Genomic DNA, 226853 nt, shown 5'->3' with positions numbered 1-226853 from the left:
GCATCCGCATGTGATGGATCCGGCGGGCGAAAGCTATCTGCGCCAGGAAGGGCGCGGGCTGTGTATCGGATTCTACGAACAACCCTGCGAGCCTTGGGCCGTAGATGGCACCCCGTGGGATTTCGGGCATGAGTTGCTGCCGGACAATCTCGACAAGATCGAGGCTTCGGTTGAATTCGCCTATAAACGCTTCCCGGCCCTCGAACGCGCGGGCATCAAATCGGTTATCCACGGGCCGTTCACCTTCGCGCCCGACGGCAATCCGCTGGTTGGCCCGGTGCCCGGCCTGCGCAACTACTGGTCGGCCTGCGGCGTGATGGCAGGCTTCAGCCAAGGCGGCGGCGTGGGCTTGATGCTGGCGCAATGGATGATTGAGGGCGAGACCGAACGCGACACATTCGCCATGGACGTCGCCCGTTTCGGTCAGTGGATCAGCCCCGGCTACACGCGGCCCAAAGTGGTTGAGAATTACCAACGCCGCTTTTCAGTCTCCTATCCGAACGAGGAATTGCCTGCCGCACGCCCACATGCGACGACGCCGATGTATGACATCTTCTCTGATCTGGGCGCGGTTTGGGGCCAGCAATACGGGTTGGAGGTCGCCAACTACTTCGCCCAAGGTGACGAGCCAAAATTCGAGACGCCAAGCTTCCGCCGTTCAAACGCCTTCGCCGCAACTGCGCGAGAGGTGCATGCCGTGCGCCACGCCGCCGGGATCAACGAGGTCCAAAACTTCGGCAAATACCGCGTCACTGGCCCGCAGGCGCGCGATTGGCTGAATGTGATCATGGCCGGGCGGGTTCCGGGCGAAGGCCGGCTGTCGCTGACCCCAATGCTCTCGCCCAAGGGACGGCTGATCGGGGATTTCACCATCTCCTGCCTCGGCCCGGAGGAATTCCAGCTGACCGCCAGCTATGGCAGTCAGGACTTCCACATGCGCTGGTTTGACCAACATGAGGAACGCGGCGTATCGGTCGAAAACATCTCGGATAGGTTGACCGGCTTCCAAATCGCAGGCCCCAGGTCGCGCGACATCCTGCAGGCCTGCACCCGCGCCGACCTGTCAGACATTCGCTTCATGGATGTCCGCGTCATCACCGTGGGCCAAGTGGCCTGCACCGTGCAACGGGTCAGTTATACAGGCGATTTGGGGTTCGAGATATATTGCGACCCCATGCACCAACGCGCGCTCTGGTCGGTGCTGCATGATGCGGGCACACCGCATGGCCTAACCCCTTTCGGCATGCGCGCCATGATGAGCCTACGGCTCGACAAATTCTTCGGCTCATGGCTGTCGGAATTTTCGCCCGACTACACTGCGGCCGAGACAGGAATGGATCGCTTCATCTCGTTCAAGAAGAACGCAGACTTCATCGGCCGCAACGTCGCAGAGGCAGAGCGTGCCTCGCCCCCCGCCCGCACGCTCTGCGCGTTTGAGGTTGATGCCAGAGACGGGGATGTCTCAGCATATGAACCGATTTTCATTGGCGGCAAAGTCGTAGGGTTCTGCACGTCAGGCGGCTATTCGCATTACGCCAAAAAGTCGGTCGCCCTTGGGTTTGTCCCGACGGAACAGGCCAAACCCGGCCTCAAAGTTCAGATCGAAATTCTGGGCGAGCTGTGCAATGCCACGCTAATCACCAAACCGCTCTTCGATGCGGACGGGTCAAGGATGCGCGGCTAGAGCTTCATCTTGGCCCAAATATGCCCGCCGGAGGCGTCGGCCGGCGGGACAATGGTCACTCCATCTCTTCGACGATCACCAGATCCCGCTCTGACGCATCCCGCGCAAAGGACAGCGCTTCCTGATACGCATCCGAGTGGTAGCAATCATGCGCCGCTTGCAGGCTTGGGAAGCGCGCCACCACATTGCGGGCGCGGTCATTGCCCTCAAGTTGTTCGTAGCTGCCGTTGCGCACGATGAACTTGCCGCCAAATTGCGGGATCACCTCCGTCGCAATGGCTGCGTATTTCATGTAGCTGTCCGCATCCGTCACTTTGACATGCGCGATCCACAATGCTGATGGCATAGCCTATCCTCCGATTATCTTCTCTGCCGCCGCAATCGCAGCGTCTGAATTTGACGCGTCCGCGCCGCCGCCCTGCGCCATGTCAGGTCGACCGCCGCCACCCTTGCCGCCTAGTTCCGCAACGGCCGCGCGCACCAGATCGACGGCCGACAATTTCCCGGTTAGATCTTCGGTGACACCCGCCGCCACGGCGGCCTTGCCACCCGCATCCGCGATCAGCAAAACGGCGCCGGACCCAAGCCGGGCCTTGTGTTCATCCACCAACGCGGGCAGGTCCTTGCCGCTGACGCCGTCCAGCTTGGTTGCAAAGAAGGCCACGCCGCTGACATCCTTGTCGGAATGCGCAGCACTGCCGCCGCCCATGGCAAGTTCGCGGCGCAATTGCGCCACTTCGTTTTGTAGCGATTTGCGTTCGTCCTGCAGCGCCTTAACGCGGTCGGCAACTTCTTCAGGCCGGGCTTTCAGTCCCAAGGCAACCGCCGCCAACCGGTGGTCTTGCGCGCGCAGGTAATCCATCGCTGCCTGCCCTGTCAGCGCCTCGATCCGGCGCACGCCGGAGGAAGATGCGCTATCGCCAAGCGTCACAAACGCCCCGATATCACCGGTCTGGCGCACATGGGTGCCGCCGCACAATTCTAGCGAATAGGTCTGCCCGTCAGCCCCCTTGCCAGTGTTGGCCTGCCCCATGGAGACAACCCTGACTTCGTCGCCATATTTCTCGCCGAATAGCGCCTGCGCGCCGATCTCGCGGGCGTCATCCGGGGTCATGATACGTGTCTCAACGGGGGAGTTCTGGCGGATATAGGCGTTCACCTCGCGCTCAACCCCCGCAAGTTCGTCCAGAGAAAGGGCCTTGGAGTGGCTGAAGTCAAACCGCAGCCTGTCCGGCGCATTCAAAGAGCCACGCTGCGCCACATGGTCCCCAAGCGCGCCGCGCAAAGCTTCATGCAGCAAGTGCGTGGCCGAGTGATTTGCCCGGATCGCGGTCCGGTGCGCATGATCGACGCTCATCTCGACGCCCATGCCGACTTCCAGCGCGCCCTCGGTCACATCCGCAAAATGGATGAACACATCAGCCACCTTCCGGGTATCCGTGATCCGCGCCGTCGCGTTACCGGCTTTCAATGTGCCTTGGTCACCAACCTGTCCGCCGCTTTCGGCATAAAACGGCGTCTGGTTCAGCACCACCTGCACGCTGTCGCCTTTTTCCGCCTTGTCAGCGGGCGCACCGTCCTTGACCAACGCGATAACCTGCGCTTCCGCCACTTCGGTGTCGTAGCCCAGGAAATCTGTTGCGCCATGCGCGTCGGCGATGTCGAACCAGACCGAGGCATCCGCTGCCTCGCCCGTCCCCGCCCAAGACGCGCGCGCCTTGGCTTTCTGCTCTTCCATCGCTTCGTCGAATCCGGCCGTGTCCACGCCACGCCCCTTTTCGCGCAACGCGTCCTGGGTCAGGTCCAGCGGGAAACCGAACGTGTCATACAGCTTGAACGCTGCACGGCCCGGCAGATCTTCGCCCTCTGCCAACCCGCCCAATTCGTCGTCCAGCAGCTTCAACCCGCGATCCAGCGTCTCGCGGAACCGCGTCTCCTCCGCCCGCAAGGTTTCCTCAATGAGGGGCTGCGCCTGGCGCAATTCGGGATAGGCCGCACCCATCTGATTGACCAGCTCCGGCACCAAACGGTGCATGACCGGGTCCTTGGCCCCCAGCAAATGCGCATGGCGCATCGCGCGCCGCATGATCCGGCGCAGCACATATCCTCGCCCATCCTTGGACGGCAGCACACCATCAGAGATTAGAAAAGAGGTCGACCGCAGGTGGTCCGCGATCACCCGGTGATGCACGTTTTGGTCGCCATAAGGATCGACGCCGGTCGCGTGGGCCGAGGCTTCGATCAATGCTTTGAACAGGTCGGTGTCGTAATTGTCATGGCTGCCTTGCATCAGGGCAGCGATCCGCTCCAACCCCATGCCGGTGTCAATGCTCTGCATATCCAGCGCGCGCATGGACCCATCTTCGAACTGCTCGTTCTGCATGAAAACGATGTTCCAGATCTCAATGAACCGGTCGCCATCTTCCTCAGGGCTGCCGGGCGGCCCACCCCAAATATGATCACCATGATCATAGAAAATCTCAGTGCATGGCCCACATGGCCCTGTGGGGCCCATCTGCCAAAAGTTGTCAGAGGTCGCGATGCGAATGATCCGCTCTTCCGGCACGCCCAGCTTCTTCCAAATCTCAAACGCCTCGTCATCGGTATGGTAAACGGTCACCCAAAGCCGGTCCTTGTCGATGCCAAAATCCTGCGTGATCAGGTTCCACGCAAACGGGATCGCCTCTTCCTTGAAGTAGTCGCCAAAGCTGAAATTCCCCAGCATCTCAAAGAACGTATGATGCCGGGCGGTGTAGCCCACATTGTCCAGGTCATTGTGCTTGCCGCCTGCCCGCACACATTTCTGCGCCGTGGTCGCGCGCTTGTAGTCGCGGGTCTCCACGCCGGTAAAGAGGTTCTTGAACTGCACCATTCCCGAGTTGGCAAACATCAGCGTCGGGTCGTTGCGCGGCACCAGAGGGCTGGAGGGTTGAACCGAATGGCCCTGCTTCTCAAAGTAGTCGAGGAAAGTTGACCGGATGTCGTTAAGGCTTTGCATGTGTCGTCCGTTCGGGCGGTAAAGGAGGTTTTTGCTGGTGTATCCCCGCGCTGGGGCGCTGTCCACAGTCGAGCCTGTAAAACGCGAAAAGGGCGGCTCCAGCAGCCGCCCTTCCCGAGATATTCTCAACCTGTCTGGATCAGATCGGGGGCTTTCAGGAGTGCCCGTCTCCGACTGAATTACTCAGCTAGCGCATCGCCGTCGTCATCCAGCACATCCGCGTCCGGTTCATTTTGCGGCATCTCAAAGTCCAGCCCGTGCGCGGCACGTATCTTGTCTTCAATCTCCAACGCATATTGCGTGTTTTCCTTCAGGAAGGTCTTGGCGTTCTCACGCCCCTGCCCGATCCGCTCATCGCCATAGCTGAACCACGCGCCGGATTTGTCAACGACGCCGGCCTTTACGCCAAGATCAAGCAATTCGCCCATTTTCGAGATGCCTTCGCCATACATGATGTCAAACTCAACCTGCTTGAATGGCGGGGCGACCTTGTTCTTCACAACCTTGACGCGGGTTGCATTGCCCACCACTTCATCGCGGTCCTTGATCGCGCCAATGCGGCGAATATCAAGACGTACGGAGGAGTAGAATTTCAACGCATTGCCGCCGGTCGTCGTCTCCGGGGAGCCAAACATGACGCCAATCTTCATCCGGATTTGGTTGATGAAGATAACCATGCAGTTGGAGCGCGAAATCGAGCCGGTGAGCTTTCGCATGGCCTGGCTCATCAGGCGGGCATGCACACCGACGGAACTGTCGCCCATATCGCCTTCCAGCTCGGATTTCGGCGTCAACGCCGCAACTGAGTCGACCACAATCATGTTGACCGCGCCGGAGCGTACCAGCGTGTCGACAATCTCCAACGCCTGCTCGCCTGTGTCAGGTTGAGAGATCAACAGCTCATCCAGATCAACGCCAAGCTTCTTGGCATATTGCGGATCAAGCGCGTGCTCGGCATCGACAAAGGCACAGACGCCGCCCTTTTTCTGCTCTTCCGCAACGGTGTGCAGTGTCAGCGTCGTTTTGCCGGAACTCTCCGGCCCATAAATTTCGACGATCCGCCCTTTTGGCAAGCCGCCAATACCCAGCGCAATATCAAGCCCCAGCGAACCAGTCGACGTTGCCTCGATCTCTTGGATAGCGTTGCCGTCGCCCAGCTTCATGATCGAGCCTTTGCCAAACTGGCGTTCGATCTGTGCGAGCGCGGAATCAAGCGCCTTTTGTTTGTTTGTGTCTTCTTTGCTCATGCTCAAAAGTTCTGCTGTTGCCATGTCTTCGACCCTTATTCCATGCCGCCATTCTGGGGGCAATCAGTGCGTTTGTTCGCTTCTTGTTCTCGTTCTTATGAGACCAAAAGTGGAACATATCAAGATATTTCTGCAGCCCACTTTTCGTATGCACGGTTAAAGTTTAGTTGATGTTGAACAAAATTATTCAATTAGGGGCCGCTCGCAGGCCGGACCGACAGGCAACATCATGATGATTTTCTACAACGAGCGGCTGGCTTACCTGGCGGTGCCCAAGACCGGAACCAGCGCTGTCGAACGGGCGTTGCATCGTCGGGCGTCACTGGTGCTGCGCGATCCTCCGGGCATGAAACATACCAATGCGCGCGGCTATGAGAGGCGCTTTCGCAGCATGTTTGAACGGGAGGAAATGCCGCCTATTCAGACAGTTGCGGTCATGCGTCATCCGTTGGATTGGTTGGGCAGCTGGTACCGCTACAGGCAGCGCCCCGCGCTGGACGGGCATATCAACAGCACCAAGGGGATCAGTTTCGATGTCTTTGTCGAGGCCTACCTCGCCGACCAGCAGCCGCCGCATGCTCAGGTGGGCTCGCAGGGGCGCTTTGTGACGGACGAAAGCGAAGAGCTGCTGGTCAACCACCTGTTCCAATACGAAGACCTGGCGCCATTTCTGACGTTCATGCAGAAACGCCTCGGAGCAAGTATCGAGTTGAAGACGGTCAACAAATCGCCGAATCGCGAGCTGACACTGTCATCCGATCTGGAGCGGGCACTTCGTGACCGCCTTGCGCTCGACTATCAGATCCACGAGGCCTTGGGCAGCGGCCCCCTGTCGCTTGGATGAGGGGCCACATCGCGGCGGGTGACCTACGCCGCCAAATCCGCCAGTTGCCCGCGCACCGTGGCTGTCAATTCATTGAGTGAAAACGGCTTGGGCAGGAAGATCGAGTTCGGGATGTCGGACTGGTCCTGATTGAAATTTTCTTCGGCATAGCCTGACACGAAGACGACTTTCATATCCGGGCGATCCTCGCGCGCCTTCTTGACCCAGCTCGGCCCATCAAGGCCGGGCATCACCACGTCCGTGACGACAATATCGACGTTAAGATCAGTATCGCTCAGCACGGTGAGCGCCTCTTCTCCTGAATCGGCCTCCAACACCTGGAAGCCGCGCAATTTCAGCGCTCTGCTCGCGAAGGCACGGACTGGTGCTTCATCTTCAACCAACAACACAACGCCGTCTACAGGTCCGATATCTACCGCGACGGGTGATGGGCGTTTGGCTTCCTCCGCAACCGTCGGGCGGTCGTAGGTGGGGAAGAAGATCGTAAATTCGGTACCTTTTCCTTCCGCACTATCGACGAAAATGAACCCGCCCGATTGCTTGATGATGCCATAGGCGGTTGAGAGCCCCAGGCCGGTCCCTTCACCAACGCCTTTCGTGGTAAAGAACGGCTCGAATATCTTTGTCAGTTTCTCTTTCGGGATGCCGTTGCCATCATCGCGCACCTTGACGACCACATAGTCACCACGAGGAACCACTGCTCTGTCGCGGCTCAGGTCGGTCTGCAGCTTGGCATTGCGCGTCTCGATCGTAATCTCGCCGCCGTTCCCACCCATGGCGTCGCGGGCATTGACCACCAGGTTCATGATCACCTGTTCCATCTGGCGTCTGTCGGCGCGCACAGACATCAGCTGCGGGTCATGTGTCAGGTTGAGGGTAATTTGGGCCCCCACAAGACGGTTAAGGAGATGCGCAAGATCGGACAGCGTGTCTCGCATATCCAACACCTCAAGCTGCAAATTCTGTTTGCGCGAAAAGGCCAGTAGTTGACCCACAAGGGAGGCGGCACGGTTGGCATTCTGGTTGATCTGCTCAAGATCACCATAGTCCATGTCGCCGGGATCATGCCGCAACATCAATAGATCGCAGTGGCCCGAAATTGCCGTCAGCAGGTTGTTGAAATCATGCGCCACGCCTCCGGCGAGCTGGCCAATGGCCTGCATTTTCTGGCTTTGTACAAATTGAGCTTCGAGAGATTTCAGCTCGGTCGCATCGGTGACCATCGCGACAAGCGTCACCTGCCCGTCTTCGATCACGCGGCCGAGGCTGATTTGCAGATATGTTTCTTCTTCTCCGGCCTGGGCGCGTAGAATTTCCGGCTGGTGCAGCGCCCGACCTTCGGCAGCGTCGGCCAACCAATCTGTGATCGGACGGCCCAAACCGCCGACAAGATCCGATAACATTTGCCCGGGCTTTTCTTCCAGTTCCAACAACCCACGTGCCAGCTTGTTGGCGTCCTCCACCCGGCCATCGGCTTTGATCCGCAAAAGCGCCACCGGAAAATCTTCAAGCAAATCCAGGTTGCTGCCCTTCTGGGGCACCGTCTCATTCGGGATCGGCGCAAGGAAATATTCTGACCGTCCGCCGCTGCCCGGCACGATGATCACCTGCACGCCAATGTCGCCGTCTTTTGATTTCAGCAGATGCCGTTCGCCGCTGACTTTCGGCACGTCGACGAACAGTCGGTCGAGCGCCTTGACGCGCTCACCCGCGATGACGCGCATGGCTTCGTTCATATAGAGGATTGTTCCCGTCCCGCTGACGGTCATCATTGGCAAGCTGATCTTGTCAGCACCGCGCCCGACAGCGGAGCGTTCACTGCTTTCCTCAATGGCCCATAAGAACCGGTCGCCGGTCAATTTGTGCACACCGACATGAAATCTGGCGCGCCGGGTTACAATATCTTCCTGCGCGGCGTTTAGCCTGGCGGCCTTGGCCTGCAGCCTAAAGATGATTGCATTGGGGTTGGGGAATTGTTTGCCAATGATTTTTTCGAGAACCGGCCCGCCGCCATCCCCAAAGACGCGGCGCGCGGCGGCGTTGCGTTTCAGCACCTCGCCGGTGGAGGCCGTTACGAAAACACTTCGTTCGTCATGAAAGATCAAATCGCTGAGTTCTGAACGCGCCGGTGCCTGCGCCTTTCGGCCCCTGCGCAAGGTGATAAGAAACGCGATCGCCGCCAGAACCAACCCGACCCCTGCCACGGCGAATGATTGCTGCGCATCAGGGACCAACACGCCGGCGAACAAGACCGCGACGGCGGCCCAGCTGACGATGCTGCCATTGGCGAATATACGTCCTGTCCTGGTCAAATCACTGTCCGGGTCCGCTGCTTGAGCCACGCCGGAGCCTCCCATAAATATTGCTGCAACGCACCGTGCGACAAAACCATTAATCTTGAATTAACATTTAAAATCTTAGCGATATGCGATGTTAGGCGTCGTCGCCGCGACGCGTCAAGTGAGCCACAAATAGCCCGTCGCCCGATGCATCGGGCAAATACTGCGTCTTGGAGGCCAGTTTGTATTGCGAATGTTGCTTCAGAAACAATTGAATTTGATCGTTATTTTCGGATTTGAATACCGAACATGTCACATAAGCCAGGCAGCCGCCGACGGCGACCAATCCTGCCGCCTCGTCCAGAATACTCGCCTGAATTTTCTGCAAATTTGCCAAAGATTCCGGCGTCAACGCCCACTTCCCCTCAGGGGACCGCCGCCATGCGCCGCTGCCCGAACACGGCACATCACAGAGCACCAGATCAAACGGGGCCTGGGTCCTACACGCGGCCTTGTCTAAAATTTGAACGGACAACCCTGCCCGCGCTGCCCGTGGGGCCAAATCGCCCAGCCGCCTGGAGTTCGCGTCATGGGCAAAGAGCGCGGCGGTGTTCAGATCGCCATAGGCCAGGACCTTGCCGCCGCCGCCTGCGCAGTAATCCAGCATCCGCCGCGACGGCGGCAGCCCCGCACAGATCGCTTGGCTGCTGGCGTCTTGCAGTTCAATCAGGCCGTTGGCGAAGGCGGCGCTCATCGAAACCTTGCGAGGGTTTTCGATGACTTCCAAAGCGGTTTCCGAACGCCGGGCAACCACAGCCGTTACACCGTCCTGCGCCAAAGACGTGATGGCGTCGTCGCGCGATGCACGCGACAGATTTACCCTAAGAAACACGGGCGCGCGTTTGGTCAATGCCCGCGCCACCTGCATGCTCTTGTCGCCGAACGACGCGGCCATTTCCTCGGCCAACCACTCTGGCAAGTCGTGCATCATCTCCCAGCTCTGGCGGACTCGCGTGCGATACAGGGCTCCAAGCTCGTCCTCGGTTAGCGGGGATGGGGCGTGACCCTCGCCCGTGAACAAGGCCTGCAAATCTTCGCGATCGCGTCCTTTGGCGGCATGGGCGCAGGTCAGGCCGCGCCCTGTCTCCCCGTGCCCATACGCGGCATAGCTTTTGCGGTTTCGGATGCAATCGAACACGATGTCACGGATCGCCGCGCGGTCTTTGGATCCGGCGAACCGAGACCGCCTGGCCCAGTTTGTCAAAGCCTTTTCAACGGGTTGCCCACCCAAGTAAAGGTCGAGCACTTCGATAGCGGCGGACAGGCGCGCGGGGGGCGTCACTTAGCCAATCCGGTAGTTGGGCGACTCGCGAGTGATTTGCACGTCATGCACATGGCTTTCTTTTAGGCCTGCGCCAGTGATGCGGACGAAATTTGCCCGTTCATGCATGTCCTGGATGGTTGCGGCCCCAGTATAGCCCATAGCAGCCCGTAGGCCCCCGACCAATTGGTGAACCACCGCGCCCGCAGAGCCCTTGTACGGCACCTGCCCCTCGATGCCTTCCGGCACCAGCTTGTCAGAGGCCGCGTCCTTCTGAAAATACCGGTCCGCTGATCCGCGTGCCATGGCGCCAAGTGAGCCCATGCCGCGGTAGCTTTTGAAGCTACGGCCTTGATAAAGAATAACTTCTCCAGGCGACTCGTCGGTCCCCGCGATCATCGAGCCGACCATGGCGCAGGATGCACCCGCCGCGATTGCCTTCGCAAAGTCGCCCGAAAACTTGATGCCGCCATCTGCAATAACCGGCGTGCCGGTGTCGCGCGCGCCTTCTGCGCAGTCCATGATGGCGGTCAGCTGAGGCACGCCCACACCCGCCACCATCCGCGTGGTACAGATGGAGCCCGGGCCAATCCCCACCTTAACCGCATCCGCACCAGCGCCGATCAGCGCTTTGGTGGCCTCGGCAGTGGCCACGTTACCGGCGATCACCTGCACCTCATTCGACAGCTTCTTGGCGCGTTCAACGGCATGTGCCACCCCTTCGGAATGCCCATGCGCGGTGTCAATGACGATCAGGTCAACGCCCGCGTCGACCAACGCCTCAGACCGCTCAAACCCCGCATCCCCAACGGTGGTGGCCGCCGCGACCCGCAACCGGCCCAGCTGGTCCTTGCAGGCCTGCGGGTTAAGCACCGCTTGCTCAATGTCTTTCAATGTCAGAAGCCCGGTCAGCTTGCCGTCTTTGTCCACCACCAACAGCTTTTCAATCCGCCGCGCTTCCATCAACGACTTGGCTTCCGCCAGGTCCGCAGGCTCCTGCAGCATCGCCAGATTGTCCGACGACATCATTGCCTTCACCGGCGTCTTGTCATCCGAGGCAAAGCGCATGTCGCGGTTGGTCACGATCCCGATGACCCGCCCGCCTTCGCCCACCACGGGGAAGCCCGACACTTTGTAGCGGTCCTGCAATTCCTTGGCGTCGGCCAAGGTCTGGTTCTCCGTCAGCGTAATCGGGTTGTAGACGATCCCGCTTTCAAATCGCTTCACACGGCGCACTTGCTGTTGCTGCTCCTCAACGCTCAGGTTGCGGTGGATCACCCCGATGCCGCCCGCCTGCGCCATGGCGATTGCCATCCGCCCTTCGGTCACCGTGTCCATGGCCGACGACAAAAGCGGGATGTTCATTGCGACTGATTTGGTCACAAAAGTGCGCGTATCTGCCGTCGATGGCAGCACGCTGGACGCGCCTGGAACCAGCAAAACATCGTCGAAAGTGAGGGCCTCGCGAATCTGCATGAGTGTCTCCTTGCAGGTGGTCTCGTTTGGCAGTTTGCTATTTCATGAATTCTGCGGATGCGAAAGGGTCGATTTTGTGCTTTAGCGGGTTTGGGCCACTACCAAGGGGAATTAGATGAGCAATCACGGCTACGAAACGGGGCGGTTGAACCTGCCTTTTGTGGGCATCGCAACCTTCGGCAAACGGCCATATATCGAGGACTGGTCGAAGATCGAGGCCGATGTCGCCATCCTCGGCGCGCCTTTTGATGGCGGCACGCAATACCGCCCCGGTGCCCGTTTTGGCCCGCGCGCGGTGCGCGAGGCCTCGACGCTGTTCAGCTTCGGCCATGCCGGGGCGTATGACCATGAGGACGACGCCACCTATCTGCCCGCCTCCGTGCGCATCGTGGATATGGGGGATGCCGATATCATTCATACGGACACGACCGGGTCGCATAATGGCATCGAGGCAGGCGTGCGGGCCGCCCTGGAAGCCGGTGCCCTGCCCGTCACCATTGGCGGCGACCATTCGATCAATATCCCCTGCATCAACGCCTTTGATGACCAAGGCGACATCCATATCCTGCAGATCGACGCGCATCTCGATTTTGTCGATGAGCGCCACGGCGTGCGCAACGGCCACGGCAACCCCATGCGCCGCGCGGCGGAGAAGGATTACGTCACCGGCCTCACCCAGCTGGGCGTCCGCAATGTCAGCTCGACCGCCAAGGAAGGCTACCAGGACGCCCGCAAGATGGGCTCCGACATCCTCTCCGTCCGCCAATGCCGCGACCTTGGACCTGAGGCGTTGTCCAAACGTATTCCGGCAAAATCCCGCGTCTACATCACCATCGATATTGACGCTTTCTGCCCTTCCATCGCGCCGGGCACCGGCACGCCCAGCCATGGCGGCTTCCTCTACTATGACGTGCTGGAGCTGTTGCAGCAGGTCGCAAAGAACCACGACATCGTCGGCATTGATCTGGTCGAGGTCGCCCCGGATTATGACCCCACCGACAGCACCGCCATCCTCGCCGCGCAAGTCCTGCTGAACCTGCTGGGCTTCATCTTCCATGAGCGCAGCGCATGAGCGTGCATGTCCTCGTCGATGCTGACGCCTGCCCGGTCAAAGAGGAAATCTACAAAACCGCCTACCGGCTGAAGACCCCGGTCACGCTGGTGGCGAACGCCTATTTGCGTTTGCCCAATCACCCTTTGCTGACAATGAAGGTTGTCTCAGATGGCTTCGACGCTGCCGACGATTGGATCGCCGAAAACGCGACGCCCCAATCCGTGGTCATCACCGCCGACATCTTGCTCGCAGGCCGCTGCATCGAGGTCGGCGCCACCGTCCTCGCCCCCACGGGCAAGCCGTTCAATTCGTCCAATATCGGCGGCGCAATCGCCACCCGTGCGATCATGGCCGACCTGCGCGCCGGGCTCGAGCAAACCGGCGGCCCCGCGCCGTTTTCAAACAAGGATCGCTCGCAATTCCTGAATGCTCTGGACCGGGAGCTGCAACGCCTGATCCGCGCCGCCTAGTCCTTGCGCTCGCCCTCTTCGGGCTGCAGGTCATAGGGCGCAGCCAATTCCCAAACATGATCCGGGATCATATGCTTCATCCGCCGCGGCTCCTCACGGCGCAGGTGCAAAATGCTCTCGGCGGCCTTCATCTCCACCCGTGCGCGGGCAAATTCCAGCCCACGGGGCCCGAACCGTGGTTGTATCCAGCTGACAATTGGCCGCAGCCAATCCGGCATCCTACGCAAAGGCAATCCGCCTGCGGCCAGCTTCGTATTCTCCACAAACCCCTTCACGGCACCGCCGCGCTTGCCCTTGGACCCCGGCTCCGACAGCGCCACATCGTCGCCCAACAGCCCCAGCAATTCCTCGCCCCGCTCATTGCGCACCAGCAGCCACTGATCCCCCTCGCCGCCCATATATCCCACGGTGATGTCTGCCAGCACGTTGGTGTAATCCACGCAAGTCCGGCAGGTCAGCGGAAAAAAGTCCGGCGGCAGGTCCGAGATCGGCAGTTGCAGAAACGGGATCAGCCGCTCGCTACCATCCTTAAAACGCAGCTCGACCACGTAATCGGCACGGAATTCCAGATAGGTGATCTCGTCCGGCGTCTCCGACAGAAGCTCCAGAAACTGGTGAAACGCCTCCGTCGTGGTGTTGTCTGAACACGGCGTGCCGATCACATAGAGCCGTTCCAGACCCAATTCCGCTTCCAACGCGCGTAATGCATAGACCTGACAGGGGATGCCAATCACCGCGATGCGCTTGTGCCCTGCCGCAACCGCAGGCTCCAAAAGGGCCAGCAGCGGCGCATAGCCCATCCGCATGCCCCGCGCCTCAGCCATGCCATCAGGCGAGGTCACCAGCATTGGCCGAGGCCGCCAACTGTCCTCAGGATCCGGCCCCATGCACAGCACCGCGTCCACCATGCCTTCGCGTAGCAACCGCTCCCCAATTGTGGTGGTGATCCCGGTCCACTGCGCTCCATCGCGCGACACTTTCATGCGCGCGCGGACCATCCGCTTGAACGGCCCGAAATGTAGTTCATCCGGTTTGGACGCGTCCCGCGCGCGCCCATGCACCCGGGTCTCCATAGCAGGATAGTCCGGCGCAATGAACTGGCACGCCCGTCCGCAGCGTTTGGGGTCGTCTGTCCGCGAGATGCCGCAATCGGTGCATAAGTCCCGATGCGGAGCCTCACCCGTCAAAGTCACCCGCGAAAGCCTTGTGCCACCACAAATTTCTCGGAACTGTCCTGACGCGACGCGCCCGGCTTGAAATTCGCCACTTTGGTGAATTTCTGTTTCAGCAACTTCTGCAAATCGCCCTCGGCACCGCCCGCCAAAACCTTGGCCACAAAGGTGCCGCCCTCTTCCAACACGTCGAACGCGAAATACGCCGCCGCCTCGCACAAGGCCATGATGCGCAAGTGATCCGTCTGCTTATGCCCCGAAGACGCAGCCGCCATGTCGCTCATCACCACATCGGCCTTGCCGCCAAGCCAGGCCTTCACCTGATCGTCCGCGCCGTCTTCCATGAAGTCCAACACATGCAATTCGCAGCCCGGGACCGGCTCCACCTCCTGCAGGTCGATGCCCAGAATGTAGCCCACCTTCTTGCCGCTTTTTTCGCCCAGCGCGTTCACGCGCGGCACGGCGACCTGACACCAGCCACCCGGCGCGCAGCCAAGGTCCACGACCCGTGCGCCCGGCACCAGAAAGCGGTATTTGTCGTCGGTTTCCAAAATCTTATACGCCGCGCGCCCGCGCATCCCCTCGGCCTGTGCGCGTTTCACATAAGGGTCGTTCAGTTGCCGCTGCAGCCACAGGGTGGAGGACAACTTACGCCCTCGCGCGGTCTTCACCTTCACCGTCAGGTCGCGCTGCCCGCGCCCCGATGTGTTCTTGCCTTTGGTGCCCTTCGGCCCTGTCGGTGAGCGCGCCATGCCTCAACCCTATCATTGTTCCAAAAATATCCCCGCCGGAGGCTCCTACGCCTCAAGCACCGAAAACGCCAGCCTAGTAGGGGCCCTCTTCAAGCACCCCGTCTGTCGACATCTGCGCGTAAAGCAGACCTTCACGCAGGCCCCGGTCAGCTACAGTCAGCCGGTCCGTGGGCCAAATGCGTAACAATGCCTGCAAGATCGCGGCGCCGGACATGATCAACGCATGACGGTCCCGCCCGATCCGGGGATCGTTGCGCCGGCCCTCCGGCCCCATGTGCAAATAGCCTTGAATAACGTGGTCGATCTGGTCTGACGTCATCCGCAGCCCGTCCACCTTGTTGCGGTCATAGCGCTTCAACCCCAGATGGGACGCGGCCACTGTTGTCACCGTGCCGGAGGTCCCCACGATCTGAAAGCCTTCCTTGACCTGATCAGTGTCCTGATACGGTGTGAACTCCGCCAGGTTCTCTTCAAAGAACCACGACATCAACGCAAATCGCGCGGCATCATCGTCCACGTCGTTGAACTGATCTCGCAACGTCGCCACGCCCAGAGGCACCGAAATCCAATCCACGACCTTCGCGGCTGGAAAGCTCGATTCCTTGGGGTCAAAACCGGTGTGAAGCCGCATGATCGCGCGAGGCCGGTCCACACGCGGCACGCGGGACAAGTCGATCCAGACCAATTCCGTTGATCCACCACCAATGTCGACGACCAACAACTGTTCCGTCTTCACCGACACCAAAGGCGCGCAGGAGATCACGGCCAGCCGTGCCTCTTCCTCCGGCTCGATAATTTCCAAGGGCAGCGCGGTTTCGCGGGTCACGAGATCAATAAACTGGTTGGAGTTGCTGGCCCGTCTACAAGCTTCGGTCGCAACCAGTCGCATGCGCTTCACCGAATGGTGGCGCAGCTTCTTTTGGCAAATCTTCAGCGCTCCTACCGTGCGCGCCATGGAAGACCGCGACAATTGTCCCGTGGCCTCAAGACCAGCGCCCAGTTGCACCGATTTGGAAAAGCTGTCGACCACGTGAAATTGGCTGCCCTTCGGCTGCGCAATCAGCATCCGGCAGGAATTGGTTCCCAGATCCAGCGCCGCATACAGGTCGGCCGGGTCCGGAACATCGGCAGGGCGCGGGTCCTGCACAGGTGGCGGGACGGGTCGCACGTGACTGCCCGCAGGTTTTGGCGGTATTTTCGCCATGCCAATCGGGCCTCGCTATTCATTGGTTATCCCCAGCCTATGGGTCAGCAGGCTTCCGCGCAACCTTTGTGGCGGCGCAATTCATAAACGTCTTGAAATATCCGGTCCCGCCGCGCCCTGTTCACCCGTGCTCGCAAGCGTTATTCAGCTCCCGTCGCGATTGCGACGCATTTTGTCGAAATCAAACCATGGCCACAGCGCGGCCCAGCTAAGGTCGCGAAAAGAGACTCACCTCGAAGGATGCCTGATATGCCCGACGTCACCATCGTTTACTGGCGCGACATCCCCGCGCAGGTCATCGTCGGCAAGGGCCGCCGTGGGTCCAAAGCGCCGCTGCCAGAACGGTTTGAGCAGGCAATTGACCGCTGCGCCATGAAGGTAGGCGCCAAGGATGACGATGCGTACATGGCGTCCTGGCGCAAAGCGGCCCCCTATTCTGTCGATGGTGACCCCGATGAGGTCGCAAAAGCCGAAGCGGCGCGGATCGACGCCGAATACGACACCGACAAGATCAAAGCCTTGATCGCCAATGACGGCAACGATGCCTAATTCCCTGAAGGACAAGCTGATGGCCCTTTTGAACTTCCGCAAAGCCGCGCCCGAAACCACGACCGTCAACCCGCATGTTGAGGCGTTCCTGCAGAATTACTCCATCGAGGTGATGCCGCGCACCGCCGAGAAGGTCGAGGATTTCCGCGCCCTGCTGCCCGAAGGCACCCGAGTCTACATCGCCCATATCGAAGGCACCCCGATCGAGGACATGGTCGCCACAGCCGCGCGACTGGCCAAAGACGGCTACAACGTCATGCCGCATTTCCCCGCGCGCATCATCAAGGACAAGGCCACTTTGGCCGATTGGATCGCCCGCTACCAAGGCGAGGCTGATGTCAAACAAGCGCTGCTGCTGGCAGGCGGCGTGTCTGAGCCGCATGGGGCGTTCGACAGCTCGATGCAGCTTCTCGACACGGGTCTCTTCGACAAGGCAGGCTTTGAACGTCTACACGTCGCAGGCCACCCCGAAGGCAACCGCGACATTGACCCTGACGGGTCTATGAAAAACGTCGATGAGGCGCTTGCCTGGAAACAGGCCTTCAACGAACGGACCGACGCGCAAATGGCCCTCGCCACGCAATTCGCGTTCGAGGCTGGCCCGATCATCGAATGGGCCAACAGCATCAAGGCCAATGGCATCGACCTGCCCGTGCATATCGGCATCGCTGGCCCCGCTAAGCTGCAGACGCTGATCAAATTCGCCATTGCCTGCGGCGTCGGTCCCTCGCTGAAAGTGCTGCAAAAGCGCGCGATGGACGTGACCAAGCTGCTCTTGCCTTACGAGCCGACCGAGGTGCTGACCGAGCTGGCCGCCCACAAGGCCGCAAACCCCGATTTCAACATCGAATCCGTCCATTTCTTCCCTTTGGGCGGCATCAAGACCAACGCCAACTGGGCCATTGAACATGGCGGCAACGCCGCAGTTCCAGCCAATTCTCAATAAGAAAGATCAACAATGACCCGCACGGTACTGGAATCTAAAACTAAAACGACAGTGATCGGCTTTGACGAGCCGTTCTGCGTCATCGGCGAACGCATCAACCCGACAGGCCGCAAGATCCTGAACGAGGAACTTGAGGCAGGCGACTATTCCCGCGTCGAAGCGGATGCCATTGCGCAGACCATGGCGGGCGCGAATGTGCTCGATATCAACTCTGGGGCGGTCTTCTCCAACAAGATGGCTGAGGATCCCCGCTACGCCGACAACAACTTCGTCGAGCCAACCTTGATGAAGGAACTGGTTGAGCGGGTGCAAAAGGTCTCTGACATTCCGCTCTGCATCGACTCCTCCGTGCCCGGCGCTTTGGAAAATGGCCTCGCGGCTGCCGAAGGTCGCCCGCTGTTGAACTCCGTCACCGGCGAAGAAGAGCGCCTCGAAATGGTGCTGCCGCTGGTCAAAAAGTACAACGTGCCGGTCGTGGCCATCTCCAACGACGATACCGGTATTTCCGAGGATCCCGACGTGCGCTTCGCCGTCGCCAAGAAAATCGTGGAACGCGCCGCAGATCACGGCATCCCGGCCCACGACATTGTGGTCGATCCGCTTGTGATGCCCATTGGCGCAATGGGCACCGCTGGCCTGCAGGTCTTCACCCTTGTGCGCCGCCTGCGTGAAGAGCTGGGCGTCAACACCACTTGCGGTGCGTCCAACATCTCGTTCGGCCTGCCCAATCGCCATGGCATCAACAACGCCTTCCTGCCGATGGCCATGGCCGCTGGAATGACGTCGGCAATCATGAACCCGGTCGCCCTGCCCGTCGGCCCAAAGAAGCTTGCAGAAAAGCGCGAGGCCCTGCTGGCCGCTGGCTTCATTATCCCCGACGGCATCGACATGGAGCTTTTTGCGCAGCTGACCGGCCTTGGCTCCACCAAGCCGCAGCCGGGCAAGGAGATGGAGGCCATTCGCGCCGCCAACTTCCTGACCGACAATGACCCAAGCGGGTCCGCCTGGATCAATTTCAATAAGCCTAGAAATGCTGACGGCACCGAAGCCGCTGCCCGTGGCGGCCGCGCTGGTCGTGCAGGCGGCCGCCGTCGCAGGGCTTAGGCCGTAGCGGTCTGGGGTGCGCTCCAGACCGGCCACAGCAGCAGCGCCAAGAACGGGATATTTCCCAACACATTCAATGGCGCTGCCGCCAAGACCGACCCGGTGCTGTCCACTATGAACCAGGTGATTGAGCCCGCTACGATCATCTGACGTACCGCCCCTGGCGCGGTGCGGCACGGCGCGCCCGATGCGGCAAACCAAATGGCCCCAATGCCGGCAATCACACCGCCACCAATGGCCAGCATCAAGCGCGCAACTGGGGACGATCCGTCCTCAGCGCCCGCAATTGGCCAAATCACCAGATCGGCGAATTGCATCGCAGGCAAACTCAGCGGTGGATACGCAGCGAGCGCAAAGCTGATTCCGAAAATAGCGTTGATCACGCCCACGATCTTCAGGCGTTTGCTCATTGTGTCGATATCCATGGTGTTTCTCCTGTTGCGGTTATCCTGCCCGCAAAGAAGCCACCCAAGCGGCCCAAAACAATTACTCACGAGGTAAGTGATTTGCCTCCGCACCTCAGCTAAGTTCCCCACATGACAGATTTTGGAACCCATCTCCGCTCATGGCGCGGCACGCGTCACATGAGCCAATTGCAACTCGCCACCGAGGCCGAAGTTTCTTCGCGCCACATCTCCTTCCTCGAATCCGGGCGCGCGGGCCCGAGCCGCCAGATGATTTTGCATTTGGCCGACATCCTTGAAGTCCCGCCCGCCAAACGCAACGAAATGCTGGAGGCCGCGGGCTTCGCGCCCCAACACCACCGCTCGGAACTGAACGCAGATCATATGCAAACGGTCACCAAGGCCATGCGCATGATGCTCGACAAGCATAGTCCATACCCTGCGATGGTGATGGATCGCCTTTGGCGCATCGTTGATCTGAACGACACCGCGGCCATGCTGTTCGGCGCGGCCGGGCTGGCAAAGGGTGACAGCCTGCTCGATTGGTCCCTCAACACGAAGGTCGCCGCTGAAGTTATTGAAAATTGGGCAGAAGTCGGCCACCATACACTTACGCGCCTGCGCAGCGAAAGCCGCGCGCAAGGGGGTATTGCTGAGCTGGATCGGGCCGCAAACCATTTGGCCAAAGACCCCGCCATCATGGGGTATTCGCCGGAACCCAGCCTCTCACCCGTCATCAGCACCATCTACATTGCGGGCCCGATGCGGCTGCCGATGATATCGACCTATGCGACCTTCGGCGGGGCCGAGGATCTTGCCATCTCGGACCTCAAGATCGAACTGATGTTCCCCGCCACACCAGAAGCCGAACAAATCCTTAACAGCTTGTAAAACACTCAAAGACATGGCCAAATCCAAAGAAAAACGGATTGAGCCCCATGTCATTTTTCAGACGCCTCAAAGACAATCTGGACCGCCCGCGCGAAGAACGCCCCTTCGGCTCAGGCTGGCTGTCGGGCAGCGGCGCGTTGTTGGCGGGCATCACGGGCATGCTTTTGGTCGTCGTCATGCATTACCCGGGCATCTTCCAGACCCCCGACCTGCAGGAATTCGTCACGCTCAGACACCAGCAGTGGGCGCTACAGGTTGTGCTGCTTCTTGGCTACGCCTTCGCGCTGCTCTCCCTCATGCTGTCCAAGGACCGCATTCTTGGTTGGACAGCGCTGGGCCTTGTGATCCTTGCGTCGCTGATCGGCACGCCGGATGACGGGTCAAGCTACACCGCACCGCTCTATTTCGGCCTCGATTTCTTCATCATCAACGCGCTGTTCGTGGGCTTTCTGTTCATCCCGCTGGAACGCTACTTCCCCAATTACGAGGACCAGACCGTCTTCCGCCCCGAATGGCAGGAGGACATGTTCTACTACCTCGTCTCCTCCCTGCTGGTGCAAATCCTGACCTTCATCACGCTGCTGCCCTCGAACCTGATAACGACCTACACAGACCTCAGCGCGATGCAGGAATGGATCTTCAACCTGCCCTTCCTGGTGCAGTTGGGCATCATCATGCTGGCCTCTGATCTGGTGCAATACTGGGTGCACCGCGTCTTCCACATGGTGCCCGCGCTCTGGCGGTTCCACGCCATCCACCATTCGGCCAAGTCGATGGACTGGATGTCCGGCGCACGCATGCATTTCGTCGAAATCGCGATCCTGCGGTCGATGACGGCAATCCCGATGTTCACCCTGGGCTTCGACCCGGCGGCCATCCAAGCCTATGTTCTGATTGTGTATTTCTACAGCTCCTTCATTCATTCCAACATTGGCTGGAACCTGACCAAGGCGGAGCCCTACGTCGTCACCCCCCGCTTCCACCACTGGCACCACGGCGCGGAGAAGGAGGCGATTGACATCAACTACGCGATCCATTTCCCGATCCTCGACCGGCTCTTTGGCACGCACCACATGCCCGAGGGCCGCTGGCCCGAGAAATACGGCACCGCAGGCGAGCAGGTCCCGCGCGGTTTCATGAAGCAGTTCATCTTCCCCTTTACGAAGAAGCAGTTGCCGCCAGAGGATACGGATCAGACGCCTGCCGAGTAACGCTATTCCCAGCGATGCGCGCTTGCGCCGGTGAAGAACACGTTGTCATAGCCGCCGGCGTCATTGGGTATCTCGACACGCCCCCAGACAGACGTGTTGTAGCGCCCCGCAAACCACATCCTGCGCAGCGGGTCGCCCTCCAAGGTGACGGCGAAGGGCCACGGCTGATGCTCCGCGCCCGGGGTTGGTGGCACATATTCCAAGATGCCTCGCACGTCAGGGCCGCCATCGACGGACAGCACCACCTTGGCGCCGCAGACATCCGCCGGAAACCCGTCCCCCTGCCACGCACCGGGCGTATCCACAGTGAACTGCAGCTCTTTGACCGCCCCGGCGTCGCGGTAGTGCCCGATATAGTGGTCATTGGCGAAGCCCAGCCCGTTTTGCTCGCTCACGGGCAACGCGATGCCGCCAGCGCAAAGCGGCTCCGGCTGGAAGACGGGAAAGCGGTCCGCCGCTGCAGGCAAAGCCAACACCATTCCGCCGAGGATCAACGCACATATTCGGAACATGGGGTCTAGATTACCGCAGCGAGGCTCATCATCAACATGCGTTTTTCGGCACCGACAAGTCGCTAAGGGGCATTGCACCGGATGCCCAAACCCCTATTCATTTGACCAACACTCAATGACGATCGGTGCGACATGGCCAACGACCCTCTGGTGATCTTCACCCCCTCCGGCAAACGCGGCAACTTCCCGGTGGGCACTCCGGTGCTGACGGCGGCGCGCCAGCTTGGGGTTGATCTGGATTCGGTCTGCGGCGGGCGCGGGATTTGTTCCAAATGTCAGGTCACGCCGTCCTTCGGCGATTTCCCCAAACACGGCGTCACGGTAACCGAAGATGCGCTGTCCGAATGGAACAGCGTCGAGCAGCGATACGACGACAAACGCGGCCTGCCCAAGGGCCGCCGTCTGGGGTGTCAGGCTACCGTGCAAAGCGACATCGTCATCGACGTGCCCGAGACCAGCCAAGTCCACAAACAGGTGGTCCGCAAACGGGTCGAGGCGCGGGATATCACGCTGAACCCCACCGTCCGGCTTTATTATGTCGAGGTGCAGGAACCCGACATGCACGACCCCTCCGGCGATCTGCAGCGGCTGCAGGCGGCCCTTGAAAAGGAGTGGGATGTCAAAGACGTCCAGGCGGATCTGTCCATTCTGAAGACCCTGCAACCCACCCTGCGCAAGGGCGAATGGAAGGTCACCTGCGCCGTGCATCACGGCCATGCGGGCGCTTGGCCCCATATCGTGGCCATCTGGCCTGGCTACTATGAAGGCACCGTCTACGGCATGGCTGTGGACCTTGGCTCCACCACCATTGCGGGCAATCTGTGCGATCTGCGCACGGGCGAGGTTGTGGCTTCGTCTGGCATGATGAACCCGCAGATCCGGTTTGGCGAAGACCTGATGAGCCGCGTCAGCTATTCAATGATGAACGCAGGCGGCGCCGATGAAATGACGACGGCCGTCCGCGACGGCATGAACGCCCTCTTCACCCAAGTCGCGGCCGAGGCGGAGATCGACAAATCCCTGATCCTCGACGCGGTCTTCGTCTGCAACCCGGTCATGCACCACCTCTACCTCGGCGTGGACCCGTTCGAGCTGGGGCAAGCCCCCTTCGCGCTCGCCACGTCCGACGCGATCTCCCTGCCTGCGTCCGAGCTTGAACTGGACCTCAGCTCTACCGCCCGCGCCTACTTGCTGCCCTGCATCGCGGGTCATGTCGGCGCAGATGCGGCGGCGGTCGCGCTGTCCGAGGCCCCGGACAAATCCGACAACTTGGTTCTCGTGGTCGATGTCGGTACCAACGCCGAAATCCTGCTGGGCAACACTGACAAGGTGCTGGCCTGTTCGTCCCCAACGGGCCCCGCTTTCGAGGGCGCGCAGATTTCCAGCGGCCAGCGTGCGGCCCCCGGTGCCATCGAGCGTGTGGAAATCGACCCCACCACCAAGGAACCCCGCTTCAAGGTCATCGGCTCCGACCTGTGGTCCGACGACCCAAAATTCCAGGACGAAATTGCCTCCACAGGCATCACCGGCATCTGCGGCTCCGGCATTATCGAGATGGTGGCCGAGATGCGCCTCGCCGGCATCGTTGACGGCCCCGGCCTGATCGGATCGCCGGAGCAAACCGGCACCACCCGCTGTTTCCTCGACGGGCGCACCTACAGCTACATGGTCTGGGACGACCCCGAGCGTCCCATCACCGTCACCAACCGCGACATCCGCGAAATCCAGATGGCCAAGGCCGCGCTCTATTCCGGCGCGCGTCTGCTGATGGACAAGTTCGGCACAGATCAGGTGGACCGTGTGATTCTCGCGGGCGCGTTCGGGGCGCATATCTCCCCCAAACACGCGATGGTGCTGGGCATGATCCCCGACTGCCCGTTGGACAAGGTCACCTCCGCCGGCAATGCGGCAGGAACCGGCGCGCGCATCGCCCTTCTGAACAAAGATGCCCGCGCCGAGATCGAGAAAACCGTGCACGCCATCCACAAGATCGAAACCGCGATCGAGCCGCGCTTTCAGGAGCATTTCGTCAACGCCTCCGCCATCCCCAACTCGGCGGAGCCTTTCCCGATCCTGAATTCAGTGGTCACTATCCCTACGCAAACCTTCAACACCGGCGGCGGCGACAAGCCGGAAGGTGGCCGCAGGCGCAGACGGCGCGGCTAACGCCTTGACGCGCGCCGCGCCCCCGCATATCTCAACCCTACTGAGCGGGTATGGTGAAAAGGTATCACGGCAGCTTCCCAAGCTTTAGTTACGGGTTCAATTCCCGTTACCCGCTCCAACGTCTCCACATCATTGCAAAACGCGCCTCAAGCGGTCATGCTGCGTCCCGTTCGCTATATTTAAGAACGGAAATGATTGATGGCACGCAAGATAATCGTCTGCATGGACGGGACCGGCAATGATGTCGGGGACCGTCAAACCAACATCCTCAGGCTGTACCGTTGTCTGGTCACCGACAGCGACACCCAACGCGCGATCTACGTCCCCGGAGTTGGCACCAATGACAGCCAATCCCTGATGGGGCGCAACTGGCAACGCTTCAAGGGTGTGCTCGGGTTGGCGTTCGGGCTGGGTCTCGAAGACAATGTGATGAACGCCTATCGCAAGATTTGCCTGACCCATGAGGATGGCGACGAGATCCTGCTGTTCGGTTTCTCGCGGGGCGCCTATGCAGTGCGTGTGCTGGCGGGGTTCATCAATGATTTCGGGCTGTTGGGCGCGCATGAGCTGCACCTCGCCCCGCAGGTCTTTCGGGCCTACCGACAGATCACCGACGCTGATGATGATGACCCCGACAGCGAGGTGTACCAACGGCTGCGCGAATATGAGGAGGTGCTGGAGGTGCGCCATGTCCCGGTTCGGTTCCTGGGGCTCTATGACACCGTGAGTTCAATGATCCGGTTCCGCAGGTTGTGGCACAATTTCCGCACCACGGGCTATTTTCTGGAATTCGGCACGCATTCCTCGGTCAACCGCAACCCGTCTGTCGAGATGGTGCGCCATGCCCTGGCCATTGACGAACGCCGCTCGATGTTTCGGGCGCAACCCTGGAGCCCCGTCAGATATTACGGAAACCGTTTCAAATCCGGTGACGGCAAACCGCAGGATGTCAAACAAATGTGGTTTCCCGGATACCATTCGGATATCGGGGGCTCCCCACTGGAACATCGCGCGGGGATTGGCAAGATCACGTTGCTCTGGATGCTGGGGGAGTTGGAAAAGGCCGGCGTCGCGTTGGAATTTGTGGGCGAGCGGGTGGATGATTATGTGCATGGCGCGGACCCCGAAAAACGCACGCCCGGGGGGCTGCGCTATTCCGACCCCGACCCGCTGGCACCCATCCACAATTCGATGATCTGGAAGTGGTGGATATTCGAGGTCATCCCCAAATCACTGACCCGGCGCGAATGGAAACCGTGGCGACGCGGGATCATCTGGTACCTGCCCTTTGTCGAGCCGCGCCTGATCCCTGACGATCACCTGATCTCGGACGCGGCAACTGCGCGCAAGGCCGATCCCGACACAGACTACGACCCGGTCAATCTGCGGGGGCGTTGAACCCATAGCCAAAACCCCGTAAGCGGTCGCGCATGGAAAAACTGAGCTACCACACCCCGCTGCTGGGCGATGATCTGCGCGCCCTCGGCATCCCCGAGCCATGGAGCTTCGGGACAGCCGACCGCGTACGGTTTGGCGAGATCGACGCGTTGCAGCACGTCAACCACACCGCCTATCTGCGCTGGTTCGAGACGTTCCGCATCGCCTATTTCCGCGCCTATGGCGTGTCCGACTACGGCCCCGACAGCCCGCGCATCGTGCTGAAATCCATCGCGGCAGAATTTCTCAAGGAAATGGTGGTGGCGCAAGACTACGTGGTCACCGGCCGCACCACGTCGTTTCGCAACACCAGCTGGGTTATGGAATACGGCGTCTGGACCGATCAGGGCCTGCAGGCCACCGGCTCCTCGGTGCTTGTCCAGCTCGAGAAAGACGGCAGCGCCAAGCAGCCGCTCAGCGACGCGGTGAAGCACAGGTTTGCCGAAATGGACCTGGCTGCGAACGCATCGGTTAACTCTGCTTAACGTTTGCCCGTTAGAACCCGCCCTACGGTTGATCAGCCAGAACTCAAATCAGAGACCCCAACCCCGACGTGACATCAAAGCGCGGGGGTCCAAGGGTTTCGTCGACGAACCAACGGACAGACGCGGCAAACCGCCGTGGCAACACAAGGTCTCGACCCAAACCAACGGGTGGGCCCACCTACGTATCCAGACAGAGCAAACCCTACAGCCGGTCGCCCATCACAGCGTATCGGCCACCCATCATGGTTCCAAAACACTCAGATACCGACGGCTCAAGGCCGGGTGACCAAGATCCAATCCTGATGATCCGTCTGCCATCCCATGCCTTCAACCACAGCCATCCGCGCCACCTCGCCATAGCCAAGCCCCGCATAAAACCGTCGCGCGGCGGCGTTGCCGCTGGCCACGATCAAGGACAGCCCCGCTGCGGGTGCGTCACCTTCGACCGCTTGCATCAGCGCCGTGCCCACACCTGTGCGCCGCGCGTCGGGCAAGGTGGCCAGCACGTTGATGTAGCGGGTCCCAGGCGCTTTGGCTTCCAGCGCAATCAACGGCACAAATACGGGTGGTGTCTCGGCATCCGGCATCTCTGGTTCGCTATCCACCTCATAGGTGATGATCATCCCCTGTACCGCGCCGTCCCGTTCGGCGACCAAGGCGTTGCGCCATGAAAACGCGCCTTCGTCCCGTGCAGCCCGGGCCGCACCAACGTCCCAAGGGTCTTCGCCCGGGGCGGCCATGCCGGTCCAAAGCGCCAGGGGCAGCCCCTCGCCCGCCATGTTCACCAGCCGCGCCATTACCGGCGCATCGGCGGGCCTCGCCGGTCTCAATACCAAATCCATCATGACCCTCCTTGCGCCGCCGTCGCGATGTGATGCACGTGGCGGTGGTCAGTGCCGCAGCACCCGCCAAGCATGCTGAGGTTAGGGAGCATCCGCCCCAAAGCGTGGCTGAGAGCACCAAACTCGATCGGGTCACCCGCATCCAGCTGGGTGGCCTCGTCCAACTCAGCATGGCTCAGACGGGACGCATTGGCGCGCACGCCCCTTATGCGGCTGAGCCAATCGGCCCCGCCCCCTTCAAGCCGGCCCCTGAAATGGTCGGGATGCGCGCAGTTGATCATGTAATAAAGCGGCGCGCCGCCGGTGACATTGTCCACCTCGCGAATGGCGTCGGCCAAGGTGGTCCCATTGGGCAGTTTGCCATCCGTCTCGGTCGTGAAGGACACCACAAAGGGGATGTCCGCCGCAATGGCGGCATGGGCGATCCCGATGGCCTCGGAGGTGGTACCCAATGTCAAGGCGCTGACAAGATCGGCACCCGCCTCTGCCAATGCCGCGATCTGTGGCTCATGGATCTTCTCCGCCGCCGCGATGCCGAGCACCCGGTCCCCGTCATAGGCATCACCCGCGGGGCCAATCTGGCCGTTGATCACAATCGGCAAATCTGAGGTTTCGCGCGCGGCACGGATCGTCTTTGCCAAGGCCACGGCATCTTTGTTGGCTGCCATGATCTCCGCAGCGCTCAAGCCGAGCGCGTCACACCAAGCCACGCCCGCGCGCCATGTCGGCGTATCCAGCACAAACCCGCGCCCGGCGTTCTCTGCCACGTCCAAGAATTTGGCGAAGTACTCCACCAAAGCCGCGCGGCCTTCGTCTTGGCGCAGCAAGGGAAAGGCCGCGAAGGCTGGAAGCTCAAAGCCCCGTTCAAAGATCAGCCATGTCTCCAAACCCCCGTCGGTCAGGTAGGGTTGGTCGGTGTTCATCATCTGCGCGATGCGATCGGAAATTGTCATATCATTCACTCCTGAAAGTCATGCGGCTGCTTATCTGGCAGCGGACCGCGCACGGATAGTGTGCTTGTGGTCCATCGGCTGGCTTCAAAAAATAGTCATAACTTACTGACACTTAGCCGACGTGGCCGCGTGTTGTTTCGCGTAGCCTGCGGCCTTACTATACCTTTGGTACAGTGAATCACGGATAACGCCATGACGAACACCCGCACCAGAATCCTCGATATCGCGCAGGACGCCGTTCTGGCCAAAGGGTTCGAGGCCACCTCAATCGAAGAAATCACCGCCGCCGCCGAGATCACCAAAGGCGGGTTCTTCTACCATTTCGCTGACAAGAACGCCCTCGCCCTTGCCTTGGTCGACCGCTACATCGACGACGAGGAAGCGCTGTTTGACGACCTGTTTGGCCGCGCCGCGCAGCTGAGCGATGACCCGCTGCAAACAATGCTCATCGGGCTGAAGTTGATGGCGGAGCTGCTGGAAAACATGCCCGAGGGCCACCCCGGCTGCCTTGTCGCCACCTCCTGCTACCAGGCGCGGCTGTTCGACGGTCAGGTGCAGCAGGCCAACCGGCGCGCCATGCTGTCCTGGCGCGCGCGGTTTCTGACCATGTTCGAGGATATCGCCGCCCAGCACCCCCCAAAGGACAAGGTCGACCTCAGCGATCTGGCCGACATGCTGTCGGGCGTCGTCGAGGGCGGGATCATCCTGTCCAAAGCGGTGGACGACCCAAACGCGACCGCGCGGCAGGTGCTGATGTTCCGCTCTTATGTGAAGATCCTGTTTCAGCCGTAACTCCCGCCTTGCCTCCCCGCGCGGGCCTCGCCAATAAGGGCGCATGAGCAAACAACCTGACATCTTATGTATCGGCGCGGTGCTGTGGGACATCATTGGCCGCGCGACCGCGCATATGCGCGTGGGCTCCGACGTGCCGGGCCGCATCACGCGGCTGCCCGGCGGGGTCGCAATGAACATCGCCATGGCCCTGAAGGCCTATGGCATGTCCCCCGCCATCCTGACCGCCATCGGGCAGGATGATGAGGGCGCGGAGCTGATCCGCGCCTGCACCCGGCTGGGCATTGACGCGGGCCATGTCTACCGCTCCGAGGACCTGCCCACTGATCGCTACATGGCGGTTGAAGGTGGCAACGGCCTGATTGCCGCCGTGGCCGACGCGCATTCGCTGGAAGCTGCGGGCGACAAGATCCTGCGGCCACTTGGCGCCGCGCTGAAAGGCTGGGACGGTTTGGTGGCGCTGGACGGGAACCTGACCGTCGCGCTGCTGGAACAGATCGCCCATGCCCCCGAATTTGAGCAGACCGACCTGCGCGTAGCCCCCGCCTCCCCCGGCAAGGCGGAACGGCTCATCCCCTACCTGTCGCACCCCAAGGCCACGATCTACGTCAACCTTGAAGAGGCCAACCTGCTGCTGCACCGCACCATAGACAACAGCGCCGAGGCCGCGTCGGCCCTGACGGATCACGGCCTGTACCGCGCCGTCGTCACAGACGGACCCAACCCCGCCACCGTAGCCACCAAGGCCGGGGTCATCACCCTGACCCCGCCCGAAGTTCTGGTCACCCGCGTCACCGGCGCGGGCGACACGTTCATGGCCGCCCATATCGCGTCTGAGGCGCAAGGCGCGGACGGGCAAGCCGCGTTGAAACGCGCGCTGGAAGCCGCCGCCACCTATATCTCCGGGGAAAGCTACCAATGAGCCTTGATATGATCCGCTCCGCCGAGGTCGCCGCCGCCCATGCCGCAGGCCGCCCGATTGTAGCGCTTGAAAGCACCATCATCACCCACGGCATGCCGCATCCGCAGAACGTTGAAATGGCGCGCGGCGTGGAACAGATCATCCGCGAAGAAGGCGCGACACCTGCCACCATCGCTGTGTTAGATGGTACGCTTCATATCGGCCTTGAGGACGCGCAGTTGATCGCGCTCGCGCAACGACATGATGCCGCCAAGCTCAGCCGCGCCGATATGGCGATCTGCCTGGCCCAAGGCGGTACTGGTGCCACGACCGTCGCCGCGACCATGATCGCTGCACATCTGGCAGGCATTGACGTCTTCGCGACGGGCGGCATCGGCGGCGTGCATCGCGGAGCGGAGCAGAGCTTTGACATCTCCGCCGACCTGCAGGAGCTGGCCCAAACCCCCGTCACTGTTGTGGCCGCCGGGGCGAAAGCCATCCTCGACATTCCCAAAACGCTGGAGACGCTCGAAACGCTCGGCGTGCCGGTGATCGCTTACGGCCAGGACAGCCTGCCTGCGTTCTGGTCGTCGGCCTCCGACATTGCCGCGCCGCAACGCCTTGATACGCCAGACCAGATCGCCGCGTCGCACCATATACGCGCGGCGTTGGGCGTGCCGGGCGGCCAACTCATCGCCAACCCGGTGCCGCATGAAGATCATATCCCGCAGGACGACATTGAACCAATCATCACGCAGGCCCTGTCAGAGGCAGAGGCGCAAAACATCACCGCCAAGGCGGTAACCCCATTCCTGCTGAAACGCATTTTTGAGCTGACAGAGGGCCGGTCTCTGGCCACCAACATCGCCTTGGTGCGCAACAACGCCCGGCTGGCGGCACAAATCGCCTGCGCATTGGGCAAATCATCGTCGTAACATCCTGAAACACACAGTTGCGCGGAACCCCGCTTGTGCAGCGCGCGGACACTCCTTACGTTAACTTGGTGGATCGCCCCTTTTAAAAGTAGCCTGCCCCATGTCCGAAGACCAAAACCCGCGCATCCGGCGCCCCGGTAGCATTTCCCGGCTGCGTGGCAATTTTCTGGCCGGGCTTATCGTGGTGGCACCCATTGGGCTGACCCTGTGGCTGATCTGGACCGTGGTGGGTTGGATCGACAGCTGGGTCTGGCCGTTCATCCCGAACGCCTATCAGCCCGAGGAATTGCTGAACTGGGCGATGGGCTACCCCGAAGAACGCATCAACGTGAACGTGCGCGGCATCGGCGTGGTGATCTTTCTGCTGTTCACCGTGCTGGTGGGCTGGGTGACCAAAGGCTTTCTGGGCCGGTCACTGCTGCGCTGGGGTGAAGGGTTGGTCAACCGCATGCCGGTTGTCCGCTCGGTCTATTCCGGCGTGAAACAAATCGCCGAAACCGTGTTCTCGCAACGCGACACGTCATTCGACAAGGCCTGCCTTGTGGAATACCCGCGGCGCGGCATCTGGGCGATTGCCTTCGTGTCAACCACGGCCAAAGGCGAAATCGCGTCGGGCATCCCGGTGGAGGAACAGAAGGTTTCAGTCTTTCTGCCAACCACGCCGAACCCTACATCGGGATTTCTGCTGTTCGTGCCAAAATCCGACATCATCGAATTGGACATGAGCGTCGAGGACGCCGCCAAATTGGTGATCTCCGCCGGGCTGGTCTACCCCAACGGCAAGGACCCGTCCGAGCCGCCTAAGCTGGCGGCGGAATAAGGTCCTCGCGCCGCAGCTGGCCCTGGTAATGCACGATCATCCCCGTCACGGGCGCGCTAATCTTCACGTCGAACCGGAACACACCGTTCTGATCAAACTCCGCCGTTTCTGATTTCGGCAGAGCCCACGCGGGCATCGGCAGGCCCATGACCCAGCCGCGCATCACGTTCATCTCCATCCGGCCATCATTCACCGGCAGGTCCATCTCAAATTCAAATGGCCCAAAGCGTTCCCGGACCCGTCCGGGGCCAGCATAGCTCAGCACCGAAAAGAAACGCTGCCCGTCAAAATTCCGGGTCCATTTCTCTGTCTCGCCGATCCGTTCCATTGTCACGGTCAGGGGCGTGTCGTCGCGTTCCGGCGGGAACCGAAACAGCGCAGCAATGAACCGCGCCAAAGCCCCCTTGCCGCGTGTCACTTTGGAGGTTCCGCGCATCACATGCCGGTCCCACAGATCATGGCCCGTGCGGTAGCTTGTCGGCATCGTATCCCACGCTTCACGCCCGATTGCCTTTTCAAAAAGCGGTGTCATGTCGGGGCAGTCGCGGTCGAAACTGCCGCTGATCCCGAACAGAACCTCTTCCGCCTCTGCCAGATCGAAACACCCCAACGCAGGGCCTGCGCCGGGGGTCGCACGACCTTGGGCAAACCGGCGCACCATCAGCAGCGCGGGAACGGCCGGGACAAAAGGTCCCTGCCCCTCGTCCATATGCAGCCGCCAGCCACGGGTCTGCGCAGCACCCTCCGCGGCGCGGCCCGCAACCACCACGCTCATCCCGCCTTGATCCGATCCAAACGGCGACAGCATCCGCGCAGCCTGCAGCATCGGCCATGTCAGCTTGTCCAACCGGGGCAGCAATCCCTTGCGATGCAACCAGCCGAACACCCGTAGCCCGTGATGCATCACCCCCAGCTCCAGCCCGGCCCGAAACAGGACCGAGCGCGCTTGGTACGCCTCAGGGAACAACACCAAATCCGGCGCCCCGATGGGCGAGGCAGATCGGCGAAGCCCTTTCGGCAACGCGCGCCGCACGACGCCGCCCCATGCGGGCGTGTCCACCCAAGCCCCACCACGCCATTGCGCCAGCGGGCGGCCAACTTGGGACAAGATCGCCTCCATCACCGACCAGCCGCGCGGGGCGCGGTTGCCGGGCAGGATTGCGGTGTCCATGAGGGTGATCTCTGACAGGTCGGTCTTCAAGGCCTCCACAGCGGCGCTGGACAGCGCGGGCACCGATGAAACACCGGACAACACCGCCACCCCCTCCGCCTTGGCGGAGGCATCGAGCGCAGAAATTCCGGCGGTGAAACCCGCGTCGTCCGACAGGTCCAGATAATGACATCCCGCCGCGATTGCGGCCACGGCTAACGGATAGCCGTCATAGCCCTGAAACGGGCCAATGGCGTCGACCAGAACGTCGGTTCCTCTTAGCGCCGCGCTCACCGCATCGCGGTCGTTCTTGTCCAACGCCAAAGCCGCGCCGCCAAATTCGTCGCAAAAGGCCCGGGCCTTGGCCGCAGACCGCCCGGCCACCACAACGTCTACCCCATCCTCCAGCAACAGCCGCGCCAGCCGTCCGCCGAACACGCCGTAGCCGCCAAGGACCAAGACTTTCATTGCATCAGCCTCGCCTGTACATCCGGGTCCGGCATGGCACATAGATCAGCGCGGCCCATCACCTTATACCGATTGCGCGCCACCACGCCGTAGGCCAAATCGCGCAGCGGGGCCGGAATGATCCGCAAGATTCCAAGCCCGCGCCAGACACCGCCCAGACGTGCGCCGACTTTCATGGTGGCATCGAGCGAGCTGTAGCCCAACCCGTCCTCCAGATAGAGCCACGACAGCGGGTCGTCCGGCGTCATCCCGAAATGGCGCATCAGTGCGGACCCCAGGACAGATTGCAAAGGAATGATCCGAAACTCGGACGCGTGGTCATTGCGCGCAATCCATCGCGCGCCACGGGCGCAGAGCCCGCATTTGGCGTCCATCACGGTCACCGGGCCAGAATCCGCAAATGCCGGCACCGCCGGGTCGTCGCGCCAAGAGTACGGGGTGTTGAGCACGCGCATAGGACTTCCTTCTCCAAGCGAGATGTAAGCCCTTTACGCCCTTTCCCCCAGAGCCCGATTGTCGCAGCTAGATGGCGCGCCGCACCGCCTTGCTAGTCTGTTTGACGTCTTCGGCCACGCCTTCGACGGTGTTGCAGGCCACAAGAGTACCCAGCGCCAGCAGCGCAATTGCCAGTTTCCACATCTCTGCTCTTCCTTTTGGGTTCAGCCCTCTTTGCGGGGCATCTTTATTGCTCTACCCACCAGACGTCCGGCAGGTAGCCGGGCCAGTCGCCATAGGCGGGGGTGTAGTCAGGCCGTTTCAACTCTTTGGCATGCGCCAAGCGCGAAACCGGCGAGTACCAGAGCGGCACAACGTATCGCCCCGCCATCAGAATGCGGTCCAGCGCCTTGACGGCGGCCAGGTAGTCCTCCCGGCTTTCGACAGTCAGCATCTGCTGCACCATGGCGTCAATCGCAGGCATGTTGATACCGGCAATGTTGCGCGAACCGTTCGTCTTCGCGGCCTCGGTGCCCCAATAGGCCAATTGCTCGTTGCCCGGGCTGAGCGACAGGCCGCGGGTGGTGTAGGTCATGTCGAAGTCAAACCCGTCGATCCGTTCGCGATATTGTGCCCCGTCAATCGTGTCGACCTTGGCGAATACCCCGATGCGTTCCAGCGCCTGGGTGTAGATGTTGAGGATCGACAGAACCTCAGAGCTGCCCGATTGCACAAGGATAGAGAAATTCAGGGGCTTTCCCTCGGCAGAGGTCATGACGCCGTCCTTGATCTCCCATCCGGCCTCGGCCAGCAGGTCCTGCGCCTTGACGATGCCCGCGCGGTTGCGTTCCGACCCGTTGGAGACCGGAAGGCTGTAGCCCTCGATGGTGCCGGGTAGCAGCGTGGCTTTGTGGGCCTCCAGCAGCTCCAGCACTTTGCCTTGGGCGGGGTCATGATCCATGCCCAGCACCGAGTTGGAGAAATACGACGTGATGCGCGGCTGGTTGCCGCCGTTCAGCTTCTCGTTGATGAACTCGAAGTTGAATGCCTGGATCATCGCCTCGCGCACCCGCCAGTCCTTGAAGATGTCCTTGCGGGTGTTCATCGCAAAGCCGGTGATGCCCGAGGGGCGCTTATGCGGGATCTCGGCCTTTTTCACGTCGCCATTGGTCACGCGCGGGAAGCCAAATTGCTGCTCCCACTTGGCGGCGTTGGTTTCGCGGTGCGAGGTCAGCGCGCCTGCTTTGAACGCCTCGAACATGGCGGTGCTGTCGGCGAAGAATTCCATGCGCACCTCGTCAATGACGTTGGTGCCGCGGCGGAACGGGATGTCCTGGCCCCAATAATCCGGGTTGCGCTTCAGCGACACGAACCGCCCCGCCTCAAAGTCGTCGATCATATAGGGGGCGGAGGTGATGGGGATGTCGTCCAGCCCGCTTTCCTCAAAGTCCTTGCCGTCCCATTGGGCCTTTTTCAGGATCGGGCGCATCCCCATGATCAGCGCCAATTCGCGGTCCTCGACGTTGAAAGTGAACTTCACCGACCGCTCGCCGGTCTTCTCGGCGGAAGCGACTTTGGCCCAGCTGCCGCGATAACGGCCATGGCCTTTTGTGCCCAATGTCTCGTAAGACCAGATCACGTCTTCGACTGTGACGGGGCTGCCGTCTGAGAATCGCGCCTCCTCCCGGATCACGAATTCTACAGAATCGCCGGCGTCCGAGACATCAATCGATTCGGCCAATACCCCATAGAGCGTGAACGGCTCGTCCAGCGACCGGCCCATCAGGCTTTCATATGCGAGGAAGCGCAGCTGCCACGGCACCCGGCCCTTTTGGATGTGGGGGTTGAGAGAATCGAAGCTGCCAACCTCACCTGCCGACACTTTGCCGCCAAACGGCGCGTCTGCGTTGACATATGGCAAGGACACAAAGTCTGGTGGTAATGCAGGCTCGCCATACATAGCTATGCCATGTTTCGGCTCTGCATTGGCGATTCCACCTATCAGGACCGTTGACGCAACGGCAACGGCCGCGCAGCCTCGGAAAAACACTGATCTCATTTTGGCAACTCTCCCTCGCGCCCCTATTATTATTGATGCTGACCGTAAAGCGGAGTTTGAGCCTTTTCAAACTTTTAGCTTGGCGCACAGCAAGTCATTGCTTATAAAGGTGTTACTGCTCGATAGGTTTCTTGCCTGTATGAAACCTGCCTCAATAACTTAACACCAGCTTCGGCTGGTGTTTTTTTTTGGCCAAGCGGAGGCGTGCCTTCACCATTCCGTGTGAAAGCTTCGGGTTTATTTCGCAGGTGCAGCATATATGCTGCGCGCAACATGTGATTTGAAAAGGATCCCCTCTTATGTCGATCAAAGGCAAAACCGCTGTCGTCACCGGCTCTAACTCCGGCATCGGGCTGGGCATTGCGCGCGAATTGGCGAAGGCCGGCGCGAATGTTGTTCTGAATTCCTACACAGACGCGGAGGCCGATCACGCCCTCGCGGCCGAAATCGGCAAAGAGACCGGCACGGACGCACGCTACATTCAGGCCGATCTGTCGAAGGGCGATCAGGCGCGCGCGCTCATTGAGCAGGCCGGACAGGTCGACATTCTGGTCAACAACGCGGGCATCCAGCATGTCGCCCCGATTGACGAGTTTCCGGTGGAGAAATGGGACATGATCATTGCGATCATGCTGTCTTCGGTCTTTCACACCACGGCTGCGGCCTTGCCGCTGATGCGCAAGGCCGGTTGGGGACGGGTCATCAACATCTCGTCGGCCCACGGTTTAACCGCGTCGCCCTATAAATCCGCTTATGTCTCGGCCAAGCACGGCGTTGTGGGCATGACCAAAGTGGTGGCACTGGAAACCGCGCGCGAACCGATCACCGCGAATGCAATCTGCCCGGGCTATGTTTTGACGCCGCTCGTGGAATCGCAGATTCCCGACACGGCCAAAAAATACGACATGACCGAGGAGGAAGTGACCCAGAAGGTCATTCTGGAGCGCCAGCCCTCGAAAGAATTTGCGACTACGGAGCAACTTGGCGGCGTTGCCGAGTTTCTGTGTTCTGACGCAGCCGCGCAAATCACCGGCACGACGATTTCAGTGGATGGCGGTTGGACGGCCTTGTGACGCGCAGCGCCTCAACGGGCGGGGGAATGCGGGTTTTGCAAAAACCTGCGGCCCCGCGCCTCCGAACATCTGGGCGTATTCATTCTGTCCGTCGCATTTGAGTATTTTCGCCAAAACGAAGCCCTATTTACGGTGTTTATCGCCCGCGCGCGTTAACCTTAATCGAAAGTGAAGACCTCATGGCCTCGAAGGCGACCAAATCAATCAACCTCGCCTTGCAAGGCGGCGGCGCGCATGGGGCCTATACGTGGGGCGTGCTGGATCGCTTGCTGGAAGAAGAGCGGCTGGAAATCGCAGGCATCTCGGGCACCTCGGCCGGCGCGTTGAACGGCGCGGCCTTGAAATCGGGGCTCGTGGGTGGCGGCCGTCAAGGCGCCAAGGACAAGCTCAGCTGGCTGTGGCATGAGATCGGGGCAGTTGATCACACCGCCCTGCCCGCCTGGATGACCGGTGTCACCCCGCAACTGATCAGCAACGCCATGCAGCTGTCCCCGGCCTTCATGGCGGTCGACATGATGTCGCGTCTCTCCTCGCCCTATCAGTTCGCGGCCCTGTCGCCACATCCGCTGGAAAAGATCGTCAAAGACTTCTCTTACGACCGGGTCTGCGCCGATGAGGGGCCAGAGCTGTTCATCTGTGCCACCAATGTGCGCAGCGGCAAGATCCGGATTTTTGACGGCGAGGCGATCACCACGGACGCGATCCTTGCGTCTGGCTGCTTGCCGACCCTGTTCAAGGCGGTTGAGATTTTCGACCCCAAGACCGACCGGGTCGAGGCCTATTGGGATGGCGGCTACATGGGCAACCCGGCGCTGTTTCCGCTCTTTCCCAATGACACGCAGGACATTGTCATCGTCAACATCAACCCGCTGCACCGCGAGGACATCCCCAAAACGCCGCAGGACATTCAGAACCGGATCAACGAGATCAGCTTCAACGGCTCGCTGTTTCGCGAACTGCGCGCCATTCAATTCGTGCGAGACCTGATCGCCGAGGGCAAAGTGACGCGCGGCACGATGGAAGACGTGCTGGTTCACATGATTTCCGACGATGCGTTGATGACCCAGCTATCAGTGGCCACCAAGATGGTGCCGACGCCTTATGTGCTGGGCGAGTTGAAAGATGCTGGTCGCGCCGCCGCCGACCGGTTCCTGCAGGATCACTGGTCCGATTTGAACAGCACATCCAGCGTTGATCTGCGGTCCATGTTCTCCTGAGCCGGTTGTGAGTCGGCTGCCCCGAAGGCCGAATGCCCGAAAATTTCACACGCCTCACGGTTTGTGAGCCGGTTCTCACGCGGCCGTTACGGTGTCTTCCGCATCAAACCCAATCTGTGCGCATGCGCACCAATCGTGGCGCATTCTCACGCTCGAGTGAATTCCAGTGAGGGCCGCCATGTCCCATATTGGTCCCATCAAACGGCAACACCGCCGAACACATATCGCCCTCACCGGGCAACACACACTGGAGAAAAAACATGAAAACCATCATCGCAACTGCCGCGCTCGCCCTGTCCCTGTCCGCACCAGCTTTCGCTGACGTGTCCGACGCACAGGCCTTCTTCGCACTGACCAACGACTCCGCCGCTGAGCGCATCGTGGGCGAAACATCGACTGGCAACCCGGTTGGCGCGGCCCAGATCCTGGCGCTGGTAAACGACTCACCTGCCGAGAACATCGTGAACTTCGACCGCGCTCGCAACGTTGACGTATCGGCCATCCAGGCGATGTTCGCGCTGACCAACGACTCGCCTGCCGAGAACTAATCCCCAACGACAACCTTCTCCCTCAAGGTTGCTGACAGAGGCCCTTCGTTTCATCGCGAAGGGCCTCAATCGTTTTTGAAAGACAGGCCTGACATAAACCTGTTACGCAGTCCCCCTAAACACCGCGCTGATGGGGAATGCGCAATGAATATTCTCGTTTTATGCACCGGCAACTCGGCCCGCTCTATCCTGTTGGAGGGGCTGTTGGACCATCACGGGTTCCAATCTTTTTCCGCTGGGTCAAAACCTGCGGGCCAGGTGCATCCCTGGGCGCTGCCGACCCTAAAGCGCCACGGCATCTCGCTGGATGAGCCAGCATCAAAATCATGGGACGTGTTCGCGGCGCCTGACGCCCCTATCATGGATTTGGTGATCACAGTCTGCGGCAATGCGGCCAATGAAGTGTGCCCCGTATGGCCGGGGGCTCCGTTGCGGGCGCATTGGGGGGTCGAGGATCCCGCTGCTGCCGCCCCCGCAGCGCAAGAACGGGCCTTTGAAGAGGCGTTTCAGATCCTGCGCCGCCGGGCGGATGCATTTGCAGCCCTCGCGCCAGAGGCGCGAACGCCCGAAGCCCTGGCCCGTATTGGACAATTGGCATGAACACAGCGCGCGCATATGTGGCGGAGGCTCTGGGCACCGCGTTCCTTCTGATCGGCGTCGTGGGCTCCGGCATTATGGGGGAGGCTTTGGCGGGCGGAAATGTGGCTGTTGCGCTGCTGGCCAATGCGATCGCGACGGGCTGCATTCTTTACGCGCTGATCACAGTGCTTGGCCCCGTCTCAGGCGCGCATTTCAACCCGGCGGTCACCCTGGCCTTCTGGCTGCGGGGAGAGATCGGGACGTCGACAGCTTTGGTCTACATTCTGGTGCAGATTTTTGGCGGAGTTATAGGGGTTTGGCTAACACACTTCATGTTCGAGCTGGACCTTTTTCAGCTGTCCACCAAAGCCCGCACCGGCCCCGCGCAATACCTGTCAGAGCTGATCGCCACCTTCGGCTTGCTGTTTGTGATCTTCGGCGGTCTGAAAGCCCGGGCTGAGGCGGTGCCGACGCTGGTGGCGCTTTATATCACCGGGGCCTATTGGTTCACCTCGTCGACCAGCTTTGCCAATCCGGCGGTGACCATCGCGCGGTCCTTCACCGACACGTTCGCGGGCATCAATCCAGCGCATATGCCGATGTTCATCGTGATGCAGGTGGTGGCCGCTATTGCCGGAACGGCTGTGCTGGGCTGGCTGTTTGCCAAGGCAGATGACTAGTTCAGCGACGTGACCCAAAGAACCGTGGCATCCTCGGCGCTGGTTGAGATCAGGTTGTGCCCCATGGACGCGTCGTAATAGGCGCTGTCGCCCCGGCTCATCTCGGCGGGTTCGTAAAATTCGCTGAAGAGCCTGACCGATCCGGTCAGCACATACAGGAATTCCTCGCCATCATGGCGCACCCAGCCGTCAAACTCTTCGAAGCTGCGCGCCCTGACGGCGGCGCGGTAGGGCAGCATCGCCTTTTTCGTCAGGCCCGAGGCCAGCAATTCATGCTCGTAGGTGGTGGTGACCAGCGTCTTGCCCTCGCCCGCCTTGGTCACATCCATGCGGCCTGACACTTGGTCCTTCTTGGGCGGCGTGAACAGCTGCGGCATGTCGATGCCAAGCCCCAAGGCCAGCTTCTTCATCAGCTCGAATGTGGGTGACATCTGGTCATTTTCGATCTTCGACAAGGTGGAGCGTGCCAGCCCCGCCTCTTTCGCGGCGCGTTCCAGGGTCCAGTCGCGCTCCTTGCGCAGCTCGCGCACCCGGCGGCCGAGGTTCAAAGGCTCGACACGGGTTTCCGACCCATCCCCATGCGCCACTGTGAGCGATTGTAGCTTCTCTAAAGACATGGGTGTTGCATAGCGCGGCTAAGGCCCGGCTTGCAATGGCGCGGCCTGCGACGTAGCGACAGGGCATGAGTTCCGTATTCGACCAAGGCCCGCCAGAGCCCTGCCCCGACCCGTTCAACATGGCGGCATATGTGCTGGCCCATGCGGACCGGTTGGCGGCTAAGCTCGCGCTTTTGGTGGCAAGCCCTGACGGCGGCGTAACCACCCTCAGCTTTGCGGCACTGAAGGCCCGGGTGACGGAGGTTGCCGGCGGTTTGGCGGCCCAAGGCCTGGCGCAAGGCGACCGGGTGTTGTTCCGGCTGGGCAACACGCCGGATTTTCCAATCGCCTATTTGGCCTGCATCTGGGGCGGGTTTGTGCCGGTCCCCGCCTCCGCCGCGTTGAGCGTGCCGGAGATCACGGAGGTCGCGCGGCAGACCGGCCCAGCACTGATCTTGCATGATGGGCAGGCCTCGTTGCCCAATGGCGCGTTGGATGCCTTGGATCGGCTGCCCAGCGCCGCCCCAATCGCGCCGGTGATAGGCGACCCGAACCGGCTGGCCTATATCGTGTTCACCTCTGGCACCTCAGGCACCCCGCGGGGCGTGTGCCATGCGCATCGTGCCATCTGGGCGCGGCGGATGATGCATCAGGGCTGGTACGGGCTGACGGAGGCAGACCGCGTCATGCATGCCGGAGCCTTCAACTGGACCTTCACCCTTGGCACAGGCCTGATGGACCCGTGGAGCGTCGGCGCGACGGCGTTGATTGCAGGCGACGGCATGACGCCGGACCAGCTTCCGACCTGTATCAAGGCACATGACATCAGCATTTTCGCAGCCGCGCCAGGGGTTTACCGCAAGATGTTGCAATCTGAACTGCCGCCGATGCCGCGCTTGCGCCACGGGCTGTCAGCGGGCGAACATCTGGCCGAGGCCATCCGCCAGGACTGGACCGCGCGCACCGGGACCGGGCTGCATCAGGCGATGGGCATGTCTGAATGTTCAACCTTCATCTCGTCCTCGCCCGCGCATCCCGCGCCGCCCGACACATCAGGCAGGCCGCAGGCGGGGCGGCGCGTCGCAGTGATCGAGCACGGCGCGCCCGTGGCGCCAAACACGCCGGGCGAGCTGGCGGTTGCCACCTCCGACCCCGGCCTGATGATCGGCTATCTGGGCGACGCACCCGTGCAAGGCGCGTGGTTTGCCACCGGCGACATGGCGCAGATGACTGAGGACGGCACCGTCACCTATCTGGGGCGCGGGGATGACATGATGAATGCCGGCGGCTACCGCGTCTCCCCATTGGAGGTGGAGGCCTGTTTCAACGCCCTGAGCGGCGTGACTGCCTGCGCCGCCGTGCAGGTTGAGGTCAAAGCCCATGCCTTCGTGATCGCGCTTTATGTTGCGGGCGCAGCAGACGAACAGGCCATGCGCGCCCATGCGGAGCAAAACCTCACCCCCTACAAGCGGCCGCGTCTTTACATCCGGCGCGAGGCGCTTCCATATGGACCAAACGGCAAATTGAACAGGCGCGCATTACGCGCCGCATACGAGGCCCCCTGACATGAGCGCGACGATCCAACTCGACATCATCTCCGACCCTATTTGCCCGTGGTGCTATATCGGCAAGGCGGGGCTGGACCGAGCGCTGGAAAAGAACGCGGATCACCCGTTTCGCATCGAATGGCACCCGTTCCAGCTGAACCCTGACATGCCCGCGGGCGGCATGGACCGGCGCGAATATCTGGAAACCAAGTTCGGCGGCAAGGACAACGCCGTGACGGTCTATGGCCGCATCGCCGAGGCGGCTGAGGCGGCAGGTCTCGAGATCAATTTCGAAGCGATCAAGACCACGCCCAACACCATCGACGCCCACCGGCTGATCCACTGGGCCGGGCTGGAGGGGCGTCAAACCGCAATCGTGTCCAAACTGTTCAAGGCCTATTTCGTGGAAGGCCGCGACATTGGCGACCACGCCGTGTTGGCGGAGATTGCCGTCTCCGCCGAGATGAACCGCGACATGGTTGAACGCCTGCTGGCCTCAGACAGCGACCGGCAGGACATTGCGGAACGCGACGCCCATGCGCGCAATCACGGGGTCACCGGCGTGCCCACATTCGTGGTGGCCAACCTGCACGTCCTGCCTGGCGCACAACCTGCTGATTTGTGGGAGCGGGTGCTGGACGAGCTGCGCAATCAGCCTGCCCCTGACGCGTAACGCCTTGTGATCACTGCGCATCTGCCTTCCGGCTACATCCTGGCCCACGCGCCGCGCCCTGCCGCGCCGCTGATCTTCTGGGCCTGCATCCTTGGCGCGGTGTTTCCCGATATCGACCTGCTGTTCTTCTATCTCGTCGATGACCGGGCGTTTCATCATCACCGCTACTGGGTGCATGCGCCGGGGTTCTGGCTGATGGCTCTGGCGGTCATCACCCCCCTTGCCCTGCGCCTGCCTTACCCGCTGAAACCAGCCGTGTTCTGGTTCATGGGCGCGTGGTTCATGCATCTTTGCCTCGACAGCATCGTCGGGTCGATCATGTGGCTTTGGCCGGTCTCTGACCAGTTCTTCCAGTTTGCGACCGTGCAGCCCACCCATTCCCATTTTGTGCTGTCCTTCATGGCGCATTGGAGCTTCGCGTTGGAAATCGCCATTTGGCTGGCCGCGGCCATCATGTATCTAAAGAGGCGCCGCGCATGACGGATGACAAGCGCCTGCCATTGCCCGAGTTCATCGCGTTGGTCGCGATGAATTTTGCGATGGTGGCCTTCTCGGTCGACGGCATGTTGCCCGCCCTGCCCGAGATCGCGGCGGAAATCAGCCCCGAGGACCGCAACCGCGCACAGCTGGTGCTGACCTCCTTCGTGCTGGGCATGGGGGTTGGCACGCTGTTTGCCGGCCCGCTCTCCGACACTTTTGGGCGCAAGCCCGTTATTCTTGCGGGCGCCGGTCTGTTCGTGTTGGGCGCGGGCCTGGCGGCCAATGCGCAGACCATGGATCAGATGATTGCCGCGCGCATCTTGCAGGGGCTGGGCGTCTCCGGCCCGCGCATTGTCACGCTGGCCATTGTGCGTGACCTCTATGAGGGGCGCCGCATGGCGCAGATCATGTCCTACGCCATGCTGATCTTCACGCTGGTTCCCGCAGCCGCCCCCTATATGGGCGCGTTGATCATCGACGCATATGGCTGGCGCGCGGTGTTTGTGGCCTTCATCCTGTTCTGCTTGATCGTCACGGGGTGGATGGGCCTGCGCCAACCCGAGACATTGCCCCATGAGCGCCGCCGAGACTTCCGGCCCGCCTCCCTTTGGGCCGCCACGAAGGAGTGTTTCTCGAACAGGGCCTTCACCCTGTCAACGGCGGCGCAGGTGATGACCTATGGCATCTTGTTTGGCGACCTCAGCTCAGTGCAGCAGATCTTTGACGAAATTTACGGCCGGGGCGAGACCTTCCCCGAATGGTTCGCCTTGGTGGCGTTGCTGGGTGGCGTGGCCAGCATCATCAACGCCCGCGTGGTCATGGCCATCGGCATGCGCCGCATGATCGAGATCGGCATGGGCGGTCAAGCCATCCTGTCGGCAATTGTGTTGATCCTCGCCACGACCAACGGCGTGCCGTTCGCCGTGTTCCTGATTTGGAACGTGTCGATTTTCTTCATGGCCGGGTTGGTCATCGGCAATCTCAACGCCTTGGCGATGGAACCGGTGGGCCATATCGCCGGACTGGCCTCTTCCGTCATCGGGGCGGTTGCGACGGTGCTGGGCGTGGCCCTGGCCATCCCGTTGGGGTTGATGTTCGACGGCACGTTGGTGCCGCTTGCGGGCGGCATCATGGTGCTGTCGCTCGCAGGCTTCGGCCTGATCCGCAAGGGCCTGCGCTAAGGCGCACACAACCTGTGCATGGCCGCAATACCTTGTGCGCGATAGGGTCCCGCGCACCTCATTCAACCAGGAGACACCCCATGCTGATGCCACGCGAACAAACCCCCAACCTGACCTTGCCTCAGTTGGGCGGTGGTCAATTTGATCTGGCCAGTGACGATGGCGACCTGGGCACGGTTGTCTGTTTCTATCGTGGCCTGCACTGCCCGCTTTGTGCGACCTACCTTAAGGAGTTGGACAAGCTGACCCCCAAATTTGGCGAAAAAGGCGTGAAGACAATCGCTGTCTCGTCGGATGGCGAGGAACGCACCCAAGCCATGGCCGACAAGATCGAGGCCAGCAACCTGCGCTTCGCCTATGACCTGCCGCTGCAGGAAGCACGCGATTGGGGGCTCTACATCTCCACCTCGCGCGGCAAGACGTCCATCGGCATCGAAGAGCCCGCGCTGTTTTCGGAACCCGGCCTGTTCATGGTCAATAAAGACCGCTCGCTTTATTACATGTCGGTGCAGACCATGCCTTTCGTGCGTCCGCATTTCAGCGAGCTTCTAGGCGCCTTGGACTTCGCGATATCCAACAATTACCCCGCGCGCGGCGAGTATCAGGGCGCGGTCTGACCTTTTCCATTTGGTGGCAAATACTCTGAGGTTTTGCCCGCGTGGCTCAGGAGCAAAGCTCCTGAAAGAACGCAAAATATCGCGGGCGCGTCAGCGCTCCTTTTTGGCGGGCTTGAATGTGCCCGCCTTCTCGGCCAGGTCGCGGGCAATCGCAAACGCGCCTTTGATCTTGTCGGCATCCTTCTTCCAGTCGCGCCGGACAACAATCTTGTTGTCCTTCATCTTCGCCAAGTTGCGCTCGTCCTGCAGATATTCGACCAGCCCTTCGGGCTTGGCGAATTTGTTTTCATGGAACTCAATCGTGGCCCCGCACTCGCCCGCGTTCAGCTTGGCGATGCCTGCGCGTTTACACATCGCTTTGATGCGCACCACCAGCAGCAGCGTGTTGACCTCTTTGGGCAGCTTGCCGAAGCGGTCGATCAGCTCTGCGGCAAAGCCTTCCAGTTCGACCTTCGTCGTCAGGCCGGATAGGCGACGATAGAGCCCCAACCGCACATCGAGATCAGACACATAATCATCCGGGATCAGAACCGGCACGCCGAGGTTGATCGTGGGCGCCCATTGATCGTCGGTTTCGGTCAGCCCGTCCATCTGGCCAGACCGGATCTTGGCAATCGCCTCCTCCAGCATGGATTGGTACAACTCATAGCCCACTTCCCGAACAGAGCCTGACTGTTCCTCACCCAGAACATTGCCTGCGCCCCTGATATCAAGGTCTTGGCTGGCGATGTTGAAGCCCGCACCAAGGCTGTCGAGCGATCCGAGAACCCGCAACCGCTTCTCAGCGGTCTTGGTCAGTTTCTGGCGCGGCCTGGTGGTCAGGTAGGCATAAGCACGCGTCTTGGAACGACCCACACGGCCCCTGATCTGATAGAGTTGCGACAGCCCGAACATGTCGGCGCGGTGAATGACCATCGTGTTGGCGGTCGGGATGTCGATGCCGGATTCCACAATCGTGGTGGCCAGCAGCACGTCATACTTGCCATCATAAAACGCGTTCATCCGCTGATCGAGATCACCCGGCGCCATCTGGCCATGCGCCACCATGTAAGTGACTTCGGGCACATGTTCCTTCAGGAAATCTTCGATATCGGGCAGGTCCGAGACGCGCGGCACCACGTAGAAACTTTGCCCGCCTCGGTAGTGCTCACGCAGCAGCGCCTCGCGGATGGTGACAGCGTCAAATTCCGAGACATAGGTGCGGATCGCCAAGCGGTCGACTGGCGGCGTGCCAATGATCGACAGCTCGCGCACGCCCGATAGGCTCAGTTGAAGTGTGCGCGGGATGGGGGTCGCAGAGAGCGTTAGCACATGGATGTCGGAGCGCATCTGTTTCAGCTTCTCTTTGTGCTGCACGCCAAAATGCTGTTCCTCATCGATGATCAACAACCCGAGGTTCTTGAACTTCACCTGCTGCGACAAAAGCGCGTGGGTGCCGATGGCGATATCCACCTCGCCGCGCGCGATGCCCTCGCGGGTCTGATTGGCCTCTTTCGTGCCAACAAAACGCGACAACTGCCTGACATTCAACGGAAAACCCCGGAAGCGGTCCTTGAAGCTTTGCGTATGCTGGCGGCTAAGAAGTGTGGTTGGCGCAACCACGGCAACTTGCAAACCGGCGGCGGCGGCCACAAATGCCGCGCGCATCGCAACCTCAGTCTTACCAAAGCCCACATCGCCGCAGACAAGCCGGTCCATCGGGCGGCCTTTGGCGAGATCGTCCAGCACGGCCTCGATGGTTGTCAGCTGATCTTCGGTCTCCTCATAGGGAAAACGCGCGTTGAAACCTTCCCACATGTCGGCGGCAGGCTCCAAAATCGGGGCGCGTCGCAACTCGCGTTCGGCGGCCACGCGGATCAGCCGGTCGGCCATATCGCGGATGCGCTGCTTCAGCCGCGCTTTCTTGGCCTGCCACGCGCCGCCACCCAGCTTGTCGAGCAGGCCTTCCTCATGGCCATAGCGGGACAGCAATTCGATGTTTTCAACCGGCAGGTACAGCCGGTCGCCGCCTTGGTATTCCAGCAGGATACATTCATGCGGCGCGCCTGCGGCGGTGACGGTTTCCAGCCCCGTGTAGCGCCCGATGCCGTGGTCCACATGGACCACCAGATCGCCGGGGCTGAGGCTCTGGGTTTCCGTCAGGAAATTCTCCGCCCGCTTCTTCTTGCGCGCGCCGCGGATCAGCCGGTCGCCCAGAACGTCCTGTTCCGAGATCACCGCCAGATCAGGCGTCACAAAGCCCTGTTCCAGCCCCCAGATGGCCAAATGCACGCCGCCATCCGTGATGTCGCGCGCGTCAGAGATCAGCTTGGTGTCGTGGATCTCCTGATCCGCCAGCAGCCCCTGCAGCCGTTCCCGCGCGCCATCCGAGAAGCTGGCGATGACCACCTGTTTCGCGGCCCGAATCTTCTGAACATGATCCGCCAAAGCACCGAAAAGGTTGAGGTTTTCGGACTGTCGCTCCGGCGCAAAGTTCCGCCCGTCCCGCCCGCCTGCGTCGATGACGCCGGGGCCGGTCGCCTGCTGCAGGATCGCGTATTGCAGCACGCGGCGGTCTGCGACGGCCTTGTCCCACGCCGCGTCATCCAGATACAGCAACGCTGGCGGCACCGGCTTATAGACCGTGTCCATCCGCGCCTTGGATTTCATCGCCTCTACGCGGTTGTCATATTGATCCGCAATGGTTTCCCAGCGTGCCAGACGCGCGGGCGTCAGCTGATCATCAAGGCAGATCGTGGCGTCCGGCAGGTAGTCAAACAAGACCTCCAGCCCGTCATGGAAGAAGGGCAGCCAATGTTCGATGCCCGCGTGCTTGCGCCCCGCGCTGACCGCTTCATAAAGCGGATCATCCGTGCCCGCCGCGCCGAATTCGATGCGGTAATTCTGGCGGAACCGTGTGATGGCGGCCTCATCCAAAATCACCTCGGACACGGGCGCCAGTTCGATCACATCCAGCTTCTCAGTGGTGCGCTGGGTGGCCGGATCAAAACGCCGCGCGCCGTCCAGCACATCGCCAAAGAGATCGAGACGCACCGGCCCCGCCTCGCCCGGCGGGAAGATGTCGATGATGCCGCCGCGAATAGCGTAATCGCCAGGCTCCATCACCGTGGGGCTTTGCGTGAACCCCATGCGGACCAGAAAGCCGCGCAATGCCTCTTCATCAACCTGTTGCCCGACCGTGGCCACAAAGCTGGACTGCGCCAGCGTTTCGCGCTTGGGCAGGTATTGCGTGGCGGCGGACAAGGTGGTCAGCAGGATGAACGGCCCCGGCACGCCTTGCGCCAAAGCCGCCAGCGTCGCCATGCGGGTCGCAGAGACATCAGAATTGGGCGAGGTGCGGTCGTAAGGCAGGCAATCCCACGCGGGAAAGCTGAGCACGGGCACATCGGGGGCAAAAAAGCCCAGCGCGGTCTGCATCGCCGCCATTCGGCGGTCGTCGCGGGCCACATGGATGACGCTGCCCGCCTTTTGCAGCTCGGCCGCCACCAGTTTGGCGTCAAACCCCTCGGGCGCGCCTGATACGGTGATCTTATCTTGGGAGCTGCTCATTGCGCTGGACATATCGGGCCACGCCGTGAGGTCAAGGTCTACAGCACGCCCGTGGTGATATTGACATACATGCCCCACATGGAGCTGACCAAGATCGACATCATCCCGATCAGCTGCACCACGATGCGGTGCCGTCGCAGGATGCGGCGCAGGTCGTCGCCGGTCTGCCCGAAAGTCTTGCGGGCGTTGTGGATCGAGATGCCAAAGACCAAAAGCATCGGCACGATGATCAGCGACAGGGCCTGGCAAAATTCCACATCATAGACAAAGCCGGTCAGCACCAACCCTGTCACCAGGAAGGATGCGAATATGGTCAGCCATGTGCCCGCCTCATCCGAGATATAGGTCAGCCGGTTGGCGTTGATACGCACGAGGTCTTGCAGGTCCTGCTCCGCCTGCCCGCCATGTTTGGCGGCGCGGCCGACCATGTCAAACGGCACGCCCAACACGTAATGCGACGCGGTGGACCAGAACACGGCGAGCATGATCCAGAACCACAGGTTCGAGAACGACCGCAGGTCGATCAATTCAAATGCGGTGACGTAGAAATCCAAGTCTGCTCGGGCCTTTTCGTGGTCTTCGATCGTATTTTCGCCGCACCCTATAGGGCAAGGTGATCCAGCGCCAGAGGTGACGTGGCGCTTGAGGCACCCACTAAAACATGGCACGAACGCCCTAAGATACCAGAACTTGGACGAATTTATGACGCAGCACATCGCCACGCGGTTCCGCCGGACGAAACGCACACCCGCCCTCAGAGCGCTGGTGCAAGAGCGGGTTCTGGCCCCGTCCGACCTGATCTGGCCGATGTTTGTCACCGATGGTGACGCCACCCGCACGCCCATCCCCTCCATGCCGGGGGTCGAGCGGTTGAGCGTTGATTTGATCGTCGAGCAAGCCCGCGCGGCGCGCGATCTGGGCATCCCCGCGATTTGCCTGTTCCCCTACACCGACCCGGCCCTGAAGACCCAAGGCTGCGAGGAGGCCTGGAGCCCCGACAACCTGTCCAACCGCGCGACCCGCGCGATCAAGGACGCGGTGCCGGAAGTGGCGGTGATGACCGATGTCGCTCTGGACCCCTACAACATCAACGGCCATGACGGCATTGTGCGCGACGGCGTCATCGTCAATGACGAAAGCGTAGAGGCGTTGGTCAAGATGGCCTTGGCGCAGGCGGAGGCCGGGGCCGACATTCTGGGCCCGTCTGATATGATGGACGGGCGGATCGGTGCGATGCGCACGGCCCTTGAAGATGAAGGGTACCAAGACACCACCATTCTGAGCTATGCGGCCAAATACGCCTCGGCCTTCTACGGGCCGTTTCGGGATGCCGTGGGCGCGTCTGGCGCATTGACCGGCGACAAGAAGACCTACCAGATGAACCCTGCCAATGCCGACGAGGCGTTGCGGCTGGTGGCGCGAGACCTAGATGAGGGCGCGGATATGGTGATGGTCAAGCCGGGCCAGCCCTATTTGGACATTTGCCGCGCCGTGAAAGACGCGTTCGGCGCGCCCACCTTCGCCTATCAGGTGTCCGGCGAATACGCGATGATCATGGCTGCGGGCCAGCAAGGCTGGGTCGATGAAGACGCGGTGATGATGGAAAGCATGATGGCGTTCAAACGCGCCGGATGCGACGGCGTGCTGACCTATTTTGCGCCGCGGGTCGCAGCGCTGTTGAACGGCTGAGCCGGTCGGCGGTCGCTCGCCTATCTTTTGGCAAACCGCTGCGCAAAGCCCGTGACATATCGCGGGGTTTCGCCTATTATTGCCGCCAATGCACCGCGCTAGACGGGCACCCTACGAGCAAAACACTACAGGCGGATATCATGACCTTACTCAGCAGACGCAATTTCCTTGTCTCCGGCGTGGCGACCACCGGCCTTGCGGCCTGCGGCAACGGCGTCAACAGCAATGGCGGCAACAAGATCGACGCCCGAGTCGACCAGGCCTTCAACTTCCTATACGCCAATGTACCCGGCAGCCGCGACCTGGCCGACAAGGCCGTTGGCGTCCTGATGATGCCGGTCATCTCGAAGGTCGGTCTGTTCGGCCCCGGCGGGTCCTACGGCCGCGGCGCGTTGCGGATCAACGACGTGTCCGTGGATTATTACTCGTCAACCTCGGCGACCTTTGGCTTCCAGCTTGGGGCGCAGCAATATTCGACCGCGCTGTTTTTCATGACCGAAGCCGCGCTCAGCGATTTCCGCCGCTCGCCGGGCTGGACCCTTGGCGCGGACGCGGAATATGCGGTGTCCAACGAGGGCGGCAATCTGGGCGTGGACACCACCACGGCGCTGTCCCCTGTGATCGCGGTGGTCTTTGGCCAGGCGGGGTTGATTGCAGGTGCCACGATTGAGGGTAGCAAGTACAACCGGATCATTCCATAGGACGGCCCGGTACCGACTTTGTTGGTGAGAGATATCTCGCCAACAGAAAAACGTCCGCGACGAGGCTATGTCGCGGTTTCTTCGAGCGTCCGCCACAAGACTGGGGAAACGACAAAAGCGCCTTGCATCGCCGCACATGATCGCCCGCGCTCCAACAAGTTTTCTCATATCTGTAGCGGGTAAACTGCTACTTTTTCAGCCGCCAGCTTTCGATTTGGGAAACGAGAAACTCAACCTGTGCAGACGCGGCACTCACAGTTCCATTCATGCGCACATAGACCTCGACGCCCATCGCGAATGTCAGCAACATCTTTGCAGCGGATGACAAATCAAAGTCGTGAGCTAGCTCTCCTTCCTCTTGGGCCCAACCAAGCGCCAGCTCAAACATACGCTGCATATTGCTGTAGTGCCTGGCGGTGAGTTCACTGACATCGTCGATACCCAAATTCGCGTTTTCGATAACCGTGTTAACCATGAGGCACCCCCCATCACGCGGATCTTCGGCCTCTCCATGTGCGAGTTGCCGGAAGAATGAGATCAACGCGGTAAGCCCGCCTGACTGCAGGGGCTTTAGTGCTGTCTCATCGGAGATTTCCAGATACTTTTGCAATGCTTCGAGAAAAAGACCTTGTTTACCGCCAAAATCCGTCTGTAAGGCAAACCTGTTAATTGAGGTTTCGCTCTCTATCTCGCGAACGCCAAGTGCCCCGTATCCCTTTTTCCAGAATGCGAGCATGGCTGCTTCAACGGCTTTTTCTCGGTCATAATTCTTAGCACGGGCCAAGGTCGTCTCCTTTCGAAAAGGGTAACTCAATACTAGACAGGTGTCTAGCTAGAGGATATCTAGACACCTGTCTTGATAAGGAGAAATCGAATATGACAACAATTTCAAAAACCATCACCATCAACGCCCCTATCTCTAAAGTCTGGGAAAAAGTCTCAGACACGGGTCGGATCTCAGATTTGATCGGGTTCCTGGCGTCCAGCATACAAGAAGGTGATTCTCGCGTTTGCATGCTGGAGGGTGGCGGCGAGCTGACCGAAAAAATAGTGAGCGTGGATCACGAGTTGAAACGTGTGGTTTACGCTATCACCAGCTCACCATTGAACATGGATTTTCATGTGGCGACCATGCAGTTGGAGGAAGATCATGACAATACCCGGTTGAATTGGATCGTGGACCTACTTCCTGCAGATGCGCGCGACCATATGGAACCAATGCTGGACAGCGCATGCGCTGACATGACTAAGGCATTGGCGGCTTAACTTGCACTCCTACGGCACCAGAACAGTGCCGTAGGATTCCATCCGTCAAAGGGCAGACCTTAGAGCAGGCACAATGAAAGTTCACGTTGTCCCCGGCGCAGACATTTCAAAGAGGGCTGTGTGCCTGCCCTCAACCATCCAGCTTCCGCAGCCGCTCGATCAACGATGAGGTATCCCACCGGCCGCCGCCCTGCTTCTGAACGTCCTTGTAAAACTGATCCACCAGTGCGGTGACAGGCAGTGACGCGCCGTTTTCATCCGCCGTATCCAGGCAAATCCCCAGATCCTTGCGCATCCAGTCGACGGCGAAGCCGTGGTTGAACTCCCCGTCCACCATGGTCTCGTAGCGATTTGACATCTGCCATGATCCGGCGGCGCCTTGGCTGATGACCTCGACCACGGCCTTGCCGTCCAAACCCGCCTTCTCGGCGAAATGCAGCCCCTCGGACAGGCCCTGCACCAGACCCGCGATGCAGATCTGGTTGACCATCTTGGTCAATTGCCCTGCCCCGCTTTCGCCCAGCCGTTTGCAGGCCTTGGCATAGGCGTCAATGATCGGCTCAGCGCGGGCGTATGCGCCCTCATCGCCGCCACACATCACGCCCAACTGGCCGTTCTCGGCCCCTGCCTGCCCGCCGGAGACCGGCGCGTCGACGAAGCTGACCTGCTTGGCGTCAGAAGCCGCGTACAGCTCGCGCGTGACCTCTGCCGACACCGTGGTGTGATCGACGAAGACCGTGCCCGCAGCCATGCCAGCCAAGGCGCCATCATCGCCCAAACAGACCGAGCGCAGGTCGTCGTCATTGCCCACGCAGGCCATCACGAATTCCGCGCCTTCCGCCGCCTCGCGCGGGGTGCGCGCAAACGCGCCGCCATGCTCGCTGGCCCAGGCTTCCGCCTTGGCTGTGGTGCGGTTGTAGACGGTGACCTCGTGGCCCGCTTTGACCAAATGGCCGGCCATCGGATAGCCCATGACCCCTAGCCCCAGAAAACTTACCTTCGCCATGCCATACGCCTCGCTGATTGATTGAATGTCGCGGCTAAGGGATGGTACACCCCACACCGAGGGTCAAGGGCAGGAATACCAATGGCAGCTTTGTTTCGATGGTCTATGCGACTGTTTTTGGGCTTGGCGTTGCTAGTCCTGCTTGCCGTGCTGGCGGTGTATTATCTCGCGTCGCGGTCACTGCCTGATTATGGCGCGTCCTTTGAGGTGCCCGGCATCTCCGCCCCGGTCGAGATTGTGCGCAACAATTCCGGCGTCCCGCATATCTTTGGCCAGACGGACGAGGACGTGTTTTACGGCCTTGGCTTCGCCCATGCCCAGGACCGTTTGTGGCAGATGACGATGCTGCGCCGCACCGCGCAGGGCCGCCTGTCAGAGCTATTTGGCACCCGCACGGTCAAGACGGATGAACTGCTGCGCCGCCTCGACATTTACGGCCACGCGCAACGCTCTGTCGCCGCGCAGGACGCCGAGACGACGGCGATGCTGAACGCCTATGCCGCCGGCGTGAATTCGTGGCTGCGCACGGTGAACGAGCAGGCCTTGGGCCGCGGCGCGCCGGAATTTTTCCTGTTCACACCCGACATCGCGCCTTGGCAACCTGCTGACAGCATCGCCATCGTCAAGATCATGGCGCTGCAATTGTCCGGCCATCTCAGCGAAGAGGTGATCCGCGCGCGCGCGTCCCTGGCCCTGCCTCCTGAACGCGTCGCCGACCTGCTGCCCGACGACCCGTCGCAGGGCATCGCGGAGCTGGATTTTGCAGCCCTTTTCCCCGACGCCGATCTGCCGCGCTTTGCGGCGAACACGTCCGGGGCCCGCGATCCGTTGAACCCGGTCAAGAACCGCGCGCTCGCGGGGGCCTCCAACGGATTTGCGGCCGCGCCTGACCGCTCCGCTGCGGGGGGCACATTGCTGGCCAACGATCCGCATCTGGGCCTCAGCGCGCCGTCAATCTGGTACCTGGCGCGGCTTGAGTTGCAGACCGGCGGGGTTATTGGCGGCACCATCCCCGGCATGCCTGTGGTGCTGACCGGCCGATCCAACCGCACAGGCTGGGGCCTGACCACGGCCTATGTGGACGATCAAGACGTGTTCATTGAACAGCTCAACCCAGACAACCCGCGCGAATACCAAACGCCCGACGGGTTCAAGCCGTTCCGCACCCGCCAATCCATCATTCAGGTGGCCGACGACACCCCCGTCACCATCGACATGCAATGGAGCGACAACGGCCCCATCTTGCCTGGTCAGCACTTCAACCTCGGAACCGTCACCCCTGCCGGGCATGTCACCGCTTTGGGCTGGACGGTGCTGACGGATCGCAACACCTCCCTCCAGGCCGCGCTGAAGATCATGAAGGCGGGCTCCATTCCGGAGATGATCGACGCCACCAAGGACTACGTGGCGCCCGCGCAAAACCTGACCATGGCGGACCTGAACGACGTGGCGCTGAAGACCATCGGTCACATTCCCCGCCGCAACCCTGCGCATCAGTCACGCGGCCGCATCCCCTCGCCCGGCTGGCTGGCGCAGAACCGCTGGCAAGGCGTGATGCCCGATGCATCGAACCCGCTTTTTGTACGCCCCACGGGCGGCATTGTCGGCAACACCAACAACAAGACGGTGCAACGCCCCTTCCCGGACCATGTCAGCTACACCTATGGCGACACGCAGCGGGTGCAACGCTGGCGGCGGCTGATGCTGAACCGGCAGGTGCACACCCGCGAAAGCTTTATCGAGGCGCAGCTGGACACGGTTTCCTTCACCGCGCGGTCGCTGCTGCCGCTGATTGCGGGCGATCTGTGGTTCACAGGCGAGGCCGCTCCTGACGGCACGCCCGAGCGCCGCCGCCAGCAAGCGCTGGAGCTGATGGCCAGCTGGAACGGCGAGATGTCGGAGCATCTGCCTGAACCGCTGATCTACGCCACCTGGATGCGCACATTGCAGCAACGCCTGATCCGCGACGAGATCGGGCCGCTGTCATCCGAGTTCAGCCATGTCGAGCCGCTGTTCATCGAACGCGTCTTCCGCGACGCAGGCGGCGCGTCCATCTGGTGCGACGTCATCCAGTCGGCGGCCGCCGAGACCTGCACCGACACATCCCGCCAGGCGCTGGACGAAGCCCTGATCTGGTTGTCAGAGAAATACGGACCCAATGTCGAAAGCTGGCGCTGGGGCGACGCGCATGAGGCGACTCATGACCATCAGGTGTTGGGCACGATCCCCGGCCTCAGCCTGTTCGTCAACATTCGCCAATCGACCTCCGGCGGCGACAATACATTGCTCAGGGGCCGCACGTCCGGCACCGGCCCCGATCCGTTCCAGAACGTGCATGCCGCTGGCTATCGCGGGGTTTATGACTTCGCTGATCCCGACAGCTCGGTCTTTGTGATGGCCACGGGGCAGTCTGGCCACCCGATTTCACGCCATTACGACGATCTGGGCGTGTTGTGGCGGCGCGGCGAATATATCCCTATGTCGCTGGACCCCGATCTGGCTCGCGCGGGTGCCGTCGGCATCAACACGTTGACGCCCGCCCCATGACCATCCATCTGATCCGCCACGGGCAATCAGAATTCAACGCGGCCTTCACCGGCGCGGGCGATCCGATGATCTTTGACGCGCCATTGACCGAGCTGGGCCAATCGCAGGCACGCGCCACCCGCGCGCGGGCGGCGGCGTTGGGCATCGAAGACATCCTTTGCTCGCCGCTCACCCGCGCCATCCAAACCGCGCGGCTGATCTTCCCGCAGCGCCAGATTTCCGTCGAGCCGGAAACCCGCGAGCATCTGGGCCATAGCTGCGATATCGGGATCAGCCCGTCGCGCCTGTCGCGAAGCTTCCCGGACATGACATTCGATCACCTGCCACAGATTTGGTGGCATCAGGGCCCCGAGAACGAATATGGCGTACCGGTCGAGCCGCAAGACATCTTTGCCGCCCGCATGGCCCGCCTTGCCCGGGCGCTTCACGCCCGGCAAACGCGCCCGCTTGCGGTTGTCTGCCATGGCCATGTGATCCGGGAGCTGACAGGCATTGACCCCAACAATTGTGACATCGTCGAGCTTACGGCCTAACTCCATCATTGTTTCAGAAATACCTCGGGGTCTGGGGCAGAGCCCCAGCATCGCGACGCGTGGCACACGCGGCGCAAAACCTCAGCTGAACCAGCGTATCACCGCCACACCGGCCACAGCAGATGTTGTGGTCATGGCAATGCCCCATGACAGGTCCACCGCAACGATTTCCCAGCTCCAGCCCTTCGTGACCGCCAGAGAGGTGAACTCGTAGGTCCCGAACCCAATGCCTGCGATGATCGCCGCGTTGCCGGCAACCCACCACAGGCTTTTGTCTCCCGCCAAGGCGGGTGCGGAGACGAACCAAACCAGCCCCGCGACGTAGAACGCGTAAAATACCAAAGCAGGCCCGATGCGTGGGCTGTCCAAAAGCAGGTCAGGCACATGTTTCTCGAAGATGGGCTTCACCACCACGCCGAGGCCCAGAATATCAATGCCTAGAAAGAGGATGAAGGTGACGAGGTAGAGGAACAGGTAAGTCATGGGCGCGCTTTCAGAGTTTGTCGAACCGCGCCTTCTGCTTGGCGCTCCACGTGACAGATAGGGCGAAACCGTCCTCTGTCGCGTCTTCTTGGTCGACAACCTCCTGGTCAAAGAGCCATGCCCGCTTCTTGCCCTCGCTGAAGGGCAGCAACATGTCCTCCGTCGTCGTGGCCTCAGTCACCTCGCGGGAGATTGCCTCCAGCAAAGGTCCCATCCCCGCGCCGGTCACCGCAGATGTGAGGAAAATGCTGTCATCGCGGGCCGCGATGTTGGACAGGCTCTCGTGGTCATTGCCGTCAAGCTTGTCGAGCTTGTTCCAGACCTCCAGCGTCTTGATCTCCTGATCGACGCCCAAATCCGCTAGAATGGCGCGCACATCGGTGGCCTGATTGTCCGTCTCTGCGTGCGAAATGTCGCGCACATGCAGGATCAGATCAGCGCTGAGCACTTCTTCCAACGTTGCGCGGAAGGCCGCGACCAGTTGCGTCGGCAGGTCAGAGATGAAGCCCACCGTGTCGGACATGATGATCTCGACCCCGTCGGGCAGCTCGACCGAGCGCATGGTCGGGTCCAGCGTGGCAAAGAGCATGTCTTTGACCATCACATCCGCCCCGGTCAGGCGGTTGAACAGCGTGGATTTGCCCGCGTTGGTGTAGCCCACAAGGGCAACAATCGGGAACGGCACCTTGGCGCGTGCCGCGCGGTGCAGCTCGCGGGTTTTTACGGTTTTGTCGAGCTGGTTCTTGATCTTGTTAATGCGCTCGTCAATCGCGCGCCTGTCCGCCTCGATCTGCGTCTCACCCGGCCCGCCGACAAAGCCAAGACCGCCGCGCTGACGCTCCAAGTGGGTCCAGGCGCGGACCAGCCGCGTGCGCTGATAGGACAAGGCGGCCAGTTCCACCTGCAACACGCCTTCACGCGTCGCCGCGCGGTCTGAGAAGATTTCCAAGATCAGCCCCGTGCGGTCGAGGATCTTCACCTTCCACTCTTTCTCAAGATTGCGCTGCTGGACGGGGGTCACGGGCCCGTCGATCAAAACCAGCTCGACCTCATTGTCATGGAAGCGGTGTTTCAGTTCTTCGATTTTGCCGGAGCCAAACAAGGTCCCTGCCCGCGTTTTGGGCAACGGCACCACCTCATCGCCCACGACGTCCAAGCCCGGCAATGCCACAGCCAAAGCCACGGCCTCGGCCAAGGCCTCAGGCGCGTCGCGCCGCGAATGATCCGGCGAGCTGCGGTCTTTGATGTCAGGATGCAGAACCCACGCGCGGGTGGTGCTGCGCTCTTCGGTTTCGAGAATTACTCTTCGCCCTCATACAGGCTGATCGGCGCGGAAGGCATGATCGTCGAGATGGCGCCCTTGAACACCAGCTGAGACTGCCCATCCCGGCGCAGCAGCACGCAGAAATTGTCAAACCATGTGATCACGCCTTGCAGCTTCACGCCGTTGATCAGGAAGATCGTGACGGGAATCTTTTCCTTGCGCACATGGTTGAGGAATACGTCTTGCAGGTTTTGCTTGTCAGCGGCCATATCAGCATGCCTTTTTAACGGTTCTTATTTGATGGTCGCGCGCCACTTGAGGTGGCACATCTGTCCCAGGTCTTGCCAAATTATGTCGCGAGACGCCGGAAACTTCCAGCCCCCTTTTTTACCTATGCGTCAAGACGCCTAAATGCGTGACTTATGAGCGCCAGAAGTCAGGGTTGAACATCGCCACTATCGCCAGTGTTTCCAGCCGCCCCAGCACCATGGCCGCCATCAGGATGGATTTGGCCGTGGCCCCAAGATCCGTATATGCCACCTCCTCAAGCGCCACATCTGCCAGCGGGCCGGTGGTGGTAATTGCCGAAATGGCGAAGGCCGTTGCGGCCTCGAAATCAAGCCCCGTGGCGGTCAGTCCCAGGATGACCACGGCAATGGTCAGGGCAAACAGCATGAAGAAAATCCAGGCGATGAAGGCCCCTTCGCGGCGCACCTCCCGTCCCAGCTTGCCGGCACGGCCGATCGAATTGGGGTGAACCAGCCGCCCCATCTCCCGTGTGCCGTGCTTGTACAGCGCATAGACCCGCAGCAGCTTGACCCCGCCCGCCGTCGTTGCCACCCCGCCCCCGGTGATCGCCAACCCGGCCAGCACCAACCCAGGCGTGGGCAGGCCCGACCATGCGCGTGCGGCTTCCCAATCATGAGACGCGAACCCGGTTGTGGTCAGAAAGGACAAGACTGTGAACAGCGCGCCCCAAAAGGCGCGGATGGCCGCCATGACATCGCCTTGCTCCTCGGCGTCAAACGCGCCGGCCCAGTGGCGCAGAAACAGCACCATTGGCAGCAGGCTGACGATCAGCAAGGTCATGCGGACCTCGCGGTCATGGCCCAGCCGCCGCCAGAACCCCTGCTGCGCCTCATTGGTGAAGACCTGCCGCGACACCGCCATGAACAGGAAGATGAAAATCAGCAACTCGGCATAGATGCCCACCTGCCACGGGTTCAGCCCGCCTGAGGGTGTGATGCCACTTGTCGCCAGCGTGGACATCGCCAGACATAGCCCCAGAAACGGGCCGGTGCCCGCCACCACCAGTGCAACCCAAAGCACCAAGGTCGCGCCCGCGTAGATCGGAAACAGCTGCAACGTGTAACGCAAGATACGTTCCGACGGATCAGCGCGCCTGATGACGCTGTCGGCGTTGGAGGATTTGTTGGTCGGGCGCACCACCTCGAACCCGCCCAATGCCAGGGGAGCCAGCACCGCGACGGCGGCCAGAAGGATCAAGAAGCCCCCCATCCACCCCACCAAGGCGCGCCAAAGATGGATCGGCGACACCACTTGCGACGGCGGGTCAAAGAGCGACGCGCCAGTGGTGGTGATCGAAGACACCATTTCGAAATAGGCGTCAAAGAACGAAACGGTGCCGATGGCCTCCCGCATCGGGACGGCCAGCATCAGCGGCAGCACCGCGAAGGCCGCGATCAGCGTCATAAGCTGGTTGCGGGCCACGTTGGTGGCCGGGCGGTCATAGGTCGCCAGCCCGATAAGAGCGGTAAGCACCCCGAACAAAACGGCACCATAGAAGAATGGCTGCGCTGTGCGGTGCAGATCCAGCGCAAGCGCGTGGACTGCCGGCACCAACATGGCAGCCGAGCCGATGGCCATCAGCACCACAAACAGCGGCAGCTTGAAGAGAACGCCCATGCGCTAGAAGAACGTGATGGAGACCTGCAACAGCCGCTCCACCTCTGGCACGTCACTGGCCATTGCGAAGATCACGATCACATCGCCCTCTTCCACGCGTGTTGCGCCGATAGGGCGCTGCACGGTCTGACCCTTCTGGATCGCCCCCACCAGCACGCCCTCGGGGAAGCCGATGTCGCGGATGGTCTGGCCCGCGATGGGCGAGGTGGAGAGCACCTGAGCCTCGATGACCTCGGCCTCAGCGTCGCCAATGGAATAGATCTGGCGCACGCGGCCATGGCGCACGTGGCGCAGAATTGACGACACGGTTGTGGCGCGCGGGTTGATATAGGCGTCAATGCCCAGCGGCGCCATCAGCGGGATCAACGTGGGATCATTGATCAGGCAGATCGCCATCGGGCAGCCTTCCGATTTGGCCCGCACGGCGGCCAACATGTTGGTCTTGTCGTCATCTGTGACGGCCAAAACCGCGTCCGCGCGGGAAATGTTGGCCTCCTGCAGCAGGTCGCCATTCAGCCCGTCGCCATGCAGCACGATCGTGCGTTCCAGCGCGTCGGCAGCCAATTCCGCGCAGCGGCGGTTCTTTTCGATGACTTTCGCGCGGACCCGCTCGGTGCGGGATTCCAGGGCTTTGGCCACGGCCAGCCCCACATTGCCGCCACCGACCACAACAACGCGTTCTTGTTTCTTGTGGGTCTTGCCGAAGATTTCCAGTGACCGCGTCATGTCTTCGCGATGCGTGGCCAGATAAATCTGGTCTTCCGCGAAGAGCTGGTCGCCCGCATCCGGCGCAAAAAGCGTGCGTTTTCGGCGCACCCCCACAACAGTGGCGCGTAAGGTGGAGAACAGGTCGGTCAGCTGGCGCAGTGGCGTGTTCAGAACCGGGCAATCTTCGTCCAACTGAATGCCCAAAAGCTGCATTTCGCCGCCCATGAAGCTTTCCGTGTCAAAGGCCGCGGGGCTGGCGAGGCGTTGCAGCGCGGCTTCGGCCACTTCGCGTTCGGGCGAGATCACCACGTCAATCGGCAGGTGATCGCGGCGATAGAGATCGGAATAGATCGCGTTGAGGTAAGACTGCGCCCTGAGCCGCGCGATTTTGCGCGGCACGGCAAAGACCGAATGTGCCACCTGACAGGTGACCATGTTGACCTCGTCCGAGAAGGTTGCCGCGATGATCATATCCGCATCCCGCGCGCCGGCCGCGTCCAGAATGTCGGGATAGCTGGCATTGCCGGTGATGCCCTGCACATCCAGCGTCTCGGTCGCGCGGGCCACCAGATCGGGATTGTTGTCCACCACGGTGACCGCGTTGTTTTCGCCCGACAGGTGGCGCGCTATTTGCCAGCCAACCTGACCCGCGCCGCAGATGATGACCTTCATTGGGTTAATCCCTCAAATTCAGGTGGTTTGCATGGCAGATCGGTCATGGAGGGTCAATGATTTGTGAGGGGTGGCAGTATTGGTGGGGTTTGTGTGTTTTGCCGGCTGTGGAGCCTTCGGCGAGGATATTTTTGAACATGGAAAGAGATGGACGCGCCCCGTTTTCCAGGCGGGGCGCGTTAACCTTAATGTTGGGTTAGCCGTCTGTGCCGGTCGCGTCCATTTCGGCGTCTTGCACTTCTGCGACGCGGGCACCGGCCTTGTTTGAGGTAACGACGCCCAGCGATTTCAACTTGCGGTGCAGCGCGCTGCGTTCCATGCCGACAAAGGCCGCGGTGCGGGAGATGTTGCCGCCGAACCTGTTGATCTGAGTCATCAAATACTCCCGCTCAAACAGCTCGCGCGCCTCGCGCAATGGGAGCGTGGCCAATGTGCCGCCGATTTTGAGACCGTCGCCCTGCCCTTCGCCGCCTTCCGAGCTGGGCAGCTCCTTGGCCTGAATATCGCCCGAACCGGGTCCGAGGATGAGCACACGTTCCATGATGTTCTTGAGTTGCCGGATATTGCCCGGCCATGGCATGGTTTGCAGCAGCGCGGCGGCGTCCTGGCTGATCTTGCGCAAAGGCAGGCCCTGCACCTTGTTGAACGCGTCGACAAAGAACTCCGCCAAGGTGGGGATGTCTTCGCGGCGGTCCTCCAAGCTGGGGACCTGGATCGGGACCACGTTGAGGCGGTGATACAGCTCTTCGCGGAATTGGCCGGACTTTATCTCGCCTTCGAGGTCCTTGTTGGTGCTGGAGATCACACGCAAGTCCACCCGCACCTTGTCGTTGCCACCGACGCGTTGGAAGCTTTGTTCCACCAGCACCCGCAATATCTTGGACTGGGTGCCGAGCGGCATATCGGCCACTTCGTCAAAGAAGATCACGCCGCCATGGGCCTGTTCCAACAACCCCGGTTCGACCCCGCGTTCCTTGCTTTCGCGGCCAAAAAGCACCTCTTCCATGCGGTCGGGTTCGACCGTGGCGCAATTGACCGTCACAAACGGCGCATGGGCGCGGTTTGAATTGGCGTGAATGTAGCGCGCGGCCACATCCTTGCCTGCCCCTGCAGGCCCGGTCAACATCACCCGCCCGTTCGAGTTGGTGACCTTGTCTAATTGCCCCTGCAAGGCGCGGAACGCGGCGCTGTCGCCGATCATTTCGGCATTCGCGACCTCACCGCGTTTGAGCTGGTTGTTCTCGTGGCGCAGGCGCGAGGTTTCCATGGCCCGCGTGATCACCACCATCAGCTGGTCAATGTTGAAAGGCTTTTCGATGAAGTCATAGGCGCCCTGTTTGATTGCCGCGACCGCAATCTCGATATTGCCGTGGCCGGAAATGATCACCACGGGAATGTCGGGCGTGTCGCGTTTGACGTGTTTGAGGATGTCGATCCCGTCCATCGCTGAATCCTTCAGCCAGATGTCGAGGATCATCAGGCCCGGCGGCTCTGCGTTCAGCTCCGCCATGCATTCATCAGAGGTGCCTGCGAGCCGGGTGGTGAAGCCCTCATCCTTCAAGATATCCGAGATCAATTCCCGGATGTCGCGTTCATCATCTACAATCAGAATATCGCTCATTTTATGCTCCTCTGCTTATCACTTATTCCGCTGCCGCGGCGGGCGGCTTGGCCATGGTTTTGGGTCTGGTGGTCATGGACAGGCGCGGCAGGATGATTACGGCCTGCGCGCCGACATGTCCGGTGTCGTCAAACGGGTCTGCGTCTTTCAACGACAGGCTGCCGCCATGTTCTTCGATGATCTTGCGCACGATGGGCAGGCCAAGGCCGGTGCCCTTTTCGCGGGTTGTCACGTAGGGTTCAAACAGCCGCGCGCGGTCTTGCGGCAGGCCGATGCCATTGTCTGAAATGGTGATTTGCACATTGGCATTGGACGCTCTGACCGCGACCTTGATCTGCGGTTTGTGGTCGTCCGGCGCGCCCGCTTCGACATAGCTTTCAATGGCCTCGCCCGCGTTTTTGATCAGGTTGGTCAGCGCCTGGCCAATCATGGTCTGGTCAATCTCGGTGAGTATCTCATCTTCGCCGGCGTCAAGCGTGATCTCTACATCCGGCTGGCCCGACTGCTGCAGCACGACGCTGTCCCGCACCAGGCTCATCAGGTCGGTTTCGCGCAGCTCGGGTTCCGGCATGCGTGCGAATTTGGAGAACTCGTCAACGATGCGGCGCAGGTCACCTGTCTGGCGGATGATGACATCCGTATATTGGTTGAGGTTGTCCAACTCATCGCCAGCAAGCGGTGCAAACTTGCGTTTCAGCCGTTCTGCCGACAGCTGGATCGGCGTTAGCGGGTTCTTGATCTCATGCGCGATGCGGCGGGCCACGTCGCCCCACGCGGCCATTTTCTGGGCCGAGACCAGATCGGTCACATCGTCAAACGCGACCACATAGCCCTCCACCGTGCCGTCTTCGCCCATGCGGGTGGCCACGCGGACCAGAAGGCTTTCAAGCTGGCCGCCGCGGGTAACTTTGATCTCTTCTTGGGCGGTCTCCGCATGATGTTCTTTCAACCGGTCCATGAGACCGACGAATTCGGGTACAACGTCGCTTAGCATTTCGCCGTTACGGTTTTCTTCACCCAGATCCAGCAATCGGCGCGCGGCGCGGTTGATGATGGTCACCTGCCCCGCCGCGTCGACCCCGATCACGCCCGCGGTGACGGAGGACAACACCGAGTCAAAGAGCCTGCGGCGGCGTTCAATCTGCGCGGTGTTTTCCAGCAAGGCGGTCCGCTGGCCCTTCAACTGCCGCGTCATCTGGTTGAACAGCGTCCCCAGAAGCGCAATCTCGTCATTGCTATCTGCCGGGATGACCTGCACGTCCAAATTACCCTCGCCGACCTTTTCCGCCGCCTCAGCTAAGCGCCCCACCGGGCGGGCAAGGCGTTCCGCGAACCACAGGCCCAGCCATATCGCCGCAAGGATCAGGATGACCGCAAAGCCGAGATACAAAAGTCCGAAATCCAGCAGCAGCCGCCCGCGATCCTGTTCCAATTGCTGGTACAGGCGGACGTTTTCACGCGTGTCATCCAACAGGGCCAGAATCTCGCCGTCGACGCTGCGTGACACGTACAGATAGCGGTCTATCAGCCGCTCGACCGGCACCAGCGCGCGGAATTCGCTGTTGGGCCAGTCTTCGATGATCACCAGCTCGCCCGCACGCGCGCGGGCCATGGCGTCTTCATCGGGAATTTCGAAATCAAACAGATAGCTGCGCGCGCCGCGGGCCTTCAACTGGCCGGTGCCGTCAATGATGAACGCTTCCTTCAGGCCGCGTTGTACCTGGGACTGGGCCTGCGTCAGCACTTCGGGAAGGCTGCTATCATCAACGATAACAGCGGCTTGCCGCGCGACATTAAGGTACCCCGCCAGCCGTTCGGTATCGGCCGCAAGGTTGTCACGCTGCTCGTCTTCATAAGCTTGCGCGGCGGCGAGTGAGCTGCCCACCACGTTGCTCACCCGGTCAGAGAACCAGCCTTCCAACCCGAAATTCACCGTGATTACCGCAAAGATGGCCACGATGATCGTAGGGATCAGGGCAACCAATGCGAACACCCCCGTCAGGCGCAAGTGAAGCTGGGACCCGCTTGATTTTACGCGCCTTTTGGCGATCAACCGCCCGATTGTCATGCAAACCAGCGCGGCAATTGCGATAGCGTAGATCAAGTCGGCCAGCAGGATCAGCCGAATTCCGCCGGATGAGGGGTCCAGCTCATAGGGACCGAGGCCCAAATAGGTGACAAGCACCAGAATTGGACCAAGAACCACCAACCCGAAGGTCGTGAGATTCTTCAGTCTGCGCCGCTTACGAAGCTGATTCAGCCTGTCCCAAGAGGTCCGGCTCGCACCAGATTTCATCTGCTTTTTACCACCTTGCCACTCTTCTTTGATGTGATCCCTGAACAACACTGCTGTTCATTCGCCACGGTGACTGTGGCGTTTTTACATCAATTTACGGCGCCGAGTCACGCGAATATCGAGGTCGGTGACCTTTTTTCTCAAGGTATTGCGGTTGATGCCAAGTAGATCGGCACATTTAGCCTGATTTCCTGCCGTGGCATCCAAAGCGATTTCCAGCAACGGCAGCTCCACCTCTCGCAGAATGCGGGCGTATAGCCCGGGTGGCGGCAACACCCCGCCATGCAGATCAAAGTACCGCCGCAGATGCTTGGCCACCGACGCCGATAGCTTTTCCGTGTCCCCGCCGCCGATCAGCGGCTCGATTTCGGGCTGGTTGCCCAAGACCAGTTCCACATCCGATCGCCCGATTTCTTCCTCGGTCGAGGTGACAATCAGACGGCGCACGGTGTTTTCCAGCTGGCGTACATTGCCCGGCCAGCTATAGGCGCGGATCATCTCCAACGCCGCTTTGCCCAAGGCTCTGTGCGGCGCGCCGTCCCGCTCTGCCTTTGTCAGGAAATGTTCGGCCAAAAGGGGAATATCATCGACCCGTTCGCGCAGTGAGGGGATCGAGAGGGTGACCCCGGTCAGGCGGTAGAACAGGTCCTGCCGCAGATCGCCCGATTCCAGCTTTTCCATCAGACCCTGCTGGCTGGTCGCCATGACGCGTGGCGCGTCATCTGTCAGACTGTCGAGCATCCGCACCACCCGCGCCTGCGCGTCCGCGTCAAGATCGCCGACCTCGTCAAACAGGATGGAGCCACCCTTGGCGCGGCTGAGGATCGTCGCTGGACCTTCAATATCGACGAGATCATTCGGCGTGGCGGTCACGAATGGCAAAGTCCGCCGGTCGCTGAAATCGTGGATGGCGCGTGCGATCAGGCTTTTGCCGGTGCCGCTTTCGCCCGCGATCATCACCGGCAGCTCGGTGTTCACGACCTGAGCGACCAGTTTGTAGAGCGCCTGCATTGCAGGGGTGCGCCCGATCAGCGGAAGCTCTTCCCCCGTGTCGGCCCCCTGTTCGGTGGCCACAGGGCGGATTGTCGTGCGTTTGCGTTCCAGCGCCCGGTTGGCCCGTTTCATCAGGTCAGGCAGGTCGAAGGGTTTGGGCAGATAATCGTAGGCATCCGCCTCATTGGCCGCGATCGCGGTTGTAATCGTGTTTTGCGCCGAGATCACGATGACGGGCAGCTGTGGCCGTAGTTCCAATATGTCGGGCAGCGCCTCGATGCCGTTTCCGTCCGGCATCATGACGTCCGAGATCACAAGGTCCCCCTTGCCCTCGCCCACCCAGCGCATCAACGTGGTCAGTGACGACGTCGCGTGCACTTTGCACCCCGCGCGTGTCAGCGCCTGGGTTAGAACCGTGCGGATTGTGCGGTCGTCATCCGCGACCAGAACTGTGCCGTCCATTTAGTCCTCCTTTGATGCAACAGGCAGCGAGATGCGGAAAACCGTGCGCCCTGGCACACTGGAAACCGCGATCCACCCGTCATTTTCCGATACAATCTTTGAAACAAGGGCCAAACCCAGGCCGGTGCCGTTCTCCCGCCCTGAGACAAACGGCTCGAATATGTCGCTGGCCAAATGATCCGGCAGGCCCGGCCCGTCATCTATGATTTCAACATTCAGCGGCACGGCGACACGCTGCCCGTCGGGGCGCTGCACCCGCACGGACTGCTCATAGAAGCTGCGCATGGTGATGGTGCCGCCGGCCGGGTTGGCCTCGCTGGCGTTTTTCAGAAGGTTGAGGAAGACCTGCACCAGCTGATCGGTATCGGCAAATGTTGGCGGCAGCGAGGGGTCGAAATCCTCGGCAATCTTCATATGGGCGGCAAAGCCCACTGCCGCCGATTTGCGGGCACGGTCGAGAATGTCGTGCAGGTTGACCGCCTTGCGTGCCGGAGGGCGCAGGTTGCCGAATTGCTCGACCTGCTCCAGCAGCTTCACGATGCGACGGGTCTCCGCCACGATCAGGTCGGTCAGCTCCTGATCCTGTGGCTCCAACCCCATCGACAAAAGCTGCGCCGCGCCGGTGATGCCTGCCAGCGGGTTCTTGATTTCGTGGGCCAGCATCTCAGCCATGCCGATGGCCGATTTTGCGGCCGATTTCGACTGCAGTGCCTGCCCCATCTTGTCGGACAGCTCGCGGGGTTTCATCAAGATCAGAATGAATCCCGGTCGGTCGACCAGCGTTGAGAACTGGATGTTGCACTGCACCGGCGGCCGCTCGCCGGACCCGACATCCACATTGTTGACAAATAGCGGCGCGTCATCGCGGCGGATGCGGGTGACCGCGTCGTCCAGCGGCGCGTTGACATGCAGCTTGTCCCAAACCGGCGCCGCAAGCATCGAGCGGGCAGAGAGGTTCAAAAACGTCTCCATCGCGGTATTGACCTGCGTGATCATGTTGTCGCCGTCAATCACCAGCGCCGGCAATGGAAGCGAGGTCCACAACGTGTCAAAGAATACCTCGCTCATGCCGCCCGTGCCTCTTGTCCGGCCATGGCTTCGGGCAGTAACACGATGACGCGCGCCGGGTCCTTGGCGGTCAGAACCTCGCGGCGCAGGGCAGATGGTGTATTGGCGACGTCCATGTACCAGCCAAGATGTTTGCGCGACACACGCCCCCCCAGCGCCTGACCGTAGAAGGTCAACATCGCCTCGTAATGTGTGACAACCAGTTCGCTGAGCGCCTGCCCCTTTGGTGCCTCCGCTGCCGGTGTGCCGGCCAACTCCGCAGCCACCTGCGCCAGCACCCAAGGCCGGCCCTGCGCGCCCCGCCCGATCATCACCCCATCCGCGCCCGACAGGCGCAACGCGTCGTGCGCAGAGGCGGTGTTGGTGATGTCACCATTGGCAATCACCGGGATGGTCACCGCGTCCTTGACGGCCGCAATGGCCGCCCAATCCGCGTGGCCCTTGTAAAACTGGCAGCGGGTGCGGCCGTGAATCGTGATCATTTGAATGCCCGCCGCCTCGGCGCGGCGCGCAAGCTCTGGCGCGTTCAGCAGGGCGTCATCCCAGCCCAGCCGGGTTTTCAACGTCACTGGCAGCTCGGTCGCCGCAACCACTGCCTCGATCAGCCCCAGCGCGTGGTCCAGGTCCTTCAACAGCGCCGAGCCGCTGTAACCGTTGACCACCTTCTTGGCCGGGCATCCCATGTTGATGTCGATGATCTTCGCCCCGTTCGCCGCCACCATGCGCGCGGCTTCGGCCATCCAATGGGCCTCCCGACCCGCCAGCTGTACGGCGGTGTTGGCGCTGTCAAAGCCCAGCTCTGCCTTTTCGCGCACCCCCGGCTTGGCCTGCACCATCTCCTGGCTGGCGACCATTTCCGACACGACGAGCCCGGCTCCGAAGCGTGAGACCAGCTGGCGAAACGGCAGATCGGTGATCCCCGCGAGCGGAGCCAGAAAGACCGGCAGGTCTATGTCGGTATCTGCCAATGAAATGGTCAGGTGCTTAATCCTTGTGCAGTTGCGCCCTTTTGCCTCTGAATCAGTTACCCCGCAACAGCGCGACGGCGCATTTTGCCCAGAAAACCGCCCCAAACCAGCAACTGCCCAAAAATTAGGCGCTGAATTCGGCCCATTGCCCCTTTCGCGCCGAGACCCTAGACAATCCATATGTCCAACGCTCCGCACTCCGTAACCGCCGTCATCGTCGCCGCAGGGCGCGGCGTGCGCGCCGGCGGCGACCTGCCCAAGCAATGGCAGCATGTGGCAGGCAAGCCAGTGATCGCCTGGACGTTGGAGCGTTTTTTGAGCCACCCGCAGGTCACCGGGATCGTTCTGGTCACGCATCCCGACGATGCCGCGCGGGTCAGCGCCTTGAACCTGCCCGGCACCGTCATCACCACTGACGGAGGCGAGACCCGCGCCGCCTCGGTCCAAAACGGGCTGCGCGCGGCGCAAGACGGCATTGTGCTGATCCATGACGTGGCGCGGCCCTGCGTCTCGGACCAGATCATCACAGACGTGATTGCCGCGACGCAAGACACTGGCGCCGCGGCCCCGGCGCTGCAAGTCACCGATGCGCTGTGGCAAGGCGACACACATGTCACCGGCACCCAAGACCGCGCAGGCCTCTTGCGCGCGCAAACCCCTCAGGGCTTCGTTTTGGCAAAAATACTCAAAGCCCATCAGCAGTTTCAAGGCGTCGCCGCCGATGATGTGGAGGTGGCCTGCGCCGCCGGGCTCGACGTCAAAATCGTTTCCGGCGACGAAAGCAACCTCAAGATCACAACCCCAAACGATTTTGCCCGCGCGGCGAAGCGACTGGAGACCAGCATAATGGATGTAAGAACCGGCAATGGCTTCGACGTGCACCGTTTTGGAGAGGGCGCACATGTCATGTTGTGCGGTGTGTCCATCCCGCATGATCGCGGCCTGCAAGGCCATTCGGACGCGGATGTGGGCCTGCACACGATAACGGACGCGATTTACGGCGCTCTTGCCGAGGGCGACATCGGCCAGCACTTCCCGCCGTCGGACCCGCAATGGAAAGGCGCGGAAAGCCATATCTTCTTGACCCACGCGGTCGAGCTGGCAGCCACCAGGGGCTTCGCAATCACCCATGTCGATTGCACCCTGATCTGCGAGTTCCCCAAGATCGGGCCGCATACATCAACGATGCGCGCCAAGCTGCAGGAATTGCTCAATATTGACGTAGATCGTATCTCGGTCAAAGCCACCACATCCGAACGGCTGGGCTTCACCGGTCGCGGCGAAGGCATTGCCTGCATGGCCACGGCCACATTGGTGAAATCATGATCGCCAAGCTCATTGTCTCCGTGGGCTATGTCGGCTTCCTCAAGCCCGCCTCCGGCACATGGGGCTCGCTCGCCGCGGTCCCGCTGGCGTGGCTGGTTTGGCTCATCGGTGGCTGGCCTCTTTTGGCCATTGGCTGCGTGGCGGCCTTCCTCATAGGCTGGTGGGCGACCGGCAGGTACATTGCCGAAAGCGACAATCACGACCCGTCCGAGGTGGTCATTGACGAGCTGGCCGGCCAATGGATCGCGCTTCTGCCCGTAGCCATCGGGGCCACCCATGCGGGCCTTTCCTTCTGGGCGCTCTGGCCCGGCATCATCACCGCGTTCCTGGCATTCCGCCTGTTCGACATCTGGAAACCCGGCCCCGTTGGCTGGGCCGACCGCAAAGGCGACGCGCTGGGCGTGATGCTCGATGATGTCATAGCCGGGATATTTGCCGCGCTCGTGGTGATGGCTGGGGCCTACCTCTTCCATGGCTGATGCGGCGGCCCTCCTCACCCTTGCGCGTTCAGCCGGCATACAAATTGCCACGGCGGAAAGCTGCACCGGCGGGCTTATTGCAGGTGCGCTGACCGAGGTGGCGGGCTCCTCCGACGTGGTTGACCGCGGCTTTGTCACCTATTCCAACGCCGCCAAGATCCAGATGCTGGGGGTAAGCCCCGACACGCTGGCCGCCCATGGGGCGGTGTCCGAGGAGATTGCCAAAGAGATGGCGGACGGCGCCCTTGCCAATTCCGACGCGCAATTGGCGGTCTCAGTTACCGGCATTGCGGGGCCCGGCGGGTCCGAGCATAAGCCGGAGGGGCGCGTTTGCTTTGGTCTTGCCCATCAAGGCCGCGCAACCCAATCCGAAACGGTCGAGTTCGGCCCGCTTGGCCGCGCGGAGGTGCGTCAGGCCACAATACGCCATGCGCTCAATCTGATGGCAACATCGCTGCAAAGCGCTCAATAATTAGGCAGCGCGTGTTTTGCTGAATTTATCAGCACCCCGTGACGCCCCCGCCTCTTTTCTTTGCATCCCGCACATCGTCTTTGCCCGCAACAAACACATACACAAAGACTATCGGAGGGGATTACCATGGTTGGTGCAGATACCGCATGGATTATAGTAGCAACGGCGCTGGTGCTGTTCATGACATTGCCGGGGCTGGCGCTGTTTTACGGCGGCTTGGTGCGCGCGCGAAACGTGCTGTCGGTTTTCATGCACTGCTACGCCATTGCCTGTTTGATGAGCGTTTTGTGGCTGGTGGTTGGCTATTCCATCGCGTTTGGCGGCGGCACGTCGGGATACTGGGGCGGGCTGGACAAGATGTTCCTTGCGGGCATTGACGCGGACACGCTGTCGGGCACCCTGCCCGAGGTGCTGTTCTTTGCCTTCCAGATGACCTTCGCCATCATCACCCCCGCGCTGATCGTCGGCGCCTATGTGGAGCGTGTGGGCTTTGGCTTCGTGCTGGTCTTCTCCTCGCTGTGGATGCTTTTGTGCTACGCGCCGGTGGTCCACTGGATCTGGGGCGGCGGCATGATGGCGGATGGCGGCATCTTCGGTGAAACTGGCGTGCGTGACTTCGCGGGCGGCATTGTGGTGCACGAAACCGCCGGTCTGGCGGCCCTCGTGCTGGCCTTCTTCCTTGGTGGGCGCAAAGACAAATCGAAACCGCCGCACAATCCCGGCATGGTGATGATCGGTGCTGCGATGCTTTGGGTCGGCTGGTTCGGCTTCAACGGCGGATCGCAGCTGGCCGCAGACGGAGGTGCCGCCATGGCGCTGACGGTGACCCACATCTCCGCAGCGACCGCGTCGTTGACATGGGCGCTGTGGGAAAAGATCAAATTCGGCAAGGCCTCCCTTGTTGGCCTGGTTACCGGCACCATCGCGGGTCTGGCGTCGATCACCCCGGCATCGGGCTTTGTTGGCCCGGTTGAGGCGCTGGTGATCGGTGCTGTGGCGGGCGTTCTGTGCCAAGAGGCGGTGAACGTGGTGCGCAACATGCTAAAGATCGACGACACGCTGGACGTCTTCGCAGTCCACGGCATCGGCGGCATTTTCGGCACGATCATGATTGCGGTCTTCGGGGCCGGCGCCTGGGCGGCGCAGCTTGGCGGCCTGGCCGTGGTAGGGATTTACACCATTGTTGTGACCGTGGTCCTCGTTAAGCTTGTGGGTCTGGTGACACCGCTGCGCGTGGATGCCGAGGCTGAAACCAACGGTCTGGATCTGTCGCAACATGGCGAACGCGCCTACGACATAACCTCATAGAGGTTCAAGAAACTCTCCCTGAGAACTGGGCGTCCGTGAGAGCGGGCGCCCTTTTTGATGTGACGGCTACTGAGAGACGTTGGTGATGCAGCACCCGCTGAGCAGCTGCGGGGCTTGGCCGCGTAGGATCACATCAACCGACCACCCGTAGTCGCGGTCCGACATCCCGTCTGAGCAGATCTCCCGCCGCAAGACACCGTCCATGTCGCCTGTGCCGAACGCATAGCCGCCGTCGCCATTGTTCTGTGACGACGTGGACCACGCCAGCGGATAGGATTGCCGGTCCCCACCCGCGATTTCAAACCCGACGGAGCTGTTGGCGTTGATGTTGAGCGACCAGAAGGGTTCGTTGCCGATGCAGCTGAGGTCCGCAGGCAGCCCGCTGGCCAGCCGCTTGCGTTGAATGTCGCTGACGAAGCGGCGCGACACCCAGCCGTTGCCCTCTTTCCAAAGAAGACGCGCCCAACCGCCGTCCGGGCTGATCTCGACCAGCTCGACCTTTTCGGACGGCTTGAGTTCACCAATGATCGCGTCGCTGCCGCTTGGACCGGCGCGCACGTTCAGCGTGTCATTGGCGGCCACGCCGGTGACTTGCGCCAGAACCGGAACCGATTCCGCGAGGCTGGCAAATGGCGCGGCGATCAGAACCGCCGCGCTGAGGGTTAAGGTGCGGGCGCGCTTAGCCCATCCGCAACCAATTGCTGTGTACCCAACCTGTGTCATCCGGCTCTCCGCTTTTGAGTTCAGAGACCAACCACCAGGCCCCTTCGGCCTCGACCTTAATGACCTCAGCGCCGTTGGCCAGCTTCTTGATGGCGTCATGGGCAACGCTGGGACCACGGCGCATATTCAGGCCGGACTTGGCATCGACCCGGTATGTCAGCTCGAAATCGCCTCCCTCGTCATCGCGGCCAAAGACCAACGACCGGAAACGGTCCATATCCCAAGCCGGGCCGGGATCTTGTTTCCGCCCGGGCGAGATATCGTCATGCCCCAGAATGTGCTGCGGACCCAGTCCATAGGCTTCTGCAATGGCCCGCACCATTTCGACACAGGCGTCAATTTGAGCTTCGTCGTAGATCTCCCATCCGCGCCTTACGCCGTCATTGCGGTGCCGTGCCTCGATCACGCGGCTGTCGTTGACCCGGGTGCCGGTCCATGACCGCCAATTCCCCGCGCCGCCCTTCAGCCAGCCCCAGTTGGCGATCTCGATGCCCACCGAGTGGCTGTTGAGGCCGCTGATGCCGTGCCAACGGCTTTTGCCTGCGTGCCAACATTTTTCGTTGAAACGTGCCATCTGAGTGATCGCCCCGTCATGGCCAAGCACAATGTGGGCCGAGGCTTTATGCGCCGGATTGTTGAACACATTGACCGCGCCCTTGGCAGAGCCGCCCGCGGTGTAATGGATGATGACATATTTGGGCGCATTGCCCTTCAGCGTGCCGCTTTTGTTTGGTGTTTCGTCGAACGGGACGCCCTTGCCGGTGGAATATAACAAGCGATGATTGGTGACTTTCATGGTAACCCCTAAAAAATGTTTTGTCGAAAATACCCCAAAATGGGGGTGGCTTAAAAAGTTAACATTGCGCCAATATCGCCATTCGATCAAGTCCCACGGGTTTTGAGACATGTCCCTGCGCCCCTGTTCCACCTGCGCATTGGACCTATTTGAGGGTGAACCTTCATTGTATTGAGTGGGTTAGCAGATCGCCCGAATATTTCTTTTGAAACCTCTTGACCCGGGCCATCCAATGCCCATTTATGTAAATGTGAATAACATTAACTTATCGTTACCCCTCAACAAGGAGCACTCGATGTCCACCATCACCCAATCCCCCGTCAGAACCGGCCCGAGCTGGTTCGCCAAAGCCGAAATGTGGCTCGACGAGCGCGGCAAAGGCGCCTGGATCGCCGCCATGGTTCTGGGGTTCATCTTCTTCTGGCCGGTTGGCCTCGCCCTTCTTGCCTACATGATCTGGAGCAAACGTATGTTCAACAAATCCTGCACCACCCGCCGCAAAGCCCATAGCCCCTCCTACGGGTTCAAATCCTCCGGCAACACCGCGTTCGACAGCTACAAGGCGGACATGCTGAAACGTCTTGAGGATGAGCAGCACGCCTTTGAAAGCTTCCTTGAGCGCCTGCGTGACGCCAAAGACAAGCAAGAGTTTGACAGCTTCATGGAAGAGCGCGCCGAAGTGGCGACGCAAGAACCAGAAGAAAAGAGCGCCTAAGCGCTTTCCCGGGCGGGCGCGCCCTTCCCCCCTTTGCGCGCCCGCCCTCGACCCCCTTCACATCCGAGGCCCGAACCCCCATGTCAGCGACTATGACAGACACCCATCTTCCCGACCCCGTGACCCAGGCCGCCTTCTATGCGGGCATCCCGACCAAGCGCCTGCTGGCGTGGATCGTGGACGTCATCTTGATCGGGCTGCTGACAGCCGTGGTGGCGACATTGCCGCTGTTCATTGGCTGGTTCTTTTTCCCGCTGCTCTTTTTGGTGCTCAGCTTTGCCTACCGTGTGGTGACCATCTCCGCCAATTCCGCGACCTGGGGCATGCGGCTGTTCAACGTAGAGCTGCGTAACCGCGAGGGCCAGACGCTAGACGGGTCAGAGGCGCTGCTGCATACGGCGGCCTACATGATCGCTTCGGCCTTCTTCATCCCGCAGGTGATTTCGATCACGCTGATGCTGATCAACCCCCGTGCCCAAGGTCTGCATGACCTGCTCTGCGGCACTGCGGCCATCAACAAACCGTCGCGTTATTAGGTGCAGGTTGCAGCCGGAAGTTAACCGGCTGTTAACCCTTGTCAAAAAGGATTTGTCCGGCGGGACCTGCATTGTTAGGCTCTGCACAAACCGAGGACAAACCGACTTACATGCGCCATACGCTCCCCATTGCCCCGCAGTTCTATGTAACTGCGCCACAAGCTTGTCCGTATCTTGACGGGCGGCGGGAACGTAAGCTGTTCACCGCGCTTCAAGGCGAACACGCCACCACCTTGAACAACACGCTGTCCAAGCAAGGCTTCCGCCGCTCGCAAAACGTATTGTACCGCCCGTCCTGCGCCGAATGCTCGGCCTGTTTGTCGGCGCGCATCCGGGTGGACGATTTTGAACCGTCCAAATCGCAGCGCCGCATCCTCAAACGCAACCGCGTGTTGCAACGCGAGGCGACCAGCCCTTGGGCCACCGAAGAGCAATACGACCTGTTCCGCCGCTACCTTGAATCGCGCCACGCCGATGGCGGCATGGCAGACATGGATATCTTCGAGTTTGCCGCCATGATCGAGGAAACGCCGGTCAAAAGCCGCGTGATCGAATATTGGGACCGTACCGGCGACGACGAAGAGCTGATCGCCACCTGCCTGACAGATGTGTTGGATGACGGGTTGTCGATGGTCTACTCCTTCTACAACCCAGACCTCGCACGTCAGTCTTTGGGCACATACATCATCCTCGACCATGTGCGCATCGCCCAGGAAGCCGGATTGCCTTACGTCTATCTGGGCTATTGGGTGCCGGGATCACCCAAGATGGGTTACAAGGCCGGGTTCTCTGCCCTCGAGGTGTTCCGCGCCGGTGATTGGCACGGCATCAAGGATGGCGACGACTACGCGGCGGAAACGCACCCGCTGGCGGTTGACCCGATTGCCGAACAGGTCGCGCGCATCACCCTTCCCGACACCCGCGCCCCGTAAGCCGGTAAGGGTGGCACTCAGCCTGCACGCATTCACGCTGGTGGTGCCGGATTACGACGCCGCGATTGCGTTCTATGTGGGCAAGGTGGGCTTTACCCTCATTCAAGACACCAAGCTGTCCGAGGCCAAGCGCTGGGTGCTAATCGCCGCATCGGCCGATGCTGCGTGTCACATCCTGCTCGCCCGCGCTGACGGCGCCGAACAACAGGCCGCCATTGGCAAACAAACTGGCGGTCGTGTGGGCTTCTTCCTGCACAGCGATGATTTTGATGCCGACTACGCGCGGATGATGGCCGCAGGCGTCACCTTCGAGGAGACCCCGCGCAGCGAGCCATATGGCAAAGTCGCGGTCTGGCGCGACCCTTGGGGCAACCGCTGGGATCTGTTGCAGCTCACCTAACCAATGAAAACGGGCGGCCCGCGCATACCGCGAACCGCCCGTCATGCCTTCATAGCCCGGGGATTAGCGGCCGATCAGGTTCGGCACAATGGTGACCACCGCCGGGAACATCCACAGCAAGACCAGACCCACCACCTGAATGCCCACGAACGGGATGATGCCGCGGTAGATATGGCCTGTGGTAACCTCTTTCGGCGCAACCCCTCGAAGGTAGAACAGCGCGAAGCCGAAGGGCGGCGTCAGGAACGAGGTCTGCAGGTTCACCGCGATCATGATCGTCACCCATTTCGGATCCATCGTGCCGCCGTAGATCACGGGGCCCACGATGGGGATCACGATGTAGATGATCTCCAGGAAGTCCAAGACGAAGCCCAGCACGAACAGCACCAGCATCACGATGATAAACACCCGGAATTCGCTGTCGAAGCTGCGCAGGAATTGCTGAATGTAATGCTCACCGCCAAAGGAGATGACCACAAGGTTCAGCAGCTGGGAGCCGATCAGGATGGTGAACACCATGCTGGTCACCTTCGCCGTCTCGCGCACGACCGGTGACAAGACGCCGTTGGAGAACAACACCCAGCAGCCAAAGAAGATGCCGAACATGGCGAACAGATACGCAGACTTGGCCACGAGGAAGGCCACCATGTTTTCGAAGCTGACACTGTCGATATTGACGCGCAGATCAAAGTTCACGCCCACAAGGATCATGATGATCACCGCGAAAGTGGCCATCAGGATGATGCGGCCCGACTGGTTATTGTCCTGCAGCTTGCGGTAGGCGGCGAGCATGATCGCGCCCCCTGCCCCCAAGGCCGCCGCCGGCGTCGGGTTGGTGATGCCGCCAAGGATGGAGCCAAGCACCGCCACGATCAGCACCAATGGCGGGAAGACCACGCGCAACAGCTCGTTTCGTCCCAGCGCCGCGGACGCGTATCTGACCCCGTAGCCGATCATGACCAGCGGAATGATCATCAACAGGAAGGTGTTGCCTGGTGACGTGACCGGGCTGACCAGCAACGTATCAATAAGCAGTCCCAACACGATACCGCCAAAGCCCACCAGAATTGGGACGGGGTTTGACGACGGCGACACCCCGCGCGCGGTGGTGAAGACCAGCGCCATCAGCAGGAAGCCAACCGCAAGGCCGGTGCCAATCGGCGCGGCGTTATCGATCTTGGCCAGAACAGCCGCTTTCAGCTCTTCCTCGGTCAGCTTGACTGATTGTTGCACCCCGCCCGCGTCGTCGATGACTTTTTGCTCGGCCAATGCGGCCTCCCATGCCTCGATGCCGTGCAGGTCGATCATCGCCTCTTGGCAGCTGTCCGATACGTTGGTGCGCAGTGACGCAGATTGGCCCGCGTCAGAGAAGCTGTCGACACCCACATTTTGGCTGCCGATGACGCCCACATTGAGCAACAAGAACAGACCCGCGATCAGCCCGATGGGGGCAAACAGGAACCATGTCAGCGCCTCGGATTTGGCGATCGGCTCGCCATTTGCGGACCCCATTTCGACGGCTGGCGCTTTGGATGGATTTACCAGCGCGTAGCCGAAGGCATAGAGGCCGTACAGCACCGCCAGAAGGATACCCGGCAACAACGCCGCCTGGAACAAGGTACCCACCGAAACAACGGCAGGCTCGCCCAGATAGGTCAGCGCGTCCGAGCAGCCGACCTCTTGCGCGCGCGCCTCTTGTGCGGCGGAATACAGGTCGCCTGCCAGCGTGCCCAGAAGCACGATCACGATCGAGGGCGGAATAATCTGCCCCAACGTGCCGGACGCGGCGATCACGCCGGTGGCCAGCTCGGGCGAGTAATTGTTGCGCAACATGGTGGGCAGCGACAGCAGCCCCATGGTCACCACGGTCGCGCCCACAATGCCAGTGGAAGCCGCGAGAAACGCACCCACCACAACCACGGAGACGGCGAGACCGCCAGGCAAAGGCCCAAACACGCGTGCCATAGTGGTCAGCAGATCATTGGCGATTTTCGACCGTTCAAGCGTGATGCCCATCAACACGAACATCAGCACGGCCAGCAGCGTCTCGATTGAGGCGCCCGCCAGAACCCGTTCGTTCATGCGGTTCACAATGAAGGAGACGTTGCGGTCCAGCGCAGATTCCCAGCCGGATTTGAAGACCGGCTCGGCGATCCTCGGCAAATCGGGGTATCGGAACACTGATATGGTCTCGGCCTTCAGCCCTTCCGCAATCAGCGCCGCATATTCGGGCGCGTTGGTGTCAATCGCCTGGTGTATCAGCAAACCGCCGCTGTCCAGAGCCGCAATGATTCCAAAGGAAATCACCGCAGAACCGCCAATGGCAAAGGCCACAGGGAAGCCGGACAGGATCCCCGCGAACAGGCACAGGAACACGATGATCAGGCCAATTTCGACGCCGTCTAATCCTAAAAACATGCTCAGCGCCCCTTAGTGAATTTCTGCGACTAGCTCGGCGTCGTCGTCGCCCAGCACGTCTTTGTCGAGATATTTGCCCTCGGCCTCCGGCCCGCCCTTCCACTCCAGATAGGAGCGGTAGAAGAACGCGATCGCCTGCAAAAACACCATGGCGGTGAAGGCGCAGAGCAGGATCTTGAACAGGAAATAGGCGTTGAACCCGTTGGGTGAGAAACCAATGGTTTCCACGTTCCAACGCACCGCGCGGGCTTTGGTGATCAGCCGATCCAGGCTGTCAGACGCGGACGGTTTTGGCGTGATCAGGTGGCGCCACAAGAAGTACCAGCCATACATCCAGGTCAGCACGGCGGCGGGCATCATGAACAGGATCGCCCCGAACATGTCGATCACCTTCTTGGTGCGGTATTTGACCGCCGAATAGACCAGATCAACGCGCACATGGCCGCCTTGCACGAAGGTGTAGGTGCAGCACAGGCAAACCACCAAGGCGTTGTAGAATTTCAGCTCCTCCGCCCACCAGCTGATGTCTTTGGAGAAGCTCATGCCGAAACCCATAGAGATTTCGGCGCGCGCAAAGATGCGCTGGATGAAGATAATGACGATCTGTTGCAGCACCATGATCAGACCGGCCCAGGCGAAGACGCGGCCAACCGAATTGGCGAAGCCCTCCAGCAGCTGCACGCAGCCCCACATGAAGCGATTGTTCAACAAACCCACAATGGTAAGCACGATAAACGCGGCGAAAATGGCGAAGAAAAATTCGACCGACCCGCCGTAATAGACAAACCGCATCAAGGCCTGTTTCTGCTCAACCTCGGGGATCGACTGGTTGATATAGGGCACCCATGACAGCCAAAGATCCGGATGGGTGACGGCATAAAAGACGTTGTAGAAAGCCTTGAAAATATTGGTGAAAAACCAGACGATGAAGTCCAGCATAGGTCTCTCCCCCCGTGGTGGGCGGCGCATTGGCGGCCTGCCCGAATTCGTGAGCCGCATTGTCCCCGATGCAGCTGAATGTCGGGGCCGTCCTAACGCGGCAGGACGGCCCCGACTTTGATCTAAATCAGGCCTTAGCCCAGAACGCGGTCGCGTTGGGCGCGGTATGCGCCTTCTGCACGGTCGATCCAGCCCGAAGAAGCTTTCAGCGACGCCTGATAGTCGTCGTGGATCTTCTTGTAGAGCTCGTCGCCCAGGTTTTCGGCATGCACTTCCGCAGAAGCCTTGCCGAACGCGTCCCAAACGGTGTCTGGGAATTCCAGAACCTTCACGCCGCCCGACTGCAAACGCTGCAGAGCTGCGCCGTTGTTGTTCAGGAATTGTGCGAGGTTCCACTGGTGGGTGTTGCCCGAAGCTACTTCGATGATCTTCTGCTGCGCAGGCGTCAGTTCGTCAAAGACGTCGCGGTTGGTTGCCAGAGACAGACCAGCGCCCGGCTCGTGGAAGCCAGCGGTGTAGTAGGTCTTGGTGATTTCCTGGAAACCGGCTTTCTCGTCAGCCCATGGGCCGATCCACTCGGTGCCGTCGATGGCGCCGGAGGCGAGAGCTTGGTACACTTCAGCGCCCGGAAGGTTCTGAACCGATGCGCCCAGTTTGCCCAAGGCTTTGCCGCCCAGGCCAGGCATACGGAATTTCAGGCCGTTGAAGTCCTCAGGACCGTTGATTTCCTTGCGGAACCAGCCACCGGCTTGAGCGCCTGTGTTACCGGCCAGGAAGGATTTCAGGCCGAAGATTTCGCCCAGCTCGTCATGCATCGCGGCACCATTGCCGTGGTGATACCAGTTCAGCAGCTCTTGCGCCGTCATGCCGAATGGCACGGAGGTGAAGAACGCGTAACCTGGGTGCTGACCCACGAAGTAGTAGTCAGCGGCGTGATACATGTCGGCCTGACCGGCGGTCACGGCGTCAAACACCTCAAACGCACCAACCAACTCACCTGCGGCTTTCACTTCAACCGTCAGTGTGCCGTCGGACATGGCGTTGATGTCGTTGGCCACTTTTTCAGCAGCGTCAAAAACGCCAGCAAGGCCGCGGCCCCATGTGGTGACCATAGTCAGTGTACGGTGGCCCGCTGCGTAAGCAGGTGCGGCCAGCGTGGATGCAGCAGCAGCGGCGGTGCCGCCCAGTGCAGAAGTTCTCAGAAAAGAACGACGATCCATAGGTGTCTCCTCCCAAAGTTTTCATCCCCTCGGCGCAAAACACACGCGACAGGACGGATCGTTACGGTGAGGCGACCTTAACCACGCCGCGCGGCGGATGCTATACCCACTGGCGGGTAGGAAACGGACGAATTTTGCGGTTAGCGCCCGAAAATTGGGCGAATACGTACCCAACTGTCGCGATTGACCCGGTCCGGCCCCTGCCCCATGGTCGATTCGCTATGATCAATCGGGGCCAGTTGTGGCGCGACCGTTTCGCGTTGAGCTACGGCCAGAAGGTCTTCCTTCTGGCGACCGTACCGCTTGTGCTGGCCGTCGCTGCCATCTCGCTGGTGGTGGCCAACCAGTCGCGCCAATTGGCCGAAACCGAGATACGCGAGCTGGAAACCCAGCTGATCGAGGCCAAAAAGGCCGAGCTGAAAAACTACCTCAGTCTGGCGCGCACCGCTATTGGGCCTATCTATGGCAACGCCTTGCCCGACGATGAGGATGCCAAGCTGGAGGTCACCCAAATCCTGTCGGCGATGATCTACGGTCAGGATGGTTATTTCTTTGTGTATGACTACGGCGGCAACAACCTCGTCAGCCCGCGGCAGACCTTTCTCATCGGCGAGAATTGGTCTGGCTTGACCGACCGCAACGGCGTGCCGGTGACCGACAAGATCATCGAAACGGCCCGCGCCGGCGGCTATCATACGTTCGACTGGACCAAGCCCTCCACCGGAGAAACCGCGCGGTTCGTGACCTACCAAATCGGCCTGCAGGATTGGCAATGGGCGCTGGGCACCGGCATCTTCATCGACGACGTGCTGGCCACGGTCGCTGCCGCCCGCGCCAATACCGAGGCGCGCATCCGCCAGACCTTCCTGCAAATTGCGCTGATCACCATCGCGGCGTTGCTGGCGGTGTTTATCACCGGCATCCTTTTGAACCTGCGCGAACGCAAGCTGGCCGACAGCAAGTTGAAGGCGCTAACCGAACGCATCTTTGACACGCAAGAAGAGGAGCGTGGCAGGGTCGCCCGGGAACTCCATGATTCTATTAGCCAAATCCTGATCGGTATTCGCTATACGTTGGAACTGGCCCGCAAGCGGGTCAGCACCAAAGACGCGCGCGCTGAGGGCGATATCGACAAGGGAATCGACGGGCTGACCAACGCTATTCACGAAGTACGCCGCATCTCTGCTGACCTGCGCCCGGGTGTGTTGGATGACTTGGGTCTTGGCCCCGCCCTGAAGTCGCTGATGGAAGACTTCAAGGCCCGCACCGGCACCGACACGCATTTTGAAACGGTGGTGTTCCGCAACCGGTTGGACAAGGACGCCAAAATTGCGCTCTACCGCATTGCGCAGGAAGCGTTGACCAATGTCGAACGCCATGCGGAGGCCAGCGAGGTGTCGCTCGAGGTGTTCGGCCACCGGCGCGGCGCAACATTGCGCATCCAGGACAATGGCACCGGCATTGCGGGCGACCGGCGCGCCGGCGGTCTGGGGCTGCGCAACATGCAGGAACGCATTGACCAGCTTGGCGGCACGCTGCGCGTGCTCAGCACGGATCAAGGCACCACGATCGAGGCCTCCGTGCCGCTCAGCCACATGCTGCCGCCCCAGACCAAAGCAACATCCAAATCTGCCCCAACGACTGACAGGAAAACCGCATGACCCCGATCCGAGTGCTCATCGTGGACGACCACCCCATGGTCGCTGACGGCATTCGCGCCATCTTGGAAAGCTATGACGAGATCGAGGTCATCGGCACGTTGTCCAACGGGCAGGAGGTCGTCGATCAAGTCGGCACGTTGAACCCCGATGTGATCTTGATGGATCTCAACATGCCGCAGCTTGGCGGGCTGTCCGCGACCGAGATCCTGTTGGAGCGCGATCCCGACACCCGCATCCTGATCCTGTCGATGCATGACGCGCCGGAATACGTTTCGACCGCGATGCGCCATGGCGCACGTGGCTACATTCTGAAGGACGTGCCAACGGAGGAAATCCACACGGCAATCCTGACAGTCATGAAAGGCGAGACCTATCTATGCACCGGCGCCACCGGCGCGCTGACACCTGATGCTGGCCAAGACATCCTGACGGCGCGCGAGCAGACGATCTTGCTGCAACTGGCGCAAGGCAAGTCCAACAAGGAAGTCGCGGGAGAGCTGAACATATCCGTCCACACCGTTGAAACGCATCGAAAAAATATCAAACGCAAGTTGGGCATCAATTCGACCGCCGGGCTGACTCGCTATGCGATGGAGCACGGCGTGCTGCAAGGCACAGGTGCAGAGTTCTAGCACCGCGTTTGGTCAATCGGCCCCGCGTTGCTAGACTTGCGCAAAAGTGGAGGATCGTATGAAACCCTGGATCATTATTTTGGTAGGCGTGTTGGCGCTGCTCTGGAACGCCGGCGGCGCGTTTGATTACGTCATGACGCAGACCAAGAACGAGGCTTATCTGGCGCAATTCACCGCCGAGGAACGGGCCTATTTCGACAGCTTCCCCGCTTGGGTTCAAGGCTGTTGGGCCACTGCCGTCTGGTCTGCAGTCCTGGGCTCGCTCTTGCTCATCTTCCGCTCAGGACTTTCCGTTGCGGTTTACACCGTCTCGATCATCGCCATGCTCGTCACCTTCACGCATAACTTCTTTCTGGCGGAAACCAAGATGCACGAAATGGTTGGACAGGAAGCCATCTACTTCACCGCCCTGATCGTTGTAGTCGCGGTTGCACTCTGGCTTTATGCCCGTTGGCTCAAGACCAAGGGCGCGATCAGCTAGACGACAGTTTCCACTTGGTTTTGTCCATCGGCACATAGGCCTCGACCGCGGCTGTGGCGATCACATGGGTCTGGTCGTTATCCGGATCATGCACGTTTAGTCCGCCATGGACGCCGGTGACTTCCGCCCTGCCCCGCGGCAGCTCCGCTGTCAGCGCTGCGATGTCCAGCTTGTCCGGCTCCTGCACCGCGATTGTGACCTGCACCCGCATTTCCTCGTGGCTGATGCCAAGCGATTTGAACATCACAATGGACGAATGATGCAGCGCGTCCTGAATGGCCCGCTTGGCGGCCTTGGTGTAATCCATGCCGTATAGGTCGTTGCCCATGCCCATCTCTAGGATCAGTCTTTCCTCGCTCATGACGCCGCCTCCATATCGAAGCTGACGCAAATCGCGGCATTGGCGATCACGGTGACACCCGACCCGTCAGGCTTGGCCACATCCAGGCCACCTTTGACGACGTTGATGTTGGGCTGGCCATAGGGGAAGACGTCCATAAGCTTTGATGTGTCCACACGGTCTGGTTCTTGAACGCCGACCTCCACATCTATCAGCATCGCCTCCCTGGGGAACCCGAATGCCGGGGCCACGCTGACCGAGTTGTGCCACAGCGCATCCTTGATGGCCCGCAGCGCGGCCTCAGTGTAATCCGTGCGGCGCAGGGACGAGCCCATGCCGAACTCGTTCAATATCCGTGTCTTGGCCATGCGGCGCCCTCCTGTTTGTCAGGTGGATATGCCTTGGCCAAACATTAGTAAATACGGCCCCTCGTCACGGACATGAAATTCGCGCTGCCCGTAGAATCGGTCAAATGGCGGGTTCACCCGGTCCTTCGGCAACTTGTCCAATGCCGGTTTCATCTCAGCATAGAGCCCATCGACATCGTCCACATCAATGTAGACCATTTGCTTGTCCTTGTGGTCCAGCCAATCGACATCATCTCCCGCTTTCAGGATGCGCAACGCCACATTGTCGCGGCGAAGGAACGCGTAGTCAGGTTCTTCCGACGTGAATCCGACAGTAAATCCAAGCGTGTTTTCGAAGAAGGACAACTCCGCCTCGAAATCTGCGCAAAGTAGAAACGGGGTTATCTGGGTCATTTCAGCCATTTTGGCCCTCCATTTTTCGTGTTCTTCTGCATTCAGCCGAAGTCACGCAACAAAAATACAACAAAAACCACCCTCACGACAGATTATTCAGCGTTTTGACTGTTGACGCCCCCTAAGGGGCTGTTAGTGTCTCGGCACTCTCGAAGGAGGCCAACATGGCATCGGTACTAGTCATTGTCGGATATCAGCGCATGGGTCGGTAATCCGGCAACCATAACGGTAACCATGCGCCCCCGCCAAGAACGGGGGCTTTTTTGTGGGTGAAGAGAAAAAGACGTAAACGGAGAACAGCAGCATGACACGTCAAATGACCGGAGCGGAAATGGTCGTCCAAGCCTTGATTGATCAGGGTGTGGACACGATCTTTGGCTATCCCGGAGGTGCTGCGCTACCGATTTACGACGAGCTGTTCCAGCAAGAGCAGATCAAGCACATCCTTGTGCGCCACGAACAGGGCGCGGCCCACGCGGCGGAAGGCTATGCACGCTCCACCGGCAAGCCCGGCGTTGTGCTTGTGACGTCCGGCCCCGGTGCCACCAACACGGTGACCGGCCTGACCGATGCGTTGCTGGATTCGGTGCCTATTATCGTGCTGTCCGCGCAAGTGCCTACCTTCATGATCGGCACCGACGCATTCCAAGAGGCCGACACCATCGGCATCACGCGCCCCTGCACCAAACATAACTACCTGGTCAAAGACACTGACATGCTGGCCAATGTCGTGCATGAGGCGTTTCATGTTGCCACCTCCGGCCGCCCCGGCCCGGTGCTGATCGACATCCCCAAGGACGTGCAATTCGCCAAGGGCAAGTATACCGAGAAGAACAAGGCCTCTACCGGGCATTACGCGCCCAAAGTCAAAGGCGATATTGATGCGATCACTGAACTGGCCGCGCTGATGGAGACCGCCAAACGCCCGATCATCTATTCCGGCGGCGGTGTGATCAATTCCGGTGACAGTGCGACCGCCTTGCTGCGCGATCTGGCCAAGGAAACCAACTTCCCGATCACCTCCACGCTGATGGGTCTTGGCGCATATCCTGCGTCTGGTGAACAGTGGATGGGCATGCTGGGCATGCACGGGTTGTACGAGGCCAACATGGCGATGCATGGCTGCGACCTGATGATCAATATCGGCGCGCGGTTTGACGACCGGATCACCGGCCGGATCGACGCGTTCAGCCCGAAATCCAAAAAGGCGCATATCGACATCGACCCGTCCTCGATCAACAAGGTGATCCATGTGGACATCCCGATCATTGGCGACGTGGCCCATGTGCTGGAAGACCTGATGCGGGTCTGGAAATCGCGCGGCCGCAAGACCAACGCCGAAGGCTTGAAAAAATGGTGGGCGCAGATTGAACAATGGCGCGCAATCCGTTGCCTTGATTACAAAAACTCTGAAAAGGTGATCAAACCGCAATACGCATTGCAGCGCCTTGAGGCGCTGACCAAAGACCGCAAGGACCGCTACATCACCACCGAGGTGGGCCAGCACCAGATGTGGGCCGCGCAGTATCTGGGGTTTGAGCAGCCGAACCACTGGATGACTTCCGGCGGACTTGGCACCATGGGCTACGGCCTGCCCGCATCGCTTGGTGTGCAGGTGGCGCACCCGGACGCGCTGGTGATCAACGTCGCGGGCGAAGCGTCCTGGCTGATGAACATGCAGGAAATGGGCACCGCGCGGCAGTACAACCTGCCGGTGAAGCAGTTCATCCTGAACAACGAACGGCTCGGCATGGTGCGTCAATGGCAGGACCTGCTGCATGGCAATCGCTACTCCCACAGCTGGTCGGAGGCCCTGCCCGACTTCATGCTCTTGGCGCAAGCCTTTGGTGCCAAAGGCATAACTGTCACCGACCCGTCGGATTTGGATGACGCGATCATGGAGATGCTGAACTTTGATGGCCCGGTCATTTTCGACTGTCTGGTTGAAAAGCACGAGAACTGCTTCCCGATGATCCCGTCAGGCGCGCCGCATAACGAAATGCTGCTGGGCGACGCGGGCGTCGAAGACGCCATCGGGTCCTCCGGTGCGGTTCTGGTGTAACTTTGAGTGTTAGCTTCTACATTCTGGCCACGACAAGAATGGTGATTATTCATTACCTCATCTATCTTGTTTTGGTCCGTTTAATGAAGCTGCCTGTCGTCAGCAGAGTTATTGCGATCGCTGTCGCGCTATTGGCTGCGGCGATCCTTGACGGAGCCACGCCACAAGGCTGGGAACCCATAGAGTTGTATGGTGGACACCCGTTCTACTTCTACGTAATTGCTAACGCGCCGGTAGCCGCAGCTGTCCTCATTATCTCGATTGTGTTCTTTGGTGATCGGCCCATGAAGGAGGAGCGTTAGCAAATGTTGAACACAAGATGGTGGCGCTTCTAATGTCGCAAAACATCTACTTCTTCGGCCAAACCGGCCTTCCAGATCCCGCGATCTGGGAGGTGGCGCTGGGCGACCTAAAAGTCGACTACACCGTTGATGTGGAAGAACGCGAGGACGCCTCGCCCGTCTATGGCGAGGTGTTTCTGGATGGCGAAGACCTGATCCAGTTCGAACTCTACACCGCCATGCAGACCGCCAAAGGGTTTGACGGCGAATCCGGTGCATCCGTTTTTGCGCAAGAGATCGAACTGGCCAAGACGCAAAAAGCCGGCGGCTCCCCCGAACTCATTGCCGAGCTGAACAAGACAACCGAAATTCTGGTTCTGGCAATCGCCGCCGAGGACCAGTCCGACGAACAACTCGCCCGCAACCTGGAGCCATTTCTCGATTGGCTCCATGCGACGTCCAAAGGCCTACATTATGTCGACGGGACCGGGTTTTACGATGCAACCGCGCGGCTTTGATCCCCGCAAAGACCAATTGAAAGAGGGTTAATCCATGTCCCCGCTCAACATCAAAAAGGGCACGTCCCGCAAATCCGCCTATGATTTGAAGGACCCCAACGCCGATGTCATCGAAACCCACACTTTGGCCGTCATCGTCACCAACGAGGCGGGGGTTCTAGCCCGCGTCATCGGGCTTTTCTCGGGGCGCGGCTACAACATCGACAGCCTGACCGTGGCCGAGATTGACCACGAGGGGCACCGCTCCCGCATCACTGTGGTGACGACCGGCACGCCTGAGGTGATCCAGCAGATCAAAGCGCAGCTTGGCCGCATGGTGCCGGTGCATGACGTGCATGACCTGACCGAGGAAGGCGCCAGCGTGGAACGCGAATTGGCGCTGTTCAAAGTCGCGGGCTCCGGCGAAAAACGCATCGAGGCGATACGTCTGGCCGAAATCTTCCGCGCCAACGTGGTCGACAGCACGCTTGAAAGCTTCGTGTTCGAAATGACCGGCACGTCCGAGAAGATCGACGCCTTCGCCGACCTGATGCACCCTTTGGGTCTGGTCGAGGTCGCCCGCACCGGCGTCGCGGCCCTGTCACGCGGCCACGAGTAAGCAGCGACATCAGAAACAGCGGCGGCCAGAGCGGGTTGATCCCGGCTCTGGCCTCGAAGGGCTTGCCAAAAAATTCCCCGAACCCATCCAGTCTGGAAGGGGCGGATACGCCCGGGAAGGACGGACAGGCCCAACAGTGCTGCCCGACAGCGCGCTTGGGTAGCGGTGCCGACAGGCGCGCCGGTGCTTTACCCGAGGCAGATCATCGAAAGCAGAACGGCGCGCCCTTTGGCTGATATGTCCCGTGAGGAGGTGTCAGCCATTTGGGAGGAGAGACGCCCCGCGTTAAGCCTCGGGGATAAGGCCGCCTTCTTGGGCTGCGGTCATCTCTGCCTCGTCCACAACGCCGTCGCCATTGGTGTCAATCGCGCCGAAGCCCTCTTCGGTCAGCGTGGGGTACACGGCCAGCATCTCGGTGAAGGACGCAACGCCGTCGCCGTCCGTATCAACATCGACCAGGGCCGCAAACGCAGCACCGGACAGGGCAAAAACAGCAGTCGTCGTGATCAGAACCTTTTTCATTTTAGGTCTCCTAGAGTGGTTAGTTAGGGTCACGAGGCCACCTGCTTGGTGACTTCGAGAGTCAACATGTGCACCCGCCCGCCCGCTGTCAGGGGGTGTTTGCGCTTGGGCCCAAAAACCGCAAACCGCCGCCATTTTTGCGATTTGGGTGCAGCGCAGAGCCGCCCAAAAACCGTTCGGAAATGGCCCAGCCCCCTAATCGGCAGAGTTCTACGCATGAAATACGGGCCAATAGGCGGAAATCCTGCACTTCGCCTCTGCGCCGATCTGACCCGGAATGAGTCGCAGTGAGAAAACCTTTGTCGCGGTGCGACAACCCGTCCCTGCTCGAATCGTGCCACGCTGGGTCACGTTCTGCCCAACTCGGAGCCGCGCCCATGACAACCGACCTGTCCACCGTTCAACGCCCCGTGGCCGAAGCCAACGGCCTGCCAAACGCCCATTACATTGACGAGAAAGTCTTTACTGAGGAACGCGATGCGGTGCTCTACGCGACATGGGCGGGCCTCGCGGTCGGAGCCGATGTGCCAGAGCATGGCGATGCCAAACCTATCGAGTTCCTCGGGCTGCCGCTGCTTTTGATCCGCGACAAGGACGGCGCGGTCCGCGTGTTCCAAAACACCTGCCGGCATCGCGGCATGATCCTGGTCTCCGAGCCGCGCAAGATCGAAGGCGCGATCCGTTGCCCCTATCATTCCTGGTGCTACTCCACCAAAGGCAAACTGGTCGCCACGCCGCACGTTGGCGGCCCGGGCCAAAACGCCCATCCCGACATGGACCGCGACACGCTCGGCCTGATAGAGATCCGCTCCCATATCTGGCGCGACGTGGTCTTCATCAATGTAGATGGCCAGGCCGCCGCCTTTGAGGACATGCATGCCGACCTGATCGCCCGCTGGTCGGAGTTTGACCAGCCGATGTATCATGGCGGCGCGGATAGCCAATTCCAACTATCTGTCACGACCAACTACAAGCTGGCCGTGGAAAACTACTGCGAAAGCTACCACCTGCCTTGGGTGCATCCCGGGCTGAACAGTTACTCTCGTCTTGAAGACCACTATCATATCGAAGAGCCGGGCAAATACTCGGGCCAGGGCACGTTGGTTTACCGCCAGTTCGAAGGCGAGAACGGCCAACGGTTCCCCGACTTCGCGGACCTCAGTGACAAATGGGATCAGGGCGCGGAATACATCACCGTCTATCCCAATGTTTTGTTGGGAGCACAACGCGACCATGCCTTCGCGATTGTGCTGGAGCCAAAGGCCGTGAACGAAACGACCGAGCATATCCACCTTTATTACGCCGCCCCTGAAGTGGATGACGCGATGCGCGCAAAGAACACAGCACAATGGAAAGAGGTGTTCGAGGAAGACATCTTCGTTGTCGAAGGGATGCAAAAGGGCCGCTATGGCCCCGGCTTTGACGGTGGCCGCTTTTCTCCGGCGATGGACGGGCCCACCCACTGCTTCCACGCATGGGTAGCAGCCCGCATTTCCGACCACCGACAAAAGCAGGCCCATGCCGCCGAGTGAGCTGGACGCCCGACTACTGGCGGCCCATGCCGAAGACGACCGCCCTGCCCTGATCAACCTCTATATCGAGGCGGCTGATACCGCCGCAACGGAGGAAGCAACCGGTTTCTACCTCACCCACGCCTACGTCTTCGCGCTCGAAGCCGGCGACGCCCGTGCAGCAGATATCAAGGCGCGCCTCGTAGAGATGAAGCGGGACACTTGACCAGCGCGCCAAACGAAAAAGGGGCACCCGAAGGTGCCCCGTAAGTTTCGCTGATCTCCGTTGCGTTTCGCAGAAACGCGACGTCCAAGAACAGAGTGAAAATCGCAGATTTTGGCGGAGTTCGCCTCTCAACCCATGCACCATAAGAAAAAGGGGCACCCAAAGGTGCCCCGTAAGTTTCGCTGATCAGGCTCATCGTTAGTACCGCCCGGTATCTTAATTGCCTGCGGCCTGATCCTCGTCCAAGGGCGGGCTCACCCGCCCCTGTATCTCGTTGCAAGAATTTTCGATCGAAAATTCTTATCCTAAAACTCTTCGAAGGAAGAGTTTTACCTCTTAGCTACACCCAGACGTGCCGCCGCAGGTGTTGCATTTCATACAGGTGCCGTTGCGCACGAGCGTGTAGTTGCCGCACTCGCCGCAAGCTTCGCCCTCGTAGCCTTGCATCTTCGCCTTGTCGCGCGCCGACATCGACACCGAGCCGGACGTCACCGCGGACGCACTGGTTTGTAGCGGCGCTTGCGTGCTGACTTCTGGCACCAAGGTCTGCAATGCCGCCACCGGATCCGCCGACGTGTCCAACGCCGTCGCGCCCATGCCGCCTTGCAATACACGCAGTTCAGAAGGAACCCGCTTGCGCAGGTAGCCGGTGGAGCTAATCTGCTTCAGCACTTCCAGCGATTTCGACGCCGCGTTCTCGCCCAATTCAGCGATGTTCACTTTGCCCTCGTCTTCGCCGCGACCAAGATCGTCGAATGTCTCGCCGGTGGGTTTGACATGTGCCAGGTCGGTGCGGTCCAGATAGGACACCGCCAGCTCGCGGAAGATGTAGTCCAGCACGGAGGTCGCGTTCTTGATCGAGTCGTTGCCTTGCACCATGCCCGCAGGCTCAAACTTGGTGAAGGTGAAGGCGTCCACGAACTCCTCCAGCGGCACGCCGTATTGCAGACCGACTGAGACCGCGATTGCGAAGTTGTTCATCATCGCGCGGAAGCCTGCGCCTTCCTTGTGCATGTCGATGAAGATCTCACCCAATTGGCCGTCCTCATATTCGCCCGTGCGCAGGTAAACCTTGTGCCCACCCACATTGGCCTTCTGGGTGTAGCCCTTCCGGCGATGCGGCATGCGGGTGCGGGCCTGCGCCTTCTCGACCTCTTTGATAATGATCTTCTCAACGATTTTCTCAGCCAGCACCTCGGCTTTCGCCATGGGCGAGCCGCTTTCCAGCACCTCAGCCGCCTCGTCATCATCCTCAACCAAGGCTGCTGCCAGAGGCTGCGACAGCTTCGATCCGTCACGGTACAAGGCGTTCGCCTTCACACCAAGGGACCAGCTCAGCTCATAAGCCTTCTGGCAATCCTCGATGGTCGCGTCATTCGGCATGTTGATCGTCTTGGAGATCGCGCCGGAGATGAAGCTCTGCGCTGCGGCCATCATGTAGATGTGGCTGTCCACGCTCAGGTAGCGTTTGCCGATCTTGCCGCATGGGTTGGCGCAATCGAAGACAGAATAGTGCTTTTCTTCCAGATGCGGCGCGCCTTCCAGCGTCATGGTCCCGCAAACATGGTCATTGGCAAATGTGATCTGCTCTTTCGAGAAGCCCAGATGCGTCAGCATGTCGAAGCCCGGGTCGTTCAGCTTCTCAGCCGGGATGCCCAGCGTGCCGGTGCAGAACTCCTCGCCCAGGGTCCATTGGTTGAAGACAAAGCGAATGTCGAAAGCTGACGGCAATGCCGCTTCGATCTTCGCCAACTCGGCCTCGCCAAACCCGTGCCCAATGAGGGATGTGTGATTGATCCCCGGCGCGTTGCCCAGCGTCGCATGGCCGACAGCGTAGGAGACGATTTCTTCCACCTGGGAGGATGTGTAGCCCAAAGTCTCCAGCGCCGCCGGGACGGAACGGTTGATGATCTTGAAGTAACCGCCCCCTGCCAGCTTCTTGAACTTCACCAAAGCGAAGTCCGGCTCAATCCCGGTGGTGTCGCAGTCCATGACCAGCCCGATTGTGCCGGTCGGTGCAATCACCGAGACTTGTGCGTTGCGGTAGCCGTGCTTTTCGCCCAGCTCGAGTGCTTCATCCCAAGCCGCCATAGACAGCTTGACGAGGTCTTGGTCGGGGCAGGATGCGTGATCCAGCGCCAATGGGTTGGTGGCCAGCTTTTCATAGCCGTCATCATTGCCATGCGCGGCGTTGCGGTGGTTGCGGATGACGCGCAGCATGTGGTCGGCGTTTTTGGCGTAGCCCGGAAACGGCCCCAACTCTTTGGCGATCTCGGCGGAGGTCGCGTAAGACACACCCGTCATCAGCGCGGTCAGCGAGCCACACATCGCGCGGCCTTCGGCACTATCGTAGCCGTAGCCCATGTTCATCAGCAGCCCGCCGATATTGGCGTAGCCCAGACCCAGCGTGCGGAAGTCATAAGACCGCTGCGCAATCGCTGGCGATGGGAATTGCGCCATCATCACGGAGATTTCCAGCGTCACGGTCCAAAGACGTGTGGCGTGCATGTACATCTCGGCGTCGAACTTGCCGTCTGTGTAGAAGGTCAGCAGGTTCATCGAGGCCAGGTTACAGGCCGTGTCGTCCAGGAACATGTATTCGGAACATGGGTTCGACCCACGGATCGCGCCATCTTCGGGGCATGTGTGCCAGTCATTCACGGTGTCATGGTACTGAATACCCGGATCGGCACAGGCCCAGGCCGCGTGGCCCACTTTTTCCCACAGGTCGCGGGCTTTGATGGTTTTCGTGGTCTCGCCATTGGTGCGGGAGATCAGCTCCCAGTCGCCGTCGTTTTCAACAGCCTTAAGGAAGGCGTCCGTGACCCGGATCGAGTTGTTGGAGTTCTGGCCGGACACCGAGTTGTAGGCCTCCGAGTCCCAATCCGTGTCATAGGTTGGGAACTCAATCGAGGTGTAGCCCTGCTTTGCGTAATCCAGCACGCGCTTGACGTAAGTCTCTGGGATCGCTACCTTTTTGGCTTCGCGGATCGCGCCTTTCAGCGTCTCGTTGGCCTTCGGGTCAACCGCGTCTTCGATCTTGCCGTCCCAAGCTTTGATCGCCTTGAAGATTTCGTTCAGCTTCTGCTCGTGCATCTTGGAGCCTGCGACGATGGACGCCACTTTCTGCTCTTCCAGCACCTTCCAGTCGATGAACTCTTCAATATCGGGGTGATCGGCATCCACGATCACCATTTTGGCTGCCCGACGGGTTGTCCCGCCTGATTTAATCGCGCCGGCTGCCCGGTCACCGATTTTCAGGAACCCCATGAGGCCGGACGACTTGCCGCCACCTGACAAAGGCTCGTTTGCTGCGCGAAGCGAGGAGAAGTTGGTCCCTGTCCCAGAGCCATACTTGAACAGCCGTGCTTCGCGCACCCACAGATCCATGATACCGCCATCATTCACCAGATCATCGCTGACCGACTGAATGAAGCAGGCGTGGGGCTGCGGGTGCTCGTAGGAGGATTTCGACTTGGTCAATTTCCCCGTCTCATGATCGACATAGTGGTGGCCTTGGGCCGGACCGTCGATGCCATAGGCCCAGTGTAGGCCAGTGTTGAACCATTGTGGAGAGTTCGGAGCGGCCATTTGTTTGGCCAGCATCACGCGCATTTCGTCGTAATAGGCCTGCGCGTCGGCCTCAGTGGTGAAGTAGCCACCTTTCCAGCCCCAGTAGCACCAGGCGCCCGCCAAACGGTCAAACACCTGTTTGGCTGAGGTTTCGCCGCTAAAGCGCTGATCTTCGGGTACTTTCTTCAACGCAGCTTCGTCCGCGACGGAGCGTTGCAGGAAGGCAGGCACGCCCTTTTCTTTGACCTTCTTCAACCGCGCAGGCACGCCGGCTTTGCGGAAGTATTTCTGCGCGATCACGTCCGAGGCCACTTGGCTCCAAGTCGCGGGCACTTCCACATCGTCGAGCTTGAACACAATGGTCCCGTCCGGGTTGCGGATTTCCGATGCGGTCATCGTGAATTCCAACGCCTCATATGCGTCTTTGCCTGCCTGCGTCAGCTTACGGTCAATTTTCATCGGTCTTTGGTTCCCTACCTGCGTGGCTTCCGCCCGTGTCTTCAAATCAATGGCCTGCCTCAACGCGGGCCGCGCAATCGTTAGGGGTGAGGATACCTACGGCCTGCACGAGTGATGCAGGCATGGCGCCTGTTGCGGCGCTCACATGTTTAGGTTTTTTCGTCCCGTCCCTGTCGCCACCAAAAAAAACACAACATGTGGTGGCCGCCTTATCAGCCCGCACAACCTGAAGGATATGCCCCCACACCGTCAACGGAATTTTTACCATGCTATGCCGGATTTTTTTGTTGACCTTTCGACAAGTCAGAACGGCCAGACACTACCCACAGATCAGTAACCGTTTGTTAACCACGCCCCCTGTGGAAAAAAACAAATAAAACAGGCCCACTTACCCGACTGACCTTCAAAACCGGTTGAACGATCCACAGATTCGTTCACAGGTTTTTCGGCTCTATGGTGGGACGAAAAGAAACTCATACCAGATATAGACGGTGTTACATTTCCGTTACCATATTGCCGCCAAGCGAAAGCCGCAGCCCGGTTTCAAACTACACGGTTTAGAATTCTGACACCCGAAATGACTAGATATGGTGTCCGAGCTAGAATCACGGTGGCCCGCCGCGCTCAGAGATCCTTGCGCATCATGACGGTGTTTCCGGCCCGACCGTCCTCGACCCAGCCCATGGAGCTGTAGAACCGGACATTGCCTGGCATCGCCACATGGGTCGCCAATCGCAGCTGCGCCAGACCACGCGACGCCGCCTCGGATGCCGCCCGCGCCATCAGCGCCCGCCCAAGCCCCCGGCCACCCGCATCAGGGTGCACCGCCAGAATTGCAACTTTCAGGTAGTCCTCGCCCAGCATCAGAACCAGACCGGCAACGACCCGTCCGGCCTGCTCGGCCACAAACACGATGTGGTCTTCGATATCACCCGCCACGCCACCTGATACGTCCGGCAAATCTTTGATGGTGTCGGCGTAAACGGCATAGGCCGCGTCAATGCAGCGAACCAAGGCGTCCGCGTCGCTCAGGTCAGCACGTCGCAGTATCCGATCCGGCATCGCGATGGTCCTAGGGGAGAGCTTTACAAATGGTCGGGGCGAGAAGATTCGAACTTCCGACCCCCTGTACCCAAAACAGGTGCGCTACCAGGCTGCGCCACGCCCCGTCCATCTGTGAGGGGGTACCTACCCCCAACGGCTGGCTTTGAAAAGCCTAAATTCGCAGGTGAAGACCTACTTTTCGTCGCAAGCCCAGCCGGCCACATCTTGCGGCATCTGCGGGTGGCGCAATTGGGTGCCGACGGCGATCCCCATTCGTCTCGCCAAGCCGCCATTGATCTCCAGCACGGCCAGCAACGGCGCGTCGCCGCCTGAAAGCGGCGTCTCGTCCAAAGGCACCGCGTTTTCGTGCAATGTCACCACGGTTCCGGTCTCATCGAGAAACAGCAGGTCCAGCGGGATCAGGGTGTTGCGCATCCAGAATGACAAAGGCTGCGCACGTTCATAGATGAAAAGCATGCCCGACAATGTCGGCATGGATTCGCGAAACATCAGACCGCGGGCCCGTTCCGCCTCGTCATCTGCAATCTCGACGCTGAACCGCGCCTTGCCCCAATCGCCGCGCAGATCCACCTGCCCGGGCGCGCACATAGAAAGAGCGCCTGCGGTTGCAGACGCCCAAACCAATGTTCCTAGGAGAATCGATTTAGCTGTTGTTGAGCGCATAGTCCCAAGAGTGTACCTCGGCCGCCATCTGACCGCGATCCCCTTCGACAATGCGCAGGCACACGCCTTCGCCGGCTTCCAGATCGGCCAGCCCACATTTGCGCAGCACTTCGATATGCAGGAAAATGTCGTTGTTCTCGCCAAACGCGTTCGCGAAGCCGAACCCTTTTGCCTTGTCGAACCATTTCACCCGCGCGGGCGTCAATGCGACGTCGCTCAGATTCTCCGCGTCGATGGAGAAGCCCGTGGCCGCCTCCCCGCCTTCCGGCGGCGTCACCGAAACGACCTCGACCGCCTGCAGGCCGCGCTCCGTGCGCTGTACCCGCAATTCAACTTGCGATGCGTCAGCGACCGAGCCCTGACCGAAATTGCGCAACACATTTGCATGCAACAAAATATCGGGCCCACCTGCGTCGGCCACAACAAATCCAAATCCTTTGGCGGCATCAAACCACTTTACGTGGCCCGCCACGAGCGACGTTTCGCCCGAAAGTTCAAGTGTCTCTGTCATCCAAGTTGTGTCGAAGCTCTCGACACCCCCAAGCCTGCCCATGAGCTAACCCCGTTTATTCGTTATAAGTCTTTAGGGTCTCATGGTTTCAATAATTAAGATAGGTACGTGTTTCCTGTCCTGCGGGTGACCAACGCGTAACGGGCGCGGCCGGAAAAAGTCTCACGGGTTAAGTCGTTCGATGGACCAGTTTTGGCCCGGTTCGTCACGGGTCCAACGGAACCGGTCATGCAACCGGAAGGCCCCGTCGGCCCAGAATTCTATCTCCACCGGGGTGATGCGGAACCCGCCCCAAAACGGTGGTCTGCTGGGGTTCGTCCCCATTTGCGCGGTGATCTTGGCCACTTTCGCCATAAGGCTGCTGCGCGATTTCAAAGGGCGGGACTGGTCTGACGCCCAGGCGCCCAACCGGCTCTTGAGGGAGCGCGAGTTGTAATACGCGTCGGCCTGCGGCCCGTCTTCGCGGGTGATGGTGCCGCGCACCCGAATTTGTCGTCTCAGAGATTTCCAGTGCATGACAAACGCCGCTTTACCTGTGGCGTCCAACTCGCCAGCCTTTACGCCCTCATAGTTGGTGTAGAACACAAATGCGTCGTCCTCGACATCCTTTAGCAACACCATGCGGACATTCGGCAAACCTCCGCCGTCCACCGTGGCAAGCGCGATCGCGTTCGGGTCATTGGGCTCGGACGCCTCTGCCTCCGCCATCCACGACCGGATGATGGTGAAAGGGTCGTCCCCCGCAAAGATGCCGTCTCGGTCGCTCATTTCAAGAATGCCTGTTTTTTGGTCATACTTCGGTAACGCCATGGCGGATGACATTTCAATACTGACCTTGCGTCCGCCATAGCCCGCTTGAAGCTACATGTGCTTTCGCCTACACCCAATGCAATATCTAAATAGGACGGGATACGGGTATGTCGAACGGTTTGATGGCGGGCAAGCGCGGCCTGATTATGGGGGTGGCGAACGACAAATCCATCGCGTGGGGCATCGCCAAGGCCTGCGCGGATGCGGGCGCTGAGATTGCCTTCTCCTATCAGGGCGACGCCCTGCTGAAACGGGTGCGCCCGCTGGCCGACAGCATCGGCGCAAAACATGTGCTGCCCTGCGATGTCGGTGACGGCGCGTCCATCGACGCGTTGTTCGACACGCTCAAGCAAGATTGGGGCAGTTTGGATTTCGTGGTGCATGCGATCGGCTTCTCTGACAAGAACGAATTGCGCGGGCGGTATGTAGACACCTCACCCGACAACTTCCGCATGTCAATGGATATATCTGTGTACTCATTCACAGCTGTTGCGCAGCGCGCCGAAAAGCTGATGACAAATGGCGGCTCGATGCTGACGCTGACCTATTACGGCGCCGAGAAGGTCATGCCGCATTATAATGTGATGGGCGTGGCCAAGGCGGCGCTTGAGGCGTCGGTCAAATATCTGGCCGAGGATCTCGGCAAGGACGGCATCCGCGTGAACGCTATTTCGGCCGGTACCATCAAGACGCTGGCGGCCTCAGGCATCGGCGATTTCCGCTACATTATGAAGTGGAACGAATATAACAGCCCGCTGCGCCGCACCGTCACCCAAGAGGAGGTCGGCAATTCCGCACTCTATCTGCTGTCCGATCTGGGCTCCGCTGTGACAGGCGAATGCCTGCATGTGGACGCGGGCTACCATGTCGTGGGCATGAAGGCCGTTGACGCCCCCGATATCGAGAAGTCATGACCGCAACCGCGCTTCTCACGCTGATTGGCTTGCAAACGCTGCTTGCCATCAGCCCGGGGCCCGCGGCGGTCCTGACGATCAAAACTGCTGCGGCGGAAGGTGCGCGCGCGGGAATTTTTCTGTCCCTTGGGCTGGCAATCGGCGTGGTGATCTGGGCGGCGGCAGCGCTTGCCGGCCTGTCCCTTCTGTTCGAATTCGCGCCCTATCTGCAAACCTCGCTAAAATTGCTTGGCGCGGGCTTTCTGATTTGGGTCGGGTTCTCGCTCTGGCGGGGGGCGGATCGCCCGCTCGAAAACGTGGCCGCCGCCAAAAGGCAGCATCCGTTTAGGCTTATCCGGCTTGGTATCTGGACCGACCTCGCCAATCCAAAGGCTCTCGCCTATTTCGCAGCCGTTTTCACGACCATTATGCCGACCGAAGCAAGTATGGGCTGGACCCTTGCCATCCTCGCCATCATATTTGCGATAGAGATGGTATGGTACACCCTTCTCTCGCTGGTCTTTTCACGCAGTGGCCCCCGACGCGCCTATATCCGCGCGAAGGGGTGGCTTGACCGCCTTTTTGGCGCACTTCTTGCACTTCTGGGTGCTCGTATAGCCCTACCGTAAGTTTCAGATGAGGACTCCATGACCGACCGCCTGCCCCACGAAAAAGGGTTCCACATCAGCTGGGACCAGATTCACCGCGACAGCCGCGCGCTTGCGTGGCGGCTCGACGGGCATGGCCCGGATGAGGGCGCGTGGAAGGCCGTGGTTGCCATTACCCGCGGCGGCATGGCCCCAGCGATGATCGCCGCGCGGGAGCTGGACATCCGCACAGTCGATACGATCTCGATCAAATCTTATGACCATCAGGCCCAATCCGAGGCCAAGGTGCTGAAAAAGCCCGATGACGAGATGATGGGCGACGGCACCGGCATCCTGATCATCGACGATCTGGTTGACAGCGGAAAAACCCTGGAGGTGGTCCGCGCCCTCTACCCGAAGGCGCATTTCGCAACGGTCTATGCCAAGCCCAAAGGCCGCCCGCAGGTGGACACGTTCATCACCGAAGTCAGCCAGGACACCTGGATTTTCTTTCCGTGGGACATGGCGATGCAATACGTCAAACCCTACCGCGGCACGGATTGATCCGCCGCTCTTTTGAGTATTTTTGGAACGGTGATGATATGACCCTTCTCAACCCAAACATGGCCGCGACCTTCCCGCCCCCGGTGATGGAAGCGCGGCGCTGGTTGGACGGCGTGTCTTTCTCCGACAACCAGCCGCTGATCAATGTCAGCCAAGCCGCCCCCGTTGACCCGCCGCCTGCCTCAATGCGGGAGGCCATGGCGCAATTCATCCTCGAAGATGACGCCTCGCACCTATACGGGCCTGTTCTGGGCCTGCCTGATTTGCGTGCCAAGGTGGCCTCCGTTTGGACCGAAGCCTATGGCGGCGCAGTGGCATCCGAAAACGTGGCGATCACGTCAGGCTGCAACCAGGCCTTTGCCGCGACCATCGCGACGCTGGCAGGCGAAGGCGACGAGGTCATTTTGCCGACCCCTTGGTATTTCAACCACAAGATGTGGCTTGATATGGGGGGCATCACATCCGTTGCCCTGAAAACCGGGGAAGGCCTGATCCCGTCGGCTGACGAGGCCGCCAAGCTGATCACATCAAAGACGCGCGCTATTGCGTTGGTATCGCCCAACAATCCCGGCGGTGTTGAATACCCCGCCGAGACCCTGACCGCCTTCCGTGACCTCTGCCGCGCCCACAAGATCGCGCTGATTGTAGACGAGACCTACCGCGATTTCGACGGCCGCACCGGCGCGCCGCATAGGCTGTTTCAGGACGCAAGCTGGGACGACACGCTGATCCAGCTCTACTCCTTCTCGAAGGCATACCGGCTGACGGGTCACCGCGTCGGCGCGATGATCGCCAGCCCCAAACGGCTGTTTGAGGCAGAAAAGTTCCTCGACACCGTGGCCATCTGCCCCAACCAGCTGGGACAGCGCGCGGCACTTTGGGGGATGGAAAACCTTGGCCCGTGGTTGGCCGAGCAGCGCCTCGAAATTCTGGATCGGTCCCAAGCCATCACCGACGGCTTCCCCGCGCTTGCCGACAAAGGATGGGCCATTGAAGGGTGCGGTGCCTATTTCGCGTGGATGCGGCATCCGTTTGGGATGCCCTCCGACCAATTGGCGCAGAAGATGGTGCAAGACCTTGGCGTGCTGTGCCTGCCCGGCACCATGTTTGTCCCCGAAGGTGACGACAGCGGCAAACAGGCGCTGCGCATCGCATTCGCCAACATTGATCGCGCGGGCATCGGCCAGCTTTACAAACGCCTGACGCAGTTGTCACCCGCATAGGCGCAACACGCGCTTGCCCCCTTCCCCGCAACGGTTTACCAACGCCCAAACCCCTGCAGAAGGCACGACCGACATGGCCAAAAAATCCGACACCCAAGCCCCCGCTTCTTCCATGCGGCGCGGCAAAACCGGCCGCGTCTTTGTGTGGATCATTCTGGTGCTGCTGATCGCGGGTCTAGCGGGCTTTGGCGCAGGCGGGCTGGGCGGTTCCATCGCGTCTATCGGCAAGGTCGGCGAGACCGAGATTTCCGTGCAGGATTTCCAGCGCGCCCTGCAGCAAGAACTTTCCTTTGAAACCCGCCGCCGTGGCGCGCCCGTCTCGATCCAGCAGGCCCGCGCCGAGGGGCTTGATCAACGGGTTCTCGAACGCCTCGCAGGGGTTGCGGCGCTGAGCGAAGAAACCAAAATGGCCAAATTGTCAGTCGGCGACGCCGAGGTGGCCAACCAGTTGCGGGCGGTCCCGGCCTTCCAAGGGCCAGACGGCCAGTTCAACCGCGACAGCTACGAATTTGCGTTGCGCCAGAACGGCACCCGCCCGGGCGAGTTTGAAGACGAGCTGCGCCTGACCGCCGCGCGCAACATTTTGCAGCAGTCTGTCACGGGCGGGCTGACGGTTGACGAGACCTATGCCTCGACAATCTACGGCTTCTTGGGGGAGCGTCGCTCCTTCCGTTGGGCCATCGTTGACGCAGCAATGCTGGACGGCGAAACGCCCGCCCCCACCGACGCACAGCTGCAAAGCTTCTACGAGACCAATGGCAGCCAGTTCGAAACGCCCGAGGTGCGCAAGGTCACCTATGCCTGGATCACCCCAGAGATGATTATCGACAAGATCGAGGTGGATGAGGCCCAGCTGCGTGAGCTTTACGACGCCCGTGCAGAGCAATACATCCAGCCCGAACGCCGCTTGGTGGAACGTCTCGGATTTGCAGACGCCGAAGCCGCGGCCGCCGCAAAGACACAGATCGATGCGGGCGAGATCACCTTTGACCAACTCGTCACAGACCGCGGCCTGACGCTACAGGATGTCGACCAGGGCGAGGTGTCACGTGACGACCTGACTGCCGAAGTGGCAGACGCCGTGTTTGCCCTGACCGAGCCTGGCGTTACTGATCCGGTCAACACCTCCCTCGGCCCGGTGCTCTACCGCGTCAACGCGCTGTTGGAGGCCACCACCGTGACCTTCGAAGACGCGCGGTCCGAACTCACCGGAGAATTCACTGCCGACCGCGCGCGCCGCGACATCGGCGACCAGATCACCGAATTTGACGACCTGCTGGTCGGCGGCGCCTCGATCGAAGAGCTTGGCACGGAAACCGACATGCAATCGGGGACGCTGGACTTCACCGCGGACGTCTCTGACGGGATTGCAGGCTATGACGAGTTCCGCAACGAGGTCGCGCAATTGACGACCTCCGACTTCCCCGAAATCCGCGAACTCAGCGACGGCGGGGCCTTTGCCGTCCGGCTGGACGAGATCGTGGCCCCCGCCCTGCCGCCGCTTGCCGATATCCGCGCTGACGTGGTGGCTGCCTGGACCGCCGACCAGACCGCGCAGCGCCTCGCCGCGCTCGGCACTGAGTTGCAGGAAAAGGTGGCTGCCGGCACGCGCATGGCCTCGCTCGATCTCGCCGCCAAGGCCGAAACGGACCTTGGCCGCACCGACTTTATCGAAGAGGCCCCGATTGGCATGTTGGCCACCGTCTTTGACCTCGAAGAAAATGGCGTGGCCTTCGTACAAGGCCCACAAGGCCGCGCGGCGCTGGTGGAGCTAACGAATATCTCGGCCCCGGACACGACCACCGAACGGGCGCAGGCGCTGCTGGCTCAGCTGAATTCAGCCGCGAGCGAGGGCTTGGCCGCTGACGTGTTTGAGCTGTTCGGCCAAGCCGTGCAGTCCCAACATGGGCTCACCCTGGACCAAACAGCCGTCAACGCCGTGCTGACCCAGTTTGGCGGCGGACACGGCGGCATTTAGACACATATGGCACTGCTTCCTTCATATGACGCCTTTGCATCCGGTTATGATGCGGGGGAAAATCAGCTGGTCTACACGCGGCTGGCCGCCGATCTGGACACGCCGGTCTCGCTGATGCTGAAGCTGGCCGATGCGCAGCCCGACAGCTTCATTCTTGAATCGGTCACCGGCGGCGAGGTGCGCGGGCGCTATTCGATCATCGGCATGAAGCCCGACGTGATCTGGCGCTGCCACGGCACCACGTCGGAGCTGAACCGCCAGGCCCGCTATGACCGCGCCGCCTTTGAGCCCTGCGCCGAGGACCCGCTGAGCGCGATCCGCAGCCTGATTGCCGAAAGCCGGATTGACCTGCCCGCTGACCTGCCTGCCGCTTCTGCAGGGCTGTTTGGCTATCTGGGCTATGACATGATCCGGCTGGTCGAACATCTGCCCGACATCAACCCCGACGTGCTGGGCGTGCCCGACGCCGTGCTGACGCGCCCCTCGGTGATTGCGGTGCTGGACGGGGTGAAGGGCGAGGTCATCGTCTGCTCGCCCGCATGGGTCCGCGAAGGTCTGACAGCGCGCGCGGCCTACGCACAGGCCGCCGAACGCGTCATGGACGCGGTGCGTGATTTGGAACGCGCGCCAGCCTCCGCCCGCCACGATCTGGGTGAGACGCTGGACGAGGATAACCCGGTCTCTAACTTTACGCATGACGGTTATCTGGCCGCAGTGGAAACTGCCAAGGAATACATCAAGGCGGGCGACATCTTTCAGGTGGTGCCCTCCCAGCGCTGGACGCAGGATTTCACCCTGCCGCCCTTCTCGCTCTACCGCGCGCTCAGACGCACCAACCCTTCACCGTTTATGTTCTATTTCAACATGGACGGCTTCCAGATCGTGGGTGCCAGCCCCGAAATTCTGGTCCGCGTCTTCGGCAGTGAGGTCACGATCCGCCCCATCGCAGGCACCCGCAAACGCGGCGCGACACAAGAGGAAGACAAGGCGCTGGAAGACGACCTGCTGGCCGACCAGAAAGAGCTGGCCGAGCATCTGATGCTGCTCGATCTGGGGCGCAACGACACCGGCAAGGTCTCCAAGATCGGCACGGTGAAGCCGACCGAGAAGTTCATCATCGAACGCTACAGCCACGTCATGCATATCGTGTCCAACGTGGTGGGAGAACTCAGCGACGACCAGGACGCCCTCTCCGCTCTGCTGTCGGGCCTGCCCGCGGGCACCGTGTCCGGTGCGCCCAAAGTGCGCGCGATGGAAATCATCGACGAGCTGGAGCCCGAAAAGCGCGGCGTCTACGGCGGCGGCTGCGGCTATTTCAGCGCCAATGGCGATATGGACATGTGCATCGCGCTGCGCACGGCGGTGGTCAAAGACCAAAAGCTCTACACCCAGGCCGGCGGCGGCGTGGTCTATGACAGCGACCCACAGGCCGAGTTCGAAGAGACCGTCAACAAAGCCAAAGCGATCCGCGCCGCCGCCAAAGAAGCGGGTCTGTTTGAACGGGGCGGCAACGGCTAAACCCCATAGGTTTCATCTTGGCAAAAATATGCAAAAGCGTTGCGCCAATCACAGGCGCTGCGCCCGCATGGTTAACCATCCGCTCATTCCAACGCGCTAAACCCGCTCTCGGATCCAGCGGGGCCTAACTAACCTCGCAAAGACAGAACGGGAAAGCGGCAGTTCGTTTGGGCTGCCTTGCACCCTCCGGAGACAGGCAAGGCCGGTCTGCTCAAAAAGCAGGCGGGAACCGCGACCCCTCATGTCGATCAGGGTGGCGCCACCTTTCTTTAAGAACAGCACCGAGACATATCCTACCCGCGCAGCCGCTGGCTGACGCGGGCAAAGGTGCAAGAATTTTCGTCGAAAATTCTTGGATGCAAACTCTTAGATAAGAGTTTGCGACAGCCCGTGCGGATTACCGAAAATCAAGCCACGCAACGTGTCGCTGCAGTCAAGTTCGCTCAACTAAGTTCGGTAAAAATCGACGCAGAAAGAGTATCTAGTTCAAGTCCTGCAACATCACCTGGCTGACCGGTACAATACTCAGATCCGCGCCCTTCTCGTCCAGCGCCCATTCCAGCAGCGCCTTGACCGTTTCGGGATAGCTGCGCCCCACCACCACGACCGAGCCATCTTTGCCCGCATTGAACGCTGCACGGCTGAGGTAGCGTTTGATCTTCGGCGCTTCCTCCAGTTCGGCATCCAGCAGCCGGAACACGGTCGCGGCGGCGATGCCTTCGCGCCGCGCGGCCTGTTGCGCTGTGTTTAGCCCACGGTCATAGGTCACCAGCCCGTGGCCCGTGTCGCGGATCGCGCCCAGCACGGGTTGCAATAGGCTGCGGTTGGACTGAATGCGCCCGTCCAGCGGGTCCATCACCGCTATCGCCTCGTTCAGCACGGAAAAATACCCTGACAGGGCCACGGCCACATCCGACGGGCCGGCAGAGGCAGGCAGGTCGCTGGGCATCGCCAGCACCTCGATCCCCGCGGCGCGGTAGGCGGCTGCGGCCTCGGCCGCATCGGCAGAAACCGGGTCAATGGCCACCGAGAATGGCACGCCCAGCTCGATCAACTCGGAACGCGGCATGCCTTCCGCGCCGGTGTCGATCAGGATCACGGCAAACTGGCTGGCCGTGGGCTCCCCCTCATATGTCGCGGCATAGGCCCGCAAGGCCCCCACCTCCTCGGCGTCCAGGGCGGCCTCTTGCACCTCTTCGCCCGTCGCCGGCGCGTTCGCCGCCTCATCCGTTGATGTCGCAGGGGCTTGCGCCGAGTCGGGCGCAGTCACAGAGGGCAGCCGGTTGGTCACGACGCCCGCAACGGGGTTGTCGATCTTTGGCACCGGCAAAATGATTGGCGTATCGGCGGACACTGTCGTGGCCTCTGGTGAGGTTTGCGGCGCGGCCTCGGGCGTTGCTGCGATCCGGGGCGCGGGGGTGGCGTCCGCCTCCGGGCTGCTATCGGCCTGCGGCAGGACCAGCCCCGATGGCGCGGTGTCCTCGTTGCTCGGGCTTCCTGCAAGGTCGGTCACAGCTGGGGTGGCCTCTTCGGCGGAGGGGGCCGCCGGGGCCGTGCCGTCCACATTTGCGACCTGCGGCGCGCTTGGCGCGTCTTGGGTGGTAACTGCGGCCTCAGCCGTGTCTTGTTCCAGCGTCGGCGCCTGCGCGGTGGTCACGGCGGGGTCGCTTTGGGGCGCAGCTGTCTGGGCGGTGCCGCCATCGGCGACAACCGGATTGGCCTGCGGCGCATCAACCTGCGCCTGAGGCGCGGTCGCGTCTTCTTCGGATTGGGTTGGTGTTGTCTCTGCAACCGCCGTTTGTGTGGTGTCGGTCTCAGCTTCGGTGTCCGTCGGCGCGGTGTCGGCCTGTTTGGTTTCAGCCTGTTCGGTGGTGTCGGCCTGTTCAGGGGCCTGCGTTTGCTCCGAGGTCTCATCCGGCGCGGCCTCTGACGTGTCCGCCGGAGCCTCTACCGGCACCCGCATCGCGGCCTTCTCTGCTGGCAGCGGCGCGTAAAGCGACAGGACCGTTACGACGAGCCCGCCAAAAGCCCCGCCCCAAATAACACCAGATAGCATGCCTCTGCCCACGTTACGCTCCTTCGCGTTGCTGGCGCGCGGTGCGCCATCAGTCTCACCTCGGTGCCCGCGCTTCTTTTCGCTGGCCGCATCGGGCGGTTGCCCTTGACCCGGCGCGTGGCTCTGGCCATTTATACCGCGACTGTTAAGGTGCTGAAAGCCTTTTCGAAACAACCGCCTGCTAGCCCGCGCAAACGTGAGACACCCATGCTGCTTCTGATCGATAACTATGACAGCTTCACCTACAATCTGGTCCATTATCTGGGCGAGCTGGGGGCCGAAGTTGTGGTGCGCCGCAACGACGCCTTGAATGTGCAGGAGGCCATGGCGATGAACCCCGCCGGTATCGTGCTCAGCCCCGGCCCCTGTGACCCGTCACAGGCGGGTATCTGTCTGGCGATGGTGGACGCCGCCGCCGAGACGGACATTCCGCTCTTCGGGGTCTGCCTTGGCCACCAGGCCATTGGGGAGGCATTTGGCGGCAAGGTGGTTCGCCATTCCGAGATCGTGCATGGCAAGATGGGTCGCATGAGCCACAAAGGAACAAGCGTTTTCAAGGGGTTGCCGCAGGACTTTGAGGCAACCCGCTACCATTCTCTGGTGGTGGAGCGCGACAGCTTCCCCGACGCGCTGGAGATCACGGCGGAGCTGGACGACGGCACCATCATGGGGCTGCAGCACAAAACCAAGCCCATTCACGGCGTGCAGTTCCACCCGGAAAGCATCGCGTCGGAGCATGGCCACAAGCTGCTGCAAAACTTCCTTGATTGCGTAAAGGTTCCGGCATGAGCGACGCAATGAAGCCCCTGATTTTCGCGGCCTCGGAGGGCCCTTTGAGCCGCGCCCAGGCGGAAGCGGCCTTTGAGGAGCTGTTTGAGGGCACCGCCACCCCGGTTCAGATCGGCGGATTGCTGATGGCGATGCGTGCGCGGGGCGAAAGCGTGGCCGAATATGCGGCTGCTGCGGCGGTGATGCGGTCGAAATGCAATGCGGTGAAGGCCCCGGACGGCGCGATGGATATCGTCGGCACCGGCGGCGACGGGATGGGCACACTCAATATTTCAACGGCAACTGCCTTTGTCACCGCCGGCGCGGGTGTGGTCGTGGCCAAGCATGGCAACAAGAACCTCTCGTCCAAATCCGGCGCGGCGGACGCGCTGGGCGTTATGGGCATCAACGTCATGGTCGGCGCGGACGTGGTGGAACGTGCGATCAGCGAGGTCGGCATCGGCTTCATGATGGCGCCCATGCACCACCCCGCCATCAAACATGTGATGCCCGCGCGCCAGGAACTGGGCTGCAAGACCATCTTCAACATCCTCGGGCCGCTGACCAACCCCGCAGGCGTCAAACGTCAACTGACCGGGGCTTTCGCGCCCGACCTGATCTTCCCGATGGCCGAGACGCTACAATCGCTTGGCAGCGAAAAGGCGTGGCTGGTGCATGGTTCGGACGGCACGGACGAGATTGCGATCTCCGGCACCACGGCTGTGGCCGCGTTGGAAGATGGCAAGATACAGGCTCGCGAGATACATCCCGAAGACGCAGGCCTCGCCCCGCGCAAATTTGCCGAGATCCTGGGCGGCACGCCGGAAGAAAACGGCCAAGCTTTCGCCGCCCTTTTGGAGGGCGAGGAAAGCGCGTATCGCGATGCTGTGTTGCTGAACTCCGCCGCCGCCTTGATGGTCGCAGACAAGGCCAGCGACCTCAAGCAAGGCGTTGAAATGGCACGTGAAAGCATTGACAGCGGGGCCGCAAAGGCCAAGGTCGCGGGCCTCGCCAAAGTCACGTCGGAGGCCGCATGAGCACCCCAACGATCCTAGAGAAAATCAAAGCCTACAAGCTGGAGCATATTGAAGCTTGCAAGGCAGAACGTCCCTATGACGACATCGCAGCAGAGGCGCATGACCGCCCCGAGACGCGGGGGTTCTACACGCGCCTGCAGGAGGCTGCCACCACCGATTATGGCCTCATCGCCGAGATCAAGAAGGCTAGCCCCTCCAAGGGCCTGATCCGCGCAGATTTCGACGTGCCGAGCCTGGCGCGGGCCTACAAGGACGGCGGCGCGACCTGCCTGTCGATCCTGACCGACGCGCCGTCTTTCCAAGGCGATGACAGTTACCTGATGGCCGCGCGCGACGTGGTCGACCTGCCGATCCTGCGCAAGGATTTCATGTATGACCCCTACCAGGTGGCCGAAGCGCGCATGTTGGGGGCCGATTGCATCCTGATCATCATGGCCTCCGTCAGTGACGCGCAGGCGCATGAGCTTGAGGCTGCGGCCAGTGAGTTTGGCCTCGATGTGTTGGTGGAGGTGCACAACCTCGACGAGCTGGAACGCGGCGTGCAGCTGAAAAGCCCGATGCTGGGGATCAACAACCGCGACCTGAACACGTTTGACGTGACCCTTGATACCACCCGCACGCTGGCCAAACAGGTGCCCGCCGACAAGATGATTGTCGCCGAAAGCGGGTTGTTTGAGCCCTCCGATCTGGCCGATTTGGCGCAATATGGCGCGCGGTCTTTTCTGATTGGCGAGAGCCTGATGCGGCAGGAAGATGTGACGGCGGCAACGCGCCACATCCTCAGCGAAAAACCATATTCCAGAGGCATGTAGGTGGCGAAGCTCACACATTTTGACGGCAAGGGCGACGCCCATATGGTGGATGTCTCCGACAAGGCGGTGACGTCCCGCGTTGCTGTAGCGTCGGGGGCTGTGAAGATGCTGCCAGAGACATTGGCGCTGGTCACCGACGGCACAGCCAAGAAGGGCGACGTGTTGGGCGTGGCGCGGCTTGCAGGCATCATGGGTGCCAAGAAATGCGCCGACCTGATCCCGCTTTGCCACCCGCTGCCGATCACCAAGGTCGCGGTTGAATTGACCACTGACGCGGACCTGCCCGGCATACGGATCGAAGCCACCGTGAAAACCACCGGCCAAACCGGCGTTGAGATGGAAGCGTTGACCGCCGTGTCGACCGCCGCGTTGACGGTCTACGACATGCTGAAAGCGGCCGAGAAAACGATGGAGATCACCGACATCAAGGTGACCCTGAAAGACGGCGGCAAATCGGGCCGGTTTGAAGCGTGATCACCGTTAACGAGGCGTTGGACGCGCTGTTTGCGCTGGTCGAGCCGCTGCGCTCAGAAACCGTGCCCTTGACCGAAGCTGCGGGCCGCACTCTTGCTCGGGACGTCGCGGCCACGCGTGCGCAGCCGCCTTTTTCTTCTTCTGCCATGGATGGTTACGCGATTTCGGGCGATGCAGCGGTCGGCGATGTTCTGGCCGTGATCGGGGAAGCCGCAGCGGGTCACGCCTTCGACGGCGCGGTCAAACCGGGCCAAGCCGTGCGTATCTTCACCGGCGCGCCGGTGCCTGAGGGCGGCACGCGGGTTCTAATTCAGGAAAACGTCACCCGCGACGGCGACGTGATCACCGTGACCGAGCCGCATGGCGACGGGACGCATATCCGGCCCAAAGGCGGCGATTTTGATGTTGGCCACACCCTGCCCGCACCGCGACGGCTCGGCCCGTCGGATGTGGCGCTGTTGGCGTCGATGAACTGCGCGGAGGTGCCAGTGGTGCGCCGCCCGAGCATCGCGTTGATTGCCACCGGCGACGAGTTGGTCATGCCCGGCGAAACACCCGGCCCGGACCAGATCATCGCGTCCAACACGTTCGGGCTGAAAGCCATGTTCGAGGCCGCAGGCGCGCAGGTGCGGATGATCCCAATTGCGAAGGACACGGACAGCTCGCTTGGCATGGCGCTGGAACTGGCCAAAGGCGCCGACCTGATCGTCACCATCGGCGGCGCATCGGTGGGCGACCATGACATCGTCGGCAAGGTGGCCGCTGACCGCGGGCTGGAACGCGCTTTCTACAAAATCGCCATGCGCCCGGGGAAACCTTTGATGGCAGGGCGCATCGGGGACTCCGTGTTGATTGGGTTGCCTGGAAATCCCGTGTCGTCAATGGTTTGCGGGGAAATCTTCATCCGGCCCGTTCTGGACAAGATGCTGGGATTCGACGCGCAGCCGCGTCCGCGCCACAGGGCCAAACTGATGAAACCCTTGCCCGCCAACGGCCCGCGCGAGCATTACATGCGCGCCCGTCACGACGCGATTCATCAACAAATTCAAGCCTTTGAGAAGCAAGACAGCTCCTTGTTGATGGTGCTGGCCCATGCAACTGCCCTGATCGTCCGCCCCCCCAATGACCTGGCACGCGCCGCCGGTGACACCGTGGAATATGTCATCCTCTAGGCACGCCCTAGCGGAACATGTTGACACAAAACAGGAACGTGGGTAGAACATCTGCGAACACTGTGACAATTGCAGACCAATTCTGATTACAGGGAGTCCGAGCAGATGCTGACAAAGAAACAGCTGGACCTGTTGAAATTCATCCATGCCCGCGTGCAGAAAGACGGGGTCACCCCCAGCTTTGACGAGATGAAGGACGCGCTTGATTTGCGGTCCAAATCCGGCATTCACCGGCTGATCACCGCGCTGGAAGAACGCGGCTTCATTCAACGCCTTGCGCACCGTGCCCGGGCTATTGAGATTGTGAAACTGCCTGACGCGATTGACGGTGGCGTGGTGCCAAAACCATCCGGCTTCAGCCCGAAGGTGATCGATGGTGACAAGACCGACCCACCCCGCTCCGCCATGCCTGTGTCTGACATCCACGCGATGGAATTGCCGGTAATGGGGCGCATCGCGGCTGGTACGCCGATTGAAGCGATCAGCGAAGTGTCGTCCCATGTGGCCGTCCCCGGCTCGATGCTGGCGGGCAACGGGCATCACTACGCGCTGGAGGTCAAAGGCGATTCGATGATTGATGCCGGCATCAACGACGGCGACGTCGTGGTGATCCGCGAACAGAACACGGCGGAGAATGGCGATATTGTCGTGGCTTTGGTCGAAGATGCTGAGGCGACGCTGAAGAGGTTCCGCCGCCACGGGTCCTCCATTGCGCTGGAGCCCGCGAACGTGAATTACGAGACGCGGGTGCTGCCGGATAACATGGTCAAGGTGCAGGGTCGTCTGGTCGGATTGATCCGGTCGTACTGAGCCCTTTGCGCCGCATGATTTGAAGGCCGCTTGCGTCACGCAGGCGGCCTTTTTCGTTGGTTAGCGCACCCAAAGGCGGGCGCCCCGAACGTCGTTGCTTGTCACGATACCAAGGCCGGTTTCAGTGTCGCTGATGGCCAACGATCCTGACTGGCGAAGCGTGGATCGTGTGATGGCTGCGCAGTCGGGCTGCTCTGCAATGTTTGGCAAGATAAGCAGGTCGGCCTTGGCGCAGAATTGTGACAAATCGGTCGGGGTAATCTCCTTTTCCGTCAGGAAATGGACCATGTGCGCCCCAAGCCGAATGCGCGCCTCATTTCGGGTAAAGTCGCCGCGCGCACTGGCGCGTTCCTGATCCGCGCTGTCGCCATCATTTTCCAACCATGCGCCTGCGACGAAGCCGTCGCCTTTGGGCTTGTTCAGCACACGGCCCTTCGGGCTGTTCAGACCGATTAAGGTGCCCGTGTCCGAGACAAGTAAATCGGGCCGCTCGGTCATGGACCAAAGCCACCCGGCCAAGACCAGCACCAACGCACCTGAGAGACGCAACCGCGATTGCAGCAAGCACAACAACGCTCCGCCAAGCCCCAGCAAGGGCAGCACAATCGGACCGGGTGACGGGATCAAGCGCAGGGCGGTGTCCCAACTCGCGACGGTCTCGGCCACGAAAAGGATCCATCGCAGACCCAGACGCATGATTTCGAGGCCCAGTTGTTCCAGACCGAAGGGCGTCAGCACCGCCGCCAGCACCGCCCCGGGCATCACAACCAGCCCCATCACCGGGACGGAGGCCAGGTTGGCCACCAACCCCCATTGCGCCATTTGATTGAAATGCAGCGCCCCAAATGGAGCCGTGGCCACACCTGCAATGGCCGATGAGATCACCAGCGATGCCACGTTGCGCGCCCATTTGGGCCAACCGATCATCAGTTGCCGGTCACGTATCTCGGCGAAGACCGCGACCAGCGCCGTCGTGGCCGCGAAAGACATCTGGAAGCCCGGCCCGGCAAGGCTGTCAGGGCTGATCACCAGCACAATCAACGCAGCCACAGCCACGGCCCTGAGCGTCAGCGCCCGGCGGTCCAGACAGACGGCCAGCAGCATCACCGCGACCATCACAAAGGCGCGTTGCGTGGCGACGTTTGCGCCCGAGAGGGCCAGATAGGTCACACCCGCAAAAAACGCGACGACAGCGGCGATTTTCTTCGGATTGGCGCGCATTGCGCTGGGTTGATGCAGCGCGAAGCCCAGCCGGACCATGGCGAAGACCACCCCCGTCAAGAGCCCCATATGCAGCCCCGAGATCGCCAGGAGATGCGCCAGATTGGAGGCGCGTAGCGCATCCAATGCGGTTTGGTCGATAGAGGAACGATCGCCGGTCAGGATGGCCGTGGCAAAGGCACCTTCGCGCCCCGGCAATCTTGACGTGATCGCCGCCGACAGCGTCATACGAATTTGGAAGATACGGAGCCGCGCGGCGCGGTTATCGGCGGGGCTTTGCAGCAGCGCGGGTGTACGGGTGTAGCCGACGCCGCCAAGCTGGGCAAAGAAAGCGTGGCGTTGGAAGTCAAAGCCGCCAGGCTCCACCGGGCCGGAGGGTGGCGACAGGTGGCCGGTCATCATCACAATCTGGCCGGGCTTTGGGTCGAGATACGGCTGCTCTCCGTGCAGGGAGACCCGCACCCGTTCGGGGCGTTTGGCGGGGGCCACGCGGTCAAGGCGCACCTGATCCAGCGTCAGGCGCAGCTTTCCCGAGGCCGAGCGGTCAATGCCAACCACCCTGCCCTCGATCGGGCCGTAGTAGCGGTATTCGAGGATGGGTGCGGCGACGCGATGCGCCTGAAAGCCCGCGACAGAAAAACCAAGCGCCACAAAGCACAGCGTCCAGGCGACCGGCAACGCTGCCCCCATGTGGCGCAGAGCCAAGGGCAAGGCCAGCCCCGCTGCCATCAGCGTGGGGTAGATGCGCCAGTCCGGCTCCACCCGCAGCGCGAAATAGCAGCCCACGCCACAGGCAAAAAACACCGGAAGCCAAATGAAGAAATGACCGCGCGCCAAGGCCTGCACCGCCATGCCGCGAGAGGCATGAAAGGTCGGCTTTGCGGCACTTGTTTCCACCATCAGACCAGCCTAAACACGCTCGGAACAGTGCTTAACAGCATGCTTTGTCTTGGTTTCCAAAAGGTTAATCGCCCATGTCCGACGCCCCCGTTGTCACCCGCTTTGCCCCGTCTCCGACCGGGTATCTGCATATCGGCGGCGCGCGGACGGCGCTGTTCAACTGGCTTTACGCGCGCGGGCGCGGCGGCAAGTTTGTGCTGCGCATCGAAGACACCGACCGCGCGCGGTATACGCCGGAGGCGGTGCAGGCCATCACCGACGGGCTGACCTGGCTGGGACTTGATTGGGACGGCGACGCGGTCTCGCAGTTTGAAAGCGCCGACCGGCATGCGGCCGTCGCGCATGAGATGCTGGCCAATGGCACCGCGTATAAATGCTTCTCCACCCAGGACGAGATTGCAGCGTTTCGCGAGCAAGCGAAGGAGGCTGGGACCTCTACCTTGTTCCGCTCCCCCTGGCGGGATGTGGCGGAAGCGGATCATCCGGACCTGCCCTTTGTGGTGCGTGTGAAGGCGCCGCAGGAAGGTGCGATAACCATCAAAGACGCCGTGCAGGGCGAGGTCACCTGGAAGGCGGAAACGCTGGACGACATGGTGCTGCTGCGCTCCGAAGGGACGCCGGTCTATATGCTGGCGGTGGTGGTCGACGACCACGATATGGGCGTGACCCATGTGGTGCGCGGCGACGACCATCTGGCGAACGCGGCACGGCAGTCGATGATCTACACGGCGATGGGGTGGGATCTGCCTACCTTTGCGCATATTCCGCTGATCCACGGCCCGGACGGCAAGAAGCTGTCGAAACGGCACGGCGATCTGGGCATCGAGGCCTATCGCGACATGGGCTACACACCCGCTGGTCTGCGCAACTACCTGGCGCGGCTGGGCTGGAGCCATGGCGATGACGAAGTGTTCAGCGACGCGCAAGCGCGGGAGTGGTTTGACCTCAGCGGCGTCGGAAAAGCACCCGCGCGGCTGGATTTTAAGAAAATGGAAAACATTAACGGGCATCAGATCGCGATGAGCAGTGACGAGACCCTGATGGCAGATGTGGCAACATTTATGGCGCACACCAATTGTGCGCCGCTTTCGCAGGTGCAGCAAGATGCATTGCGCGCGGCATTGCCCCTGCTAAAGACCAACGCCAAAACACTCGGAACCCTTCTGGATAAGGCGCATTTCGCCATTGGCAGCCGCCCGTTCACGCCGGATGAGAAAGCCGCGAAACATCTGGATTCGGTATCCCGTGGTATACTGAAGGAATTGACGCCGCAGCTGCAAACTGCTAGTTGGTCCCGAGAAACGCTTGAAGGCGTGTTGGGCGAATATGCCGCCAGCAAAGAGATGGGATTTGGCAAATTGGCCGGACCCTTGCGGGCAGCACTTTCCGGACGCGCCGCCACTCCCAGTGTCTTCGACATGATGATGCTGATCGGGAAAGAGGAAACCCTCGCCCGACTGGAAGATGCGTCTGCCGGATCCTGATTGGACCCAGTGGAATATATCACGACGGACCTTTGGCGACCGCGCTGACGGGTCCCAGACACTTAGAAAGGGTGCACCATGGCTGACAAAACCGCGACGCTGACTTTTGGCGACAAATCTATCGAGTTGCCGATGTATTCGCCGACCGCCGGTCCTGATGTCATCGACATCTCGAAGCTTTACGGCCAGGCCGACGTGTTCACCTATGACCCCGGCTTCACCTCGACCGCCGCCTGCGACTCGACCATCACTTATATCGATGGCGGCAAAGGCGAGCTGCTGCACCGTGGCTACCCGATCGACCAGCTGGCCGAGAAATCGCATTACCTGGAAGTGTGCTACCTGCTGCTTTACGGCGAGCTGCCTTCCGTCGCGCAGCTGGAAGAGTTTGAAAGCCTCGTGACCAACCACACGATGATCCACGAGCAGATGATGTTCTTATTCCGTGGTTTCCGTCGTGACGCGCACCCGATGGCGATCATGAACGGCGTGGTCGGCGCGATGTCGGCCTTCTACCACGATTCGACCGACATCCATGACGCGCATCAGCGCGAAGTGGCCTCGATCCGGATGATCGCGAAGATGCCGACGATTGCGGCCATGGCGTATAAATTCACCATCGGGCAGCCATTTGTGTACCCGCGCAACGATCTGGATTACGCGTCCAACTTCCTGCGCATGTGCTTCTCGGTGCCGTGCGAGGATTATCAGGTGAACCCGATCCTGAGCCGCGCAATGGACCGTATCTTCACGCTGCATGCGGATCATGAACAAAACGCCTCGACCTCGACTGTGCGGTTGGCCTCGTCTTCGGGCGCGAACCCGTTCGCCTGTATTGCCGCTGGCATTGCCTGCCTCTGGGGCCCGGCCCATGGCGGCGCGAACCAGGCCTGCCTTGAGATGCTGAAGGAAATTGGCACGGTTGACCGCATTCCTGAATTCATCGCGCGTGCGAAGGACAAGAATGACAGCTACCGCCTGATGGGCTTTGGCCACCGGGTCTACAAGAACTTCGACCCGCGTGCGGTTGTCATGAAGCAATCCGCCGACGAGGTGCTTGAGCTTCTGGGCGTTGAGAACAACCCGATCTTGCAGGTCGCGATTGAGTTGGAGAAGCAGGCGCTTGCCGATCCGTACTTCGCCGAGAAGAAGCTGTTCCCGAATGTGGACTTCTATTCCGGCATCATTCTGGAGGCGATGGGCTTCCCCACCTCGATGTTCACGCCGATCTTCGCGCTGTCGCGCACCGTGGGCTGGATTTCGCAGTGGAAGGAAATGATTGCCGACCCGAAGATGAAAATCGGCCGGCCGCGCCAGTTGTACAAGGGCGCCACCCTGCGCGACTATGTCGACATCGAAAACCGCTAAGAGATTGGGCCACCTTCGGGTGGCCTTTTTCGTGGAATGCTGAACACCGACCGCCTGCTGATCCGCCCTGCCCGCGCTGAGGACGCGGGCGACCTGTTTGAGGTTTACGGCGACGCCGAGACGATGCGCTACTGGGACAGCCCGCCGGATCAAGACGTCCCAGTGACCGCCAAACGGGTGATGGGCATGATGCGGGCAGAACCACAAACCTACTTTGTCCTTGAGCATGAAGGGCGTGCCGTCGGGACCGCCGGGGTCCATCAAGACGCCGAGATCGGTTTCATTCTGCACCGTGCCCATTGGCGCAAAGGGTTGATGCGGGAGGCGCTGACGGTGTTGATCCCGTGGCTGTTTGACACTTTGAACACAGACACGCTGACCGCCGACGCCGACCCCAGGAATGAAGGGTCCGTGGGACTTTTGAAAGCCGTGGGCTTTCAGGTGACCGGCACCGCCAAGAACACCTTTTGCGTGGACGGCGTTTGGACCGACAGCGTGTATCTGGCCCTTGCGCGGGATGATTTTGCGCGGTAGATGGCGACACGGGCCGACAGGATGCCCAGACGCCGCCAGCCCGTATGGGCCACGCTAAAACCTGTTTTGAAGACCTTAGACCGATCAGCCCTGATACCAGGCGTTCCGGTCGACAATGGCGGCTCTCGACCACTTTCGGACGCGTTTATCGGAGGTTGACCAGATGTCATCACACCCAATTCCCCTCGTGATCGAGGATGTTTCTCAATTCGCGCGCGCCTTGCGCAAACACTGGCCGGATGAACCGCCCGGCCATGCCAATATGCTGTCGCTTGTCGCCAAGGCGGCGGGATACCGCAACCATCAGGTCCTGAAGGCCGAGTTTGGGCTACCTGCGCCCGAGGCCGCCTTCACCGAGCTGGAGGAACGCCGCTTGCGCGACGCGTTGCGAGTGTTTGATCTGGAGGGTCAGTTGACCCGATGGCCTTTGAAAACCTCGGTACAGGGTCTGTGTCTTGCGATCTTCTGGGCCACCCTGCCCGCGCGGCGTGATTTGACCGAGAAAGAGGTCAACGCGGTGCTGAAATCGGGTGAGGTGTTTGGCGACCACGTGTTGCTGCGCCGCTGCCTGATCGAGCATAACATGGTCACCCGGGAACGGGACGGTTCGATCTACCGGCGGGTGGAACGCAAGCCTTCCCCGTTGGAACGCGCGCTGATCCGGGCGGTGTCAGAACGCAAACATGCAGCGATGCGTGACCCGATTGGCGGCGGCAGGCCCGCCTTTAAGGCCTAGCGCCCTTCAAATCCCGCGGCGCGCTTGTCGAGGAAGGCAAGCACACCTTCGCGGAAGTCGTGGGATTTGCCCAGCTCGCCCTGATACTTGGCCTCCAGCATCAGCTGCTTTTCCAGCGTGTTGTCATAGGTCTTGCGCAGGGCCTGCTTGGCGCGTTGGTAGGCGACCGTGGGGCCGTTTGCCAATTGCGCCGCGCGGTCTTTCCAGACGGTTTCGAACTGGTCGTCGGGGACGGCTTCCCAGATCATGCCCCAGTCGGACGCCTGCTGCGCGGTCACGGGTTCCGCAAACAAAGCGGCGCCCATGGCCTTGGGCAACCCGATCTGGCGCGGCAAAAAGTAGGTGCCGCCGGCATCAGGGATCAGGCCGATGCGGCTGAATGCCTGCAGAAACACCGCGCTTTCGGTGGCGATCACCACATCGGCCGCAAGCGCGAGATTGGCCCCTGCCCCCGCAGCCGCGCCGTTCACCGCAGAAATGGTAGGGATTTTGCAGTCGTAAATCGCCATCAGCATTGGCACATATTCGTCGCGCAACGTGCGTTCGAGATCAATATTGGCCACCGTCGCCCGGTCGCCCAGATCTTGGCCCGAACAAAAAGCGCGGCCCTTGCCGGTCATCACCAGGACGCGCGCCTCTTTTTCCGCCGCCTTCACCGCATGCAGGATTTCGGCCCGCATCTGAGTATTCAAAGCGTTCATAACGTCGGGGCGCGAAAACTCGATGATGGCGGTGTTGTTGCGCACCGAAAATTTGAGGGTGTCATATTGCATGTGGGAGGCCTCTCTTTGCCGTTAGCGCGACAATAGCGAACTAATCGGTTTAGAAAAGGGGAACCTCCCGTCATTTAGCAACTTTAGCCGCCGCGTCTGGCCCTCCATGCTTCTAAGGCTGCGTTTGTGCTTGGTTTTCCGCTTTGGCGCTTTGTCCGCGCAGCTTCTGCGCGCGGCGTTTGTGAGCGTGGCCTACGGGCGTAATGCAGCTCCCGCGCGCCGAAATAGAAGCTGACAATGGCCCCAAGCAGCCACCAAAGCGGGTCGGGCACGAGGGCCAATCCCTGCATCCGCGGCGCGAACCCCGCAGGATCCACCATTGCAAAGATGAACAGGCCGATGGTGCCCAGCGCCAACATCGGGCGCGGCAGGCGGTTGAAGCCGTTCATCAGGCTGTCGAACCAGCCCTGACGGCCGTATCGAAATTCGGTGCCGTGTTGGCCAAGGGCGGCGATATAGGCCTCGTGCCCATTTTGCATGGCTTGTGTCGCATTGGGGCGGAATCCATCAGCAACCTGCCCCACGGCCAGCGTCAGATCACGGGCGCCGCCGCCAAGTATTTCGCGGATTACCCCCATGACGCGGTCCTTTCGCGGTGTTGCGAGGCCGTCAGATGGTAGTCTGGGCTGATGAACCTTTCCGCCCGGGTGATCCAGCCGCCTTTGCCCCCATCCCTGCGCCGCGCATATTTGCGCGAGGCCGGGCGGCGGTCGCCAATGGCGTAGTAATAATTGCGCCGGGCGATGCCATAGGCGTCGACCAGATAATCCTCCGCCTCCTCAAAGGCGGCAAAGCAGACCCGCACGGTTTGAGGGCCAATCTTGCCGTCGCGTTTGATGTCGTGGCCCATGTCAGACAGCAGGCCTTGCAGAATTTTCACCGCGTTGGAGCCCGCATTGACATACATATCAAAGACCGAAGCCTGCAGCGGCTCGGGCAGCGCGTTGATGCGCGGGGCGCGGTAGTAATGGTCGATGAAGATGTCGCCCGCCTGCGCGCGGCTGAGCTGCTTCACATCCGCCGCTGTCACCTGCCCGTCGCCGGTCAGATCAAGCCCGAGACGCCTCATTGTGTGGATCGTCACACCGTGATTGGTGGCCCCGCCCGGATCGTCGGGATCATTCACATACCCGCCTTCCGAGCGGAGAATGTCGTTGGTGATTTCCTGGATCGTCTGCATCTGCGCTGCTCCCGCTTGGTTCGGGGGAGAAGCTGCGCCGGAATGGTTAACGCCTTGATACGGCAGCGTTCGGTGGGTGTTGCGTCAGGCGTCCGGCTCTTGGTACACGCCCTGCGCCTTCAGCGCGTCAATGACTTCGACCGGCATGTAGGTTTCGTCATGTTTTGCAAAGATCGTATGAGCTTGAAAGACGTTGTTCACGTAGTTTCCGGTGGCCACAGTGCCCTGGCCTTCTTCGAACAGATCCGGGCGCGGCTCGTCCCCGATATAGGCCACCGGGATTTCGGCGTTGCCGTCGGTGACGGTGAAGGTGAAGGCGAATCCCTCCCCATTGACGATGCTGTCTTCCACCACCAGCCCGCCGATGCGAAAGGTTTCGGCGGCGGATGGCGGGTTCTCGGCCACCTGCGTCGGCGAGTAAAAGTAATTGATGCCGTCCCTCAAGGCGAAGCCAATCACCACCGTGGCCAAGGTCAAAGCGACGACCGCCACGGCGATGATTTGGATACGGCGTTGTTTCTTCAATCCGCGCATATTGGTCCTTTACGGGAACACGGGGGCCAGCATCAGCCCCAGGGTTTCATCGAGACCTAACATCAGATTTGCGTTTTGCAACGCCTGCCCGGATGAACCTTTGGTGAGGTTGTCGAGGGCGGCGATGACAATTGCGCGCCCCTCGATCCGGTCGGCGGTGACGCCGATATGCACGAAGTTGGAGCCGCGCACATGATGAGTAGAGGGCGTTTGGCCGAACGGCAAAACCTCGACGAAAGGCTCAGCGCTATAAGCTTTAACGAGCGCCTTGTGCATCGTATCCGCGTCGCCTTTGACATAGCAGGTCGCCAGAATACCCCGGTTCATCGGCGCAAGATGTGGCGTGAACTGGATCTTAACCTCCCTGCCCGCAACGGCCGAGAATTCTTGGTCAAACTCGCCCAGATGCCGGTGCGTGCCGCCGACCGCGTAGCCGTTGGAGCCTTCGGACAGTTCTGCATGCAGCAGGTTTTCCTTAAGTGACCGCCCCGCGCCGGAGACGCCGCAGATCAGGTCCATGATGATTTCGTCAAGGTCGATGAGCCCCGCCGCAATCAGCGGACGCAGGGCGAATTGGCCAGTGGCCGCGTTGCAGCCAGTGCCCGCGACCAACCGGGCCTTGGCGATGTCATCGCGGTAGAACTCGGTCAGGCCGTAGACGGCCTCAGGCTGGATGTCCTTGGCGGAATGTTCATTGCCGTACCATTGGGCGTAAGCCTCTGGGTCGCGCAGCCGGAAGTCGGCGGACAGGTCCACGATTTTCAGAGTTTTCGGCAGCTTCGAGATGATCTCCTGCGAGGTCTTATGCGGCAAGGCGCAGAAGCACAGGTCGATCTCAGTGAAGTCGATCTGGTCGATTTTGACCAGCGTGGGCAGCAGCAGATGACGCAGATGCGGGAAGACGTCGGCCATATCCATACCCGCCTTGCGGTCGGCAGACAGGGCGGCGATGGTCATTGAGGGATGGGTGGCGATCAGCCGAACAAGTTCCGCGCCCGTGTAGCCGGACGCGCCGAGAATGGCGATATTGTGGGTCATCAGGTGACTCCTTGCGAATTTGGTCGTGGTTTAGAAGAAAGATGCGGTCGCGGCAATCAGGCCGCGGTGAACGTGATCTTTCGTCGCAAGAACTGTGTGGCGCGGTCGGTGACCTGGCGTGGGTCGCCGGTGGTCAGGAACACGCTGTCTTTGCCCTCGCCCAGCATGTCGGGATGCCGCTTGAGGTAATCACCCAAGCTGGCGGAGACCAGATTTGCCTGGCTGTAGACCTTGACGTCCTTGCCCAGCGCGTCCTGAAAGGTCTTTTGCATCAACGGGTAATGCGTGCAGCCAAGGATAGCGGCTTGCGGATGCGGCATCCGCCGCTTCAACGCGTCCACATGAGAGCGCACCAGCGCCTCGGCCAGCATTTCGTCCCCGTCCTCCAAAGCGTCGACCAAGCCGCCGCAGGGCTGCGCCTCGACATCCACGCCGATGGCGCGGAAGGCCAGTTCGCGCTGGAACGCGCGCGACGCCACGGTGGCTGGCGTCGCAAACAGCGCCACATGTTTCACATCCACCTCGCGCGGCGGCGAGTTGTCGCCCCAGTTGCGCTCGGTCAGCGCCTCGATCATCGGGACAAACACACCCAGCACCCGTTTGTCGCGCGGCACCCAGTTTTCCTGCATCCGCCGCAACGCTGCGGCTGACGCCGTGTTACAGGCCAGGATCACCAGATTGCAGCCATGATCGAACATGGCTTGCGTGGCGTCACAGGTCAGCTTGTAGATGTCATCCGCCGTGCGCACGCCGTAGGGCGTGTTGGCGCTGTCGGCGAAATAGCACACCGGCAGGTCGGCCATGTCCTTGGCCACCTGGTCGAAGACGGTCAGCCCGCCCAATCCGCTGTCAAAAATGCCGACCGCCATGAGCCGCCCTTCTGTGCTTTTCCACAAACTCAAACCCATATGGCGCGGGGGCCATGGGCGTTGGGGACAGGTCATAGGTGGACTGGCGCAGGAAATCCATCATTGCTTTGGGGTCATGGCGGAAATTGTCCAATGCAGCGGTCGCGATAGGCGACCCGATCACGACCCGGACCGGCTTGTCGACCTGCCGCTTGAACTCGTTCATCAGCAGGCCAAGCCGCAACGTCTGATGCGCATGGCTTGCCAATTGGAACAGCCGCGAGTTTCGGCCTTCAAAGTAGATCGGCACCACCTGCGCCCCGGACCGGGTGATCAGCTTGGAGGTGAAGCTGCGCCAACCCGGGTCCATCGGCGCGCTGAACGGCCTGGCCGCGGTGGACACGGTGCCGCCCGGGAAGATGCCTATGGCGCCGCCGTTGCCCATGTAATTGAGCGCCTCCCTGCGGGTCGCAATGTTTTGCGCCACGGCCTGCCGCGTCTCGTCAAAGCTGATTGGCAGGATAACCCGGTTGATATCTTGCGCCTTGCCGAACACGTCATTTGCCAGAATGCGGAAGTCACCCCGGGTGCGGTTGAGGATTTGCCCCATCATCAGCCCATCGAGAATGCCAAACGGGTGGTTTGCAATCGCGATCACGGGGCCGTCTTTGGGAATATTGTCGAGGGTGCCGCCCGCACAATCCAGGCTAAGGCCATAGCGCCGGACCATCACGGACCAGAAGTCGGCGCCCCGCGCAACCTCCTGCTCGTAGCCGCGCGCGCGTTTGATCAAGGCGATGCGACCTGTCGCGTTCTCCATCGTGCGGATGAGGGCCCGCCCGGCCCTGGTTTGCGCCGAATGGGCGTAGCTGATGTCACGTGTCGCGTGGCCCATAGGGGAAATGCCTCCGGCGGGGATATTTTGGAACATGGAAAGAGAGTGGCCCGTCCGCGTGTCAGAGTGATGACGGTTGCCGTTTGAGATTACAAAAACAGAGGCCCATCGGGTCGGCCGCGACAAGCGCCAATCAGCCCACCTTAACCCCTTCGCGGACCAGCTGGTCCGCCACCTCTGTGATCGATTGCGCCAACGTGTCGACGGTGAAATCAACCTGATCCTGCGTGATGATCAACGCGGGCGACATGACATTCAGATGCCCGATGGGGCGCACCATCAGCCCGCGGGTCTCCGCCGCGTTGCCTATGCGTTTGCCCACGTTCAGTTCGTCCGGCAGCAGCGCTTTTGTCTCCTTGTCCGCCACGTTTTCGACGCAGGCAATCAGCGCTTGCCCGCGCACGTCGCCCACCAGCGGCAGTTCGGCCAGCGGCGCGAGGCGGCTTTGGAAATAGGAGCCGACTTCCGCGGCATGGGCCAAGAGCCCCTCATCCTCGATGATCTCGATATTCTTCAGCGCCGCCGCGCAGGCCACGGGGTGGCCCGAATAGGTGAAACCCGACGCGTACCACCGATCACCCTGCATCGCCTCCCATATGCGGTCCGAAAAGATCAACGCGCCGATGGGCTGGTAGCCGGAGCTGAGGCCCTTGGCGCTGCAGATCATGTCGGGCTGCACGTCGAACAAGTCGCGGGACGCAAACCAATGCCCGAGCCGCCCGAAGCCCGTCACCACCTCGTCGGCGATGAACAGGATGCCGTGGCGCTGACAGACCTCCGACATGGCGCGCAAATAGCCCTTGGGCGGGACGATCACCCCGCCCGAGGCCTGAATAGGCTCTGCAAAAAACGCCGCAACCTTGTCTGCGCCGATCTCAGCAATCTTTGCCTCGAACTCCGCCACCAGATGGTCGCGAAACGCGTCCTCGTCCATGCCGTCAGGGCGCCGGTACAGGTTTGGGCTGGAGAGATGGTGGATGCCGTCCGTCTTGTAGTGAAACTCCGGCACTTTGTCGCCCGACCGCTGGCCGATGGAGATGCTGGCAAAGGTCGAGCCGTGGTAGCTGTCGTCGCGGGCAATCACATGGGTGCGGTCCATCTCGCCCCGGCAGCGGTGATAATAAATCGCCATCCGGTACGCGCTGTCGATCGCCGTGGACCCGCCGGTGGTGAATTGCACGCGGTTCAAATCCCCGGGCGCGATGTCGGCCAGTTTCGCCGCCAGCAGCGCCGCCGGGTCATGGGTCAAATCCACGAACGTGTTGGAATAGGCCAGTTTCACCGCCTGCGCGGCGATCACATCCGCCATGTCCCTGCGGCCCAGCCCGATATTGGTGCACCACAACCCGCCCACAGCATCGAGGTATTTGCGCCCCGACTGGTCCCACAGCCAGCACCCCTCGCCCCTGTCCATCACCAGCGGGGGCGTCGCCGCAAAACTTTCGAAATGGGTCCAGGGATGCAGGGCATGGGCCTGATCCAGCAGCGCGGGGTCATTGATCGCAGGTCTGTTCATGTCCGGCACCCTGAGCCAGCCAATCCGACAATGCAAGACTTGCGCCGCACCGATATGCGGGGCAAAGAGACCCCATGCCCGACGCGACCCTCAAATCAGACTTCATCGACGCCATGAGCAGCCTGGTGTCCACCGTCACCATCGTCACAACCGACGGCCTGGCGGGGCAAGCGGGCGCGACCGTGTCGGCCATGTCCAGTGTGTCAGCGGATGGCGATGCGCCCACGATGCTGGTCTGTTTGCACCACGAGGCATCGGCCACGGCCGCCATCCTCAAGAACGGCTGTTTCTGCGTGAATGCGCTGCAGCAGGGGCAGCAGGACATTGCCAATGTGTTTGCCAGCCGCAGCCCGGTAGAGGGCGGCTCAAAGTTCAATGTCGCCAGCTTTGCGCCGCTCGTGACGGGGGCGCCCGTCCTGGACAGCGCGCTTGCCACGTTCGACTGCAAGCTGCAAAGCCACGAGCGTATCGGCACCCATCACGTCATGATCGGCGCGGTGCACGCCGTCAAACATGCCGATGGCAAGCCGCTGCTCTATGGCAACCGCGCCTACCGGTCCCTGACCCCTCCAGCTGGTTGAAAATACTCCGGGGTTTGGGGCGGAGCCCCAATAAAAATAAGCGGGCGCGCAGCGCTCATTTTTGTAGCGGCTGCGCGGCTTCAACCAGCTTGGCAAAGAAGCTCGCGCCGTAAGGCGCGACGTCGTCGTTGAAATTGTATTCGGGGTGATGCAGCCCAGCCCCGTCGCCCTGGCCCAGGAACAGATACGCGCCGGGGCGCTCCTCCAGCATATAGGCAAAGTCTTCCGCCCCCATTTCTGGGCCCGCGTCGCCAATCACGCCCGCTTCCCCAGCCACATCCCGCGCAACCTCAGCGGCAAATTTTGCCTGCTGGGCATGGTTGATCGTAGGCGGGTACCCTTTCTCAAAGTCAAAGACGACCTCGACGTCATAGGCCTGCGCCACGCCGTCGCATATCGCCTGCATCCGGTCGATCACCATCTGCTGAATGCCTTTGTCAAAGGTGCGCACGGTGCCGTTCAGATAGGCGGTGTCGGGGATGACGTTATCAATCGTGCCCGTGTGGATCTGCGTGACCGAGACCACCAGATCGTCCAGCCCCTTTCGGTTGCGTGACACGATGGTCTGCAGCCCGTTGCAAACGGCCACTGCCGCCACGACCGGATCCTTGCACTCGTTGGGGTAAGCCCCATGCCCGCCCTGCCCTTTGACATGAATGTGGAACGTGTCGGCCGCCGCCATGATCGCGCCGGGCGTGGTATAAAACGAGCCGGGCGTGTGGCCCGGCGTGTTGTGGATGGCGTATATCTGCGCGATATCGAACCGGTCCATGATGCCTTCTTCCACCATCACCCCAGCGCCGCCGCCGCCCTCTTCCGCGGGCTGGAAGATCAGCGCCACGCGGCCGGAAAAGTTGCGCGTCTCCGCAAGGTAGCGCGCCGCGCCCAACAACATGGTGGTGTGCCCATCATGGCCGCAGGCATGCATCTTGCCGTCTTCCTTGGACGCATAGTCCAGCCCTGTGGCCTCAAGGATCGGCAGGGCGTCCATATCGGCGCGCAGCCCAATCGTCGGCCCGTCGCCCTGCCCCTCAATGATGGCCACCACGCCGGAGGTGGCGATGCCCTCATGAATATCGGTGATCCCGAATTCCTTCAGCCGCTCCACCACGAATCCGGCCGTCTTGTGGCACTCAAATTGCAGCTCGGGGTTCTGGTGCATCCAGCGGCGCCAGCCCTTCATGTCCTCGGCGTAGTCGGCAATGCGGTTGACGGGTGGCATGTTGCGCTCCTTCGTGATGTGTTGGCGACACGTTCGCCCAAACCGAAGGCCGCCGCAATGACCGAGCTGATTTACGACGTAACGAAACCCATGGACCGCCTGATCGAGATCATGCGTCGGTTGCGCGACCCTGACAGCGGCTGCCCATGGGATATCGAGCAGGATTTTGCCTCCATTGCCCCCTACACGATCGAGGAGGCCTACGAGGTGGCCGACGCCATTGAACGTGGCGACATGGACGAGCTGGAGGGCGAACTGGGCGATTTACTGCTGCAAACGGTCTACCACACGCAGATGGGCAGCGAGGGCGGGCATTTCGACTTTGCCTCTGTTGCGAACAATATCAGCGACAAGATGGTGGCCCGCCACCCCCATGTGTTCGGCGACGAAAGCCGGGACAAATCGGCTGAGCAACAGACCGCCGATTGGGAAAAGATCAAAGCGGCAGAGCGCGCAGGCAAAGCGCAGGGCGGCACGTTGGACGGTGTCGCCATCGGGCTGCCCGCCTTGATGCGCGCCGTGAAATTGCAGAAACGCGCCGCGCGGGTTGGATTTGACTGGCCCTCTACCGATGAGGTGATTGACAAGATCACCGAAGAGGCCGCCGAGCTAACAGAGGCCCGCAACACGTTGACCCAAAAAGAAATTGAGGAGGAGTTTGGCGACCTTCTGTTCGTGGTGGCCAATCTTGGCCGCCATCTGAAGGTCGACGCCGAAGAGGCCTTGCGCGCGGCCAATGCCAAATTCACCCGCCGCTTTGAACGGGTCGAGGCGCTGCTGGATGAGCGTGGGAAGACCCCTTCCGAGTCCGATCTGCAAGAGATGGATGCGCTTTGGGATGCCGCCAAGCTGGAAGAGAAAAATAAACCCGATTAATTTATTCAGGTATTGACCAAAGTATTTTACTCAGGAATAAAACGGGCAACGCTAACCCGAGTCAGAGGACACATCATGACCCTGCGTACCGCCCTGTTTGCCACCACCTGCCTGGCCCTCGCCGCCCCCGCCTTTGCGGAAGAAGTGAACGTCTATTCCTACCGCCAGCCAGAATTGATCAAACCGCTGACCGACGCCTTCACGGCTGAAACGGGCATCGACGTGAATGTCGTCTTCCTCAACAAGGGCATGGTCGAGCGTCTGAAGGCCGAGGGCGACCGCTCCCCCGCTGATGTGGTGTTCACCGTCGATATCTCGTGCCTGAACGCCGTTGTTGAGGCTGGACTGACCCAGCCCGTGGAAAGCGAAGCGCTGACCGACAACATCCCCGAGACTTACCGCGACCCCGACAATCACTGGTTCGGCGTGACCACACGGGCGCGGATCATCTACGCCTCCAAGGACCGCGTGGCCGATGGCGAGGTCACCACCTACGAAGATCTTGCCGATCCCAAGTGGAAAGGCCGCATCTGCACCCGCTCCGGCACACATGCCTATAACGTCGCGCTGACCTCGGCCGTGATTGACCACGCTGGCGAAGACGGCGCCAAGGCTTGGCTGTCCGGCGTCAAAGACAACCTCGCCCGCAAACCACAGGGCAATGACCGCGCGCAGGTCAAAGCGATCTGGGCGGGAGAATGCGACATCTCCGTCGGCAACACCTACTACATGGGCAAAATGCTGGAAGATGATGAACAGAAGGCCTGGGCCGACAGCGTGCGCATCGTGTTCCCAACCTTCGCGGATGGCGGCACCCATGTGAACGTGTCCGGCGTGGCGATGACCAAGGCGTCACCCAACCCGGAAGCCGCCGTAAAGATGATTGAATTCCTGGCCTCGCCAGAGGCGCAGGAGATCTACGCCGAGGCGAATTACGAATACCCCGTCGCGCCGGGCACCGAGCCTACGGAGCTGGTCAAAGGGTGGGGTGAATTCACGGCTGATGGCGTCAATCTGATGACGGTTGCGGGGCACCGCCCTGCCGCGTTGCGGATCACCGAAGAGGTTAACTTCGACGAGTAAACGACTGACCAATAAGCGTTTTGGGCCGCAGCTTCTCCCGAGCTGCGGCCCTTTTCGTTCAGCGTCCCTTGAACAGGCTGCCCATAACCCCGCGCACCAGCGCGGTGCCAGCCTTGGTTCCGATGGACCGCATCATGGATTTGGCGAATGCAGTGCCCACGGAATCTCCGCGCCGTGACCGTTTGCGTTTGGTTGTGGAGCGCCCGACCCGGTTGCCGGTGTAGCGCCGCCCCGTCTGATATTCGCGCTCGCGCGCTTCCATCTCTTCTTCCTTGGCCTCGGCCTCCTCCGCCTCTTTCGCGGCTTTGGCGGCGCGGTCGGCCAGCATCTCGAACGCGCTGTCACGGTCGAGCACGTCCTCGTATTTTCCGGCGACAGGGGACTCCATCAACACCGCCTTGCGCTCGATCTTGGTGATCGGCCCAAGCTGCGAGGATGGCGGGCGGATCAGCGTGCGTTCGGCCACGCCCGGCATGCCCTTCTTGATCAGCAGCGAGGTCACGGCCTCGCCCACGCCCACTTCCTTGATCGCGTCTTCAATGTCGAAACGCGGGTTTTCGCGGTAGGTGTCCGCCGCCGCGCGCAGGTCTTTCTGGTCCTTGCGGGTGAAAGCCCGCAGCGCGTGCTGCACCCGGTTGCCAAGCTGGCCGAGGATATCTTCGGGCACATCTGCCGGGTTTTGGGTGACGAAATAGACGCCCACCCCTTTGGAGCGGATCAGACGGGCGACCTGTTCGACCTTGTCGACGAGGGCCTTGGGCGCGCCGTCAAAGAGCAGATGTGCCTCGTCAAAGAAGAACACAAAGCGCGGTTTGTCGGGGTCGCCAATCTCTGGCAGCGTCTCGAACAATTCGGCCAGCAGCCACAGCAGGAATGTCGCATAGAGCTTCGGCGCGCCCATCAGCTTGTCGGCGGCAAGGATGTTGATCTGGCCGCGCCCGTCCGCATCAACCTGGAACATGTCTTCCAAATCAAGCGCCGGTTCGCCGAAGAAATCTGCTGCCCCTTGGTTCTCTAGTACCAGCAGGCGGCGTTGGATGGCGCCGACTGAATTGGCCGACACAAAGCCGTAGCGCAGCGCAAGCGTTTTGGCGTTTTCGCCAATCCAGACCAACAAGGCCTGCAGGTCCTTTAAATCAAGCAGCGGCAAAGCCTCTTCATCGGCGACGCGGAAGGCGATGTTCAGGATGCCTTCCTGCGCTTCGCTAAGTTCCAGCAGCTGAGATAGCAGCAAAGGCCCCATTTCAGACACCGTGGTGCGCACGGGGTGGCCCTTTTCGCCGTAGAGGTCCCAGAAAGTGACGGGAAACGCCTCGTAGTCGAAGTCAGCAAAACCAATCTTGGCAGCGCGCTCCATGAAAGGCGTATGCAATTTATGATCAGGCGAGCCTGCAACGGCCAGCCCGGACAGGTCCCCTTTGACGTCGGACATGAAGACCGGCACGCCTTGCTTGGAGAAGCTTTCGGCCAGAATTTGCAGGGTAACCGTCTTGCCGGTGCCGGTGGCGCCCGCGATCAGCCCGTGGCGGTTGGCATATTTCATCAGCAGATGCTGCTTTTCGCCGTAGCCTTCGCCGCCGCCGCCGACAAAAATTCCCTCAAGGTCTGACATGTCCGTCCCCGCAATTCATTGGTCTGGCGCTGAACATACATTTTTAACCTCTCTATGCCAGTATGATTGCGTTGTCGCCGTGCGCCGGGTTGCCTGCGTTCGGCAACACTTCCTCCCTGTCGACTGGCCGTGTCTTCGTGACACGGCCTTTTTTTCGTGAAAATCGTGAACGATTTCCCTTCCATTGACTGTTGACGCCCGCATGACTGTGCCGTAGCGTCGCACCCAATAAGTCGGCCAGTCCGACGGGGAGAAATAGGAAGAAGGGTCTGTTATCAGACCCTTTTTTCAATTTCGGCGCTATGTTTCCACTGTTTCAACGATGCGCAATCTTTTGCCCGCGGCAAGGTGCCTATGGTGCATTTCGGCCCTGACACGGCTTTTCAGCCATGCTAACCAATGCAGGATTAACCTTTGTATGGAAGCAAGATGTCCGATTTCTTCAAATTTCTGACCGTATGCGCCGCCCTGGCAATTGCTGCGCCTGTTGCGGCTCAAACCACCACGGAAACCACAACTGACACGACAACCGAGGCGCCGGCTGACGACGCCGCGGCCGAGCCTGCAGAAGACGCGCCACGCGCTGACGGCCTGTCGACCGGCCAAGAGGTTGCCCAGGTGGGCCAAACCTACGTTCTGTCAGAGCATGGCGATTGGGACCTGCGCTGCATCCGCGCGCCCGAGGGCCAGAAAGACCCCTGCCAGCTGTACCAGCTGCTGGAAGACCAGAACGACAACTCGGTGGCTGAGATCAACCTGTTCAACTTGCCGGGCGACGACAAGCTGGCCGCAGGCGCGACCATTGTCACACCGCTTGAAACATTGCTGACCCAACAGGTTCTGGTGTCGGTTGATGGCGGCAAGGCCAAGGTCTACCCCTTCACCTTCTGCACCCAGATCGGCTGCTTCTCCCGCATCGGGCTGACCGATGGCGACATCGCGTCGTTCAAGCGCGGCAACACCGCCAAGATCGTCGTCGTACCGGCGCAGGCCCCAGACCAGAAGGTCGAATTGACGGTCTCGCTGGCTGGCTTCACCGCCGGGTTTGACGCTGTTCAGGAAGCAACGAAGCCGGCTGAGTAACAAAGCCTGGCAGATAAGTAACGAGCGCCCCTGCCTTTGGCATGGGGCGCTTTTTTTGCGCGCCGCCGTTTAGTTCGGCTTCAGCCGCGCCGCCCGTCCGCCACGCCGCCCGGTTTTTGACGGCTGCGCCGCGCCCTCTCGCAGGACCTGCGTCATCGGATGATCAGGTTGCGCCCCGCCATATTGCTCCAACAGCGCGGCAATCAACGGCGGATGGTCCTGCCCAAGCGGAATGCTCAACGCCCAATCCAGAAAGATCGAGCGGCATTCGCCCGCGGTAATCCCCTCGATCCGATAAGATTCCCGGATCAACCCCTTTGGGTCAAATGTCGGATGCACCTTGCTCATGCTGGCGAGCCTTCCATGGTTTCTAAGCGCCCTTACCATCCGCGCCCATCGCGGCAAATGTCTGATCAATCACCCTTCTGGCTGTTTTGCGACATTTTTCAAGGAATTCGCCCAAAACCAGCAAGTCCTCCGCCGCCAGATCGCGCAGCAGCATGGCGCGGCCGCCTTCGCCCAATGCGTCCAGATCCAGCGTGCCAGGCAACAAAAGCCGACCGGCCTGCGTCACCCGTCCAAAGGCCATATGAGCGCGCGACAACGCCTCGCCATCAGCAGTGCTAAGCAGCCCGGCAGAGACAGCCGCGGCGATCTGATCCGCTGTCTGGCGGCCAATGTCGCGCGCCTGCAGCGCGAGCGCCTGCGCGAAAAGTTCGATGTCCTGAACCCCGCCCGGCCCGTTTTTGACGTCCCATGTCGACCCTGTCCGACCGGCATCGACCAGCCGCCTGCGCATCTCCTGCCCCTCTGCGGCAACTTTCGCTGCGTCCCGGGGCTGCGTCAGAACCTGCGCGCGCACCGCCTCAATCGCTGCGATCATTCCCGCGTCACCTGCGATGGGCCGCGCGCGGGTCAACGCCATATGCTCCCATAACCACGCCTGTTCCAGCTGGTAGCTTCCGAACGCCTCCAGCGAGGTGGCCACGGGCCCGGATTGACCCGAGGGACGCAGCCGCATGTCCACCTCGTATAGCTTGCCTTCGGCAGTGGGCGCTGACAGCGCGGTCACCAGCGCTTGCGTGAGTTTGGCAAAATAGGCCCGTGTGGTCAGCGGACGACGGCCATCCGAGGCATCAACCCCTTGCGCGTCGTAAATGACGATCAAGTCGAGGTCTGATTTGGCTGATAGCCGCCCCACACCAAGCGACCCCATCGCGAGGATGCAGGCGCCCCGGCCCGGTGCCTCCCCATGTTTAGACGAGAACTGCCCTTGCACTGCGGGCAACAACGCGCGCAAGACGGCTTCCGCCAGATCAGCATATTGGGCCGCCGCGGTTTCCGGTGGGATCAAGCCACGCAATTGGTGCACGCCAATGCGGAAATGCCATTCCTTCTGCCAGCGACGCGCCAGATCCAGCTGGGCCTCATAATCCGGCAATGATGCCAACCGCTCCGACAGGTCGCGGCTCAGCCCGTCAGCCATAGGCCATTCGCTGAAAAATTCACCTCCCAGCACCGCGTCGAGCACCTGCGCGTTGCGCGACAGATAGGCGGCAAGGTCAGGCGACGCCGTGCAGATATCCACGATGAGTTGGGTCAGCTGCGGGTTGGCTTCAAACAGGGAAAATACCTGAACGCCCGCGGGCAACCCTCCCAAGAACCGTTCAAACGCCTGCAGCGCCTCTTCGGGTTTGGCGGCCGCGTCGAGTTTGCGCAGGATGTCGGGGAACAGGCGCGAGAATATCTCTGCCGCGCGGGGGCTGCGGAGCGCGGGGAAACTGCGCCATGTCTCCAGATACTCCGCCGCCCCGTCGCGCGGGGCCTCTGGCGCGTCGGGGGCAAAGAACGCCTCCGTCAGCTGCGAGGTCTGTGTCAGCCGTTCGGTGAGCCCCAGCTTCAGCGCGTCAGACGTTGTCCCCATGAACGCCGCAAGGCGTGCAAAGCCGTCCTCGCCGGATGGAAGGTCATGGGTCTGGGCGTCGCCGATCATTTGCAGCCGGTGTTCCACCTCCCTGTGGGCGCGGTAGTTTGCCTGCAGTTGCGTCGTCACATCCGCGCTAATCCAGCCCGCTTGCGTCAGACGGTCCAAGCCCTCCACCGTGCCGCGCACCCGCAGGCTGGGGTCGCGCCCGCCAGCGATGATCTGACGGGTCTGGGTGAAAAACTCGATCTCCCGAATGCCGCCTTGGCCCAGCTTCATGTTGTGCCCGTCAAGCACCAGCTTGCCGCCCAGCCCTTTGTGATCGCGGATACGCAGGCGCATATCATGAGCGTCCTCAATCGCCGCGAAATCCAGATGCTTGCGCCACACAAACGGCGTGAGCCGATCCAGGAAAGCCTCGCCCGCCTTGATATCCCCCGCGCAGGCGCGCGCCTTGATGAAGGCCGCGCGTTCCCAGGTGCGCCCGACGCTCTCATAGTACCGCTCCGCCGTTTCCATGGCGATGCAGACCGGCGTGACCGAGGCGTCGGGGCGCAGCCGCAGGTCCGTGCGGAAGACGTAACCCTCCGCCGTCACGTCAGACAACAGCGCCGTCATGCGGCGGGTCACACGGATGAACGCGGCGCGCGCCTCGTGGTAGTCGTCTGGGTCAAACCGCGTCTCGTCAAACAGGCAGATCAGGTCGATGTCGGACGAATAATTCAGCTCCCCCGCGCCCATCTTGCCCATGGCCAGCACCGACATGCCGCCCGCCGTGTCGACGTCGATCTCAGACAATCCCGGCAGTTTGCCGCGTGTGATTTCAGCCGCGACCAGCGTTTTCAGCGCGCGGTCCACGCAGGCATCCGCCAAATCCGTCAGCGCGCCGGTCACGTCCTCCAAAGGCCAGACGCCACCAAGATCAGCCAGACCCGTCAGCAGCGCGATGCGCCGTTTGGCCTGACGAAATTGATCGCCGGCATCCGAGCCGCTGGCTGCACGCACCTGCGCGATCACCTCGTCACGCAGCGCGTCGGCACTTCGCTCGGCAAGTTGGCTGATCCAATTGGCCTCCCGCCGCAGCAGACCGGCCAGATACGGGCTGCACCCCGCCGTGCCCTCGATGAGGTCGCGAAAACCACCGGGCATCGCCGCAAAAAGGCCCGCCACTTCAACGCCAATATCAGGCTGAAAGGGCTGCGGCACCCGGGTGATGGCGTCAGAGAAGGTCATAGCCCAACAAGACGCCGCAGCCCGCTTGCGGTCAACCGCCGTTTGCGGCTTGATGCGGCGAAACTGCGAGGACCCAAATGAGCAAAAGCCTGAAACGCGTCAAAGCCGCGCTGGATGCGGCGGGCGTCATCGTCGAGATCATGGAGACCGGCAGCGACACCCGCACTGCCCAACAAGCAGCGGATGTGGCGGGGTGCCATGTCGACCAGATCGCCAAATCGATCATCTTCCGCGGCGAGAACACGGGGGAGGCCATTTTGTTCCTGACTGCCGGGGGCAACCGGGTCTCGCCCGCCAAGGCCTCGCAAGTTGCGGGCGAAAGCCTGGGCAAAGCCGACGCGGCGCTTATCCGTGCCCAGACGGGCTTTGCCATTGGCGGCGTGTCGCCCGTTGGTCATCTCAACCCGATCCGCGCCTTTCTCGACCCGCGACTGGCAGAATTCGACACGATCTGGGCCGCCGCCGGGACGCCACACCACATTTTTCCGATTGAACCCGATACGCTGCTGTCGCTGACCGGTGCGGCCCCCGCTGATTTTACGGAGCCGCCGGTTTGATCACCTCGTAGACCGACCGCGCGGCGCGCAGGCCCGGCGCCTCTGCGCCCTTGCCAAGCTGCGCAATCGTGTCCGCACAAGCTGCCAGCTGCGCTGCCCGCGCGGCCTCGTCGCCCATCAGAGTGTTGAGTGCGCGGGCAATGTCTGGGGCCTTGCACGCATCGCCCAAAAATTCAGGCACCGCATGGGTCCCTGACACAATGTTGACCAAGGTCACCGTGTCGATCAGCATCTTGGAGGCAATGATCCGGCGCGACATCCAGTTCATGTCGTAAGCAATCACCATCGGTGTCTCTGCCGCCGCCAATTCCAGCGAGACCGTTCCCGACGCAGCCAAAGCAACATGTGCGGCTTTGAATGCAGCGCGTTTGGCGACAGCGTACTGCTCTGGGCCTAAATCGCGGGGGTCCAACACCAGCGGCACACCCGGCCAGCGTTTGACCAGCTCATGCACTTTTCCCGCAACGGGGCCCACTGTGGGTACAACAATCCGCGCCGACGGATGTTGGGCTATGACCTCGCTGAGCGCGTCGCCGAACCGGTCGGCCAGCCGCGTTACTTCCCCCACACGCGATCCCGGCAGGGCCAGGATCATAGGTGCATCGTCCAACCCGTAAGAGCGCCGGAACTCGGCCACCTCTGCCGCGCTTGCGACAGGCTCTGCCACCACCGGATGCCCGACAAAATCGCAGGTCATGCCCGCGGCCTCCATGTAGGGCGGCTCAAACGGGAACAGGGCCAGCACATGGTCGATGGACTTGGCCATCTTCGCGGCGCGTTCAGGCCGCCAGGCCCAGACCGTGGGGGCCACGTAATGCACCGTCGCAATGTCGGAGGCCATCGAGTTCACCTTCGCTGCGACCCGCAGGCAAAAATCCGGGCTGTCGATTGTCACCAAGGCGTCGGGCTTGGCCAGCACAATGTGGTTGGCCGCCTCATCCCGGCGCTTGAACAGGCGGCGCAGCTTTGGCAGCACCTCGGCCAGCCCCATGACGGACAGCTCCTCCATCGGGAACAGGCTGTCGAGACCTTCGGCCTGCATCAGCGGCCCGCCGACGCCTGCAAACCCGATATCGGGGTTCAGCGTCTTCAGCCCGGCCATCAAGGCCGCGCCCAGCCGGTCGCCGGAAGGCTCGCCCGCAATCAGGTAGACGTTCATTCCTTAACCCATAGAAACAGCCCATGGCTGTCGGCGATCTCAACGCAGCTTTCCTTGTGGACCACGATCACCCGGCCTGCTTCGATCACAATGCCCTCCAGTCCGACCTGCACCGCGCGCATGACGGTATCCGGCCCGATGGTGGGCATATCAATGCGCAGCTCTTGGCCGGGTTTGGCGGCCTTCACCAAAACGCCGCCCTTGGGAATGTGCTTTGCACGCGGCTCGGACGCGACGCCGCCAAATAGCGTGCTGCGCGTGGTCCTGCCGTCCATTTCGGGGGCTGTCTGCAACAAGGACCGCATCATCCAATCCGTGCCCGGCTGCGCCTCAATCGCGAGCGCCTGCCCGCCCTCCACAATGCAGGCCTGACCCACATCAACGGCGGCCATGGCGCCAATGATCTCAATCCCGCGTTCGGCGTCCTTCTTGTGCTGATCGGATGGAGCAACCTTCCCCAACACGCCCGGTGCCGGCAGTATCTCTGGCCCCAGCTCGTTGGCGCCAACCGTCTCGATCCCCGCCTCGTCAAAGAACTGCAAAACGGTGCGCAGCGCGGCGTCGTCGCCTTGTTGCAGGGCGGCCATCATGCGCGGCACCAGCGGCATTGTGGCAGGGTCAATCTTGGACGGGTCCAGCGGCGGGCGGCCAATCGCGCCCGCAAAGCAGATCTGGGTCACACCCAAGCGCACCAGCTCGGCGATGAAGCTGCCAAGCGTTTCGATGCGGAAGCGTATGATCGGGCGGTCGCCGCGATGCTCGGAAGGGTAGCCCTCAAGCTCGCACAGGCGGAACGCTGTGCCGCTGCCGTCCAGCTGATCCATGATCAGCCCCGGCAGGTCGCCCTCGCCCGCTACAAGCGCCAACATGGGGGCGTTACCTTGGGGTCAGGAACGACCGGTCGCTCCGCCCCAGAATGAAGTCGACGACCTCATGCACGTATTCACTGTCGGTTTCTTCCTTCAGCCGCGCGGCGCGGTCCTGAAAGGCGCCGTCGCCCTGGCGCAGCATCTGGTAGGCAGCCCTGAGCGCGGTGATGTCAGAACGCGCGACGCCGGCGCGCTTCAGCCCGACATAGTTCAGCCCGTCCAAATCGCCGCGCGGGCTTTGCACCAGCCCGTAGGGAATGACGTCGTTGGTCACCATGGTGACCGCGCCGATAATGGCCCCGCGCCCGATGCGCACAAACTGGTGGATGCCCGCCAGCCCGCCGATGATGACCTTGTCTTCAATATGGCAATGCCCCGCAATCGCCGCCTGATTGGCGACAATGACATTGTTGCCGACAACCGCGTCATGGGCCACATGCGCGCCGGTCATGAAGAGGCAATCGTCGCCCACCTTGGTCAACCCGCCGCCGCCAGAGGTGCCGGTGTTCATCGTGGCGCCTTCGCGGATGCGATTGCGCTTGCCGATCTCCAGCCGCGTCTCCTCGCCGTCGAATTTGAGGTCCTGCGGGATTTCGCCAATGACCGCAAAGGGCCAGATGATCGTGTCTTCCCCGACAGAGGTCTTGCCCGTCGCCACCACGTGGCTTTTCAGCTCGACGCCGGCGGCCAGCACCACGTCAGGCCCCACGGTGCAAAACGGGCCAACCTTGGCGGTCGGGTCAATCTGCGCGCCGTCCTCGATCAGCGCGGAAGGGTGAATGTTGCCGCTCATTCCTTTGGCATGTCCATCATCGCGGTGAATTCGGCCTCGGCAGCCATCTCGCCCTCGACGGTGGCCACGCCTTTGAATTTCCACACCTTGCCGCCCGGTTTGCCACGCGTGACCGAGACGTCCATGCGCAGCACGTCGCCCGGCACCACCTTGCGGCGGAATTTGCAGCCGTCGATGGCCATGAAGTAAACCAGCAGCTCTTTGTCTGCCATGTCCATCGTCACCCCCACCATAACGGCAGCTGTCTGCGCCATGGCCTCGATAATGGTGACGCCCGGCATGATCGGCGCGCCGGGAAAATGGCCTTGAAAATGCGGCTCATTGAAGGTGACGTTCTTGATGCCGGTGGCGGACACGCCATGCTCGATATCCTCTACCTTGTCGATCAGCAGGAACGGGTAGCGATGCGGGATGATCCGCTGGATCAGGTCAATGTCGGCGGAGGTGGGCAAGGTCATGTGGGCGGGCTCTTCTTCTTTGTATCATTAGGTGAGCAGGTCACCCCGTTTTGGTAGCAGCGCACCCCTGCCCGCACAAGTCACGCGCTGTTTCAGTCGTCGCCCTGTGGTGGCGTTTCCTGCACAGTGTCCTGGGGTGACGGGCGCGGCAGTGGCGTGCTCAGCGGCTCATCTGGTAAGGGCGAGGCCCCGATAGCGGCGTTTACCCGCTCGATCGCCAGGTCGGTGACGTCGATCTGCCGGGAGGACAGAATGACGGCGGACTGGTTCAAGATGGCCAATGCGCCGGTTTCTTCGACCAGTTGGAACAGCACGGGATAGGCCAACTCAAAGAACCTGCCACGCTCTTGGTCAGCGATCCGCTGCAGTGCTTCTCGCTTTTCGATCTGGGCGCCTCTGATGCCGGTGACCCGTTCGTCGAAATCCTCCGCCAACAGGCGGAATTCGGTGGGGTCCATCGTCGCGCGGTCAGTTGTCAGCTGGCTTTCTTCGGCAACCAAAGCGGCCTCTATGCGGCGGTTTTCCGCGGCCAGGTCGGCAGAGTTGGCCTCGAGGTCTTCGCGCACCCGTTGGCCGAATTCTGAGCTGATGTAGAGCCGCTCCTGATTGAGCGTCAGGATTGGGGCCGGAAGGGTCGCCTCTTGCGCCGACGCCGCCCCTGCGAGCAGCATCGCGCATAAAGCAATCCAGCGCCGCACGGCCTAGAACCGTGTCGAGACGGTCAGATCGAAGCTGCGTTCGCGGTCATAGGTCTCTTTCTTGAGCGCTCTGGAGAAGTTGAAGCGCAGCGGTCCGATCTGGGTATCCCAGAAGACGGATACGCCGATGGTGGCCCGAAGGTTGAGGCTGTCGTCGACAACACCGGTTTGCGAATTCACGTTATCCAGCCCCCAGACAGAGCCGACATCGAAAAACGCGCCACCCGAGATGCCATATTCCTCTGGCAGGCCTACCGGGAATTCGGCCTCGAGCCGCGCGACGGCGAAATAGTTGCCGCCCAGCGCATCGCGGTTGCCCGACACGAGGTCACGCGGGCCAAGCCCGTCTGTGTCAAAGCCCCGCAGCCTGCGGCCGCCAATGAAGAACCGTTCCGTGATCCGGCTATTGCCGGTCAGCATGGTCTGCGCGCCAAACTCGAACTCGGCGCGCAGGGTTACTTCTTCGCGTGCGACCTTGGTCTCAGCCGACACAAGGCCCGATGTGTTGATAAATTGCTGGCCGCCGCCGATGCCGCCAAATTGCTGGCCAAAGCGGAGCAGCACACCGGCATTCGGGTTTAGCCCCGTGCGCCGCGTGTCATAGGAATACTGGTACCCCAAGGCCGACGTGTAGCGCGAGCCTTCCTCAAGCTGCAAAATGGTGGAAGTGTCGAAGACCCCGGCTGTTTGCGTGCGATCCACATTCTTGATCGAATCCCGTGACAGGCGGTAGTTCAGCCGCAGCCGGCCGTTCTCAGACACAGGGAATTCCAGGCTCGGCTCGAACCCGACATTCAGCGTGTCATAGTTGGCAAATTCGGAATCCGTGGTGCGGTAGTAGACGTTCAGCCCCAGCGCCAAGTCGCGCCCCAGAAAGGCAGGTTCGACAAAGGACAGCGAGGTGTCTTGCGTGTCAGAGCCTGTATCGAAGGAGAAACCCAACCGTTGCCCCCTGCCCAGAAAGTTCCGCTCCGAGAAGCTGACATTGAACCCGACCCCGGCCTCAGAGCCGAAGCTGACCCCGAAGCCAAGAGACCCGGTGGTGGTTTCTTCCACATCGACGTCAACGACGACCTGATCGGGGCCGCTGCCTTCGCGGGTGTTCACGTCGGCGGTCGAGAAGTAGTTCAACGCGCGGATGCGTTCCGCGGCGTCGCGAATTTCACGCGGGTTGAACGGATCGCCCTCAACCGTGCGGAACTGGCGGCGCACGACGCGGTCCAGCGTGGTCGCGTTGCCCTCGATGTCGATGCGTTCCACAAAGACGCGTGGCCCCCGGGTCACAATAAATTCGATGTCCAGCGTCAGGTCGGCGTCGTTGCGGGTGACGCGCGGCTCGACGCGGATAAAGTCAAAACCTTTCTGGATCGCCAGGCGCTCCATCCGGGTGATGGTGTTCTCGATGCGCGCGGGGGAGTAGGTTTTGCCCGACTTGATCTTGCTGACGGATTGGAACTCGTCGACGTCAATTTCGGCCAGGTCCGACGTTGTGGTGATCTCGCCAAATTTGAACTGCTGCCCCTCTTGCACCTTGAAGGTCACAAAGAAGGCGTCGCGTTCGCGGGTCAATTCCGGTGATGCGGACAGAACCTGAAAATCGACGTAGCCGCGCGACAGGTAGAAATCGCGCAGAAGCTGGCGGTCAAAGGCGATGCGGTCGGCAATAAATGTATCGCTGGCGATCACCGTGCGGAACAGGCCCGCCTGTTTGCTTTCAACGACGCGGCGTAAGCGGCGGTCGGAATAGTTGCGGTTGCCCACAAAGCTGATGCGTTCCACCTCGACCACGCGGCCCTCGGCAACTTCAAACACCAGGTCGACGCGGTTGTTGGACCGCGGGATGATGCGCGGTGTCACGGTTGCGGCGATGCGGCCCGCCTGACGGTAGCCCTCCGACAAAGTCTGCGCGTCGGCTTCGGCCGTGGACGGGTTGTAGACGCGGCGCGACTGCGACTGCAGCAGCGGCAGCAGGTCTTCGTCCTTCAGGCGCTTGTTGCCTTCAATGTTGACGCGGTTGATGGTCGGGAATTCCTTGACGGTCACAATCAGGCGGTTGCCTGCGGGCACGATGTCGACGCTCTCAAACAGGCCGGAGCGTTGCAGTCGCTGGAATGCGTCGTTCAACTGGGCGGCGCTGACCGGTTGGCCACGCGGGATGTTGAGGAAGCTCAGCACCGTGGCATCCTCGATGCGCTGGTTGCCGTTAATCTCGATTGTGGAGATAGAGAAACTCTGCGCGGCAGCAGGCTGAACGGCCACTCCGGACAGGCCAATTGCGGCGCCCAGGGCGCACACCACCGACAGCATTTTTAGGCCATTTCTCAACTGCTTCGTCGCTTTTGCGATCTTCATATGCCCACCGCCCTGCTCTGACACTTTATGTTGTGTGTCACTGGTACCGTGAGTCTATGCGGTTGTCAAAAGCAAGAACGCCAAAAACGGCCACCTGAGGGGGCCGTTTCATTCAAGATTTCAAAGCGAATTGGTGAAGCGCCGCTCAGAGCGAGCCGACATAGTTGCCAACCATCAAAGCAGCCGCAATTGCGGTTGGCCAAAGCACCCGATCCCAGTTCAGGTTAATCAGGAGGCGCAGACCGCGATAACTTTGTTCAATATGTTGCATCAGACCAAAGCCCGTTGACGTTTCAGACGTCCCGTTTGTCGGCACAAAATATGGCCGAAATGGGGCGGCCCTGCGTCACTTCGGCGGCATTTAGGGCGTTTAAGCCTTAAAAATCAGGGGCAGAACAAATCGTTGCTGAGCGCAAACACCATGAGCGACAGCAACAGAGCCAGGCCTGTTGTCATCATTACGTTCAGCGCTTTGTCGCTTGGTGGGCGCTTGGTGACGGCCTCATAGGCGTGAAATACCAGATGCCCGCCGTCCAGGACCGGGATCGGGAACAGGTTCAAAAGCCCAACTGCCGTGCTCAAGACCGCAATAAACCAGATAAACGACTGCGCGCCCTGGCTGGCCATGTCGCCAGAGGTTTGCGCGATGCCAATGGGGCCTTGAATGTTACACGAGCTGATTGCGCCGGTAATCATGTGCCAAAGCCCCGACAAGCTGGAGGACGCCACAAACCAGGTCTGGTTCACCCCGCCCGTCAACGCGTCCCACGCGCCAAGGGTCACACGAGGCGGTTCAAAAAACGCGCCCCCCGAGAAGCCGATCAGCCAGCGGGTTTCAAACCCGCCATCTACCGGCAGGTCGCGTTTGCGCGGGCTCAGTTGAACATCCAGCGTTTCGCCATTGCGCCAGACCCCAAGCTGCACCGGCGTGCCGGCACCCTCCTGCACAAGCTCTTGTACCTGTGTCAGCGACCAGATCGGCGCGCCGTCCACGCTGGTGATGACGTCGCCCGCTTGCAAACCGGCGTCGATCGCGGCGGACTGCGGCTGCAGCTGATCCAGAACCGGCGGAAACGGATAGACACTGTCCAGTGCCATCTCGGCGCCGTCGCGCTCCACCACGTAAGCCACGCTCTCAGCGGGTGCGGTATCGCGCGCCACTTGGTAGAAGGTCGCCAAATCAGGCGTCTCCACGCCGCCGACGCTCAGGATGCGGTCGCCAGCGACGAACACTTCCTCATTGCCAGGGTTAGGCTTCAAATCGCCAATGATCGGATCGTCTGCGGTTGTGCCCGAGAACAAAAAAATACCGGCAAATACCAGAATAGACAAAATAAAATTGAATACCGGCCCGGCGGCAACGGTGGCAGAGCGCCGCCAAAGTGCGGCCCCGTGCATGGTCCGTTTCAGCTCTGCCTCGGAAAGGGAGCTAATCACCTCCCCGTCCTTACCGGATGCCGCGTCCGCATCGCCCATGAACTTCACGTAGCCGCCGAAAGGCAAGGCCGCCAGCTGCCATTTGGTGCCGTGCTTGTCGACCCGGGAATAGACCACCGGCCCAAACCCGAGCGAGAACACCTCGGCATGGATCCCGCACCAGCGGCCCACGATGTAATGGCCGTATTCATGGATCGCCACGATCACCGACAGGGCCACCACGAAGAACAGCAAAACCCATCCTGTGCCACCCGCCGCAGAGATCAAACCGCCAAAATCCATGTATCCGTCCTTCTACCGCGCCGCGATGATGTTTTGTGCTGTCTTACGTGCCAGATGGTCTGCGGCCAACACGGAATCAAGCGACAATTGCCCGGATGCGGCAATCTCACCCGAAAGTGTCGAGAGCGTGGCGTCCACCACCTCCGCCATATCGGTGAAGCCAATTTGGCGCGCGATGAACGCATCCAGTGCCGCGTCTTTGGCCGCCGTAAACACCGCGCCGGCCAGCCCGCCCGCCTCCATGACCTCGCGGGCCAGCCGAAGCGCGGGATAGCGGTCGGGATCAGCGGTGCGGAAATTCAGCGTGGCAATCTGGGTCAGGTCCAGCCGCGCCACGTCGATATGCGCGCGATCCGGCCAATGCAGCGCATAGCCAATGGCGTGGCGCATATCGGGCGCGCCAAGATGGGCCATCAACGCCCCGTCATTGAAACCCACCAGCGCATGAACCAGGCTTTCGGGATGTACGACCGCCTCAATCTGGTCAGGCCTTACGCCAAAAAATTCTTTTGTTTCAATCAGCTCCATGGCCTTGTTGAATAATGACGCGCTGTCGATGGTGATCCGTTGCCCCATGTCCCAGTTCGGGTGGGTGCAGGCGTCCTCCAACGTGGCCTTGTGCAAATCCTTCGGGTCCCAATCGCGAAACGCCCCGCCGGACGCGGTGATAATGATCCGTTCGACCGACTTGATGTCTTCCCCGACCAATGCCTGAAAGACGGCGGAATGCTCGCTGTCGACGGGAAGCACCGTGGCGTTATGGGTTTGGGCGTGGCCCAACAGAATGGGGCCCGCCGTGACCAGAGACTCCTTGTTGGCCAAAGCCAAGGTCTTGCCCTGCTCCAGCGCTTTCATGCCGGGCATCAGCCCGGCGGCACCCACAATTGCGGACATCACCCAATCGGCAGGCCGCTCAGCGGCCTCGTTCACAGCGCTCGCGCCCGCAGCCACATCGACGCCGGTGCCAGCCAGCAACGCCTTCAGCTCCTCAAAGCAATCCTCAAAGGCGGTCACCGCCAGATCGGCATTCAAGGCCACGGCCTGTTCGGCCAGCCGCGCGACGTTGCGCCCGCCGGTCAGCGCGACCACGTCATAGGCGGACGGGTCGCGCGAAATCAGATCAACCGTGTTCTCCCCGATCGAGCCGGTGGAGCCAAATATCGTGACCTTGCGCATCTTAGAACAAGATAGACGGCACGGGCGGGAAGTCGACGATCTGCTCGATCATCAGCAGGAACACCGACGCGCCCAACATGCCGTCAAAGCGGTCAAACACGCCGCCATGGCCGGGGATCAGGTTCGAGCTGTCCTTGACCCCCATCTTCCGCTTCATCGCGCTTTCGGCAATGTCGCCCATCTGCGATGCCATTGAAATCGCAATGGAAATGCCGACAACTTCGGCGCCCACGCCGGGTTGTCCAAGGAAGCAAAGTCCAACAATGCCCGCGCCAACCCAGCCCGCAATCGTGCCCGACCAGGTCTTCTTGGGCGACACACGTGGCCAGAATTTCGGCCCGCCAATGAAGCGCCCTGCAAAGTAGCCCGCCACATCCGTCACCATCACAACCAGCGCCAGCCACAGCATCCAGGTGAAGCCAAAATCGCTACGCTGCACCCAAAGCCCGTAGGCCGCGATGATGATCAGCGCGGTGAAAGTCATGTAGAGCGTGCGATTGCGCGGCAACAAGGCGATGCCGGCAATGGACGGCAGCAGGATGAACGGCAGGCCGACGCCCAAAGGCAGCAGCGACACCGCCAGAAACGCGCCAGCGGACCCAGCGCCCAACAGCCACGCCCGCCGCGGCCCGCCGCCCAGCATGCCGACCAGTTCCCAAACCAATGCGCCCGTCAGCACGCAGCAGAGCGCCAAAAAGGCAACCCCGCCAAGCCAAACGCATACCAATGCCACCACGGCAATCACCGCGCCCGAGCCCATGCGGACCCACAGATCAGAGAATTTTTCGGCCTGCAGGCTCACGCGCGTCAGGCCTTGACCGCGCCGTATCGCCGGTCACGCCCGCCAAAGCGGTTCACGACGGAGGCAAACACATCCGGCGTGAAATCCGGCCAATGGGTGTCGATAAATTCGTATTCGGCATAGGCCGACTGCCACAGCAGGAAGTTGGAGATGCGCGCCTCGCCGGAGGTGCGGATCACCAGATCGGGGTCCGGCAGCATATAGGTGTCAAGAAACGAGGCCAGCACTTCGGTGTTCACCTGCTCCGGTCTCAGCCGCTTTTCGGCCACCTCAACGGCCAAACGTTTGGTGGCGCGCGTCACCTCGTCCCGCGCGCCATAATTCAGCGCCACGGTCAGGTGGGTGGTGTCGTTGTTTTCGGTCAGCTTCTCGAGGTAGTCCATCAGCTTTTGCAGCTTGATGTCCAGCTTCTCACGTTCCCCGATGAACCGCACGCGGGTGCCGAGGCGGTGCAGATAGTTCGCTTCACGCTGAATGTGGCGGCGGAACAGCGCCATAAGGCCTGCGATCTCTGACTGGGTGCGCTTCCAGTTCTCGGTCGAAAACGCGAATATTGTCAGATACTTGACGCCCAGGGACGGGCAGGTTTCAACCGCTTGGCGGACTCGCTTTGCCCCCGCCTGGTGGCCAAACAGGCGCGGCCTGCCGCGCTGCGTGGCCCAGCGGCCGTTGCCGTCCATGATGATCGCCACATGGTTCGGGCCTTCGGGGTTAATCTCTACTACGCTCATGCCAGTCATTCCTCGGTCTCAATGTAAAAGGCCGCCTCTCAGGCGGCCTTGGCCATGCTTATACTTGCATGATCTCTTCTTGTTTGCTCTCCAACGCCGCGTCAATTGCCTTGATCTGAGCGTCGACCATCTCCTGCACCTCGTCCTGCCACAGCTTTTCGTCGTCTTCCGACATGCCGTCGGCCTTGCCCTTTTTGATCTGGTCCATGGCGTCGCGGCGGATGTTGCGCACTGAAATGCGGGCGTTTTCGGCATATTGCCCGGCCACTTTGGTCAGCTCGCGGCGGCGTTCCTCGTTCAGTTCGGGGATTGGCAGCATGATGATGGTGCCGTTCAGCTGCGGGTTGATGCCCAGCCCGCTTTCGCGGATCGCCTTCTCCACCTTGCCCACAAGGCCCTTGTCCCACACGTTGATGGTGACCATGCGCGGCTCGGGCACGTTGACGGTGCCCACTTGGTTGATGGGGGTCATCGCGCCATAGGCATCGACCATCACCGGCTCCAACATGGAACCCGAGGCGCGCCCGGTGCGCAACGAGGCAAATTCGGCGCGCAGCGCGCTCATGCCGCCATCCATACGGCGCTGAATATCGTCGGTGTCTAGGATGAAGTCGTCTGACATGCGTAAGCCCCGTCACGTGTTTTTGTTGTTGGAAACGGTTTAGAGCATTGACGTGGCTAAGGGAAGATAGCTTTGCGCCGCCCGGCGTTCACCCGCCCTGCCCCCAATCGCCCCGCGTCAGCTCTACCGATGTCGGCAATACGCCAAGGCTGTTGAGGCGCAGGTCCAACGCCTGGGCATTGGCAACGGCGGTTGCGTCGTCGGCGCGCCAGAACGCATGCTGGCCAATGACGCCCGTGCCGCCATGCATGAGCTGCAGGGCAGCCGCCTCGGGGATGTCTTCGACCCCGATTTCAAACGGCACCCAGCCGACCCAGCCCAGCTGTTCGCGTTGACGGTCCAGCGGGTGGTGGTCGCGGTGATACGCCGCCGGGCGCGCAGCAACGTGCTGTGGCCTGCGCCAGGCGATGATCTTGTCAATCACCTCCAGCACCATAGCGGCGTCTATCCCGTAATTCGGATGCGGCGCGTAGAACTCCAGCGCCAAACCGGAGGTGCCCCACCCGCTGTCCCAGCTGAACTCCGCCTTGTAGCGATCCGCCTCAGGGGGCGGCGCGGACGGGCCCTGAGGCCTTGGCCCGGCAGCGTAAATGTTGCGCGGCCCGACGCGGGGGCGGCCATCCAGTATCATCTCCTCGCGCTTGGCAAACCACTTTGCCGCCGCCGGCGCGTCTTGCAGCGGGTCAATGAAGCTGGCATCGCCTTCCTCTGAAGGGGTCGCGGTGAACCAGCCCCCGTCACACAGCTTGCTGTGCGACAGCGCGTCCAACAGTGAGGTGAAGGCCGTCACGCCGCCCTCCAGCGACAGGTCGATTTCGGGGTAAATCGCGGCCACGGTTAAATCTATGCGCATGGAAAATCTCCGTCAGGGCATGTGCCGCGTTTCAACGACCACCGACATGTCCGGCGGGCTCAGAAACCCCACTCTGTGAGACGGTGATGAATACCTATATCAGCGGAACCACGATTTTTTGATGATAGCCTGTCATACCGACGCTCCATTGCCTCATAGACTGGCGTCGTCATTGCCCCCAGGTCCCCTCCCGAAGTTCAACGACCGTGGGCAAAACGCCTAGACTGTTGAGCCGCAACTCCAAGGCCTGCGCACCGGCGATTGCGTCATCGTCCTTATTCGGGCCGCCGGCGAACCAGAAATCAGGTTGGGAGGCGAGAAATGTTCCATCCGCCATGGGCTCGACAATCGCCGCCTCGGGGACTTGGGTGGAACTCAACTCAAACGGCACCCAGCCAAGCCAGCCCAGACCCTGCCGCGCCTTGTCGAGCGCGTGATGTTCCATCCGGTAAACAGGCCACGCCATTGAAACATGCTGGGGCCGCTGCCACGCGATCACGGCAGCAATCGTGTCGCGGTACAAAGATATGTCGGTCCCCAGCGTCGAATGCGGCCGTCTGATCTCGATATTGAGACGGTTCAGCGGCGTCGCCTGCGCGCCCCACCAATACGTAAGTGCTGCCAGAATGTCAGTCTGGCCGGGTTCCTCTATGTAACTTGAGGCATGGAAAAATTCTGGTTCCGCTGGTTTCAATTCGCTCGGGTCGGGCTCAAAGTTGCCGTCTCGAGTGCGGGCCACGTAAGCTTCGACGCCGTCAAAGATCGGGCGGTCATACGCTTTCCAGTCAGATTGAAACAAACGTAGCTTTCCCAGCGCGGTCATCAGCGACAAAAACGCTTCAATGCCCGGCTCAAACTCCGGCTGCCCCGGCTTCAGAATGAATGAGATATTCACGGTGTTATCCCCCTGGCGATCGCCACTCGACCTCAATGTCGATGATTTTGGCCTCATTGAAGAGAGAAAATACGTAGATCATGACCCTCTGGTGGCTAAAGACCCATTTCAGGCCGACCTCTGGCCGGAACGGGGCAAGATGCCCAAGCTGGCGACCGGCCTGCCCGACCAGGTTTACGAATACCTCCGCCCCGGCGCGTATCGCCCAGTCTCTCAACCGAGGGGCGCTGCCCCCCCAATCATCCTGTAAGAAGTCGTCATAGCCGTATTTCGTCTCCAACATTATGCAGGGGCCCGGTTCTATGCCGTCCCAGCTATACCCCGCAAACTGCCATTCGTTGATGTTGCGCTGCTCCGGAAAATGCCCCAGTCCGCACACAAATTCTTGGTAAGCGTATCCGCGCCGCGCTGTTCCAGATAAGGGCTTATCGAGGTCGTTTTGATATGAGACCGGCGCCGGAGCACCGGAGTTCGCCGCAATACAATCCCAACAACCCTCGGTACATACATCTTCGCGGGTATCGGCCTCGGACTGTGCCTCGACATCCGCGCCGGTTTCAGGTGCGGCGTCCGATCCCGGCAGGTCAACCGGCGGGAGGTCGGGCCCGACCTCGGGGATATCTATCGGCGGCAGATCCGGGCCCGGCACGGGCAATGGCGGCCCGTTGCAAACCCCCAGATAGCCCGGGATGATCCACACGCAGTTTGCTGGAAGCGCCGCCGCCATTACCACCACACCTCGCTAGATCGCCCGACCATGCCCAAACTGACCTTGAGCGCGGCGCAGACGTCGCCAAACCTGATGTCCGGCGTCCCCGTCTTGGCCACCAGCAGCGGGTAAATCGCCTCGGATTTCCAGAATTCCGGGGCCAGCACGGTGCCAATCATCACCCAGCGCGCTTTCAGCGCGGGGTCCGTCACGCCAAAGGAGGCGGCGATGCGCCGGTAGACGCCCACCTGCTCGGTCAGGGCCGCGTCGTCCTGTTCGGCCACGGCGTCGGGGCGCCAGAACCGGATGCGGGCCGCAAATTCGGCGTCCTTTCGGTCCTGCACGCTCTGGTTCAATGCGGCGTGAAATTCGGGGGTCAGGGTAAACAAGGTGGGGGTATGTCCGTTAATCAATGCGGGCAGTTTACCACCCTTCGGGCGGACCGCAATCGGCTGTTGGCCCCGGTTTTTCCGCCCTTAGTCCTTGACGATGGTGTAGGTGCCTTCGCCCGCCAGAATGCCCTTGAAGCCGCCCGGCTCGTCCAAGCCAAACACGATGATCGGCAGGTTGTTGTCGCGCGCAAGCGCAATGGCGGAGGCGTCCATCACCTTCAGCCGTTTGGCCAGCACGTCGTCATAGCTGACCTCGTCATAGCGCACCGCGTCGGCGTGCAGCGCGGGGTCCTTGTCGTAGATGCCGTCGACGCCGTTCTTGCCCATGAAAATCGCCTGGCACGACATTTCATTGGCGCGCAGCGCGCAGGCTGTGTCGGTGGTGAAATACGGGTTGCCGGTGCCCGCCGCAAAGATGCAGACCCGCTTCTTTTCAAGGTGGCGCACGGCCCGCCTGCGAATGTAGGGCTCGGCCACCTCGTTCATGGTGATGGCGGAGATCACCCGCGTGTGGATGCCCAAGGCCTCAAGCGCGCCCTGCATCGCAAGCGCGTTCATCACGGTGGCCAGCATGCCCATGTAATCCGCCGTGGTGCGTTCCATCCCTTGGGCGGAGCCTTGCAGCCCACGGAAGATGTTGCCGCCGCCGATCACCATGCACACCTCGACGCCCATGTCGTGCACCGCCTTGATCTCGCGCGCGACGCGCTCCACCGTTGGCGGGTGCAGCCCGAACCCCTGATCGCCCATCAACGCTTCGCCTGACACTTTTAGAAGAACGCGGTCGTAGGTGGTTTGGGGGGTGGCGTCGCTCATGGGGTGGCCCTCTCTCATGGCTGCTTGCAAATCTTCGGCAAAATGTCGGAAAACAAGGGCAGTTTCAACGGCGAACCGGCATTGCCGTGCCGCACACTCGAAGGTCGCCACGCAACATGCTGGAATTGCTCAAAACAATCGACGCAAACAAGCCCGTTCTGATCGCGGGTCCGACGGCCTCCGGCAAGTCTTCGCTTGCTTTGGCCATTGCCGAGTCTCAGGGCGGCATCGTGGTGAACGCGGATGCACTGCAGGTCTTCGACTGCTGGCGGCTGCTGTCGGCCCGCCCTGACCGCCGCGAAATTGCCCGCGCGCCGCACGCGCTTTACGGGCATGTGCCCTACACCGCCCCCTATTCCACCGGCCACTGGCTGCGTGAGGTGACGCCGCTGCTGGATGGCCCCCGCCCAATCATCGTCGGCGGCACGGGCTTGAACTTCACGGCGCTGACCGAAGGCCTTGCCGATATCCCCGCCACGCCGGATCACATCCGCGACCTAGCCAACACCCAGCCCTTGCAAGACATGCTCGACGCGCTGGATGAAAACACCAGATCCCGCATCGACACCGCAAACCCCGCCCGCATCCGCCGCGCGTGGGAGGTGCTGACCAACACCGGCAAGCAAATCGCCGCGTGGCAGGATGAGACCCCGCCCCCCACGCTCGCCCTGAAGGATACAATCGCTATCGTGCTCAACAGCCCCAAGGACTGGCTGAACGACCGCATCACCCGCCGTTTCGATATGATGCTCGACCAGGGCGCACTGGAAGAGGTCAAAGCCCTGCAGCACGACTGGGACCCCGACCGCCCGTCCGCCAAGGCCATCGGCGGACCTGAGCTGATGGGGCATCTAAACGGCGAACTCACGCTTACCGAGGCGCGGGAGCGTTCCATTATCGCCTCGCGTCAATATGCTAAACGGCAGCGCACTTGGTTCAAGGCGCGGATGAAAGCGTGGGCACAGGTAGATGCGAGCAGTCTCGGCACTTGACGTTTTGCAACCTTTGACTCGAATCGGCGGGGGTCTTACGCAATGACGTCTGACCAATTCGAACCTGCCGAGCTGCCCACCGATATGCCCACCAAACGCCTGCCCATCGTGGAAACCCTTGCGGCCGCCCAGCGCCGCGAGGCCTGGAAATCCGATACTGCACGCTCACTCGACCACCCGATCCTGTTTTGGATCACCCGCGGTCAGGGCCGGTTCATGGTCGATTGCAGGCTCCGGGGCGTGGGCCCCAACACCGCCGTCTACATCCCCCGCAACACGCTGTTCAGCTACGAGATGTTTGCCCAGCCGCAAGGCATGGTGATCTCGCTGCCCAACAATGAGGATGCGGGTTTCCCGCGCCGCGCCGCCCTTGTGCGCGCCACCACGGTGCAGGCGCAGGGCGAACTTGGCGGGTTGATCGACGCGCTGTCGCGCGAGATGGCGCAGCTGCGCACCGGGCAACGCCGCGCCATTCAGGCCCATGTCATGATGATCGCAGTCTGGCTCGACCGGCTCTTGTCTGACCAGCCCGCGGAAAACCTCGGCAAGTCGGATAGGCTGCTGTCGAAATTCAGCCATGTCGTGTCCATCGGGCATCGCGACGGCAAATCCATCGGCGAATTTGCCTCCGATCTGAACGTCACGCCCACGCATCTGACCCGCCTCACCCAAGGCTCCGTGGGCAAACCGGCCTCGGCCCTGCTGAATGAACGTGTGATCAACGCGGCCTGCGAGGCGCTGTTGCACACGGACCAACCGGTCAAGCTGATCTCGGAACGGCTGGGATTTTCTTCGCCCGCCTATTTCACGCGGGCATTTCAGTCGCAGACGGGGCAAAACCCCACAACTTTCCGAAAATCGAGACGCTGAATTCGGGGCACCTGAAGCCGGACGCATGCCCTTACGTCAACCCCGTCCTTGTGTCGCAAACGCGCGCGGGGCGTGTCGCAAATAATCTCTCAAATGGCGGTTCCGACCGTTGACCTTCCCCCGATAATCAGGCGGTATGTTGCCTCATGCTTTAGGGGAGAGAAGCAAAAACTCACTCAACAGTGACTGCGATAGGCTGGAAAACCGGCCCGGCACCGTTACCATGAAGCTCACAAGTCAATGTCCAACAGGGAGAAAGACATGACAAAATCCACGCTGACGGGGGCGCCAATTCACGCCGCCGCTCATATGTATAAAGAGGAATTCGAGGCCGGCAAAATGGACCGCCGCGAATTCATGACCCGCGCGACGATGCTTGGTGTCACTGCGACGGCGGCCTATGGCATGATCGGCGCGACACCTGCCAAAGCCGCGGCACACGCCCAGCAGGGCGGCACCATCCGCATGCAAATGGAAGTGCGCGCGCTGAAAGACCCACGCACCTATGACTGGACGCAGATCGCGTTCTTCACCGCTGGCTGGCTGGAGTATCTCGTAGAATACAACTCCGACGGTTCTTTCGAGCCAATGTTGCTCAGCGGCTGGGAAGTCAACGACGACGCGACCGTCTACACATTGAACGTCCGTCAGGGCGTGAAGTGGAACAACGGCGACGACTTCACCGCAGACGACGTGGCGCGTGTCATCACCGGCTGGTGTGACAAAGACGTTGAAGGCAACTCGATGGCTGGGCGTTTCGCCGTGCTGATCGACGCCGACACCAACAAAGCCATCGACGGCGCAATCGAAGTTGTCGACGCAAACACCGTCAAACTGAACCTGCCGGCACCAGATATCACGCTGATCGCTGGCATGTCGGACTACCCGGCGGCGGTTACCCACGCCTCGCATTCCGCAGACACAATGCTGTCCAACCCAATCGGCACCGGTCCCTACAAGCCAGAGTCGCTGGAAGTTGGCGTCAAAGGCGTGGTTGTCCGCAACGAGGGCTTCGAATGGTGGGGCTACGCGGAAGGCAAAGGCGCCTACATCGATACGTTCGAGTTCATCGACTACGGCACCGACCCTGCGGCTTGGGCTGCGGCGGCTGAGGCCGACGAAGTTGACATGACTTATGAAACCGTTGGCGATTTCGTAGACGTGTTCGAAAGCATCGGCTTTGAGCGGTCCGAGGTGGCATCCGCTGCGACCATCGTTATCCGTCCGAACCAGGTTGCCGAAGACGCGGATGGCAAGAAGCCCTATGCCGATGTGCGGGTCCGTCAGGCGATTGCCAAAGCGGTCGACGTTGGTGTCTGTCTGGAACTGGGCTACGCGGGTCGCGGCATCGTTGCCGACAACACCCACGTGGGACCAATGCACCCGGAATACGCAGATGTTCCCGGCATGGCGCATGACCCAGCTGGTGCGAAAGCGCTGCTTGATGAGGCAGGCATGGCCGATTACGAGTTCGAACTGATCTCCATCGACGATGACTGGCGCAAGAACACAACTGACGCCGTTGGCGCTCAGCTGCGGGATGCGGGCTTCAACATCAAGCGGACCATCATTCCGGGCACGACCTTCTGGAACGACTGGACCAAATACGGCTTCTCCTCGACCAACTGGAACCACCGCCCGCTTGGCGTGCAAATCCTTGGTCTGGCTTATCGCTCCGGCGAGGCCTGGAACGAGGCCGCTTTCTCCAACGCCGAATTCGACGCGGCGCTGGCAGAGGCGAACTCCATTGCTGATGCGGACAAGCGCCGCGTCGTCATGGAGAAGCTGCAAACCATCATGCGCGACGAGGGCGTGACGCTGCAGCCATACTGGCGCACCGTGTACCGCCACATGAAGCCGGGCATTGTGGGCGCAGACATGCACATCGCGTATCTGCCGCAGATCTACAAAATGGGATACGCTGCCTAAATAAACTCAGTCAGGGCCGCGCGGATCACTCCGGGCGGCCCTTTCGCTTATCTATCCAAAGCTGCCGCGCCCCATATCGGGGTTCCAAGACGCCAAAAGGTGCAAAGCGGTCTGGCTCCGACAGACAACAGGGGACCCAATGGGCCAATTTATCCTGCGCCGCGTGGGCGTGATGCTGCTGACGGCGTTCTGCCTGACCTTCGTCGTTTTCTTCATGACGAACCTGTATCCCAACCTCGAAAAGCTGGCCAAAACCGAAGGCAACTTCCGCATGTCGGACGAGGCCGTGACCAGCTACTTGACCAAAACAGGATATCTGGAGCCCCTGCCCGTCAAATACGGCCAATGGCTGGGTGTGCTGCCGGGCTTTGTGCACACGGATGAGGACGGCACCAAATCCGGCCAATGCTATGATCAGGCGCAGGTGGTCGGCGGCGGGGCCGCTGATGCGGACCGCGAGGTCGCCAATTTCTGCGGGGTGCTGCAAGGCAACTGGGGCTTTTCCAGCGTCTTCAAGGAAAGCGTCAACGATATCCTGTCCAAGCGCCTTGCGCTGACCGGCAAGCTGGCGCTCGCGGCCTTCGGGGTGATGATCCCGCTGGCGCTGATCCTGGGCATTCTGGCGGGCATGAAGGAAGGCTCGCGCACCGACCGCAGCCTGTCCACCTTCGCCATCACAACCTCTGCCACGCCCGAATATGTGTCTGGTGTGATCTTCATCGCGGTGCTGGCCTCCGGCGCGGGCTGGAAAATCTTCAAAGGCTCGGCCACATCGGCCATGGATGACGCCACTTTCGCCAACTTCACCCTGCCGGTGATGACCATCGCGCTTTACGGCGTGGGCTACATCGCGCGGATGACCCGGGCCTCGATGGCCGAGGTGATGACGGCGCAATATATCCGCACCGCGCGGCTCAAGGGCGTCAGCTTCGGCAAGATCGTCATGAAACACGCTTTGCGCAACGCGCTGATCGCGCCCTTCACGGTCATCATGCTGCAATTCCCGTATCTGCTGACCGGCGTGGTGATCACCGAGACGCTGTTCAACTACAAAGGCTTCGGCTGGGTGCTGGTGCAGGCGGCGTCAAACAATGACATCGACCTGCTCTTGGGCTGCTCGGTGGTGGCCGTCTTCGTGGTGCTTGTGACCCAGCTGATATCCGATATCGGCTACGTCTTCCTCAACCCACGCATCAGAATTTCGTAAGGAGGGCGCAGTTATGGACCCGTTAACCTGGACAGGCGACATCGGCACCGTTTTGAACCCGATCTTCATGGTCGTGGTCGGCCTCTTCGCTGTCATGCTAGTGGTGCAATTCGTGCTCAGCTTCACAGCCCCGCCCCCATCGATCACCGTTAACCCTGACGGGTCGGCGATGAGCAGCGGCGGCACCATCGACATGGTGGGCCGGGTCAACACTTACCTGTTCCTCGGCATCCTCGGCATGATCGCGGTCTACATGTTCTCCGGCCTCGTCACGCCCTATGGCACCGGAGGCATCTTCGGCGAGATCGGTGCGCGGCTCCTGCCCGTCTGGATCGCGCTCATTGCCACCTTCGCCCTGTCGATCACCTTCAAACGCAAGCTGGGCCTTTACGGCAAGCTGTTCGATTCCATGATCGGGATGATCGGCTTCGCCATCGTGATGTTCTGGGTCTTCGTGGCCCTCTTTGTGGCCGCCGACTTGATCGTCACCCATGACCCGCTCGTCCAGGTCTCAGGCATGAAGAACAAGGTTCCCGGCACGGCCATGAGCTCCGCGGCACCCGAGGGTGCATATCCCCACTACCTGCTCGGCGGCGACAACCTCGCCCGCGACGTGTTCAGCCGCGTGATGCAAGGCAGTCAGATCGTGCTGATCATCGCGCCCGCTGCGACGCTCTTCGCCTTCATGGTCGGCATCACGTTGGGCCTTCCCGCCGGCTATTACGGCGGCAAGTTCGACACCGTTCTATCCTTTGTCGCCAACTTGGTTTTGGCCTTCCCGGTGATCTTGCTGTTCTTCCTTCTGGTAACCCCCGAAATCAGGGCCGCGGGCGTGGATATTCCTATGAAGACAGCGCTCGTTTGGATGGTGTTTGGTCTCGCTGCTGTGGCGGTGGGCTACTACTTTCCAAAGCTCTTTCCTGATGACAGCGCGTCCGGGCTCAGGCATTTCCGTGCAGTTACGCCGTATGTCGGGGCGGCAGGTGCGCTGCTGGCTGGGTTGATGATCATGGTCCTTATTGCAAGGTTCTCCCAAGAAAACCCGAACGACATTCCGTATCTTGAGACAAGCTATCTCTACAGAGTCCCAACGATCCTGGCCTCCATACTGTTCATCTTCCCGCTGGTGTTCCTGGTCCTCCTTTGGAATTCCCGATTCTTCACGCAACCATCGAAGAATTACCTCTACATCGGGTTAACGCTGCTCATCGGCGGCTACCTCTATCTCGCGCTCGCTTGGGATGCCGACCCGTTCGGGATGATCTCTATCGACCAGAACGTGCTTATCGTTTTCGTCGCCGTGGTCTTCGTGAACTCCCCCACCGTGTTCCGCATCGTGCGCGGGCTGGTGCTCGACATCAAAACCCGCGACTACGTCGCCGCCGGTCAGACCCGTGGGGAGGGCGCGTGGTACATCATGCTGTGGGAAATCCTGCCCAACGCGCGCGGGCCGCTGATCGTCGATTTCTGTCTGCGCATCGGCTACACCACGATCCTGATCGGGACCCTGGGCTTCTTCGGCCTCGGCCTCGAATCTGAATCGCCTGACTGGGGCACGACCATCAATGCTGGTCGCAGGCTTTTGGGCATCTACCCGCACCCCGCAATCGCGCCCGCGCTGTCTTTGATGACGCTGGTGCTGGGCCTCAACTTGCTGGCCGACGGGCTGCGCGAAGAGAGCCTGAAGGACTGATCATGGCGTGTTTTTCCCCGGTGGCGGACCTAAAGATTAACGACCTGTCAGCACGGCGTGTCGGTACAGGCTGTGTACAGGGTGTGTACGCGCTGTGTACGCCCGAAATGACCCAAAAAGGAGAAGGTTAATGGCTGACCAGACCTATGACGGCCCCATCCTGGAGATCGACAAGCTCTCCATTTCCTTCTTCACCAGATTGCGTGAAATCCCTGCTGTTATGGACTTTTCCTGCACCGTGCGCCCCGGCGAGGCCATGGGTTTGGTCGGCGAATCCGGCTGCGGCAAAAGCACCGTGGCGCTTGGGGTTATGCAAGATCTCGGCGTCAACGGCCGCATCGTCGGCGGCTCGATCAAATTCAAAGGTCAAGACCTCGGGCAGATGTCGCAAGAAGAGCTGCGCAACATCCGCGGTTCCGAAATTGCCATGATTTATCAAGAGCCTATGGCATCCTTGAACCCCGCCATGCGCATCGGCAAGCAGCTGATGGAAGTGCCGATGATCCATTTCGGCACCTCGGAAAAAGAGGCCTATGAGCGCGCCCTAGAGGTGGTCACCGACGTTAAGCTGCCCGACCCCAAACGCATCCTGAACAGCTTCCCGCACCAGCTGTCCGGCGGCCAGCAACAGCGTATCGTCATCGCCATGGCCTTGATGTCAAAGCCTTCTCTGCTGATCCTTGATGAGCCCACAACCGCTTTGGACGTGACCGTCGAAGCCGCCGTGGTCGAGCTGGTCAAAGACCTCGGCAAGAAATACGGCACCTCCATGCTGTTCATCTCCCACAACCTCGGATTGGTGCTGGAAACCTGCGACCGCATTTGCGTGATGTATTCCGGCGAAACCGTTGAAACTGGGCGCATTTCCGACGTCTTCGACGAGATGCAGCACCCCTATACGCAGGCCCTATTCCGCTCTATCCCGTTGCCCGGCGCCGACAAAAACGCGCGCCCCTTGGTGGCCATTCCCGGCAATTTCCCCCTGCCCCATGAACGCCCCAACGGGTGCAATTTCGGCCCCCGCTGCGACTATTTCGAAGCCGGCCGCTGCGATCAGGGCGTGATCCCGATGGCGGAACTGTCGACTGGCGACCGCCACGAAACCCGCTGCCTGAAATACGCAGAGATCGACTGGAACGCGCCGATAGACGTCGGGAAACAAACAGAAAAACCCGCACCCGGCGATGTTGTCCTGAAGATGGACAACCTCAAGAAATACTACGAAGTCGCCGCCTCCGCCCTCTTTGGCGGGTCCAACAAGAAGGTCGTCAAAGCCAACGAAACCCTGTCTTTCGAGGCCCGCGAATCCGAGACACTGGCCATCGTGGGCGAGTCCGGTTGCGGCAAATCCACATTTGCCAAGGTTTTGATGGGGTTGGAGACCGCGACGGACGGTAAAATACTTCTTAACAATTCCGAGATACAAGACACGCCGATTGAAGACCGTGACACCAAAACGGTCTCCAACGTGCAAATGGTGTTCCAAAACCCGTTCGATACGCTGAACCCGTCGATGACCGTGGGCCGGCAAATCATCCGCGCTTTGGAAATTTTCGGCATCGGCGAAACCGAAGCCGACCGCGAAAACCGCATGCTGGAGCTTCTAGATCTGGTGAAATTGCCGCGAGAATTTGCGGGCCGCATGCCCCGCCAACTGTCTGGTGGCCAAAAACAACGCGTCGGCATCGCCCGCGCTTTTGCCGGTGACGCCAAAATTGTGGTGGCCGATGAGCCTGTTTCGGCGCTTGATGTGTCCGTTCAGGCAGCGGTTACCGATTTGTTAATGGAGATCCAGCGGGAGAATAAAACCACGCTTCTGTTCATCTCCCACGACTTGAGCATCGTGCGCTATCTATCTGATCGCGTTATGGTAATGTACCTTGGCCATGTGGTTGAACTGGGTACAACCGATCAGGTGTTCCAGCCGCCTTACCACCCCTACACGGAAGCCCTGCTCAGCGCGGTGCCCATCGCGGATACCAGTATTGAGAAGCAGCATATCGTGCTAGAGGGCGACATCCCATCTGCCATGAACCCGCCCACCGGCTGCCCCTTCCAGACGCGTTGCCGTTGGAAAGATCAGGTGCCGGGCGGTTTGTGTGACAAAGAAGTCCCGCCAGTTCGCATCCTTGAGGGCAACCACCAAGTCAAATGCCACCTGGCGGACGACATCCTCGCCCGCATGGAACCGGTCATTAAAATCGCTGCAGAATAAGGGCTTACGCGGCCTGACGTTTTAGCACCGCGGGGCTTTTGGCGATCACGGCCCCCCACCTGTTTGTCGGCTTTTCGACCAGCAGATAGGTGGGCACGGACAGCACAAGCGTGACGCCGAAAACGACCAGGAACTCCAGATATCCCGGAAAGCTCTCCGGCAAAGCGAAGTAGCGCACCACCAAGGCATGCCACAAGTAGATGCTGTAGCTGATCGACCCTGCAAACAGCAGCGGCGTTGTGGTCAGGATGCTAACCCCGCCCGACGACCGATGCCCCACAATAATCAGCGCCGTCGCCACCCCAACCCACGCCCCTGTCATCACTGGCGCAGCAACGCAGGCAAACAGGAAGATGGCGACGCCGCCCCAAAAGGCCATAGTCTCTCTGCCGATCATCTGGGTTGAGGAACGCAGCTTGTAGGTCAGCACACCCAGCAGAAAATACGGCCCGTAAGTCGTTGGGAACCATTCTGAAATCAGGCTTGGCCCAAGCTGCGCTCCAATAAGGATGGTCGCGAATGCAAGCGCAGCCAACCCCACCATAAAGATCACAGCTTTCCGCACGCCAACCGCCCGCGCAATGACCCAAGGGAGGATGACGTACCAGAAGACCTCTACCGGAATGGTCCATTCCACACCGATCAACGAGTTGGCGATCTTGTAGTCCCAGAAGCTCATGAATGTCAGATGCATCAACAGGTTATAGGCATCCGTTTCCACGCCAAACCTGGCCGACCAGCCGGTGCCGGTTATGACCCCCGCCACCGTCAAGGCGATCGCAGCGCCGATGACGAAGAAATACACCGGCGCGATCCGCATCAACCGCCTGACCAGATAGGACAGGTAGGACGGCGCCCCAAGATAGGTCGCCGCGATGGTAAAGCCGGAAATGACGAAAAACACCTGCACGCCGTACCGCCCGGCCTCGGTGACATTCTCCCCGATCTGGCCAAACTCGCGGAAGATCGAGCAGTGAAACGCCACCACCATCGTCGCCGCAATCGCCCGCAGCCCCGTGATGAAGTCAGTGTCGCCATAGCGCCGGATGATCGAGGCATTCATCGCGTATTACACCCCGTAGAGCGCCCCGAATTTCTGGTCCAGATAATCCAGCAACGGCCCCTCCGTCGGTTCAAACCCGCATGCATGGCGGATCGTGTCGCGCGGCTCGCGTAGCCCGCCAAACTGCTGCAGGTTCTCTCGCAGCCACGCCGTTGCATGGCTTGTGTCGCCCTTGCTCAGCTGCTCATCGAGTGCGGGCACGGCCTCGCGCAAAGACTGGTACAGACAGCCCGCATAGACATTGCCAAGCGAATAGGTCGGGAAGTAGCCAAACAGACCGAAAGACCAATGCACGTCCTGCAACACCCCGTTCGCGGGCTTGTCCACGGCGACACCGAAATCGGCCTCGAACCGGGCGTTCCAAGCCTCCTCCAGGTCGGCAACTTCTAGCTGCTCAGCAATCAGTTGACGCTCCAGATCGAACCGGAGCATGACATGCAGATTGTAATGCACCTCGTCCGCCTCGGTGCGGATGTAGCCGGACCCCACGCGGTTGACGATGCCGTAGAAGCTGTCCTCGTCGGCGACGCCGAAATCGCCAAACTGGTCGCGCATCTTGCCGTAAAGCCAACCCGTGAAGGCACGTGACCGCCCCAACTGGTTTTCATAGATCCGCGACTGGCTTTCATGCACGCCCATAGACACGCCCGACCCCAGCGGGGTCAGTTCATAGTCGCGGTTGATGCCCTGTTCATAGCAGGCATGCCCGACCTCGTGGATCGTGGAATAGAAGCAGTTGAACGGGTCACGCGGGCTTGTGCGCGTGGTGATGCGCACATCGGTGCCTGACCCGCTTGAGAACGGGTGCACCGCCTTGTCGATGCGGCCAATGCTCATGTCATACCCAAAGGTTTGCGCCAGCAAGGTCGATACGGCCAATTGTCCGGCCTCGTCAAATTCCTGATCCAGCCCAGCGGGCGCATCGGCCCCCAACACCTTTTCCCGCAACGCCACCAGTCGTGGGCGCATCCGGTCGAAAATCGCCTGCAGCTCACGGCCTTTGATGCCAGGCTCGTAGTCATCCAGCAGCGCGTCATACAGATCGCCACCTGCCGCAAGGCAGGCCGCCTCTTCCCGTTTGAGCCGGATCATTTCCTCCAGCACCGGGGCGAAGGACTTGAAGTCATTGTCTGCCCGCGCCGCGGCCCATATTCCCTGCCCCTTGGAGGTATGGCGGGCAATGGCCGTCGCCAGATCAGCTGGGATCTTCGTGGTCCGCTCAAAGCTGCGCCTGATGTGGCGCAAGTTCGCACTGGAGGCGTCATCAGGCGCTTCCGCGGTCTCCAGCAATTCACCCGTGCGCGGGTTGGTCCGCCGGGCATGCAGAACCTCCTCAAGCGCGGCCATTTCTTCAGAGCGCAGGTCCGCCGCCCCCTCGGGCATCATCGTCTCCTGGTCCCAGCCAGTGCGCCCGGCAACAGAGCCCAACGCTTGGGTCACCCGCTCGTAGGCCATCAACTCATCATAGGCGGTCATAGTGCTATCCCCTCACGGATTGGGCAGTTGGGTACATGGCCAGAAAGCGCGCGCGCAGGATCATGCAAATCAGCACAACCGCGCCCAATTGATGGACGATGGCCAGATGAACTGGTGCCGCATACAGCACCGTTCCGACGCCCAACACCATCTGGCCGAAGAGCATCACCATAACCCAGTCAAAGGCCTGTTTGATCGCGCGGTTGCCCGAGCTGCGGGACCGGCGCCAGACAACGATGCCAAAGACAAAGACGAAGTAGCCCAGCAGCCGGTGGTTGAACTGCACCAGCGCCTCCCCTTCAAAGAAGTTGCGCCACCACGGCTCCAGCTCAAACGCCAGTGCCGGAAAGACGTCGCCGCCCATCAAGGGCCAATCCGTATAGGTGCGCCCTGCATCATTGCCGGCGACAAGCGCGCCGAGAATGACCTGCAGGTAGCCCGCATGCAGCAGCCCGCTGACCATCTTCTTCAGTTTCGGCTCGCTGTTGCGGCGCGATTGCATCAGGTCAGCCTCTGAACGGCCAAGCGACAGTATGTACCAACAAATCAGGCCGAGGATCACGAAGGCAAGCCCAAGATGGGTTGCCAACCGATACGGCGCCACATCCAGCCGCGCCCCTTCCAGTCCTGAGGACACCATCCACCAGCCAATAAAGCCTTGCAGCCCGCCCAAGGCGCCGATCAGCACCAATCGCCCGGTCCAGCCGGATGGAATTTGTCTGCGGATCGCGAAATAGGCAAAGCCCAGCGCCCAGACCAGACCAATGACCCGTCCAAGCTGGCGGTGCCCCCATTCCCACCAATAGATGACTTTGAACTCGTCCAGCGTCATCGAGGAGTTTTGAAGCTGGTATTCCGGGATTTGTTTGTACTTCTCGAATTCCTGATCCCAGACTTCGGCGCTCATCGGCGGGATGGCCCCTGTGACAGGTTTCCACTCCGTTATCGACAGCCCGCTATCCGTCAGTCGGGTCAAGCCGCCAACAACGATCATCACCACGACCAACGCAAACAGCACCATCAGCCAGGCGCGGATAGCCCCGCGCGCGCCGGGACGCTTGGCGCGATCAATCACACCAGCTTGCGTCGCCGGTTTCTCAGCGGTGTCAACTTCTTCGAATATGGAACGCTTTTCTGCCATCACTGCCCCTCTTGTTGGCGCTCAACCTAGTCTGCGTGCCTGCGCGCGGCAACTAGTCGTCGCGCTCTTTCCAGCGCACGAATTGCCGCAGCATTCCGTGGAAAATCTGCACGTCCTGCGGGGTCAGCGGCATGCGCGACAGCATGTTGCGCAGGTGCAGCTTCATGCTGTCCGCTTTGGTCTCGGGAAAAAAGAATCCGGCAACATCGAGACGGGAAACGAAATGTTCATAAAGTTTCTGTATCTCCAGCTGCGACGCCGCTTCGGCCTGGTCTCGCGCAATCTCTGCCTCGTCGGACTGTCTACGCCATTCATAGGCGGTCAGCAAAACGCACTGCGCAAGGTTGAGCGACGCAAAACCGGGGTTCACCGGGACCGAAATAATCGCGTTTGCCTGCGCGACATCGCTGTTTTCAAGCCCGGCCCGTTCCGGCCCAAACAAAACGGCGACGTTCTTGCCTGCTGCGATCATGGTGCGGGCCTGCCCCATTGCCTTTTCCGGGGTGACCACGGGCTTGGTCATATCGCGCCCGCGCGCGGTTGTCGCGAAGACATAATCAACATCGCCAACCGCATCTGCGGTTGTGCCATACACCGTCACATGATCGAGCACCTTGGCCGCACCGGACGCAGTCGCTGTCGCAGCGGCATTGGGCCAGCCGTCACGCGGGTCGACCAACCGCATCCGTTCCAGCCCAAAATTGAGCATGCCGCGCGCGGCGGAGCCGATGTTTTCGCCCATTTGAGGGCTGACCAACACCATGACCGGTTGGGGGCCGCCCCATTCTGCCTGTGCGTCGTGATCTGTGCCTGACATCGTCGAATTCCTAAGGTTTGCTCGGGGTTTAAGCGCCGCCTGCCCCGTTCGCAATGGTCTTGTGAGGCCGCTTCCTCGCCGCTATGACGGTGCCAAAGAAAAGGCCGAACCTATGATTGACGCAGCAGAGGACCAACAGGTCCCGCAAATTTACCTCATCACCCCTCCGGAGATCGAGCTGTCTCGTTTCCCTTCGCTGTTGTCGGGCATCATGGATGAGGTCGAGATTGCGTGTGTACGCCTCGCCCTGGCAGCTGCTGACGAGGACGAGGTCAGCCGCGCGGCAGATGTGCTGCGCGAAACCTGCCACGCCCGCGACATCCCCCTGATCCTCGACACCCACGTGCGGCTTGTCGAAAAGCTGGGCTTGGACGGTGTGCATCTCAATGACGGCGCCCGTACCGTCCGCTTTGCCCGCAAGGAACTGGGGGCAGATGTGGTTGTCGGGGCCGCCTGCGGCGCGTCGCGGCATGAAGGCATGAATGCAGGCGAAAGTGGCGCGGATTATGTCGCACTGGGTCCGACAAGCGACACTGGGCTAGGCGCAGGAGAGCTGGCCGCCATCGAAGACTTCCAATGGTGGTCGGAAATGATCGAATTGCCCATCGTGGCCGAAGGCGGCATCACCGTCGAGACAGTCGAACAGTTTGCGCCATTCGCTGATTTCTTCGCAATTGGCCCCGAAATTTGGAAGTCTGACACGCCCCTCGACGCCCTCAAGGCGTTGGTGGCGCCTCTAAGCTGAGACCAGCACGCACTGCGGCCTCTGACGCCGCTGCAAGCGATTTACGTTGGGCAAAGTCGGCAACTTTCAGCGGTGCGTGGTACTCCAATTCAATACGGCCTTGCCGCGGCGCGGCCAGCGTTTGCAGCAGGTGCGGTCCGAACTCCATGTCCCCCCACCAACCGTAGAACCGGTCGTCCTCCGCTTCAGGTGCGTGATAGGTCAGCGTCACAGGCTGAATATGGCAAATATCGCGCAATTCTTCTGTAAAGAACGCGGCAAAAAGCGTTGATTTAAATGGAAGAACCTGTCGCCCGTCACTGCTGGTGCCTTCCGGGAAGAACAGCAGTTTATGACCCGCCTGCAACCGGTCCTCAAAGATGGTCTTCTGCTTGGCGGCCTCTTTCGGATCACGGCGGATAAACACCGTACCGGTCGCACGGGCCAGCCAGCCGATACCGGGCCATCCAGCGACCTCTGACTTGGAAACGAAATAGACATCCTGCGTTGCATGCAGCGCAAATATGTCCAGCCAGGACGAATGATTTGCCACCACTGCGCCTTTTTCGGCCATCGGTGCGCCCCGGGCGGAGAATCTAACCCCCAACAACACAAGGGACCAACGACACACGTTGCGTGAAATGACAGGTGTTATGGGGCGCTGCATCCTAAATATCGGGCGTTCAACGAGGCGAACCAGCAGCAAGACCAAAAGCCCGCCAAAGACCAGCAGACCAAGAGGCACACCTCGCAAGATGACCCGGACCCATCCCATGATCCCGGGCGGTCTCGCCTCTGGCTCTGCCACATCGCGCCAGGTCACGACCGCTGCCCCTTTGCATAAATGTCGCGATGCTTGGCCGACATCTTCTCGGTGTCCACCACGAGGCACACGTCGACCGTGTTGAAGTCATGGTCAACGAAGGCACCATCACCGACCATACCGCCGAGGCGCAGGTAGGCCTTGATCAACGCCGGCGTCGCCTTCATGGCGGCGGGGCGTTTCACATGCTCGGGCGGGACAACGTCCATTGGTTGGTGCACCTTGGCACGCGGCCGCAGGTCCGGCGGCGCAAGATGGCTGTGGTGAAGATGCGACAACGGTTGCGCCAGTGCGGCCACATCCGTTCCATGAAAGCTTGCCACGCCAAAAAGAACTTCAATCTCATGCTTCAGGACGTATTCGGCGACGCCCTGCCAGAGATGAAACATCGCGGCCCCGCCTCTGTGGCGGGCGTCGACGCAAGATCGTCCCAGTTCCAACAATGTCCGACCGGAGGATTTCAGCGGCGTCAAATCATATTCCGCCTCGCTGTAGAACCCCCCTGCCGCGCAGGCCTGCGGCGCGCGTAACAGCCGGTAAACGCCGATGACATGGTTATAGCTCTGCGGGTCCACTCCCGGATCAATCAAGACAAGCTGGTCGGCAAACGCATCAAAGCGATCACGCTCGAAGCGGCCCTCATGGTCCACCTCGCCCCCGTTGCCACCCAATTCTTCCACAAACACGCTGTAGCGCAGCCGTTCGGCGCCGCGGGTGTCTTCAACGGAAGTCGCGATGCGCATTTCAAATTCCGCGGGTATCGGCCTCAAAACGCCTGCTTCCCCGAATAGACTTGCCCGGCAAGGCAAAGCGCTATTTGATGGCGGCAGTACATCATTCTAAAACCCACGTTTTCTGCCACTTCATTCAGCCCCCTGCTGCACCACCAGCAGAACATTCGAACCATTTATTGTCACCTTGCCTTGATGCTCAAAGTTAACTGTTATTTTACCATTTATGTTGGATTGAACCTGTCCAAGCCCCCAATCGGGCGCGTCCGGGTGGCGTACCAGCATCCCCGGCTCCAACAGAGAGTTCAAATCTTCCATCATGGCACAACCCCTTGGACCAGACCGTATGAGCATTGACCTCAAAGACAGCGCTGCACTGCTTGGATCCCGCATTTGTCATGACCTTATCAGCCCTTTGGGCGCGATCAGCAATGGGGTGGAGCTGCTGGCGATGTCCGGCGTCGCCAACACCCCGGAAATGAAGCTGATAGAAGAAGCCGTCGACAGCGCCAATGCACGGGTGAAATTCTTCCGCGTCGCACTTGGGGCGGCAACCGGTTCCCAGATGATGTCGCGTGCTAACGTGCTGAAATTGTTGGATGGTTGCTACGGTGGCGGGCGTATATCGGTCCGCTGGTCACCACCATCAGACCCAACAAGAACGGAAGCAAAAATCGCGTTTCTTGCACTGATGTGCGTCGAAACCACCCTTCCACAAGGAGGTGAAATCGTGGTGAACGCAGATCGGGGCAACTGGCAATTGCAGGCCTTCGGCCCGGTGGTGAGGTTTGATGCGGATGTGTGGTCCAGCCTGAACCGACAGCCCTCCGAACCACTCAGCTCAAACCAGGTGCAGTTTCAGCTGCTCAAAGACGCGTTTGAGGTGACAGGTCAATCCGCATCTGTGGGGCATTCCGACAGCGCGGTTTCCGTTCGCTATTAGAGCGTTTCAAGCTCGTCGCGGAAGCGACGCATGTTGTCCTGATAATGTAGCGCGGAGGCGATAAGGCCCTGCTTTTTCTGGGAATTCAGCTCGCGCACAACTTTGCCGGGCGTGCCGAGCACCATGGTGCCGTCGGGGATCACTTTGCCTTCGGTGATTAGCGCCCCTGCACCAATCAAACACCCTTTGCCGATCACGGCATTGTTGAGCACGGTTGCACCCATGCCGATCAAACTACCCTCGCCTATCGTGCAGCCATGCAGCATGGCCTTGTGGCCAATTGTACAATTTTTTCCGATGGTTAGCGGTGATCCAATATCGGTATGCAGCACACAGTTCTCTTGAATGTTGGTGCCCTCGCCCACAATGATCGGCTCGTTGTCGCCGCGCAGGGTCGCGCCGAACCAGATGGAGGTGGCGTCCTGCAGGATCACATTGCCGATGACATTGGCGTCCGGGGCGACCCAAAAATCGCCTGATACCGGCAATTGCGGGCTGTTTTGTCCCAAATTGTACAATGTCATTTGGCTCTTTCCCCAAATTGTACATTTAGATCTCGTACGAAATCGACCAATCCGGACTGCCGGGTCCGCCGAAGCCGTTCAGCCGTTAAGATGGCTTTAAGCTGCGCTTCGCTGTCGGCGATGTCATGATTAACGATACAGTAATCGTATTCCGCCCAATGGCTGATCTCGTCCCGGCTTTTGGTCATGCGGTCCGCAATCACCTCATCGCTGTCCTGACCGCGCCCACGGAGACGGTTTTCCAGCTCCGCAATCGAGGGCGGCAGAATGAAAATGGTCACCAAGTCTGCCGCCAATGCCGAGCCGCGAATTTGTTGGCCGCCTTGCCAGTCGATATCGAAGATTATGTCGCGGCCGACTTTCAAGGCCGTTTCAACAGGTCCAAAGGGCGAGCCGTAAAAATTGCCGAAGACTTCCGCATGTTCCAACATTTCGCCGTTTTCGACCATCTGCTGAAATTCATCGCGGGTCCGAAAATAGTAATCGCGCCCGTCCACCTCGCCATCTCGGGGTTTGCGCGTGGTCGCGGAAACCGAAAAGGTGATACTCGGGTCCCACTTCATCAGGAGTTTGGAGAGTGTCGATTTGCCCGCGCCGGATGGCGAGGACAAGATGATGGGGATTCCGCGCCGGTCTGACATGATTACTCCACGTTCTGAACTTGCTCGCGCATCTGATCAATCAACGCTTTGAGGTCAAGCCCCACGCGGGTCAGATCGGTCGACCCGGACTTGGAACACAGCGTGTTCGCCTCCCGGTTGAATTCCTGCATCAGGAAGTCGAGCTTGCGGCCAATCGCGCCCTTTGTCGCCAGCAAGTCGCGCGCGGCGTCAACATGGGCTTTCAAGCGGTCAATCTCTTCGGTGACGTCGGCCTTGACCGCCAGCATCGCCAATTCCTGCGCCACCCGGTCCGCATCAGCGCCGTCACTATTTGCCAAAACGCGTGTCAGATTGGTGCGCAGCGCATCGGCCACCTGATCTTTGCGGGCCTCCGCCAATGCGGCCGCATCTGTGACCAGTCGGGAGACATCATCCAGCGAGGTCTCCAACACGCTCTTTAGGGCGGCCCCTTCGGCCGCGCGCATGGCAAGGAATGCTTTGAGGGCCTTGTCGGCTGTCTTCAGGGCATCGGCTTCCGGTGGCAGTGCTTCGGTCTCGTCGCCTGTTGCCAGCACACCGCGCAGGGCCAGAATGTCAGCGGCATTGGGGCTGTCCATGTTCACCCCAGCAGCTTTGGCCCTGTCTTTCACTGTCTTTGCGGCGCTCAAGTAGCTGTCCAACACCGCTTCGTTGATTTGCAGCGAGCCCGCAGCGCCGTCTACCTCGTATCGCAGGGTGACATTGATGTTGCCCCTGCTGAGATTTTTCTGGAATTGCGCTTTCAGTTTCTGGTCAAATCCGACCATGCGTTCCGGTGCTCGCACACGGATGTCGAGCCCCTTGGCATTGACCCCGCGCATTTCGAGTGTCCAGCTGACCCCGCCTGCCGCGCCGCTCTCCGACGCGAAGCCGGTCATTGAGTGAACCATGTGTTATTAACCTGTTAACGTTTCTGCTGGCTGCAATTTGCATAAAATGTGCCATATTAAGAGCACGTTAAGTTTTCGCATCTAGGGTTAACAAAACCTGAAGGTTGCGGCAACTGCAGCGGGCCCTCGTGGGGTGGGCTTTTCAAGTAGCACATACTGCAACCATAGGGTGCAAGACCATGCGAGCGCAATTATCGAACGGGTCCGTCCGACCCGAAAACGTTATTCCATTCGGGACCTACCATACAGCTATGACACAACCGATCCTCGCCGAGATCCGCGCCTATTGGGAAGAGCTTCGTGGCGGACGGCTGATGCCGCTACGCTCTGAGATTGACCCGCGTGAAATGTCGTCCTTCCTTGAGGTGTGCTTCGTCCTGGAGCGCACCATGGACACGCAGATCAGGTTCCGCCTTGCAGGGCTGGAGATCAGCGACATCATGGGAATGGAAGTGCGCGGCATGACCCTGCGCAGCCTCATTTCCCCTGACGCGCGAGACCAGTTTGACGCCCAGATTGACGCGGTGTTCGAGACGCCGGAGATTCAGGAATACAAGCTTGTGGCACAAGAACGCGACGCGCCGGAGCTGGTCGGCAATATGTTGATCCTGCCGCTGAAAAGCGAAACCGGTGAGACGGATCGCGCCATTGGCTGCCTGAGCACGCAAGGCATTGTCGGCACCCCGCCCCGCCGGTTCCGGGTTACCGAGCTGCAACGCACGTCATTGTTGACGGGGCTTTCCGAGACGGACCGCCATATCCAACCCGCCCCGGAAACCGCATCATTTGCCGAAGCGCAGGCCCCCTATCAGGCCCAAGCGCCGCACCCGTATCTCAGGGTTGTAAAGTAAAAGCCCCCTGACCGCCGGTCAGAGGGCTTTCAACATGTGCGTAGCGTTCGTGTTCAGACAGCGGCGCGATGCACGCCCGCCCGCTCTGACAGCTCTTCAGCCACCAGAAACGCCAATTCCAGAGATTGCGACGCGTTCAAGCGGGGATCGCAGGCCGTGTGGTACCTATCCGACAGGTCTTCGTCTGTGACTGCACGGACGCCGCCGGTGCATTCGGTCACATCCGCGCCGGTCATCTCGAAATGCACGCCGCCAGCGACGGTGCCTTCGGCTTTGTGAACACCAAAGAATTCCTGCACCTCGCGCAGGACGCTGTCGAAGGGCCGGGTCTTGTAGCCGGAGGACGACTTGATTGTGTTGCCGTGCATCGGATCACAGGTCCAAACCACATTGGCGCCCTCTTCCTTCACCGCCTTAATCAGGCGCGGCAGATGCTCGCCTACGGACCCCGCGCCGAAGCGGTTGATCAGGGTCAGGCGGCCCGGCTCGTTTTCGGGGTTCAACGTGGCCATGAGCGACTTGAGGTGCCCGGTGGTCATGGTTGGCCCACATTTCAGCCCAATCGGGTTCAGCACGCCTTTGGCAAATTCCACATGCGCGCCGTCAGGCTGGCGGGTGCGATCGCCGATCCAGATCATATGGCCTGAGCCCGCCAGCCACTTGCCGGATGTGGAATCGACGCGGGTCAGCGCCTCCTCATATTCCAGCAGCAGGGACTCGTGCGACGTGTAGAAATCCACCGAGGCCAGCTCGGCATTGGTGGTCGACGTCAATCCGGCGGAGGCCATGAAGTCCAGGGAATCCTGGATGCGGTTCGCCATCTCGCGGAATTCCTTGGCCTGCTCGCTGGCGGTGAAGCCCAGCGTCCAGGAATGCACCTGATGCACATCGGCATAGCCACCCTTAGAGAACGCGCGCAGCAGGTTCAGCGTGGCGGCGGCCTGCGTGTAGGCCTGCAGCATTTTTGCGGGGTCCGGGATGCGGGCCTCCGGCGTGAAGTCCAGCTCGTTGATGATGTCGCCGCGGTAGCTTGGCAGCTCAACGCCGTCCTTGGTTTCGGTGTCGGCAGAGCGCGGCTTGGCAAATTGGCCTGCCATGCGGCCGATTTTGACCACGGGCACCTTGGCGCCGTAGGTGAGCACCATTGCCATTTGCAGCATCACCTTGAACGTGTCGCGGATGCCGTCGGCGGAGAAATCCGCGAAGCTTTCGGCGCAGTCGCCGCCCTGCAGCAGAAACGCCTCGCCGCGGCTGACGGCGCCAAGCTGTTGCGTGAGTTTGCGCGCCTCACCCGCAAAAACCAGCGGCGGATACTTAGACAGCTGGGCCTCTACCGATGCCAGTTTGTCGGCGTCGGTATAAGAAGGCATCTGGATGCGTGGTTTGTTGCGCCAGTCGGTCTTGGTCCAGGTCTGTGCCATGCTGATTGCTCCGTGCATGTTAGCGGTCTCATGTAAGAAGGCCCTGTTTAGTCTGCATTGCGGGGCTTGCCAATGTCGAAAACTCAGCTAAGGGTGAGACTTAGTTAGAGCGGATCGCCTAACCTCTGTGTGGATTGGGAGGTCCATGTGACAACGCCAAGCTCAGTAACGGGGCGCCCCGAGGAAAACACCCCCGCGACAGCGGGCAGATACGTGTTTGTCCTGATGGAAAACTTCACCATGTTGAGCTTTGCAGGCGCGATTGAGGCGTTGCGGATCGCCAACCGGATGGTGCCCGGCAGCTACCGTTGGGTGCTTGCGGGCGAAGGGGGCGAAACGGCGGAGTGTTCGGCAGGGATCACCTACGGGCTGGACATGGACCTGACCGAGCTACAGCGCGATGACGTTATTATGTTGTGCGGCGGCGTGGATGTTCAGAGCGCCACCAGCAAGAAGCTGTTGAACTGGCTGCGGCGCGAGGCGCGGCGCGGCGTCAAGATCGGGGCGCTTTGTACCGCGGCATACACCATGGCGAGCGCCGGGCTGTTGGATGGCAAGAAAGCCACGATTCACTGGGAAAACCAGGACAGCTTTGCCGAAGAATTCGAGGATGTTGAGCTGACGAAGTCGGTGTTTGTGGTTGATGGCAACCGCATGACCACCGCCGGCGGCACGTCCTCCATCGACCTGATGCTGAGCATTATCGCGACCGATCTGGGCGAAGAGGTCGCCAATATGGTGGCCGACCAACAGATTTACAGCTCGATCCGAACCGATCAGGATCAGCAACGCCTGTCGATCCCAACCCGCATCGGCGTGCGCCATCCAAAGCTCAGCCGCGTCATCCAGATGATGGAAGTCAATATCGAGGAGCCAATCAGCCCCTCCCTGCTGGCCAAAGAAGTTGGGATGTCGACCCGCCAGCTGGAACGGCTGTTCCGTCGCTACCTGAACCGCTCGCCGAAGCGCTACTACATGGCAATCCGGTTGCAGAAGGCGCGCAACCTTCTGATGCAAACCGATATGAGCGTGATCAACGTGGCTTTGGCATGCGGCTTTGCCTCCCCATCGCATTTTTCCAAATGCTACCGCGCACATTATGACACGACCCCCTACCGCGAGCGCGGCGCCCACGCGACCAAGATTTCCGGCGCCTAGCCCCCTCACTTCTGCGACAGCCGGGGCGTTTCGCCGTAGAAATGAGTTTGATCTGGCGCTGCAAACACTAGATTACGTTGTTATGGCCACGCGCGGCGTGGGCATCAGGGAACAAGACAAGGTCCAGGTCTATTCGGCTGTTTGGCAAAAAATCTAACGCGGATGTCGTGCGTGACGGGTTGGGAGACATTTCGCCCCGTCTGTGGCGGTATTGCCTTGTGCTGTCTGGCAATCGCGACACGGCAGAAGATTTGGCTCAGGCCGCCTGCCTACGCGCCATCGAGAAAGCCGACAAGTTTGAGCCGGGCACCCATCTGGACAGGTGGGTCTTCCGCATTGCCCAGCGCATGTGGCTCAATGACCTGCGCGCCCAAACCGTACGCCGTGGTGGCGGGCTGGTTTCGGTGCATGACACCGACCTGCCCGAAAGCGTGACGGGCGAAAAAATGTCTCCGGAATCGAATATTTTCGTGGGTGAGGTGTTATCTCAAGTAGCAGCACTTCCCCAAGCGCAGCGGGAGGCGGTGATGCTCGTCTATATCGAAGGGTTCAGCTACAAAGAGGCCGCCGAGGTTTTGAGCATTCCCATCGGAACGGTTATGAGCCGTCTGGCAGCCGCGCGCAGCAAATTAGCGGCCAAGCTGGCCCCGCAGGAAACGAAAGCAATATGAGCGACTACGCCGATATCAGCGACGAGGACCTGACCGCCTATCTTGACGGTGAGGCCGACGACGCCCTGTCCTCGCGGATCGAGGCTGCGCTTGCCATGGATGCGAGCATTGCGCAGCGCCTTGAGGCGCTCAGCATTGATGTCGGGTCCCTGAAGGGGGCCTTAGACGGGCTATTGCCCTCAGCACCGCGCGACCTGGTCCCTGCGAGGGCTGCGGCCAACACCAACCGCCCCTGGGGCATCGGTGCCACGGTTGCGGCCAGCCTGATTGTCGGCGTAACCGCCGGTTACCTTTACGCATCAAAACCTGCGCCGGAACCCGGCTGGATGGCCTATGTCGCCGCATACCAAGCGCTTTATGTCAACGCCACGCTGGCTGATGCCGGCGGCGCGCAGGGCACCGAATTGGCGCAGCTTGCGGGCGTTCTGGGGCGCGACTTGGAAGGCGTGGACACTGCGCCGAACCTGACCTTCAAACGCGGTCAGGTGCTGGGCTTCAAGGGCAAGGCGCTGGTTCAGCTGGCCTACCTATCTTCAGCCGGTGACCCCGTGGCGCTGTGTATCATCAAAACCAGCGGGGAGGCGAAACCCGTGACGACAACGCAGTTGGAGGGGATGCAGGCCGCCAGCTGGTCGGATGGCAATCATGCCTATCTGCTGATTGGCGGCGACGACGCGGCGCTGGTTGCTGAGAACGCCGCCTTCTTCGCGCAGACGCTGTAGGCCGGCGCCTCAGGCTTTGCGCAGCGCGAGGACCGCGTTCAGCCCACCAAATGCAAATGCATTGGACAGCACAACATCGACCGCGGCATCACGCGCCTCGTTCGGTACCACGTCCAGCGCGCATTCGGGGTCCGGTTCTTCATAGCCCACCGTTGGCGCGATAACCCCGTCCTTCAGCGCCATGATGCAGGCCAGCAATTCAATCGCGCCGGTGCCGCCAATGACATGGCCGTGCATGGACTTGGTAGACGAGATCATAAGGTTGTCGGCATGCGCCCCAAACGCATCGGACACCGCCGCGCATTCCGTCTTGTCATTGGCCGCCGTGCCCGTGCCATGCGCGTTGATGTAGCCCACATCCGACGGATTTACTTTGGCGTCCTTCATAGCCCCCGAAATGGCGCGCGCCGCCCCTTGGCGGGACGGCATTACGATGTCGGATGCGTCTGATGTCATCGCAAACCCGATGACTTCGGCCAATATCTCCGCGCCGCGCGCTTTGGCGTGTTCGAAATCTTCCATGATGAAGACCGCGGCACCTTCACCCTGCACCATGCCGTTGCGGTTTGCGCTGAATGGGCGGCACGCGTCCTTGGACATGACCCGCAGGCCTTCCCACGCTTTGACGCCGCCAAAGCACAGCATGGATTCAGAGCCGCCGGTGACCATGACCTTCGCCATTCCAGAGCGGATGAAGTTGAACGCCTGCCCCATCGCGTGGTTGGACGACGCGCAGGCCGTGGCAACCGTGAAGCTGGGGCCTTTGAGGTTGTATTGCATCGACACATGGCTGGCGGCGGCGTTGTTCATCAGCTTGGGGACCACAAAAGGGTGCACCCGGTTTTTGCCGTCCTCATAGACCGCGCGATAGTTTTCGTCCTGCGTGTTCAACCCGCCGCCGGATGTGCCGAGGATCACCCCGGATTGCGCGGCCAGCTCGCCCTGGAAGGTCAGGCCGGATTGGGCGATCGCCTCCCGTGCGGCGTGCAGGGTGAATTGCGTGAACCGGTCGTAAAGCGCGATTTCCTGGCGGTTGAATTCCTTGTGCGGATCGTAGCCATGTACCTGTCCGCCGATTTGTATGGCCAGACGGTCCACGTCGCGAATTTCAAGCGGGCCGATGCCGCAACGCCCCTCGCGGAAGGCCTCGAACGTGCCCTCGGCGGAAGCGGCGAGCGCGTTGATTGAGCCCTGCCCTGTGATGACGACGCGGCGCATCAGTTAGGACTTCTGCTCCGCCACCAGTTTTTCGACCGCCGCGACCACGGCGGCCACGCTGGAGACGTCAAACTCACTATCTGACGGGTCGTTGGCGTTGAACGGCACTGAAATGTCGAAGGCTTCCTCAATGGCGAAGATGCTCTCCACCAGGCCAAGGGAATCGATGCCGAGATCTTCCAGCGACGCCTCCATGGAAATGTCGGACACATCGAGCACGGCCTGCTCGGCCACGATCTCGATGACTTGGTCTTTCACGCTGGCAGACATGTGATCGGTCCTTGCGTCTATTCTGGGGTTTAGCAGCATGTAAGCCGGTTTGTCGCGATTTGCGAGGGCCTATTTGCTTTGTTGGAAAGACTTCATAAACCGCGGCAAGCGCCGAGTGGCCTTCTGCATCTCGATATGGGTCTCCATTTTGACAGCGGGATAGCCCAGCAAGACCCGACCGGCAGGCGCGTTGGTGAAAATCTTGGTGGCCCCGCCAGCGATGACGTCATCCCCAACGAATATATTGTCATTCACCCCGCATTGCCCGGCCATCACCACCCGGTCGCCGATCCGCGCCGAGCCCGCAATGCCGACCTGACCGCAGATCAGGCAATCCTCCCCAATCTGCACGTTATGGCCAACATGCACGAGGTTATCTAGCTTTGTGCCGTTCCCGATGGACGTGTCGCGAATGGTGCCTCTGTCAATCGCAGCGTTCGCGCCAATTTCAACGTTATTTCCGATGGTTACCGCGCCAAGTGAATGTATGCGCGTCCAGCTTTGCCGCGCCGCATCGCCTTGGTCGCCAAGGCTCTTGCGCACGTTTTCGACGCCGGACTTTTCGGGCGTCACGAATGAGAACCCATCCGACCCGATCACGCAGCCTGGCTGGGCGATGAAATTGTCACCGATGCTAACGTGATGGCAAATTCGAACCCCCTGCAAAATCAACGCGTTGTCGCCAATCGTTGATCCTTCGGCGATACTGGCATGGGCCGCTAAGCGGGCCCGCGCGCCGATTACCACGTCGCGGCCAATGACCACGAAGGGACCAATCGCCGCCCCGTCGCCAATCACCGCGCTTTCATGGACGATGGCCGAGGGATGCACGCCCTCGTCAATCTCGGGGCCCGGGTCCATCAATGTGGTCAGGCCAGACATCGCATAGCGCGGACGCGGCACAAAAATTGCGGCCTTCAAGCCGAGCGCCTGCCAGTCCGCCCCATCCCACAAGATGGCCGACTGAGCCGCACCAGAGGCCAACCCAGGCGCGTATTTTTCGTCCATTGCCAAGGCAAGCGCATCAGGTGAGGCCGATTGCGGTTCTGACGCGCATGACACAGTCAGCGCGCCATCCCCTTCGAACCGCGCGCCTAGCGCGGTTGCGATTTGCGATATGGTGTAGCTCATGGGCCTGCCTCAAATCCTGGGCGGGGCCCGGCGGCCCCGTTGATCAAGATTTAGGCTTTAACGCTGCGCAAGGTAACCCCTGCCTTAGTCAGGGCCGCAAAAATGCGCCCATCCCGACCATAGACATCACGCCGGTAATGCGCGCGGCCTTTGGCATCCACCCATGCCGTGAAGTATGCCAAGTGAACCGGCAAGGGTTGGCGCAGCTCGACGCGGCGCTCCGCCCGTGTGCGCAGGATGCTTTGGAAATACCCCTCGGGATCGCTTTCTTGCGCTTTCAGCAGGGCGTAGGCGAATTCAAACGGCTTGTGCACGCGCACGCAGCCATGACTGAACGCCCGCACTTCGCGGCCGAACAGCGACTTGGACGGCGTGTCATGCAGGTAGATATTGTACTTGTTCGGGAACATGAATTTCACCAGCCCCAAAGCATTCCCCTTAGAGGGCGGCTGCTTCATCGAATAGGGGAAATTCCGTTCGTTATACTGTGCAAAATTGATGTTGGCCCGGTTCACCGGTTTGCCGTTTGACCCGATGATTTGCAGCTGGCCCGCCGCCCCGCGATTGCGTTTGAGCAGCGGCAGATATTCCTTGGTCACAATCGAGCGCGGCACATACCAGCTTGGATTGATTACCATGAATTCCATCACATCCGAGAATTCCGGCGTCTTGCGGTCCTCTGTCTGCTTGCCGATCACCACGCGCGACCGGAATGTCGATTTGCCCTTCTCCATGATATCTACATGGAAGTCTGGAAGATTGACCCAAACGTGCTTCTTTTCGAGCGGGTTTGGCAACCAGCGGTTGCGTTCCAACCCGACGAGCACCTGGCTCAACCGGTCCGGAACGTCCTTATTTATCTCGGATATTGTCCCGGCCCCGGCTACCCCGTCGGGGGCCAGCCCGTGGCTGATCTGAAACTTTTGGACCGCGGCCTGAATGTTAGCGTCGTAACTCTGGCTGGCCGATTTGCGCATGAAGCCCATGCGGATCAGACGATTGCGCAGCTGCACGACCGCCGCGCCCGATTGGCCGGGCTTCAGCGCCTTTGCGCCAACTTTTTCGCCCCAGCCGCCTTTGGCCAGCAACTTTTCGAGACGCAGCTTCTCCTTTTGCAGGCGCACGTATTCCGGCTTGCGCGGGTTAAGCTTTTTCATGAAGCCTTGCGGGCTGGATTTCGCAAAGGCCGTGAGCGTGGCGGTCCGATCATAGCGCGGCACGTCAACCACGATGGACCTGTCGATCTTGCGGGGGTCCAGCAGCCCGGAGCGCATCGCATCTGCATAGTCCAGAAAGCGGCGCGCCGCCTCAACTTCGACCTGGCCGCGGTCCGTGGGTGTCTTTGCGGCCTTAAACATCTGCTTCAGGCCATCGGCGTCATACCGGCTGACGGGCAACCCATGGTCGCCCGCGCGGGCCAGAGATTTCAGCAATGCCCCGCGGCGTCGGCCATCCCCGTTGCCGGTGAAAATAGGTTTGAAAGCCCGCGAGCGGTAGAAGGCCGCAATTGACGCATCCTTGGAGGCCGCCTCCGCAATGGATTGTTTCAAAGCCGTAACAGCCGCATCCGCACGCCCTACCCCGAAGCCGGGCAACACCAGCGCCGCGGCACCGGCAGCCATCATTTTTACAGTTGTGCGTCGATTAAATTTAACAGTCATGGTCGCCCCAAGAAACTAAGTGCCCGTATGTTCGCGCTCAATATTTTGTAGCCCGACGGCAGAGTCCATTCACAATGCAGGGGGATCGCCGCCTTTTCTCCGCCCAGTTGCCGCATGGACACCATCCGCAACAATCTTTCGCAATGGGAAAATTGCGCAAATTTTTGCTCATTTGTGCCTTTTTAACGCCTCAGGTGCAGAGTGTTCTTGGTCCACGAATCAAGTTGTGCCATAAGGATGCGCATCTGGGGATCAAAAATACGACCGCGTAAGTGGTCAGGGCTACGGGACAGGCAAACTCATGGGTGAGAACAATTCCGCTAACGTGACGCGTCGCGCATTGCTAGGTGCATTCGCCGCGACCGCTGTGACAGCGGCTCCAGTCTATTCAAACGCATTCGGATTTCTCAAAGGGGCCGGCGACGTCCGCCGCATCAAGATGTATTCCGGCCGTACCGGCGAAACCATCGACATGATCTATTGGATCGAGGGCGAGTACATCAAGGAAGCGTTGAAGGAAGTGAACTACTTCATGCGCGACTGGCGCCAGAACAGCGCGACCAAGATGGACACCCGCACAATCGACATAATGTCCGCATCCCACAACCTGATGAAGGTGAGCGAGCCTTACATGCTGCTGTCGGGCTACCGCTCCCCCAAGACCAACGCGATGCTGCGCTCCCGCTCGCGCGGTGTGGCCAAGAATTCCCTGCACATGAAAGGTCAGGCTGCTGATCTTCGTCTGAAGTCCCGCTCCGTCGGTCAGATCGCGCGTGCTGCTGCGTCCTGCTCTGCGGGGGGTGTCGGCCGCTATTCAGGGTCCAACTTCGTGCATATGGATTGTGGTGTCGTACGCACTTGGGGGCGGTAGCGCCTACCTGCTCTGACCGAAAGCATATGGCCGCCCCAGCAATGAGGCGGCTTTTCTTTTACCTTGCCGCCACCGAATGTCCGCGCAACACTTTCTCAACGAACATTAACCGGAGCGGACCCCATGCCCGACGTCATCCTCACCATCAATGCAGGCTCCTCCAGCCTGAAATTTGCGTTGCACCCGGTCGCAGCCCCGCTGACACCGGTGCTGCGCGGCAAGATTACAGGCCTCAAGCGCGCCCCGGAATTTTCGATCTCGGTGCCAAAGCCCGCACCCGCACCCGTGCCGGTTCTTGACCCAAGATGCACCCATGAAGACGCCGCGCGGATATTATTGGACTGGCTCGCCGAGCACGCGCGGCACCATAAGGTTGTCGCGGTTGGGCACCGGGTTGTGCATGGCGGGCGGGACTTCACCGGCCCCGCCAAGATCACACCCGATGTGGTCGCGCAATTGGCCGCGCTCACCCCATTGGCGCCGCTGCACCAGCCGCATAACCTGGCCTCCGTCCGGCTGATTGCCAACCAGTTCCCGAACCTACCGCAAGTCGCGTGTTTCGACACCAGCTTTCACACAACGCAGACCCCGTTAGCCAAGCTGTTCGCTATTCCGCAGGAGCTGACGGAGACGGGACTGGTGCGTTACGGCTTTCACGGGCTGTCCTACGAATTCATCGCTTCGACCTTACCCGAGCATCTGGGCGACAAGGCCAACGGCCGTGTGATCGTCGCGCATCTGGGCAATGGGGCGAGCCTGTGCGCTATGGAAAACGGCGAAAGCCGCGCCACGACGATGGGCTTCACGGCACTGGACGGGCTGGTAATGGGGCGCAGGTCGGGCAGCATTGACCCTGGTGTGATCCTGCATCTGGTGCAGCAACGCGGGATGAGCGTGCCGGAGATCGAAAAGCTGCTCTATCAGCAATCGGGCCTGCTGGGTGTGTCGGGCATCAGCAATGCCATGCAGGACTTGCAGGCAAGCGATGATCCGCGCGCCAAGCTGGCGATGGATTTGTTCTGCTACCGCGCGGCGGCTGAAATCGCAGCACTGATCCCGGCGATTGGCGGGCTGGATGTTTTGATCTTTACCGCCGGTATTGGCGAAAACTCAGCCCAGACCCGGGCTGGCATTTGCGACCGCTTGGGATGGCTGGGCATCACGTTGGATGCCTCACGCAACGGCGCCGGAGACACCCGGATTAATGCCGATGACGCCAGATGCGACGTGCTGGTGATCCCTACGAATGAAGACGCAGTCATTGCTCAACATACGGTCGCGCTGACCTAGTCCTCCCTGGGCAAGGTTAGACCTGCGTTGCGGGCGTAGACCTTCGCGACTGCGGCATCGTCTTCGCGCCCTAGGCCGGACCCCGACGCCGCGAGAAACTGTTGCAAGGCCGCGGCGGTGATGGGCGCTGAAAACCTGGCCGATTTGGCGATGTCCAGCACGATGCCAAGGTCTTTGGGCCAGATATCGACCGAGCTGTGCGGCGTGTAATCTCCCGCCACGATATGCGGCGCGCGATTTTCCAGCATCCAGCTGGTACCCGCACATTTGGAGATCACCTCGACAAATTTGTCCGGGCTGACCCCTTGGGTCATGCCAAAGGTCAGGGCCTCGGCCATTGTCGCGATATGCACGCCCGCCAGCAACTGATTCACTGCCTTCATGGCCGATCCGGCCCCCGCCGTGTCACCAAGCTCGAACACTGTCTCGGATGTCGCGTCCAATACTTGCTTGGCCGCCGCAAAGGCCTGCGGCGTTCCTGACGCCATCACCGAAAGCTGCCCCTGCCCGGCCTTAACCGACCCGCCGGAGATTGGCGCATCAAGGTAATGCACCCCGCGTTCGGCGCAGCGCGCTTCCATGTCGCGTGCAAAGTCTGGTGGCACGGTGGCGCAGGCCATGACAACGGCCCCAGCCTTCAGCCCATCAACGACGCCGTTGGCCCCGAACAGAACCTCTTCGGTTTGGGCCGCATTCAACACGACAAGCACGGCTGCGTCCAAGTCAGCCGCGATGTCCCCCACAGAAGCCGCCTTGCCGCCCGCATCCGTGAACCGGCTCACCGCATCGGCATTGACGTCGAACCCGTAGGTCTGATGGCCCGCCCGCACCAGCGACATGGCGCTCCCAAAACCCATTGAGCCAAGCCCAAAGACAGCAACGTTTTGTGTCATGAATTCCCCCGCAAGCAAATGAAATGGCGCACCCGACAGGATTCGAACCTGTGACCTCTGCCTTCGGAGGGCAGCGCTCTATCCAGCTGAGCTACGGGTGCCTGTCGTCTCTATAGCCAGCCCGTTGCAGCACCGCAATCGGTATTGAACTCGCCGCGCTATGCAAACAGCTCGTGGCAGAGTTCCAGCGCATCGACCAAGGCATCCACCTCAGCCTCAGTGTTGTACATCGCGAATGACGCCCGACAGGTTGCGGTGACGCCCAGATGCTCCATCAAAGGCTGCGCGCAGTGGTGTCCGGCGCGCACGGCGACGCCCTTCTTGTCCAACACGGTAGAGATGTCATGCGCATGCGCAGCACCCTCCAACGTGAAAGAGAAGATCGCGCCCTTGCCTGCCGATTGCCCCTGCACATTGAGCCAGTTCAGCCCGTCCAACCGCGTGCGCGCGTAATCACGCAACTGCCGCTCATGCGCGGCGATGCGGTCCATGCCGACGCCCATCATATAATCAAGCGCGACGCCAAACCCGATCGTTTGCACGATGCCCGGCGTGCCGGCCTCGAACATCATGGGCGGGTCATTGTAAGTGACCGCATCCTTGTGAACCTCGCGGATCATGTCGCCGCCGCCCATGAAGGGCCGCATCTCGGCCATACGATCCTTGCGCATATAGATCGCGCCAGAGCCGGACGGGCCGTAAAGCTTGTGGCCCGTGACCGCGTAGAAATCGCAGCCGATATCTTGCACATCCACCGGCATATGCACGGCGGCTTGCGAGCCATCGACCAGCACGGGCACGCCTTTGTCGTGCGCCCCTTGGCAGATAGATTTCACGTCGACAACACTGCCCAACACGTTTGACAGTTGGGTCACGGCAATCAGCTTGGTCTTGTTGGTGATCGCGCCCAACACCTTTTCTGGGTCGAGGTCTCCATTCGTGTCCACGTCCACCCAGACCAGTTCCACCCCCAACCGTTCGCGCAGGAAGTGCCACGGCACGATATTGGCGTGATGTTCCATCACCGACAGAATGATCTGATCGCCCTTCTGCATGCGGGGCATGGCCCAGCCATACGCCACAGTGTTTATCCCTTCCGTGGTGCCGGTGTTCAAAACGATCTCATCCTCGGAGCTTGCATTTAGGAACCGCGCGATGATGCTGCGCACTGCCTCGTATTTCTCGGTCGCAACGTTGGACAGGTAGTGCAGCCCCCGATGCACGTTGGCGTATTCATGGCTGTAGGCCTTATTGATGGCGTCGATCACCACCTGCGGCTTTTGGGCCGACGCCCCGTTGTCGAGATAGACCAGCGGCTTGCCATTCACCTCGCGGCTTAGGATCGGGAAATCCGCCCGGATCGCATCAATGTCGTAGCTAGCCATTGGGCAGGTCCACCCCGAATAGAATTGCAATGAAAACGAAGATCAAACTAAGTCCGAGCACGACCCCGATCATCGACATAATGATGCCGAACAACACAAGGCCGAGGTTCTTGAAGCCATGGGCAACGGCCACGAAATTGACGAAAATCCAGATCGAGAACAGCGCAAAACCAAAGCCCAGCAAGGCCGCCAACCCAGGCGACAACAGCGCGATAACGATCTGCACCACCTGAATGACGATCAGGATGGTTTGCAGCCAAATCACAATAACAAGGCTGTCGTTAAACGCCCCCTCCCCGCCGAACATCTGGCCGATGTAATGCGTGCAGAACACCATCAGCACCAGCAACCCCCACATCACCAGCGCGAACATCAGAGGCGACGAACTGAACGGCATCAGCTCTTGCGCTTCTGGCGGGGGTGGCACGATAAAATTCATCGCCTGCGCCAACAGCACGGTGACCGCGACGACGACAACAAGGATGGTCCACAAAATCTCGCGCGTGGGTTGGGCGGCCAACACCATTTCGGCCCCCTCCTTCGGGGACTTGAGCGAAAATTGCACCATCTTCAGAAGCTGTGCGATCATGCCAATGCCTCCTTACGCCATTCCAACGCAATCAGGTTGTTGATCCAGAGAAACAAGAACGCCAAAAAGACCATCACCGACGCCAAATTCATGCCGGGACCGGGGCCCACAAAGCCGGCGATCAGCCCTTGGAACAACACCACCGGCGCCGTACAAAGCAGCGCCCAGAACAAGGCGAGCCGCGCGTCCAGCCACACGCCTTTTGCGCCTAACGCTTTCACCACCAGATGCGACAAGGCTGCCAGCAGCAGGAACATCAATGGCGCAAGCAAGACGGTTCCGTAGAACATCGGCAATGCCAGGCTGGCGACGGGTTCTTCGCGACCTTCCAGCGAGGCGAAATGCGATTGTCGGGACAATTCTGGCAAGCGTGCCACGAAGAACAGAATGCAGGCGATGAACAGCCACATCAGGCCCAAAGCCTCATCCGCGCCGCCTGCCCGATGGGCACGCATCACCTCTCGTGGCGCGCGATAGCTGCGCAATATGGCCGAGACGGTCGACATGGATTAGCCGCCGCGCCGTGACAGCCAGTCCTCAAGACGATGATGAAGCGCATCGGCAAGCTGTTCGTCCTCAATCTCTTCCAACGCTTCGGCAAGGAAGGCCAAAACCAACAAATCCTGCGCGTTCTTCAAAGGAACCCCTCGTGACTGCAGGTAGAACAACGCATCTTCATCAATCGCGCCCGACGTCGAGCCGTGGCTGCAGGCCACATCGTCGGCATAGATCTCCAGCTCGGGCTTTGCGAGGAACTGGCTATCCTCATCCAGAAGCAGCGATTGGCTGATCTGATAGCCGTCGGTTTTCTGCGCGCCTTCTTTGACGAGGATCTTGCCTTGGAAGACCCCGACCGCGCCGTTGCGCAGGACCTTCTTGAAGACCTGACGGCTTTCGCAGTTCAGCGCGTCATGCGTAATGAAAACCGTGTCGTCGTGGTGGAACACCCCGTCGCCAACTGCCGCGCCTGCAACAGATGCTTTTGCGTCATCGCCCGTCAGCTCGATCACGCATTCATTGCGGGTCAGGACACCGTTGGCGGTCAGCGTGAAGGACTTGAATGTGCTCTCGGTTCCTAGCCGCGCAAAGATATGCGTGGCGGCACGACGTTCATGGTCCCGCCCTTGGGCGCGGACATGGTGGAAAGCAGCGCCATCAGCAATGTCGACCTCCATCACCTTGTTGAACCGCGCCGCAGCTGGTCCGTTCTCGGTGATGGTGACATCGCCGCCCTGCTCCACCTTGATCACATGGTGCAGGATCGCGTCGGATGTTTCGGATGCGTGCCGATAGATGAGACTGATGGGTTTGCTGACCTTGCCCGTCACGCGCACCAGCACGCCATCCGTGGCCATGGCTGTGTTCAGCGCCGCCAGCGGGCGTTGAACAGGACTTTGGCCGTTCAGTTCAAGTGCGCCATATAGGCCTTTGGCCCAATGAATGTCGGCAGACGCCGTGTCCGCCAGGCGCGAGATTTCGACGTTTTCCAGGCTCAGATCATCAGACGCATCGGCGTCAAACACGCCGTCCACGAAGACCAGCTTCAGCCGGTCCACATCGTCAAAGAGTTGCGCTTCACCAGACTCAAACAGCGCAGCGGGGGTCGGCTCGGCGCTGACCAGCGTCGCAGGATCGGTGTATTTCCAATACTCGTCGTGCTTGCTGGGCAGGCCCATGCCGCGCAGGCGGGCAAGTGCGGATTGCCGTGCGTCTTTGGCCCAGCCTGTATCGCTTACTTTCAAGTCGTCCAACACGCCGGAGCCGGACTGAACTTCTGCCATACCCATCAGGCCACCTCAGCCAGCAAGTCGGCATAGCCGTTGTTTTCAACTTCCAGCGCAAGCTCTGGCCCGCCGGATTTGATGATCTTGCCATCGGCCATGATATGCACCACGTCCGGTTTGATGTGGTCCAACAGGCGCTGGTAGTGGGTGATCACGAGGAAGGAGCGGCCTTCGTCGCGCAGCGCGTTGACACCGTGCGACACCAACTTCATTGCATCTACATCGAGGCCGGAATCCGTCTCATCCAAGATGCACATCTTGGGCTCCAACATGGCCATTTGCAGGATTTCGTTGCGCTTCTTTTCACCGCCGGAGAAGCCCACATTGACCGGGCGCTTCAGCATGTCCGCGTCGATCTCAAGATCTTTCGCCTTGGCGCGGATCACTTTCAGGAACTCGCCCGCAGACAGTTCCTCCTCGCCGCGCGCTTTGCGCTGGGCGTTCACGGCGGTGCGCAAGAAGGTCATATTGCCCACACCCGGGATTTCAACGGGGTATTGGAAGGCCAGAAACAGGCCTGCGGCGGCGCGTTCTTCGGGCTCCATCTCCAGCAATTCTTCGCCATTCAATGCAGCCGACCCGCCAGTGACCTCGTACCCGTCCTTGCCGGACAGCACGTAGGACAAAGTCGACTTCCCCGAGCCGTTCGGCCCCATGATCGCGTGCACTTCGCCCGCGCCAATTTTCAGGTCCACACCTTTGAGGATTTGCTTTTCCTCTTCTTCAAGGCCGACTTGCAGGTTTTTGATTTCCAACATTATCTTTTCCTTATTGTATCCTAAGCTCGCTGCGTGCCTCTTCTACGGCAGCAGGCATAGAGTCATCTATTTAGCTGCATCCACTGTCACCGCCGTACCTTGAATAGAGACCGAAATCATTCGGCCACCACCTGACAGGACCTGAACTCCAACAATGGCGTTGCCTCCTGCCTTCTGGGCTTTCTCCCGAATATCTTTCAAAGCAATCTCCCTGGCTTGATTTAGCTTCCACTCAATCTGTCCAGAGCGTCCCCCAAAAAAGTCCGTGAAGCGAACAATGATGTCGCGCATGAAGTTTGAACCCATCACGACTTCGGAAAAAACCAGGCCATGATAAGTCGTTATCGGCCTGTTCTCGATTGAATGTGTGGTGCTGATTATCATCCAACAGACCCTTCAAGCGAAATCGCAACCAAAGCCTGCGCTTCCATGGCAAATTCCATCGGCAATGCCTGCAGCACTTCCTTGCAGAACCCGTTGACGACCAAGGCCACGGCCTCTTCCTCGTCCATGCCGCGTTGACGGCAATAGAAAAGTTGGTCGTCATCCACTTTGGACGTCGTGGCCTCGTGCTCAACGCGGGATGAGTTATTTTTCACCTCGATGTAAGGCACCGTGTGTGCCCCGCATTTGTCGCCAATTAACAGCGAGTCGCATTGCGTGTAGTTGCGCGAGTCCTTGGCACGTGGGTGCATCGACACCAGCCCACGATAGGTGTTCTGCGCCTTGCCCGCCGAGATGCCTTTGGACACGATCCGCGACTTGGTGTTCTTGCCCAAATGCACCATCTTCGTGCCGGTATCGGCCTGCTGCATGTTGTTGGCAATCGCGATCGAATAGAACTCGCCCTGGCTGTCGTCGCCGCGCAGAATGCAGCTTGGGTATTTCCATGTGACAGCGGAGCCGGTTTCAACCTGCGTCCACATCACTTTGGACCGCGCTCCACGGCAATCGGCGCGTTTGGTGACAAAGTTGTAGATCCCGCCCTTGCCGTCTTCGTCGCCCGGGTACCAGTTCTGGACGGTGGAATACTTGATCTCTGCGTCTTCCTCCAAAACCAGCTCCACCACGGCGGCGTGCAACTGATTGGTGTCGCGCATCGGCGCGGTGCAGCCCTCAAGGTAGGACACGTAAGAGCCCTTATCGGCAATGATCAGCGTGCGCTCGAACTGGCCGGTATTTTCCGCGTTGATGCGGAAATAAGTGGACAGCTCCATCGGGCATTTGGTGTTCGGCGGCACGTAAACAAACGACCCGTCCGAGAACACAGCCGAATTCAGCGTCGCAAAGAAGTTGTCCGACTGCGGCACGACCGTGCCCAGGTACTTTTTCACCAGCTCAGGGTGGTCCTGGATGGCTTCAGAGATCGAGCAGAAGATGACGCCGGCTTTCTTCAATTCCGCTTGGAAGGTTGTGCCGACCGAGACCGAGTCAAACACCGCATCCACGGCAACCTTGCGGCCCTCAGCAGGCATGTCTTCAGCGCCTTCGACGCCGGCAAGGATCATCTGCTCTTTCAGCGGGATGCCCAGCTTCTTGTAGGTTTCCAACAGCTTGGGGTCGACGTCGTCCAGCGACTTCGGCTTCTCCGCCATGCTCTTTGGCGAGGCATAATAATAGATGTCCTGATAGTCGATCTTGGGGTAGTCGACCATCGCCCACTCAGGCTCTTTCATCTGCTTCCAGCGTTCAAACGCTTGCAGGCGCCACTCGGTCATCCACTCCGGCTCGGCGTTCTTTTCCGAGATCAGCCTCACGATGTCTTCGTTCACGCCGATGGGCGCGTAGTCCATCTCGATCTCGGTTTCCCAGCCGTATTTGTAGGCCCCGCCAACTTCGCGGACCGCATCTACGGTGTCCTGATCAACGCCGTCTTTGACATCTGTGTCGAGTGACATCGGGTTCTCCTTCTAGGCCGCTTTGGCCAGGTATTTCTTTTGTGCGGCGCACCACGCGTCTGCGAAGCGCAAAATCTCTTCCTCGGTCGTCTCTGGGCCCAAGGAGACCCTGACAGCACTGGCCGCCGTCACATCGTCATAGCCCATCGCCTGCAGCACGCGGCTGGACTTCACCTTGCCGCTGGAACATGCCGACCCCGCGCTGATCGCAAACCCAGCCAAATCCATCGCCATCACCTGCGTCTCGCCCTTCCAACCCGGCGTGGCGAAACACGACGTGTTGGGCAGCCGAGCCGCGCCCTGTCCTACGAAGATAGTTTGCGGGGCTTCCGCCTCAATAGCCTTTTCTAGAATCTTTCTAAGTTCTGCAACCCGATCCCAGACCCCATTTGCCAAATCACGCGCGGCCGCCTCTGCCGCCGCGCCAAAACCGGCGATTCCGACGACGTTTTCGGTGCCAGACCTGCGTCCCATCTCTTGTCCGCCGCCCTTGATGCGCGCCTCTACGTCGAGGCCTTGGCGCAGCACAAGCGCGCCCGTGCCTTTCGGGCCGCCCAGCTTGTGCGCCGAGATCAGGGCCATCTGTGCGCCGGACCAGGCAAATGACGTGGGCAGCTTGCCAAAGGCTTGCGTCATGTCGCTGACCGCCAACCCTTTCGGTAGTTCTTGCAGAACGCCGGTTTCGCTGTTTGCCAGCTGCAACGCGGTAACCTCTGGCTCCGACGCGTCAACCTGACCAATCGCATCCACCGGCAACGTGCCGGATGTCCACGCCCCGACTGCGTCATGTTCAACCGCGCCGCTTGAATACGTCCCTGCACCACAGGCCAAGGCCGCAGCTTCGGTCGCCGACGAGGTAAACACGATGTCAGCGCCCGAGGCGCCGAAAGCGTCAGAAATTTGTGCCCGCGCGCGTTCGATCAATCCTTTCGCCGCCCGCCCCTCTGCGTGTACCGAGGACGGGTTGCCCGCAATCTCCATAGCCGCAACCATGGCCTCGCGCGCCTCCCGGCGCAGCGGCATGGTCGCGTTATGATCAAGATACACGCGGGCCATTAGTCGTCTACCACCTCAAACAGGTTGGGCACTGCGGGGCATGGCGTCAGCTCGTTGCCGATCACATCCGACAACCGCGTTTGGTGCAAGAAGACGTAGACATGCGCCGACAGGCTTTCCCACAACCGGTTGGTCATGGACTGCGCGCGCGATCCAGAGGATGCGCCGGACGCGCCCGCCCCGGTGTGCAACGCGTTCACGGTCTCGTCGACCGCTTCGAGAATTTCAGAAACGCGGATTGCGTCAGGCGATTTGGCCAGTTTGTAGCCCCCGCCCGGACCGCGCACCGATTCAACAATGCCCGCGCGACGCAACTTGACAAAGAGCTGTTCCAGATAGGGCAGCGACACGTCCTGGCGCTTTGAAATCTCGCCCAACGAGACCAGCTCTGAATTAGAGGCCAATGCGAGGTCGGCCAGTGCCACCATCGCGTAGCGCCCTTTTGTGCTTAGTTTCATGACCCTCTCCTGCCAGCTGCGCGCCGATTCCCATTGACGATGGCCCAGCCGGGGCTTACGTCAGATGGACCGTTGGCGGCGGCGTCGCTCCAACTTAGAACGTTTCTAAATTACCTGAGTGAAGTCGTCAAGATTGCACGACCACCAGACCGCACGAAGGACAAGAGAGCCCGTATGCCCGAAGTCATTTTCCCTGGACCCGAAGGGCGTCTGGAAGGCCGTTACCACCCCCACAAAGGCATGAAGGACGCGCCCATCGCGATCATCCTGCACCCGCACCCGCAATTCGGCGGCACAATGAACAACCGCGTGGTCTACAACCTGCATTACACGTTCCACAACATGGGCTTCAACGTGTTGCGGTTCAACTTCCGCGGCGTGGGGCGTAGCCAAGGTGAGTATGACCAAGGCATTGGCGAATTGTCCGATGCGGCGTCTGCGCTCGATTATTTGCAGTCGATGAACCAGAATGCCAAACATTGCTGGGTTGCGGGCTTCTCATTCGGGGCGTGGATCGGCATGCAGCTTCTGATGCGCCGCCCTGAGATCACCGGCTTCATCTCTGTTTCCCCGCCTGCGAACATGTACGACTTTTCGTTCCTCGCGCCCTGCCCGTCCTCCGGTTTGATCATCAACGGCACCGGCGACCGCGTCGCGCCGCCTGCTGACACGGAAACGCTTGTTGGCAAATTGCATGAGCAAAAGGGCATCACCATCACCCACCAGCAGGTCGAAGGCGCGGGTCACTTCTTCGAAGATGACCACATGGAGACGCTGACCGGATCGGCGGAGACATACGTGAAACGCCGCCTGACCGAGAATACACGCTAATATGGGCATCACCGACGACATCGCGGATGAGCTGGCGATTGAGGCCCTGAAGCTCGAAAAAGCGACGGGCGACGAGAAAATCGTCAACAAGGTCTCGGAAATTCTTGGGGCGTCCTCGCAGACGACCCAAGAGGCCTATTTGACCTCTGTTCGGGTTCGGCGGGCGGAAGAACGTGCGCGCACCTTCTTGGCAGACACCGCGGCAGCCCTTAAGTCTGGTGAGACACCCGACTAAACGCGTTGGATTGTGAGACCCCGCCGCCCAATGCCTTGGCGGGACGTCTTGAGCTGACAGCCGCCCGCCAGGCGTGAGCGTACTGCATTTTGTATTCAGGAAGGGACCACCCATGGGCCGTATTTTATCTTGCACCTCTGTGACCGCAATTTTGTTTGGGATGACCACGTTACAAGCCTCTGCTGACGTCACGTCTGCCGACGTTTGGGACGCGCTGAAAGCGCAGATGTCGGTCTACGGTAATGTAACGGCAAGTGAGACCAATTCTGGTGGCAGTCTCTCTGTTTCGGACATTGTGATGGCCACCAATGTTGAGGACATCAACACCTCAACCGCCCTGTCGGGCTCAATCGTGTTTCGTGAACTTGGTGACGGCACGGTTGCGATCGATTTTCCTGGCAGCATGACCGCAGACATGACCGTTATGGAGGCAGGTTCTGCCCCTGCCACCATCTCCGTCACCTTCGCGCAGCAAGGCATGACCATTCTCGCCAGCGGCGACCCCGGTGCCATCACCCATGACTTTTCGGCCCCGTCCATGACATACAGCCTGGCGAATTTCATTGTGGAGGGGCAACCGATCACCGCCAACTTCACACTGGATTTGACCGATACCGCCGGATCGTGGCTGAGCGAGGGCACCGCCACGCGGCGGCAGAAGGCCGACTACACCATCAGCCAAATCGCGTTTAAGGGGCTGTTTGCGGACCCCACAAGCCCGGACAAAGGCGCTTTCAACGGCGCCATCAACGACATCAAGGTCACGTCGGACAGCAAGGTGCCCGAAGGGATGGCTGACCTGAAGCCCGAGGAGCTGTTTACCACCGGCTTCGCGGTCGATGCCGACATGTCGTTCGGCATGACAACATATGATGCCCAGATCACCGCTGAAGGTCAGGCGACGGAAATCAAAGGCACTATCGGGAACGGCAGCTTTGGCTTGGGTATGGACGGCGAGCGTATCCGCTATTCCACCCAGAGCAACTCGGTCGACATATCCGGCGCGGTGACCGGCCTTCCCTTCCCTCCTGTCGACGTGCATTTCGACACATCGAGCTTGGACTTTCTGATGCCTATCGGAAAGACGGACGAGGCACAGGATTTCACCGCGGCGATCAAGATGAAGGGCGTCACGGTCAGCGACTTCCTGTGGGCCATGATCGACCCTGGGCAGCAACTGCCGCGCGACGCGGCCAACGTGGTGGTTGACCTAAGCGGCAAGGCGAACTGGCTGGTCAACATCTTCGACGAAGCTGCCATGGAAACCACCAAGATGCCTGGCAAACTGGAAAGCCTGGCGTTGAACGACCTTGAAGTCACGGTGGCCGGTGCGTCGCTGACCGGGTCAGGTGCGTTCACTTTCGACAATAACGACCTGCAATCATTTGGCGGCATGCCCCGCCCGTTGGGCGCAATCGATCTTGCGATGTCCGGCGGGATCACACTGCTGGACAAACTTACCGCAATGAACCTCGTCCCGCAGGAACAGGCCATGGGTATCAAGATGATGACCGGTATGTTCACGAAACCAGGTGCCAGCCCGGACACGTTGACCACCAGGATTGAAGTGGATGCCTCGGGCGCGGTCTTGGCCAATGGTCAGCGAATACAATGACGCCTTGACCACAAGCCGGCCCCGGGCGCTATATTGCCCGGCGCCCAGGTTTTGAGGTGACCCGATCATGGCTTCACAGACCACAACACTCGCCGTAAGTGGCATGTCCTGCGCCGCCTGCGCTGCGCGCGTGGAACGCGCGCTGACTGCGGCGCCGGGCATTTCCAGCGCATCGGTCAACCTCGCCACCGAGCGCGCCACCATTTCCTGGGAAGGCGCGCGACATACCGCCTCGACACTGGCCGAATTGGTCACCGCGGCGGGGTACCCCGCGTCGCCCGCAACGACAGTCGACCAATCAGACACCGACGCACGCCGCCAGCAAGACACCCAAGCGCTTCGACGCGAGACGGTGATCGCCGCAGCGCTGACCCTGCCGGTTTTTCTGTTGGAAATGGGCAGTCATTTCGTGCCCGGCGTCGGCGCGATGGTTGACGCAAGCATTGGCCGGACCAATAGCTGGCTGCTGCAGTTCGTGTTGATCACCCTTGTTCTCGTCTGGCCGGGACGCCGGTTCATTGCGAAGGGCTGGCCCGCTTTGTTTCGGGCAAGGCCGGATATGAACTCCCTCGTTGCATTGGGAACGGGGGCGGCATGGATCTATTCCTGCGTTGCGCTGTTTGCCCCGGCGCTTTTGCCCGAAGGGACCGGCGCGGTCTATTTTGAGGCCGCCGGGGTGATTGTTACATTGATCTTGCTTGGCAGATGGTTCGAAGCACGCGCAAAAACGCGCACCGGCGCGGCCATCCGCGCCCTGATCGCCCTGCAGCCGCGCACCGCGATGGTCCAGCAGGGCACCGAATGGCTTGAAAGACCGCGGGAGGCATTGCAGGTCGGCGACATCATCCGGTTGCGCCCTGGGGAGGCGCTTGCCGTTGATGGCGTGGTCCGCTCAGGTACCAGCTGGGTCGACGAAAGCATGATCACGGGCGAGCCCACCCCTATTGCCAAGACAATCGGCGACCCGGTGACCGGTGGTACGGTCAACGGCACAGGCAGCCTTGAATATCGCGCAACCGCCGTTGGCGAGGCGACTGTTCTGGCCAACATCCTGCGTCTGGTAAGCGATGCCCAGGCCGCTAAGCTGCCCATTCAAGCCACGGTCGACAAGATCGTTGCATGGTTTGTCCCCGCGGTATTGCTGATCGCGATGCTGACGGTGGCAGCCTGGCTGGCGCTGGGCCCCTCGTTGGATCTGGCGCTGGTTGCAGGCGTGTCCGTCCTCATCATAGCCTGCCCCTGCGCAATGGGGCTTGCGACGCCAACCTCCATCATGGTGGCAACTGGTCGAGCGGCTGAATTGGGCGTCATGTTTCGCAGGGGCGACGTTTTGCAAACCATGTCCGAGGCCAGCGTCATTGCCTTCGACAAGACCGGCACGCTTACCGGGGGCAGACCTTCCGTCACGTCCATCCACGTGGCGGACGGTCATGATCAACGCGATGTCCTGCAAGCCGCTGCTGCCATTGAGGCCCACTCGGAACACCCGCTGGCCCACGCGGTTGCTGAGGCAGCAGCCAGCTATACCGGTCCAGAGCTTGCAGTAACCAACTTCCGGTCGGTCACCGGGATGGGTGTCACGGGCGTGGTTCAGGGCAGTCAGATTGCCGTCGGCAACGCCGCTTTGATGGACCAGCTCGGCGTCGACATCACCACCTCTCAAGAGCAGGCTGCGGCGCTTAGCGGCACCGGTGCGACGCCGGTTTTTGTCGCCGTGGACAAGGCATTCGCCGCGTTGCTCGGCGTCTCTGACGCGCTGAAACCGGATGCGGTAGCGGCCGTGACAGCCCTTCGCAAAGCCGGAATTCGCACCGCTATGATTACCGGCGACACCCAGCAAACAGCAGATGCGATCGGCGCGGAGCTTTCCATTGATACCGTCATAGCCGGGTGCCTGCCCAATGAAAAAGCGGCGGTGCTTGCAGACCTATGCGAGGGATACGGGAAATTGGTCTTTGTGGGCGACGGCATCAACGACGCCCCTGCCCTCGCCTCGGCTGATATTGGCGTTGCGGTCGGTACCGGCACGGATGTGGCAATTGAGACGGCGGATGTCGTTTTGATGTCGGGCGCGCTGTCCGGCGTTGAGACCGCATTGCGGGTCAGCCGCGCCACCATGCGCAATATTCGGCAGAACCTGTTTTGGGCCTTCGCCTACAACGTCGCGCTGATCCCGGTGGCCGCCGGCGTGCTTTATCCTGTGACCGGCACCTTGCTGTCGCCAATGCTTGCCGCGGGCGCAATGGCGCTGTCGAGCGTTTTTGTCCTGACCAACGCGCTGCGGCTGCGTCGGCTTTAGTCAGGCCTATTGCTTGGCCAAGATGCGCAGCACAACCTCAATTTAGAATTATTCTAAATTGAGGTTGGCATTCTCTGCTGCCTGCTTATGTTTTGAGGTAGGACCATAGGGTTTGTGCCATTGGCCAGGCCCTCGAATTCAACGTTTGGAGGAACCTCGCATGACACAGACAGCCCTCAACCTGCCAAAAAACGCCTCGGCGGCTATCATTGAACAGCTGAACCAGTCATTGGCCGAAACGACCGTGACAACGATGCTGGCGCAGAATTTCCACTGGAATGTGACAGGCATGGCCTTTGCTCCGCTGCACGTCCTGTTCCAGCAAATCTATGAAGATCACTTCGCGGGCCAGGACGACCTTGCGGAACGGATCAAGGCGCTTGACGGTCATGCGGAGGGCACCTTTCGCGGCATGTTGAAGCGCTCAAAAATTGCCGAGCATGAGGGAACCGCCAGCGACAGGGACATGATCGAAAAGATGCTTGCAGCCCAGGAGACGCTGGCCGCAACCATTGCAGGCTGCGGCGAGGTCGCCGCTGAACACGGCGACACATTGACCGAGGATCTTTGTATCGCACGCGGTCAAACCCACGAAAAATTCGCCTGGATGCTGCGCGCGCATCTGCGTTGATCCGTGGACCGAGAGGGGGTCCTGCGCTGTTACGCCGCGGCTGAATGCCGTCTCCTCCCCCTCAGATACCCCTTAGCGCGGCGCCATGCGGATGGCGCCGTCCAGACGGATGACCTCGCCATTCAGCATCGCGTTTTGCGTGATGTGGCTGACCATCGCTGCGTATTCGGACGGATCCCCCAGCCGGGAAGGAAATGGAACCTGCGCGCCCAGCGACGCCTGAACATCCTCCGGCAAGCTGCTGAGCAGCGGGGTCATGAAGAGCCCCGGCGCAATCGCGCAGACGCGGATACCCTTGTCCGCAAGATCGCGCGCCATAGGCAGCGTCATTCCGACGATGGCACCCTTTGAAGTGGCGTAGGCCAACTGCCCGATTTGACCATCGAACGCCGCAACTGACGCTGTGTTTACGATCACCCCTCGTGCGCCGTCGCTATTGACTGGCTCGTTTGCGGCCATCAACGCCGCCGCCTGACTGGCCACGTTGAAGCTTCCTAAAACATTGACTTTCATTACTTTTTCGAAGCTCAACGGATCGTGGGCTGCGCCACGCGACACCGTCTTTTCGCCGATGACAATGCCTGCACAATTGACGGCGATCCGCAAAGGCCCGCCGGCCGTCACAGCCTCACCCAAGCCGGCTGTGACTGACGCAGGATCGGACACGTCCACTTTTATGAAGGTTCCCCCAATGGTCTCGGCATGAGCGCGGCCCTGCTCTTCATTGAGGTCAAATAGCACCACGTACAGGCCGTCCTCGGCCAATTTGCTTGCGGTTGCGGCCCCGAGCCCAGAGGCCCCGCCCGTTACAATGGCGCATCCGCCGTTCCAGTCCTGCATGGTGATTTCCCTTACCAAATCCAGCCCCGCGCCCTTGGCGCGATCCGGTCATTAAAAGACAGTTAATTTTTGGAAATCTCGCTATAGCCCCCTCATTGGGGGGCGCAAATGCGTCAGGGTAGCGCATTGAAGACAAACAGCGCCTCGCCGTCGATCTCGTAGCCGTTGATCAGCTGCTGCGCTTTTGAGGAGGTCAGCCACATCTCCAGCGTGCCGGCCGCCTCCGCATTCACATGGGGGTGGTTTTCTGGGTTTACCGGAAGATACGCGTATTGGTTAAACAGTGCCGGATCGCCCGCAAACAGCAGCGCGAGGTTACCCTTGTTGCCAAAGTTCAGCCAACTGGCGCGATCAGACAGAATGTAGGCGTCCAGCGCCGACGCCGTGTTGAGGCTTGCGCCCATGCCTGCGCCGACTTCTTTGTACCAACCTTCAAACGTCGCCGGGTCGCGCTCGGCTGCGCGCCACAACGATTGCTCCATCTTATGTGTGCCGCTTTCGTCGCCGCGACTTATGAACGACGCCCCCTTTTCCGCGATGCGCTGCAGGACGGAGGTCACAGTCGGCGCGTTGCCGATACCGGCTGGATCGTCGGATGGGCCGACCAGCACAAAATCATTGTACATGATTTCGCGGCGATGGGTTGCGTGACCATCGGCAACGAAGGTTTCCTCCGCCGCTTTGGAATGGACCAGAATAGCATCAACGTCGCCTGCCCGCCCGAGCCGCAATGCCTGCCCCGTCCCCACGACCAGCAATTGAACATCCATCCCGGTTTCGGCCTTGATCTCGGGCAACAAGACATCCGACAGGCCGGAATTGTGAAAACTGGTGGTGACCGCCAGCTTCATCGTCTCCGCGCCGAGCGGGCTGGCCAGCAAGATCATCAAGGCGGCTAGGACACGGATCACTCGACAATATCCCCTTTCAGGAATGACCTGGCCTCCGCCGTATGCGGGCCAGCAAAAAATTCTTCGGCCACGCCCTGTTCATGCAGCGCACCGTTCAAAAGAAACACGACATTGCGCGCAAGGCGTTTGGCCTGGCCCAAATCATGGGTGGTCATTATGATATGCGTGCCGGATTTGGCGGCCTGCTGCAACAGCGTTTCGATTTCTCTGGTCGAGCGACCATCCAGATTTGCGCAGGGCTCGTCGAGAAACAGAACCTGAGGTTCACGGATCAGCGCACGTCCCAACGCCAGCTTCTGCCGTTCGCCGCCCGACAATCGTGGCGCAGGGCGCTCAAGCGCATCCTGCAATCCGATACGGCCTGCCCATTCTGCCACCCGCTCTGCAATGGCGGATTTCTCCATCCCCAGCAGTTGCAAAGGATATGCCAGATTTTGTCCGACCGACCTGCGCAGCATGATCGGGCTTTGAAACACATAAGCCTGCGCCTGGCGCGCCTCATCTTCCGGCATCGACCATGTTACCGCCCCCTCAGACAGTCGCTCCACGCCATGCAGCACCTTCAACAGCGTGGTTTTACCCGCGCCGTTTGGCCCCAACACGATGGTGAAGCCGGACATGTCCAGATCCAGGGTGATGGGGCCTAGCACCGCCTTCCCCCGGCGTTTCACGACAGCATCGGACAATTGGACCGAGATGGGCTGGCTCACCAGGTGCCCTCCCTCTCCGTGCGGGACAGGGCATGGATCGCAAAGTTGACCAATAGCGCGAGCGCAATCAGCACAAAGCCCAACCCCAAGGCCAGGGCAAAGTCACCTTTGCCGGTTTCCAGCGCAATCGCGGTCGTCAACACGCGCGTGGCGTGGTCAATGTTACCGCCGACAATCATAATGGCCCCAACCTCCCCAATAGCGCGGCCAAATCCCGCCAGAGCCGCCGTGAGAAGCGTGCGCCTTCCGTCCCAGATCAAGGTGGCAACCCGCTGGCGTTTGGTGGTGTTGAGCGAAATTAGCAGGTCGTGATACTCCGCCCACAGCTCCCGCATGGCCTGGTGGGTTATCGACGCGATCAACGGTGTGATAATAATCACCTGCGCGATGATCATCGCCGTCGGGGTAAAGAGCAGTCCCATCACCCCGAAAGGTCCGGACCGGGACAACAGCAGATAGACGATCAGACCTACAACTACCGGCGGCAGCCCCATAAGCGCGTTCAGCGTAGCGATAGTGGCACGACGGTATCTGAAGCGACGAATGGCAAGCCATGTGCCGAACGGCAACGCAATGGCAGAGGCAATGACGAGCGCAGTCAGGCTGACCTGAAGTGAGCGCAGAGTGATCTCCACCAAATCCGCGTTCAGCGTGAATATCAGCCGGAACGCCGCCTGAATACCGGCCCAAATCTCATTCATGGTGTCGCGGCCCTACCCCTCAACCGCGCGTCAGTTATCAAGCCGCACGGCAGAGCCCGTGGCGCGCTCCTGACTGGAAAAACCGGCCTCGTTCAATACCATATTCGATCCAACCGCGATGATGGCAATCGCCAAAAAGGCTGCAAGCATGGCTTTCATCTCAGTTCTCCTCCTGCACCGTTGCAGTGCGCAGATACTCGATCAGGTCATCCCGGTCGGATTGCTTCACAATGCGCTGCATCGGCATTTTCGTCCCCGGAATGTAGTGATCCGGCCCCTCGTCAAACAAAGCATTGATCGTCTCCCGGGACCAGACAATTTCTGACCCATCAAGGATATCAGAATAGGCGTAATCAGGCACGGTTCCCGCCTTTCGGCCAAAAAGCCTGTGCAAACTTGGCCCCGCCTTGCGCGCGCTACCTGCGGTCAGCGTGTGGCAGATGGAACATTTCCGCTTAAACTGGCGCTCTCCGTTTGGCAGCGTTTTCGGATCCTCGAGAAAACTTCGTTCCGCCCCGTCCATCTGGCCGTGTTCGGTCAGCGTCTCCACTGGCCAGCCATACAGTATGTCTTCGATCCCGCCCGCATAGATGCTGCCGCCAGCGGGCGAAAAGGCGAGCGCCCAGATCGGCCCGCTCTGAGTTGCCCTGAAATCCCGGGTGATTTCGCGTTTCTTGGTATCAATCACCATTATGAACCCCTCCCCGTCACCAACGGCCAATTGGTTGGTGACCACGTTGAAATCCATTGCCAGGATCGGGCGGCGGTCCAGCGTGAAATCCGCAATTGGATCACCTGTTTCCAGATCGACTATCCGGGTGCCGCCATCCACGGCGCCGTAAGCCAACCAGCCGGCCTCCTCATTCAACTCCAGCTCGTTCACACCGAAACCATGCTTGACCAGCACATGCGTCTGAGACGCGGTTGCGACGTCCCAAACCCGGATCGTGCCGTCGGCGGAGGCAGAATAGAGCGTCGTGCAATCGGACGAAAACGCAATGTCGTTCACGCCTCTGTCATGCCCCTCCAACGCGCGGCGTTTTGGGTAGTTGCCAATGCCGACCATGATGTCGCCAAGAGATGGTCCGACATCCCAAACAGCAATTGTTGCGTCCCAACTGCCGCTGGCGATCAGATTTCCAGTTTCGCGACAGATATCAAGCGAGGTCACTTTCGCTTCGTGTCGGCCCAGTTCTGCCCCGCCACCGTCATCGGCCCAGACATTGACTGCGAAGTCATCGCCGCCCGAGGCCAGCAAAAAATTCGAGTAGTAGGCCACCGTATTCACGGCCGCGCGGTGCCCGTCCAACCAGGTCGGGGCGTCGCCATTCCAAACCCCAACTGAGTTGTCGAAGCTCGCGGTCGCGATCCTTCCGTCATACGACACCGCAATGTCCATGATCGGTCCGCCATGGCCTTTGAGCGTAAAGAATTCCTGCGCAGCCAGCGGGGTTGCGAGGAACGTCGCTATGGCAAGCGCACGAAGCATCTACTCAGCGGGCGTCGCGCTTTCAGGCGCTTTGTCGCCCTTGGCCAATTCTTCCTCCGCCCAGATCGAATGGTGCTCGCGCGCCCATTGCTCTTCCACCTCGCCGGAGCCCATTGCGTCATAAGCGCCCTCCATGCCGACAGTGCCGATGTAGATGTGAGCGAAGATGATCGCGATCAGCACGAAGCTGACAATTGCGTGCCAGAGCTGCGCGTATTGCATCTCCTCATGCGGGGCGAGCGTTTCGCGCAATTCGCCCAAGCCCAGCGCGCCGGAGATGCCGAAGGAATTCAGCTTGGCAAAGGTGGCCGCGAACATGTTGATTTCGAAAGGGAACAGCAGCGCGAGGCCCGACACGGAAATCGAGGTACCCAGCACAATCACGGACCAGAATATCAGCTTTTGCCCTGCATTGAACTTCTTGGCCGGCGGATGCCCGTCCGAGAAGATACCGCCACCCTTGCGGATCCAGTTAAGGTCAGTGCGATCTGGCAAATTATGGATCACCCACATCACAAAGATCATCACCAGCGCCAGCATGAAGGCCCACGACACGTTGTTGTGGATCCATTTTGACGCCACGGCGAGGAAGGAAAACGTCTCATGCCCGAAAGCCGGGATCAGCACTTTGCGCCCGAACAACGAGATCAAACCGGTGATACCCAGCAGGATAAACGACCCTGCCAACAGCCAATGGCCGAAACGCTCAACCGCCTTGAAGCGGGTGATCCGGCGGCCCGTCTTCTCGCCGTCAATGGTAATACGGCCACGTATCATGAGGAATGCGCCGAGCAGCCCCAACGTAATGAGCAACAAGTAGGCACCATAGACGGAGAGCGGCCCCTCGCGGAATTCAAGCCACTTCATGCCGCCATCCTGGATCAAGGTGGTCGCGGTGGGGCTGTTGTTAGACGCAGTGATATTGGCAGATCCGAACCGCAACGCGCGCCACAGTTCCGGGTCGGACGCACCGCCCAATGTGCCAAGTTGGCTGGCAATGCCAGCGGCGCTTTCCTGGTCGCCCGTCGCCTCGCTGCGGAAGGCGTTGTCGACTTCCTCGCCCCGTTGCCGGGCCATTATGTCTTCAAGCGTCTGCGCACCGCCAGTCACACTGCGGTCAGGTGCCTCCCCCTCTTGCGCGTGTGCGGTCGAGATGAATGACAAGGTCAGCATCAAAGCAATCAGGGTGCGCAGCATTTTGTTTCCTCGGATTGTAGATGGGCGAAAAAGGGCGACCCGCTCGGATCGCCCTTTCTGTTCACATATCCAGATCGGGCCTGTTAGCCGTCCTGGCGACCATAGGCCGAACCCCAACCCCATGCGCCGGAGCCGAAGCCACGGGCAACGACCCGTTCACGGTAGATGCCGGACACGATGTCACCATCACCTGCCAGCAGCGCCTTGGTCGAACACATCTCGGCGCAGATCGGCAGTTTGCCTTCTGCGATCCGGTTGCGTCCGTATTTCTGGAACTCGGCTGTGGAATGGTTTTCCTCCGGCCCACCGGCGCAGAAGGTGCATTTGTCCATCTTGCCGCGGGACCCAAAATTGGCCGCTTGCGGGAATTGCGGCGCGCCGAAGGGGCACGCGTAGAAGCAATATCCACACCCGATGCAGAGGTCTTTGGAGTGAAGAACCACCCCTTCCTCATTCTGGTAGAAGCAGTCTACAGGGCAGACCGCCATACAAGGCGCATCGGAACAGTGCATGCAGGCCACGGAAATCGACCGTTCACCCGGTGAGCCGTCATTGATGGTGACGACTTTCCGGCGGTTGATGCCCCACGGCACCTCATGCTCGTTCTTACAGGCAGTGACGCAGGCGTTGCATTCAATGCAGCGTTCGGCGTCGACGAGAAACTTTGCTCTTGCCATGTCTTGGTCCTCCTTACGCTACCGAGATTTTGCAGAGAGTGGCTTTCGTCTCCTGCATCTGGGTTACTGAATCATAGCCATAGGTCTGCGCGGTGTTGGAGCTTTCGCCCAACACATACGGATCCGCGCCGTCGGGGTATTTGCCCCTCAGGTCTTCACCTTCCAGATGGCCGCCAAAGTGGAACGGCATGAAGGCGACGCCCTCACCCACACGTTCGGTCACCATGGCCATCACTTTGACCTTGGCGCCTTCCGGGCCTTCCACCCAGACCTGTTCGCCATCCCTGACGCCCAAGTTGTTGGCATCGCGGGTGTTGATCTCGACGAACATGTCCTGCTGCAGCTCAGCCAGCCACGGGTTGGACCGGCTTTCATCGCCGCCACCCTCATACTCGACCAGACGACCGGATGTCAGGATCATTGGATAATCCTTCGAGAAGTCGTTCTTCTGGATCGAGGCATACATGGTCGGAAGCCTGTAGAACTTCCGGTCCTCATATGTCGGGTAGTCGGCCACAAGATCGCGGCGGTTGGTGTAAAGCGGCTCGCGGTGAACCGGCACTGGATCAGGGAAGGTCCAGACCACGGCACGTGCCTTGGCATTGCCGAACGGCGCACATTCATGCGCAATGGCCACCCGCTGGATGCCGCCTGACAGATCGGTTTTCCAGTTGGTCTTCAGCCCTGCGATACCGTCGATGACGGCGCGTTCTTCCGCCGTCAGCTCGCTGTCCCAACCAAGGTCCATCAACATCTGCATGGTGAATTCGGGGTATCCGTCCTGGATATCCGAGTCCAAGCTGTAGACGCCTTCGGCCAGAAGGTTGTCACCGTCGCGTTCCACGCCGAAGCGCGCGCGGAAGGTCAGGCCACCCTCGGAGACACGTTTGGACATGTCATAGAGGTTGGGTGTGCCGGGGTGCTTCATCTCGGCAGTGCCCCAGGACGGCCATGGCAGGCCGTAATAGTCGCCATCCGCCGGTCCGCCCACAGCTTGCAGCGTCGTTCTGTCGAACGTGTGCTGGTTGGCCATGTGCATCTTGATGCGGTCAGGGTCCTGGCCGGTATAGCCAATGGTCCACATGCCTTTGTTGAATTCGCGTGTAATGCTCTCAACAACAGGCGTCTCGGCATCTTCCATCTCAATGTTGCGGAAGAAGCGGTCGGCCCAGCCGAATTTGTTGGCGAATTTGGCCATGATGACCTCGTCCGGCAGGCTTTCGAACAGCGGGTCGACAACCTTGTCGCGCCACTGGAAGGACCGGTTCGACGCCGTAACCGAGCCACGGGTTTCGAACTGCGTACAGGCCGGCAGCAGGTAAACGCCATCCGTTCTGTCATGCAGCACCGCTGAGACCGTTGGATATGGGTCCACGACGACCAGCATATCGAGCTGCTCCATCGCGGTCTTCATCTCCTTCATCCGGGTCTGCGAGTTCGGCGCATGGCCCCAAAGCACCATGGCGCGCACCTTGTTCGGGTTGTCCATGTTCTCGGGGTCTTCCAGCACACCGTCGATCCAGCGCGACACCGGAATGCCCGTCAGCTGCTGCAAGGACTGGTCCTTGCCTTCCGCGTTCTTGGAGGTGGCAAACTGGCCTTTCAGCCAATCGTCATCCTCACCCCAGACACGGGCCCAATGGGCCCATGATCCGGCAGACAGGCCGTAATAGCCAGGCAGCGTATGGGACAGAACGCCAAGGTCAGTTGCGCCCTGCACGTTGTCGTGGCCACGGAAAATGTTCGTGCCACCCCCGCTTGTGCCCATGTTGCCCAGCGCCAACTGCAACACGCAGTAAGCGCGCGTGTTGTTGTTGCCGTTGGTGTGCTGCGTGCCACCCATGCACCAGATCACGGTGCCGGGGCGGTTGTTGGCCATGGTCCGCGCAACGCGCTTCAGCTGAGAGCCGGGTGCGCCGGTGACGCGTTCGACCTCTTCAGGGGTCCACTTCGCAACTTCTTCCTGAATTTGGTCCATGCCCCACACACGGGTGCGGATGAACTCTTTGTCCTCCCAGCCGTTGTCGAAGATGTGCCACAGGATGCCCCAGACCAGAGCCACGTCGGTGCCCGGACGGAAGCGCACATACTCATCAGCATGGGCCGCCGTGCGGGTGAACCGTGGATCGCAAACGATCACGGGCGCGTTGTTCTGCTCTTTCGCGCGCAACAGGTGCAGCAGGGAAACAGGGTGCGCCTCAGCTGGGTTGCCGCCGATGATGAAGATCGCTTTGGAGTTGTGGATGTCGTTGTAGCTGTTGGTCATGGCGCCGTAGCCCCATGTGTTTGCTACGCCAGCAACCGTGGTGGAGTGACAAATCCGTGCCTGGTGGTCGACGTTGTTGGTGCCCCAATAGGCAGCGAACTTACGGAACAGGTAGGCCTGCTCGTTATTGTGCTTCGCGGAGCCAAGCCAGTAGACCGAGTCCGGCCCGCTCTCCTCGCGGATGTTCATCATGCCGTCGCCGATCTCGTCGATCGCTTGCTCCCAGCTGATGCGCTTCCACTCTCCGCCCTCTTTCTTCATCGGGTATTTCAGGCGGCGCTCGCCATGGGCGTGCTCCCGAACAGCGGCCCCTTTCGCGCAATGCGCGCCAAGGTTGAACGGGCTGTCCCAACCGGGCTCCTGCCCCGTCCAGACGCCGTTGCTGACCTCTGCCACAACGGTACACCCGACAGAGCAGTGGGTGCAGACAGATTTGACCAGCTCAACCGCGCCGTCGGCTGCCGTTTGTGCCGTTGCCTGGGTGACCGAGCCCCCCGTGGCCGAAATTGCAGCAAGGCCACCAATGGCCAAACCGCTGCCGCGCAGGAAGCTGCGGCGATCTACGGATTTTTCCGCGATGTCAGACAGGATACCGGTCCGCTGGGGGCGTCGCGCTACCCCGTTGGTCTTTTTCCTTAGCATTTTAGTTCCTCCCCTGAGCTTACCCACCACTTGTTGGGCTTGCAGGATTTCGAATGGACCTCGTGGCAGTCGGGCGTCACGCAACCAGTCGCCGTGAGGGTCGTCATTGACGGCGTCCTAGAAGCGGGCGCTGTCGAGATAGGCGCGGGTATGCGCGGTGTCCTGCATCTTGTCGGATGTCAGGTCTGCTGGTCGCGCCTCTGCCTCGGTCGTGCCGGTGGCCAATGCCACAGCAGCAACCGGCGCGGTCGTGCCAGCCAGTTTCAGAAAATCGCGGCGGCTTGTGCCGTCCTCAGTCTTCTTGGTCATGGGATGTCTCCCCTTCCTGTTGGTGGCGGGCATCCCCGCCGGTTTCATCGCAGATAGCTAGCCTGCGGTCATTCTGAACGCCTCGCGCTCAATCTCCATGAATGCCTTGCCCACGCTGCCAAGCGAGGCATATAGAACCGAGTTTTTCGCGGCCTCCAGATCGGCATAGAAATGTCCCGCCCATGGGGCGATGTGCTTGTTAAAGAACTGCTTTTGGTCGTCGAGTGTCGCAGGCGTGCCGAAGCGGCCCACGATCATGCCGCCCATCATCTCCATCAAAGAGGCGATGTTATCCTCTGGCTCGTACACGTTCTGCGCCCGCGTCATGCCGCGCGTCGCCATGTCGGTGCGCAAAGCAGCCAAGGGTTTTTCGTTCAGAAACCCCGTCAGGTAGTAACTGGCATAGGGCAGCAACTCGCCGCGCCCCAAACCTATGAACAGCGCGTTGAACTCGCTTTCGACCTTCTTGGGCTTGGTGGCCTTCGCAACGCGCGACAAACCACCGATGGCCTTGCCAAGGTCGCTTTCGTCGCCCGAAAGGCCCGCGCATTGATCCAGAAGGATTTGGTCAGGCGGGCCGGACAGCATCAACCCCAAGAAGTTGTAGAGGTCAGCGCGAAGCCGGTCCTCTGAGGCCACCTTGGTGTCAACAGCTGCACTCACGCGGCGCTCTCCTCTCGTCTGAATTTCATGCGGCGCGGTGTCGGGGCGGCATATGCCTCTTCGATCTCCGCGTGGGGATCGGCCTCCTCCAATTCAACGATCTCGTCTTCAACGGATGCGAGCAGGACGTCTTCTTCCTCGACCTCGTCTACAATTTCGTCCTCCGGCTCAGGCGGGGTTTCCTTCTCCGCCGCTTGTCGCGCCATTTCCTCAACATGCTTCAACATGCCTTTGCCGACCTGATAGGCGGTCTGCATGTTCTCAATGACGGTCGCCTTGTCGGTAAAATCCTCACCGTAATCGACCAGCATATCTACATTGGCCAAAACGGGGTTGGATCGCCAAAGCGTGCGCAATGCGCGCCGGCGGATACGGTCCGGGACAGCCTGTGCCATGAAGGCCTTGAAGTCGTCGCCCATCTTCAGCGTGTCCGGGTCCGGCAATTCAAGCGTTGCCAAAATCTCAGCGTCGCTCAGCTCTTCAAGCTCGGCATGTTCTTCCGCCAAAGCCTGCGCCTCAACAGCGGCCACTTCGGCTTCGGCTTCAGCCTGTACCCTCGCCTTGCGGCGGGACCAGAAATTCTGCTCCCCGCTCAATGCACCGTTTCCTTGGTGGAGGGCGCGCGGTAGACATCGGCCGCCTGCCGGATACGCGCGTCGCCTATCCCGTCTTCCTTCAGATCAACGCGGGCGTTCTTGCGCTTGCGCTTCACAAACACCTCATCTTCGTGGTGTTGCTCAACATAGTCGCGAACCCAGGCAATGAGCCCTTCGGGCATCGGCACTTTCTCGACCAACTCTTCGCCGGTATCGGCGTAGTCCTGTGCCTCGTAGGGTGATGCCGTGGCCAGTACGAACTCAAGCGGATGGCCGCTGCCGCTTTCGCGCATTACCACATAGATAGATGGCACTTTGGCTGACAGCCCGTGCAGATACGCCTCTGTGTCCGTCCGAAACAGCTCAAGCGGGACGGTCGCGGCGTGATATTCTATGGTGTCGCCGTCGCGGCGCAATTCTTTCCAGCTGGCCTCGCCTGCGCCCGGCAAAACGGCAACTGCTTTCCAGATATGGCTGACCCAGCGCGTAACGCCAGGCACCTTGCGGATCACAATCCCCAAGGGCATCGAAATGGATTTTTGGGTAGCGTTTGTCACATTCCCCCCGGCGAGCGTCGTGCTTGCTGTCAGCATCGTGCATGACGCATGGGCAATCTCAAAACGATTTTTGCGGCGGGTTTGATCACAATCACGGGGTTCTGCGACGCGGCATTTTCTCCGCGAAACCTGCGCCGGCTGTAGCGGCTGAATAATAACGGTGGCGCTAACATCTCGCCTGCTTTCCAAGTGTTTTAGTCATGAATTTCCTTTGCAATCGCAGCATTGATTGGCGGGCTGCGGAATGGACGAAACGGGTTTACGCCGCCACAGAATCACGACTAGCGTTGCAGGTGCTGGCGCCACGGGCCGTTCCGGCACATAGGAGATTCGATGTCAAAGAAGCTGATTTTGTGCGATTGTCTGGGCAGCCAATCCGTTGACGCAGGCGCGATCGAGGCGGCTTGTGGGATGGCCTGTTCGAAGATCTACACCAGCCTTTGCATGGACCAGTTGGATGCTGCGGCAAAGGAGATCGCCGACGGTGATGCGATCATCGCCTGCCAGCAGGAACGCCAGCAGTTTGAAGAGCTGGCGGATGAGTTGGAAATTGACCCGCCGGGCTTCGTTGACCTTCGCGATCGCGCGGGATGGGGAGAAGGTGATGGCGGGCCCAAAATGGCGGCGCTTGTCGCCGAAGCAGCGCTGAGCGCCCACCCCGGTAAAGCCGTCGATATTGTTTCTGAAGGGACCTGCCTGATCATCGGTGGCTCGGCGGCGATTCAAGCCGCAGAAGACCTCTGTGATATTATGGCGGTGACGGTGCTCCTCCCTGACGCCGAACATGTTCCTGCCGACCGCCGCTTTGACTGTGTGGTTGGCGAGGTGCGCAAGGTGGATGGCGCGCTTGGCCGTTTTTCCATCAGATTTGGCGCATTGCAGCAGATTGTCACCGGCGGGCGCGGCGCATTCGCGCTTGGCCAGCCTGTAGAAGGCGCCGTGTCGGACTGCGATGTTATCTTGGATATCTCCGGCGGCACTGCTCTCGTCGCTGCCCCCGATAAGCGCGAGGGCTATCTCCGCGCTGACCCCGCGCATGCCCCATCGGTCGCCAAAGCGGTCCTTGCCGCGTCAAAGTTGATCGGCACTTTCGAGAAACCACTTTACGTGAGGATGGAGGCAAGCCTGTGCGCCCATAGCCGCGCAGAAAAACCGGCCTGCTCGAATTGCCTGAATGTCTGCCCTACTGGGGCGATCACACCTGCGGGCGAACATGTGACGGTCGATCCGATGATTTGCGCCGGATGCGGGTCCTGCGCGGCGGTCTGCCCGTCCGGGGCAATCAGCTACGACGCGCCGCCTGTGGAGACGATCTTCAGGCGGTTGACCACCTTGGCGTCGACCTATCGCACCGCAGGCGGGACAGACCCGCGCCTGTTGGTTCATGACGCCGAATTCGGGATGGAACTGATCTCCCTCTCTGCCCGGATTGGACGCGGTTTACCTCATAATATCATACCCTTGCAGGTCGAAGCTTTAGCCGGGTTCGGCCATGCCGAGATGCTGGCAGCGCTCGCCTGCGGCTTTGGCCATGTTGCCGTATTGCCGGCGCCGAAAACGGAAATCGACGTGATCGAAGAACAGGCGGCCCTCGCCCGCGCATTGGCTGGACATGAGGGAGCCGTTCACATCCTGCAGGCCGCCGACCCTGATGCGCTCTCTGAGGCGTTGTTTGATGATCATAGCGCAGCCCTGAGCTGCGACCCTATCTTGCCAATGGGCACGCGGCGGCAAGTCACAAGGTTGGCCGCGAAAGCGCTGCAACCGGACGCAGAGCAAGTAACGCTCCCCCGGGGTGCGCCTTACGGTGCCGTGCTCGTTGACACCTCAGCCTGCACTTTGTGCCTGTCCTGCGTCTCGCTCTGCCCGTCGGGCGCGCTGGGCGACAACCCTGATATGCCGCAGTTGCGCTTTCAGGAAGATGCCTGCCTGCAATGTGGCCTATGCGCCAATATATGCCCCGAGAAAGCGATCACCTTGCAGCCACAGCTCGACCTTACGGACGCGGCCCTGTCGCAGCGGGTCTTGCACGAAGAAGAACCCTTTGCCTGCATCGAATGCGGCACGCTCTTTGGCGTGAAATCAACGGTGGAGCGGATTACCGAAAAGCTGGCGGGCAACCATGCGATGTTCGCCAGCTCAGACGCCGCCAAGATGATCCAGATGTGCGACAATTGCCGCATTCAGGCGCAGTACCATTCCACCGACAACCCGTTTCAAGGCGGCGAGAGGCCCCGTGTGCGCACCACAGATGACTACCTGTCCAAACGCCGGGATCACTGAGTTTGTATGGGCGCTCCAAGGTCGGACGGCATGATCGAGCCGACAAAGGCCGTGATCGCCTCGATGTCCTCAAGGGTGACTTCGATCGGCGCAATCGGCGAAGGCAAATGCGCGGCAAACGGGTCGGTCACGTCTTCGACCTGCGTGAAGGCCGGATGCGGCTTGAGCAGGAAAAACGTCTCAAACCGTTCCTGCCAATCGGGAAACGTCCGCAGCAACCCAAAAGACGGGCTGGAGCCAATAGCGTTCATGCGGTTGGTGTCATTGACCACGTGGCACCTGCCACATTGCTGCAGGCTGATGCGTTCGCCAAGCTGTGCATCGCCGCTCAAGGCGACCGCACGGGGCTCGACCTTTGCGCCTACATCGGCGCTGAACATCGGCGTGCCATCCGGCGCGAAGGCCTCAATGGTGCGTTTGCCCACATCAGAGGCCAGCCAGTCGGCGAAAGCGTCGGTGAACGCATTGTCCGTCCTGGCAAGAAACCAAATGGTCGCATCCTGACGAAACACCGGCGTCCCGTCTGTGCCAAAGGCGGCGTCCGCGGCCCTGTCCTGAACGGTGATGCGGATGCCGGTCTTAAGGGAGAATCGAGGCAGCAGGTGCTTCAAGAACCCGGTTTCAGACAGCTCATCAGGGGCTTGCAAGGTGAACGCTTTGTCCTGCGACAACGCGGGCGAGGCAGCAATAGCGGTAGTCAATGCAATGTATTTCCACATTCCGACGGCTCCAAACTTGCGCGTCAGCCTAGGGGCGCTAGGGTCGGAGCGTCAACATTTTCAATCTCCCGAGGGGCAAGGCCATGAGCGATGACTTCAATATGTCGATGCGCAAATTTCTCAAGCAGGTGGGCGTGACCTCCCAGCAGGCCATTGAAGAGGCCATGCGGAATGCGGCCGATACAAGTGGCAAAACCTTCGAGGCCAAAATGGTTTTGACCATCGACGGCGTCGATCTAGAGCATGTTGTCACTGGCAAGATTGAAGGCCCATAAATGGCGCTGTCCCGCGAAGACGTCCTCGCCTGTTTGAAAGAAGTCAAAGCCCCGTCAGGTGTCGATCTGGTAGAGGCCGGCCTTGTGCGCGCGTTGAACGTGGACGCCGATGCCGTACGCTTCGTGATGGAGGTCGACAGCCCCGACCCTTTCATGGCCGCCAAGGCCGAGGCAGAAGCCAAGCTGACCGCATTGGGCGCCGCCTCCGTCTCCATTGTGATGACAGCGCATAGCAAACCGACACCTCCCCCCGACCTCAAACCGTCCCGCCAGGCCGAACCGGCCGGACCCGCGAAGATACCGGGGGTTGATCGGATCATTGCTGTCGCCTCCGGCAAAGGCGGCGTCGGCAAATCCACGGTCGCGGCCAATCTCGCCTGTGCCCTCGCCGCCGAGGGCCGCCGCGTCGGCATGTTGGACGCCGATGTGTACGGCCCGTCGCAGCCGCGCATGCTCGGCGTCTCCGGTAGACCGCAAAGCCCTGATGGCAAGCTGATTTTGCCGCTACGCAACTACGGCGTCACCATGATGTCCATCGGGTTGATGACCAATGAAGATCAGGCCGTTGTCTGGCGCGGCCCGATGCTGATGGGCGCGTTGCAGCAGATGCTGACGCAGGTGCAATGGGGGGCGCTGGATGTGTTGATCGTCGACCTGCCGCCCGGCACTGGTGATGTGCAGATGACGCTTGCGCAGAAGGCGCATCTCGATGGCGCGGTGATCGTATCCACCCCGCAAGACGTGGCGTTGCTGGACGCGCGCAAAGGCATCGACATGTTCAACCAGATGGGCACGCCTATCCTTGGCATGATCGAAAACATGAGCACCCATATCTGCTCCCAATGCGGGCATGAGGAGCATATGTTCGGCCATGGCGGCGTCAAAATAGAGGCGGAAAAGCTGGGCGTGCCTTTGCTTGCCGAAATCCCGCTGCATCTCGACATTCGCATGGCCGCGGATGGCGGCGCGCCGATTGTCGTCTCCAAGCCCGACTCGGCGCAGGCGCAGGGGTTCAGAGCAGTGGCCAAAGCGCTGATAGAGGCCGGCAAGGCATGAGCACCCCCACCTTCCCTCCGCTCTTTAGCGGGTTGGCAGTCGAGGGTCAGGTAGACCCGTTCGACAAGGCTTGCGTGGAGGCCGCGCGAGGATGTGACGGCGGGCTGGTGGTCTATAACCTCGGCGCAAATGCGCTGCGTGCGGCCATTGTCTTTGCGCCGGATGTGACGCTCGAAGATGCCATGGCGATGGTGCCCCTTTGCGGGGTCGGGTTTCAACATGCGCTCGGGGCTTTGGCCCCGCCAGAGGTCGCGGTGCATCTGGACTGGGCGGGCGGTATTCGCATCAACGGCGCGTCTTGCGCTGCGATGCGGGTCGCAACCTCGGAAACCAACCCAGGCGCAGAACCTGACTGGCTGGTCATCGGCCTGTCCCTGCCGCTGTGGCCGGATAGCGACGATCCGGGCACCATGCCGGACCAGACAACGCTCTATGCGGAGGGATGCGCCGACGTGCAGGCGGACGCGCTGCTGGAATCTTGGGTGAAACACACCCTTGTAGGCATCAACACCTGGCAGGAGGCCGGCGCGGCCCCGCTTCACAAAGACTGGCGCGGCCTGGCCCATGGCATCGGCGAAGAGATAACCATCAATGGCCTCACCGGCACATATCTTGGCGTGGACGAGCGGTTCGGCATGCTGCTGCGCGACGCCGAGACCACCCATTTGATCCCCCTCACCACGCTCCTGGAGGGCAGCTGACATGATGCTCGCGCGCGCAATCCATTTCGACGAAAGCGACATGAACGTGTTCCATTCGCCTGCCCGCACGGGCGAATGGTGCATCTCGGGCGGCTTTGAGTTTTCCAACTGGTCGCAAGCCGATCTGACGGGCAAGGCGCGGCAAGCTTTCTCTAACGGCTGGCTGGGCGTCGAAACCTTCGGGCGGGTGACCTTCGTGGCGGCGACACAAGTTGAACAAGCCGAGTTTGACGCGCTTAAATTGGCTTTGGCGCAGCACTTTGTCCAAATGTATGGCGCGCCCTCTGTGGCTGCGGCATCTCAGGTTGCCAAGGACGAACTGCGCCACATGGCCGAGCTGTGTGACGGGCAAGACCCCAACACCCTCCTCACGGTGACGCGGGAACTGACAGAAACCGGCGTCAAGGAAAGCTTCCGCATGATCGAGCCGCGCGACGCGGGCCTTGATCAATTCGCGATCCATGGCGCACTGTATGACGAGCCGCATAGCCACTGAATGTCATGCAAGCACAATGGAATTCTACTGAGGTGGTGGCGGACAGACAGTCTTCCTTACCAGGAGCAGCATACCATTGAAGTTATTCACTAATCACGCCAGTACTTAGAAACATACCACATAAAATACCCCACGACACCTACAACGATGCGATTTCGTAACCGAAGCGCAACACACTCCTCGCGATCGAGATTTTTCTGATCAGTCGTTCGCTGCCTATAGGAGTTTGACGGGCTACTCTAAGTCGGCTACGCGCACGAGGCGGCCGCTGACGATATTGGGCCCTACCTCAGCTTAGGGCGTGAAGAGTTCTGGGGGCCAAGTCAGTCGCTCAGCCTGTTGAAACGCCGCTCGCCCTTTCAATCTCTTACAATATTCGTTCAGTGCTTCGCTTTCAGGAAGCAAGTTGTTGAAACGCGCCATTGAAATGACCGACCCGACAGCGACATCCGCAGCTGTAAACCGATCCCCCAGCAACCAGGATTGCCCAACCAGCGTTTGACTGAGAATATCGACCACGTCCTGCGCAGTGTCCCAAGTTGTTTGTTGAAGGGGCTCGTCTAGGTTCGAAGCGCGCACCGCAATTGCTGGATCAATAACGGCTGTAGAATAGACCAACCATTTGAGATAGGGGCCTCGATCTTTGCACCCGATTTCTGGTGCCAAGGAGCCGTACCCAAACCGATCTGCCAGAAGAGCGCAAATCGCTGGCCGTTCGCTGGTAACTACGCCGTCAACTGAGACAACGGGCACGCGGCCCGAAGGATTTATCTTTAGAAATTCCGGCTCCAGGTTTTTCCGCTCTCGAAGATCAACGTCGACAACTTGATACGGAATGCCAAGCTCCTCTAACATCCAGTACCCGGCCAGTGAACGTGACGCTTTGGACGCATAAAGAACGATGTCGCTCATATCGACCACCTCCGAGACGGATCGCACATCAACTATATGACATCCAATTCTATCTGACGACTTTGAAGCTGACATTTGCTGCCATACGCCATTTTGTGAGGTCTGGGCTCAATGCGGACGAAGCGACGTTTTATTGCATCTTTCGGGGTGTGGCCTCTTGCTTTTGTGGTTGGCGTTCTCAAACAGCGCACAGAACGCCCTGTGCTCCTCTGGACTGTTCCAAGCAATCAAAAGCCTGCTAGTGCCCTCTAGAGATAACCCAACAACTCAAGGTCATTGTTGATCAAGGCCCAAAGACCTCTTTCGATCATTGGCCCATTTCAGCAGCGTCAAGTCAAAGGTCAACGCCATCAGTGACACGCAAATTCCAAGCACGAAATTTTTGCCCATGTCGGTGCCAGCCAATGTCCTTTGAAGTTCCTGGCCGAGATCCTGCGTGCCGATAAAGGCTGCGATGATGACCATGAAGAAAGCAAACATGATTGCCTGATTGAACCCAACTGCCATCGTTGGCAATGCCAGGGGCAACTGCACCTTCATCAGCTTCTGCATCCGCGTCGCGCCAGCCATGTCTGCTGCCTCTGTCATCTCGGCGGGCACAGTGCGTAGGCCCTCGATTGTGTAGCGGACGAGTGGCACCATCGCAAAAATCAGGATGGAAAAGATCACCGCAATGTCAGTGATCCCAAACAGCATGATGGCGGGGATGAGGTAGACAAAGCTGGGGAAAGTTTGGGCCGTGTCGCATACCAAAAGAACCCGCTTCGACCACTTCTCGCTGCGGGCTGCTGTTATCGCGATAGGCATACCCAGCAGCGCGGCGATCGTTACCGCTGACAAAACGGAATAGAGCGTGATGACAGAACGGTCCCACCATCCCGACAAGGCCACGAGAGAAAAAAAGACCGCAGCGTAAATTCCTTGTTTGCGGCCCCCAAGCCATAACGCGAAAGCGGTTATCAGCAGAACAAACGCCGGTGTCGGGATCGACAGCATGAAGTTGCGGAACGGAATCAGGATTTGCACGTTCACAAAGGCACGCAAAAATCCTGTAGTCGCCTTGACGACATCAATATTCAGAAAGGCCTTGATTAGGTTGTCCAGTTCCTTGCCTTGGCTGAAGTTCTGGGTCCGGCCCAGCGTTTGCGCCTCAGGAACGAATTTCGACAGCAACACGCAAAATACGACCGCCCCTACCCCGATGAGCAGCATCAGATGGCGTTTCCACCAACGGGTCCCCTTCTCAAAATGCTCAGGCTGCTTGACGACCCAGGCCTTGGACATGCGGTCCAGTGTGACCGCCAGCAGCACAATCGTGACGCCTATCTCGAAGGAGCGGCCCAGCTTGAAGCTACCCATCATCGCCAGCAATTTGGCACCTAGCCCCGGCATCCCGATGAATGCAGTCAAAACCACCATGGCCAGACACAGCATGATGACTTGGTTCACGCCGACCAGTATTTCCGTTCGTGCGGATGGCAAATACACATGGCGCAGCAGTTGCCACTTGGTGCAACCGCTCATGTTGCCCGCCTCGACCACCTCAGGCGACACCTTCTGCAAACCAAGCGTCGTCATCAGTATCATCGGCGGAATGGCGTAGATTGTTGTGGCAACCGCACCAGCTGTGGGACCCACTTTGAAAAAGATCACCGCGGGAAGCAGATAGGTAAAGAAAGGCAGTGTCTGAAGCACTGACAGGATCGGCTTCAAAGCCCGATCAAGCCAAGCTTTCTTCCACGCCAATATGCCGAGGGTTAGCCCGATAAAGAACGCAAGGGGTGCGGCAACAACGAGCACCGACATCGTCTCCATCGCGATCTTCCACTGACCAATCAGCGCGGTCCATGTGAATGTGCCGGCCCCTAAAAGCGCCATCCGCCAGCCACCGAGGTAGTATCCAATGACCCCGGCAACGGCAGCGACTGCGGTCCACGGGATTGGCCCGATATTGGGCCAGCGCCGCTTGCCAAAAAGCAAGTTCGCTGTGACATCAAGAAGCCATTGCAACCCCTCGGTCAGGAAACGGGTCAGCGCCAGCAAGCCCAAATCGTCTTTGACAAAATTGAATATGGCGTCGAGCCAAGCCGCGAAGTTAGGGATCATCGCTTCCGGCAATCGGTGCAACGCGGCGGGTAGAAGGCCGACATATTGCAGGACGGTCAGCACAACCGCGATGCCAACAAACAACTGCGCAACTTGCACTCGGGTCAGGCCACCCCTTTCACGCAGTTCCAAGTGGTCTGTGGCATCTGCCATCAGCCAGCCTCCAGCAGAATTTCTAACGCCTCAGCGCGGTCCAGACCGCCAATTACGGCACCATCGCGGGCCACCGGTATGGTTTTGCGTTTGTCTTGCACAAGCAGCCGCGCCAGTTCTTGTACCGAAGCCTTGGCGTCAACCGGATCGCCGGAAGCTTTGAGGTCAGCTTTCGCCAACACGCCCGCATGCACCACACGGGCTTTGTCGATTTCTTCGGTAAACTTGCGCACATATTCGGTTGCAGGATTCAGCACGATTTGGTCAGGTGTGTCGCACTGTTCGACCGCCCCGTCTTTCATAATCGCGATCCGGTCCGCGAGGCGCAGGGCCTCGTCAAAATCATGGGTGATGAAAACAATCGTTTTCCCGAGAAGCTCTTGCAGCCGCAGGAACTCGTCCTGCATTTCGCGGCGGATCAGCGGATCAAGTGCGGAGAAAGGCTCATCAAGAAACCAAATGTCAGGCTCAATCGCAAGGCTGCGGGCAATGCCCACGCGCTGTTGTTGACCACCAGATAGCTCGCGCGGGAAATAGTCTTCGCGACCTTCCAACCCCACCAGCTTCACAACTTCCAAGGCGCGGGCGCGGCGTTCATGTTTGTCCTGGCCGCGCATCTCTAATGGGAAGGCCACGTTGTCCAGAACGGTCCGGTGCGGCAAAAGCCCGAAAGATTGAAAAACCATCCCCATTTTGTTGCGGCGCAGTTCAATCAGTTCCTTCTCGGACAGGGACATGATGTCCTGCCCTTCAACCTCGATCGTGCCGCCAGTAATTTCATGAAGGCGGGAGAAGCAACGCACCAAAGTGGACTTGCCGGAACCTGAAAGGCCCATGATGACCAGCATCTCGCCCCGGGACACCTCGATGGAGACGTCTTTAACCCCGGCGATGTATCCGTCGGCACGAATGTCGTCGAAACTATGCCCTTCTGGCATCTTCGATAGATACGCCTCGGGATTGTTCCCAAAGATTTTCCATACATTCTTGCAGGAAATCACGGTTTCGGCGGTCATCTCTTTTGCTCTCCCCTCACCGATTCCTATGATCGGCGTTTAAAACGCCCGCCCGAAGCATAACCTCGGGCGGGCGAAAGTCGTTACCCAATTTCGAAAAGTTTAGGAGCCGGTCCAGCCCTGCCAAACTTCTGGGTTTGCCTCCAGCCATGCAGCTGCTGCTTCTTCCGGCTCCATTTCGTCGACGTCGACGAACTTGGCCATCTCGGCAATCTGCGGGTTGGTGAAGGAGATCTTGGTCAGTACATCATATGCCGCTGGCCATTTGTCCTTCATGCCATCCCAAGCGGCTTTCTTCAGGTAACCCTTGGCGGGGTTGCCGCAGTCATAAAGCGCGTCGGGGTTCGGACCAACTTTCGGGTCCTTGTCACAGCCGTCGACCCACTCAGGGAATTCGACAAACTCGCCCGGCCAGACGGCTTCGGCAAAGTTTGGTGTCCAGTTGAAGACAACAACAGGCTTCTTGTCAGCCTCTGCTGCGCCGATTTCAGCCCACAGAGCCGCGGCCGAGCCAGCGTTGACAACAACGAAGTCCATGCCCAGCGCTTCCACCCGCTCTTGGCCATGCTTCAACCAGTCAACGGGACCGTCCAGATAGCGGCCTTTTTCCCCTGTCTCAGCAGTTGCAAATATCTCGGCACAGTCGTTCAAAGCTTCCCAGGATGGCAGGCCCGGGCAGGCATCTTTCGTCCACATCGGATACCACCAGTCTTCGCGTGTAACCGCATCGTGGTCGCCGGCGTCATGAAGACCACCTTTTTCCAAGGCCGCGCGGAAAGATGCGCCAAACGCGCCTTCCCAGACTTCCAGCTCAAGCGCGACATCGCCCAAACGCACCGACTCGTAGACGGCTTGGCTGTCGGTGGTGACGAACTCAACATTGTTGCCCATGGATTCGAAAATCTGACCAACAACGTGGCTCATCACGATTTGCGAGGACCAGTTGTGGATCGGAATAACAATTGGATCGCTGCTGTCTTCAGCAAACGCGGCCATTGGCATCAGAGCTACGACCCCGGCGCCCAGCGCTGTAGTAAACTTGTTCATGTGTTTCTCCCAGTTGTGTCGCGACCTGTTCGCGTCGCTTTTGTCAGAGGGATGCGCATCGCCACGCACCAGCCCTAGAGCCGCAGTGATTCTCTGTCAGACCCCAAAAAGCACTCTGCGCGACAGTCTTGCATGATTTTCCTATCAATCAAGTTTTTTTCTTAAGGTTACGTGTTCACAATTTTTGTATTTTGCCAAAAATCACGGCATCAGGTCCGATTCGAAGCCCTCTATGTCGGGTTTCAAAAGGACGACAGCCGCAAAAACCGTAATGATTGTTCAAGAGGGAGTCTGATTCCATGCGTTATTCCGGTTTCAAGGTTATCAAAGAGGCACTGACGGGTCACAAAGGCTGGAAACCGGCTTGGCGCGATCCCGAGCCGCAAGCGCATTACGACATCATAATCATTGGCGGCGGCGGCCACGGGCTGGCAACGGCACATTATCTGGCGAAAGTGTTCGACCAGAAAAAGGTCGCCGTGATCGAAAAAGGCTGGATCGGCGGCGGCAATGTCGGGCGTAACACGACGATCATCCGTTCCAACTATCTGCTCGACGGGAACGAGCCATTCTACGAATTCTCTCTCAAGCTTTGGGAGGGGCTGGAGCAGGACCTGAATTACAACGCCATGATCTCTCAACGCGGGATCATGAACCTGATCCATTCCGATGCGCAACGCGATGCCTTCATCCGGCGTGGCAATGCAATGATGCTGAATGGGGCGGATGCGGAATATCTCGATCTGCCTGCGATTAAGAAGGAATATCCGTTCCTCAATTTTGACGATGCACGCTTCCCCATCAAAGGCGGCCTTGCCCAGCGGCGCGGCGGCACTGTGCGCCATGATGCTGTTGCTTGGGGGTATGCGCGATCAGCAGACTCGCGCGGCGTCGACATTATCCAGAACTGCGAAGTCACTGGCTTCAAGATCGAAAACGGCAAATGCTTGGGCATTGAGACGGCCAAAGGCTTCATAGGCGCAAACCGAGTCGGTTGCGCAGTAGCCGGGTCGTCCGGACGCCTGTTGTCGAAAGCGGGTATTCGCCTACCAATCGAGAGCCACGTACTGCAGGCATTTGTCTCAGAAGGTCTAAAGCCCGTCCTGCCAGGGGTCATCACCTTCGGCGCGGGTCATTTCTACGTCTCCCAATCCGATAAGGGCGGGTTGGTCTTCGGCGGCGATATCGACGGCTACAATTCCTACGCGCAGCGCGGCAACTTGCCCGTGGTCGAAGACGTCTGCGAAGGCGGCATGGCGATAATGCCGATGATCGGCCGCGCACGACTGTTGCGTATGTGGGGCGGCATCATGGACATGTCGATGGACGGCTCACCGATCATCGACCGCACCCATATTGACGGGCTCTACTTCAACGGCGGCTGGTGTTACGGCGGCTTTAAGGCGACGCCCGCCTCCGGCTACGCTTTCGCGCATTTGCTCGCGCGTGACGCCCCACATGAGACCGCGACAGCCTACCGATTCAACCGGTTCGAGACAGGCCACATGATCGACGAAAAAGGGATGGGCAATCAGCCCAATTTGCACTGATGATTATTGACCATCCGCTTCTTGGCCCCCGCGACAGCGCGGAGTTCGTCTACCTTGGTGACGCCGCGTTGATCGATCGCCCCGATCCTGAAACCGCCAGCCCGCAAGACTGGCATGACTATGCCTATCTGCGCGACAATCCCGCAGGCCAGCATCGCGAGCTGTGGTTCCATGAAGGCGGCGACCGCTCCTGGCTGGTCGTCACACGCAATACGTTGACACATGAGATCAGCAAGGTCGAAATCGCCCGCGATGTGGCCCGTAAAGTGGGGCGTTCCAAATGACCCAGAAAAACCGGCTTCAAGGCGGTCAGATCGACCGCGATATCACGCTGAAATTCACCTTTGACGGCAAACAATATGAAGGTCACCAAGGCGACACGCTTGCCTCTGCCCTTCTTGCCAACGACGTCCGCCTGATGGGGCGGTCGTTCAAATACCACCGCCCGCGTGGCCCACTGACTGCGGGCTCAGAAGAACCCAACGCTATCGTAGAACTTCGCGGCGGCGCGCGGCAGGAACCCAACACCCGCGCCACAACAGCAGAGCTCTACAACGGACTCATGGCGAAATCCCAAAACCGTTGGCCGTCGCTGGCGTTCGACGCCATGGCGATCAATGACCGCTTCTCAAACTTCCTAACTGCTGGTTTCTACTACAAAACCTTTATGTGGCCCGCCGCGTTCTGGGAAAAGCTCTACGAACCCATCATTCGCAAAGCCGCTGGCCTCGGGTCGCTGTCGATGAAGGACGACCCGGACGTGTACGACAAAGGGTATCGCCATTGCGATCTGTTGATTATCGGCGCAGGCCCCTCCGGTTTGATGGCGGCCCTGACCGCAGGACGCGCAGGCAAGGAGGTCATCCTTGCTGATGAAGATTTCCGCATGGGTGGGCGTTTGAACAGCGAAACCCTCCGTATCGACGAGGCACCCGCCGCCGATTGGGCAGCGCAGGCTGTCGCCGAACTCGGAACGATGCGCAATGTCCGCCTGATGCCCCGCACCACGGTCATCGGCGCGTTTGATCACGGCATCTACGGCGCGGTGGAGCGTGTCTCAGACCACCTTCACACACCCGACGCTGGAAAGCCGCGCCAGATACTGTGGCGTATCTACGCGCCCAAAACGATCCTTTGCGCCGGCGCCACAGAGCGCCCGATTGCGTTCGAAAACAATGATCGCCCCGGTATCATGTTGGCTTCTGCGATCCGCAGCTACGCCAACCGCTGGGCTGCGACGCCCGCCAAGCGCATCGCAATCTTCACGAACAATGATGACGGCCACAAAACCGCAACCGACCTACACGCCCATGGCGTGCAAATCGCCGCCGTGGTCGACACCCGCGCAGATGCGCCATTGAACGAGAATTACCACGTCCTGCGCGGCGCGCAGGTGGTCGACACCAAGGGTCGTCTTGGTCTGACCTTCGCTGAGGTCAAGCAGGCCGACGGTACAATGCGCACCCTTGAATGCGGCGCGCTCGGTGTGTCGGGCGGCTGGAACCCGAATGTGCATCTGACCTGCCACCAAAGAGGCCGCCCAGAATGGAATGAAGCACTTGCGGCTTTTGTGCCCGGCGGCACCCTACCCCCCGGCATGTCCGTCGCGGGTGCGGCTAACGGCGATATGTCCACCCACGCCGCCCTAACAACCGGTGCGGCGGCCGCCAAAAAAGCGCTCGGCTTAAAAGGCAAGGCCGCCAAGGCGCCACACGCCGAAGACGCGCCCGTCACGCAGACCCCGTTCTGGTATGTCGAAGGCTGCTCCCGCGCGTGGCTGGACCAGCAAAACGACGTGACCGTCAAGGACGTTAAGCTCAGCCACCAAGAAGGCTTCCGCTCCGTCGAGCACCTCAAACGCTACACGACACTTGGCATGGCCACGGATCAGGGCAAGACCTCCAACATGGGCGGCCTCGCCATCATGGCCGAGCTTGCAGGCAAAGCCATCCCAGAAGTCGGCACCACGATATTCCGCCCGCCTTATACACCCACTGCCATCGGCGTGATGGCTGGCCGCATGAAGGGGATGGAATTCCACCCCACTCGCCTGACCCCCTCCCATTTTTGGGCGAAGGAACGCGGCGCGGTGTTCGTGGAGGTAGGAAACTGGTTGCGCGCGCAATGGTTCCCGATAGAGGGCGAGACGCACTGGCGCGAAAGCGTTGACCGAGAGGTCAAAGCTACCCGCAATTCTGTCGGCGTCTGCGATTGTACCACGCTCGGCAAGATCGACGTGCAAGGGACAGATGCGGCAACGTTCCTGAACAAAGTCTATTGCAACGGCTTCGCAAAACTTGCGGTCGGAAAAACCCGATATGGCCTCATGCTTCGCGAAGACGGGATCGCCATGGATGACGGGACAGCCGGGCGCTTGGCAGAGGATCATTTCGTCGTCACCACCACCACAGCGAATGCGGCCAAAGTCTACCAACATATGGAATTCGTCCGCCAATGCCTGTTCCCGGACATGGATGTGCAATTGATCTCTACTACGGAAGCCTGGGCGCAATATGCGGTTGCCGGGCCTAATTCCCGCAAACTGCTGCAAAAGATCGTCGATCCAGAGTTCGACATCTCCAACGACGCCTTCCCCTTCATGGCTTGCGGTAACATCACCGTCTGCGGTGGACTTCGCGCACGACTGTTCCGCATCTCTTTCTCCGGCGAGTTGGCTTTTGAGATCGCGGTCCCCTCCCGCTACGGCGACGCGCTGATGCGCAAGCTGATGCAGGAAGGCAAGGAATTCGATGTTGTACCATACGGCACGGAAGCGCTTGGCGTGATGCGCATCGAGAAAGGCCATGCGGCGGGCAACGAGCTGAACGGAACCACGACCGCGAACAACCTCGGCATGGGACGGATGGTCAGCAAGGCCAAAGACAGCATCGGCTCGAAACTGTCGGAACGCTCTGGGCTTAATGAAGACGACGCGTTGAAACAGGTCGGCATCAAGCCAGTTGATCCATCGAAAAGGATCACAGCAGGTGGCCACCTGATGAACGCGGACGGGCCGGTTGATGCAAAGCATGATCAAGGCTACGTCACTTCCGCCGCCTTCTCGCCTACGCTCAACAGCATGATCGGGTTGGGCTTCCTGAAAGACGGGGGCAACCGGCTGGGCGAGAAAATGCGCCTTGTCTCCCCAGTGACAGACCTGACGGTAGCGGTTGAAATCGTCTCCGCCCATTTTGTTGACCCAGAGGGGGAGCGTGTCCGTGCATAGCTTGAAGCCCATAACCGCCCTCGGCGGCACTGATCCGCAGGTCGACACAGTTGCGGGTGTCACCTGCACTGAGATCACAAACCTCTCCCTTGCCTCAGTCGCCGCGCGGCTGGGTCAGGAGAAGTCATGCGCCACCAAACTGAAATCAATCCTCGGGGCCACGCCACCATTGCCCGGAAAGGCACTGCTCGCCCAACCTTACTCGGCTGTCTGGATGGGGCCGGATCAGTGGATGATCGGCGCAGATATCGCGACACATGAAGACATTGCGGCGATCCTGAAAGCTGACCTCAATGACACGGCGTCAGTGACCGAGCAGACAGACGCGTGGGCGGGGTTTGACTTGGCGGGCAACGGGATCGAGGCCGTTTTGGAGCTGCTGTGCAATGTAAACATGCGCGCGATGAATTCTGGTGAGGCCACGCGCACATCCATTCACCACTTGGGCTGCTTCGTGATTTGCGGCGACCCGCAAGGTTTCGTTCGCATACTAGGGCCACGCGCCTCAGCAGGTTCTCTGCATCATACGATTACGACCGCGATGAATGCCGCGCTGTAAGGCCTTCAAGTCGAAGGCAAGGGCATATTGCCCTGCACCCGAAAAGCGTTGATCCGCCCACGATCTTGCTTCGGAGTCACACCAAACGCATCTCGGTAGTGGTTCACAAACGGTGTCGTCGTGGAAAACCCGACGGCGGCTGCGACCTGCGCCATGCTGTCTTTCGAATAAAGCACCAGCTGGCGTGCAGCGTTCATCCGCAAGGCACGAAAATAGTGCGATGGGCTTTGCCCGGTGGCCTTTTTGAAAGCGCGCTCGACCTGTCGCGGCGTGACGCCAAGGGCCTTGGCAATGTCGCCGACGGATCGCGGTTCGTCCAATCGCTCCACAAACATCTCGACGGCGCGACCAACGAGATCGGGCAAAGCCGGGTCGGTGCTTGGTTTCAATGGAACGCGCTGTTCAACGCCCTCCCCGCGCATCATCGGATGCTGAAACCAGCATGCGACCTCAAGGGCGATGTCTGGGCCAAGCCTTTCCTCGATCAATTGTAATGTCAAATCGAAAGCGGCTGCGGCACCGGACGCCGTGTAGCGGCGGCGATCGGTCACAATCACCTCGCCTGATGCCAACATTTCCGGAAATTCGGATTTGAACGCGGCCTCGTAACACCAATGCACGGAGCACTTGTAGCCCTCCATGACACCGGACTTCACCAAGGGAAAAACCCCGCCGCTGATGCCGCCAAGAACTGCGCCTGTACGTTCCAACTTGCGCAAAACGCTGTTTGATGCTCGCGGTGCCTCGAACTCGCTCAACGGGCCGCTCAACAAGAAAATCATAGCCGGATCAAGCTTCGCTGAAAGCGCAACGTCAGGCTCGAAGATGACGCCCGCACTTGACGTGACCTTCGATCCTGTTTCAGAAATAAGCTGCCAGCTGAATGTCTCACGCTCCGCGATTTCATTCGCCGCGCGTAAGGGCTCGATGATCGAGGTCAGGCAGGACATCGGAAATCCTGGAAAGATCAGGAAGCCGACGGCAGTAATTTCACTGTTATTCAACTTTTTGGTTCTCACAGGAAAATTTCTGGCTATGATATGCCAGAATGCACAACCCAATGGAATTGTTTAGCGGCCCGGCGCCGCGAGGAAAGTCTACCTAATGAAAATCGATAAGCTCAAGCCGGAAATGGTCAACGCACTCACTCAAGATCCCCATAGCACACGGGATGATGACCGTGAAAAGGTCCTTGAAATTGCGATTGGCCGCGAAGTGCGGGCCTTCAGGCGCCAACAAGAGATTACCGTCGCCGAACTATCAAACCTCACGGGCCTTTCGATCGGGATGCTCTCAAAGATTGAAAACGGCAATACCTCCCCCTCTTTGACCACGCTACAAACGCTGGCCAATGCGCTGAGCGTGCCCCTGACGAGCTTTTTCCGTCGCTTCGAAGAAGCCCGCGTCGCTGTGCACACGAAATCAGGCGAAGGCGTCGAAATTGACCGCGAGGGAACACGCGCCAACCACCAATACAACTTGCTGGGACACATTGGATCAAACGCTTCCGGCGTGATTGTTGAACCCTATCTGATTACGCTCAGCAAAAAATCAGATGTGTTCCAAACCTTTCAGCATGGCGGAATTGAGACCATCTACATGCTTGAGGGCGAAGTGGATTACCGCCATGGCGACGAAGTCTATCCTCTGAAACCTGGCGATACGCTTTTCTTTGACGCAGATGCACCGCACGGCCCGGAAAGGCTGGTCAGCCTGCCTGCGCGCTATTTGTCGATCATCAGCTATCCACAAAACACCTAAAGCGTTTTCTGCATCACAATCCCGGTCGGCCTGTCATAACCCGCATGGGCGTCTTCTGCGACTTTGTGAAACCCCAGCCTCGCAAAGGTTGCATGGTTTTCAACCAATTCTATCCGCGTTTGGAGTTCGAGCACTTTCAGGCCCCTCTCCCGCGCGCGCGCTGCCGCCAGCTCGATCAGTTGCCGGGCAAGCCCCTTGCCACGACAAGCGGGATCAACGGCCAGTTTTCCAAGATAAAGCCGACCGGGCTTGTTGGTCAGAAACACGCAGGCCATTGGCGGTTTTCCAAGCGTCCAGACCTCCCCCTCGGAACAAGTTTGTTCAATCCCTTCAACCGTCAGCCAATGCAGGGAGGACGGCGGATCAATCCGCCCGTCCATATAGGCGAAGCAATGGTGCAATAGGTCCAGAATGTCCGGAATATGAAGATCACCGGCGTGAGCGCGAACAGGTTGCATTTCGCGACCCTAATACGCGGCTGACTACTTTTGCAAAGGCGGCTCGTTCTCTGTATCCGGCCAAACACCAGGGGATGTGGGCAAGCCGTCGTCGAACTGTGACAGGTAGTCAAGCATCATCGGACGGTTGTCGATGAAGCCTTTATAGGTCGCCAATTCCACCGGCAAATCTCGAACCACGCGGTGAAGACGCCGGCCCCATTTGGGCTTGGTCATCAGGTCTTGAAAGCTGCACAGGTAGCAGCGGATCGGGAAGACCAGCGCGTTGGAGCGCGGCAGGCGGAAGAAGGTCTGAAGTTCGACCCGTAAGTGCTGCTTCTCACCGATGTTTTCTGGTGTCAGCGTCGTTTTCTGGACGCCCCATTTATGGTAGTTTTCAGGGGAAGTGTCCAAAAGCGGGTTCACTGTCATCGTCCAGTTCAACCGCCGCGCGGGCGCGCCTTGCTGGATGTTCAAAAGGAACTTCAGGGCGCGGACGAAAATGCCCTTCTCATGGGCCAGCGGTACGGGCGCGTGCCACTCGAAGAAATTCATACCGATGTCGAAATCAAGCGACCAATCCGCCTGCGTGGTCACGATGCCCGCATCCATCCACAGGTTGTCTTCGCGCTGATCCAGCACGCAGAAATCGCCTTGGGTCTGGCGCGTGATGTACTCCATCGGACCGTAGGGCAGCGTGGTCTCATCAAGGAAGGTAAACTTCTGCTCAATGCCCATCGGCTTGTTGATCCAGTGCCACTGGTCGCCGTCGCGGTGCAGCTCGAACAGGTCGGGATAGTCTTCCGATTTGGAGACCATGATCAGCTCCAGCAGGTCCCAGCCCGCCAGCGTCATATGCGGCAGCGACTGGCACCGCAGCGGGTCGTCGGCTAGCACCATCGCACGGTCACGCATCTCTGCTACGTAATGCTCGTCGACATCGAAGCGCTTTTCATAGACCGAACCCTCGGGGCCGCCGCGATGTTGCTCCATATTGACGGCATACATGTAGCTGTCTTCGTGGAACGGGAACGGGAAACGTTCAATGGCCCAGTCGGAGTTGCGGAACGTATAGTCGTCACGAAACGTCTCGTCATTGAATTGAATGGTCATCTATCAAGCTCCAATGAATTGCCCACAAAGCGGCTGACGCAGGGCATGATTTTCTTGCCGGACGCGTGTTCTTCGTTATCCAGCCAATGGTCGCGATGAACGAAGGTGCCGTCGCTAGAGACCACGTCGGTTTCGCACTGCCCGCAGGATCCGCCGCGACACAGGAACGGGGCCTCGACCCCTGCCCGCTCGATGGCCTCCAGCAGGCTTTCATGCTCGCCCACGACGATCGTCTTGTCAGATTTGCAAAGACGCACCTCAAAAGGCGCGCCGGGTTGCGGGGCCAGAAACTCTTCGGAATGCACGTTTGCATCGGGCCAACCAGCGGCTGAGGCCGTGGCGTGGACCCAGTCGATCATCCCCTTGGGGCCGCAGACATAAGCGTTGGTGCCAAGGGGCTGACCGTCGAGCAGGTCTTCGAGCGCAATCGATTGCTTCTGGTCGTCGTAGTAGATGTGGACTTTGCCGGGGTATTTATAGGTCAGCTCATCCACATAAGTGCCGAGGCTTTCCGTGCGACAGGCGTAGTGAAGCTCCCAATTGCCATTGGATTTCTCCAGCTGGGCGATCATCGCCATGAAGGGCGTAATGCCGATGCCACCGGCAAAAAAGATATGCTTCTTGGCCCGTAGATCGAGGGAGAACAGGTTGACGGGAAATGTGATGGTCATCTCGTCACCAGCCTTGACGTTGCGATGCATGAACAGCGAGCCGCCCCGCCCCTCGTCATCGCGCCGAACAGAGATGGCGTAGGTGCTTAGGTCGTTTGGGTCGGACATCAGAGAATAGGGATTGAGCCGCGTGCGACCATTGTCGTCCATCTCCACCACGGTATGCGCGCCACCGGAAAAGGGCGGGAACTCTGCGCCGTCACGGCGGCTGAATTCAAACCGGGTGACCAGATCATTCAAAGGCACAACGGCGCTGACAGTCACGTTGATCTTCTCGGCGCCGGGCTTGGCTTTTTGGGGTGCGGCGCTCATTCGTATATCCCCTTGGCTGGTGGCACGTTGCCTGGGTCTTCGGCGTCGATGCAGACGCCCTGATAGGCGGCAAGGCGGCGCGAATAGTGATCGCGCACAAACAGGTTCAGCCCGCAATGCGAGCAGACGAATGGGTCCGTCTCGACGTCTTCGGTGATGCCTTTGCAATGCACGCATTGCATGCGCCGCGCGACGGAGCCGCGATGTTCGGTCTGGATTGCGGTGAACGGGAACCCCGCTTGCATCGCCTCATTCTGGGCCTGGCCCATCAGGCCTTCGGTGCCTGCGAGATAGATTTGCAGCCCCATATGGGCATCCTGCAACACGCGCTGGATGCGTGTGACGGAGGCCGCATAGGTTGGCCCCTCATAGAACTGCGCAGGGTTCAAAGCGCGTAGTTTTTCGGCGTAATCGGTGCCGCGTGGGATGTAGATTATGTGAGTGTTCGCCATCAACTCTGGCGTCGCAATCGCTAGGATCGCCTCGGCCCCTTCAGCATCAGCGATCATCAGGTGATGCTTGCCTTGGCGGGCCTCCAGCGTGCCGTAGACGGGACGGCTTTTGATCGCGGGCGGGAATTCAAACTTCGACATGGATGTCCTCTTGCAGACAGTTAGGGCGCACACCGAAATGCGCGCCCTTTTATTACTAGCCTTTGGCGGTGCGGATTTGCTTGTCCTTGTCGTAGAACGGCATTTCCTCGGCGGTCGCGGCCAGCTCTGTGCCATCAGGTTGGACCACGGTTAGCTTGGTGCCTGACTTGGCCACGCTGGGATGCAGACGCGCAATGGCGACGGAGTATTTGTTCAGCTCCGAGGACAAACCATAGGTGATGACACCCACATCTTTGCCATCTGCGTGGACCCGCGCATACATCTCCATCTGGTCCATCTTGCCGTCACTCAGCTGAACGCCGTAAATCTTGAAACGCTCCTTGCCTTCCATGGCGTA

222 protein-coding genes and 3 tRNA genes (2 of these 225 only partly in view) are annotated in these 226853 nt (G+C 60.5%); 99 read left to right on the top strand and 126 right to left on the bottom strand.

Features of this window, described 5'->3' with window-relative positions; all coding sequences use genetic code 11:
- Positions 1-1684 carry the 3' portion of an FAD-dependent oxidoreductase gene (locus Q0899_RS03955; protein WP_299191145.1) on the top strand. The gene continues 725 nt to the left of window position 1, outside the view, so 1684 of the gene's 2409 nt are visible here — the last part of the coding sequence; its start codon lies off the left edge, out of view; it ends in the stop codon at positions 1682-1684.
- 55 nt (positions 1685-1739) lie between these two features.
- Here the strand turns inward: Q0899_RS03955 and Q0899_RS03950 are convergent, their stop codons facing one another.
- The 3 genes from Q0899_RS03950 to recA form a co-directional block, all read right to left on the bottom strand.
- Positions 1740-2030 (bottom strand): DUF1330 domain-containing protein, encoded by a 291-nt coding sequence (locus Q0899_RS03950; RefSeq protein ID WP_298291357.1) that lies wholly within the window; start codon positions 2028-2030, stop codon positions 1740-1742.
- A 3-nt stretch (positions 2031-2033) separates the two neighbouring features.
- The gene (alaS, locus tag Q0899_RS03945; RefSeq protein ID WP_299191144.1) at positions 2034-4682 is read right to left on the bottom strand and encodes an alanine--tRNA ligase; all 2649 of its coding nucleotides are present in this window, start codon (positions 4680-4682) and stop codon (positions 2034-2036) included.
- Positions 4683-4861: 179 nt separating this feature from the next.
- Positions 4862-5953, bottom strand: a complete 1092-nt coding sequence (gene recA / locus Q0899_RS03940; protein ID WP_299191143.1) for a recombinase RecA — start codon at positions 5951-5953, stop codon at positions 4862-4864.
- A 205-nt stretch (positions 5954-6158) separates the two neighbouring features.
- Between recA and Q0899_RS03935 the strand changes: the two genes are divergently transcribed.
- A complete protein-coding gene (locus Q0899_RS03935) occupies positions 6159-6773 on the top strand; it encodes a gamma-glutamyl kinase (protein WP_298357736.1) in 615 nt (204 codons plus the stop codon).
- Between the two features lie 23 nt (positions 6774-6796).
- Here the strand turns inward: Q0899_RS03935 and Q0899_RS03930 are convergent, their stop codons facing one another.
- The 3 genes from Q0899_RS03930 to guaB form a co-directional block, all read right to left on the bottom strand.
- Complete coding sequence (locus Q0899_RS03930; protein ID WP_299191142.1) at positions 6797-9115, bottom strand: ATP-binding protein; 2319 nt, start codon at positions 9113-9115, stop codon at positions 6797-6799.
- 91 nt (positions 9116-9206) lie between these two features.
- Positions 9207-10394, bottom strand: a complete 1188-nt coding sequence (locus Q0899_RS03925) for an RsmB/NOP family class I SAM-dependent RNA methyltransferase (RefSeq protein ID WP_299191141.1) — start codon at positions 10392-10394, stop codon at positions 9207-9209.
- Positions 10395-11849: an IMP dehydrogenase gene (gene guaB / locus Q0899_RS03920; RefSeq protein ID WP_298291371.1), complete on the bottom strand. Its 1455-nt coding sequence runs from the start codon at positions 11847-11849 to the stop codon at positions 10395-10397.
- Positions 11850-11964: 115 nt separating this feature from the next.
- Between guaB and speB the strand changes: the two genes are divergently transcribed.
- Positions 11965-12921 carry an agmatinase gene (gene speB, locus Q0899_RS03915; protein ID WP_299191140.1) on the top strand — a complete coding sequence of 319 codons (957 nt, stop codon included), beginning with the start codon at positions 11965-11967 and terminating at the stop codon, positions 12919-12921.
- Complete coding sequence (locus tag Q0899_RS03910; RefSeq protein WP_298291377.1) at positions 12918-13373, top strand: YaiI/YqxD family protein; 456 nt, start codon at positions 12918-12920, stop codon at positions 13371-13373. Before speB ends, Q0899_RS03910 begins: the two co-directional genes overlap by 4 nt.
- Here the strand turns inward: Q0899_RS03910 and Q0899_RS03905 are convergent.
- The 3 genes from Q0899_RS03905 to Q0899_RS03895 all read right to left on the bottom strand — a co-directional run bounded on the left by Q0899_RS03905 (position 13370) and on the right by Q0899_RS03895 (position 16501).
- The gene (locus Q0899_RS03905) at positions 13370-14566 is read right to left on the bottom strand and encodes a Coenzyme F420 hydrogenase/dehydrogenase, beta subunit C-terminal domain (protein WP_299191139.1); all 1197 of its coding nucleotides are present in this window, start codon (positions 14564-14566) and stop codon (positions 13370-13372) included. The two genes, Q0899_RS03910 and Q0899_RS03905, sit on opposite strands and share 4 nt — an antisense overlap.
- A complete protein-coding gene (locus Q0899_RS03900) occupies positions 14563-15297 on the bottom strand; it encodes an RlmE family RNA methyltransferase (RefSeq protein WP_298291383.1) in 735 nt (244 codons plus the stop codon). The genes Q0899_RS03905 and Q0899_RS03900 overlap by 4 nt, the downstream gene beginning before the upstream one ends.
- Before the next feature lie 73 nt (positions 15298-15370).
- Complete coding sequence (locus Q0899_RS03895) at positions 15371-16501, bottom strand: Ppx/GppA phosphatase family protein (protein ID WP_298291385.1); 1131 nt, start codon at positions 16499-16501, stop codon at positions 15371-15373.
- Between the two features lie 249 nt (positions 16502-16750).
- Here Q0899_RS03895 and Q0899_RS03890 point away from each other — a divergent pair, with 249 nt between their 5' ends.
- The 3 genes from Q0899_RS03890 to Q0899_RS03880 are packed head-to-tail and all read left to right on the top strand — an operon-like array spanning position 16751 to position 19100.
- Entirely contained in the window at positions 16751-17050 is a 300-nt protein-coding gene (locus Q0899_RS03890; protein ID WP_298291387.1) for a virulence factor, read from the top strand.
- Between the two features lie 19 nt (positions 17051-17069).
- Positions 17070-17996, top strand: coding sequence for a methylenetetrahydrofolate reductase (locus Q0899_RS03885; RefSeq protein WP_299195214.1), 927 nt, complete (start codon positions 17070-17072; stop codon positions 17994-17996).
- A gap of 12 nt (positions 17997-18008) precedes the next feature.
- Positions 18009-19100, top strand: coding sequence for a methyltetrahydrofolate cobalamin methyltransferase (locus Q0899_RS03880; RefSeq protein WP_298291393.1), 1092 nt, complete (start codon positions 18009-18011; stop codon positions 19098-19100).
- On the opposite strand, the gene Q0899_RS03875 is transcribed toward Q0899_RS03880, so the two are convergent.
- Positions 19097-19525, bottom strand: coding sequence for a hypothetical protein (locus Q0899_RS03875; protein ID WP_298291395.1), 429 nt, complete (start codon positions 19523-19525; stop codon positions 19097-19099). The two genes, Q0899_RS03880 and Q0899_RS03875, sit on opposite strands and share 4 nt — an antisense overlap.
- A 111-nt stretch (positions 19526-19636) precedes the next feature.
- On the opposite strand from Q0899_RS03875, the gene Q0899_RS03870 reads away from it, so the two are divergent.
- Both Q0899_RS03870 and Q0899_RS03865 read left to right on the top strand, forming a co-directional pair.
- Positions 19637-20395 (top strand): helix-turn-helix domain-containing protein, encoded by a 759-nt coding sequence (locus Q0899_RS03870; RefSeq protein ID WP_298291398.1) that lies wholly within the window; start codon positions 19637-19639, stop codon positions 20393-20395.
- 47 nt (positions 20396-20442) lie between these two features.
- Positions 20443-21606, top strand: coding sequence for a sterol desaturase family protein (locus Q0899_RS03865; protein ID WP_298291401.1), 1164 nt, complete (start codon positions 20443-20445; stop codon positions 21604-21606).
- 2 nt (positions 21607-21608) lie between these two features.
- Here the strand turns inward: Q0899_RS03865 and Q0899_RS03860 are convergent, their stop codons facing one another.
- A complete protein-coding gene (locus Q0899_RS03860; RefSeq protein WP_299191138.1) occupies positions 21609-22118 on the bottom strand; it encodes a hypothetical protein in 510 nt (169 codons plus the stop codon).
- 132 nt (positions 22119-22250) lie between these two features.
- Here Q0899_RS03860 and Q0899_RS03855 point away from each other — a divergent pair, with 132 nt between their 5' ends.
- From Q0899_RS03855 to Q0899_RS03840, 4 genes are all read left to right on the top strand, one after another.
- Positions 22251-24284, top strand: coding sequence for an ASKHA domain-containing protein (locus tag Q0899_RS03855; protein WP_299191137.1), 2034 nt, complete (start codon positions 22251-22253; stop codon positions 24282-24284).
- Between the two features lie 44 nt (positions 24285-24328).
- A tRNA-Gly gene (locus Q0899_RS03850) sits at positions 24329-24402 on the top strand.
- Between the two features lie 80 nt (positions 24403-24482).
- A complete protein-coding gene (locus tag Q0899_RS03845) occupies positions 24483-25682 on the top strand; it encodes a DUF2235 domain-containing protein (protein WP_299191136.1) in 1200 nt (399 codons plus the stop codon).
- 32 nt (positions 25683-25714) lie between these two features.
- Positions 25715-26206 (top strand): thioesterase family protein, encoded by a 492-nt coding sequence (locus Q0899_RS03840; RefSeq protein ID WP_299191135.1) that lies wholly within the window; start codon positions 25715-25717, stop codon positions 26204-26206.
- A 272-nt stretch (positions 26207-26478) separates the two neighbouring features.
- Here the strand turns inward: Q0899_RS03840 and Q0899_RS03835 are convergent, their stop codons facing one another.
- A complete protein-coding gene (locus tag Q0899_RS03835; RefSeq protein ID WP_299191134.1) occupies positions 26479-27051 on the bottom strand; it encodes a GNAT family N-acetyltransferase in 573 nt (190 codons plus the stop codon).
- Entirely contained in the window at positions 27048-28001 is a 954-nt protein-coding gene (locus Q0899_RS03830) for a homocysteine S-methyltransferase family protein (RefSeq protein ID WP_298357776.1), read from the bottom strand. Before Q0899_RS03830 ends, Q0899_RS03835 begins: the two co-directional genes overlap by 4 nt.
- Before the next feature lie 192 nt (positions 28002-28193).
- On the opposite strand from Q0899_RS03830, the gene Q0899_RS03825 reads away from it, so the two are divergent.
- From Q0899_RS03825 to Q0899_RS03810, 4 genes are all read left to right on the top strand, one after another.
- Positions 28194-28793 (top strand): TetR/AcrR family transcriptional regulator, encoded by a 600-nt coding sequence (locus Q0899_RS03825; RefSeq protein WP_298357779.1) that lies wholly within the window; start codon positions 28194-28196, stop codon positions 28791-28793.
- 43 nt (positions 28794-28836) lie between these two features.
- Entirely contained in the window at positions 28837-29715 is an 879-nt protein-coding gene (locus tag Q0899_RS03820; protein WP_299191133.1) for a PfkB family carbohydrate kinase, read from the top strand.
- Entirely contained in the window at positions 29712-30629 is a 918-nt protein-coding gene (locus Q0899_RS03815) for a pseudouridine-5'-phosphate glycosidase (protein WP_299191132.1), read from the top strand. The genes Q0899_RS03820 and Q0899_RS03815 overlap by 4 nt, the downstream gene beginning before the upstream one ends.
- 100 nt (positions 30630-30729) lie before the next feature.
- Positions 30730-31449 (top strand): DUF502 domain-containing protein, encoded by a 720-nt coding sequence (locus Q0899_RS03810; RefSeq protein ID WP_298291434.1) that lies wholly within the window; start codon positions 30730-30732, stop codon positions 31447-31449.
- Here the strand turns inward: Q0899_RS03810 and Q0899_RS03805 are convergent.
- From Q0899_RS03805 to Q0899_RS03790, 3 genes are all read right to left on the bottom strand, one after another.
- Complete coding sequence (locus Q0899_RS03805) at positions 31430-33067, bottom strand: SDR family oxidoreductase (protein WP_299191131.1); 1638 nt, start codon at positions 33065-33067, stop codon at positions 31430-31432. The two genes, Q0899_RS03810 and Q0899_RS03805, sit on opposite strands and share 20 nt — an antisense overlap.
- Positions 33064-33522 (bottom strand): thiol-disulfide oxidoreductase DCC family protein, encoded by a 459-nt coding sequence (locus Q0899_RS03800; protein ID WP_299191130.1) that lies wholly within the window; start codon positions 33520-33522, stop codon positions 33064-33066. Before Q0899_RS03800 ends, Q0899_RS03805 begins: the two co-directional genes overlap by 4 nt.
- A gap of 227 nt (positions 33523-33749) precedes the next feature.
- Positions 33750-35561, bottom strand: coding sequence for an extracellular solute-binding protein (locus Q0899_RS03790; protein ID WP_298291448.1), 1812 nt, complete (start codon positions 35559-35561; stop codon positions 33750-33752).
- Between the two features lie 299 nt (positions 35562-35860).
- On the opposite strand from Q0899_RS03790, the gene Q0899_RS03785 reads away from it, so the two are divergent.
- The 5 genes from Q0899_RS03785 (at position 35861) to Q0899_RS03765 (ending at position 39658) form a co-directional block, all read left to right on the top strand.
- Positions 35861-36634, top strand: coding sequence for a 3-hydroxybutyrate dehydrogenase (locus tag Q0899_RS03785; protein WP_298291451.1), 774 nt, complete (start codon positions 35861-35863; stop codon positions 36632-36634).
- A gap of 179 nt (positions 36635-36813) precedes the next feature.
- A complete protein-coding gene (locus Q0899_RS03780) occupies positions 36814-37851 on the top strand; it encodes a patatin-like phospholipase family protein (RefSeq protein ID WP_298291453.1) in 1038 nt (345 codons plus the stop codon).
- Positions 37852-38111: 260 nt separating this feature from the next.
- Complete coding sequence (locus Q0899_RS03775) at positions 38112-38399, top strand: hypothetical protein (protein ID WP_298291456.1); 288 nt, start codon at positions 38112-38114, stop codon at positions 38397-38399.
- 144 nt (positions 38400-38543) lie between these two features.
- Positions 38544-38999, top strand: coding sequence for an arsenate reductase ArsC (locus Q0899_RS03770; RefSeq protein WP_298357796.1), 456 nt, complete (start codon positions 38544-38546; stop codon positions 38997-38999).
- Complete coding sequence (locus tag Q0899_RS03765; protein WP_298357799.1) at positions 38996-39658, top strand: MIP/aquaporin family protein; 663 nt, start codon at positions 38996-38998, stop codon at positions 39656-39658. Before Q0899_RS03770 ends, Q0899_RS03765 begins: the two co-directional genes overlap by 4 nt.
- On the opposite strand, the gene Q0899_RS03760 is transcribed toward Q0899_RS03765, so the two are convergent.
- On the bottom strand, positions 39655-40275 hold the full coding sequence (locus tag Q0899_RS03760; RefSeq protein WP_298357802.1) for an XRE family transcriptional regulator: 621 nt from the start codon (positions 40273-40275) through the stop codon (positions 39655-39657). The genes Q0899_RS03765 and Q0899_RS03760 overlap by 4 nt on opposite strands.
- 65 nt (positions 40276-40340) lie before the next feature.
- On the opposite strand from Q0899_RS03760, the gene Q0899_RS03755 reads away from it, so the two are divergent.
- From Q0899_RS03755 to Q0899_RS03735, 5 genes are all read left to right on the top strand, one after another.
- On the top strand, positions 40341-41819 hold the full coding sequence (locus tag Q0899_RS03755) for a class I adenylate-forming enzyme family protein (RefSeq protein WP_299191129.1): 1479 nt from the start codon (positions 40341-40343) through the stop codon (positions 41817-41819).
- A gap of 1 nt (position 41820) precedes the next feature.
- Positions 41821-42474, top strand: coding sequence for a DsbA family oxidoreductase (locus Q0899_RS03750; RefSeq protein WP_299191128.1), 654 nt, complete (start codon positions 41821-41823; stop codon positions 42472-42474).
- Between the two features lie 6 nt (positions 42475-42480).
- Positions 42481-42954 carry a metal-dependent hydrolase gene (locus tag Q0899_RS03745; protein ID WP_299191127.1) on the top strand — a complete coding sequence of 158 codons (474 nt, stop codon included), beginning with the start codon at positions 42481-42483 and terminating at the stop codon, positions 42952-42954.
- Complete coding sequence (locus Q0899_RS03740) at positions 42951-44135, top strand: multidrug effflux MFS transporter (protein ID WP_298357816.1); 1185 nt, start codon at positions 42951-42953, stop codon at positions 44133-44135. Before Q0899_RS03745 ends, Q0899_RS03740 begins: the two co-directional genes overlap by 4 nt.
- Positions 44136-44215: 80 nt before the next feature.
- Positions 44216-44752 (top strand): peroxiredoxin-like family protein, encoded by a 537-nt coding sequence (locus Q0899_RS03735; RefSeq protein WP_299191126.1) that lies wholly within the window; start codon positions 44216-44218, stop codon positions 44750-44752.
- 90 nt (positions 44753-44842) lie between these two features.
- Here the strand turns inward: Q0899_RS03735 and mfd are convergent, their stop codons facing one another.
- Positions 44843-48301 carry a transcription-repair coupling factor gene (gene mfd, locus Q0899_RS03730; RefSeq protein WP_299191125.1) on the bottom strand — a complete coding sequence of 1153 codons (3459 nt, stop codon included), beginning with the start codon at positions 48299-48301 and terminating at the stop codon, positions 44843-44845.
- Positions 48302-48339: 38 nt separating this feature from the next.
- Positions 48340-48855, bottom strand: coding sequence for a component of SufBCD complex (locus Q0899_RS03725; RefSeq protein ID WP_299191124.1), 516 nt, complete (start codon positions 48853-48855; stop codon positions 48340-48342).
- A gap of 148 nt (positions 48856-49003) precedes the next feature.
- On the opposite strand from Q0899_RS03725, the gene hemB reads away from it, so the two are divergent.
- On the top strand, positions 49004-49990 hold the full coding sequence (gene hemB, locus Q0899_RS03720; RefSeq protein WP_299191123.1) for a porphobilinogen synthase: 987 nt from the start codon (positions 49004-49006) through the stop codon (positions 49988-49990).
- Positions 49991-50130: 140 nt separating this feature from the next.
- Positions 50131-50691, top strand: a complete 561-nt coding sequence (locus tag Q0899_RS03715; protein WP_298291489.1) for a YSC84-related protein — start codon at positions 50131-50133, stop codon at positions 50689-50691.
- A 187-nt stretch (positions 50692-50878) separates the two neighbouring features.
- Here the strand turns inward: Q0899_RS03715 and Q0899_RS03710 are convergent, their stop codons facing one another.
- Positions 50879-51475 carry a TetR family transcriptional regulator gene (locus Q0899_RS03710; protein WP_298357830.1) on the bottom strand — a complete coding sequence of 199 codons (597 nt, stop codon included), beginning with the start codon at positions 51473-51475 and terminating at the stop codon, positions 50879-50881.
- Between the two features lie 92 nt (positions 51476-51567).
- On the opposite strand from Q0899_RS03710, the gene Q0899_RS03705 reads away from it, so the two are divergent.
- On the top strand, positions 51568-51957 hold the full coding sequence (locus Q0899_RS03705) for an SRPBCC family protein (protein ID WP_298291495.1): 390 nt from the start codon (positions 51568-51570) through the stop codon (positions 51955-51957).
- Between the two features lie 130 nt (positions 51958-52087).
- On the opposite strand, the gene Q0899_RS03700 is transcribed toward Q0899_RS03705, so the two are convergent.
- Complete coding sequence (locus Q0899_RS03700) at positions 52088-52981, bottom strand: NAD(P)-dependent oxidoreductase (RefSeq protein ID WP_299195211.1); 894 nt, start codon at positions 52979-52981, stop codon at positions 52088-52090.
- Positions 52982-53044: 63 nt separating this feature from the next.
- Between Q0899_RS03700 and Q0899_RS03695 the strand changes: the two genes are divergently transcribed.
- A complete protein-coding gene (locus Q0899_RS03695) occupies positions 53045-55510 on the top strand; it encodes a penicillin acylase family protein (RefSeq protein ID WP_299191122.1) in 2466 nt (821 codons plus the stop codon).
- The gene (locus tag Q0899_RS03690) at positions 55507-56043 is read left to right on the top strand and encodes a histidine phosphatase family protein (protein WP_299191121.1); all 537 of its coding nucleotides are present in this window, start codon (positions 55507-55509) and stop codon (positions 56041-56043) included. Before Q0899_RS03695 ends, Q0899_RS03690 begins: the two co-directional genes overlap by 4 nt.
- 81 nt (positions 56044-56124) lie before the next feature.
- On the opposite strand, the gene Q0899_RS03685 is transcribed toward Q0899_RS03690, so the two are convergent.
- The 10 genes from Q0899_RS03685 to dusB all read right to left on the bottom strand — a co-directional run bounded on the left by Q0899_RS03685 (position 56125) and on the right by dusB (position 68516).
- Complete coding sequence (locus tag Q0899_RS03685) at positions 56125-56526, bottom strand: DUF2177 family protein (protein ID WP_299191120.1); 402 nt, start codon at positions 56524-56526, stop codon at positions 56125-56127.
- A 10-nt stretch (positions 56527-56536) separates the two neighbouring features.
- Positions 56537-57826, bottom strand: a complete 1290-nt coding sequence (gene hflX / locus Q0899_RS03680) for a GTPase HflX (RefSeq protein WP_299195208.1) — start codon at positions 57824-57826, stop codon at positions 56537-56539.
- A complete protein-coding gene (gene hfq, locus Q0899_RS03675; RefSeq protein ID WP_298291507.1) occupies positions 57826-58059 on the bottom strand; it encodes an RNA chaperone Hfq in 234 nt (77 codons plus the stop codon). The genes hflX and hfq overlap by 1 nt, the downstream gene beginning before the upstream one ends.
- A 151-nt stretch (positions 58060-58210) precedes the next feature.
- The gene (locus Q0899_RS03670) at positions 58211-59716 is read right to left on the bottom strand and encodes a potassium transporter TrkG (RefSeq protein WP_299191119.1); all 1506 of its coding nucleotides are present in this window, start codon (positions 59714-59716) and stop codon (positions 58211-58213) included.
- Positions 59717-59719: 3 nt separating this feature from the next.
- Positions 59720-61096: a Trk system potassium transporter TrkA gene (gene trkA, locus Q0899_RS03665; RefSeq protein WP_298291513.1), complete on the bottom strand. Its 1377-nt coding sequence runs from the start codon at positions 61094-61096 to the stop codon at positions 59720-59722.
- A 196-nt stretch (positions 61097-61292) separates the two neighbouring features.
- Positions 61293-62717 carry a sigma-54 dependent transcriptional regulator gene (locus Q0899_RS03660; RefSeq protein WP_299191118.1) on the bottom strand — a complete coding sequence of 475 codons (1425 nt, stop codon included), beginning with the start codon at positions 62715-62717 and terminating at the stop codon, positions 61293-61295.
- A gap of 22 nt (positions 62718-62739) precedes the next feature.
- The gene (locus tag Q0899_RS03655; protein ID WP_298357843.1) at positions 62740-65013 is read right to left on the bottom strand and encodes a PAS domain-containing sensor histidine kinase; all 2274 of its coding nucleotides are present in this window, start codon (positions 65011-65013) and stop codon (positions 62740-62742) included.
- Positions 65014-65097: 84 nt separating this feature from the next.
- Complete coding sequence (locus tag Q0899_RS03650) at positions 65098-66468, bottom strand: response regulator (protein WP_298357846.1); 1371 nt, start codon at positions 66466-66468, stop codon at positions 65098-65100.
- The gene (locus Q0899_RS03645; protein WP_298291524.1) at positions 66469-67536 is read right to left on the bottom strand and encodes an ATP-binding protein; all 1068 of its coding nucleotides are present in this window, start codon (positions 67534-67536) and stop codon (positions 66469-66471) included. It abuts the gene before it with no gap.
- Complete coding sequence (gene dusB, locus Q0899_RS03640) at positions 67533-68516, bottom strand: tRNA dihydrouridine synthase DusB (protein ID WP_298293287.1); 984 nt, start codon at positions 68514-68516, stop codon at positions 67533-67535. Before dusB ends, Q0899_RS03645 begins: the two co-directional genes overlap by 4 nt.
- 168 nt (positions 68517-68684) lie before the next feature.
- Between dusB and Q0899_RS03635 the strand changes: the two genes are divergently transcribed.
- The 4 genes from Q0899_RS03635 to Q0899_RS03620 all read left to right on the top strand — a co-directional run bounded on the left by Q0899_RS03635 (position 68685) and on the right by Q0899_RS03620 (position 72089).
- On the top strand, positions 68685-69830 hold the full coding sequence (locus Q0899_RS03635) for a bifunctional 2-C-methyl-D-erythritol 4-phosphate cytidylyltransferase/2-C-methyl-D-erythritol 2,4-cyclodiphosphate synthase (RefSeq protein ID WP_299191117.1): 1146 nt from the start codon (positions 68685-68687) through the stop codon (positions 69828-69830).
- Positions 69824-70309 (top strand): phosphatidylglycerophosphatase A, encoded by a 486-nt coding sequence (locus tag Q0899_RS03630; RefSeq protein ID WP_299195204.1) that lies wholly within the window; start codon positions 69824-69826, stop codon positions 70307-70309. The genes Q0899_RS03635 and Q0899_RS03630 overlap by 7 nt, the downstream gene beginning before the upstream one ends.
- A complete protein-coding gene (locus Q0899_RS03625) occupies positions 70302-70781 on the top strand; it encodes a CinA family protein (RefSeq protein WP_298357855.1) in 480 nt (159 codons plus the stop codon). Before Q0899_RS03630 ends, Q0899_RS03625 begins: the two co-directional genes overlap by 8 nt.
- A 126-nt stretch (positions 70782-70907) precedes the next feature.
- A complete protein-coding gene (locus Q0899_RS03620; protein WP_298291532.1) occupies positions 70908-72089 on the top strand; it encodes an ammonium transporter in 1182 nt (393 codons plus the stop codon).
- Between the two features lie 66 nt (positions 72090-72155).
- Here Q0899_RS03620 and Q0899_RS03615 read toward each other — a convergent pair whose 3' ends face one another.
- Complete coding sequence (locus Q0899_RS03615) at positions 72156-72812, bottom strand: SH3 domain-containing protein (RefSeq protein WP_298357858.1); 657 nt, start codon at positions 72810-72812, stop codon at positions 72156-72158.
- Positions 72769-73608 (bottom strand): N-acetylmuramoyl-L-alanine amidase, encoded by an 840-nt coding sequence (locus tag Q0899_RS03610; protein ID WP_298291538.1) that lies wholly within the window; start codon positions 73606-73608, stop codon positions 72769-72771. The genes Q0899_RS03615 and Q0899_RS03610 overlap by 44 nt, the downstream gene beginning before the upstream one ends.
- Positions 73609-73903: 295 nt before the next feature.
- Here Q0899_RS03610 and Q0899_RS03605 point away from each other — a divergent pair, with 295 nt between their 5' ends.
- The 4 genes from Q0899_RS03605 to Q0899_RS03590 all read left to right on the top strand — a co-directional run bounded on the left by Q0899_RS03605 (position 73904) and on the right by Q0899_RS03590 (position 76191).
- Positions 73904-74323 (top strand): DUF2852 domain-containing protein, encoded by a 420-nt coding sequence (locus tag Q0899_RS03605; protein ID WP_298291541.1) that lies wholly within the window; start codon positions 73904-73906, stop codon positions 74321-74323.
- A 92-nt stretch (positions 74324-74415) separates the two neighbouring features.
- Positions 74416-74859, top strand: coding sequence for an RDD family protein (locus Q0899_RS03600; RefSeq protein ID WP_298357861.1), 444 nt, complete (start codon positions 74416-74418; stop codon positions 74857-74859).
- Between the two features lie 110 nt (positions 74860-74969).
- Entirely contained in the window at positions 74970-75791 is an 822-nt protein-coding gene (locus Q0899_RS03595) for an arginyltransferase (protein ID WP_298291545.1), read from the top strand.
- A 10-nt stretch (positions 75792-75801) separates the two neighbouring features.
- Positions 75802-76191, top strand: a complete 390-nt coding sequence (locus Q0899_RS03590) for a VOC family protein (protein ID WP_299191116.1) — start codon at positions 75802-75804, stop codon at positions 76189-76191.
- Positions 76192-76254: 63 nt separating this feature from the next.
- Here the strand turns inward: Q0899_RS03590 and Q0899_RS03585 are convergent, their stop codons facing one another.
- The 3 genes from Q0899_RS03585 to Q0899_RS03575 all read right to left on the bottom strand — a co-directional run bounded on the left by Q0899_RS03585 (position 76255) and on the right by Q0899_RS03575 (position 80768).
- Entirely contained in the window at positions 76255-78609 is a 2355-nt protein-coding gene (locus Q0899_RS03585) for a TRAP transporter large permease subunit (protein WP_299191115.1), read from the bottom strand.
- A gap of 12 nt (positions 78610-78621) precedes the next feature.
- The gene (locus tag Q0899_RS03580) at positions 78622-79548 is read right to left on the bottom strand and encodes a TRAP transporter small permease subunit (RefSeq protein WP_299191114.1); all 927 of its coding nucleotides are present in this window, start codon (positions 79546-79548) and stop codon (positions 78622-78624) included.
- A gap of 134 nt (positions 79549-79682) precedes the next feature.
- A complete protein-coding gene (locus Q0899_RS03575) occupies positions 79683-80768 on the bottom strand; it encodes an ABC transporter substrate-binding protein (RefSeq protein ID WP_299191113.1) in 1086 nt (361 codons plus the stop codon).
- A 221-nt stretch (positions 80769-80989) separates the two neighbouring features.
- On the opposite strand from Q0899_RS03575, the gene Q0899_RS03570 reads away from it, so the two are divergent.
- From Q0899_RS03570 to Q0899_RS03560, 3 genes are read left to right on the top strand one after another with little or no spacing between them, the layout of a single operon-like run.
- Positions 80990-82429, top strand: coding sequence for a cache domain-containing protein (locus Q0899_RS03570; RefSeq protein ID WP_299191112.1), 1440 nt, complete (start codon positions 80990-80992; stop codon positions 82427-82429).
- Complete coding sequence (locus Q0899_RS03565) at positions 82426-83061, top strand: response regulator transcription factor (protein ID WP_298291563.1); 636 nt, start codon at positions 82426-82428, stop codon at positions 83059-83061. Before Q0899_RS03570 ends, Q0899_RS03565 begins: the two co-directional genes overlap by 4 nt.
- Before the next feature lie 58 nt (positions 83062-83119).
- Positions 83120-83542 (top strand): hypothetical protein, encoded by a 423-nt coding sequence (locus Q0899_RS03560; RefSeq protein WP_299191111.1) that lies wholly within the window; start codon positions 83120-83122, stop codon positions 83540-83542.
- Here Q0899_RS03560 and Q0899_RS03555 read toward each other — a convergent pair.
- From Q0899_RS03555 to Q0899_RS03545, 3 genes are read right to left on the bottom strand one after another with little or no spacing between them, the layout of a single operon-like run.
- Complete coding sequence (locus tag Q0899_RS03555; RefSeq protein WP_298291569.1) at positions 83535-83903, bottom strand: Lin0512 family protein; 369 nt, start codon at positions 83901-83903, stop codon at positions 83535-83537. The two genes, Q0899_RS03560 and Q0899_RS03555, sit on opposite strands and share 8 nt — an antisense overlap.
- A complete protein-coding gene (locus Q0899_RS03550; protein ID WP_299191110.1) occupies positions 83900-84250 on the bottom strand; it encodes a Lin0512 family protein in 351 nt (116 codons plus the stop codon). Before Q0899_RS03550 ends, Q0899_RS03555 begins: the two co-directional genes overlap by 4 nt.
- An 18-nt stretch (positions 84251-84268) precedes the next feature.
- Positions 84269-84652 (bottom strand): VOC family protein, encoded by a 384-nt coding sequence (locus Q0899_RS03545; RefSeq protein ID WP_299191109.1) that lies wholly within the window; start codon positions 84650-84652, stop codon positions 84269-84271.
- A 295-nt stretch (positions 84653-84947) separates the two neighbouring features.
- Between Q0899_RS03545 and Q0899_RS03540 the strand changes: the two genes are divergently transcribed.
- From Q0899_RS03540 to ilvN, 4 genes are read left to right on the top strand one after another with little or no spacing between them, the layout of a single operon-like run.
- A complete protein-coding gene (locus Q0899_RS03540) occupies positions 84948-86705 on the top strand; it encodes an acetolactate synthase 3 large subunit (RefSeq protein ID WP_299191108.1) in 1758 nt (585 codons plus the stop codon).
- A 38-nt stretch (positions 86706-86743) separates the two neighbouring features.
- Positions 86744-87007 (top strand): hypothetical protein, encoded by a 264-nt coding sequence (locus Q0899_RS03535; RefSeq protein ID WP_299191107.1) that lies wholly within the window; start codon positions 86744-86746, stop codon positions 87005-87007.
- A 17-nt stretch (positions 87008-87024) separates the two neighbouring features.
- Complete coding sequence (locus Q0899_RS03530) at positions 87025-87504, top strand: hypothetical protein (protein WP_299191106.1); 480 nt, start codon at positions 87025-87027, stop codon at positions 87502-87504.
- 34 nt (positions 87505-87538) lie between these two features.
- Positions 87539-88102: an acetolactate synthase small subunit gene (gene ilvN, locus Q0899_RS03525; protein ID WP_298291583.1), complete on the top strand. Its 564-nt coding sequence runs from the start codon at positions 87539-87541 to the stop codon at positions 88100-88102.
- 285 nt (positions 88103-88387) lie between these two features.
- Here ilvN and Q0899_RS03520 read toward each other — a convergent pair whose 3' ends face one another.
- Entirely contained in the window at positions 88388-88624 is a 237-nt protein-coding gene (locus tag Q0899_RS03520; RefSeq protein WP_298291589.1) for a hypothetical protein, read from the bottom strand.
- A gap of 377 nt (positions 88625-89001) precedes the next feature.
- Between Q0899_RS03520 and Q0899_RS03515 the strand changes: the two genes are divergently transcribed.
- The gene (locus Q0899_RS03515) at positions 89002-90156 is read left to right on the top strand and encodes an aromatic ring-hydroxylating dioxygenase subunit alpha (protein WP_299191105.1); all 1155 of its coding nucleotides are present in this window, start codon (positions 89002-89004) and stop codon (positions 90154-90156) included.
- Entirely contained in the window at positions 90143-90361 is a 219-nt protein-coding gene (locus tag Q0899_RS03510) for a hypothetical protein (RefSeq protein ID WP_299191104.1), read from the top strand. Before Q0899_RS03515 ends, Q0899_RS03510 begins: the two co-directional genes overlap by 14 nt.
- 336 nt (positions 90362-90697) lie before the next feature.
- Here Q0899_RS03510 and Q0899_RS03505 read toward each other — a convergent pair whose 3' ends face one another.
- From Q0899_RS03505 to pdxH, 6 genes are all read right to left on the bottom strand, one after another.
- On the bottom strand, positions 90698-94393 hold the full coding sequence (locus tag Q0899_RS03505) for a vitamin B12-dependent ribonucleotide reductase (RefSeq protein WP_299191103.1): 3696 nt from the start codon (positions 94391-94393) through the stop codon (positions 90698-90700).
- A gap of 624 nt (positions 94394-95017) precedes the next feature.
- Positions 95018-95455: a GNAT family N-acetyltransferase gene (locus Q0899_RS03500; RefSeq protein ID WP_299191102.1), complete on the bottom strand. Its 438-nt coding sequence runs from the start codon at positions 95453-95455 to the stop codon at positions 95018-95020.
- Positions 95456-95485: 30 nt separating this feature from the next.
- Positions 95486-95562, bottom strand: a tRNA-Pro gene (locus Q0899_RS03495).
- Positions 95563-95629: 67 nt separating this feature from the next.
- On the bottom strand, positions 95630-96046 hold the full coding sequence (locus Q0899_RS03490) for a DUF192 domain-containing protein (protein WP_298291605.1): 417 nt from the start codon (positions 96044-96046) through the stop codon (positions 95630-95632).
- A 55-nt stretch (positions 96047-96101) separates the two neighbouring features.
- Complete coding sequence (locus tag Q0899_RS03485) at positions 96102-96632, bottom strand: cold shock protein (protein ID WP_298291608.1); 531 nt, start codon at positions 96630-96632, stop codon at positions 96102-96104.
- Between the two features lie 162 nt (positions 96633-96794).
- Positions 96795-97400 carry a pyridoxamine 5'-phosphate oxidase gene (gene pdxH / locus Q0899_RS03480; protein ID WP_298291611.1) on the bottom strand — a complete coding sequence of 202 codons (606 nt, stop codon included), beginning with the start codon at positions 97398-97400 and terminating at the stop codon, positions 96795-96797.
- Positions 97401-97549: 149 nt separating this feature from the next.
- On the opposite strand from pdxH, the gene fabI reads away from it, so the two are divergent.
- The 6 genes from fabI to trpE all read left to right on the top strand — a co-directional run bounded on the left by fabI (position 97550) and on the right by trpE (position 104205).
- The gene (gene fabI / locus Q0899_RS03475; RefSeq protein ID WP_298357903.1) at positions 97550-98356 is read left to right on the top strand and encodes an enoyl-ACP reductase FabI; all 807 of its coding nucleotides are present in this window, start codon (positions 97550-97552) and stop codon (positions 98354-98356) included.
- The gene (locus tag Q0899_RS03470) at positions 98353-98964 is read left to right on the top strand and encodes a LysE family translocator (RefSeq protein WP_299191101.1); all 612 of its coding nucleotides are present in this window, start codon (positions 98353-98355) and stop codon (positions 98962-98964) included. The genes fabI and Q0899_RS03470 overlap by 4 nt, the downstream gene beginning before the upstream one ends.
- Before the next feature lie 18 nt (positions 98965-98982).
- Positions 98983-99486, top strand: coding sequence for a xanthine phosphoribosyltransferase (gpt, locus tag Q0899_RS03465; RefSeq protein WP_298291619.1), 504 nt, complete (start codon positions 98983-98985; stop codon positions 99484-99486).
- 38 nt (positions 99487-99524) lie between these two features.
- Entirely contained in the window at positions 99525-100709 is a 1185-nt protein-coding gene (locus tag Q0899_RS03460) for an aminotransferase (protein ID WP_299191100.1), read from the top strand.
- Between the two features lie 73 nt (positions 100710-100782).
- Positions 100783-102687 carry a peptidylprolyl isomerase gene (locus tag Q0899_RS03455; protein ID WP_298291625.1) on the top strand — a complete coding sequence of 635 codons (1905 nt, stop codon included), beginning with the start codon at positions 100783-100785 and terminating at the stop codon, positions 102685-102687.
- A gap of 6 nt (positions 102688-102693) precedes the next feature.
- Positions 102694-104205, top strand: coding sequence for an anthranilate synthase component I (trpE, locus tag Q0899_RS03450; RefSeq protein WP_299191099.1), 1512 nt, complete (start codon positions 102694-102696; stop codon positions 104203-104205).
- A 481-nt stretch (positions 104206-104686) separates the two neighbouring features.
- On the opposite strand, the gene Q0899_RS03445 is transcribed toward trpE, so the two are convergent.
- A complete protein-coding gene (locus Q0899_RS03445) occupies positions 104687-106273 on the bottom strand; it encodes a divergent polysaccharide deacteylase family protein (RefSeq protein ID WP_299191098.1) in 1587 nt (528 codons plus the stop codon).
- Between the two features lie 195 nt (positions 106274-106468).
- Between Q0899_RS03445 and Q0899_RS03440 the strand changes: the two genes are divergently transcribed.
- The 6 genes from Q0899_RS03440 to lexA all read left to right on the top strand — a co-directional run bounded on the left by Q0899_RS03440 (position 106469) and on the right by lexA (position 111334).
- On the top strand, positions 106469-107050 hold the full coding sequence (locus tag Q0899_RS03440) for an aminodeoxychorismate/anthranilate synthase component II (RefSeq protein WP_299191097.1): 582 nt from the start codon (positions 106469-106471) through the stop codon (positions 107048-107050).
- Entirely contained in the window at positions 107047-108066 is a 1020-nt protein-coding gene (gene trpD / locus Q0899_RS03435) for an anthranilate phosphoribosyltransferase (protein ID WP_298291634.1), read from the top strand. The genes Q0899_RS03440 and trpD overlap by 4 nt, the downstream gene beginning before the upstream one ends.
- Positions 108063-108878 carry an indole-3-glycerol phosphate synthase TrpC gene (gene trpC, locus Q0899_RS03430; RefSeq protein WP_299191096.1) on the top strand — a complete coding sequence of 272 codons (816 nt, stop codon included), beginning with the start codon at positions 108063-108065 and terminating at the stop codon, positions 108876-108878. Before trpD ends, trpC begins: the two co-directional genes overlap by 4 nt.
- On the top strand, positions 108879-109352 hold the full coding sequence (gene moaC, locus Q0899_RS03425) for a cyclic pyranopterin monophosphate synthase MoaC (RefSeq protein ID WP_298291641.1): 474 nt from the start codon (positions 108879-108881) through the stop codon (positions 109350-109352).
- Complete coding sequence (gene glp / locus Q0899_RS03420) at positions 109349-110524, top strand: gephyrin-like molybdotransferase Glp (protein ID WP_299191095.1); 1176 nt, start codon at positions 109349-109351, stop codon at positions 110522-110524. The genes moaC and glp overlap by 4 nt, the downstream gene beginning before the upstream one ends.
- A gap of 105 nt (positions 110525-110629) precedes the next feature.
- The gene (gene lexA / locus Q0899_RS03415; RefSeq protein WP_299191094.1) at positions 110630-111334 is read left to right on the top strand and encodes a transcriptional repressor LexA; all 705 of its coding nucleotides are present in this window, start codon (positions 110630-110632) and stop codon (positions 111332-111334) included.
- Positions 111335-111394: 60 nt separating this feature from the next.
- Here lexA and Q0899_RS03410 read toward each other — a convergent pair whose 3' ends face one another.
- Complete coding sequence (locus Q0899_RS03410; RefSeq protein ID WP_299191093.1) at positions 111395-113455, bottom strand: ComEC/Rec2 family competence protein; 2061 nt, start codon at positions 113453-113455, stop codon at positions 111395-111397.
- Positions 113456-113529: 74 nt separating this feature from the next.
- Here Q0899_RS03410 and gltX point away from each other — a divergent pair, with 74 nt between their 5' ends.
- From gltX to Q0899_RS03390, 4 genes are all read left to right on the top strand, one after another.
- Positions 113530-114939, top strand: coding sequence for a glutamate--tRNA ligase (gene gltX, locus Q0899_RS03405; RefSeq protein ID WP_299191092.1), 1410 nt, complete (start codon positions 113530-113532; stop codon positions 114937-114939).
- 78 nt (positions 114940-115017) lie between these two features.
- Positions 115018-116307: a citrate synthase gene (gene gltA, locus Q0899_RS03400; RefSeq protein WP_298291656.1), complete on the top strand. Its 1290-nt coding sequence runs from the start codon at positions 115018-115020 to the stop codon at positions 116305-116307.
- Positions 116308-116343: 36 nt separating this feature from the next.
- Positions 116344-116841, top strand: a complete 498-nt coding sequence (locus Q0899_RS03395; protein ID WP_298291659.1) for a GNAT family N-acetyltransferase — start codon at positions 116344-116346, stop codon at positions 116839-116841.
- A 163-nt stretch (positions 116842-117004) separates the two neighbouring features.
- The gene (locus Q0899_RS03390; RefSeq protein WP_299191091.1) at positions 117005-117577 is read left to right on the top strand and encodes a DUF2087 domain-containing protein; all 573 of its coding nucleotides are present in this window, start codon (positions 117005-117007) and stop codon (positions 117575-117577) included.
- Here the strand turns inward: Q0899_RS03390 and Q0899_RS03385 are convergent.
- The 8 genes from Q0899_RS03385 to Q0899_RS03350 all read right to left on the bottom strand — a co-directional run bounded on the left by Q0899_RS03385 (position 117574) and on the right by Q0899_RS03350 (position 124361).
- The gene (locus Q0899_RS03385; protein ID WP_298291665.1) at positions 117574-118350 is read right to left on the bottom strand and encodes an enoyl-CoA hydratase-related protein; all 777 of its coding nucleotides are present in this window, start codon (positions 118348-118350) and stop codon (positions 117574-117576) included. The genes Q0899_RS03390 and Q0899_RS03385 overlap by 4 nt on opposite strands.
- Before the next feature lie 83 nt (positions 118351-118433).
- The gene (locus Q0899_RS03380) at positions 118434-118928 is read right to left on the bottom strand and encodes a holin family protein (protein ID WP_298357946.1); all 495 of its coding nucleotides are present in this window, start codon (positions 118926-118928) and stop codon (positions 118434-118436) included.
- Positions 118919-119530, bottom strand: coding sequence for a holin-associated N-acetylmuramidase (locus Q0899_RS03375; RefSeq protein ID WP_299191090.1), 612 nt, complete (start codon positions 119528-119530; stop codon positions 118919-118921). The genes Q0899_RS03380 and Q0899_RS03375 overlap by 10 nt, the downstream gene beginning before the upstream one ends.
- 84 nt (positions 119531-119614) lie before the next feature.
- Complete coding sequence (gene ccmE / locus Q0899_RS03370) at positions 119615-120064, bottom strand: cytochrome c maturation protein CcmE (protein WP_298291674.1); 450 nt, start codon at positions 120062-120064, stop codon at positions 119615-119617.
- A gap of 9 nt (positions 120065-120073) precedes the next feature.
- A complete protein-coding gene (gene argC / locus Q0899_RS03365; RefSeq protein WP_299191089.1) occupies positions 120074-121102 on the bottom strand; it encodes an N-acetyl-gamma-glutamyl-phosphate reductase in 1029 nt (342 codons plus the stop codon).
- Between the two features lie 56 nt (positions 121103-121158).
- Positions 121159-121971 carry an aspartate/glutamate racemase family protein gene (locus tag Q0899_RS03360; RefSeq protein WP_298357951.1) on the bottom strand — a complete coding sequence of 271 codons (813 nt, stop codon included), beginning with the start codon at positions 121969-121971 and terminating at the stop codon, positions 121159-121161.
- A complete protein-coding gene (locus Q0899_RS03355) occupies positions 121952-122881 on the bottom strand; it encodes a lysophospholipid acyltransferase family protein (RefSeq protein ID WP_299191088.1) in 930 nt (309 codons plus the stop codon). Before Q0899_RS03355 ends, Q0899_RS03360 begins: the two co-directional genes overlap by 20 nt.
- A 97-nt stretch (positions 122882-122978) precedes the next feature.
- Positions 122979-124361, bottom strand: a complete 1383-nt coding sequence (locus tag Q0899_RS03350) for an aminotransferase (RefSeq protein WP_299191087.1) — start codon at positions 124359-124361, stop codon at positions 122979-122981.
- A gap of 74 nt (positions 124362-124435) precedes the next feature.
- Here Q0899_RS03350 and Q0899_RS03345 point away from each other — a divergent pair, with 74 nt between their 5' ends.
- A complete protein-coding gene (locus Q0899_RS03345; protein ID WP_298291688.1) occupies positions 124436-124942 on the top strand; it encodes a flavin reductase family protein in 507 nt (168 codons plus the stop codon).
- Between the two features lie 55 nt (positions 124943-124997).
- Here Q0899_RS03345 and Q0899_RS03340 read toward each other — a convergent pair whose 3' ends face one another.
- A complete protein-coding gene (locus Q0899_RS03340; RefSeq protein WP_298357965.1) occupies positions 124998-126164 on the bottom strand; it encodes a M20 aminoacylase family protein in 1167 nt (388 codons plus the stop codon).
- A 57-nt stretch (positions 126165-126221) separates the two neighbouring features.
- Between Q0899_RS03340 and mazG the strand changes: the two genes are divergently transcribed.
- On the top strand, positions 126222-127040 hold the full coding sequence (mazG, locus tag Q0899_RS03335; RefSeq protein WP_299191086.1) for a nucleoside triphosphate pyrophosphohydrolase: 819 nt from the start codon (positions 126222-126224) through the stop codon (positions 127038-127040).
- 75 nt (positions 127041-127115) lie between these two features.
- Entirely contained in the window at positions 127116-128123 is a 1008-nt protein-coding gene (locus tag Q0899_RS03330; protein WP_299191085.1) for a Fe(3+) ABC transporter substrate-binding protein, read from the top strand.
- Positions 128124-128181: 58 nt separating this feature from the next.
- On the opposite strand, the gene Q0899_RS03325 is transcribed toward Q0899_RS03330, so the two are convergent.
- Positions 128182-129735 carry a helicase HerA-like domain-containing protein gene (locus tag Q0899_RS03325; RefSeq protein WP_299191084.1) on the bottom strand — a complete coding sequence of 518 codons (1554 nt, stop codon included), beginning with the start codon at positions 129733-129735 and terminating at the stop codon, positions 128182-128184.
- A gap of 429 nt (positions 129736-130164) precedes the next feature.
- On the opposite strand from Q0899_RS03325, the gene Q0899_RS03320 reads away from it, so the two are divergent.
- The gene (locus Q0899_RS03320) at positions 130165-130818 is read left to right on the top strand and encodes an invasion associated locus B family protein (protein WP_298291703.1); all 654 of its coding nucleotides are present in this window, start codon (positions 130165-130167) and stop codon (positions 130816-130818) included.
- 69 nt (positions 130819-130887) lie between these two features.
- Here Q0899_RS03320 and Q0899_RS03315 read toward each other — a convergent pair whose 3' ends face one another.
- The gene (locus tag Q0899_RS03315; RefSeq protein WP_298291707.1) at positions 130888-131166 is read right to left on the bottom strand and encodes a hypothetical protein; all 279 of its coding nucleotides are present in this window, start codon (positions 131164-131166) and stop codon (positions 130888-130890) included.
- A 22-nt stretch (positions 131167-131188) separates the two neighbouring features.
- Positions 131189-133975 (bottom strand): glutamine-synthetase adenylyltransferase, encoded by a 2787-nt coding sequence (locus tag Q0899_RS03310; protein WP_299191083.1) that lies wholly within the window; start codon positions 133973-133975, stop codon positions 131189-131191.
- Positions 133976-134052: 77 nt separating this feature from the next.
- On the opposite strand from Q0899_RS03310, the gene Q0899_RS03305 reads away from it, so the two are divergent.
- The gene (locus Q0899_RS03305) at positions 134053-134532 is read left to right on the top strand and encodes a YbaK/EbsC family protein (protein WP_298357975.1); all 480 of its coding nucleotides are present in this window, start codon (positions 134053-134055) and stop codon (positions 134530-134532) included.
- Here the strand turns inward: Q0899_RS03305 and lpxB are convergent.
- The 16 genes from lpxB to pyrH form a co-directional block, all read right to left on the bottom strand.
- A complete protein-coding gene (lpxB, locus tag Q0899_RS03300) occupies positions 134513-135691 on the bottom strand; it encodes a lipid-A-disaccharide synthase (RefSeq protein WP_299191082.1) in 1179 nt (392 codons plus the stop codon). The genes Q0899_RS03305 and lpxB overlap by 20 nt on opposite strands.
- Positions 135688-136560 (bottom strand): UDP-2,3-diacylglucosamine diphosphatase LpxI, encoded by an 873-nt coding sequence (gene lpxI / locus Q0899_RS03295; protein ID WP_299191081.1) that lies wholly within the window; start codon positions 136558-136560, stop codon positions 135688-135690. Before lpxI ends, lpxB begins: the two co-directional genes overlap by 4 nt.
- Positions 136561-136567: 7 nt before the next feature.
- A complete protein-coding gene (gene lpxA, locus Q0899_RS03290) occupies positions 136568-137353 on the bottom strand; it encodes an acyl-ACP--UDP-N-acetylglucosamine O-acyltransferase (protein WP_298357983.1) in 786 nt (261 codons plus the stop codon).
- Positions 137350-137811 (bottom strand): 3-hydroxyacyl-ACP dehydratase FabZ, encoded by a 462-nt coding sequence (fabZ, locus tag Q0899_RS03285; RefSeq protein WP_299191080.1) that lies wholly within the window; start codon positions 137809-137811, stop codon positions 137350-137352. Before fabZ ends, lpxA begins: the two co-directional genes overlap by 4 nt.
- A gap of 92 nt (positions 137812-137903) precedes the next feature.
- Positions 137904-138509: an OmpH family outer membrane protein gene (locus Q0899_RS03280; RefSeq protein WP_298357988.1), complete on the bottom strand. Its 606-nt coding sequence runs from the start codon at positions 138507-138509 to the stop codon at positions 137904-137906.
- A gap of 3 nt (positions 138510-138512) precedes the next feature.
- The gene (gene bamA / locus Q0899_RS03275; protein ID WP_299195200.1) at positions 138513-140816 is read right to left on the bottom strand and encodes an outer membrane protein assembly factor BamA; all 2304 of its coding nucleotides are present in this window, start codon (positions 140814-140816) and stop codon (positions 138513-138515) included.
- Between the two features lie 429 nt (positions 140817-141245).
- Complete coding sequence (gene rseP / locus Q0899_RS03270) at positions 141246-142580, bottom strand: RIP metalloprotease RseP (protein WP_298357991.1); 1335 nt, start codon at positions 142578-142580, stop codon at positions 141246-141248.
- Between the two features lie 12 nt (positions 142581-142592).
- Positions 142593-143756, bottom strand: coding sequence for a 1-deoxy-D-xylulose-5-phosphate reductoisomerase (gene dxr / locus Q0899_RS03265; RefSeq protein WP_299191079.1), 1164 nt, complete (start codon positions 143754-143756; stop codon positions 142593-142595).
- A 1-nt stretch (position 143757) separates the two neighbouring features.
- The gene (locus Q0899_RS03260; RefSeq protein WP_299191078.1) at positions 143758-144558 is read right to left on the bottom strand and encodes a phosphatidate cytidylyltransferase; all 801 of its coding nucleotides are present in this window, start codon (positions 144556-144558) and stop codon (positions 143758-143760) included.
- 5 nt (positions 144559-144563) lie between these two features.
- The gene (uppS, locus tag Q0899_RS03255; protein ID WP_298357996.1) at positions 144564-145289 is read right to left on the bottom strand and encodes a polyprenyl diphosphate synthase; all 726 of its coding nucleotides are present in this window, start codon (positions 145287-145289) and stop codon (positions 144564-144566) included.
- A 58-nt stretch (positions 145290-145347) separates the two neighbouring features.
- Complete coding sequence (gene frr, locus Q0899_RS03250; protein WP_298291743.1) at positions 145348-145911, bottom strand: ribosome recycling factor; 564 nt, start codon at positions 145909-145911, stop codon at positions 145348-145350.
- 88 nt (positions 145912-145999) lie between these two features.
- Positions 146000-146764, bottom strand: coding sequence for an Imm52 family immunity protein (locus Q0899_RS03245; protein ID WP_299191077.1), 765 nt, complete (start codon positions 146762-146764; stop codon positions 146000-146002).
- A 169-nt stretch (positions 146765-146933) separates the two neighbouring features.
- On the bottom strand, positions 146934-147659 hold the full coding sequence (locus tag Q0899_RS03240; protein WP_299191076.1) for a hypothetical protein: 726 nt from the start codon (positions 147657-147659) through the stop codon (positions 146934-146936).
- A 4-nt stretch (positions 147660-147663) separates the two neighbouring features.
- Positions 147664-148386, bottom strand: a complete 723-nt coding sequence (locus Q0899_RS03235) for a Tox-REase-5 domain-containing protein (RefSeq protein ID WP_298291751.1) — start codon at positions 148384-148386, stop codon at positions 147664-147666.
- Complete coding sequence (locus Q0899_RS03230; RefSeq protein ID WP_299191075.1) at positions 148386-148757, bottom strand: hypothetical protein; 372 nt, start codon at positions 148755-148757, stop codon at positions 148386-148388. The genes Q0899_RS03235 and Q0899_RS03230 overlap by 1 nt, the downstream gene beginning before the upstream one ends.
- A gap of 87 nt (positions 148758-148844) precedes the next feature.
- Positions 148845-149576, bottom strand: a complete 732-nt coding sequence (pyrH, locus tag Q0899_RS03225) for a UMP kinase (RefSeq protein ID WP_298291757.1) — start codon at positions 149574-149576, stop codon at positions 148845-148847.
- A 116-nt stretch (positions 149577-149692) separates the two neighbouring features.
- On the opposite strand from pyrH, the gene miaA reads away from it, so the two are divergent.
- The 6 genes from miaA to Q0899_RS03195 all read left to right on the top strand — a co-directional run bounded on the left by miaA (position 149693) and on the right by Q0899_RS03195 (position 158482).
- Complete coding sequence (gene miaA, locus Q0899_RS03220; protein WP_299191074.1) at positions 149693-150568, top strand: tRNA (adenosine(37)-N6)-dimethylallyltransferase MiaA; 876 nt, start codon at positions 149693-149695, stop codon at positions 150566-150568.
- Between the two features lie 42 nt (positions 150569-150610).
- Entirely contained in the window at positions 150611-151438 is an 828-nt protein-coding gene (locus Q0899_RS03215) for an AraC family transcriptional regulator (RefSeq protein ID WP_299191073.1), read from the top strand.
- Positions 151439-151699: 261 nt separating this feature from the next.
- On the top strand, positions 151700-153367 hold the full coding sequence (locus Q0899_RS03210) for an ABC transporter substrate-binding protein (protein ID WP_299191072.1): 1668 nt from the start codon (positions 151700-151702) through the stop codon (positions 153365-153367).
- 139 nt (positions 153368-153506) lie between these two features.
- Complete coding sequence (locus Q0899_RS03205; protein WP_298291769.1) at positions 153507-154574, top strand: ABC transporter permease; 1068 nt, start codon at positions 153507-153509, stop codon at positions 154572-154574.
- Between the two features lie 13 nt (positions 154575-154587).
- The gene (locus Q0899_RS03200) at positions 154588-156267 is read left to right on the top strand and encodes an ABC transporter permease (protein ID WP_299191071.1); all 1680 of its coding nucleotides are present in this window, start codon (positions 154588-154590) and stop codon (positions 156265-156267) included.
- Between the two features lie 130 nt (positions 156268-156397).
- Positions 156398-158482 carry an ABC transporter ATP-binding protein gene (locus Q0899_RS03195; RefSeq protein WP_299191070.1) on the top strand — a complete coding sequence of 695 codons (2085 nt, stop codon included), beginning with the start codon at positions 156398-156400 and terminating at the stop codon, positions 158480-158482.
- 4 nt (positions 158483-158486) lie between these two features.
- Here the strand turns inward: Q0899_RS03195 and Q0899_RS03190 are convergent, their stop codons facing one another.
- Genes Q0899_RS03190 through Q0899_RS03175 form a run of 4 tightly spaced genes read right to left on the bottom strand, consistent with a single transcriptional unit; the run spans position 158487 to position 162979 of the window.
- On the bottom strand, positions 158487-159545 hold the full coding sequence (locus Q0899_RS03190; RefSeq protein WP_299191069.1) for an acyltransferase: 1059 nt from the start codon (positions 159543-159545) through the stop codon (positions 158487-158489).
- Between the two features lie 6 nt (positions 159546-159551).
- Positions 159552-161021: a carboxypeptidase M32 gene (locus tag Q0899_RS03185; protein ID WP_298291781.1), complete on the bottom strand. Its 1470-nt coding sequence runs from the start codon at positions 161019-161021 to the stop codon at positions 159552-159554.
- A 4-nt stretch (positions 161022-161025) separates the two neighbouring features.
- Positions 161026-162162 (bottom strand): heme A synthase, encoded by a 1137-nt coding sequence (gene ctaA, locus Q0899_RS03180; RefSeq protein ID WP_299191068.1) that lies wholly within the window; start codon positions 162160-162162, stop codon positions 161026-161028.
- Positions 162163-162214: 52 nt separating this feature from the next.
- The gene (locus Q0899_RS03175) at positions 162215-162979 is read right to left on the bottom strand and encodes an RNA methyltransferase (protein ID WP_299191067.1); all 765 of its coding nucleotides are present in this window, start codon (positions 162977-162979) and stop codon (positions 162215-162217) included.
- 112 nt (positions 162980-163091) lie between these two features.
- Here Q0899_RS03175 and Q0899_RS03170 point away from each other — a divergent pair, with 112 nt between their 5' ends.
- Positions 163092-163724, top strand: coding sequence for a thiamine phosphate synthase (locus tag Q0899_RS03170; protein WP_299191066.1), 633 nt, complete (start codon positions 163092-163094; stop codon positions 163722-163724).
- Here Q0899_RS03170 and Q0899_RS03165 read toward each other — a convergent pair.
- The 3 genes from Q0899_RS03165 to Q0899_RS03155 form a co-directional block, all read right to left on the bottom strand.
- Positions 163696-164478, bottom strand: coding sequence for a 1-acyl-sn-glycerol-3-phosphate acyltransferase (locus Q0899_RS03165; RefSeq protein WP_298358295.1), 783 nt, complete (start codon positions 164476-164478; stop codon positions 163696-163698). The genes Q0899_RS03170 and Q0899_RS03165 overlap by 29 nt on opposite strands.
- 44 nt (positions 164479-164522) lie before the next feature.
- Positions 164523-165269, bottom strand: coding sequence for a GNAT family N-acyltransferase (locus Q0899_RS03160; protein ID WP_298291790.1), 747 nt, complete (start codon positions 165267-165269; stop codon positions 164523-164525).
- A 120-nt stretch (positions 165270-165389) separates the two neighbouring features.
- Positions 165390-165575: a DUF3553 domain-containing protein gene (locus Q0899_RS03155; protein WP_298293296.1), complete on the bottom strand. Its 186-nt coding sequence runs from the start codon at positions 165573-165575 to the stop codon at positions 165390-165392.
- A 28-nt stretch (positions 165576-165603) separates the two neighbouring features.
- Between Q0899_RS03155 and Q0899_RS03150 the strand changes: the two genes are divergently transcribed.
- Entirely contained in the window at positions 165604-166200 is a 597-nt protein-coding gene (locus Q0899_RS03150; RefSeq protein ID WP_298291791.1) for a histidine phosphotransferase family protein, read from the top strand.
- Here the strand turns inward: Q0899_RS03150 and Q0899_RS03145 are convergent.
- Genes Q0899_RS03145 through Q0899_RS03135 form a run of 3 tightly spaced genes read right to left on the bottom strand, consistent with a single transcriptional unit; the run spans position 166197 to position 168255 of the window.
- Positions 166197-166724, bottom strand: a complete 528-nt coding sequence (locus tag Q0899_RS03145) for a gamma carbonic anhydrase family protein (protein ID WP_299191065.1) — start codon at positions 166722-166724, stop codon at positions 166197-166199. The two genes, Q0899_RS03150 and Q0899_RS03145, sit on opposite strands and share 4 nt — an antisense overlap.
- Positions 166721-167365, bottom strand: a complete 645-nt coding sequence (gene gmk, locus Q0899_RS03140) for a guanylate kinase (RefSeq protein ID WP_298291795.1) — start codon at positions 167363-167365, stop codon at positions 166721-166723. The genes Q0899_RS03145 and gmk overlap by 4 nt, the downstream gene beginning before the upstream one ends.
- 2 nt (positions 167366-167367) lie before the next feature.
- On the bottom strand, positions 167368-168255 hold the full coding sequence (locus Q0899_RS03135; protein ID WP_299191064.1) for a YicC/YloC family endoribonuclease: 888 nt from the start codon (positions 168253-168255) through the stop codon (positions 167368-167370).
- Positions 168256-168506: 251 nt separating this feature from the next.
- Between Q0899_RS03135 and Q0899_RS03130 the strand changes: the two genes are divergently transcribed.
- Positions 168507-169106: a PAS domain-containing protein gene (locus Q0899_RS03130; protein WP_298291799.1), complete on the top strand. Its 600-nt coding sequence runs from the start codon at positions 168507-168509 to the stop codon at positions 169104-169106.
- A gap of 53 nt (positions 169107-169159) precedes the next feature.
- Here the strand turns inward: Q0899_RS03130 and Q0899_RS03125 are convergent, their stop codons facing one another.
- A complete protein-coding gene (locus tag Q0899_RS03125; RefSeq protein WP_298291801.1) occupies positions 169160-170527 on the bottom strand; it encodes a class II 3-deoxy-7-phosphoheptulonate synthase in 1368 nt (455 codons plus the stop codon).
- 147 nt (positions 170528-170674) lie between these two features.
- On the opposite strand from Q0899_RS03125, the gene Q0899_RS03120 reads away from it, so the two are divergent.
- From Q0899_RS03120 to Q0899_RS03110, 3 genes are all read left to right on the top strand, one after another.
- Positions 170675-171685, top strand: coding sequence for a GlxA family transcriptional regulator (locus Q0899_RS03120; protein ID WP_298291803.1), 1011 nt, complete (start codon positions 170675-170677; stop codon positions 171683-171685).
- A gap of 167 nt (positions 171686-171852) precedes the next feature.
- A complete protein-coding gene (locus Q0899_RS03115; RefSeq protein ID WP_298291805.1) occupies positions 171853-172356 on the top strand; it encodes an RNA polymerase sigma factor in 504 nt (167 codons plus the stop codon).
- Positions 172353-173078 carry a hypothetical protein gene (locus Q0899_RS03110; protein WP_299191063.1) on the top strand — a complete coding sequence of 242 codons (726 nt, stop codon included), beginning with the start codon at positions 172353-172355 and terminating at the stop codon, positions 173076-173078. The genes Q0899_RS03115 and Q0899_RS03110 overlap by 4 nt, the downstream gene beginning before the upstream one ends.
- 9 nt (positions 173079-173087) lie before the next feature.
- On the opposite strand, the gene Q0899_RS03105 is transcribed toward Q0899_RS03110, so the two are convergent.
- The 4 genes from Q0899_RS03105 to Q0899_RS03090 form a co-directional block, all read right to left on the bottom strand.
- The gene (locus Q0899_RS03105; RefSeq protein ID WP_299191062.1) at positions 173088-174296 is read right to left on the bottom strand and encodes a beta-ketoacyl synthase; all 1209 of its coding nucleotides are present in this window, start codon (positions 174294-174296) and stop codon (positions 173088-173090) included.
- 3 nt (positions 174297-174299) lie between these two features.
- Positions 174300-174566, bottom strand: a complete 267-nt coding sequence (locus Q0899_RS03100; RefSeq protein WP_298291811.1) for an acyl carrier protein — start codon at positions 174564-174566, stop codon at positions 174300-174302.
- 69 nt (positions 174567-174635) lie between these two features.
- Entirely contained in the window at positions 174636-175697 is a 1062-nt protein-coding gene (gene lpxD / locus Q0899_RS03095; protein ID WP_298291813.1) for a UDP-3-O-(3-hydroxymyristoyl)glucosamine N-acyltransferase, read from the bottom strand.
- A gap of 50 nt (positions 175698-175747) precedes the next feature.
- Complete coding sequence (locus tag Q0899_RS03090; protein WP_299191061.1) at positions 175748-177358, bottom strand: L,D-transpeptidase family protein; 1611 nt, start codon at positions 177356-177358, stop codon at positions 175748-175750.
- Between the two features lie 301 nt (positions 177359-177659).
- Here Q0899_RS03090 and Q0899_RS03085 point away from each other — a divergent pair, with 301 nt between their 5' ends.
- Positions 177660-178229, top strand: a complete 570-nt coding sequence (locus Q0899_RS03085; protein ID WP_298291817.1) for a DUF882 domain-containing protein — start codon at positions 177660-177662, stop codon at positions 178227-178229.
- Positions 178230-178352: 123 nt separating this feature from the next.
- Positions 178353-179519, top strand: coding sequence for an acetate/propionate family kinase (locus tag Q0899_RS03080; protein WP_299191060.1), 1167 nt, complete (start codon positions 178353-178355; stop codon positions 179517-179519).
- Here the strand turns inward: Q0899_RS03080 and ltnD are convergent.
- From ltnD to Q0899_RS03025, 11 genes are all read right to left on the bottom strand, one after another.
- Positions 179516-180412, bottom strand: a complete 897-nt coding sequence (gene ltnD / locus Q0899_RS03075; protein ID WP_299191059.1) for an L-threonate dehydrogenase — start codon at positions 180410-180412, stop codon at positions 179516-179518. The two genes, Q0899_RS03080 and ltnD, sit on opposite strands and share 4 nt — an antisense overlap.
- Before the next feature lie 24 nt (positions 180413-180436).
- Positions 180437-180513, bottom strand: a tRNA-Arg gene (locus Q0899_RS03070).
- A gap of 57 nt (positions 180514-180570) precedes the next feature.
- Complete coding sequence (locus tag Q0899_RS03065) at positions 180571-181797, bottom strand: cysteine desulfurase (protein WP_299191058.1); 1227 nt, start codon at positions 181795-181797, stop codon at positions 180571-180573.
- Positions 181790-182386, bottom strand: coding sequence for a Yip1 family protein (locus Q0899_RS03060; RefSeq protein WP_298291825.1), 597 nt, complete (start codon positions 182384-182386; stop codon positions 181790-181792). The genes Q0899_RS03065 and Q0899_RS03060 overlap by 8 nt, the downstream gene beginning before the upstream one ends.
- Positions 182383-182892, bottom strand: a complete 510-nt coding sequence (locus tag Q0899_RS03055; protein WP_298358062.1) for a hypothetical protein — start codon at positions 182890-182892, stop codon at positions 182383-182385. Before Q0899_RS03055 ends, Q0899_RS03060 begins: the two co-directional genes overlap by 4 nt.
- 3 nt (positions 182893-182895) lie before the next feature.
- Positions 182896-184173 carry a Fe-S cluster assembly protein SufD gene (gene sufD / locus Q0899_RS03050; RefSeq protein WP_299191057.1) on the bottom strand — a complete coding sequence of 426 codons (1278 nt, stop codon included), beginning with the start codon at positions 184171-184173 and terminating at the stop codon, positions 182896-182898.
- Positions 184173-184928, bottom strand: a complete 756-nt coding sequence (gene sufC, locus Q0899_RS03045) for a Fe-S cluster assembly ATPase SufC (RefSeq protein ID WP_298291831.1) — start codon at positions 184926-184928, stop codon at positions 184173-184175. Before sufC ends, sufD begins: the two co-directional genes overlap by 1 nt.
- Positions 184929-184994: 66 nt before the next feature.
- Positions 184995-185312 (bottom strand): YbjQ family protein, encoded by a 318-nt coding sequence (locus tag Q0899_RS03040; protein ID WP_298291833.1) that lies wholly within the window; start codon positions 185310-185312, stop codon positions 184995-184997.
- On the bottom strand, positions 185309-186826 hold the full coding sequence (gene sufB / locus Q0899_RS03035; RefSeq protein WP_298291836.1) for a Fe-S cluster assembly protein SufB: 1518 nt from the start codon (positions 186824-186826) through the stop codon (positions 185309-185311). The genes Q0899_RS03040 and sufB overlap by 4 nt, the downstream gene beginning before the upstream one ends.
- Positions 186827-186838: 12 nt before the next feature.
- Positions 186839-187882 carry an aminotransferase class V-fold PLP-dependent enzyme gene (locus tag Q0899_RS03030; RefSeq protein ID WP_298291837.1) on the bottom strand — a complete coding sequence of 348 codons (1044 nt, stop codon included), beginning with the start codon at positions 187880-187882 and terminating at the stop codon, positions 186839-186841.
- Entirely contained in the window at positions 187882-188340 is a 459-nt protein-coding gene (locus Q0899_RS03025) for an Rrf2 family transcriptional regulator (protein ID WP_298291838.1), read from the bottom strand. Before Q0899_RS03025 ends, Q0899_RS03030 begins: the two co-directional genes overlap by 1 nt.
- Before the next feature lie 174 nt (positions 188341-188514).
- On the opposite strand from Q0899_RS03025, the gene Q0899_RS03020 reads away from it, so the two are divergent.
- The 5 genes from Q0899_RS03020 to Q0899_RS03000 all read left to right on the top strand — a co-directional run bounded on the left by Q0899_RS03020 (position 188515) and on the right by Q0899_RS03000 (position 193951).
- The gene (locus Q0899_RS03020) at positions 188515-189171 is read left to right on the top strand and encodes an alpha/beta hydrolase (protein ID WP_298291839.1); all 657 of its coding nucleotides are present in this window, start codon (positions 188515-188517) and stop codon (positions 189169-189171) included.
- Position 189172: 1 nt separating this feature from the next.
- Positions 189173-189406, top strand: a complete 234-nt coding sequence (locus Q0899_RS03015; RefSeq protein WP_298291840.1) for a hypothetical protein — start codon at positions 189173-189175, stop codon at positions 189404-189406.
- Positions 189407-189518: 112 nt separating this feature from the next.
- Positions 189519-191021 (top strand): DUF2125 domain-containing protein, encoded by a 1503-nt coding sequence (locus Q0899_RS03010; protein ID WP_299191056.1) that lies wholly within the window; start codon positions 189519-189521, stop codon positions 191019-191021.
- Positions 191022-191088: 67 nt separating this feature from the next.
- The gene (locus Q0899_RS03005) at positions 191089-193320 is read left to right on the top strand and encodes a heavy metal translocating P-type ATPase (protein WP_299191055.1); all 2232 of its coding nucleotides are present in this window, start codon (positions 191089-191091) and stop codon (positions 193318-193320) included.
- Between the two features lie 160 nt (positions 193321-193480).
- Positions 193481-193951, top strand: coding sequence for a DNA starvation/stationary phase protection protein (locus Q0899_RS03000; RefSeq protein ID WP_298291843.1), 471 nt, complete (start codon positions 193481-193483; stop codon positions 193949-193951).
- A 72-nt stretch (positions 193952-194023) separates the two neighbouring features.
- Here the strand turns inward: Q0899_RS03000 and Q0899_RS02995 are convergent, their stop codons facing one another.
- From Q0899_RS02995 to Q0899_RS02935, 13 genes are all read right to left on the bottom strand, one after another.
- Positions 194024-194791 carry an SDR family NAD(P)-dependent oxidoreductase gene (locus Q0899_RS02995; protein ID WP_299191054.1) on the bottom strand — a complete coding sequence of 256 codons (768 nt, stop codon included), beginning with the start codon at positions 194789-194791 and terminating at the stop codon, positions 194024-194026.
- A gap of 113 nt (positions 194792-194904) precedes the next feature.
- Positions 194905-195678, bottom strand: a complete 774-nt coding sequence (locus tag Q0899_RS02990) for a substrate-binding domain-containing protein (protein ID WP_298358299.1) — start codon at positions 195676-195678, stop codon at positions 194905-194907.
- Positions 195679-195698: 20 nt separating this feature from the next.
- Entirely contained in the window at positions 195699-196415 is a 717-nt protein-coding gene (locus tag Q0899_RS02985; protein ID WP_299195194.1) for an ATP-binding cassette domain-containing protein, read from the bottom strand.
- On the bottom strand, positions 196409-197113 hold the full coding sequence (locus tag Q0899_RS02980; RefSeq protein WP_298358118.1) for an ABC transporter permease: 705 nt from the start codon (positions 197111-197113) through the stop codon (positions 196409-196411). The genes Q0899_RS02985 and Q0899_RS02980 overlap by 7 nt, the downstream gene beginning before the upstream one ends.
- Before the next feature lie 30 nt (positions 197114-197143).
- Positions 197144-197272, bottom strand: coding sequence for a hypothetical protein (locus Q0899_RS02975; RefSeq protein ID WP_298358121.1), 129 nt, complete (start codon positions 197270-197272; stop codon positions 197144-197146).
- 1 nt (position 197273) lies between these two features.
- On the bottom strand, positions 197274-198602 hold the full coding sequence (locus Q0899_RS02970) for a c-type cytochrome (protein WP_299191053.1): 1329 nt from the start codon (positions 198600-198602) through the stop codon (positions 197274-197276).
- Positions 198603-199799: a formate dehydrogenase subunit gamma gene (locus tag Q0899_RS02965; protein WP_299191052.1), complete on the bottom strand. Its 1197-nt coding sequence runs from the start codon at positions 199797-199799 to the stop codon at positions 198603-198605. It lies immediately after the preceding gene.
- 83 nt (positions 199800-199882) lie between these two features.
- On the bottom strand, positions 199883-200476 hold the full coding sequence (gene fdh3B / locus Q0899_RS02960; RefSeq protein WP_298291851.1) for a formate dehydrogenase FDH3 subunit beta: 594 nt from the start codon (positions 200474-200476) through the stop codon (positions 199883-199885).
- A gap of 13 nt (positions 200477-200489) precedes the next feature.
- Positions 200490-203384 (bottom strand): formate dehydrogenase subunit alpha, encoded by a 2895-nt coding sequence (locus tag Q0899_RS02955; protein WP_298358129.1) that lies wholly within the window; start codon positions 203382-203384, stop codon positions 200490-200492.
- A 117-nt stretch (positions 203385-203501) separates the two neighbouring features.
- On the bottom strand, positions 203502-203693 hold the full coding sequence (locus Q0899_RS02950; RefSeq protein ID WP_298291853.1) for a twin-arginine translocation signal domain-containing protein: 192 nt from the start codon (positions 203691-203693) through the stop codon (positions 203502-203504).
- A gap of 57 nt (positions 203694-203750) precedes the next feature.
- Complete coding sequence (locus Q0899_RS02945) at positions 203751-204356, bottom strand: molecular chaperone (RefSeq protein ID WP_298291854.1); 606 nt, start codon at positions 204354-204356, stop codon at positions 203751-203753.
- Entirely contained in the window at positions 204353-204952 is a 600-nt protein-coding gene (locus Q0899_RS02940) for a DUF3306 domain-containing protein (protein WP_298291855.1), read from the bottom strand. The genes Q0899_RS02945 and Q0899_RS02940 overlap by 4 nt, the downstream gene beginning before the upstream one ends.
- Positions 204949-205479: a DUF3305 domain-containing protein gene (locus tag Q0899_RS02935; RefSeq protein WP_299195191.1), complete on the bottom strand. Its 531-nt coding sequence runs from the start codon at positions 205477-205479 to the stop codon at positions 204949-204951. Before Q0899_RS02935 ends, Q0899_RS02940 begins: the two co-directional genes overlap by 4 nt.
- 363 nt (positions 205480-205842) lie before the next feature.
- Between Q0899_RS02935 and Q0899_RS02930 the strand changes: the two genes are divergently transcribed.
- Positions 205843-207792: a 4Fe-4S binding protein gene (locus Q0899_RS02930; RefSeq protein ID WP_299191051.1), complete on the top strand. Its 1950-nt coding sequence runs from the start codon at positions 205843-205845 to the stop codon at positions 207790-207792.
- On the opposite strand, the gene Q0899_RS02925 is transcribed toward Q0899_RS02930, so the two are convergent.
- Entirely contained in the window at positions 207786-208511 is a 726-nt protein-coding gene (locus tag Q0899_RS02925) for a hypothetical protein (RefSeq protein WP_299191050.1), read from the bottom strand. The two genes, Q0899_RS02930 and Q0899_RS02925, sit on opposite strands and share 7 nt — an antisense overlap.
- An 83-nt stretch (positions 208512-208594) precedes the next feature.
- On the opposite strand from Q0899_RS02925, the gene Q0899_RS02920 reads away from it, so the two are divergent.
- The 4 genes from Q0899_RS02920 to Q0899_RS02905 are packed head-to-tail and all read left to right on the top strand — an operon-like array spanning position 208595 to position 211039.
- A complete protein-coding gene (locus Q0899_RS02920; protein WP_298358144.1) occupies positions 208595-208786 on the top strand; it encodes a DUF6494 family protein in 192 nt (63 codons plus the stop codon).
- Positions 208787-209842: an Mrp/NBP35 family ATP-binding protein gene (locus Q0899_RS02915; RefSeq protein WP_299191049.1), complete on the top strand. Its 1056-nt coding sequence runs from the start codon at positions 208787-208789 to the stop codon at positions 209840-209842.
- Entirely contained in the window at positions 209839-210543 is a 705-nt protein-coding gene (locus tag Q0899_RS02910; protein ID WP_299191048.1) for a biotin/lipoate--protein ligase family protein, read from the top strand. The genes Q0899_RS02915 and Q0899_RS02910 overlap by 4 nt, the downstream gene beginning before the upstream one ends.
- A 1-nt stretch (position 210544) precedes the next feature.
- The gene (locus tag Q0899_RS02905; RefSeq protein ID WP_299191047.1) at positions 210545-211039 is read left to right on the top strand and encodes a DUF6505 family protein; all 495 of its coding nucleotides are present in this window, start codon (positions 210545-210547) and stop codon (positions 211037-211039) included.
- 294 nt (positions 211040-211333) lie between these two features.
- Here the strand turns inward: Q0899_RS02905 and Q0899_RS02900 are convergent, their stop codons facing one another.
- The 4 genes from Q0899_RS02900 to Q0899_RS02885 form a co-directional block, all read right to left on the bottom strand.
- On the bottom strand, positions 211334-211951 hold the full coding sequence (locus Q0899_RS02900; protein WP_299191046.1) for a glutathione S-transferase family protein: 618 nt from the start codon (positions 211949-211951) through the stop codon (positions 211334-211336).
- Positions 211952-212224: 273 nt separating this feature from the next.
- Positions 212225-214210, bottom strand: coding sequence for a proline/glycine betaine ABC transporter permease (locus Q0899_RS02895; protein ID WP_298358156.1), 1986 nt, complete (start codon positions 214208-214210; stop codon positions 212225-212227).
- Positions 214210-215226: a glycine betaine/L-proline ABC transporter ATP-binding protein gene (locus tag Q0899_RS02890; RefSeq protein WP_298291869.1), complete on the bottom strand. Its 1017-nt coding sequence runs from the start codon at positions 215224-215226 to the stop codon at positions 214210-214212. The genes Q0899_RS02895 and Q0899_RS02890 overlap by 1 nt, the downstream gene beginning before the upstream one ends.
- A 102-nt stretch (positions 215227-215328) precedes the next feature.
- Complete coding sequence (locus Q0899_RS02885) at positions 215329-216273, bottom strand: ABC transporter substrate-binding protein (protein WP_298291871.1); 945 nt, start codon at positions 216271-216273, stop codon at positions 215329-215331.
- Positions 216274-216572: 299 nt separating this feature from the next.
- On the opposite strand from Q0899_RS02885, the gene Q0899_RS02880 reads away from it, so the two are divergent.
- From Q0899_RS02880 to Q0899_RS02865, 4 genes are read left to right on the top strand one after another with little or no spacing between them, the layout of a single operon-like run.
- Positions 216573-217823: a sarcosine oxidase subunit beta family protein gene (locus Q0899_RS02880; RefSeq protein WP_298358162.1), complete on the top strand. Its 1251-nt coding sequence runs from the start codon at positions 216573-216575 to the stop codon at positions 217821-217823.
- Positions 217823-218107 carry a sarcosine oxidase subunit delta gene (locus tag Q0899_RS02875; protein ID WP_298291876.1) on the top strand — a complete coding sequence of 95 codons (285 nt, stop codon included), beginning with the start codon at positions 217823-217825 and terminating at the stop codon, positions 218105-218107. Before Q0899_RS02880 ends, Q0899_RS02875 begins: the two co-directional genes overlap by 1 nt.
- Complete coding sequence (locus tag Q0899_RS02870) at positions 218104-221049, top strand: sarcosine oxidase subunit alpha family protein (protein WP_299191045.1); 2946 nt, start codon at positions 218104-218106, stop codon at positions 221047-221049. The genes Q0899_RS02875 and Q0899_RS02870 overlap by 4 nt, the downstream gene beginning before the upstream one ends.
- Complete coding sequence (locus Q0899_RS02865; RefSeq protein WP_299191044.1) at positions 221042-221608, top strand: sarcosine oxidase subunit gamma; 567 nt, start codon at positions 221042-221044, stop codon at positions 221606-221608. Before Q0899_RS02870 ends, Q0899_RS02865 begins: the two co-directional genes overlap by 8 nt.
- A gap of 5 nt (positions 221609-221613) precedes the next feature.
- On the opposite strand, the gene Q0899_RS02860 is transcribed toward Q0899_RS02865, so the two are convergent.
- The gene (locus tag Q0899_RS02860; RefSeq protein WP_299191043.1) at positions 221614-222612 is read right to left on the bottom strand and encodes a GlxA family transcriptional regulator; all 999 of its coding nucleotides are present in this window, start codon (positions 222610-222612) and stop codon (positions 221614-221616) included.
- 100 nt (positions 222613-222712) lie between these two features.
- Between Q0899_RS02860 and Q0899_RS02855 the strand changes: the two genes are divergently transcribed.
- Positions 222713-223369: a helix-turn-helix domain-containing protein gene (locus Q0899_RS02855; RefSeq protein ID WP_299191042.1), complete on the top strand. Its 657-nt coding sequence runs from the start codon at positions 222713-222715 to the stop codon at positions 223367-223369.
- Here Q0899_RS02855 and Q0899_RS02850 read toward each other — a convergent pair.
- The 5 genes in view from Q0899_RS02850 to Q0899_RS02830 are tightly spaced (at most 55 nt apart) and all read right to left on the bottom strand, a layout consistent with a single transcriptional unit that may run on beyond the window.
- Complete coding sequence (locus Q0899_RS02850) at positions 223366-223827, bottom strand: N-acetyltransferase (protein ID WP_298291886.1); 462 nt, start codon at positions 223825-223827, stop codon at positions 223366-223368. The two genes, Q0899_RS02855 and Q0899_RS02850, sit on opposite strands and share 4 nt — an antisense overlap.
- Positions 223828-223851: 24 nt before the next feature.
- Complete coding sequence (locus Q0899_RS02845) at positions 223852-224919, bottom strand: DUF3445 domain-containing protein (RefSeq protein WP_298358174.1); 1068 nt, start codon at positions 224917-224919, stop codon at positions 223852-223854.
- Positions 224916-225902, bottom strand: coding sequence for a PDR/VanB family oxidoreductase (locus Q0899_RS02840; RefSeq protein WP_299191041.1), 987 nt, complete (start codon positions 225900-225902; stop codon positions 224916-224918). The genes Q0899_RS02845 and Q0899_RS02840 overlap by 4 nt, the downstream gene beginning before the upstream one ends.
- Positions 225899-226495 (bottom strand): dimethylamine monooxygenase subunit DmmA family protein, encoded by a 597-nt coding sequence (locus Q0899_RS02835; RefSeq protein ID WP_299191040.1) that lies wholly within the window; start codon positions 226493-226495, stop codon positions 225899-225901. The genes Q0899_RS02840 and Q0899_RS02835 overlap by 4 nt, the downstream gene beginning before the upstream one ends.
- Before the next feature lie 55 nt (positions 226496-226550).
- Positions 226551-226853, bottom strand: partial view of an aminomethyltransferase family protein gene (locus tag Q0899_RS02830; protein WP_299191039.1) — the 3' end only. 852 nt of this gene lie beyond the right edge of the window; only the last 303 of its 1155 coding nucleotides appear in the window; the start codon falls outside the window, past its right edge; its stop codon occupies positions 226551-226553.

The organism is uncultured Litoreibacter sp., from assembly GCF_947501785.1.
In the GTDB taxonomy this organism is placed as follows: Bacteria; Pseudomonadota; Alphaproteobacteria; order Rhodobacterales; family Rhodobacteraceae; genus Litoreibacter.
The sequence above is the reverse complement of the archived record's forward strand: the minus strand, read 5'-3'. Positions and strand labels throughout refer to the sequence as shown.

Excerpts from the sequence above, each read along its gene's own strand:
- Q0899_RS03950 (WP_298291357.1), bottom strand. The coding sequence starts at position 2,030 with ATGCCATCAGCATTGTGGATCGCGCATGTCAAAGTGACGGATGCGGAC.
- alaS (WP_299191144.1), bottom strand. The coding sequence starts at position 4,682 with ATGCAAAGCCTTAACGACATCCGGTCAACTTTCCTCGACTACTTTGAG.
- recA (WP_299191143.1), bottom strand. The coding sequence starts at position 5,953 with ATGGCAACAGCAGAACTTTTGAGCATGAGCAAAGAAGACACAAACAAA.
- Q0899_RS03935 (WP_298357736.1), top strand. The coding sequence starts at position 6,159 with ATGATGATTTTCTACAACGAGCGGCTGGCTTACCTGGCGGTGCCCAAG.
- guaB (WP_298291371.1), bottom strand. The coding sequence starts at position 11,849 with ATGCAGATTCGCGAGGCCCTCACTTTCGACGATGTTTTGCTGGTTCCA.
- speB (WP_299191140.1), top strand. The coding sequence starts at position 11,965 with ATGAGCAATCACGGCTACGAAACGGGGCGGTTGAACCTGCCTTTTGTG.
- Q0899_RS03910 (WP_298291377.1), top strand. The coding sequence starts at position 12,918 with ATGAGCGTGCATGTCCTCGTCGATGCTGACGCCTGCCCGGTCAAAGAG.
- Q0899_RS03900 (WP_298291383.1), bottom strand. The coding sequence starts at position 15,297 with ATGGCGCGCTCACCGACAGGGCCGAAGGGCACCAAAGGCAAGAACACA.
- Q0899_RS03895 (WP_298291385.1), bottom strand. The coding sequence starts at position 16,501 with ATGGCGAAAATACCGCCAAAACCTGCGGGCAGTCACGTGCGACCCGTC.
- Q0899_RS03890 (WP_298291387.1), top strand. The coding sequence starts at position 16,751 with ATGCCCGACGTCACCATCGTTTACTGGCGCGACATCCCCGCGCAGGTC.
- Q0899_RS03885 (WP_299195214.1), top strand. The coding sequence starts at position 17,070 with ATGGCCCTTTTGAACTTCCGCAAAGCCGCGCCCGAAACCACGACCGTC.
- Q0899_RS03880 (WP_298291393.1), top strand. The coding sequence starts at position 18,009 with ATGACCCGCACGGTACTGGAATCTAAAACTAAAACGACAGTGATCGGC.
- Q0899_RS03875 (WP_298291395.1), bottom strand. The coding sequence starts at position 19,525 with ATGGATATCGACACAATGAGCAAACGCCTGAAGATCGTGGGCGTGATC.
- Q0899_RS03870 (WP_298291398.1), top strand. The coding sequence starts at position 19,637 with ATGACAGATTTTGGAACCCATCTCCGCTCATGGCGCGGCACGCGTCAC.
- Q0899_RS03865 (WP_298291401.1), top strand. The coding sequence starts at position 20,443 with ATGTCATTTTTCAGACGCCTCAAAGACAATCTGGACCGCCCGCGCGAA.
- Q0899_RS03860 (WP_299191138.1), bottom strand. The coding sequence starts at position 22,118 with ATGTTCCGAATATGTGCGTTGATCCTCGGCGGAATGGTGTTGGCTTTG.
- Q0899_RS03855 (WP_299191137.1), top strand. The coding sequence starts at position 22,251 with ATGGCCAACGACCCTCTGGTGATCTTCACCCCCTCCGGCAAACGCGGC.
- Q0899_RS03845 (WP_299191136.1), top strand. The coding sequence starts at position 24,483 with ATGGCACGCAAGATAATCGTCTGCATGGACGGGACCGGCAATGATGTC.
- Q0899_RS03840 (WP_299191135.1), top strand. The coding sequence starts at position 25,715 with ATGGAAAAACTGAGCTACCACACCCCGCTGCTGGGCGATGATCTGCGC.
- Q0899_RS03835 (WP_299191134.1), bottom strand. The coding sequence starts at position 27,051 with ATGATGGATTTGGTATTGAGACCGGCGAGGCCCGCCGATGCGCCGGTA.
- Q0899_RS03830 (WP_298357776.1), bottom strand. The coding sequence starts at position 28,001 with ATGACAATTTCCGATCGCATCGCGCAGATGATGAACACCGACCAACCC.
- Q0899_RS03825 (WP_298357779.1), top strand. The coding sequence starts at position 28,194 with ATGACGAACACCCGCACCAGAATCCTCGATATCGCGCAGGACGCCGTT.
- Q0899_RS03820 (WP_299191133.1), top strand. The coding sequence starts at position 28,837 with ATGAGCAAACAACCTGACATCTTATGTATCGGCGCGGTGCTGTGGGAC.
- Q0899_RS03815 (WP_299191132.1), top strand. The coding sequence starts at position 29,712 with ATGAGCCTTGATATGATCCGCTCCGCCGAGGTCGCCGCCGCCCATGCC.
- Q0899_RS03810 (WP_298291434.1), top strand. The coding sequence starts at position 30,730 with ATGTCCGAAGACCAAAACCCGCGCATCCGGCGCCCCGGTAGCATTTCC.
- Q0899_RS03805 (WP_299191131.1), bottom strand. The coding sequence starts at position 33,067 with ATGAAAGTCTTGGTCCTTGGCGGCTACGGCGTGTTCGGCGGACGGCTG.
- Q0899_RS03800 (WP_299191130.1), bottom strand. The coding sequence starts at position 33,522 with ATGCGCGTGCTCAACACCCCGTACTCTTGGCGCGACGACCCGGCGGTG.
- Q0899_RS03790 (WP_298291448.1), bottom strand. The coding sequence starts at position 35,561 with ATGAGATCAGTGTTTTTCCGAGGCTGCGCGGCCGTTGCCGTTGCGTCA.
- Q0899_RS03785 (WP_298291451.1), top strand. The coding sequence starts at position 35,861 with ATGTCGATCAAAGGCAAAACCGCTGTCGTCACCGGCTCTAACTCCGGC.
- Q0899_RS03780 (WP_298291453.1), top strand. The coding sequence starts at position 36,814 with ATGGCCTCGAAGGCGACCAAATCAATCAACCTCGCCTTGCAAGGCGGC.
- Q0899_RS03775 (WP_298291456.1), top strand. The coding sequence starts at position 38,112 with ATGAAAACCATCATCGCAACTGCCGCGCTCGCCCTGTCCCTGTCCGCA.
- Q0899_RS03770 (WP_298357796.1), top strand. The coding sequence starts at position 38,544 with ATGAATATTCTCGTTTTATGCACCGGCAACTCGGCCCGCTCTATCCTG.
- Q0899_RS03765 (WP_298357799.1), top strand. The coding sequence starts at position 38,996 with ATGAACACAGCGCGCGCATATGTGGCGGAGGCTCTGGGCACCGCGTTC.
- Q0899_RS03760 (WP_298357802.1), bottom strand. The coding sequence starts at position 40,275 with ATGTCTTTAGAGAAGCTACAATCGCTCACAGTGGCGCATGGGGATGGG.
- Q0899_RS03755 (WP_299191129.1), top strand. The coding sequence starts at position 40,341 with ATGAGTTCCGTATTCGACCAAGGCCCGCCAGAGCCCTGCCCCGACCCG.
- Q0899_RS03750 (WP_299191128.1), top strand. The coding sequence starts at position 41,821 with ATGAGCGCGACGATCCAACTCGACATCATCTCCGACCCTATTTGCCCG.
- Q0899_RS03740 (WP_298357816.1), top strand. The coding sequence starts at position 42,951 with ATGACGGATGACAAGCGCCTGCCATTGCCCGAGTTCATCGCGTTGGTC.
- Q0899_RS03735 (WP_299191126.1), top strand. The coding sequence starts at position 44,216 with ATGCTGATGCCACGCGAACAAACCCCCAACCTGACCTTGCCTCAGTTG.
- mfd (WP_299191125.1), bottom strand. The coding sequence starts at position 48,301 with ATGAGCAGCTCCCAAGATAAGATCACCGTATCAGGCGCGCCCGAGGGG.
- hemB (WP_299191123.1), top strand. The coding sequence starts at position 49,004 with ATGACGCAGCACATCGCCACGCGGTTCCGCCGGACGAAACGCACACCC.
- Q0899_RS03715 (WP_298291489.1), top strand. The coding sequence starts at position 50,131 with ATGACCTTACTCAGCAGACGCAATTTCCTTGTCTCCGGCGTGGCGACC.
- Q0899_RS03705 (WP_298291495.1), top strand. The coding sequence starts at position 51,568 with ATGACAACAATTTCAAAAACCATCACCATCAACGCCCCTATCTCTAAA.
- Q0899_RS03695 (WP_299191122.1), top strand. The coding sequence starts at position 53,045 with ATGGCAGCTTTGTTTCGATGGTCTATGCGACTGTTTTTGGGCTTGGCG.
- Q0899_RS03690 (WP_299191121.1), top strand. The coding sequence starts at position 55,507 with ATGACCATCCATCTGATCCGCCACGGGCAATCAGAATTCAACGCGGCC.
- Q0899_RS03685 (WP_299191120.1), bottom strand. The coding sequence starts at position 56,526 with ATGACTTACCTGTTCCTCTACCTCGTCACCTTCATCCTCTTTCTAGGC.
- hfq (WP_298291507.1), bottom strand. The coding sequence starts at position 58,059 with ATGGCCGCTGACAAGCAAAACCTGCAAGACGTATTCCTCAACCATGTG.
- Q0899_RS03670 (WP_299191119.1), bottom strand. The coding sequence starts at position 59,716 with ATGGGCGTTCTCTTCAAGCTGCCGCTGTTTGTGGTGCTGATGGCCATC.
- trkA (WP_298291513.1), bottom strand. The coding sequence starts at position 61,096 with ATGAAGGTCATCATCTGCGGCGCGGGTCAGGTTGGCTGGCAAATAGCG.
- Q0899_RS03660 (WP_299191118.1), bottom strand. The coding sequence starts at position 62,717 with ATGAGCGATATTCTGATTGTAGATGATGAACGCGACATCCGGGAATTG.
- Q0899_RS03655 (WP_298357843.1), bottom strand. The coding sequence starts at position 65,013 with ATGAAATCTGGTGCGAGCCGGACCTCTTGGGACAGGCTGAATCAGCTT.
- Q0899_RS03650 (WP_298357846.1), bottom strand. The coding sequence starts at position 66,468 with ATGGACGGCACAGTTCTGGTCGCGGATGACGACCGCACAATCCGCACG.
- Q0899_RS03645 (WP_298291524.1), bottom strand. The coding sequence starts at position 67,536 with ATGAGCGAGGTATTCTTTGACACGTTGTGGACCTCGCTTCCATTGCCG.
- Q0899_RS03635 (WP_299191117.1), top strand. The coding sequence starts at position 68,685 with ATGTCCAACGCTCCGCACTCCGTAACCGCCGTCATCGTCGCCGCAGGG.
- Q0899_RS03625 (WP_298357855.1), top strand. The coding sequence starts at position 70,302 with ATGGCTGATGCGGCGGCCCTCCTCACCCTTGCGCGTTCAGCCGGCATA.
- Q0899_RS03620 (WP_298291532.1), top strand. The coding sequence starts at position 70,908 with ATGGTTGGTGCAGATACCGCATGGATTATAGTAGCAACGGCGCTGGTG.
- Q0899_RS03615 (WP_298357858.1), bottom strand. The coding sequence starts at position 72,812 with ATGACACAGGTTGGGTACACAGCAATTGGTTGCGGATGGGCTAAGCGC.
- Q0899_RS03610 (WP_298291538.1), bottom strand. The coding sequence starts at position 73,608 with ATGAAAGTCACCAATCATCGCTTGTTATATTCCACCGGCAAGGGCGTC.
- Q0899_RS03605 (WP_298291541.1), top strand. The coding sequence starts at position 73,904 with ATGTCCACCATCACCCAATCCCCCGTCAGAACCGGCCCGAGCTGGTTC.
- Q0899_RS03600 (WP_298357861.1), top strand. The coding sequence starts at position 74,416 with ATGACAGACACCCATCTTCCCGACCCCGTGACCCAGGCCGCCTTCTAT.
- Q0899_RS03595 (WP_298291545.1), top strand. The coding sequence starts at position 74,970 with ATGCGCCATACGCTCCCCATTGCCCCGCAGTTCTATGTAACTGCGCCA.
- Q0899_RS03585 (WP_299191115.1), bottom strand. The coding sequence starts at position 78,609 with ATGTTTTTAGGATTAGACGGCGTCGAAATTGGCCTGATCATCGTGTTC.
- Q0899_RS03580 (WP_299191114.1), bottom strand. The coding sequence starts at position 79,548 with ATGCTGGACTTCATCGTCTGGTTTTTCACCAATATTTTCAAGGCTTTC.
- Q0899_RS03575 (WP_299191113.1), bottom strand. The coding sequence starts at position 80,768 with ATGGATCGTCGTTCTTTTCTGAGAACTTCTGCACTGGGCGGCACCGCC.
- Q0899_RS03570 (WP_299191112.1), top strand. The coding sequence starts at position 80,990 with ATGATCAATCGGGGCCAGTTGTGGCGCGACCGTTTCGCGTTGAGCTAC.
- Q0899_RS03565 (WP_298291563.1), top strand. The coding sequence starts at position 82,426 with ATGACCCCGATCCGAGTGCTCATCGTGGACGACCACCCCATGGTCGCT.
- Q0899_RS03560 (WP_299191111.1), top strand. The coding sequence starts at position 83,120 with ATGAAACCCTGGATCATTATTTTGGTAGGCGTGTTGGCGCTGCTCTGG.
- Q0899_RS03555 (WP_298291569.1), bottom strand. The coding sequence starts at position 83,903 with ATGAGCGAGGAAAGACTGATCCTAGAGATGGGCATGGGCAACGACCTA.
- Q0899_RS03550 (WP_299191110.1), bottom strand. The coding sequence starts at position 84,250 with ATGGCCAAGACACGGATATTGAACGAGTTCGGCATGGGCTCGTCCCTG.
- Q0899_RS03545 (WP_299191109.1), bottom strand. The coding sequence starts at position 84,652 with ATGGCTGAAATGACCCAGATAACCCCGTTTCTACTTTGCGCAGATTTC.
- Q0899_RS03540 (WP_299191108.1), top strand. The coding sequence starts at position 84,948 with ATGACACGTCAAATGACCGGAGCGGAAATGGTCGTCCAAGCCTTGATT.
- Q0899_RS03535 (WP_299191107.1), top strand. The coding sequence starts at position 86,744 with ATGGTGATTATTCATTACCTCATCTATCTTGTTTTGGTCCGTTTAATG.
- Q0899_RS03530 (WP_299191106.1), top strand. The coding sequence starts at position 87,025 with ATGGTGGCGCTTCTAATGTCGCAAAACATCTACTTCTTCGGCCAAACC.
- ilvN (WP_298291583.1), top strand. The coding sequence starts at position 87,539 with ATGTCCCCGCTCAACATCAAAAAGGGCACGTCCCGCAAATCCGCCTAT.
- Q0899_RS03520 (WP_298291589.1), bottom strand. The coding sequence starts at position 88,624 with ATGAAAAAGGTTCTGATCACGACGACTGCTGTTTTTGCCCTGTCCGGT.
- Q0899_RS03515 (WP_299191105.1), top strand. The coding sequence starts at position 89,002 with ATGACAACCGACCTGTCCACCGTTCAACGCCCCGTGGCCGAAGCCAAC.
- Q0899_RS03510 (WP_299191104.1), top strand. The coding sequence starts at position 90,143 with ATGCCGCCGAGTGAGCTGGACGCCCGACTACTGGCGGCCCATGCCGAA.
- Q0899_RS03505 (WP_299191103.1), bottom strand. The coding sequence starts at position 94,393 with ATGAAAATTGACCGTAAGCTGACGCAGGCAGGCAAAGACGCATATGAG.
- Q0899_RS03500 (WP_299191102.1), bottom strand. The coding sequence starts at position 95,455 with ATGCCGGATCGGATACTGCGACGTGCTGACCTGAGCGACGCGGACGCC.
- Q0899_RS03490 (WP_298291605.1), bottom strand. The coding sequence starts at position 96,046 with ATGTGCGCGCCCGGGCAGGTGGATCTGCGCGGCGATTGGGGCAAGGCG.
- Q0899_RS03485 (WP_298291608.1), bottom strand. The coding sequence starts at position 96,632 with ATGACAGAGACACTTGAACTTTCGGGCGAAACGTCGCTCGTGGCGGGC.
- pdxH (WP_298291611.1), bottom strand. The coding sequence starts at position 97,400 with ATGAGCGACCGAGACGGCATCTTTGCGGGGGACGACCCTTTCACCATC.
- fabI (WP_298357903.1), top strand. The coding sequence starts at position 97,550 with ATGTCGAACGGTTTGATGGCGGGCAAGCGCGGCCTGATTATGGGGGTG.
- Q0899_RS03470 (WP_299191101.1), top strand. The coding sequence starts at position 98,353 with ATGACCGCAACCGCGCTTCTCACGCTGATTGGCTTGCAAACGCTGCTT.
- gpt (WP_298291619.1), top strand. The coding sequence starts at position 98,983 with ATGACCGACCGCCTGCCCCACGAAAAAGGGTTCCACATCAGCTGGGAC.
- Q0899_RS03460 (WP_299191100.1), top strand. The coding sequence starts at position 99,525 with ATGACCCTTCTCAACCCAAACATGGCCGCGACCTTCCCGCCCCCGGTG.
- Q0899_RS03455 (WP_298291625.1), top strand. The coding sequence starts at position 100,783 with ATGGCCAAAAAATCCGACACCCAAGCCCCCGCTTCTTCCATGCGGCGC.
- trpE (WP_299191099.1), top strand. The coding sequence starts at position 102,694 with ATGGCACTGCTTCCTTCATATGACGCCTTTGCATCCGGTTATGATGCG.
- Q0899_RS03440 (WP_299191097.1), top strand. The coding sequence starts at position 106,469 with ATGCTGCTTCTGATCGATAACTATGACAGCTTCACCTACAATCTGGTC.
- trpD (WP_298291634.1), top strand. The coding sequence starts at position 107,047 with ATGAGCGACGCAATGAAGCCCCTGATTTTCGCGGCCTCGGAGGGCCCT.
- trpC (WP_299191096.1), top strand. The coding sequence starts at position 108,063 with ATGAGCACCCCAACGATCCTAGAGAAAATCAAAGCCTACAAGCTGGAG.
- lexA (WP_299191094.1), top strand. The coding sequence starts at position 110,630 with ATGCTGACAAAGAAACAGCTGGACCTGTTGAAATTCATCCATGCCCGC.
- Q0899_RS03410 (WP_299191093.1), bottom strand. The coding sequence starts at position 113,455 with ATGGTGGAAACAAGTGCCGCAAAGCCGACCTTTCATGCCTCTCGCGGC.
- gltX (WP_299191092.1), top strand. The coding sequence starts at position 113,530 with ATGTCCGACGCCCCCGTTGTCACCCGCTTTGCCCCGTCTCCGACCGGG.
- gltA (WP_298291656.1), top strand. The coding sequence starts at position 115,018 with ATGGCTGACAAAACCGCGACGCTGACTTTTGGCGACAAATCTATCGAG.
- Q0899_RS03395 (WP_298291659.1), top strand. The coding sequence starts at position 116,344 with ATGCTGAACACCGACCGCCTGCTGATCCGCCCTGCCCGCGCTGAGGAC.
- Q0899_RS03390 (WP_299191091.1), top strand. The coding sequence starts at position 117,005 with ATGTCATCACACCCAATTCCCCTCGTGATCGAGGATGTTTCTCAATTC.
- Q0899_RS03385 (WP_298291665.1), bottom strand. The coding sequence starts at position 118,350 with ATGCAATATGACACCCTCAAATTTTCGGTGCGCAACAACACCGCCATC.
- Q0899_RS03380 (WP_298357946.1), bottom strand. The coding sequence starts at position 118,928 with ATGGGGGTAATCCGCGAAATACTTGGCGGCGGCGCCCGTGATCTGACG.
- Q0899_RS03375 (WP_299191090.1), bottom strand. The coding sequence starts at position 119,530 with ATGCAGACGATCCAGGAAATCACCAACGACATTCTCCGCTCGGAAGGC.
- ccmE (WP_298291674.1), bottom strand. The coding sequence starts at position 120,064 with ATGCGCGGATTGAAGAAACAACGCCGTATCCAAATCATCGCCGTGGCG.
- argC (WP_299191089.1), bottom strand. The coding sequence starts at position 121,102 with ATGACCCACAATATCGCCATTCTCGGCGCGTCCGGCTACACGGGCGCG.
- Q0899_RS03360 (WP_298357951.1), bottom strand. The coding sequence starts at position 121,971 with ATGGCGGTCGGCATTTTTGACAGCGGATTGGGCGGGCTGACCGTCTTC.
- Q0899_RS03355 (WP_299191088.1), bottom strand. The coding sequence starts at position 122,881 with ATGTTCCAAAATATCCCCGCCGGAGGCATTTCCCCTATGGGCCACGCG.
- Q0899_RS03350 (WP_299191087.1), bottom strand. The coding sequence starts at position 124,361 with ATGAACAGACCTGCGATCAATGACCCCGCGCTGCTGGATCAGGCCCAT.
- Q0899_RS03345 (WP_298291688.1), top strand. The coding sequence starts at position 124,436 with ATGCCCGACGCGACCCTCAAATCAGACTTCATCGACGCCATGAGCAGC.
- Q0899_RS03340 (WP_298357965.1), bottom strand. The coding sequence starts at position 126,164 with ATGCCACCCGTCAACCGCATTGCCGACTACGCCGAGGACATGAAGGGC.
- mazG (WP_299191086.1), top strand. The coding sequence starts at position 126,222 with ATGACCGAGCTGATTTACGACGTAACGAAACCCATGGACCGCCTGATC.
- Q0899_RS03330 (WP_299191085.1), top strand. The coding sequence starts at position 127,116 with ATGACCCTGCGTACCGCCCTGTTTGCCACCACCTGCCTGGCCCTCGCC.
- Q0899_RS03325 (WP_299191084.1), bottom strand. The coding sequence starts at position 129,735 with ATGTCAGACCTTGAGGGAATTTTTGTCGGCGGCGGCGGCGAAGGCTAC.
- Q0899_RS03320 (WP_298291703.1), top strand. The coding sequence starts at position 130,165 with ATGTCCGATTTCTTCAAATTTCTGACCGTATGCGCCGCCCTGGCAATT.
- Q0899_RS03315 (WP_298291707.1), bottom strand. The coding sequence starts at position 131,166 with ATGAGCAAGGTGCATCCGACATTTGACCCAAAGGGGTTGATCCGGGAA.
- Q0899_RS03310 (WP_299191083.1), bottom strand. The coding sequence starts at position 133,975 with ATGACCTTCTCTGACGCCATCACCCGGGTGCCGCAGCCCTTTCAGCCT.
- Q0899_RS03305 (WP_298357975.1), top strand. The coding sequence starts at position 134,053 with ATGAGCAAAAGCCTGAAACGCGTCAAAGCCGCGCTGGATGCGGCGGGC.
- lpxB (WP_299191082.1), bottom strand. The coding sequence starts at position 135,691 with ATGAACGTCTACCTGATTGCGGGCGAGCCTTCCGGCGACCGGCTGGGC.
- lpxI (WP_299191081.1), bottom strand. The coding sequence starts at position 136,560 with ATGTTGGCGCTTGTAGCGGGCGAGGGCGACCTGCCGGGGCTGATCATG.
- lpxA (WP_298357983.1), bottom strand. The coding sequence starts at position 137,353 with ATGAGCGGCAACATTCACCCTTCCGCGCTGATCGAGGACGGCGCGCAG.
- fabZ (WP_299191080.1), bottom strand. The coding sequence starts at position 137,811 with ATGACCTTGCCCACCTCCGCCGACATTGACCTGATCCAGCGGATCATC.
- bamA (WP_299195200.1), bottom strand. The coding sequence starts at position 140,816 with ATGCTGTCGGTGGTGTGCGCCCTGGGCGCCGCAATTGGCCTGTCCGGA.
- rseP (WP_298357991.1), bottom strand. The coding sequence starts at position 142,580 with ATGGATTTTGGCGGTTTGATCTCTGCGGCGGGTGGCACAGGATGGGTT.
- dxr (WP_299191079.1), bottom strand. The coding sequence starts at position 143,756 with ATGCGCAAGGTCACGATATTTGGCTCCACCGGCTCGATCGGGGAGAAC.
- uppS (WP_298357996.1), bottom strand. The coding sequence starts at position 145,289 with ATGAGCGTAGTAGAGATTAACCCCGAAGGCCCGAACCATGTGGCGATC.
- frr (WP_298291743.1), bottom strand. The coding sequence starts at position 145,911 with ATGTCAGACGACTTCATCCTAGACACCGACGATATTCAGCGCCGTATG.
- Q0899_RS03245 (WP_299191077.1), bottom strand. The coding sequence starts at position 146,764 with ATGCGCATAGATTTAACCGTGGCCGCGATTTACCCCGAAATCGACCTG.
- Q0899_RS03235 (WP_298291751.1), bottom strand. The coding sequence starts at position 148,386 with ATGGCGGCGGCGCTTCCAGCAAACTGCGTGTGGATCATCCCGGGCTAT.
- pyrH (WP_298291757.1), bottom strand. The coding sequence starts at position 149,576 with ATGAGCGACGCCACCCCCCAAACCACCTACGACCGCGTTCTTCTAAAA.
- miaA (WP_299191074.1), top strand. The coding sequence starts at position 149,693 with ATGCTGGAATTGCTCAAAACAATCGACGCAAACAAGCCCGTTCTGATC.
- Q0899_RS03215 (WP_299191073.1), top strand. The coding sequence starts at position 150,611 with ATGACGTCTGACCAATTCGAACCTGCCGAGCTGCCCACCGATATGCCC.
- Q0899_RS03210 (WP_299191072.1), top strand. The coding sequence starts at position 151,700 with ATGACAAAATCCACGCTGACGGGGGCGCCAATTCACGCCGCCGCTCAT.
- Q0899_RS03205 (WP_298291769.1), top strand. The coding sequence starts at position 153,507 with ATGGGCCAATTTATCCTGCGCCGCGTGGGCGTGATGCTGCTGACGGCG.
- Q0899_RS03200 (WP_299191071.1), top strand. The coding sequence starts at position 154,588 with ATGGACCCGTTAACCTGGACAGGCGACATCGGCACCGTTTTGAACCCG.
- Q0899_RS03195 (WP_299191070.1), top strand. The coding sequence starts at position 156,398 with ATGGCTGACCAGACCTATGACGGCCCCATCCTGGAGATCGACAAGCTC.
- Q0899_RS03190 (WP_299191069.1), bottom strand. The coding sequence starts at position 159,545 with ATGAATGCCTCGATCATCCGGCGCTATGGCGACACTGACTTCATCACG.
- Q0899_RS03185 (WP_298291781.1), bottom strand. The coding sequence starts at position 161,021 with ATGACCGCCTATGATGAGTTGATGGCCTACGAGCGGGTGACCCAAGCG.
- ctaA (WP_299191068.1), bottom strand. The coding sequence starts at position 162,162 with ATGGCAGAAAAGCGTTCCATATTCGAAGAAGTTGACACCGCTGAGAAA.
- Q0899_RS03175 (WP_299191067.1), bottom strand. The coding sequence starts at position 162,979 with ATGTCAGGCACAGATCACGACGCACAGGCAGAATGGGGCGGCCCCCAA.
- Q0899_RS03170 (WP_299191066.1), top strand. The coding sequence starts at position 163,092 with ATGATTGACGCAGCAGAGGACCAACAGGTCCCGCAAATTTACCTCATC.
- Q0899_RS03165 (WP_298358295.1), bottom strand. The coding sequence starts at position 164,478 with ATGGGATGGGTCCGGGTCATCTTGCGAGGTGTGCCTCTTGGTCTGCTG.
- Q0899_RS03160 (WP_298291790.1), bottom strand. The coding sequence starts at position 165,269 with ATGCGCATCGCGACTTCCGTTGAAGACACCCGCGGCGCCGAACGGCTG.
- Q0899_RS03155 (WP_298293296.1), bottom strand. The coding sequence starts at position 165,575 with ATGGAAGATTTGAACTCTCTGTTGGAGCCGGGGATGCTGGTACGCCAC.
- Q0899_RS03150 (WP_298291791.1), top strand. The coding sequence starts at position 165,604 with ATGAGCATTGACCTCAAAGACAGCGCTGCACTGCTTGGATCCCGCATT.
- Q0899_RS03145 (WP_299191065.1), bottom strand. The coding sequence starts at position 166,724 with ATGACATTGTACAATTTGGGACAAAACAGCCCGCAATTGCCGGTATCA.
- gmk (WP_298291795.1), bottom strand. The coding sequence starts at position 167,365 with ATGTCAGACCGGCGCGGAATCCCCATCATCTTGTCCTCGCCATCCGGC.
- Q0899_RS03135 (WP_299191064.1), bottom strand. The coding sequence starts at position 168,255 with ATGGTTCACTCAATGACCGGCTTCGCGTCGGAGAGCGGCGCGGCAGGC.
- Q0899_RS03130 (WP_298291799.1), top strand. The coding sequence starts at position 168,507 with ATGACACAACCGATCCTCGCCGAGATCCGCGCCTATTGGGAAGAGCTT.
- Q0899_RS03125 (WP_298291801.1), bottom strand. The coding sequence starts at position 170,527 with ATGGCACAGACCTGGACCAAGACCGACTGGCGCAACAAACCACGCATC.
- Q0899_RS03110 (WP_299191063.1), top strand. The coding sequence starts at position 172,353 with ATGAGCGACTACGCCGATATCAGCGACGAGGACCTGACCGCCTATCTT.
- Q0899_RS03105 (WP_299191062.1), bottom strand. The coding sequence starts at position 174,296 with ATGCGCCGCGTCGTCATCACAGGGCAGGGCTCAATCAACGCGCTCGCC.
- Q0899_RS03100 (WP_298291811.1), bottom strand. The coding sequence starts at position 174,566 with ATGTCTGCCAGCGTGAAAGACCAAGTCATCGAGATCGTGGCCGAGCAG.
- lpxD (WP_298291813.1), bottom strand. The coding sequence starts at position 175,697 with ATGAGCTACACCATATCGCAAATCGCAACCGCGCTAGGCGCGCGGTTC.
- Q0899_RS03090 (WP_299191061.1), bottom strand. The coding sequence starts at position 177,358 with ATGACTGTTAAATTTAATCGACGCACAACTGTAAAAATGATGGCTGCC.
- Q0899_RS03085 (WP_298291817.1), top strand. The coding sequence starts at position 177,660 with ATGGGTGAGAACAATTCCGCTAACGTGACGCGTCGCGCATTGCTAGGT.
- Q0899_RS03080 (WP_299191060.1), top strand. The coding sequence starts at position 178,353 with ATGCCCGACGTCATCCTCACCATCAATGCAGGCTCCTCCAGCCTGAAA.
- ltnD (WP_299191059.1), bottom strand. The coding sequence starts at position 180,412 with ATGACACAAAACGTTGCTGTCTTTGGGCTTGGCTCAATGGGTTTTGGG.
- Q0899_RS03065 (WP_299191058.1), bottom strand. The coding sequence starts at position 181,797 with ATGGCTAGCTACGACATTGATGCGATCCGGGCGGATTTCCCGATCCTA.
- Q0899_RS03060 (WP_298291825.1), bottom strand. The coding sequence starts at position 182,386 with ATGATCGCACAGCTTCTGAAGATGGTGCAATTTTCGCTCAAGTCCCCG.
- Q0899_RS03055 (WP_298358062.1), bottom strand. The coding sequence starts at position 182,892 with ATGTCGACCGTCTCGGCCATATTGCGCAGCTATCGCGCGCCACGAGAG.
- sufD (WP_299191057.1), bottom strand. The coding sequence starts at position 184,173 with ATGGGTATGGCAGAAGTTCAGTCCGGCTCCGGCGTGTTGGACGACTTG.
- sufC (WP_298291831.1), bottom strand. The coding sequence starts at position 184,928 with ATGTTGGAAATCAAAAACCTGCAAGTCGGCCTTGAAGAAGAGGAAAAG.
- Q0899_RS03040 (WP_298291833.1), bottom strand. The coding sequence starts at position 185,312 with ATGATAATCAGCACCACACATTCAATCGAGAACAGGCCGATAACGACT.
- sufB (WP_298291836.1), bottom strand. The coding sequence starts at position 186,826 with ATGTCACTCGACACAGATGTCAAAGACGGCGTTGATCAGGACACCGTA.
- Q0899_RS03030 (WP_298291837.1), bottom strand. The coding sequence starts at position 187,882 with ATGGCCCGCGTGTATCTTGATCATAACGCGACCATGCCGCTGCGCCGG.
- Q0899_RS03025 (WP_298291838.1), bottom strand. The coding sequence starts at position 188,340 with ATGAAACTAAGCACAAAAGGGCGCTACGCGATGGTGGCACTGGCCGAC.
- Q0899_RS03020 (WP_298291839.1), top strand. The coding sequence starts at position 188,515 with ATGCCCGAAGTCATTTTCCCTGGACCCGAAGGGCGTCTGGAAGGCCGT.
- Q0899_RS03015 (WP_298291840.1), top strand. The coding sequence starts at position 189,173 with ATGGGCATCACCGACGACATCGCGGATGAGCTGGCGATTGAGGCCCTG.
- Q0899_RS03010 (WP_299191056.1), top strand. The coding sequence starts at position 189,519 with ATGGGCCGTATTTTATCTTGCACCTCTGTGACCGCAATTTTGTTTGGG.
- Q0899_RS03005 (WP_299191055.1), top strand. The coding sequence starts at position 191,089 with ATGGCTTCACAGACCACAACACTCGCCGTAAGTGGCATGTCCTGCGCC.
- Q0899_RS03000 (WP_298291843.1), top strand. The coding sequence starts at position 193,481 with ATGACACAGACAGCCCTCAACCTGCCAAAAAACGCCTCGGCGGCTATC.
- Q0899_RS02995 (WP_299191054.1), bottom strand. The coding sequence starts at position 194,791 with ATGCAGGACTGGAACGGCGGATGCGCCATTGTAACGGGCGGGGCCTCT.
- Q0899_RS02990 (WP_298358299.1), bottom strand. The coding sequence starts at position 195,678 with ATGATCTTGCTGGCCAGCCCGCTCGGCGCGGAGACGATGAAGCTGGCG.
- Q0899_RS02980 (WP_298358118.1), bottom strand. The coding sequence starts at position 197,113 with ATGAATGAGATTTGGGCCGGTATTCAGGCGGCGTTCCGGCTGATATTC.
- Q0899_RS02975 (WP_298358121.1), bottom strand. The coding sequence starts at position 197,272 with ATGAAAGCCATGCTTGCAGCCTTTTTGGCGATTGCCATCATCGCGGTT.
- Q0899_RS02970 (WP_299191053.1), bottom strand. The coding sequence starts at position 198,602 with ATGCTTCGTGCGCTTGCCATAGCGACGTTCCTCGCAACCCCGCTGGCT.
- Q0899_RS02965 (WP_299191052.1), bottom strand. The coding sequence starts at position 199,799 with ATGCTGCGCACCCTGATTGCTTTGATGCTGACCTTGTCATTCATCTCG.
- fdh3B (WP_298291851.1), bottom strand. The coding sequence starts at position 200,476 with ATGGCAAGAGCAAAGTTTCTCGTCGACGCCGAACGCTGCATTGAATGC.
- Q0899_RS02955 (WP_298358129.1), bottom strand. The coding sequence starts at position 203,384 with ATGCTAAGGAAAAAGACCAACGGGGTAGCGCGACGCCCCCAGCGGACC.
- Q0899_RS02950 (WP_298291853.1), bottom strand. The coding sequence starts at position 203,693 with ATGACCAAGAAGACTGAGGACGGCACAAGCCGCCGCGATTTTCTGAAA.
- Q0899_RS02935 (WP_299195191.1), bottom strand. The coding sequence starts at position 205,479 with ATGCCCTTGGGGATTGTGATCCGCAAGGTGCCTGGCGTTACGCGCTGG.
- Q0899_RS02930 (WP_299191051.1), top strand. The coding sequence starts at position 205,843 with ATGTCAAAGAAGCTGATTTTGTGCGATTGTCTGGGCAGCCAATCCGTT.
- Q0899_RS02925 (WP_299191050.1), bottom strand. The coding sequence starts at position 208,511 with ATGTGGAAATACATTGCATTGACTACCGCTATTGCTGCCTCGCCCGCG.
- Q0899_RS02920 (WP_298358144.1), top strand. The coding sequence starts at position 208,595 with ATGAGCGATGACTTCAATATGTCGATGCGCAAATTTCTCAAGCAGGTG.
- Q0899_RS02915 (WP_299191049.1), top strand. The coding sequence starts at position 208,787 with ATGGCGCTGTCCCGCGAAGACGTCCTCGCCTGTTTGAAAGAAGTCAAA.
- Q0899_RS02910 (WP_299191048.1), top strand. The coding sequence starts at position 209,839 with ATGAGCACCCCCACCTTCCCTCCGCTCTTTAGCGGGTTGGCAGTCGAG.
- Q0899_RS02905 (WP_299191047.1), top strand. The coding sequence starts at position 210,545 with ATGATGCTCGCGCGCGCAATCCATTTCGACGAAAGCGACATGAACGTG.
- Q0899_RS02900 (WP_299191046.1), bottom strand. The coding sequence starts at position 211,951 with ATGAGCGACATCGTTCTTTATGCGTCCAAAGCGTCACGTTCACTGGCC.
- Q0899_RS02895 (WP_298358156.1), bottom strand. The coding sequence starts at position 214,210 with ATGGCAGATGCCACAGACCACTTGGAACTGCGTGAAAGGGGTGGCCTG.
- Q0899_RS02890 (WP_298291869.1), bottom strand. The coding sequence starts at position 215,226 with ATGACCGCCGAAACCGTGATTTCCTGCAAGAATGTATGGAAAATCTTT.
- Q0899_RS02885 (WP_298291871.1), bottom strand. The coding sequence starts at position 216,273 with ATGAACAAGTTTACTACAGCGCTGGGCGCCGGGGTCGTAGCTCTGATG.
- Q0899_RS02880 (WP_298358162.1), top strand. The coding sequence starts at position 216,573 with ATGCGTTATTCCGGTTTCAAGGTTATCAAAGAGGCACTGACGGGTCAC.
- Q0899_RS02875 (WP_298291876.1), top strand. The coding sequence starts at position 217,823 with ATGATTATTGACCATCCGCTTCTTGGCCCCCGCGACAGCGCGGAGTTC.
- Q0899_RS02870 (WP_299191045.1), top strand. The coding sequence starts at position 218,104 with ATGACCCAGAAAAACCGGCTTCAAGGCGGTCAGATCGACCGCGATATC.
- Q0899_RS02855 (WP_299191042.1), top strand. The coding sequence starts at position 222,713 with ATGAAAATCGATAAGCTCAAGCCGGAAATGGTCAACGCACTCACTCAA.
- Q0899_RS02850 (WP_298291886.1), bottom strand. The coding sequence starts at position 223,827 with ATGCAACCTGTTCGCGCTCACGCCGGTGATCTTCATATTCCGGACATT.
- Q0899_RS02845 (WP_298358174.1), bottom strand. The coding sequence starts at position 224,919 with ATGACCATTCAATTCAATGACGAGACGTTTCGTGACGACTATACGTTC.
- Q0899_RS02840 (WP_299191041.1), bottom strand. The coding sequence starts at position 225,902 with ATGAGCGCCGCACCCCAAAAAGCCAAGCCCGGCGCCGAGAAGATCAAC.
- Q0899_RS02835 (WP_299191040.1), bottom strand. The coding sequence starts at position 226,495 with ATGTCGAAGTTTGAATTCCCGCCCGCGATCAAAAGCCGTCCCGTCTAC.